This window comes from Pseudomonas sp. PDM20 (genome assembly GCF_014852575.3).
Taxonomy (GTDB): domain Bacteria; phylum Pseudomonadota; class Gammaproteobacteria; order Pseudomonadales; family Pseudomonadaceae; genus Pseudomonas.
In genome coordinates this window covers 4,178,599-4,403,012 of record NZ_CM181224.1, presented here as the reverse complement: position 1 = coordinate 4,403,012, position 224,414 = coordinate 4,178,599, and the positions used below count along the sequence as shown (strand labels likewise).

208 protein-coding genes, 5 tRNA genes, 1 other RNA gene and 1 pseudogene (2 of these 215 only partly in view) are annotated in these 224,414 nt (G+C 65.4%); 130 read left to right on the top strand and 85 right to left on the bottom strand.

Annotated elements, in window-relative coordinates; translation table 11 throughout:
- A protein-coding gene (locus IB261_RS20050) for a hypothetical protein (RefSeq protein WP_081519441.1) crosses the window boundary here: on the top strand, positions 1-330 show its 3' portion. The gene continues 105 nt to the left of window position 1, outside the view; only the last 330 of its 435 coding nucleotides appear in the window; its start codon lies off the left edge, out of view; its stop codon occupies positions 328-330.
- A gap of 5 nt (positions 331-335) precedes the next feature.
- On the opposite strand, the gene IB261_RS20045 is transcribed toward IB261_RS20050, so the two are convergent.
- Positions 336-1,142: a hypothetical protein gene (locus IB261_RS20045; protein ID WP_081519442.1), complete on the bottom strand. Its 807-nt coding sequence runs from the start codon at positions 1,140-1,142 to the stop codon at positions 336-338.
- Positions 1,143-1,616: 474 nt separating this feature from the next.
- Here IB261_RS20045 and fadB point away from each other — a divergent pair, with 474 nt between their 5' ends.
- The 6 genes from fadB to IB261_RS20015 all read left to right on the top strand — a co-directional run bounded on the left by fadB (position 1,617) and on the right by IB261_RS20015 (position 8,992).
- Positions 1,617-3,764, top strand: coding sequence for a fatty acid oxidation complex subunit alpha FadB (gene fadB / locus IB261_RS20040; protein ID WP_081519443.1), 2,148 nt, complete (start codon positions 1,617-1,619; stop codon positions 3,762-3,764).
- A 30-nt stretch (positions 3,765-3,794) separates the two neighbouring features.
- Positions 3,795-4,970: an acetyl-CoA C-acyltransferase FadA gene (gene fadA, locus IB261_RS20035; RefSeq protein ID WP_081519444.1), complete on the top strand. Its 1,176-nt coding sequence runs from the start codon at positions 3,795-3,797 to the stop codon at positions 4,968-4,970.
- Between the two features lie 123 nt (positions 4,971-5,093).
- A complete protein-coding gene (locus IB261_RS20030) occupies positions 5,094-5,357 on the top strand; it encodes a DUF1653 domain-containing protein (RefSeq protein ID WP_192381301.1) in 264 nt (87 codons plus the stop codon).
- 92 nt (positions 5,358-5,449) lie between these two features.
- Positions 5,450-8,056: a type I DNA topoisomerase gene (gene topA, locus IB261_RS20025; protein ID WP_192381302.1), complete on the top strand. Its 2,607-nt coding sequence runs from the start codon at positions 5,450-5,452 to the stop codon at positions 8,054-8,056.
- 67 nt (positions 8,057-8,123) lie between these two features.
- Positions 8,124-8,645, top strand: coding sequence for a DUF6586 family protein (locus IB261_RS20020; protein WP_151187746.1), 522 nt, complete (start codon positions 8,124-8,126; stop codon positions 8,643-8,645).
- Between the two features lie 107 nt (positions 8,646-8,752).
- Entirely contained in the window at positions 8,753-8,992 is a 240-nt protein-coding gene (locus tag IB261_RS20015; RefSeq protein ID WP_045211682.1) for a hypothetical protein, read from the top strand.
- A gap of 44 nt (positions 8,993-9,036) precedes the next feature.
- Here the strand turns inward: IB261_RS20015 and sulA are convergent, their stop codons facing one another.
- Positions 9,037-9,510, bottom strand: a complete 474-nt coding sequence (gene sulA, locus IB261_RS20010) for an SOS-induced cell division inhibitor SulA (protein WP_081519447.1) — start codon at positions 9,508-9,510, stop codon at positions 9,037-9,039.
- 13 nt (positions 9,511-9,523) lie between these two features.
- Positions 9,524-10,138, bottom strand: coding sequence for a transcriptional repressor LexA (gene lexA / locus IB261_RS20005; protein ID WP_026079098.1), 615 nt, complete (start codon positions 10,136-10,138; stop codon positions 9,524-9,526).
- Positions 10,139-10,400: 262 nt separating this feature from the next.
- Between lexA and IB261_RS20000 the strand changes: the two genes are divergently transcribed.
- From IB261_RS20000 to IB261_RS19985, 4 genes are read left to right on the top strand one after another with little or no spacing between them, the layout of a single operon-like run.
- Positions 10,401-11,117 (top strand): TetR/AcrR family transcriptional regulator, encoded by a 717-nt coding sequence (locus IB261_RS20000; protein WP_017519280.1) that lies wholly within the window; start codon positions 10,401-10,403, stop codon positions 11,115-11,117.
- A 56-nt stretch (positions 11,118-11,173) separates the two neighbouring features.
- Positions 11,174-11,698 (top strand): L,D-transpeptidase, encoded by a 525-nt coding sequence (locus IB261_RS19995; protein ID WP_081519448.1) that lies wholly within the window; start codon positions 11,174-11,176, stop codon positions 11,696-11,698.
- Positions 11,699-11,709: 11 nt separating this feature from the next.
- Positions 11,710-12,708: a beta-N-acetylhexosaminidase gene (gene nagZ / locus IB261_RS19990; RefSeq protein WP_081519449.1), complete on the top strand. Its 999-nt coding sequence runs from the start codon at positions 11,710-11,712 to the stop codon at positions 12,706-12,708.
- 9 nt (positions 12,709-12,717) lie between these two features.
- Complete coding sequence (locus IB261_RS19985; RefSeq protein ID WP_192381303.1) at positions 12,718-13,455, top strand: S-methyl-5'-thioinosine phosphorylase; 738 nt, start codon at positions 12,718-12,720, stop codon at positions 13,453-13,455.
- Between the two features lie 120 nt (positions 13,456-13,575).
- Here IB261_RS19985 and IB261_RS19980 read toward each other — a convergent pair whose 3' ends face one another.
- Together IB261_RS19980 and mfd are read right to left on the bottom strand one after the other, a co-directional pair.
- On the bottom strand, positions 13,576-14,238 hold the full coding sequence (locus IB261_RS19980; RefSeq protein WP_081519451.1) for a CsiV family protein: 663 nt from the start codon (positions 14,236-14,238) through the stop codon (positions 13,576-13,578).
- 11 nt (positions 14,239-14,249) lie between these two features.
- Positions 14,250-17,714: a transcription-repair coupling factor gene (gene mfd / locus IB261_RS19975; protein WP_151187743.1), complete on the bottom strand. Its 3,465-nt coding sequence runs from the start codon at positions 17,712-17,714 to the stop codon at positions 14,250-14,252.
- 140 nt (positions 17,715-17,854) lie between these two features.
- Here mfd and IB261_RS19970 point away from each other — a divergent pair, with 140 nt between their 5' ends.
- From IB261_RS19970 to sthA, 4 genes and pseudogenes are all read left to right on the top strand, one after another.
- Positions 17,855-19,321 carry a glyceraldehyde-3-phosphate dehydrogenase gene (locus tag IB261_RS19970; RefSeq protein WP_081519453.1) on the top strand — a complete coding sequence of 489 codons (1,467 nt, stop codon included), beginning with the start codon at positions 17,855-17,857 and terminating at the stop codon, positions 19,319-19,321.
- Between the two features lie 108 nt (positions 19,322-19,429).
- Positions 19,430-20,797: pseudogene (locus IB261_RS19965) on the top strand (amino acid permease); the annotation flags it as partial.
- Between the two features lie 189 nt (positions 20,798-20,986).
- Positions 20,987-21,985, top strand: coding sequence for an FAD:protein FMN transferase (locus IB261_RS19960; RefSeq protein WP_192381451.1), 999 nt, complete (start codon positions 20,987-20,989; stop codon positions 21,983-21,985).
- Positions 21,986-22,195: 210 nt separating this feature from the next.
- Positions 22,196-23,590 carry a Si-specific NAD(P)(+) transhydrogenase gene (sthA, locus tag IB261_RS19955; RefSeq protein ID WP_045211662.1) on the top strand — a complete coding sequence of 465 codons (1,395 nt, stop codon included), beginning with the start codon at positions 22,196-22,198 and terminating at the stop codon, positions 23,588-23,590.
- Between the two features lie 42 nt (positions 23,591-23,632).
- Here sthA and IB261_RS19950 read toward each other — a convergent pair whose 3' ends face one another.
- From IB261_RS19950 to IB261_RS19940, 3 genes are read right to left on the bottom strand one after another with little or no spacing between them, the layout of a single operon-like run.
- Positions 23,633-24,355 (bottom strand): glycerophosphodiester phosphodiesterase, encoded by a 723-nt coding sequence (locus IB261_RS19950; RefSeq protein ID WP_192381304.1) that lies wholly within the window; start codon positions 24,353-24,355, stop codon positions 23,633-23,635.
- Complete coding sequence (locus IB261_RS19945) at positions 24,352-24,666, bottom strand: phosphodiesterase (RefSeq protein ID WP_151187742.1); 315 nt, start codon at positions 24,664-24,666, stop codon at positions 24,352-24,354. The genes IB261_RS19950 and IB261_RS19945 overlap by 4 nt, the downstream gene beginning before the upstream one ends.
- 14 nt (positions 24,667-24,680) lie before the next feature.
- Positions 24,681-25,256, bottom strand: a complete 576-nt coding sequence (locus IB261_RS19940) for a PilZ domain-containing protein (protein ID WP_192381305.1) — start codon at positions 25,254-25,256, stop codon at positions 24,681-24,683.
- Between the two features lie 124 nt (positions 25,257-25,380).
- On the opposite strand from IB261_RS19940, the gene IB261_RS19935 reads away from it, so the two are divergent.
- From IB261_RS19935 to IB261_RS19925, 3 genes are read left to right on the top strand one after another with little or no spacing between them, the layout of a single operon-like run.
- Entirely contained in the window at positions 25,381-26,634 is a 1,254-nt protein-coding gene (locus IB261_RS19935; RefSeq protein ID WP_151187741.1) for a lipoprotein-releasing ABC transporter permease subunit, read from the top strand.
- Positions 26,627-27,325, top strand: coding sequence for a lipoprotein-releasing ABC transporter ATP-binding protein LolD (lolD, locus tag IB261_RS19930; RefSeq protein WP_017519266.1), 699 nt, complete (start codon positions 26,627-26,629; stop codon positions 27,323-27,325). Before IB261_RS19935 ends, lolD begins: the two co-directional genes overlap by 8 nt.
- A gap of 11 nt (positions 27,326-27,336) precedes the next feature.
- Positions 27,337-28,584, top strand: coding sequence for a lipoprotein-releasing ABC transporter permease subunit (locus tag IB261_RS19925; protein WP_192381306.1), 1,248 nt, complete (start codon positions 27,337-27,339; stop codon positions 28,582-28,584).
- Between the two features lie 103 nt (positions 28,585-28,687).
- Here IB261_RS19925 and IB261_RS19920 read toward each other — a convergent pair whose 3' ends face one another.
- Positions 28,688-29,218, bottom strand: a complete 531-nt coding sequence (locus IB261_RS19920; RefSeq protein ID WP_192224280.1) for a DUF2062 domain-containing protein — start codon at positions 29,216-29,218, stop codon at positions 28,688-28,690.
- Between the two features lie 152 nt (positions 29,219-29,370).
- Between IB261_RS19920 and IB261_RS19915 the strand changes: the two genes are divergently transcribed.
- The 8 genes from IB261_RS19915 (at position 29,371) to murB (ending at position 36,233) form a co-directional block, all read left to right on the top strand.
- Positions 29,371-31,581: a DNA internalization-related competence protein ComEC/Rec2 gene (locus IB261_RS19915; protein ID WP_192381452.1), complete on the top strand. Its 2,211-nt coding sequence runs from the start codon at positions 29,371-29,373 to the stop codon at positions 31,579-31,581.
- A gap of 71 nt (positions 31,582-31,652) precedes the next feature.
- A complete protein-coding gene (gene pocA, locus IB261_RS19910; protein WP_017519262.1) occupies positions 31,653-32,288 on the top strand; it encodes a flagellar polar localization protein PocA in 636 nt (211 codons plus the stop codon).
- A complete protein-coding gene (gene pocB / locus IB261_RS19905) occupies positions 32,285-32,734 on the top strand; it encodes a flagellar polar localization protein PocB (RefSeq protein ID WP_045211644.1) in 450 nt (149 codons plus the stop codon). Before pocA ends, pocB begins: the two co-directional genes overlap by 4 nt.
- The gene (gene lpxK, locus IB261_RS19900) at positions 32,734-33,732 is read left to right on the top strand and encodes a tetraacyldisaccharide 4'-kinase (RefSeq protein WP_192381307.1); all 999 of its coding nucleotides are present in this window, start codon (positions 32,734-32,736) and stop codon (positions 33,730-33,732) included. Before pocB ends, lpxK begins: the two co-directional genes overlap by 1 nt.
- A gap of 66 nt (positions 33,733-33,798) precedes the next feature.
- A complete protein-coding gene (locus tag IB261_RS19895) occupies positions 33,799-33,984 on the top strand; it encodes a Trm112 family protein (RefSeq protein ID WP_081519465.1) in 186 nt (61 codons plus the stop codon).
- A 4-nt stretch (positions 33,985-33,988) separates the two neighbouring features.
- Positions 33,989-34,753: a 3-deoxy-manno-octulosonate cytidylyltransferase gene (kdsB, locus tag IB261_RS19890; protein ID WP_138214925.1), complete on the top strand. Its 765-nt coding sequence runs from the start codon at positions 33,989-33,991 to the stop codon at positions 34,751-34,753.
- Positions 34,753-35,217, top strand: coding sequence for a low molecular weight protein-tyrosine-phosphatase (locus tag IB261_RS19885; RefSeq protein ID WP_192381308.1), 465 nt, complete (start codon positions 34,753-34,755; stop codon positions 35,215-35,217). Before kdsB ends, IB261_RS19885 begins: the two co-directional genes overlap by 1 nt.
- Entirely contained in the window at positions 35,214-36,233 is a 1,020-nt protein-coding gene (murB, locus tag IB261_RS19880; protein ID WP_192381309.1) for a UDP-N-acetylmuramate dehydrogenase, read from the top strand. Before IB261_RS19885 ends, murB begins: the two co-directional genes overlap by 4 nt.
- Before the next feature lie 155 nt (positions 36,234-36,388).
- Here the strand turns inward: murB and rne are convergent, their stop codons facing one another.
- Positions 36,389-39,535 (bottom strand): ribonuclease E, encoded by a 3,147-nt coding sequence (gene rne / locus IB261_RS19875; RefSeq protein WP_192381310.1) that lies wholly within the window; start codon positions 39,533-39,535, stop codon positions 36,389-36,391.
- 590 nt (positions 39,536-40,125) lie between these two features.
- On the opposite strand from rne, the gene rluC reads away from it, so the two are divergent.
- From rluC to sppA, 3 genes are read left to right on the top strand one after another with little or no spacing between them, the layout of a single operon-like run.
- Positions 40,126-41,082: a 23S rRNA pseudouridine(955/2504/2580) synthase RluC gene (gene rluC, locus IB261_RS19870; RefSeq protein WP_081519470.1), complete on the top strand. Its 957-nt coding sequence runs from the start codon at positions 40,126-40,128 to the stop codon at positions 41,080-41,082.
- Positions 41,075-41,761 carry an HAD-IA family hydrolase gene (locus tag IB261_RS19865; RefSeq protein WP_081519471.1) on the top strand — a complete coding sequence of 229 codons (687 nt, stop codon included), beginning with the start codon at positions 41,075-41,077 and terminating at the stop codon, positions 41,759-41,761. The genes rluC and IB261_RS19865 overlap by 8 nt, the downstream gene beginning before the upstream one ends.
- On the top strand, positions 41,761-42,756 hold the full coding sequence (gene sppA / locus IB261_RS19860; protein WP_081519472.1) for a signal peptide peptidase SppA: 996 nt from the start codon (positions 41,761-41,763) through the stop codon (positions 42,754-42,756). The genes IB261_RS19865 and sppA overlap by 1 nt, the downstream gene beginning before the upstream one ends.
- 70 nt (positions 42,757-42,826) lie before the next feature.
- On the opposite strand, the gene IB261_RS19855 is transcribed toward sppA, so the two are convergent.
- Positions 42,827-43,405 (bottom strand): Maf family protein, encoded by a 579-nt coding sequence (locus IB261_RS19855; RefSeq protein WP_192381311.1) that lies wholly within the window; start codon positions 43,403-43,405, stop codon positions 42,827-42,829.
- Positions 43,406-43,517: 112 nt separating this feature from the next.
- Between IB261_RS19855 and IB261_RS19850 the strand changes: the two genes are divergently transcribed.
- The 13 genes from IB261_RS19850 (at position 43,518) to IB261_RS19790 (ending at position 53,645) form a co-directional block, all read left to right on the top strand.
- A complete protein-coding gene (locus IB261_RS19850) occupies positions 43,518-44,048 on the top strand; it encodes a YceD family protein (protein WP_045211618.1) in 531 nt (176 codons plus the stop codon).
- 13 nt (positions 44,049-44,061) lie between these two features.
- The gene (gene rpmF / locus IB261_RS19845) at positions 44,062-44,244 is read left to right on the top strand and encodes a 50S ribosomal protein L32 (protein WP_009621425.1); all 183 of its coding nucleotides are present in this window, start codon (positions 44,062-44,064) and stop codon (positions 44,242-44,244) included.
- Positions 44,245-44,247: 3 nt separating this feature from the next.
- Complete coding sequence (plsX, locus tag IB261_RS19840) at positions 44,248-45,255, top strand: phosphate acyltransferase PlsX (protein WP_081519475.1); 1,008 nt, start codon at positions 44,248-44,250, stop codon at positions 45,253-45,255.
- Positions 45,256-45,359: 104 nt separating this feature from the next.
- Complete coding sequence (gene fabD, locus IB261_RS19835) at positions 45,360-46,298, top strand: ACP S-malonyltransferase (protein WP_192381312.1); 939 nt, start codon at positions 45,360-45,362, stop codon at positions 46,296-46,298.
- Between the two features lie 14 nt (positions 46,299-46,312).
- Positions 46,313-47,056, top strand: a complete 744-nt coding sequence (fabG, locus tag IB261_RS19830; RefSeq protein ID WP_037014455.1) for a 3-oxoacyl-ACP reductase FabG — start codon at positions 46,313-46,315, stop codon at positions 47,054-47,056.
- Positions 47,057-47,248: 192 nt separating this feature from the next.
- Positions 47,249-47,485 carry an acyl carrier protein gene (gene acpP, locus IB261_RS19825; protein ID WP_015477931.1) on the top strand — a complete coding sequence of 79 codons (237 nt, stop codon included), beginning with the start codon at positions 47,249-47,251 and terminating at the stop codon, positions 47,483-47,485.
- A gap of 118 nt (positions 47,486-47,603) precedes the next feature.
- Positions 47,604-48,848 (top strand): beta-ketoacyl-ACP synthase II, encoded by a 1,245-nt coding sequence (gene fabF, locus IB261_RS19820; RefSeq protein WP_081519477.1) that lies wholly within the window; start codon positions 47,604-47,606, stop codon positions 48,846-48,848.
- Positions 48,848-49,663, top strand: coding sequence for an aminodeoxychorismate lyase (gene pabC / locus IB261_RS19815; protein WP_192381313.1), 816 nt, complete (start codon positions 48,848-48,850; stop codon positions 49,661-49,663). The genes fabF and pabC overlap by 1 nt, the downstream gene beginning before the upstream one ends.
- Positions 49,664-49,669: 6 nt before the next feature.
- Positions 49,670-50,764 (top strand): endolytic transglycosylase MltG, encoded by a 1,095-nt coding sequence (gene mltG, locus IB261_RS19810; RefSeq protein WP_192381453.1) that lies wholly within the window; start codon positions 49,670-49,672, stop codon positions 50,762-50,764.
- Between the two features lie 25 nt (positions 50,765-50,789).
- Positions 50,790-51,422 carry a dTMP kinase gene (gene tmk / locus IB261_RS19805; RefSeq protein ID WP_151187732.1) on the top strand — a complete coding sequence of 211 codons (633 nt, stop codon included), beginning with the start codon at positions 50,790-50,792 and terminating at the stop codon, positions 51,420-51,422.
- Positions 51,415-52,401 (top strand): DNA polymerase III subunit delta', encoded by a 987-nt coding sequence (locus tag IB261_RS19800; protein ID WP_151187731.1) that lies wholly within the window; start codon positions 51,415-51,417, stop codon positions 52,399-52,401. Before tmk ends, IB261_RS19800 begins: the two co-directional genes overlap by 8 nt.
- 36 nt (positions 52,402-52,437) lie before the next feature.
- Complete coding sequence (locus tag IB261_RS19795) at positions 52,438-52,794, top strand: PilZ domain-containing protein (protein ID WP_009621447.1); 357 nt, start codon at positions 52,438-52,440, stop codon at positions 52,792-52,794.
- Positions 52,795-52,868: 74 nt separating this feature from the next.
- A complete protein-coding gene (locus IB261_RS19790) occupies positions 52,869-53,645 on the top strand; it encodes a TatD family hydrolase (protein ID WP_151187730.1) in 777 nt (258 codons plus the stop codon).
- A gap of 280 nt (positions 53,646-53,925) precedes the next feature.
- Here the strand turns inward: IB261_RS19790 and IB261_RS19785 are convergent, their stop codons facing one another.
- Positions 53,926-55,059, bottom strand: a complete 1,134-nt coding sequence (locus IB261_RS19785; RefSeq protein ID WP_192381314.1) for an aminotransferase class V-fold PLP-dependent enzyme — start codon at positions 55,057-55,059, stop codon at positions 53,926-53,928.
- An 84-nt stretch (positions 55,060-55,143) separates the two neighbouring features.
- On the opposite strand from IB261_RS19785, the gene IB261_RS19780 reads away from it, so the two are divergent.
- The 5 genes from IB261_RS19780 (at position 55,144) to IB261_RS19760 (ending at position 59,015) form a co-directional block, all read left to right on the top strand.
- Positions 55,144-55,782, top strand: coding sequence for a TetR/AcrR family transcriptional regulator (locus IB261_RS19780; RefSeq protein ID WP_045211585.1), 639 nt, complete (start codon positions 55,144-55,146; stop codon positions 55,780-55,782).
- 94 nt (positions 55,783-55,876) lie between these two features.
- Positions 55,877-56,845, top strand: coding sequence for a GTP 3',8-cyclase MoaA (locus IB261_RS19775; RefSeq protein WP_192381315.1), 969 nt, complete (start codon positions 55,877-55,879; stop codon positions 56,843-56,845).
- A gap of 25 nt (positions 56,846-56,870) precedes the next feature.
- Positions 56,871-57,764: a radical SAM protein gene (locus IB261_RS19770; protein ID WP_192381316.1), complete on the top strand. Its 894-nt coding sequence runs from the start codon at positions 56,871-56,873 to the stop codon at positions 57,762-57,764.
- Positions 57,765-57,828: 64 nt separating this feature from the next.
- Complete coding sequence (locus IB261_RS19765) at positions 57,829-58,440, top strand: DUF4823 domain-containing protein (RefSeq protein ID WP_081519486.1); 612 nt, start codon at positions 57,829-57,831, stop codon at positions 58,438-58,440.
- Positions 58,437-59,015, top strand: coding sequence for a DUF1285 domain-containing protein (locus IB261_RS19760; protein WP_192381317.1), 579 nt, complete (start codon positions 58,437-58,439; stop codon positions 59,013-59,015). The genes IB261_RS19765 and IB261_RS19760 overlap by 4 nt, the downstream gene beginning before the upstream one ends.
- Before the next feature lie 107 nt (positions 59,016-59,122).
- Here the strand turns inward: IB261_RS19760 and IB261_RS19755 are convergent, their stop codons facing one another.
- Entirely contained in the window at positions 59,123-60,778 is a 1,656-nt protein-coding gene (locus IB261_RS19755; RefSeq protein WP_081519488.1) for an electron transfer flavoprotein-ubiquinone oxidoreductase, read from the bottom strand.
- 343 nt (positions 60,779-61,121) lie between these two features.
- Between IB261_RS19755 and IB261_RS19750 the strand changes: the two genes are divergently transcribed.
- The 3 genes from IB261_RS19750 to fabV all read left to right on the top strand — a co-directional run bounded on the left by IB261_RS19750 (position 61,122) and on the right by fabV (position 64,212).
- Positions 61,122-61,871 (top strand): electron transfer flavoprotein subunit beta/FixA family protein, encoded by a 750-nt coding sequence (locus IB261_RS19750; protein ID WP_026078867.1) that lies wholly within the window; start codon positions 61,122-61,124, stop codon positions 61,869-61,871.
- Positions 61,871-62,800 carry an electron transfer flavoprotein subunit alpha/FixB family protein gene (locus tag IB261_RS19745; protein WP_045211570.1) on the top strand — a complete coding sequence of 310 codons (930 nt, stop codon included), beginning with the start codon at positions 61,871-61,873 and terminating at the stop codon, positions 62,798-62,800. The genes IB261_RS19750 and IB261_RS19745 overlap by 1 nt, the downstream gene beginning before the upstream one ends.
- A 215-nt stretch (positions 62,801-63,015) precedes the next feature.
- Entirely contained in the window at positions 63,016-64,212 is a 1,197-nt protein-coding gene (gene fabV, locus IB261_RS19740; protein WP_192295069.1) for an enoyl-ACP reductase FabV, read from the top strand.
- A gap of 55 nt (positions 64,213-64,267) precedes the next feature.
- On the opposite strand, the gene IB261_RS19735 is transcribed toward fabV, so the two are convergent.
- On the bottom strand, positions 64,268-65,215 hold the full coding sequence (locus tag IB261_RS19735; RefSeq protein WP_192381318.1) for an alpha/beta fold hydrolase: 948 nt from the start codon (positions 65,213-65,215) through the stop codon (positions 64,268-64,270).
- A 97-nt stretch (positions 65,216-65,312) separates the two neighbouring features.
- On the opposite strand from IB261_RS19735, the gene IB261_RS19730 reads away from it, so the two are divergent.
- The 8 genes from IB261_RS19730 (at position 65,313) to IB261_RS19695 (ending at position 71,981) form a co-directional block, all read left to right on the top strand.
- Entirely contained in the window at positions 65,313-66,140 is an 828-nt protein-coding gene (locus tag IB261_RS19730) for a substrate-binding periplasmic protein (protein ID WP_151187724.1), read from the top strand.
- 28 nt (positions 66,141-66,168) lie between these two features.
- On the top strand, positions 66,169-66,513 hold the full coding sequence (locus tag IB261_RS19725) for a DUF4398 domain-containing protein (protein ID WP_192224522.1): 345 nt from the start codon (positions 66,169-66,171) through the stop codon (positions 66,511-66,513).
- Positions 66,510-67,337, top strand: a complete 828-nt coding sequence (locus IB261_RS19720) for an OmpA family protein (protein ID WP_081518685.1) — start codon at positions 66,510-66,512, stop codon at positions 67,335-67,337. The genes IB261_RS19725 and IB261_RS19720 overlap by 4 nt, the downstream gene beginning before the upstream one ends.
- A gap of 152 nt (positions 67,338-67,489) precedes the next feature.
- Entirely contained in the window at positions 67,490-68,125 is a 636-nt protein-coding gene (locus tag IB261_RS19715) for a response regulator (protein ID WP_081518684.1), read from the top strand.
- A gap of 106 nt (positions 68,126-68,231) precedes the next feature.
- A complete protein-coding gene (locus tag IB261_RS19710; RefSeq protein ID WP_045212506.1) occupies positions 68,232-69,671 on the top strand; it encodes an aminotransferase-like domain-containing protein in 1,440 nt (479 codons plus the stop codon).
- A gap of 289 nt (positions 69,672-69,960) precedes the next feature.
- Positions 69,961-70,554: an RNA polymerase sigma factor gene (locus IB261_RS19705; RefSeq protein WP_151187723.1), complete on the top strand. Its 594-nt coding sequence runs from the start codon at positions 69,961-69,963 to the stop codon at positions 70,552-70,554.
- Positions 70,551-71,270, top strand: a complete 720-nt coding sequence (locus tag IB261_RS19700; RefSeq protein WP_192381319.1) for a hypothetical protein — start codon at positions 70,551-70,553, stop codon at positions 71,268-71,270. The genes IB261_RS19705 and IB261_RS19700 overlap by 4 nt, the downstream gene beginning before the upstream one ends.
- A 126-nt stretch (positions 71,271-71,396) precedes the next feature.
- Positions 71,397-71,981 (top strand): hypothetical protein, encoded by a 585-nt coding sequence (locus tag IB261_RS19695; RefSeq protein WP_192381320.1) that lies wholly within the window; start codon positions 71,397-71,399, stop codon positions 71,979-71,981.
- Positions 71,982-72,041: 60 nt separating this feature from the next.
- On the opposite strand, the gene IB261_RS19690 is transcribed toward IB261_RS19695, so the two are convergent.
- From IB261_RS19690 to IB261_RS19655, 8 genes are all read right to left on the bottom strand, one after another.
- Positions 72,042-73,859, bottom strand: a complete 1,818-nt coding sequence (locus IB261_RS19690) for a long-chain-acyl-CoA synthetase (protein WP_192224299.1) — start codon at positions 73,857-73,859, stop codon at positions 72,042-72,044.
- Between the two features lie 343 nt (positions 73,860-74,202).
- On the bottom strand, positions 74,203-75,024 hold the full coding sequence (locus tag IB261_RS19685) for an SDR family oxidoreductase (protein ID WP_081518679.1): 822 nt from the start codon (positions 75,022-75,024) through the stop codon (positions 74,203-74,205).
- A 118-nt stretch (positions 75,025-75,142) separates the two neighbouring features.
- Entirely contained in the window at positions 75,143-77,131 is a 1,989-nt protein-coding gene (atuF, locus tag IB261_RS19680; protein ID WP_192381321.1) for a geranyl-CoA carboxylase subunit apha, read from the bottom strand.
- Between the two features lie 16 nt (positions 77,132-77,147).
- Positions 77,148-77,942 (bottom strand): isohexenylglutaconyl-CoA hydratase, encoded by a 795-nt coding sequence (gene atuE / locus IB261_RS19675; protein ID WP_151187716.1) that lies wholly within the window; start codon positions 77,940-77,942, stop codon positions 77,148-77,150.
- 4 nt (positions 77,943-77,946) lie between these two features.
- The gene (gene atuD, locus IB261_RS19670) at positions 77,947-79,107 is read right to left on the bottom strand and encodes a citronellyl-CoA dehydrogenase (RefSeq protein WP_081518676.1); all 1,161 of its coding nucleotides are present in this window, start codon (positions 79,105-79,107) and stop codon (positions 77,947-77,949) included.
- 104 nt (positions 79,108-79,211) lie between these two features.
- Positions 79,212-80,828, bottom strand: coding sequence for a geranyl-CoA carboxylase subunit beta (atuC, locus tag IB261_RS19665; protein ID WP_192381322.1), 1,617 nt, complete (start codon positions 80,826-80,828; stop codon positions 79,212-79,214).
- A 3-nt stretch (positions 80,829-80,831) separates the two neighbouring features.
- A complete protein-coding gene (locus IB261_RS19660) occupies positions 80,832-81,707 on the bottom strand; it encodes an SDR family oxidoreductase (protein ID WP_081518674.1) in 876 nt (291 codons plus the stop codon).
- Between the two features lie 185 nt (positions 81,708-81,892).
- On the bottom strand, positions 81,893-83,683 hold the full coding sequence (locus tag IB261_RS19655) for an acyclic terpene utilization AtuA family protein (protein ID WP_192381323.1): 1,791 nt from the start codon (positions 83,681-83,683) through the stop codon (positions 81,893-81,895).
- Positions 83,684-83,902: 219 nt separating this feature from the next.
- Here IB261_RS19655 and IB261_RS19650 point away from each other — a divergent pair, with 219 nt between their 5' ends.
- Entirely contained in the window at positions 83,903-84,523 is a 621-nt protein-coding gene (locus IB261_RS19650; protein WP_192211008.1) for a TetR/AcrR family transcriptional regulator, read from the top strand.
- A gap of 84 nt (positions 84,524-84,607) precedes the next feature.
- Here the strand turns inward: IB261_RS19650 and IB261_RS19645 are convergent, their stop codons facing one another.
- The 5 genes from IB261_RS19645 to eat all read right to left on the bottom strand — a co-directional run bounded on the left by IB261_RS19645 (position 84,608) and on the right by eat (position 89,275).
- Positions 84,608-85,372, bottom strand: a complete 765-nt coding sequence (locus IB261_RS19645) for a CPBP family intramembrane glutamic endopeptidase (RefSeq protein WP_192381324.1) — start codon at positions 85,370-85,372, stop codon at positions 84,608-84,610.
- Positions 85,373-85,472: 100 nt separating this feature from the next.
- Complete coding sequence (locus IB261_RS19640) at positions 85,473-85,643, bottom strand: DUF2897 family protein (RefSeq protein ID WP_081518671.1); 171 nt, start codon at positions 85,641-85,643, stop codon at positions 85,473-85,475.
- A 47-nt stretch (positions 85,644-85,690) separates the two neighbouring features.
- Positions 85,691-86,467, bottom strand: coding sequence for an ethanolamine ammonia-lyase subunit EutC (gene eutC / locus IB261_RS19635; protein ID WP_192381325.1), 777 nt, complete (start codon positions 86,465-86,467; stop codon positions 85,691-85,693).
- Positions 86,468-86,479: 12 nt separating this feature from the next.
- Positions 86,480-87,853, bottom strand: a complete 1,374-nt coding sequence (locus IB261_RS19630; RefSeq protein WP_192381326.1) for an ethanolamine ammonia-lyase subunit EutB — start codon at positions 87,851-87,853, stop codon at positions 86,480-86,482.
- A gap of 57 nt (positions 87,854-87,910) precedes the next feature.
- A complete protein-coding gene (gene eat, locus IB261_RS19625; RefSeq protein ID WP_192381327.1) occupies positions 87,911-89,275 on the bottom strand; it encodes an ethanolamine permease in 1,365 nt (454 codons plus the stop codon).
- 301 nt (positions 89,276-89,576) lie between these two features.
- Between eat and IB261_RS19620 the strand changes: the two genes are divergently transcribed.
- The 3 genes from IB261_RS19620 (at position 89,577) to pyrF (ending at position 92,603) form a co-directional block, all read left to right on the top strand.
- The gene (locus IB261_RS19620; RefSeq protein WP_151187711.1) at positions 89,577-90,878 is read left to right on the top strand and encodes a sensor histidine kinase; all 1,302 of its coding nucleotides are present in this window, start codon (positions 89,577-89,579) and stop codon (positions 90,876-90,878) included.
- Between the two features lie 2 nt (positions 90,879-90,880).
- Positions 90,881-91,804, top strand: a complete 924-nt coding sequence (locus IB261_RS19615; protein WP_151187710.1) for a response regulator — start codon at positions 90,881-90,883, stop codon at positions 91,802-91,804.
- Between the two features lie 100 nt (positions 91,805-91,904).
- Positions 91,905-92,603, top strand: a complete 699-nt coding sequence (gene pyrF, locus IB261_RS19610; RefSeq protein WP_024764511.1) for an orotidine-5'-phosphate decarboxylase — start codon at positions 91,905-91,907, stop codon at positions 92,601-92,603.
- 61 nt (positions 92,604-92,664) lie between these two features.
- Here the strand turns inward: pyrF and IB261_RS19605 are convergent, their stop codons facing one another.
- A complete protein-coding gene (locus IB261_RS19605; RefSeq protein ID WP_081518665.1) occupies positions 92,665-93,114 on the bottom strand; it encodes a multidrug/biocide efflux PACE transporter in 450 nt (149 codons plus the stop codon).
- 132 nt (positions 93,115-93,246) lie between these two features.
- Here IB261_RS19605 and IB261_RS19600 point away from each other — a divergent pair, with 132 nt between their 5' ends.
- The 6 genes from IB261_RS19600 to IB261_RS19575 all read left to right on the top strand — a co-directional run bounded on the left by IB261_RS19600 (position 93,247) and on the right by IB261_RS19575 (position 99,865).
- Complete coding sequence (locus tag IB261_RS19600; protein WP_081518720.1) at positions 93,247-94,107, top strand: LysR family transcriptional regulator; 861 nt, start codon at positions 93,247-93,249, stop codon at positions 94,105-94,107.
- A gap of 112 nt (positions 94,108-94,219) precedes the next feature.
- Positions 94,220-95,137: an AAA family ATPase gene (locus IB261_RS19595; RefSeq protein ID WP_081518664.1), complete on the top strand. Its 918-nt coding sequence runs from the start codon at positions 94,220-94,222 to the stop codon at positions 95,135-95,137.
- A 10-nt stretch (positions 95,138-95,147) separates the two neighbouring features.
- Entirely contained in the window at positions 95,148-96,101 is a 954-nt protein-coding gene (locus IB261_RS19590) for a DUF58 domain-containing protein (RefSeq protein WP_081518663.1), read from the top strand.
- A complete protein-coding gene (locus IB261_RS19585) occupies positions 96,098-98,113 on the top strand; it encodes a transglutaminase TgpA family protein (RefSeq protein ID WP_192381328.1) in 2,016 nt (671 codons plus the stop codon). Before IB261_RS19590 ends, IB261_RS19585 begins: the two co-directional genes overlap by 4 nt.
- A gap of 68 nt (positions 98,114-98,181) precedes the next feature.
- Complete coding sequence (locus IB261_RS19580) at positions 98,182-98,952, top strand: CHAD domain-containing protein (protein ID WP_081518661.1); 771 nt, start codon at positions 98,182-98,184, stop codon at positions 98,950-98,952.
- Positions 98,953-99,064: 112 nt separating this feature from the next.
- Positions 99,065-99,865, top strand: a complete 801-nt coding sequence (locus IB261_RS19575) for an acyl-CoA thioesterase (RefSeq protein ID WP_081518660.1) — start codon at positions 99,065-99,067, stop codon at positions 99,863-99,865.
- A gap of 11 nt (positions 99,866-99,876) precedes the next feature.
- Here the strand turns inward: IB261_RS19575 and IB261_RS19570 are convergent, their stop codons facing one another.
- From IB261_RS19570 to IB261_RS19550, 5 genes are all read right to left on the bottom strand, one after another.
- A complete protein-coding gene (locus IB261_RS19570; protein WP_412548081.1) occupies positions 99,877-101,454 on the bottom strand; it encodes a GGDEF domain-containing protein in 1,578 nt (525 codons plus the stop codon).
- On the bottom strand, positions 101,454-101,900 hold the full coding sequence (locus tag IB261_RS19565; protein WP_081518719.1) for a putative pterin-binding protein: 447 nt from the start codon (positions 101,898-101,900) through the stop codon (positions 101,454-101,456). Before IB261_RS19565 ends, IB261_RS19570 begins: the two co-directional genes overlap by 1 nt.
- 145 nt (positions 101,901-102,045) lie before the next feature.
- On the bottom strand, positions 102,046-102,405 hold the full coding sequence (locus tag IB261_RS19560) for an Mpo1-like protein (RefSeq protein WP_081518658.1): 360 nt from the start codon (positions 102,403-102,405) through the stop codon (positions 102,046-102,048).
- A 115-nt stretch (positions 102,406-102,520) separates the two neighbouring features.
- A complete protein-coding gene (locus IB261_RS19555) occupies positions 102,521-103,999 on the bottom strand; it encodes a methyl-accepting chemotaxis protein (RefSeq protein ID WP_192381329.1) in 1,479 nt (492 codons plus the stop codon).
- A gap of 137 nt (positions 104,000-104,136) precedes the next feature.
- Entirely contained in the window at positions 104,137-104,937 is an 801-nt protein-coding gene (locus IB261_RS19550; RefSeq protein ID WP_192381330.1) for a TatD family hydrolase, read from the bottom strand.
- Between the two features lie 224 nt (positions 104,938-105,161).
- On the opposite strand from IB261_RS19550, the gene IB261_RS19545 reads away from it, so the two are divergent.
- Together IB261_RS19545 and IB261_RS19540 are read left to right on the top strand one after the other, a co-directional pair.
- On the top strand, positions 105,162-106,586 hold the full coding sequence (locus IB261_RS19545) for an MltF family protein (RefSeq protein ID WP_081518655.1): 1,425 nt from the start codon (positions 105,162-105,164) through the stop codon (positions 106,584-106,586).
- 142 nt (positions 106,587-106,728) lie between these two features.
- Positions 106,729-107,163: a DoxX family protein gene (locus IB261_RS19540; protein ID WP_017517576.1), complete on the top strand. Its 435-nt coding sequence runs from the start codon at positions 106,729-106,731 to the stop codon at positions 107,161-107,163.
- Between the two features lie 80 nt (positions 107,164-107,243).
- Here the strand turns inward: IB261_RS19540 and IB261_RS19535 are convergent, their stop codons facing one another.
- Complete coding sequence (locus tag IB261_RS19535; protein ID WP_081518654.1) at positions 107,244-108,272, bottom strand: YeiH family protein; 1,029 nt, start codon at positions 108,270-108,272, stop codon at positions 107,244-107,246.
- Positions 108,273-108,365: 93 nt separating this feature from the next.
- Between IB261_RS19535 and IB261_RS19530 the strand changes: the two genes are divergently transcribed.
- Entirely contained in the window at positions 108,366-109,265 is a 900-nt protein-coding gene (locus tag IB261_RS19530; protein ID WP_192381331.1) for a LysR family transcriptional regulator, read from the top strand.
- Here IB261_RS19530 and thpR read toward each other — a convergent pair.
- Positions 109,251-109,769 carry an RNA 2',3'-cyclic phosphodiesterase gene (gene thpR / locus IB261_RS19525; RefSeq protein ID WP_192381332.1) on the bottom strand — a complete coding sequence of 173 codons (519 nt, stop codon included), beginning with the start codon at positions 109,767-109,769 and terminating at the stop codon, positions 109,251-109,253. The genes IB261_RS19530 and thpR overlap by 15 nt on opposite strands.
- A gap of 182 nt (positions 109,770-109,951) precedes the next feature.
- Here thpR and IB261_RS19520 point away from each other — a divergent pair, with 182 nt between their 5' ends.
- A complete protein-coding gene (locus IB261_RS19520) occupies positions 109,952-110,272 on the top strand; it encodes a hypothetical protein (protein WP_081518651.1) in 321 nt (106 codons plus the stop codon).
- An 88-nt stretch (positions 110,273-110,360) separates the two neighbouring features.
- Here IB261_RS19520 and greB read toward each other — a convergent pair whose 3' ends face one another.
- The 3 genes from greB to IB261_RS19505 are packed head-to-tail and all read right to left on the bottom strand — an operon-like array spanning position 110,361 to position 114,098.
- Complete coding sequence (greB, locus tag IB261_RS19515; RefSeq protein ID WP_081518650.1) at positions 110,361-110,858, bottom strand: transcription elongation factor GreB; 498 nt, start codon at positions 110,856-110,858, stop codon at positions 110,361-110,363.
- Positions 110,859-110,899: 41 nt separating this feature from the next.
- On the bottom strand, positions 110,900-113,401 hold the full coding sequence (locus tag IB261_RS19510; RefSeq protein ID WP_192381333.1) for an ABC transporter permease: 2,502 nt from the start codon (positions 113,399-113,401) through the stop codon (positions 110,900-110,902).
- 13 nt (positions 113,402-113,414) lie between these two features.
- Positions 113,415-114,098 carry an ABC transporter ATP-binding protein gene (locus IB261_RS19505; protein WP_151187702.1) on the bottom strand — a complete coding sequence of 228 codons (684 nt, stop codon included), beginning with the start codon at positions 114,096-114,098 and terminating at the stop codon, positions 113,415-113,417.
- 10 nt (positions 114,099-114,108) lie between these two features.
- On the opposite strand from IB261_RS19505, the gene IB261_RS19500 reads away from it, so the two are divergent.
- The 3 genes from IB261_RS19500 (at position 114,109) to IB261_RS19490 (ending at position 116,137) form a co-directional block, all read left to right on the top strand.
- Entirely contained in the window at positions 114,109-114,714 is a 606-nt protein-coding gene (locus IB261_RS19500; RefSeq protein ID WP_081518647.1) for an arylesterase, read from the top strand.
- A gap of 87 nt (positions 114,715-114,801) precedes the next feature.
- Positions 114,802-115,080, top strand: coding sequence for a hypothetical protein (locus IB261_RS19495; RefSeq protein WP_081518646.1), 279 nt, complete (start codon positions 114,802-114,804; stop codon positions 115,078-115,080).
- Positions 115,081-115,153: 73 nt separating this feature from the next.
- On the top strand, positions 115,154-116,137 hold the full coding sequence (locus IB261_RS19490; protein WP_045211466.1) for a L,D-transpeptidase family protein: 984 nt from the start codon (positions 115,154-115,156) through the stop codon (positions 116,135-116,137).
- Between the two features lie 146 nt (positions 116,138-116,283).
- On the opposite strand, the gene oprI is transcribed toward IB261_RS19490, so the two are convergent.
- Together oprI and IB261_RS19480 are read right to left on the bottom strand one after the other, a co-directional pair.
- Positions 116,284-116,535, bottom strand: a complete 252-nt coding sequence (oprI, locus tag IB261_RS19485; protein WP_017517003.1) for an outer membrane lipoprotei OprI — start codon at positions 116,533-116,535, stop codon at positions 116,284-116,286.
- 413 nt (positions 116,536-116,948) lie between these two features.
- Positions 116,949-117,038, bottom strand: a tRNA-Ser gene (locus IB261_RS19480).
- A 173-nt stretch (positions 117,039-117,211) separates the two neighbouring features.
- Here IB261_RS19480 and earP point away from each other — a divergent pair.
- Positions 117,212-118,339, top strand: coding sequence for an elongation factor P maturation arginine rhamnosyltransferase EarP (gene earP / locus IB261_RS19475; protein ID WP_192381334.1), 1,128 nt, complete (start codon positions 117,212-117,214; stop codon positions 118,337-118,339).
- A gap of 42 nt (positions 118,340-118,381) precedes the next feature.
- Positions 118,382-118,948, top strand: coding sequence for an elongation factor P (efp, locus tag IB261_RS19470; protein ID WP_045211459.1), 567 nt, complete (start codon positions 118,382-118,384; stop codon positions 118,946-118,948).
- A gap of 65 nt (positions 118,949-119,013) precedes the next feature.
- Here efp and IB261_RS19465 read toward each other — a convergent pair whose 3' ends face one another.
- From IB261_RS19465 to IB261_RS19455, 3 genes are all read right to left on the bottom strand, one after another.
- A complete protein-coding gene (locus tag IB261_RS19465; RefSeq protein WP_192381335.1) occupies positions 119,014-119,442 on the bottom strand; it encodes an organic hydroperoxide resistance protein in 429 nt (142 codons plus the stop codon).
- A 172-nt stretch (positions 119,443-119,614) separates the two neighbouring features.
- Complete coding sequence (locus IB261_RS19460; RefSeq protein WP_138521870.1) at positions 119,615-120,064, bottom strand: MarR family winged helix-turn-helix transcriptional regulator; 450 nt, start codon at positions 120,062-120,064, stop codon at positions 119,615-119,617.
- Positions 120,065-120,127: 63 nt separating this feature from the next.
- The gene (locus tag IB261_RS19455) at positions 120,128-121,084 is read right to left on the bottom strand and encodes a LysR family transcriptional regulator (RefSeq protein WP_192381336.1); all 957 of its coding nucleotides are present in this window, start codon (positions 121,082-121,084) and stop codon (positions 120,128-120,130) included.
- 105 nt (positions 121,085-121,189) lie between these two features.
- Between IB261_RS19455 and IB261_RS19450 the strand changes: the two genes are divergently transcribed.
- On the top strand, positions 121,190-121,936 hold the full coding sequence (locus tag IB261_RS19450; RefSeq protein ID WP_151187700.1) for a sulfite exporter TauE/SafE family protein: 747 nt from the start codon (positions 121,190-121,192) through the stop codon (positions 121,934-121,936).
- A 6-nt stretch (positions 121,937-121,942) separates the two neighbouring features.
- Here the strand turns inward: IB261_RS19450 and IB261_RS19445 are convergent, their stop codons facing one another.
- Positions 121,943-122,794 carry a LysR family transcriptional regulator gene (locus IB261_RS19445; protein ID WP_081518641.1) on the bottom strand — a complete coding sequence of 284 codons (852 nt, stop codon included), beginning with the start codon at positions 122,792-122,794 and terminating at the stop codon, positions 121,943-121,945.
- Between the two features lie 94 nt (positions 122,795-122,888).
- Between IB261_RS19445 and IB261_RS19440 the strand changes: the two genes are divergently transcribed.
- The 3 genes from IB261_RS19440 to IB261_RS19430 all read left to right on the top strand — a co-directional run bounded on the left by IB261_RS19440 (position 122,889) and on the right by IB261_RS19430 (position 124,961).
- A complete protein-coding gene (locus IB261_RS19440; protein WP_401089064.1) occupies positions 122,889-123,122 on the top strand; it encodes a DUF1127 domain-containing protein in 234 nt (77 codons plus the stop codon).
- An 87-nt stretch (positions 123,123-123,209) separates the two neighbouring features.
- Positions 123,210-123,680 carry a DUF3291 domain-containing protein gene (locus tag IB261_RS19435; protein ID WP_192381337.1) on the top strand — a complete coding sequence of 157 codons (471 nt, stop codon included), beginning with the start codon at positions 123,210-123,212 and terminating at the stop codon, positions 123,678-123,680.
- 60 nt (positions 123,681-123,740) lie between these two features.
- The gene (locus IB261_RS19430; RefSeq protein WP_192381338.1) at positions 123,741-124,961 is read left to right on the top strand and encodes a winged helix-turn-helix domain-containing protein; all 1,221 of its coding nucleotides are present in this window, start codon (positions 123,741-123,743) and stop codon (positions 124,959-124,961) included.
- Between the two features lie 34 nt (positions 124,962-124,995).
- Here the strand turns inward: IB261_RS19430 and loiP are convergent, their stop codons facing one another.
- On the bottom strand, positions 124,996-125,757 hold the full coding sequence (loiP, locus tag IB261_RS19425; protein WP_192381339.1) for a metalloprotease LoiP: 762 nt from the start codon (positions 125,755-125,757) through the stop codon (positions 124,996-124,998).
- Positions 125,758-125,886: 129 nt separating this feature from the next.
- Positions 125,887-127,233, bottom strand: coding sequence for a class II 3-deoxy-7-phosphoheptulonate synthase (locus IB261_RS19420; protein ID WP_081518638.1), 1,347 nt, complete (start codon positions 127,231-127,233; stop codon positions 125,887-125,889).
- A 417-nt stretch (positions 127,234-127,650) separates the two neighbouring features.
- On the opposite strand from IB261_RS19420, the gene IB261_RS19415 reads away from it, so the two are divergent.
- Positions 127,651-128,412 (top strand): spermidine synthase, encoded by a 762-nt coding sequence (locus IB261_RS19415; RefSeq protein WP_192224322.1) that lies wholly within the window; start codon positions 127,651-127,653, stop codon positions 128,410-128,412.
- 13 nt (positions 128,413-128,425) lie between these two features.
- On the opposite strand, the gene IB261_RS19410 is transcribed toward IB261_RS19415, so the two are convergent.
- From IB261_RS19410 to IB261_RS19400, 3 genes are all read right to left on the bottom strand, one after another.
- Positions 128,426-130,093 carry a ShlB/FhaC/HecB family hemolysin secretion/activation protein gene (locus tag IB261_RS19410; RefSeq protein ID WP_192381340.1) on the bottom strand — a complete coding sequence of 556 codons (1,668 nt, stop codon included), beginning with the start codon at positions 130,091-130,093 and terminating at the stop codon, positions 128,426-128,428.
- Positions 130,094-130,177: 84 nt separating this feature from the next.
- Entirely contained in the window at positions 130,178-131,734 is a 1,557-nt protein-coding gene (locus tag IB261_RS19405; protein WP_192381341.1) for a collagen-like triple helix repeat-containing protein, read from the bottom strand.
- 259 nt (positions 131,735-131,993) lie between these two features.
- Positions 131,994-132,785: a crotonase/enoyl-CoA hydratase family protein gene (locus IB261_RS19400; protein WP_081518634.1), complete on the bottom strand. Its 792-nt coding sequence runs from the start codon at positions 132,783-132,785 to the stop codon at positions 131,994-131,996.
- Between the two features lie 337 nt (positions 132,786-133,122).
- On the opposite strand from IB261_RS19400, the gene IB261_RS19395 reads away from it, so the two are divergent.
- Positions 133,123-134,820 (top strand): DEAD/DEAH box helicase, encoded by a 1,698-nt coding sequence (locus tag IB261_RS19395; protein ID WP_081518633.1) that lies wholly within the window; start codon positions 133,123-133,125, stop codon positions 134,818-134,820.
- Between the two features lie 91 nt (positions 134,821-134,911).
- Here the strand turns inward: IB261_RS19395 and IB261_RS19390 are convergent, their stop codons facing one another.
- Positions 134,912-135,682 carry a DODA-type extradiol aromatic ring-opening family dioxygenase gene (locus IB261_RS19390; protein WP_192381342.1) on the bottom strand — a complete coding sequence of 257 codons (771 nt, stop codon included), beginning with the start codon at positions 135,680-135,682 and terminating at the stop codon, positions 134,912-134,914.
- A gap of 253 nt (positions 135,683-135,935) precedes the next feature.
- Between IB261_RS19390 and IB261_RS19385 the strand changes: the two genes are divergently transcribed.
- Together IB261_RS19385 and IB261_RS19380 are read left to right on the top strand one after the other, a co-directional pair.
- Positions 135,936-136,130 (top strand): hypothetical protein, encoded by a 195-nt coding sequence (locus IB261_RS19385; protein WP_081518631.1) that lies wholly within the window; start codon positions 135,936-135,938, stop codon positions 136,128-136,130.
- A gap of 11 nt (positions 136,131-136,141) precedes the next feature.
- Positions 136,142-136,798: a thiopurine S-methyltransferase gene (locus tag IB261_RS19380; RefSeq protein WP_081518630.1), complete on the top strand. Its 657-nt coding sequence runs from the start codon at positions 136,142-136,144 to the stop codon at positions 136,796-136,798.
- Positions 136,799-136,852: 54 nt separating this feature from the next.
- Here IB261_RS19380 and htpX read toward each other — a convergent pair whose 3' ends face one another.
- From htpX to IB261_RS19365, 3 genes are all read right to left on the bottom strand, one after another.
- Complete coding sequence (gene htpX, locus IB261_RS19375) at positions 136,853-137,728, bottom strand: protease HtpX (protein ID WP_081518629.1); 876 nt, start codon at positions 137,726-137,728, stop codon at positions 136,853-136,855.
- A gap of 172 nt (positions 137,729-137,900) precedes the next feature.
- Positions 137,901-138,341 (bottom strand): hypothetical protein, encoded by a 441-nt coding sequence (locus IB261_RS19370; RefSeq protein ID WP_081518628.1) that lies wholly within the window; start codon positions 138,339-138,341, stop codon positions 137,901-137,903.
- Positions 138,342-138,369: 28 nt separating this feature from the next.
- On the bottom strand, positions 138,370-139,581 hold the full coding sequence (locus tag IB261_RS19365; RefSeq protein WP_081518627.1) for a pyridoxal phosphate-dependent aminotransferase: 1,212 nt from the start codon (positions 139,579-139,581) through the stop codon (positions 138,370-138,372).
- A 291-nt stretch (positions 139,582-139,872) separates the two neighbouring features.
- Here IB261_RS19365 and msrB point away from each other — a divergent pair, with 291 nt between their 5' ends.
- The 3 genes from msrB (at position 139,873) to IB261_RS19350 (ending at position 141,382) form a co-directional block, all read left to right on the top strand.
- Positions 139,873-140,268 (top strand): peptide-methionine (R)-S-oxide reductase MsrB, encoded by a 396-nt coding sequence (gene msrB / locus IB261_RS19360; protein WP_081518626.1) that lies wholly within the window; start codon positions 139,873-139,875, stop codon positions 140,266-140,268.
- 161 nt (positions 140,269-140,429) lie between these two features.
- Positions 140,430-140,912: a glutathione peroxidase gene (locus IB261_RS19355; RefSeq protein WP_081518625.1), complete on the top strand. Its 483-nt coding sequence runs from the start codon at positions 140,430-140,432 to the stop codon at positions 140,910-140,912.
- A complete protein-coding gene (locus IB261_RS19350; RefSeq protein ID WP_151187692.1) occupies positions 140,912-141,382 on the top strand; it encodes a MarR family winged helix-turn-helix transcriptional regulator in 471 nt (156 codons plus the stop codon). Before IB261_RS19355 ends, IB261_RS19350 begins: the two co-directional genes overlap by 1 nt.
- A gap of 1 nt (position 141,383) precedes the next feature.
- Here the strand turns inward: IB261_RS19350 and IB261_RS19345 are convergent, their stop codons facing one another.
- Positions 141,384-143,765, bottom strand: a complete 2,382-nt coding sequence (locus IB261_RS19345; RefSeq protein ID WP_412548135.1) for an ATP-binding protein — start codon at positions 143,763-143,765, stop codon at positions 141,384-141,386.
- Positions 143,766-143,859: 94 nt separating this feature from the next.
- Here IB261_RS19345 and IB261_RS19340 point away from each other — a divergent pair, with 94 nt between their 5' ends.
- Both IB261_RS19340 and msrC read left to right on the top strand, forming a co-directional pair.
- The gene (locus IB261_RS19340) at positions 143,860-144,756 is read left to right on the top strand and encodes an ATP-binding protein (protein WP_081518622.1); all 897 of its coding nucleotides are present in this window, start codon (positions 143,860-143,862) and stop codon (positions 144,754-144,756) included.
- Positions 144,753-145,235 carry a free L-methionine (R)-S-oxide reductase MsrC gene (gene msrC, locus IB261_RS19335; protein WP_081518621.1) on the top strand — a complete coding sequence of 161 codons (483 nt, stop codon included), beginning with the start codon at positions 144,753-144,755 and terminating at the stop codon, positions 145,233-145,235. Before IB261_RS19340 ends, msrC begins: the two co-directional genes overlap by 4 nt.
- A gap of 59 nt (positions 145,236-145,294) precedes the next feature.
- Here the strand turns inward: msrC and IB261_RS19330 are convergent, their stop codons facing one another.
- The gene (locus tag IB261_RS19330; RefSeq protein ID WP_192381343.1) at positions 145,295-145,957 is read right to left on the bottom strand and encodes a glutathione S-transferase family protein; all 663 of its coding nucleotides are present in this window, start codon (positions 145,955-145,957) and stop codon (positions 145,295-145,297) included.
- Positions 145,958-146,005: 48 nt separating this feature from the next.
- Positions 146,006-146,776 carry a hypothetical protein gene (locus IB261_RS19325; RefSeq protein ID WP_081518619.1) on the bottom strand — a complete coding sequence of 257 codons (771 nt, stop codon included), beginning with the start codon at positions 146,774-146,776 and terminating at the stop codon, positions 146,006-146,008.
- 215 nt (positions 146,777-146,991) lie between these two features.
- Between IB261_RS19325 and IB261_RS19320 the strand changes: the two genes are divergently transcribed.
- From IB261_RS19320 to IB261_RS19275, 10 genes are all read left to right on the top strand, one after another.
- A tRNA-Glu gene (locus IB261_RS19320) sits at positions 146,992-147,067 on the top strand.
- Positions 147,068-147,069: 2 nt separating this feature from the next.
- Positions 147,070-147,145 (top strand) — tRNA-Gly (locus IB261_RS19315).
- 84 nt (positions 147,146-147,229) lie between these two features.
- A tRNA-Gly gene (locus tag IB261_RS19310) sits at positions 147,230-147,305 on the top strand.
- 74 nt (positions 147,306-147,379) lie between these two features.
- Positions 147,380-147,455: transfer RNA gene (locus IB261_RS19305), tRNA-Gly, on the top strand.
- Between the two features lie 354 nt (positions 147,456-147,809).
- Positions 147,810-148,499: an HAD-IB family phosphatase gene (locus tag IB261_RS19300; RefSeq protein WP_192381344.1), complete on the top strand. Its 690-nt coding sequence runs from the start codon at positions 147,810-147,812 to the stop codon at positions 148,497-148,499.
- Between the two features lie 34 nt (positions 148,500-148,533).
- Positions 148,534-149,574 carry a TerC/Alx family metal homeostasis membrane protein gene (locus tag IB261_RS19295; RefSeq protein WP_192381345.1) on the top strand — a complete coding sequence of 347 codons (1,041 nt, stop codon included), beginning with the start codon at positions 148,534-148,536 and terminating at the stop codon, positions 149,572-149,574.
- A gap of 300 nt (positions 149,575-149,874) precedes the next feature.
- Positions 149,875-151,650, top strand: coding sequence for a type I secretion system permease/ATPase (locus IB261_RS19290; protein WP_192381346.1), 1,776 nt, complete (start codon positions 149,875-149,877; stop codon positions 151,648-151,650).
- Positions 151,631-152,944: an HlyD family type I secretion periplasmic adaptor subunit gene (locus IB261_RS19285; protein WP_192224332.1), complete on the top strand. Its 1,314-nt coding sequence runs from the start codon at positions 151,631-151,633 to the stop codon at positions 152,942-152,944. The genes IB261_RS19290 and IB261_RS19285 overlap by 20 nt, the downstream gene beginning before the upstream one ends.
- 2 nt (positions 152,945-152,946) lie before the next feature.
- Positions 152,947-154,326 carry a TolC family protein gene (locus IB261_RS19280; protein WP_192224333.1) on the top strand — a complete coding sequence of 460 codons (1,380 nt, stop codon included), beginning with the start codon at positions 152,947-152,949 and terminating at the stop codon, positions 154,324-154,326.
- 637 nt (positions 154,327-154,963) lie between these two features.
- Positions 154,964-155,722 (top strand): response regulator transcription factor, encoded by a 759-nt coding sequence (locus IB261_RS19275; RefSeq protein WP_081518613.1) that lies wholly within the window; start codon positions 154,964-154,966, stop codon positions 155,720-155,722.
- A 102-nt stretch (positions 155,723-155,824) separates the two neighbouring features.
- On the opposite strand, the gene IB261_RS19270 is transcribed toward IB261_RS19275, so the two are convergent.
- From IB261_RS19270 to IB261_RS19255, 4 genes are all read right to left on the bottom strand, one after another.
- A complete protein-coding gene (locus IB261_RS19270) occupies positions 155,825-162,202 on the bottom strand; it encodes a DUF5801 repeats-in-toxin domain-containing protein (protein ID WP_225605922.1) in 6,378 nt (2,125 codons plus the stop codon).
- A gap of 296 nt (positions 162,203-162,498) precedes the next feature.
- Positions 162,499-162,909, bottom strand: coding sequence for a PA2817 family protein (locus IB261_RS19265; RefSeq protein WP_045208986.1), 411 nt, complete (start codon positions 162,907-162,909; stop codon positions 162,499-162,501).
- A gap of 72 nt (positions 162,910-162,981) precedes the next feature.
- Positions 162,982-163,395: a PA2816 family glutamine-rich protein gene (locus IB261_RS19260; RefSeq protein WP_081518612.1), complete on the bottom strand. Its 414-nt coding sequence runs from the start codon at positions 163,393-163,395 to the stop codon at positions 162,982-162,984.
- Positions 163,396-163,511: 116 nt separating this feature from the next.
- The gene (locus IB261_RS19255) at positions 163,512-165,947 is read right to left on the bottom strand and encodes an acyl-CoA dehydrogenase (RefSeq protein WP_192381347.1); all 2,436 of its coding nucleotides are present in this window, start codon (positions 165,945-165,947) and stop codon (positions 163,512-163,514) included.
- A 246-nt stretch (positions 165,948-166,193) separates the two neighbouring features.
- Here IB261_RS19255 and IB261_RS19250 point away from each other — a divergent pair, with 246 nt between their 5' ends.
- The 4 genes from IB261_RS19250 (at position 166,194) to IB261_RS19235 (ending at position 169,444) form a co-directional block, all read left to right on the top strand.
- Complete coding sequence (locus IB261_RS19250; protein WP_192224335.1) at positions 166,194-166,853, top strand: transglutaminase-like domain-containing protein; 660 nt, start codon at positions 166,194-166,196, stop codon at positions 166,851-166,853.
- Between the two features lie 158 nt (positions 166,854-167,011).
- Positions 167,012-167,629, top strand: coding sequence for a glutathione S-transferase (locus IB261_RS19245; RefSeq protein WP_192224336.1), 618 nt, complete (start codon positions 167,012-167,014; stop codon positions 167,627-167,629).
- A 106-nt stretch (positions 167,630-167,735) separates the two neighbouring features.
- On the top strand, positions 167,736-168,668 hold the full coding sequence (locus tag IB261_RS19240) for an ABC transporter ATP-binding protein (RefSeq protein ID WP_045208997.1): 933 nt from the start codon (positions 167,736-167,738) through the stop codon (positions 168,666-168,668).
- The gene (locus IB261_RS19235) at positions 168,665-169,444 is read left to right on the top strand and encodes an ABC transporter permease (protein ID WP_081518608.1); all 780 of its coding nucleotides are present in this window, start codon (positions 168,665-168,667) and stop codon (positions 169,442-169,444) included. The genes IB261_RS19240 and IB261_RS19235 overlap by 4 nt, the downstream gene beginning before the upstream one ends.
- Before the next feature lie 135 nt (positions 169,445-169,579).
- Here IB261_RS19235 and IB261_RS19230 read toward each other — a convergent pair whose 3' ends face one another.
- Together IB261_RS19230 and IB261_RS19225 are read right to left on the bottom strand one after the other, a co-directional pair.
- Positions 169,580-170,896, bottom strand: coding sequence for a heavy metal sensor histidine kinase (locus tag IB261_RS19230; protein ID WP_192381348.1), 1,317 nt, complete (start codon positions 170,894-170,896; stop codon positions 169,580-169,582).
- On the bottom strand, positions 170,893-171,573 hold the full coding sequence (locus tag IB261_RS19225; protein ID WP_192381349.1) for a heavy metal response regulator transcription factor: 681 nt from the start codon (positions 171,571-171,573) through the stop codon (positions 170,893-170,895). Before IB261_RS19225 ends, IB261_RS19230 begins: the two co-directional genes overlap by 4 nt.
- A 126-nt stretch (positions 171,574-171,699) precedes the next feature.
- Between IB261_RS19225 and IB261_RS19220 the strand changes: the two genes are divergently transcribed.
- The 5 genes from IB261_RS19220 to queF all read left to right on the top strand — a co-directional run bounded on the left by IB261_RS19220 (position 171,700) and on the right by queF (position 175,935).
- Complete coding sequence (locus IB261_RS19220) at positions 171,700-171,831, top strand: co-regulatory protein PtrA N-terminal domain-containing protein (protein ID WP_263866059.1); 132 nt, start codon at positions 171,700-171,702, stop codon at positions 171,829-171,831.
- A gap of 171 nt (positions 171,832-172,002) precedes the next feature.
- The gene (copI, locus tag IB261_RS19215) at positions 172,003-172,554 is read left to right on the top strand and encodes a copper-resistant cuproprotein CopI (protein WP_192381350.1); all 552 of its coding nucleotides are present in this window, start codon (positions 172,003-172,005) and stop codon (positions 172,552-172,554) included.
- A gap of 14 nt (positions 172,555-172,568) precedes the next feature.
- Positions 172,569-174,242, top strand: a complete 1,674-nt coding sequence (locus IB261_RS19210) for a copper resistance system multicopper oxidase (protein ID WP_192381351.1) — start codon at positions 172,569-172,571, stop codon at positions 174,240-174,242.
- 9 nt (positions 174,243-174,251) lie between these two features.
- On the top strand, positions 174,252-174,959 hold the full coding sequence (locus tag IB261_RS19205; RefSeq protein WP_192381352.1) for a copper resistance protein B: 708 nt from the start codon (positions 174,252-174,254) through the stop codon (positions 174,957-174,959).
- Between the two features lie 145 nt (positions 174,960-175,104).
- Positions 175,105-175,935 carry an NADPH-dependent 7-cyano-7-deazaguanine reductase QueF gene (gene queF / locus IB261_RS19200; protein WP_081518602.1) on the top strand — a complete coding sequence of 277 codons (831 nt, stop codon included), beginning with the start codon at positions 175,105-175,107 and terminating at the stop codon, positions 175,933-175,935.
- A gap of 83 nt (positions 175,936-176,018) precedes the next feature.
- Here queF and IB261_RS19195 read toward each other — a convergent pair whose 3' ends face one another.
- The 3 genes from IB261_RS19195 to pcrP all read right to left on the bottom strand — a co-directional run bounded on the left by IB261_RS19195 (position 176,019) and on the right by pcrP (position 177,682).
- Positions 176,019-176,282 carry a DUF4404 family protein gene (locus IB261_RS19195; protein WP_081518601.1) on the bottom strand — a complete coding sequence of 88 codons (264 nt, stop codon included), beginning with the start codon at positions 176,280-176,282 and terminating at the stop codon, positions 176,019-176,021.
- A 78-nt stretch (positions 176,283-176,360) separates the two neighbouring features.
- On the bottom strand, positions 176,361-176,942 hold the full coding sequence (locus IB261_RS19190; protein ID WP_081518600.1) for a phosphonate degradation HD-domain oxygenase: 582 nt from the start codon (positions 176,940-176,942) through the stop codon (positions 176,361-176,363).
- On the bottom strand, positions 176,939-177,682 hold the full coding sequence (pcrP, locus tag IB261_RS19185; protein WP_192381353.1) for an HAD superfamily inactivated hydrolase PcrP: 744 nt from the start codon (positions 177,680-177,682) through the stop codon (positions 176,939-176,941). The genes IB261_RS19190 and pcrP overlap by 4 nt, the downstream gene beginning before the upstream one ends.
- 112 nt (positions 177,683-177,794) lie before the next feature.
- Here pcrP and IB261_RS19180 point away from each other — a divergent pair, with 112 nt between their 5' ends.
- The 4 genes from IB261_RS19180 (at position 177,795) to rssC (ending at position 181,230) form a co-directional block, all read left to right on the top strand.
- The gene (locus IB261_RS19180) at positions 177,795-178,511 is read left to right on the top strand and encodes a UTRA domain-containing protein (protein ID WP_192224340.1); all 717 of its coding nucleotides are present in this window, start codon (positions 177,795-177,797) and stop codon (positions 178,509-178,511) included.
- A 169-nt stretch (positions 178,512-178,680) separates the two neighbouring features.
- Positions 178,681-179,385: an MlaA family lipoprotein gene (locus tag IB261_RS19175; protein ID WP_081518597.1), complete on the top strand. Its 705-nt coding sequence runs from the start codon at positions 178,681-178,683 to the stop codon at positions 179,383-179,385.
- A gap of 181 nt (positions 179,386-179,566) precedes the next feature.
- Positions 179,567-180,751 carry a two-component system response regulator RssB gene (gene rssB / locus IB261_RS19170; RefSeq protein WP_081518596.1) on the top strand — a complete coding sequence of 395 codons (1,185 nt, stop codon included), beginning with the start codon at positions 179,567-179,569 and terminating at the stop codon, positions 180,749-180,751.
- Positions 180,748-181,230 carry an anti-sigma factor antagonist RssC gene (rssC, locus tag IB261_RS19165; RefSeq protein ID WP_017517513.1) on the top strand — a complete coding sequence of 161 codons (483 nt, stop codon included), beginning with the start codon at positions 180,748-180,750 and terminating at the stop codon, positions 181,228-181,230. Before rssB ends, rssC begins: the two co-directional genes overlap by 4 nt.
- Positions 181,231-181,304: 74 nt before the next feature.
- On the opposite strand, the gene tal is transcribed toward rssC, so the two are convergent.
- Positions 181,305-182,225, bottom strand: a complete 921-nt coding sequence (gene tal, locus IB261_RS19160; protein ID WP_081518595.1) for a transaldolase — start codon at positions 182,223-182,225, stop codon at positions 181,305-181,307.
- A 62-nt stretch (positions 182,226-182,287) separates the two neighbouring features.
- Entirely contained in the window at positions 182,288-183,292 is a 1,005-nt protein-coding gene (gene dusA / locus IB261_RS19155) for a tRNA dihydrouridine(20/20a) synthase DusA (protein WP_192381354.1), read from the bottom strand.
- A 191-nt stretch (positions 183,293-183,483) separates the two neighbouring features.
- Between dusA and IB261_RS19150 the strand changes: the two genes are divergently transcribed.
- On the top strand, positions 183,484-183,825 hold the full coding sequence (locus tag IB261_RS19150) for a hypothetical protein (protein ID WP_081518593.1): 342 nt from the start codon (positions 183,484-183,486) through the stop codon (positions 183,823-183,825).
- Between the two features lie 64 nt (positions 183,826-183,889).
- On the top strand, positions 183,890-185,533 hold the full coding sequence (locus IB261_RS19145; RefSeq protein WP_494515518.1) for a methyl-accepting chemotaxis protein: 1,644 nt from the start codon (positions 183,890-183,892) through the stop codon (positions 185,531-185,533).
- Positions 185,534-185,623: 90 nt separating this feature from the next.
- On the opposite strand, the gene IB261_RS19140 is transcribed toward IB261_RS19145, so the two are convergent.
- The 5 genes from IB261_RS19140 to puuE form a co-directional block, all read right to left on the bottom strand.
- Positions 185,624-186,970: a nucleobase:cation symporter-2 family protein gene (locus IB261_RS19140; protein WP_081518591.1), complete on the bottom strand. Its 1,347-nt coding sequence runs from the start codon at positions 186,968-186,970 to the stop codon at positions 185,624-185,626.
- 398 nt (positions 186,971-187,368) lie between these two features.
- Positions 187,369-188,703, bottom strand: coding sequence for a urate hydroxylase PuuD (locus tag IB261_RS19135; protein WP_081518590.1), 1,335 nt, complete (start codon positions 188,701-188,703; stop codon positions 187,369-187,371).
- Positions 188,704-188,756: 53 nt separating this feature from the next.
- Positions 188,757-189,263 (bottom strand): ureidoglycolate lyase, encoded by a 507-nt coding sequence (locus IB261_RS19130; protein ID WP_017517520.1) that lies wholly within the window; start codon positions 189,261-189,263, stop codon positions 188,757-188,759.
- A 67-nt stretch (positions 189,264-189,330) separates the two neighbouring features.
- Positions 189,331-189,846 (bottom strand): 2-oxo-4-hydroxy-4-carboxy-5-ureidoimidazoline decarboxylase, encoded by a 516-nt coding sequence (gene uraD, locus IB261_RS19125; RefSeq protein WP_081518589.1) that lies wholly within the window; start codon positions 189,844-189,846, stop codon positions 189,331-189,333.
- The gene (gene puuE / locus IB261_RS19120; protein ID WP_081518588.1) at positions 189,843-190,778 is read right to left on the bottom strand and encodes an allantoinase PuuE; all 936 of its coding nucleotides are present in this window, start codon (positions 190,776-190,778) and stop codon (positions 189,843-189,845) included. Before puuE ends, uraD begins: the two co-directional genes overlap by 4 nt.
- A gap of 409 nt (positions 190,779-191,187) precedes the next feature.
- Here puuE and uraH point away from each other — a divergent pair, with 409 nt between their 5' ends.
- The gene (gene uraH, locus IB261_RS19115) at positions 191,188-191,541 is read left to right on the top strand and encodes a hydroxyisourate hydrolase (protein WP_081518587.1); all 354 of its coding nucleotides are present in this window, start codon (positions 191,188-191,190) and stop codon (positions 191,539-191,541) included.
- A gap of 167 nt (positions 191,542-191,708) precedes the next feature.
- A complete protein-coding gene (locus IB261_RS19110; protein WP_192381356.1) occupies positions 191,709-193,505 on the top strand; it encodes an ATP-binding protein in 1,797 nt (598 codons plus the stop codon).
- Between the two features lie 103 nt (positions 193,506-193,608).
- On the opposite strand, the gene IB261_RS19105 is transcribed toward IB261_RS19110, so the two are convergent.
- Positions 193,609-194,955, bottom strand: coding sequence for an NCS2 family permease (locus tag IB261_RS19105; protein ID WP_151187671.1), 1,347 nt, complete (start codon positions 194,953-194,955; stop codon positions 193,609-193,611).
- A gap of 395 nt (positions 194,956-195,350) precedes the next feature.
- Between IB261_RS19105 and IB261_RS19100 the strand changes: the two genes are divergently transcribed.
- Positions 195,351-196,127 (top strand): GntR family transcriptional regulator, encoded by a 777-nt coding sequence (locus IB261_RS19100; protein WP_017517526.1) that lies wholly within the window; start codon positions 195,351-195,353, stop codon positions 196,125-196,127.
- Positions 196,128-196,228: 101 nt separating this feature from the next.
- Here the strand turns inward: IB261_RS19100 and IB261_RS19095 are convergent, their stop codons facing one another.
- The 4 genes from IB261_RS19095 to IB261_RS19080 all read right to left on the bottom strand — a co-directional run bounded on the left by IB261_RS19095 (position 196,229) and on the right by IB261_RS19080 (position 201,429).
- Positions 196,229-197,677, bottom strand: coding sequence for an efflux transporter outer membrane subunit (locus IB261_RS19095; protein ID WP_318653039.1), 1,449 nt, complete (start codon positions 197,675-197,677; stop codon positions 196,229-196,231).
- Positions 197,678-197,682: 5 nt separating this feature from the next.
- Positions 197,683-198,750: an HlyD family secretion protein gene (locus IB261_RS19090; protein ID WP_081518584.1), complete on the bottom strand. Its 1,068-nt coding sequence runs from the start codon at positions 198,748-198,750 to the stop codon at positions 197,683-197,685.
- Positions 198,751-198,761: 11 nt separating this feature from the next.
- Positions 198,762-200,342, bottom strand: a complete 1,581-nt coding sequence (locus IB261_RS19085) for an MFS transporter (RefSeq protein ID WP_192381358.1) — start codon at positions 200,340-200,342, stop codon at positions 198,762-198,764.
- A gap of 163 nt (positions 200,343-200,505) precedes the next feature.
- Positions 200,506-201,429 carry a LysR family transcriptional regulator gene (locus IB261_RS19080; protein ID WP_192381359.1) on the bottom strand — a complete coding sequence of 308 codons (924 nt, stop codon included), beginning with the start codon at positions 201,427-201,429 and terminating at the stop codon, positions 200,506-200,508.
- 164 nt (positions 201,430-201,593) lie between these two features.
- Between IB261_RS19080 and IB261_RS19075 the strand changes: the two genes are divergently transcribed.
- Positions 201,594-202,016, top strand: coding sequence for a universal stress protein (locus tag IB261_RS19075; protein ID WP_192224347.1), 423 nt, complete (start codon positions 201,594-201,596; stop codon positions 202,014-202,016).
- A gap of 209 nt (positions 202,017-202,225) precedes the next feature.
- Here IB261_RS19075 and guaD read toward each other — a convergent pair whose 3' ends face one another.
- The 5 genes from guaD to IB261_RS19050 form a co-directional block, all read right to left on the bottom strand.
- Entirely contained in the window at positions 202,226-203,530 is a 1,305-nt protein-coding gene (guaD, locus tag IB261_RS19070) for a guanine deaminase (RefSeq protein WP_192381360.1), read from the bottom strand.
- A gap of 83 nt (positions 203,531-203,613) precedes the next feature.
- Positions 203,614-204,465: a xanthine dehydrogenase accessory protein XdhC gene (gene xdhC / locus IB261_RS19065; RefSeq protein WP_192381361.1), complete on the bottom strand. Its 852-nt coding sequence runs from the start codon at positions 204,463-204,465 to the stop codon at positions 203,614-203,616.
- 224 nt (positions 204,466-204,689) lie between these two features.
- Entirely contained in the window at positions 204,690-207,080 is a 2,391-nt protein-coding gene (gene xdhB, locus IB261_RS19060; protein ID WP_192381362.1) for a xanthine dehydrogenase molybdopterin binding subunit, read from the bottom strand.
- Entirely contained in the window at positions 207,073-208,536 is a 1,464-nt protein-coding gene (gene xdhA, locus IB261_RS19055; RefSeq protein ID WP_081518577.1) for a xanthine dehydrogenase small subunit, read from the bottom strand. Before xdhA ends, xdhB begins: the two co-directional genes overlap by 8 nt.
- Before the next feature lie 416 nt (positions 208,537-208,952).
- A complete protein-coding gene (locus IB261_RS19050) occupies positions 208,953-210,089 on the bottom strand; it encodes an alkane 1-monooxygenase (RefSeq protein WP_151187663.1) in 1,137 nt (378 codons plus the stop codon).
- 183 nt (positions 210,090-210,272) lie between these two features.
- On the opposite strand from IB261_RS19050, the gene IB261_RS19045 reads away from it, so the two are divergent.
- From IB261_RS19045 to IB261_RS19020, 6 genes are all read left to right on the top strand, one after another.
- The gene (locus IB261_RS19045; protein ID WP_081518575.1) at positions 210,273-210,932 is read left to right on the top strand and encodes a GntR family transcriptional regulator; all 660 of its coding nucleotides are present in this window, start codon (positions 210,273-210,275) and stop codon (positions 210,930-210,932) included.
- 24 nt (positions 210,933-210,956) lie between these two features.
- Positions 210,957-214,445, top strand: coding sequence for a chromosome segregation protein SMC (gene smc, locus IB261_RS19040; RefSeq protein ID WP_192381363.1), 3,489 nt, complete (start codon positions 210,957-210,959; stop codon positions 214,443-214,445).
- Positions 214,446-214,744: 299 nt separating this feature from the next.
- Positions 214,745-215,635, top strand: coding sequence for a cell division protein ZipA (zipA, locus tag IB261_RS19035; RefSeq protein ID WP_081518573.1), 891 nt, complete (start codon positions 214,745-214,747; stop codon positions 215,633-215,635).
- A gap of 87 nt (positions 215,636-215,722) precedes the next feature.
- Positions 215,723-218,116, top strand: a complete 2,394-nt coding sequence (gene ligA, locus IB261_RS19030; protein ID WP_192381364.1) for an NAD-dependent DNA ligase LigA — start codon at positions 215,723-215,725, stop codon at positions 218,114-218,116.
- A gap of 39 nt (positions 218,117-218,155) precedes the next feature.
- A complete protein-coding gene (locus tag IB261_RS19025) occupies positions 218,156-218,434 on the top strand; it encodes an HU family DNA-binding protein (protein WP_024763913.1) in 279 nt (92 codons plus the stop codon).
- Positions 218,435-218,504: 70 nt separating this feature from the next.
- Entirely contained in the window at positions 218,505-218,882 is a 378-nt protein-coding gene (locus IB261_RS19020) for a hypothetical protein (RefSeq protein WP_081518571.1), read from the top strand.
- Positions 218,883-218,888: 6 nt separating this feature from the next.
- Here IB261_RS19020 and IB261_RS19015 read toward each other — a convergent pair whose 3' ends face one another.
- Positions 218,889-219,257, bottom strand: coding sequence for a fimbrial protein (locus IB261_RS19015; RefSeq protein WP_192381365.1), 369 nt, complete (start codon positions 219,255-219,257; stop codon positions 218,889-218,891).
- Positions 219,258-219,500: 243 nt separating this feature from the next.
- Between IB261_RS19015 and ffs the strand changes: the two genes are divergently transcribed.
- An RNA gene (gene ffs / locus IB261_RS19010) (signal recognition particle sRNA small type) lies at positions 219,501-219,597 on the top strand.
- Positions 219,598-219,654: 57 nt separating this feature from the next.
- On the opposite strand, the gene IB261_RS19005 is transcribed toward ffs, so the two are convergent.
- Positions 219,655-220,377 carry a substrate-binding periplasmic protein gene (locus IB261_RS19005; protein ID WP_192381366.1) on the bottom strand — a complete coding sequence of 241 codons (723 nt, stop codon included), beginning with the start codon at positions 220,375-220,377 and terminating at the stop codon, positions 219,655-219,657.
- A gap of 152 nt (positions 220,378-220,529) precedes the next feature.
- Between IB261_RS19005 and dnaX the strand changes: the two genes are divergently transcribed.
- The 3 genes from dnaX to recR all read left to right on the top strand — a co-directional run bounded on the left by dnaX (position 220,530) and on the right by recR (position 223,802).
- Complete coding sequence (gene dnaX / locus IB261_RS19000) at positions 220,530-222,701, top strand: DNA polymerase III subunit gamma/tau (protein WP_192381367.1); 2,172 nt, start codon at positions 220,530-220,532, stop codon at positions 222,699-222,701.
- Positions 222,702-222,738: 37 nt separating this feature from the next.
- Positions 222,739-223,065 (top strand): YbaB/EbfC family nucleoid-associated protein, encoded by a 327-nt coding sequence (locus IB261_RS18995; RefSeq protein WP_045209089.1) that lies wholly within the window; start codon positions 222,739-222,741, stop codon positions 223,063-223,065.
- 137 nt (positions 223,066-223,202) lie between these two features.
- Positions 223,203-223,802 carry a recombination mediator RecR gene (gene recR, locus IB261_RS18990; RefSeq protein ID WP_192381368.1) on the top strand — a complete coding sequence of 200 codons (600 nt, stop codon included), beginning with the start codon at positions 223,203-223,205 and terminating at the stop codon, positions 223,800-223,802.
- A gap of 65 nt (positions 223,803-223,867) precedes the next feature.
- Here recR and IB261_RS18985 read toward each other — a convergent pair whose 3' ends face one another.
- On the bottom strand, positions 223,868-224,311 hold the full coding sequence (locus IB261_RS18985) for a rhodanese-like domain-containing protein (protein WP_192381369.1): 444 nt from the start codon (positions 224,309-224,311) through the stop codon (positions 223,868-223,870).
- A gap of 93 nt (positions 224,312-224,404) precedes the next feature.
- Between IB261_RS18985 and ftrA the strand changes: the two genes are divergently transcribed.
- Positions 224,405-224,414: the 5' portion of a transcriptional regulator FtrA gene (gene ftrA / locus IB261_RS18980; RefSeq protein ID WP_192381370.1), read on the top strand. It continues 959 nt past the right edge of the window; 10 of the gene's 969 nt are visible here — the first part of the coding sequence; it begins with the start codon at positions 224,405-224,407; its stop codon lies off the right edge, out of view.

The window sequence follows — 224,414 nt, the reverse complement described above, 5'->3', positions numbered from 1 at the left end:
GCGCGACGCCTGGGCCTGGCCATGCAGATGGCGCAGCAGGAATGGCCCCACTGGCTGGAGCGGCAGCCGCCGCGCCAGTGCGCGCAGTACCACCGCGCCCGCGGGAAGAACCGCGATGTCTGGTGCTACTGGCAGAGCGAGCCGGGCGTCTGGCTGGATCGCTGGCGCGAGGCGAGCGCCCCTGCCGAGCTGGCCCAGGCGCTGGCCAGCCTGCCGAAGGACGTCTACAAGGTCGAGGCGACACCCCAGTTCCTCGCGCTGTACTGGGGGGAGCGGGGCGACAGCAGCGACCTCGAGCGGGTCGCCAGCTTCCTTAAACAGCATGCCTGAGGCGATCAGCTCTGCTGCGCGGCATAGAGACCGGAGACTTTCTCCAGGTCTTCGATGATGCGGTCGGAGTACTTGTTGATCAGGAAGGGCACGCTGTTCTGGTTGTAGTTCTGCAGCGATTTCTCGATGTAGCGCCACTTGATCGCCACGCCGCGTAGCTCCTGGCCGATCTCCGGCGTGGTCTGCGGCGCCTGCTGCAGCTTCACCAGGTTGATCGCGAAGCGGTTGGCCAGGTCGTCCAGCGGGCGCTCCTCGCCGCCGCCGAAGAAGCTGGCGCCCACCGAGGCGTTGCGCGAGGCGTAGTCCACCGCGATGTCCTGCATCAGCAGGCTCTGCTCGCGGGTCTGCTGGGTCAGCGGCGGGACCTTGCTGCCGCTTTCCTCCTGGATTTTCGCGTAGAGCTGCTCTGCGGTGTCCAGCAGCTTGCGGTTCTGTGCCGCGAGGTCAGCCACCGGTTGCAGGTCGGTGTAGCCGCTCTTGTCCAGCGCGCCGGTGAGGACGTGCAACTGAGCCGCGTAGGCCTTCCATTCGTCCTGCAGTTCGGTCTTGAGCTTCTTCGATTCGGTGCCGGGCATTTCCCCGAGCTTGCCCAGGGCGTCGGTGGCGCTCTGCGACGAGGTCTCGACCATCCTGGCGTACTTCTGGTCGCCCTCCATCGCATTGAACATGAAGAAGTCGCCGAGGCTGCGTTGGGCGGCGAGGCGCGTCTGGTGGACATTGAGCAGGTCGCTGGCGGCGTCGGCGGCAGCGATGAGGGGCAGGGCGGTGAGCGCGAGCGCAGACAGCAGACGCACTAGCGGACGGCTGGGCATCGTTCCAACTCCTTGGAGCCATGGGCTTCTTGTTGTTTTGTATTCCACAGGTTCCAGGCGTCTGCCGGCGTTGGCAGAAGGCAGATCGCCATTGCGCCCGACTCTAGCGCGGGCCATGGGGTTTGAACAGTGGCTGTCGGGACGTTGGTGCCAGGTAACAATTGTCACGATAGGCGTGGTGAATAGCTCATCAGGGTTGCGCTGAATGCTCCGGCCCAGACGCCCCGGCCGCTTTGCGACTGTTACGTCTCGCCGATTGACAAGCATTGGCTTTTGCTAGAAGGTGGGCGCACCCAAATCAAACGGGCGTATGAATCGATCGTTTGCCACGTGCGAAGGATCCAACATAACGCCCCGGCTATCGCGTCGGCGGGTGTGCCGCAAGCTTTGGGACTAACCTCGGCACTGCCGAGCGGTCCCGATACACGGTGTCCGACGTGTGATTTCAAGCTTCCCTAGCGTGGAGATCAGTTGATGATTTACCAAGGTAAAGCCATCACGGTTAAGGCTCTTGAGAGCGGCATCGTCGAACTGAATTTCGACCTCAAGGGCGAGTCCGTCAACAAGTTCAACCGACTCACCCTGAATGAACTGCGTCAAGCAGTCGATACCATCAAGGCCGATGCGTCCGTCAAAGGCGTGATCGTGACCAGCGGCAAGGGCGTGTTCATCGTCGGCGCCGACATCACCGAGTTCGTCGACAACTTCAAGCTGCCTGACGAAGAGCTGCTGGCCGGCAACCTCGAAGCCAACAAGATCTTCAGCGACTTCGAAGACCTGAACGTTCCGACCGTAGCCGCGATCAACGGCATCGCCCTGGGCGGCGGTCTGGAAATGTGCCTGGCTGCCGACTTCCGTGTCATGAGCGCCACCGCCAAGGTCGGCCTGCCGGAAGTGAAGCTGGGCATCTACCCGGGCTTCGGCGGCACCGTTCGCCTGCCGCGCATCATCGGTTGCGACAACGCAGTCGAGTGGATCGCCTCGGGCAAGGAAAACCGTGCTGAAGACGCGCTGAAAGTCGGCGCCGTCGACGCCGTTGTGGCTCCGGAGCAGCTGCAAGCCGCCGCCCTGGACCTGGTCAAGCGCGCCATCGCCGGCGAGCTGGACCACAAGGCCCGCCGTCAGCCGAAGCTGGAAAAGCTCAAGCTGAACGCCATCGAGCAGATGATGGCCTTCGAAACAGCCAAGGGCTTCGTCGCAGGCCAGGCCGGCCCGAACTACCCGGCTCCGGTCGAAGCGATCAAGTCGATCCAGAAAGCCGCCAACTTCGGTCGTGACAAGGCGCTGGAAATCGAAGCCCAGGGCTTCGTGAAGCTGGCCAAGACCTCGGTTGCGCAGAGCCTGATCGGCCTGTTCCTCAACGACCAGGACCTGAAGAAGAAGGCCAAGCAGTACGACGAGATCGCCAAGGACGTGAAACTGGCCGCCGTACTGGGCGCCGGCATCATGGGTGGCGGCATCGCCTACCAGTCCGCTTCCAAGGGCACTCCGATCCTGATGAAGGATATCCGCGAAGAGGGTATCCAGATGGGGCTGAACGAGGCCTCGAAGCTGCTGGGCAAGCGCGTCGAAAAAGGCCGCATGACCCCGGCCAAGATGGCCGAGGCCCTGAACGCCATTCGCCCGACCATGTCCTACGGCGACTTCGGCAACGTCGACATCGTCGTCGAAGCCGTGGTCGAGAATCCGAAGGTCAAGCAGATCGTTCTGGCCGAAGTTGAAGGCGTAGTGAAGGAAGATGCGGTCCTCGCGTCGAATACCTCCACCATCTCCATCAACCTGCTGGCCAAGGCGCTCAAGCGTCCGGAAAACTTCGTCGGCATGCACTTCTTCAACCCGGTGCACATGATGCCCCTGGTCGAAGTTATCCGCGGCGAGAAGTCCAGTGACGTCGCTGTCGCCACCACCGTGGCCTACGCCAAGAAGATGGGCAAGAACCCCATCGTGGTGAATGACTGCCCCGGCTTCCTGGTCAACCGCGTGCTGTTCCCGTACTTCGGCGGCTTCTCCAAGCTGCTGGGCTTCGGTGTGGACTTCGTGCGCATCGACAAGATCATGGAGAAGTTCGGCTGGCCCATGGGCCCGGCCTATCTGTCCGACGTGGTCGGCATCGACACCGGCCACCACGGCCGTGACGTGATGGCTGAAGGCTTCCCGGACCGCATGGCCGTGGAAGGCAAGACTGCCGTCGACGTAATGTACGATGCCAACCGCCTGGGTCAGAAGAACGGCAAGGGCTTCTACGCCTACGAGACCGACAAGCGCGGCAAGCCGAAGAAAGTCACCGATCCGCAGGCCTATGAACTGCTGAAGTCCATCGTCACCGAGCAGCGCGAGCTGACCGACGAGGACATCATCAACTTCATGATGATCCCGCTGTGCCTGGAAACCGTGCGCTGCCTGGAAGATGGCATCGTCGAAACCGCTGCCGAGGCCGACATGGGCCTGATCTACGGCATCGGCTTCCCTCCCTTCCGTGGCGGTGCCCTGCGTTACATCGACTCCATCGGTGTGGCCGAATTCGTCGCACTGGCCGACCAGTACGCCGACCTGGGTGCGCTGTACCACCCGACCGCGAAGCTGCGTGAAATGGCCAAGAACGGCCAGAAGTTCTTCGGTTGAGTGCGCAACGAATAGAGCGAGAGTGAATTTATGAGCCTGAATCCGAGAGACGCCGTCATTGTCGACTTCGGCCGCACCCCGATGGGCCGTTCGAAGGGTGGCATGCACCGCAACACCCGCGCGGAGAACATGTCCGCGCACCTGATCAGCAAGCTCCTGGAGCGCAACCCGAAGATCGACCCGGCGGAAGTCGAGGACGTGATCTGGGGCTGCGTGAACCAGACCCTGGAGCAGGGCTGGAACATCGCACGCATGGCGTCGCTGATGACCCAGATCCCGCACACCAGCGCCGGCCAGACCGTCAGCCGCCTGTGCGGCTCGTCCATGAGCGCCCTGCACACTGCCGTGCAGGCGATCCAGACCGGTAACGGTGACGTCTTCGTCATCGGCGGCGTGGAGCACATGGGCCACGTCGGCATGATGCACGGCGTCGATCCGAACCCGCACATGTCCCTGTACGCCGCCAAGGCGTCGGGCATGATGGGCCTGACCGCCGAAATGCTGGGCAAGATGCACGGCATCACCCGCGAGGCGCAGGACAAGTTCGGCGTGCGTTCGCACCAGCTGGCCTGGAAAGCGACTCAGGAAGGCAAGTTCAAAGACGAAATCATCCCGATGGAAGGTTACGACGAGAACGGCTTCCTGAAGGTCTTCGACTTCGACGAAACCATCCGTCCGGAAACCACCCTGGAAAGCCTGGCGGCCCTGAAGCCGGCCTTCAACCCGAAGGGCGGCACCGTGACGGCGGGTACTTCCTCGCAGATCACTGACGGCGCTTCCTGCATGATCGTCATGAGCGCCCAGCGCGCCCAGGACCTCGGCGTGCAGCCGATGGCCGTGGTTCGCGCCATGGCTGTGGCGGGCGTTGATCCGGCGATCATGGGCTACGGCCCGGTTCCGTCGACCAACAAGGCGCTCAAGCGTGCCGGCCTGACCATCAACGACATCGACTTCTTCGAGCTCAACGAAGCCTTCGCCGCACAGGCCCTGCCGGTGCTGAAGGACCTCAAGATCCTCGACAAGATGGAAGAGAAGGTCAACCTGCACGGCGGCGCCATCGCCCTGGGTCACCCGTTCGGCTGCTCCGGTGCGCGTATCTCCGGCACCCTGCTGAACGTGATGAAGCAGAACAGTGGCACCCTGGGCGTGTCCACCATGTGCGTGGGCCTCGGTCAGGGCATCACCACCGTCTTCGAACGCGTCTAAGCTTTCGTCGATGGGAGAGCCGGGGCCTTGTGCCCCGGCTTTCGTTTTTGTCGGGCGGGGATTGCCCGACGGCCGCGCAATGAGCACAATCGCCGCCTTTTGGCCGGCCGAGGGAGAACCGACATGCACTTGCAGCCCGGACTGTATCGACATTACAAGGGACAGCAGTACCGCGTTCTCGGCGTCGCCCAGCATTCCGAGACCGAGGAAGAGCTGGTGATCTACCAGGCGCTGTACGGCGAATTCGGCCTCTGGGTACGCCCGCTGAGCATGTTCACCGAGGCGGTGGAAGTGAATGGCGAGAACGTTCCGCGCTTCGCTCTGGTGAGCGCCGAAAACGATCCGCTGGGTCTTCAGACCGGCCCGTCCGGCGAAACCCAAGCTTGACCTTGGCGCGACCGCCACTATATATAGCGGTGCCGCTCCTAGCTCCTCCCTCCTTATAAATTCATCTTTTCGACGCAGGAATATTCCGATCCATGGGTAAATCGCTGGTCATCGTGGAATCACCGGCCAAGGCCAAGACCATCAACAAGTACCTGGGCAACCAGTACGTGGTGAAGTCGAGCATCGGCCACATCCGCGACCTGCCCACCAGCGGCTCGTCCGCGTCGAAGGAGCCTGCGGCAAAAACGCGCAAGACCGCTGCCGAGGCGCCGGCCCTGTCGCCGAAGGAGAAGGCCAAGCGCCAGCTCGTCACCCGCATGGGCGTCGATCCGGAGCACGGCTGGAAGGCCAAGTACGAGATCCTGCCCGGCAAGGAAAAGGTGATCGAGGAGCTGCGCCGCCTGGCCAAGGATGCCGACACCATCTATCTCGCAACCGACTTGGACCGCGAAGGGGAGGCCATTGCCTGGCACCTGCGCGAGGCCATCGGCGGCGACGACTCGCGCTACAAGCGCGTGGTCTTCAACGAAATCACCAAGAAGGCCATCCAGGAAGCCTTCTCCCAGCCCGGCGAGCTGGATATCAACCGTGTGAATGCCCAGCAGGCACGCCGCTTCCTCGATCGCGTGGTGGGCTACATGGTCTCGCCGCTGCTGTGGGCCAAGATCGCCCGTGGCCTGTCCGCCGGCCGCGTGCAGTCGGTGGCGGTGAAGCTGGTGGTCGAGCGTGAGCGCGAGATCCGTGCCTTCGTTCCCGAAGAGTACTGGGAAGTGCACGCCGACCTCGGCACGCCGAAGAACGACAAGGTCCGCTTCGAAGTGGTGCGCGAGAAGGGCGAAGCCTTCAAGCCGCTGAACGAAGCCCAGGCCACCACTGCCCTGGAGAAGCTCAAGGCCTCCAGCTACAGCATCGCCAAGCGCGAAGACAAGCCGACATCCAGCAAGCCCTCGGCGCCGTTCATCACCTCCACCCTGCAGCAGGCCGCGAGCAACCGCCTGGGCTTCGGGGTGAAGAAGACCATGATGATGGCCCAGCGTCTCTACGAAGCCGGCTACATCACCTATATGCGTACCGACTCGACCAACCTGTCGGCCGACGCCATCGACATGGTGCGCGGCTTCATCGACAGCGAGTTCGGCAAGAAATACCTGCCGGCCAAGCCGAACTTCTACTCCAGCAAGGAAGGCGCCCAGGAAGCTCACGAAGCGATTCGTCCTTCCGACGTCAACCTGCGTCCGACCCAGCTGTCGGGCATGGAACGCGACGCCGAGCGCCTCTACGACCTGATCTGGCGCCAGTTCGTGGCCTGCCAGATGCCGCCGGCCGAGTACCTGTCCACCACCGTCAGCGCGGCTGCCGGTGACTTCGAGCTGCGCGCCAAGGGCCGCATTCTCAAGTTCGACGGCTACACCAAGGTGCTGCCGCAGCAGAGCAAGCCGGGCGAGGATGACGTCCTGCCGGAAATGAACCAGGGCGACGCGATGAAGCTGCTCAAGCTCGATCCGAGCCAGCACTTCACCAAGCCGCCGGCGCGCTTCTCCGAAGCCAGCCTGGTCAAGGAACTGGAAAAACGCGGCATCGGCCGGCCGTCCACCTACGCGGCGATCATCTCCACCATCCAGGAGCGCGGCTACGTCACCACCCACAATCGCCGCTTCTACGCGGAAAAGATGGGCGACATCGTCACCGACCGCCTCAACGAGAGCTTCTCCAACCTGATGGACTACGGCTTCACCGCCGGCATGGAAGAGAACCTCGATGACGTGGCCCAGGGCGAGCGCGACTGGAAAAACGTGCTGGACGAGTTCTACGGCGACTTCCGCAAGAAGCTCGACCTGGCCGAAGCCTCCAACGACGGCATGCGCGCCAACCAGCCGACCCTGACCGACATCCCCTGCCGCGAGTGCGGCCGGCCGATGATGATCCGTACCGCCTCCACCGGCGTGTTCCTCGGCTGCTCGGGCTACAGCCTGCCGCCGAAAGAGCGCTGCAAGGCGACCGTCAACCTGATTCCGGGCGACGAAATCGCCGCGGATGACGAGGGCGAATCCGAGTCCCGCGTACTGCGTGGCAAGCACCGCTGCCCGATCTGCAGCACCGCGATGGACGCCTACCTGGTCGACGAGAAGCGCAAGCTGCACATCTGCGGCAACAACCCGGATTGCGCCGGCTACGAGATCGAGGAAGGCCAGTACCGCATCAAGGGCTACGAAGGCCCGAGCCTGGAATGCGACAAGTGCGGCAGCGAGATGCAACTCAAGACCGGCCGCTTCGGCAAGTTCTTCGGCTGCACCAACCCGACCTGCAAGAACACCCGCAAGTTGCTGAAGAGCGGCGAGCCCGCGCCGCCGAAGATGGATGCCATCCGCATGCCGGAACTCAAGTGCGAGAAGGTGGACGACATTTACGTACTGCGTGACGGCGCTTCCGGCCTATTCCTGGCCGCCAGCCAGTTCCCGAAAAACCGCGAGACCCGTGCTCCGCTGGTTGCCGAGCTGGTGCCGCACAAGGAAGAGCTGGATCCGAAGTACCACTTCCTGCTCGCAGCTCCCGCGAAAGACCCGGATGGCCGCCCGGCGGTAATCCGTTTCAGCCGCAAGACCAAGGAGCAGTACGTACAGTCCGAGGTTGATGGCAAGCCCACCGGCTGGCGCGCGTTCTTCGACGGTGGCAAGTGGAAGGTCGAAGACAAGCGCTGATGGAAGGCGCGCCCCGCTGAGGCGGGGCGTGCTTATACTGCCGAAGTCGACTGCAGAGGGCCCGGTCATGGCGAACGAACTCTATACCCGTACCAACCAGAAGCTGTTCTTCGCCGGCCTTGCCCTGGAAGCCTGGCGCAGCGCCGAAGCGGCGCGTGCGATGAATGCCCAGGCGCGCATCCAGGCTGAACGCGAAGCGGCGCTGTTCCATCTCTACGGAGCGGTGCTGGGCGTAGCCCATGAGATCGCTGGCTACTACCGCCTGCCCCAGGCCGGCGCGCCGCGCGTCGATATGCTGCTGAATGCCGAGGTACTGGCTGCCGCGCCAAGCCCGGAGCTGGCGGAGATGGTCGAGCTGGCGCAATCGCCGGAAGCCTGGCTGGGTCGCCTGCTGGCCGCCTATGCCGCGTTGTTCCAGCCGCCGAGCGAGCCGAGGAAAGCCAAGGTCGATCCGACCCAGCCTCTGATCCAGGCGGTGAATGTCGACGACGAGGCGCCGGCCGAGTTGGGCAATGACGAGCTGGAAACCTGGCGCAAATCCCTGAAGGACCTGGTGCTGCGCTTCCGCGCATCGCTTACCGAGCTCTGATCCCTGCATCACAACCCGCCGGCCTTCCGGTCGGTCCGCGCAAGCTTTGGCTAGGGTGTGGCGGGCGTGGCTGTTACACTACGCGTTCTGCTGTGGAGAACGTCGCTATGCCAACCTCATTTCTGGAAATTGTCGAGCTGCCTGACGGGCGTATCGTGCTGCGTCGTGCGGACGAGGAGGAGGCGCTGGTGACCCTGGAGTTCTCCGCCGATGCCAAGGGCTTCCTGCAGGGCCAGCACATCGAGATCGCCAAGGCGATGTTCAATGTGGGTGTACAGATGGCCGGCCGTCTCGCCGAAGGCGGTGACATGAGCATGGACGACGAAGGTCCGCGCGTCCTGCATTGAGTTCTTCCGCTTCGCCGCGTTCGCGGCGGAGCTTCCCGATCAGATCAACCCAGACGAATATTCAGGCTCTGCGCCTGGCCGGCAACGGCGGCGCGGGACAGTTGCGCGCGCGCTTTCGCGCTGAGATTGAGCCAGCTCACCACGGTGTGGCTGTTGCCCAGGCGCAGCGCTTCGCAGGCCAGGGCCTGGGCGGCGGCCTGATCGCGGGCCGGAAGCAGCAGGATGCCCTGGCGGTTCAGGCCGGCCTTGCGCAGCCAGTCCGGAGTCAGGCTGGACGGCGGAGCGATCAGGGTCAGCCAGCGCGAATCGCTTTCCTCGCTCAGCTCGCGGAGCATCGGCGCCAGCAACATCAGGCACTGGCCGGGGAGGCCGCGCAGGGCGATCTCGCTGAAGGCGCTTTCGTCGGCGACGGGCTCTTCTTCCATCAGCTCCGGAAGCAGGGGAGCAGTACCGCTTGCCCAGAGTGCTTCCTGGAACAGCGGGAGTTGCGGCAGGTTCTGCGGCTGCGGGTACTGCATGGGTGTCTCCTGTTCAGCGACGGATCACGCCGACGCTCAAGCCTTCGATGACCAGTTCCTGTTCCTTGAGATCGACCTCGATGGGGGCGAACTCCGGGTTCTCGGCGAGCAGCCAGACCTTGCTGCCTTCGCGCTTGAATCGCTTCACCGTGACCTCTTCACCCAGGCGGGCGACGACGATCTGGCCGTTGCGCGCCTCGCGGGTGACATGCACGGCGAGCAGGTCGCCATCCATGATGCCAACGTCCTTCATGCTCTGGCCGCGCACGCGCAGCAGGTAGTCGGCCGGCGGGTTGAAGAAGGTGGGGTTGATCCGGCAGGTGTCATCGACATTCTGCTCGGCGAGGATCGGTGCGCCGGCGGCGACGCGGCCGATGATCGGCAATTCGTCGTCATTGGCGGCGGCCTTGGGTTCGAAGCCGGGGATGCGGATGCCACGGGAGGCGCCCGGGGTCATCTCGATGGCGCCTTTGCGGGCGAGGGCCTTCAGGTGCTCCTCGGCGGCGTTGGGCGACTTGAAGCCGAGCTCCTGGGCGATTTCCGCGCGGGTGGGCGGGTAGCCGTTGGCTTCCAGGCAGCGTTTGATGAAGGCGAGGATCTCGGCTTGGCGCGGCGTGAGCTTCAGCATGTCCATACTCTGGCTTTTTATACAGTGCCTGGAATTATATACAGTGATGGCGGGCTGGCAATGCTTTTATTGGGTGCGGCTGTCGGTGGAACGTTCGTGCATGTAACCTTTGGGCGTTGGCAGGCGTCTTGCTGTAGATCCTCATCGATTCAGGCGTCTCGTCGCATTGCCATGATATTGGTAACAATCCATCGCACTTTGCTTGACAATACAAGACGCTGAAACGTATGTTTCAAACAAGTGTTTGTCAGGCGGAGTAGCCATGGCCCAGTCGGAAACCGTCGAACGCATCCTGGATGCTGCGGAACAGCTGTTCGCGGAGAAAGGCTTCGCCGAAACCTCCCTGCGTCTGATCACCAGCAAGGCGGGGGTGAATCTCGCGGCGGTGAACTATCACTTCGGCTCGAAGAAGGCGCTGATCCAGGCGGTCTTCTCGCGCTTCCTCGGCCCGTTCTGCGCCAGCCTCGAGAAGGAGCTGGATCGCCGTCAGGCCAAGCCCGATGCGCCGCGCGCCACCCTGGAGGAGCTGCTCGAACTGCTCGTGGTCCAGGCCATGGCGGTGAAGCCGCGCAGCGGCAACGACCTGTCGATCTTCATGCGCCTGCTGGGCCTGGCGTTCAGCCAGAGCCAGGGCCACCTGCGCAAGTACCTCGAAGAGGTCTACGGCAAGGTATTCCGCCGCTACATGCTGCTGGTGCATGAGTCCGCGCCGCGCCTGCCGCCGCTGGAACTGTTCTGGCGCGTGCACTTCATGCTGGGTACCGCGGTGTTCAGCATGTCCGGCATCAAGGCGCTGCGCGCCATGGCCGAGAACGATTTTGGCGTGAACACTTCCATCGAGCAGGTGATGCGCCTGATGGTGCCGTTCCTTGCTGCCGGCATGCGTGCCGACAGCGGCGTCAGTGATCCCTCGCTGGCGGGTGCGCAGCTCAAGCCGCGCACCAAGTCGAGTGCCGCCCAGGCGCCCGCCAAGGTCTGATCCGGGCCCGGCTTCACGCTGGGCTGCGTCGGCCCGATCGGCTACAGTAGCCGGCCATGGCTGATCTCGATCTTCTCCATATCTCCCTTGCTGACCAGATGCTCTACGGCTTCGCCGCAGGGCGCCTTGTCGTGCGCGTTCCGGTATCCAGCGCCGCCAACGGCGCGGGGGAGCGCAACGGCTCCGGCTGCACGCCACGCGGCTTGCACCAGGTCCGTGCACGCATCGGCGATGGCTTGCCCAAAGGCGCGGTACTGAAGGGGCGACGCTGGACTGGCGAGACCTGGACGGCCGTGCTTCACGAGGCATTTCCCGGCCGCGACTGGATCCTCTCGCGCATCCTCTGGCTCAGCGGCTGCGAGCCGGGGCGCAATCGGATGGGCGAGGTCGATACCTTCCGCCGCTACATCTATCTGCACGGCACGCCGGACTGCGAGCCCATGGGCACGCCGCTGTCCCACGGCTGTATCCGCCTGCGCAATGATGACCTGCTGGAACTCTTCCCGCAGGTGCCGCTCCATTGCCGGGTCCGAATCGAAGAACCCGCCTGTCCCGAGTGGCAGGTGGCGCAACTGAATTGAAAGGAATGCACATGCAAGGCTCCCTGATGCTCGACATCGGCGGCACCTGGCTTACCGCCGAGGACCGCCAGATCCTGCGCCACCCGGAAGTCGGTGGCCTGATCATCTTTGCCCGCAACATCGAATCGCCGCGCCAGGTGCGTGAGCTGATGGCTGCCATCCGCGCCGTACGCCCCGACCTGCTGCTGGCAGTGGACCAGGAGGGCGGTCGCGTGCAGCGCCTGCGCCAGGGCTTCCTGCGCCTGCCGGCGATGCGCGCCATCGCCGATAACGCCAATGCCGAACGACTGGCCGAGCAGTGCGGCTGGCTGATGGCGACCGAGGTGCTGGCGGTAGGGCTGGACCTGAGCTTCGCCCCGGTACTGGACCTGGATCACCAGCGTAGCGCCGTGGTCGGCAGCCGGGCCTTCGAAGGCGATCCGCAGCTCGCCGTTGCGCTGGCTGGCGCCTTTATCCGTGGCATGCGCGCCGCCGGCATGGCTTCCACCGGCAAGCACTTCCCTGGCCACGGCTGGGCGGAAGTGGATTCCCATGTGGGGATTCCCGAGGACGAGCGCACACTTGAACAGATCCGCGCCGTGGACCTGGTGCCGTTCCAGCGCCTGTCCGGCGAGCTGGATGCGCTGATGCCGGCCCACGTGATCTACCCGCAGGTCGACCCTAACCCCGCCGGCTTCTCCCGCCGCTGGCTGCAGGACATCCTGCGTGGCGAGCTGGGCTTCGACGGGGTGATCTTCAGTGATGACCTGTCCATGGCCGGCGCCCATGTGGTCGGCGATGCTGCCAATCGCATCGAGGCTGCGCTGAGCGCTGGCTGCGACATGGGCCTGGTGTGCAATGACCGCGCCTCCGCCGAACTGGCCCTGAGCGCCCTGCAGCGCCTCAAGGTCAGCGCGCCGCAACGTCTGCAACGCATGCGCGCCAAGGCCTGGCCGGGTGTCGAATACAAGCAGCAACCGCGCTGGCAACAAGCCGTCGGCGAACTGCGCGCCGCACAACTGATTGATTAAGGATTTGCCATGACTGTCTACGCCATCATCGGCGGCACCGGCCTGACCCAGCTGGAAGGGTTGACCCTGAAGGACGCCATCGAGCTGGATACGCCCTACGGCGCGCCTTCGGCGGCCATCCAGCGCGGCGAGTTCGCCGGTCGCGAGGTGCTCTTCCTCGCCCGCCATGGCCACCCGCATCGCTTCCCGCCGCACCAGGTGAACTACCGCGCCAACCTCTGGGCGCTGAAGCAGGCTGGCGCCGAAGCCATCCTTGCGGTGAACGCTGTGGGAGGCATCCACGCCGCCATGGGCAGCGGCCATCTCTGCGTGCCGCATCAGATCGTCGACTACACCTGGGGCCGCGAGCACACCTATTTCGCCGGTGATATCGAGCACGTTACCCACATCGACTTCAGCCTCCCCTATGACGAGCCGCTGCGGCTCAAGCTGATCGCCGCCCTGCAGGCGCTAGGTTATGCCTACAGCAGCCATGGCGTGTATGCCGCTACCCAGGGCCCGCGCCTGGAGACCGTGGCGGAAGTCGCCAAGCTGGAGCGTGACGGTTGCGACATCATCGGCATGACCGGCATGCCCGAGGCTGCGCTGGCCCGCGAACTGGACCTGCCCTACGCCTGCCTGTCGCTGGTGGTGAACCCGGCGGCCGGCAAGTCCAGCGGCATCATCACCATGGCCGAGATCGAGCAGGCGCTGCACGAAGGCATCGGCAAGGTGCGCGAGGTGCTGGGGCGTGTGCTCATAAGCTGACGCTCTCTGCAAGAGCGGGCCATGCCCGCGAATCGCTTGGCTCCGTGCCTTGCAGGTTCGCGAGCAAGCCCGCTTCTTTGAAGAGCAAGAAAAAAGCCCGGCGAATGCCGGGCTTTTTGTTCATTGCGCGGGCTGTGCCGGCGGTGGGGCTTCGAAGCCGCCGTCTGCCGGTGCGGCCGGAGCCTGTTGCTGTTGCGGCGCATCCGGGCCGGTCGGCGCTTCGTCTTCCATGCCGGGCGGCGGGGCGGAGGCGGGCTTGGCGTTGAGCGGGGTCACCTTGATCAGCATGCCCAGGCTCGGGTGGTCGAGGTAGGTCAGCACGCTGTTCTTCAGGCTGGCTTCCTGAACCATGTGCTGGCTGGCGGCGAGCAGGCCGTCCTGGCCGAACTGATTGATCCAGAAGTCGGTCTGGGTGTTCACGAAGCGCTGCTGGCTGAGGGTGACGGTGCCTTCCACCGGGAAGTGGCCGTCACGCTGGGCGCCTTCGCTCAGGGAAATCTTCACCGGGTTGGCATCGATTTCCTGGCGCCAGGCCTTGTGCATCAGCACCTGGAAGCCTTCGTTCTGCTTGAGCTTGGCCACCTGGGCGTCCATTGCGGTGGGGCGCGAGCTGTCCGGGCCCGGCGGTTGCGCGCCCTTGGCCCAGTCGTCGGGTGCGGGGCGGCTGGCGAACACGGCGTCGCCAGATTGCTGGAAGAGGATCAGCTCCACCTGGTAGGGCTCGGCGAAGGCGGCTGGCGACAGAAGAGCCAGCGACAGCAGCAAGGGTTGGAACAGGCGCATGCACAGGGTCCTTAATGAGTCTGTGGCGTGAGGCGCTCGAGCAGCGCTTCCAGCGTGTTGAACCGTTCTTCCGGGCGCTCCATGGGCACCTGGAACTTGAAGAGGGTGGCCCCTTCGAATTTGTACCGATTGGGCTGGCTCTGGATCATCTTGATCAGCACCAGCGGGTCGACGCAGGTATCGGCGGCGAATTCTACCCGTCCGCCCTGTGGGCCGGCATCTACCTTCACGATCCCGAGCTTTTCTGCCTGCAGTTTCAGCAAAGTCAGACGGATCAGGTTCTTCGCCGGGTCAGGCAGCAGGCCGAAGCGGTCGATCATCTCCACCTGCAGCTCGCGCAGGCCGTCCTCGTCGGCGGCGTTGGCGATGCGCTTGTAGAGGATCAGGCGGGCGTGAACGTCCGGCAAGTAATCCTCGGGGATCAGCGCCGGTACGCGCAGGTTGATGTCCGGACCGCCGCCCAGTGGTTGTTCGAGATTCGGCTGCTCGCCCTTGCGGATGGCCTTCACCGCGCGTTCGAGCATTTCCATGTAGAGGGTGAAACCCACCGCCTGGATCTGTCCGCTCTGGCCGTCGCCGAGCAACTCGCCGGCGCCACGGATTTCCAGGTCGTGGGTCGCCAGCACGAAACCTGCGCCCAGGTCCTGGGCGTTGGCGATGGCTTCCAGGCGCTTCTCGGCGTCCGGCGTCATCTGCTTGCGCGGCGGGGTGAGCAGGTAGGCGTAGGCCTGGTGGTGGCTGCGGCCGACGCGCCCGCGCAACTGGTGCAGCTGGGCCAGGCCGAACTTGTCGGCGCGCTCGATGAGGATGGTGTTGGCGCTCGGCACATCGATGCCGGTCTCGATGATGGTCGAGGCCACCAGCACGTTGAAGCGCTTGTGGTAGAAGTCGCTCATCACCCGTTCCAGGTCGCGCTCGTTCATCTGCCCGTGGCCGATACCGATGCGCGCCTCGGGAACCAGCTCCGCCAGGTCGCGGGCGCACTTCTCGATGGTCTTCACTTCGTTGTGCAGGAAGTACACCTGACCCCCGCGCAGCAGTTCGCGCAGCAGGGCTTCCTTGATCACCGACTTCTGCTCCTCCATGACGAAGGTACGCACGGACAGGCGGCGCGCCGGCGGCGTGGCGATGATCGACAGGTCACGCATGCCGGCCACCGCCATGTTGAGCGTGCGCGGGATCGGCGTGGCGGTGAGGGTAAGGATGTCCACCTCGCTGCGCAGGGCCTTGAGCTGCTCCTTCTGGCGTACGCCGAAACGGTGCTCCTCGTCGATGATGACCAGGCCGAGGTTCTTGAACTTCACATCGTCCTGCAGCAGCTTGTGGGTGCCGATTACGATGTCGACCTTGCCTTCGGCCAGCTGCGCCACGGCGCCTTCGACTTCCTTGGCGGACTTGAAGCGGCTCATGACCTCCACGCTCACCGGCCAGTCGGCGAAGCGGTCGCGGAAGCTGTTGTAGTGCTGCTGGGCGAGGAGGGTGGTCGGCACCAGCACGGCGACCTGCTTGCCGCTGTGCACCGCGACGAAGGCGGCGCGCATGGCCACCTCGGTCTTGCCGAAGCCCACGTCGCCGCAGACCAGGCGGTCCATCGGCTTGTCGGCGAGCATGTCGGCCACCACGGCTTCGATGGCGGTCTGCTGGTCCGGGGTTTCCTCGAAGGGGAAGCCGGCGGAGAAGGTGGCGTAGTCGACCTGCGGGTCCTTGAACGCATAGCCCTTGCGCGCGGCGCGGCGGGCGTAGATGTCCAGCAGTTCGGCGGCGACGTCACGGACTTGCTCGGCGGCCTTGCGCTTGGCCTTCTGCCAGGTTTCCGAGCCCAGCTTGTGCAGCGGCGCCAGGGCGTCGTCGCTGCCGGTGTAGCGGGCTATCAGGTGCAGGTTGGCCACCGGCACGTAGAGCTTGGCTTCGTCGGCGTACTGCAGGGCGAGGAATTCGGCGTTCTGGCCGTCGATCTCCAGGGTGATGAGGCCCATGTAGCGGCCGACACCGTGGTCGATGTGTACCACCGGCGCGCCTTCGCGCAGCTCGGTGAGGTTCTTGATGACGTTCTCGCCGCCGTCGCGGGTTTTCTCGCGGCGCCGGCGCTGCATGACGCGCTGGCCGAACAGCGGGCTTTCGGCCACCAGGGCAATGCCCGGCTGGCCCTTGTCGGGGTCCAGCAGCAGGCCTTCGTCCATCGGTGCGATGGTGATCGCCAGGCGGTCCTTGTGCGCCAGGAAGCCCGGCCAGCCCTCGACTTCGAGCGGGCGCAGCTTCAGTCGCGCCAGCAGTTCCAGCAGCACCTCGCGGCGGCCGGCGGACTCGGCGGTAAAGAGGATGCGGCCGTCGAACTGCTCGATGAACTGGCGCAGGCGCGCCAGTGGCTCGCTGGCCTTGGCCTCGATGGCCAGTTCCGGCAGCGCTTGCGCGGGGAAGCGCTCGCGGCCGACGCCGCTCTCGATCGGCTCGGGGCTGACCACCACGCGCGGCCAGTTCTTCAGGCGGGCGAAGCAGTCTTCCACCGGCAGGAAGACTTCGGCCGGCGGCAGCAGCGGGCGTTCCGGGTCGTAGCGGCGGTCTTCGTAGCGGTTGCGCACGTCGGTCCAGAACTGTTCCGCGGCGCTCTCGATGCCCGGCAGGGAGAACACCTGGGTGTCCTGCGGCAGGTAGTCGAACAGCGTCGAAGTCTCGCCATCTTCGAAGAACAGCGGGATGTAGTACTCGATGCCGGCGGGTGTCAGGCCGCTGGCGAGGTCCTGATAGATCGGGCAGCGGCGGTAGTCGACGTCGAAACGCTCGCGGAAGCGGCCACGGAAGCCGGTCACCGCTTCCTTGCGCAGCGGGAACTCGCGCGCCGGCAGCAGGCGGATGCTCTCCACCTTGTCGATGGAGCGCTGGGTTTCCGGGTCGAAGGTGCGCAGCGTCTCGATTTCGTCATCGAACAGGTCGATGCGGTAGGGCAGTTCGCTGCCCATCGGGAACAGGTCGATCAGCGCGCCGCGCACGGCGAACTCGCCGTGTTCGTAGACAGTGTCCACGCAGCGGTAGCCGGCAGCCTCGAAGCGGCTGCGCATCTGCTCGACGTCGAGTTTCTGGCCGACATCCAGCACCAGGCTGCTGCCGAGCAGGAACTTGGCCGGCGCCAGGCGGTGCAGGGCGGTGGTGATCGGCACCACGAGCACGCCGCGGCGCAGTTCGGGCAACTGATAGAGCGTGGCGACGCGCTGGGAAATGATGTCCTGGTGCGGCGAGAACACGTCGTAGGGCAGGGTTTCCCAGTCCGGCAGCTGCAGCACTGGCAAATCCGGCGCGAAGAAGCGCAGCTCCTGCTCCAGGCGCTCGGCGCTCTGGCTGTCGGCGGTCAGCAACAGGGTGAAACGTTTCGCCGGCCCGGCCGCTTCAGCGATGGCCAGGCTCAGGGCGGCCCCGGGGAGGTTGCCCCAGGATTGTTTGCCGGCTGCGGTCGGCAATGTAGGGATACGCAATACGGACACGGGCAGTCTTGGCTCCGGTCGAGGAATTTGACCGGTCGGATTGTAACTATCCCGATTGACGGATGTCAGTCATACGACCGCTGCGGATTGCCGGCGATTGTTCGCGCCGTCATAATGTAGCCCCTTTTTTCTTCTCCTACATGTGGAAGGTATTGCCCGTGACCCAGAAGCCCGACCAGTGTCTCGGTGAGTGGATCGATCGTGAAGCCCTCGCGGAAGCCATGATTCCGCTGATCGGTCAGCTGTACCGTAACAACAACGTGGTGACCTCGATCTACGGCCGTGGCCTGATCAACCGTTCGGTGATCGCGATCCTCAAAGCGCACCGTTTCGCCCGTCACCGCCTGGCCGAAGAAGGCGGGCTGTCGGTTCACGACACTTTCCCGATCCTCAAGGCGATGAGCGAGCTCAAGCTGGGCGCAGCTTCGGTAGACCTGGGCAAGATGGTTGCCAAGTTCAAGACCGAAGGTAACGGCCGCAGCATCGAGCAGTTCACCAAGGACGAGCTGGCCGACGTGGTCGGCAAGCAGAACGGCGGCGCCCGCGAAGGCACCGACGTGGTCCTGTACGGCTTCGGTCGTATCGGCCGCCTGCTGGCCCGAATCCTCATCGAGAAGACCGGTGGTGGCGACGGCCTGCGCCTGCGCGCCATCGTCGTCCGCAAGGGCGCCGAGAACGATCTGGTCAAGCGCGCCAGCCTGCTGCGTCGTGACTCCGTGCATGGTCCGTTCGACGGCACCATCACCATCGATGAAGAAAACAACACCATCACCGCCAACGGCAACCTGATCCAGGTGATCTACTCCAACGACCCGGCGTCGATCGACTACACCCAGTACGGCATCAAGAAAGCCCTGCTGGTCGACAACACCGGCAAGTGGCGCGATGCCGAAGGCCTGGGCCAGCACCTGAAGTGCCCGGGTATCGACCGCGTGATCCTGACCGCTCCGGGCAAGGGTGCGCTGAAGAACGTCGTTCACGGCATCAACCATGGCGACATCACCGCTGACGACAAGATCGTTTCCGCCGCTTCCTGCACCACCAACGCCATCGTGCCGGTGCTCAAGGCTGTGAACGACCAGTACGGCATCGTCAACGGCCACGTCGAAACCGTTCACTCGTTCACCAACGACCAGAACCTGATCGACAACTTCCACAAGGGCAGCCGTCGTGGCCGCGCCGCGCCGCTGAACATGGTGATCACCGAGACTGGCGCCGCTACCGCTGCCGCCAAGGCTCTGCCGGTCCTGAAGGGCAAGCTGACCGGCAACGCCATCCGCGTTCCGACGCCGAACGTCTCCATGGCCATCCTCAACCTGAACCTGGAAAAGGCCACCAACCGCGAAGAGATCAACGAGTACCTGCGCCAGATGGCCATGCACTCGGACCTGCAGAAGCAGATCGACTTCGTGTCGTCTCAGGAAGTGGTTTCCACCGACTTCGTCGGTTCCCGCCATGCGGGCGTCGTCGATGCCGAGGCGACCATCGCCAACGACAACCGCGTCGTCCTGTACGTGTGGTACGACAACGAGTTCGGCTACAGCTGCCAGGTCGTCCGCGTGATGGAAGACATGGCTGGCGTGAACCCGCCGGCTTTCCCGCGCTGATTCAGGCGGTCTAGATAAACGGGAGCTCTCGGGCTCCCGTTTTTCGTTAGTGGCACCCCCATAACCATCAATAAAATCTGCCAATTCCCGAACCTGGAAAGACTTCAAATGGATGGACAACATCTGCATGAAGGCGAGCTGAAGCGCGGTCTGAAGAACCGCCACATCCAGCTGATCGCCCTCGGCGGCGCCATCGGTACCGGCCTGTTCCTGGGCTCTGCCGGCGTGCTGCAATCCGCCGGCCCGTCGATGATCCTCGGCTACGCCATCGGCGGCTTCATCGCCTTCCTGATCATGCGCCAACTCGGCGAGATGATCGTCGAGGAGCCCGTTGCCGGCTCCTTCAGCCACTTCGCGCACAAGTACTGGGGCGGTTTCGCCGGCTTCATGTCCGGCTGGAACTACTGGGTGCTGTATATCCTGGTGGGCATGTCGGAGCTGACCGCGGTCGGCAAGTACATCCAGTTCTGGTGGCCGGACTTCCCGACCTGGGCGACGGCTGCGGTGTTCTTCGTCCTGATCAACGCCATCAACCTGTTCAACGTGAAGGCCTTCGGCGAGACCGAGTTCTGGTTCGCGATCATCAAGGTCGTCGCCATCATCGGCATGATCCTGCTCGGCGTCTGGCTGCTGGCCAGCGGCAACGGTGGTCCGCAGGCCTCGGTGAGCAACCTGTGGGCCCACGGCGGCTTCTTCCCCAATGGCTGGAAGGGCCTGGTGATGGTCCTGGCGATTATCATGTTCTCCTTCGGTGGACTGGAGCTGGTCGGTATCACCGCCGCCGAAGCCTCCGAGCCGAAGAAGGTCATCCCCAAGGCGATCAACCAGGTCATCTACCGGATCCTGATCTTCTACATCGGCGCCCTGGCCGTGCTGCTCTCGCTGTACCCCTGGGATGCCCTGCTGCAGAGCATCAACAGCGCCGGCGATCCCTACAGCGGCAGCCCGTTCGTCAAGGTCTTCTCGCTGCTGGGCAGCGAGTACGCGGCGCACATCCTGAACTTCGTGGTGCTTACCGCCGCGTTGTCGGTCTACAACAGCTGCGTGTACTGCAACAGCCGCATGCTCTTCGGCCTGGCCGAGCAGGGCGATGCCCCGCGTGCCTTCGCCAAGGTCGATGATCGCGGCGTACCGCTGCTGGCCATCGGCGTCTCGGCGTTCATCACCCTGGCCTGTGTCGTGGTCAACTACGTGATCCCGCACCAGGCGCTGGAGTTGCTGATGTCGCTGGTGGTCGCCGCGCTGGTGATCAACTGGGCGATGATCAGCCTGGCCCACATGAAGTTCCGCAAGGCCATGGTGGCCAAGGGTGTGCAGCCGTTCTTCCGAGCGCTGTGGTACCCCTACGGCAACTGGCTGTGCCTGGCCTTCGTGGTGTTCATCCTCGGCATCATGCTGCAGATCCCGGGCATCGACGTGTCGGTGTACGCGATCCCGGTGTGGATCGTGCTGATGGGTGTGTGCTACCTGTTCAAGCGCAAGTCCCCGGCCAAGGCCAACGCCTGAACCGGTTGAGAAACGGGAGCTTCGGCTCCCGTTTTCTTTTGGTAATGCACCTTTGCCAGAGCGGAAACAGTGGCTCGGGGTGCTTGCGGTAGAATGCCCGGCGCTGGGCGGGTGATGGACGGCAGGAGGTGCCGAGTGTTGCGTGGAGGCTGGCTGTTGATGGGGCTGGTGCTGGCTGTTCTGGTTGCTGCCCTGGCGGGATGCGGGGAGTCGGTCGAACGCTTTGGTGGCCCGACCATGGGCAGCAGCTACACGGTGCAATACGTGACCACGGGCAAGGCGCCTGACACTGCAAAGCTCAAGGCTGAAGTCGACGCGATCCTGGCGAGCCTGGACGAGCAGTTCTCCACCTACCGCGACGACTCGATGATTTCGCGCTTCAACGCTCGCCCAGCCGGTAGCTGCATGGCTATGCCGGCGGACATGCTGGCGCTCTGGCGCTACGGCGAACAGCTTTCCCAGCAGAGTGGCGGCGCCTTCGACCTCACCGTCGAGCCGCTGATGAACCTCTGGGGCTTCGGCCCGCAGTCGCGCGGTGAGAAGGTTCCGGATGCCGTTGCCCTGCAGCGTGAGCGCGCCCGGGTCGGCCACCAGCATCTGCGACTGAACGGCGATCAGCTGTGCAAGGACGTCGATGCGCAGCTGGATTTCGACAGTATCGTCGCCGGCTACGCGGTGGATCAGGTCAGCGCGCGCCTGGCCGAGCTGGGCCTGACCGATTACCTGGTGGAGATCACCGGCGAGCTCAAGGCCGTGGGCCACAAGTCCGATGGTGCGCCGTGGCGCATCGCCCTTGAAGTGCCCAGCGGCGAGCGCGAGCGGCAGGTGGAGCGCTCGGTGGCGCTGGATGGCATCGGCCTGTCCACCTCCGGCGACTACCGCAACTATTTCGAGGAGGGTGGGCAGCGTTACTCGCACACCTTCGACCCGCGCACCGGTACGCCGGTCCGCCACGCGCTGGCGGCGGTCACCGTGGCGGAAGCCCAGGCCCTGCGCGCCGACGGCCTGTCGACCCTGCTGATGGTGCTGGGACCGGAGGAGGGCTATACCTTTGCCGAGCGCAATGGGCTGGCAGCCTTCTTCATCGTGCGCCAGGGCGAGGGCTTCGTGACCCGCGCGACGACGCGCTTCGAAGCGCTGTTTCCGTCGTCTGAATGAAAGCTTCGGCGGGCATGATGGCGGCCCGCAGGCTGGCAACGGCATGTAGTGGCGGCAAAATTCGCCTACCTGCCGACCAACCGCTAATGTGCAGCCTTTTGCCGCAGGGCTAAGCTGCGCCAATGATTTCGATCCGCCTCGGCGCATGTGGTGCCGAGGTTTTGCCGGGAGCGCCAAGCGAGCGCCCCGGCCTGTTCTGAAGGAGTACGCATGGCTGTCTACAACTACGACGTGGTGATTCTCGGCACGGGCCCGGCAGGCGAGGGGGCGGCGATGAACGCCTCCAAGTACGGGCGCAAGCTGGCGGTGGTGGACAGCCGTCGCGTGGTCGGCGGCAACTGCACGCACCTGGGCACCATCCCGTCCAAGGCGCTGCGTCACTCGGTGAAGCAGATCATCGAGTTCAACACCAACCCGATGTTCCGCCAGATCGGCGAGCCGCGCTGGTTCTCCTTCCCGGACGTGCTGAAGAGCGCCGAGCGGGTGATCTCCAAGCAGGTCTCCTCGCGCACCGGCTACTACGCCCGCAACCGCATCGACATGTTCAACGGCACCGCCAGTTTCGTCGATGAACGCACCGTCGAAGTCGTCACCCCCAGCGGCGCCGTGGAGCGCCTGGTGGCCGACCAGTTCGTCATCGCCACCGGCTCGCGCCCGTATCGTCCGTCGGACATCAACTTCAACCACCCGCGCGTCTACGACAGCGACACCATCCTGTCCCTGAGCCACACCCCGCGTCGCCTGATCATCTACGGAGCCGGGGTGATCGGCTGCGAGTACGCTTCGATCTTCAGCGGCCTGGGTGTGCTGGTGGACCTGATCGACACCCGCGACCAGTTGCTGAGCTTCCTCGACGACGAAATCTCCGATGCGCTGAGCTACCACCTGCGCAACAACAACGTGCTGATCCGTCACAACGAGGAATACGAGCGCGTGGAAGGCTTGGACAACGGGGTGATCCTGCACCTGAAGTCGGGCAAGAAGATCAAGGCCGACGCCCTGCTGTGGTGCAATGGCCGTACCGGCAACACCGACCGCCTGGGCCTCGAGAACATCGGCATCAAGGTCAACAGCCGCGGCCAGATCGAGACCGACGAGAACTACCGCACCTCGGTATCGAACATCTATGCCGCCGGTGACGTGATCGGCTGGCCGAGCCTGGCCAGCGCCGCCTACGACCAGGGGCGTTCGGCTGCCGGCAACATCGTCGAGCACGATGGCTGGCGCTTCGTGAACGACGTGCCGACCGGCATCTACACCATTCCGGAGATCAGCTCGATCGGCAAGAACGAGCAGGAACTGACCGTGGCGAAGATTCCCTATGAGGTGGGCAAGGCCTTCTTCAAGGGCATGGCCCGCGCGCAGATTTCCAACGAGCCGGTGGGCATGCTGAAGATCCTGTTCCACCGCGACACCCTGGAAATCCTCGGTGTGCACTGCTTCGGCGACCAGGCTTCGGAGATCGTCCACATCGGCCAGGCGATCATGAACCAGCCGGGCGAACTGAACACCCTGAAGTACTTCGTCAACACCACGTTCAACTATCCGACCATGGCCGAAGCCTACCGCGTAGCGGCGTTCGACGGCCTGAACCGGATTTTTTGAAGTACCCCGACCGGCGGCCTGAGCCGGTCGGGGGGAACCTGCTCAGCGATTCCCGATCGTGGCAGTGGCCAAACCGGGAAAGTCTGTGATCAGGCTATCCACGCCAAAATCAGCGAGCCGGCGCATCAGCGCCGGCTCGTTGACCGTCCACACCGACACATGCAGCCCCTGCTTCTGCGCTTTCAGCAAGCGCTCCGGGGTGCACAGCATCCAGTTCAGCGCCAGCAGATCACAGCCGTAGTGCGCGGCGACCTTAAGCGGATCGAGCCAGGCGTACTCGGCCACCAGCCCGCGTGACAGCTCCGGCGCCAGTTCCTCCAGCGCGCGCAGCACCGTGCGCGAACTCGAGGTCACGGTGATCCGGTCGCGCAGGCCGAAACGGCCTACCAGCTGGTGGATCGCCTGCACCGTACGGCCAGCACGATCCTTCGATGCGCTTTTCACCTCCAGCTGCCAGTGCTCGAACTCGCAGCGCTCGAACAGCTCCGCCAGGCGCGGGATGGGGCAGGGGCGCACCCAGCCCGGACCGCCGTCGCGGGCGTCCATGCTCACCAGATCCTCCGCCAGTTGCTCGGAGACCTTGCCGCGTCGGCCGGTGGTGCGTTTGAGCGTCGGGTCGTGGATCACCATCAGCTCGCCGTCGCGGGACAGGTGCAGGTCCAGTTCGCAGCGCTTCACGCCATGTTCCAGGCAGCGCTGGAAGCTGTTCAGGGTGTTTTCCGGTGCTTCGCCTTTGGCGCCGCGATGGCCATAGATCAGAGTCACTGGGGCTCCTTGGGAGTCGGTGAAAGGTCCTTGAGATAGGGCGAACGGTGCTGGCGGACGGCATCGACCACCACCCCGCTCTCGAAATAGACACTGAATTCGCGGTAGTCCCAGCGCGAGATGGGCGGCTTGCCCACCGCCGGGTGCTCTTCGTCCGGCAGGCCGAAGCGTTCCAGCACGGCCTTCTGGCTTTCACCGCGGGCCGGCAGCACGATGTGCGGATCGCCCTGGCTGCCCACGGGTATCTCGATGGTATCCGCCAGCAGTGGCAGCGGGGTGACAAGGCTCAACAGGAGCAGCAGATGGCGCATGGATATCCCTGGGTTCATTCTTCGCGGGCCTTGGCCTGCCGGCGTTCCAACGCCTGGCGCTGGAGGATGTGGCGGGCCAGCAACTGGCGCTGGGCGTCGCCGAGCATCTCGAATTCGGTGCCGATCTCGTAGTCGCCCTCGGGCTGCTGCTGGCAATGGGTGACCTTGGCGCGCAGCAGCAGGCCCAGGCCGTGGGGGAGCAGGACGATCTTCAGCGCCAGGTCCTGGTCGACCGGCAGTGGCTGGGTATCGCGGAAATTGATGCCGCCTTCGGACAGCGAGACCTTGCGCGCCGGGCCGATCTCGCTGAGCAGGCTCTGGGTCAGGGCCTGGGCGATCAGGTCGATGCGCTTGTTCATCACCTTCAGGTAGCTGGCCAGCGGGCGGTCGCGCTCGTTGATATGGCGCAGCAGGTGCTGCGACTCGAAGTCGGTCAGGTGCAGGTCGCTGAGCAGGTTGAACAGCGCGGAATCATCCTGAAGCACTTCTTGCGACTGGATTTCGTCCTCGCGCAGCGGGCGAAATTCCAATGCGAGCGTGTCTTCAATACGATAGTATTCGCGGCGGTCATCCGCGTCTGGAGTGGACATGGCGAACCCACGGCAGCAGTGATGGTCTGAGTGTAAAGCCGCCTGCCTGGCCTCGCCACACGGAAGTCGCACGCCAGATGGAACTGACGCCCGACGCACTCTTCACCTTCTCATTCGGCCCCACATGTTCAGACCCCTTTCCGTCTACATCGGAACGCGCTACACACGCGCCAAACGCCGCAGCCACTTCGTTTCCTTCATCTCGCTCACTTCCATGATCGGCCTTGCGCTGGGCGTGGTGGTGATGATCGTGGTGCTCTCGGTGATGAACGGCTTCGACCACGAGATGCGCACCCGCGTGCTGGGCATGGTGCCCCACGCCACGGTGGAGTCCTACCAGCCGATCTCCGACTGGCAGGGCATCGCCGGGCAGATCAAGACCCAGCACCCCAACGTGCTGGAAGTCGCGCCCTTCATCCAGATGCAGGGCCTGCTCAGCGCAGGCGGCACGGTGCAGAAGGTGCTGATCAATGCCGTGGACCCGAACGAGGAGAGCAAGGTCTCGATCATCGACCAGTTCTTCCAGCAGGGTTCGCTCAGCAGCCTCAAGCCTGGCGAGTTCGGCATCATCATCGGCGACAAGGCGGCGAAGAACCTCGGCGTGAAGCTGGGCGACAAGGTCACCTTCATCGCCCCGGAGGTCTCGGTCACCCCGGCCGGCATGTTCCCGCGCATGAAGCGCTTCACCGTGGTCGGTACCTTCCATGTCGGCGCCGGCGAGCTGGACGGCTACGTCGCCATGGTCCACATCGACGACGCCGCGCGCATGCGCCGCCTCAAGCAAGGCCAGGTCGAAGGCCTGCGCCTGAAGCTCGACGACCTGTTCCAGGCGCCGCGCACCGCCTGGGAAATCGCCCGCACCCTGAAGGGCAACGACTACTTCGCCCGCGACTGGACTCGCAGCCACGGCAACCTGTACCAGGCGATCCGCATGGAGAAATCCATGATCGGCCTGTTGCTGCTGCTGATCGTCGCGGTCGCCGCGTTCAACATCATTTCCACCCTGGTCATGGTCGTCACCGACAAGAAGGCCGACATCGCCATCCTGCGCACCCTGGGCGCCACGCCGGGGCAGATCATGGCGACCTTCATGGTCCAGGGCACGGTGATCGGCGTGATCGGCACCTTCATCGGCGGCGTGCTGGGCATCCTTGCAGCGCTCAACGTCAGCTCCGCCATCGCCCTGCTGGAGCGCCTGCTGGGCCACAAGTTCCTCAACGCGGACGTCTACTTCATCGATTACCTGCCTTCGCAACTGATGAGCGAGGACGTGATCCTGGTGTGCAGCGCCGCGCTGATCCTGAGTTTCTTCGCCACCCTGTATCCGGCCTGGCGTGCGGCACGCACCCAGCCCGCGGAGGCCCTGCGTTATGAGTAAGCCGACCCCCAACGACCAGGCCGTCCTGAGCTGCCGCGACCTCGGCAAGCGCTACGAGGAAGGTCCGCAGTCGGTCGAAGTGCTCTCCGGCGTGCAACTGGAGCTGCTGCCCGGCGAGCGCGTGGCCATCGTCGGCAGCTCCGGCTCGGGCAAGAGCACCCTGCTGAACATGCTCGGCGGCCTCGACACGCCCAGCACCGGCAGCGTCTGGCTGGCCGGCGAACAGCTGTCGGCGCTGAACGAGAAACAACGCGGCCTGCTGCGCAACCGTGCGCTGGGCTTCGTCTACCAGTTCCACCACCTGCTGCCCGAGTTCACCGCCCTGGAGAACGTCTGCATGCCGCTGCTGATCGGCAAGACGCCGATCCCGGAAGCGCGCCAGCGTGCCACTGCGCTGCTGGAGCGGGTGGGCCTGGGCCATCGCCTGAGCCACAAGCCGTCCGAGCTGTCCGGCGGTGAGCGCCAGCGCGTGGCCATCGCCCGTGCCCTGGTCAACACGCCGAAGCTGGTACTCCTCGATGAGCCCACCGGCAACCTCGACCAGCACACCGCCCACGGTATCCAGGAGCTGATGCTGGAACTGTCGCAGTCCCTGCGCACTGCCTTCCTGGTGGTGACCCACGACACTCACCTCGCCCAGCAGATGGATCGTGTGCTGCGCCTGGAGGAGGGCCGGCTGGTCGCCGCCTGAGGGATAACGGAATGTTCAGACCCCTGTCCGTCTTCATCGGCACCCGCTACACCCGTGCCAAGCGACGCAACCACTACATCTCGTTCATCTCCCTGACCTCGATGATCGGCCTCGCCCTGGGCGTGCTGGCCATGATCGTGGTGCTTTCGGTGATGAACGGCTTCCAGAAGGAAATGCGCTCGCGCATCCTCGGCATGGTCCCGCATGCCGTGCTGCAGCAGGCCAGCGGCCCGCTGGACAACTGGCAGCACGTCGCCGAAGTGGCCAAGCAGAACCCGAAGATCGTCGGCGCGGTGCCCTACACCGAAGTCGACGGCATGCTCTCCTACAAGGGCATGATGCAACCCATCGAGGTCGATGGCGTAGATCCGGCGCTGGAAACCCAGGTGTCGATCATCGGCCAGCACATGGTCCGCGGCAGCCTCGAAGACCTCAAGGCCACCGAGTTCGGCGTGGTCATCGGCGAGATCACCGCGCGGCGCTTCCACGTCAACGTCGGTGACAGCCTGCTGCTGATCGTCCCCGAGCCGAGCACCGCGCCTGGCGGCATCACCCCGCGCATGCAGCGCCTGAACGTGGTCGGCATCTTCAAGGTCGGCGCCGAGCTGGACAGCACCCTGGCGCTGATCCATGTGGACGACGCCGCCAGTCTGATGCGCTGGCAGCCCGGCCAGGTGCAGAGCGTGCGCATTGCCCTGAAGGACCTGTTCCAGGCACCGGAAGTCGGCGCGGCCATCGCCAAGCAGCTGGGCGATGGCTATCGCTCGGTGGACTGGACTCACACCCAGGGCAGCCTGTTCAGCGCGATGAAGATGGAAAAGACCATGATCGGCCTGCTGCTGTTGCTGATCGTCGCGGTCGCCGCCTTCAACATCATCGCCACCCTGATCATGGTGGTGGCCGACAAGCGCGCGGACATCGCTATCCTGCGAACCCTGGGCGCTACACCGAAGCAGATCATGGCGATCTTCATGGTGCAGGGCACGGTGATCGGCCTGATCGGCACCGTCATCGGCTGCGTGCTGGGCGTGCTGGCGGCGTACAACGTCACCGCCATCGTCTCGACCCTGGAGCGCGTCGCCGGCACCCACGTGTTCAACTCGGACATCTATTTCATCAACTACCTGCCGTCCGACCCGCAGATCAGCGACATCGTGCTGATCTGCGTCGCGGCGCTGTCGATGAGCTTCCTCGCCACGCTCTACCCGGCCTGGCGCGCGGCCTCGACCCAGCCGGCGGAGTCGCTGCGGTACGAGTGATCACCGGCCCATGAAAAAGCCGCCCTTCGGGGCGGCTTTTTTGTACCTGTAGGAGCAAGCTCGTTTCTACGAAAAAACGTAATTGCCGAGGCGGCGATTGCGTCTACAGGCCGTTCTGCAGGTTGCGCAGCGCCCGACGCCGCCGCCAGCTGCGGCCAATCCACCAGCGCCAGTAGCTCTCGGTGAGCAGGTAGCCGAGGATGCCCACCAGGATGCCGCAGATCACTGAACCCAGCAGGAACGGCTGCCAGAGCATCGCCAGCTCGCCGCTGATCCATTCCCAGGTCAGGTGGTCGGGCAGGGCGCGCGCGGGAATGCCCATGATCCAGGCGCCCATCTTGTAGGTGCAGTAGAACACCGGCGGCATGGTGATCGGGTTGGTCAGCCAGACCAGCCCCACCGAGATCGGCAGGTTGGCCCTCACCCATACCGCCAGCGAGGCGGCCAGCAGCATCTGCAGTGGGATCGGGATGAACGCGGCGAACAGCCCCATGCCCATGGCTCGGGACACGGAGCGGCGATTCAGGTGCCAGAGGTTGGGCGACTGGATCAGCGGTCCGAGAAAGCGCAGGCCCTTGTGGTTCCTGATGCTCTCCGGATCGGGCATGTAGCGCTTGAAGATTCGGCGCGGCATGGAGGAAATCTCTGGCAGACGGACGACGGCTCATTATGCCTAGCTAGGTGACAGTCATTCGTTGCCAACTATGTCCGTGTGTAACCGCCGCAGACCAATCGGATCGGCGGTTGCGCCGGGGTCAGGGAGTCGCTCCGTTGCCTCGTACAGGGATGTTCGCGCTGGCCCTGGGGTTGCTGGCGCTGCGCTGGATGCCGGCGCTGCCATCCGGCTGGGTTCTGCTGCTTCTCGCGCTGGTCGCGCTGCCGTTGTTGTTCACTCGCGGCTATTTAGTCGGCCTGTTCCTGCTCGGTTTCGCCTGGGCCTGCCAGTCGGCGCAGTGGGCGCTGGATGATCGTCTGGCGCCGGAGCTGGATGGCCGTACGCTGTGGCTGGAGGGCAGGGTAGAGGGCCTGCCGGATCGCTCCGGGCCATCGGTGCGCTTCCAGCTCGCCGAGGTCTCCAGCCCTCGCGCGAAGGTCCCGGCCACACTGCGCCTGTCCTGGTTCGGCGGTCCCCCGGTGGAGGGCGGCGAGCGCTGGCGGCTGGCGGTGAAGCTCAAGCGTCCCCACGGCATGACCAATGGCGCGGGGTTCGATTATGAAGCCTGGCTCACCGCCCAGCGCATCGGCGCTACCGGCAGCGTGAAGGACGGGCAGTGCCTGGAGGCTTCCAGCGGCCCGCGCGCTTGGCGCGAAGCCTGGCGGCAACGACTGCTGGCGGTGGATGCCCATGGGCGCTCCGGGGCGCTCGCCGCGCTGGTGCTGGGCGATGCGTCCGGGCTGACCACGGCGGACTGGCAAGTCCTGCAGGACACCGGAACCCTGCACCTGATGGTGATCTCCGGCTCGCACATCTCGCTGCTGGCCGGCCTGCTCTATGCACTGGTCGCCGGGCTGGCGCGCTTCGGTTGCTGGCCGGCGCGAGTCCCGTGGCTGCCCTCTGCCTGCCTGCTGGCCGCAAGCGGTGCCTGGGCTTACAGCCTGATGGCGGGATTCGAGGTGCCATTGCAGCGCGCCTGCGTGATGGTCTCCATTGTCCTGTTGTGGCGCCTGCGCTACCGCCATCGTGGGCTATGGACGCCCTTGCTCGGTGCCTTGCTCGCGGTGCTGCTGGTCGAGCCGCTGGTGGTGCTGTTGCCGGGCTTCTGGCTGTCCTATGCAGCGGTGGCGTTGCTGATCTTCGGCTTCTCGGGGCGTCTGGGGAGATGGACCACCTGGCGTACCTGGCTGCGTGCGCAATGGCTGATGGCGGTCGGTCTGCTGCCGGCGTCCATCGCCCTGGGATTGCCGCTGAGTGTTTCCGGCGTGGTTGCCAACCTGATCGCCGTGCCCTGGGTCGAATTGGTCGTCGTGCCGTTGGCGTTGCTGGGGAGCCTGGCGCTTGGCGTTCCCTGGCTGGGCGAGACGCTGCTTTGGGTGTCGGGCGGCCTGCTGGAACTGCTGTTCCGGCTGTTGGGCTGGATGGCCGAGCTGGCGCCCGCCTGGCAGCCGGTAGCTGCGCCGATCTGGGCGCTGGTGCTGGCGATGCTGGGCGCACTCCTGCTGCTTGCGCCCGCTGGTGTCCCATTGCGTGCGCTGGGGTTGGCGATGTTCCTGCCGGTGTTCTGGCCGACAGTCCCGTTGCCCGCACCGGGCATGGCCGAGATCCGCGTGCTGGATGTGGGGCAGGGGCTGTCGGTGCTGATCCGTACGCGTAGCCAGGTCTGGCTCTATGACACCGGGGCGCGCAATGGCGATTTCGATATCGGCGAGCGCGTCGTGGTGCCGACGCTGCGCAGCCTGGGTATCGGGCGCCTGGACGTGCTGATGCTCAGTCACGCGGACAACGATCACGCCGGCGGCGCCATGGCGGTGAAGCGTTCGCTGCGGCCGGACCAGGTCATCAGTGGCGAGCCCGAGCGCTTGCCGGAGCAGTTGCAGGGCCGGCCTTGTGGCATCGAGGGTTGGATAATCGATGGCGTTCGCCTCTCCAGCTGGGCCTGGGCAGGCGCCAGCGAGAGCAACGACCGCTCCTGCGCGCTGGAAGTCGAGGCCAACGGCGAGCGCATCCTGCTCACCGGCGACCTGCCGCAACCGGCCGAGCTCGCCTGGCTGGCGGCGCATCCGGGTGAGCGCGTCGACTGGCTGCTGGCCGGCCACCACGGCAGCCGCAGCTCTTCCGGGCTTGCCTTCCTGCGAGCGATCCGGCCCTCCACCGCGATCATCTCCCGTGGCGCCAACAACCCCTATGGCCATCCGCACCCGTCGGTCGTCGAGCGCTTCCGCACGCTGGGCATCCGGATTCAGGATACGGCGGAGCAGGGCGCGCTGACCCTGACGCTCGGTGCCCATGGCGAGGTCCGGGGAGTGCGGGAAGGCGCACATTTCTGGCAGGAAAATTGAGCCTCGGGCGGTCGGTTCGCCACGGCCCCTGTGCTAGAGTGGCGCCACTTTTTTTCAGGGGATTCACCACTGTGTGGGAACTGGTCAAAGCTGGCGGCTGGATGATGCTGCCGATCTTGCTGAGCTCCGTCGCTGCCATGGCGATCGTCGCCGAACGTCTCTGGACCCTGCGCTTGAGTCGTGTGGCCCCGCCGCAGCTGCTCGGCCAGGTGTGGAAGCAGATCAAGGACAAGAAGATGAACAGCCAGGCCCTGAAGGACCTGCGCGCGTCTTCCCCGCTGGGTGAAATCCTTGCCGCTGGCCTGGCCAACTCCAAGCACGGTCGCGAGATCATGAAGGAGTGCATCGAGGAGGCCGCGTCCCGCGTCATCCACGAGCTGGAGCGCTACCTCAACGCCCTGGGCACCATCGCCGCCATGGCGCCGCTGCTCGGCCTGCTGGGTACCGTGTTCGGCATGATCCAGATCTTCAGCGCCTTCATGGGCGACGGCATGGCCAATGCGCCGATGCTCGCCGGGGGTATCTCCAAGGCCCTGATCACCACCGCGGCCGGCCTGATCGTGGCGATCCCGGCAGTGTTCTTCCACCGTTACCTGCTGCGCCGCGTCGATGAACTGGTCATCGCAATGGAGCAGGAAGCCATCAAGCTGGTGGAAGTGACCCAGGGCGATCGCGAAGTCGATTTCGTCGAGGAAGGCAAAGCGTGAAATTCCGCCGCAGAGCGGGCGGAGCGGCTCGCGAGGACGTCTTCATCAACCTGGCGTCGCTGATCGACGTGATCTTCGTGCTGCTGCTGTTCTTCGTGGTCGCCACCTCGTTCACCAAGCCGTCGCAGCTCAAGGTCGAACTGCCCGAAGCGGTCAGCGGTACGCCGCCCGAAGCCACCGAGATCAAGCAGCTGGAAATCTCCATCAGCCTCGAAGGTCACTACGCGCTCAACGGCCAGAGCCTGGCGCGCGATGACCTGGAAAACCTGATGAACGCCATGCAGCGTGAGTCCGCCGGTGACAACAGCCTGCCAGTGGTGATCACCGCCGACGGCAAGGTGGACTACCAGTCCGTGGTCACCGCGATGGATGCCGCCGGCAAGCTGGGCTTCACCCACCTGCGCATCACCACCATCGAGTCCCGGGCGGACAAGAAGACCCCCTGATGGCGCTCTCCGACCGCCTGCTCGACGCCTGGTACAAGGGCCACCCGGCCCTTGCCCTGCTCAGGCCGCTCGAGCTGCTCTACCGGCGCGTCGCCCAGGGCCGCCGGCAGGATTTCCTTTCCGGCGCCAAGCCGGCCTACCGCGCTCCCGTACCGATCATCGTGGTCGGCAATGTCACGGTGGGCGGCACCGGCAAGACGCCGATGATCCTCTGGCTGATCGAGCACTGCCGCGCCCGCGGGCTGAAGGTCGGTGTGGTCAGTCGTGGCTATGGCGCCAAGCCGCCACGGACGCCCTGGCGCGTGCGCGCCGAGCAGTCGGCGGCAGAGGCGGGCGACGAGCCGCTGATGATCGTGCGTCGCAGTGGCGTGCCGCTGATGATCGACCCGGACCGCTCCAGCGCCGTGCGTGCGCTGCTGGCCGAAGAGCCGCTGGACCTGATCCTCTGCGACGACGGGCTGCAGCATTACCGCCTGGCCCGCGACCTGGAGCTGGTGCTGATCGACGCCGCCCGTGGCCTGGGCAACGGCCGCTGCCTGCCTGCCGGGCCGCTGCGCGAACCGGCCGAGCGACTGGCCGAAGTCGATGCCGTGCTGCACAACGGCGCACCGTCCGACCCGCCTGGCGCCTTCTCCTTCGTCCTGCGACCTTCTGCCCTGGTCAACCTGGCCAGTGGTGAGCGGCGTGGCATCGAGCATTTTCCCGACGGGCAATCGCTGCATGCACTGGCCGGAATCGGCAACCCGCAGCGTTTCTTCGCAACGCTCGAGGCGCTAAACTGGCGGCCGATTCCGCATCCCTTCCCCGACCATGCGGCTTATACCGCCGAGCAGCTGCGCTTTACGCCGGAACTGCCGCTGGTCATGACCGAGAAGGACGCGGTGAAATGCCGGTCCTTCGCCGCGCCCGACTGGTGGTACCTCGCCGTCGAAGCGCAGCCCTCGCCGGCCTTCGTCGCCTGGTTCGACGTTCAGCTCGAGCGCCTGCTCGCCCGCTGATCCGCCGTCGTAATCCGGCGTCGCCCGCATTCAAATTGTTCGCTGTTCAAGCTCAAGGAACGCACCATGGACCCGAAACTCCTCGATATCCTCGCCTGTCCGCTGTGCAAGGGCCCGCTCAAGCTCACCGACGACAAGTCCGAGCTGATCTGCAAGACCGACGGCCTGGCCTACCCGGTGCGCGACGGCATTCCGGTGATGCTCGAAGGCGAGGCGCGCACCCTGAACGTCGACGAGCGTCTGGACAAGTAACGCCATGACCCAGGCCTATACCGTCGTCATTCCCGCCCGCTTCGCCTCCACCCGCCTGCCCGGCAAACCGCTGCAGGACATCGCCGGCAAGCCGATGATCCAGCACGTCTGGGCGCAGGCCGGCAAAAGCTCCGCCACCCAGGTGGTGGTCGCCACTGACGATCAACGTATCTTCGACGCCTGCCAGGGTTTCGGTGCCCAAGTGGTGCTGACCCGTGCCGACCACAACTCCGGCACCGACCGCCTGGCGGAAGTCGCCGACGCGCTGGGCCTGGCCGACGACGCCATCGTGGTCAACGTGCAGGGCGACGAGCCTCTGGTGCCGCCGTCGATCATCGACCAGGTGGCCGCCAACCTCGCGGCTCACCCGGAAGCGGGCATTGCCACCCTGTGCGAAGAAATCCATGACCCGGCCGCGCTGTTCAACCCGAACATCGTCAAGGTGGTCAGCGACAAGAACGGCCTGGCCCTGACCTTCAGCCGCGCCACGCTGCCCTGGGCGCGCGACGCCTTCGCGGTGGACCGCGAAAGCCTGCCGGCCAACGTGCCGTACCGCCGCCACATCGGCATCTACGCCTACCGCGCGCGCTTCCTGCGCGACTTCGTGGCCTGGGGCCCGTGCTGGCTGGAAGATACCGAGTGCCTGGAGCAGCTGCGCGCGCTCTGGCATGGCGTGCGTATCCACGTGGCTGACGCCCTGGAGGCGCCGCAGGCCGGCGTCGATACCCCGGAAGACCTGGAGCGCGTCCGGCGCATCCTGGGGGCCTGATGAAGGTCCTGTTCGTCTGCCTGGGCAACATCTGCCGCTCGCCGACCGCCGAAGACGTGTTCCGCCAGAAGGTCCGCGGAGCAGGCCTCGAGGATCGCATCGAGATCGATTCGGCTGGCACCGGTGACTGGCACGTCGGCAAGGCGCCGGATGCGCGTACCCGCGCCGCTGCGCTGCGCCGTGGCTATGACCTGTCGGGCTTGCGGGCGCGACAGGTCAACGTCGCCGACTTCTCCCGCTATGACCTGGTCCTGGCGATGGACAACGCCAACTTGCGCGACCTCAAGCATCTTCGCGGCAGCAGCGGCAAGGCGGAGCTGGACCTGTTCCTGCGCCGCTACGAGCTGGAAGTCGATGAAGTCCCCGACCCGTATTACGGCGGCGAAGACGGTTTCGAGCAGGTGCTGGACCTGGTGGAAAGGGCCTGCGACGGCCTGCTGACGGAAGTGAAGGGGCGCCTGTGACGCTGCAACTGCAAGAACGCGTTTCCCTCAAGCCCTACAACACCTTCGGTGTCGAAGTCGCGGCGCGCTGGTTCGCCCAGGCCCATGATGATGCCGAGGTGCACGCCGGTATCGCCGCCGCTGCCGAGAAGGGCCTGGCGCTGATGGTGATCGGTGGCGGCAGCAACCTGTTGCTGACCCGTGACGTCGAGGCGCTGGTGCTGCGCATGGCTTCCCGTGGTGTGCGTGTCGTCAGTGACGACGGCGAGCGTGTGGTGGTCGAGGCGGAAGCTGGCGAGGTATGGGATGACTTCGTGCGCTGGACCCTCTCTCAGGGCTTTGGCGGGTTGGAAAACCTCAGCCTGATCCCTGGCACTGTCGGCGCTGCGCCGATGCAGAACATCGGCGCGTATGGGGTCGAAATCAAGGACGTGTTCGCCGGCTTGACCGCGCTGGATCGCGAGGGGGGCGAGCTGCGCGAGTTCGGCCTGGAAGACTGCGCCTTTGCCTACCGCGAAAGTCGCTTCAAGCGTGAGCCGGGCCGCTGGCTGATCCTGCGGGTGCGCTTCGCCCTGAGCCGCGTCGCGAAACTGCATCTGGACTACGGTCCGGTGCGCCAGCGTCTGGCGGAGGAGGGCGTGACTGCGCCGACGCCGGCCGATGTCTCGCGAGTGATCTGCGCAATCCGCCGCGAGAAGCTTCCGGACCCGGCGGTGCTGGGCAATGCCGGCAGTTTCTTCAAGAATCCGGTGGTTTCGGTGGACCAGACCGACGTGCTGCGCCAGCGCTACAGCGACCTGGTGGCCTATCCGCAGGGTGATGGGCAGATGAAGCTGGCCGCCGGCTGGCTGATCGACAAGGCCGGCTGGAAAGGCTTCCGCGACGGTTCGGTGGGTGTGCACGCCCAGCAGGCGCTGGTGTTGGTGAACTACGGCGGCGCCACAGGGGCGCAGCTGCATGTACTGGCTCAGCGTATCCGTGACGATGTCCAGCAGCGCTTCGGTGTGGAGCTGGAGATGGAGCCGAATCTCTACTGAATTCGCTTCGGATGCGAAAAGGGGATGCCAAGGCATCCCCTTTTTTGTGTCTGCTTCCTCGGAGCGGGGCTTTTGTAGGATCGTTCCGAAGCCACGAATTGCAGGCAATAAAAAAGGGGATGCAGCTGCATCCCCTTTTTCGGATCAGGAAGCTATCAGCTGTGGTGTTTTTCCACCACGGTGCCTTGTTCTTCCTCGGTCTTCTCGGCTTTGTCGCCTTCAGCCTGTTCGGCAGCCGGTTGCTCGGTGGCTTCAGCGGCTTGGTTCACGACTTCGGCTTCCACGACAGCGGCTTCTTCAACCACGGCTTCGACGACCGGCGCCTGCTCTGCCTGCGGAGCGGCGGCTGCGGCAGCAGCGGCTTCGCGGGCGGCACGTTCCTGGCGACGACGCTCGCGCGGGTCGTTGGAGGCGCGGCCGGTGGCGTTGGCCGGAACGGCTGGAGCTTCTTCGGCAGCAGTTGCAGTGGTAGCCGGAGCTTCCTCGGCAACCACCGGAGCTTCCACCTGAGGCTCTTCGACCAGCTGGGCGACGGCTTCGATCACGGTTTCAGCAGCCGGAGCCGACGCTTCTTCCGCAACCACCGGCTCGGCGACAGCCACTTCAACGGTCTCGCTGGCAGCTTCTACCGGCTCGGCAGCCTGTTCGGCGGGCTTGGCCAGGAACTCGATGGTCTGTTCCAGGGCGCTTTCGGTGCGTACGGCTTCAACCACGCCGGACTCCAGTGGCTGGGCCTCGGCCTGAGCCTGGGCAGCGGGCTGCTCCTGCTCGGCGGCGGCTTCAGCAACGGCTACAGCGGTAGCGGCGGCAGCGACCATGGCAGCAGGCGACGGGGTGTCCGAAGCAGCCTGTTCAGCAGTGCCTTCGGCATTTACTTCGCCTTCGGCGCCTTCAACGCCATCCACGCCGGCTTCGCGCTGGCGCTCGCGGCGGTTGCTACGGCGACGCTGGCCACGGGAGCGGCGACGCGGACGCTCGTCGTCCGAACCTTCGTCGTCCTGTTGATCCAGCAGCTCCTCGTTCGGCAGCTCTTCGGCTTCCAGGGCGGCGGCATCGCGAGCCGGACGGTCTTCGCGCGGCTGACGCTCTTCACGGGGCTGACGCTCGGCGCGTTCGCCACGCTCACCGCGGGGCTGACGCTCTTCGCGTGGCTGGCGTTCTTCACGCGGTTGGCGTTCGGCGCGCTCACCACGCTCTTCGCGGGGCTGACGCTCCTCACGCGGCTGGCGCTCGGCGCGTTCTTCACGCGGCTGACGCTCTTCACGCGGTTGACGTTCGGCGCGCTCTTCACGCGGCTGGCGTTCCTCGCGCGGTTGACGCTCGGCGCGCTCTTCGCGCGGCTGGCGCTCCTCGCGGGGCTGACGCTCGGCGCGTTCTTCGCGCGGCTGACGCTCTTCGCGAGCCGGGCGCTCAGTGCGCTCACCGCGCTCGTCGCGGCGACCACGCTCTTTACGCTCGTCATCACGACGACCGCCATCGCGACCGTCGCGGCGACGGTTCTGCTGACGGCCATTGCGACGCTCGCCCTGACCTTCGCTGCGCTCGGTTGCGGGCTTCTCGGCGGCAACCGGGGTCGGCTCCGGCTTGCTGCCGGCGAACAGGCCTACCAGCGACTTCACCAGGCCCTGGAACAGGCTCGGCTCAGGCATGGGCTTGGTGGCTTCGACAGCGACCGGTGCTTCGGTGGCAGCCTGCTGCGGGGCAGGGCTCTGCGGGGAAACGGTCTTCACGGCGGCTTCCTGGCGAACCAGGGTGCGGGTGGCGCTGACCGGCTGGACTTCCTCGTGCTCTTCCGGGGCCATCTCGTAGCTGGCGTGGCCGGACAGGAGTTCGGGGTTGTCGTCACGCAGGCGCTGAACTTCGAAGTGCGGAGTTTCCAGGTGGTCGTCCGGCAGGATGAAGATGCGCGCGCGGGTGCGCAGTTCGATCTTGGTGATGGCGTTGCGCTTCTCGTTGAGCAGGAAGGCGGCAACCTGGAACGGCACGCGCGCACGAACTTCGGCGGTGCGGTCCTTCAGGGCTTCTTCCTCGATCAGGCGCAGGATGGCCAGCGACAGGGATTCGACGTCGCGGATGATGCCTTGGCCGTTGCAGCGCGGGCAGACGATGCCGCTGGTCTCGCCCAGGGACGGACGCAGGCGCTGGCGGGACATTTCCAGCAGGCCGAAGCGCGAGATGCGGCCAACCTGCACGCGGGCGCGGTCGGCTTCCAGGGCTTCGCGGACGCGTTCTTCCACGGCGCGCTGGTTCTTCGCCGGGGTCATGTCGATGAAGTCGATGACGATCAGGCCGCCGATATCACGCAGGCGCAGCTGGCGGGCGATTTCCTCGGCCGCTTCCAGGTTGGTCTGCAGGGCGGTTTCTTCGATGTCGCCGCCTTTGGTGGCGCGCGCCGAGTTGATGTCGATGGACACCAGGGCTTCGGTCGGATCGATGACGATGGAGCCGCCCGACGGCAGCTTCACTTCGCGCTGGAAGGCGGTTTCGATCTGGCTCTCGATCTGGAAGCGGTTGAACAGCGGAACGCTGTCTTGGTACAGCTTCACCTTGCTCGCGTACTGCGGCATGACCTGCTGGATGAAGTTCAGGGCTTCTTCCTGGGCGTCGATGCTGTCGATCAGCACTTCGCCGATGTCCTGGCGCAGGTAGTCGCGGATGGCGCGGATGATGACGTTGCTTTCCTGATAGATCAGGAACGGGCCGCTGCGCTCGCCGGAGGCTTCCTTGATGGCGCCCCACAGTTGCAGCAGGTAGTCCAGGTCCCATTGCAGCTCTTCGGAGCTGCGGCCCAGGCCCGCGGTGCGGACGATCAGGCCCATGTCGCCGGGAACGGTCAGGCCGTTCAGGGCTTCGCGCAGTTCGTTGCGCTCTTCACCCTCGATGCGGCGGGAGATGCCACCGGCGCGCGGGTTGTTGGGCATGAGCACCAGGTAGCGGCCGGCGAGGCTGATGAAGGTGGTCAGGGCGGCGCCCTTGTTGCCACGTTCTTCTTTCTCGACCTGGACGATGACTTCCTGGCCTTCGCTCAGGACGTCCTTGATGTTGATGCGGCCTTCAGGATTCTTCTTGAAGTACTCGCGAGAGATTTCCTTGAGGGGGAGGAAGCCGTGGCGTTCGGCGCCGAAGTCGACGAATGCGGCCTCGAGGCTCGGCTCGATGCGGGTGATACGGCCTTTGTAGATGTTGGCCTTCTTCTGTTCGCGCGCGCCGGACTCGATGTCCAGGTCGAACAGGCGTTGGCCGTCTACCAGCGCTACACGCAACTCTTCGGGTTGAGTTGCGTTGATCAGCATTCTTTTCATGTAGTACCAATGGTTTCCGGGGCCACCGGAAACGGCGATCGGCACACACGACTCTCACGGTCGGTGCTAAGGCACGTACTCAGGAACGGCGGACCATTCCAGTGTCCAGCGGCAGCAGGATAAATCTGCTGTGCCGCGACTACGTTTCCTGCTTGTCGAGTAAGAACAAGCACTCATCAGGAGGAGGAATTAGCTGTCAGATGCGGACGATAAGTGCGTCTACGTTCAAGGCATGCGTTCAAGGCATGAACGCAACGCAATCCGACAGTTGTGCATCTCCGCCCTGCACATTTCCCTAAGAGCCGGGTGCCACTCGCTGAATCCGGGAGCGGGGTTGGCTTTTATCACGGCTACCTTGGTGGCCGTGGTCATGTCTCAAGGCCTGGGTTTCGAGGCGCTGTCGGCGCGAGAATCGCTCGGGCCGTTGCAACGCTTCCGGGGACTGCCTCGTGTCCGTTCAATGTGTTTGCAGGCGGTTGGGGATGGCGATTACGCGATCATCCGCAGGCCTGGCCACTTTTGGCGGCCTCCCGAATATAGCAGCAATGATTAAGTGCTTCAATTGAATGAAAAATTGTTATTATATCCGGATGACGAATCCCGCCCCTCCGACTTCCGGCGTTCAGCTGCTTGAAGTCGCGCCGGAGTATGCCGGCCAACGAATCGACAATTTCCTCCGTACCCAGCTCAAGGGCGTGCCCAAGACCCTGATCTACCGCATCCTTCGCAAGGGTGAGGTGCGGGTCAACAAGGGCCGGATCAAGCCCGAGTACAAGCTGCAGGCCGGCGACGTGATACGTGTTCCGCCGCTGCGCCTGGCCGAGCGCGACGAGCCGGTGCCGCTGGCCCAGGGCCTGCTGGAGCGTCTGGAAGCCGCCATCGTCTACGAAGACAAGGCGCTGATCGTGGTGAACAAGCCCACCGGTATTGCCGTGCATGGCGGCAGCGGTCTGAACTACGGGGTCATCGAGGCCTTCCGCCAGTTGCGTCCGGAGTGCAAGGACCTGGAGCTGGTGCACCGCCTGGATCGCGATACTTCCGGTCTGCTGATGATCGCCAAGAAGCGCAGCATGCTGCGCCATCTGCACGACGCCCTGCGTGGCGAGCGCATCGTGGACAAGCGCTACCACGCCTTGGTGCGCGGTAACTGGCCGGCGGCGAAGAAGCAGATCGCCGTGCCGCTGCTGAAGAACAACCTGCGCTCGGGTGAGCGTGTGGTCGAGGTGAATCCCGAAGGCAAGGAAGCGCTGACCGAGTTCAAGGTGCTGCGCCGCTTCGGTGACTTCGCCACTCTGGTCGAGGCGCGTCCGATCACCGGGCGTACCCACCAGATCCGTGTGCATGCCAAGCACGCCGGCCACTCCATTGCCGGTGATCCCAAGTACGGCGACGAAGATTTCTCCCGTGAAATCCGCGAGCTGGGCGGCAAGCGCCTGTTCCTGCACTCGGCCTATCTGCGCGTACCGCTGCCTGATGGTGGTGTGCTGGAGCTGGAAGCGCCGGTGGACGAAGTCTGGCTGCGCACCGTGGAGCGCCTGGATGCGTGAGTATTCCCTGCTGATCTTCGATTGGGATGGCACGCTGGTGGATTCCATTGGTCGTATCGTCGAGGCGATGCGGGTGGCGGCAGTTGGTTCCGGCCTTCCGGAACGCAGCGATGAGGCTATCAAGGGCATCATCGGCCTGGGCCTGCCGGAAGCTATCCAGACGCTGTACCCGGAGGTAGAGGATGGCGAGCCGCTGGATCGCTTCCGGCTTGATTACGGTAACCACTACCTGAGCCTGGAAGTGCAGCCTTCGCCGCTGTTCCCGGGCGTGGCTGAGGCGATGGCGGAATTTCGCAGCGCCGGTTACCAGTTGGCGGTCGCTACCGGCAAGAATCGCCGCGGGCTGGATCGCGTGCTGGCGGGGCAGGGCTGGACGGATTTCTTCGATATCACCCGCGCCGCCGATGAATCGGCGAGCAAGCCGGACCCGCGCATGCTGCACGAGATTCTCGAGCATTGCCGGGCCGACGCGCGTGATGCGCTGATGGTGGGTGATTCGCCTTTCGATCTGGAAATGGCGCGCCGCGCCGGCATGGATTCGGTGGCGGTGGGCTATGGTGCTCAGTCGCTGGAGATCCTTCGGGAGTATGCTCCGGCGCTGGAAGTGAATCATTTCAATGAATTGCGCGCCTGGCTCGCCGGGCGCTCGGTCAAACCGCTGCTCGAGGTAGGCAACTGATGTCGGATGAATGGAAGGCGGACGATAGCAAGGCTGCGCAAGCCACGGCAGGTGATGACAAGAGCTGGAAGTTGCTGGAGAAGGCTGTGCTGGCCGGTGTCCAGGAGCAGCGCCGGTCGCGTCGCTGGGGTATCTTCTTCAAGTTGCTGACTTTCGTTTATCTGTTCGGTGCGTTGGCGCTGTTCAGCCCTTTCAGTGGCTTGTCCAAGTCTGCCTCACGCAGTGCCAGCCATACGGCGCTGATCGAGGTGAAAGGCATGATTGCCGACAACGAGCCTGCCAGTGCCGACAATATCGTTGGCGCGCTGCGTTCCGCGTTCGAGGATGCCGGCACCAAGGGTATCGTTCTGCGTATCAATAGTCCGGGCGGCAGTCCGGTGCAGTCCGGCTATATCTACGATGAAATCAAGCGCCTGCGCGGTGAGCATCCGGATATCAAGGTCTACGCGGTCATCAGCGATCTGGGGGCTTCCGGTGCCTATTACATCGCCAGTGCGGCCGATGAGATCTACGCCGACAAGGCCAGTCTGGTCGGTTCCATCGGTGTGACGGCGGCGACTTTCGGCTTCGTCGGCACCATGGAGAAGCTGGGCGTGGATCGTCGTATCTATACCTCGGGTGAGCACAAGGCCTTCCTTGATCCGTTCCAGCCGCAGAAGGCGGATGAAACCGCTTTCTGGCAGCAGGTGCTGGATACCACTCACAAGCAGTTCATCGATGTGGTGAAGAAGGGGCGCGGCGATCGCCTGAAGGACAAGGATCATCCCGAGCTGTTTTCCGGCCTGATCTGGTCTGGCGAGCAGGCGCTGCAACTGGGCCTGATCGATGGTCTGGGCAGTTCCAGCTACGTGGCGCGGGAGATCATCAAGGAGAAGGAGATCGTCGACTACACCGTCCAGGAAACGGCCTTCGACCGCTTCACCAAGAAGCTGGGCGCGAGCGTCGCCGAGCGCATGGCGATGTGGATGGGCTGGCAGGGTCCGGTCCTGCGCTGAGTGCGCTTCCTTATATAAGGAAGGAAAAGGCTCGGCGATTGCCGGGCCTTTTCGTTTCAGGCTTTCCAGGTCAGGGGATTTTTACCTGTTCGGCAAGCAGCATATCCACCAGGCGAATAAGCGGCAGGCCGATCAGGCTGGTGGCGTCTTCGCCTTCGGTGGCGCGGAACAGGCTGACGCCCAGGCCTTCGGCCTTGAAGCTGCCGGCGCAATCGAAGGGTTGTTCGGCCTCCAGGTAGCGGCGAATGCGTGCTTCGTCGAGGTCGCGGAAGTGCACGGTGAAGGGAATGCAGTCGATTCGGGCTTCACCGCTCTGGCTGTTGAGCAGGCAGAGTCCGGTGAGGAAGCTGACGCTCTTGCCGCTGGCGTCCTTCAGTTGCTCCGTCGCGCGCGCGATGTCGTGCGGTTTACCGAGAATCCGGCTGCCGTTAACTGCGGCCTGGTCTGAGCCGATGATCAGGTGGGCGGGGTAGCGCTGGGCCAGGGCGCGAGCCTTGCATTCCGCCAGTCGACGCACCAGTTGTTCGGCGCTCTCGCCGGGCAGTGGGGTTTCATCGATGTCGGGGCTGGCGCATTCGAACGGCAGGCGCAGGCGCTGCAGCAATTCGCGGCGGTAGGGCGAGCTGGAAGCGAGGATCAGGGGTAACATGGGGAATTCCTTCGGAGCGTCACTGCGATTCTAGCGAAAAGGGCTGTCCATACAGCGGTTTATGGCTAATTTCCTTTGACAGCTTCGGGTGCATCCCTATAATGGCGCGCTTATGTTGAATGGACCGATACCACCTCACGTTGATCCGCGCAAATTGGTAGAGCGCGCCGCCACTCTCGAGGGTGTGCTGCCGATCGCCAAGATGGCACGTCTCAGCGAGCAACTGACCAGCAGTGATGGCGATGTTCACGCGAAGTTTTCCTTCTTCCGTGATCAGCAGAAGCTGGCGGTCATGCACGTCGAGCTCAATGGCGAGGTGAGCATGGTATGCCAGCGCTGTCTCGAGCCGGCCAAATTCCATGTGGGTGGTGAGTACGATTACGTCATCATCCCGGAAGGCAAGTCGATCGATGATCTGCCCAGTGGCTACGATGCGTTGGAAGTGGGGGATGACCCCATCGACCTGACCTCGCTGGCTGAGGACGAGTTGCTGCTCGCCTTGCCCATCGTGCCGGTCCATGACCCTGAGGATTGCCAGCAGCCGGTGGGATACGCTACAGCGCCCGAACCGAGCGAGAACGTCGAAGAACGGCCCAATCCGTTCAGCGTACTGGCGCAGTTGAAGCGTGACCCAAACGTTTAGGAGTTAATCAATCATGGCTGTTCAGCAGAACAAAAAATCCCGTTCCGCTCGTGACATGCGTCGTTCGCACGATGCCCTGGACGCGAACGCTCTGTCCGTGGAAAAGAGCACCGGTGAAGTTCACCTGCGCCACCACGTCTCCCCGGACGGTTTCTATCGCGGCCGCAAGGTCGTAGACAAAGGCTCTGACGAGTAATCTTTGTCCGCACCAATCATCGCGATTGATGCAATGGGTGGGGACTACGGTCCCCACTGCATTGTTCCGGCCTGCATTTCCTTTCTGGCCGAATATGCTTCCCTCCAGCTGGTCCTCGTCGGCCAAGCTCCTCTGATAGAAGAACACCTGCGCGGCCTTTCTCCGGTCGAGCGCCAGCGTCTTCATATCCATCACGCCAGCGAAATCGTCACGATGGACGAGCGTCCGTCCCAGGCGTTGCGTGGCAAGCCCGATTCCTCCATGCGTGTTGCCCTCGAACTGGTTCGTGATGGCAAGGCTCATGCCTGCGTCAGTGCCGGTAATACCGGTGCGTTGATGGCGCTATCCCGTTACCTGCTCAAGACGTTGCCCGGCATCGACCGCCCGGCGATGGTGACAGCCGTGCCGACGCAGACCGGCCACTGCCATCTGCTCGACCTGGGCGCCAATGTCGATTGCAGTGCCGAGCACCTTTATCAGTTCGCCGTCATGGGGGCTGTGGCTGCGGAAGCGCTGGGCAAGAGCAATCCGCGTGTAGCGTTGTTGAATGTCGGCACCGAAGACATCAAGGGTAACCAGCAGGTGAAACTGGCGGCCAGTCTGCTGCAGCAGGCGCAGGGTTTGAACTACATCGGCTATATCGAAGGCGACGGCCTGTATCGCGGGCTGGCAGATGTAGTGGTGTGCGACGGTTTCGTCGGCAATATCCTGCTCAAATCCAGCGAGGGTTTGGCGGCTATGGTCGCGGCGCGCCTGGAAGAATTGTTCAGCTCCAGCCTGCCGGCCAAGGCGGTCGGCCTGATGGCGATGCCTTTCCTGCGCCGGCTGCGTGGCGACCTCACGCCGTCACAGCACAATGGCGCGAGTTTCCTCGGTTTGCAGGGCATCGTGGTGAAGAGTCACGGCAGTGCGAAGGAGGAGGGCATCCAGAGCGCATTGCGGCGCGCGCTGCTGGAAGTTCGCGAGAATCTGCCCCAGCGGCTGCATGGCCGTCTGGAACATCTGCTCTAATGTGTGACCGCGGTCGTCAGACCGTCATCCAACTGTCAGTTCAATGCGCCAGGCTCTCGCCGGCGTTATCCATTTGACGACACAGACAAAAGGGACCTGTTGCAATGTCCGCATCCCTCGCCTTCGTATTCCCCGGTCAAGGCTCGCAGTCGCTCGGCATGCTTGCCGAGCTGGGCGCTCAACACGCCATCGTGCGCGATACCTTCGCCGAAGCCTCCTCCGCGCTGGGTTATGACCTCTGGGCTCTCGTGCAGGACGGCCCGGAAGAGCGCCTGAACCAGACCGACAAGACCCAGCCTGCCATCCTCACTGTCTCCATCGCCCTGTGGCGCCTGTGGCAGTCCGAAGGTGGCGTGCAGCCGGCTTACGTCGCCGGCCACAGCCTGGGTGAGTACTCCGCGCTGGTCGCTGCTGGCAGCCTGGCCTTCGCCGATGCGGTGAAGCTGGTCGAGCGCCGTGGCCAGCTGATGCAGGAAGCTGTTCCTGCCGGCACTGGTGGCATGGCCGCCATTCTCGGTCTCGAAGACGCTGACGTGCTCGCCGCCTGCGCTGAAGCGGCTCAGGGCGAAGTGGTCAGTGCCGTGAACTTCAACGCGCCCGGCCAGGTGGTGATCGCTGGTGCGGCCAAGGCCGTAGAGCGCGCCATTGAGGCGTGCAAGGCTCGTGGCGCCAAGCGTGCTGTCGCGCTGCCGGTCAGCGTGCCGTCGCACTGCGAGCTGATGCGCCCGGCTGCCGAGCGTTTTGCCGAGGCTGTCGAAGCCGTCCAGTGGCAGATGCCACAAATCGCCCTGGTGCAGAACGTTACCGCCCAGGTCCCGGTCGATCTTGTCGCGCTCAAGCGCGACCTGCTGGCACAGCTCTACAGCCCGGTCCGCTGGGTCGAAAGCGTGCAGCTGCTGGCCGAGAAAGGCGTCACCGACCTGGTCGAGTGCGGCCCTGGCAAGGTGCTGGCTGGTTTGAACAAGCGTTGCGCCAAGGGCGTGACGACCCACAACCTGGATTCCGCGGACGCCTTCGGCGCAGCCCGCGCGGCTCTGGCTTGAACAGGAGATAAGGCATGAGTCTGCAAGGTAAGGTTGCCCTGGTTACTGGCGCGAGCCGTGGTATTGGCCAGGCCATCGCACTGGAACTGGGTCGTATGGGCGCTACCGTGGTGGGCACTGCCACCAGCGAGTCCGGCGCGCAGAAAATTTCCGAGTACCTCAAGGAAAACGGCATCCAGGGTTCGGGCATGGTCCTGGACGTCTCCAACGACGAGTCCGTGACCGCCGTTGTCGAAGCCATCCAGAAAGAATCCGGCGCGCCGGCTATCGTCGTCAATAACGCAGGCATCACCCGCGATAACCTGCTGATGCGCATGAAAGACGATGAGTGGTTCGATGTGGTCAACACCAACCTCAACAGCCTGTACCGTCTGTCGAAAGCCGTCCTGCGCGGCATGACCAAGGCACGCTGGGGTCGCATCATCAATATCGGCTCCGTCGTCGGTGCCATGGGCAACGCCGGGCAGACCAACTACGCCGCCGCCAAGGCCGGCCTGGAAGGCTTCACCCGCGCCCTGGCGCGCGAAGTCGGTTCCCGTGCTATCACTGTCAACGCGGTTGCTCCGGGCTTCATCGACACCGACATGACTCGCGAACTGCCGGAGGCCCAGCGTGAAGCGCTGCTCGGCCAGATTCCGCTGGGTCGACTGGGGCAAGCCGAAGAGATCGCCAAAGTGGTAGCATTCCTCGCTTCCGAGGGCGCAGCTTATGTTACGGGTGCCACGGTACCGGTGAATGGCGGAATGTACATGAGCTGATGTGACGAGTTGCTTCGTGGCGATGTCATATGCGCTGTCTAAAATCATCCAAGCGTCGTAACGCTGGAATAGACAGAGCATCTGGGTTGCCGCGAAGGGGCGTCAGCGTTCAGCTTGAAATGCAGAAAACCCTTTCTATACACTTACCCGCAGCCCAGCTGTACGGATTGTCCATAGGAGTGAAAACAAGGTATGAGCACCATCGAAGAACGCGTCAAGAAGATCGTTGCTGAGCAACTCGGCGTTAAGGAAGAAGAAGTCACCAACAGCGCTTCCTTCGTCGAAGACCTGGGCGCCGACTCCCTTGACACCGTTGAGCTGGTGATGGCTCTGGAAGAGGAATTCGAGACCGAAATCCCCGACGAGCAAGCCGAAAAGATCACCACCGTTCAGGAAGCCATCGACTACATCGTTGCCCACCAGGCATAAGACGTAGTCGTCGGTTCCCCGACGAAAGAAGCCGCACGGCCTGCAAAGGCGTGCGGCTTTTCTTTAACGCCGGCATCAGCCGGCGTTATTGCCGTGAAACACATGAGAGGAAGTCACAGTGTCGCGTAGACGCGTAGTCATCACTGGCATGGGTATGTTGTCGCCCCTGGGTGTGGATGTGCCGAGCAGTTGGGAAGGCATTCTCGCCGGGCGCAGCGGTATCGCCCCGATCGAACACATGGACCTGTCCGCCTTTGCCACCCGTTTCGGCGGCTCGGTGAAAGGGTTCGACGTCGAGCAATACATGTCCGCCAAGGAAGCTCGCAAACTCGACCTGTTCATCCAGTACGGTCTGGCCGCCAGCTATCAGGCGGTGCGTGATTCCGGCCTGGAAGTCACCGACGCCAACCGGGAGCGCATCGGCGTTGCCATCGGTTCTGGCATCGGCGGTCTGACCAACATCGAAAACACCTGTCGTTCTCTGTTCGAGCAGGGCCCGCGGCGCATCTCGCCGTTCTTCGTGCCCGGCTCGGTCATCAACATGGTTTCCGGGTTCCTGTCGATCAACCTCGGTCTGCAGGGCCCCAATTACGCCATTACCACCGCCTGCACCACCGGCACCCACAATATCGGCATGGCCGCGCGCAACATCGCCTACGGTGACGCTGACGTGATGGTGGCCGGCGGGTCCGAGATGGCGGCCTGTGGTCTTGGTCTGGGTGGCTTCGGCGCCGCTCGCGCGCTGTCCACCCGCAACGACGAGCCGACCAGGGCCAGCCGTCCGTGGGACCAGGACCGTGACGGCTTCGTGCTCTCCGACGGCGCCGGCGCACTGGTGCTGGAAGAGCTGGAGCACGCCAAGGCTCGTGGTGCGCGCATTTACGCTGAAGTCGTTGGCTTCGGCATGAGCGGCGACGCCTTCCACATGACCGCTCCGCCGGAAGACGGCGCCGGCGCTGCCCGGTGCATGAAAGCCGCGCTGCGTGATGCCGGGCTGAACCCCGAGCAGGTCGACTACATCAACGCCCATGGCACCTCGACGCCGGCCGGCGACATCGCGGAAATTGCCGCGGTGAAGTCGATCTTCGGCGACCACGCCTACCAGTTGTCGATGAGCTCCACCAAGTCCATGACCGGTCACCTGCTGGGTGCTGCCGGCGCGGTCGAGGCGATCTTCTGCGTGCTCGCGCTGCGTGATCAGGTGGCTCCGCCAACTATCAACCTGGACAACCCCAGCGAAGGCTGCGACCTCGACCTGGTCGCCCATCAGGCCAAGGAGCGTCCGATCGACGTCGCCCTGTCCAACTCCTTCGGCTTCGGTGGCACCAACGGCTCCCTGGTATTCCGCCGGTTCCACGGCTGATGCTGAGCTGGATCGACGGCCAGAGCGCCGAGGCCCTGTCCGTGCGTGATCGCGGGCTGGCCTACGGTGACGGGCTGTTCGAGACCATTCGCGTGTCCGCAGGCCGTCCGCGCCTGCTGGTACGCCATCGGGCGAGGCTGGAGGAAGGCGTTCGACGCCTGTCCCTTCCAGTCTCTCTCGATCTCGTCGAAGACGAACTCCTGCGTTTTTCCGCCTTGCTCGGCGATGGCGTTGCCAAGCTGATGCTGACCCGTGGCGAAGGCGCGCGCGGCTATGCGCCGCAGGCCGATGCCCAGGTGCGCCGTTTGCTGCTGGCCTCGCCCGCGCCGACCTACCCGGCGAAGAACCGTGAGCAGGGCGTCACGCTCTTCCCCTGCGCCACTCGACTGGCTGAGCAACCACTGCTCGCCGGCCTCAAGCACCTCAATCGCCTGGAGCAGGTCCTGGCTCGCGCCGAGTGGAGCGACCCGGCCTTCGCAGAAGGATTGATGTGCGATGTTTCCGGGCGGATCGTCGAGGGCGTGTTCAGCAACCTGTTCCTGGTGAAGCAGGGCGCACTGATCACCGCCGAGCTCTGCCGCTGCGGCGTCGCTGGTGTGATGCGTGCCGAAATCATCGAGCGCGCCAGCGATCTGGGGTTGCCGGTCATCGTCCGTGATGTAGAGCACGGCGAACTGGCGCAGGCCGATGAGGTCTTTCTCTGCAACAGTCTCTACGGTATCTGGCCGGTGCGCGGCATGGCCGAGCACGCTTGGCCGGTCGGGCCGCTGACCCGTAAACTGCAGGGCCAACTCCGCGAACTTCTGGATTCCTGATACGTGATGCGCAAATTGCTGGTGCTGCTGGAAGGCGGCCTGCTGCTGGCCGGGCTCGTGCTGGGCCTGGCGGCCTGGGAGCAGCACCGTGCGCTGCAGCAGCCGCTCCAGCTCACCGAAGAGCGTCTGCTTGATGCTCCCAGCGGCGCCACCCCTGGCCGCCTGCTGACCCGCCTGGAGGACGAAGACGTCCTGCACGGCGGCTTCTGGCTGCGTCTGTACTGGCGCTTCAACCTGGCCGGTGAGGCGCTGCACAGCGGCGAATACCGCCTGACGCCCGGCATGACCGCCGCCCAGTTGCTCGATCTGTGGCGCGAAGGCGATGTGGTGCAGTACGGCCTGACCCTGGTCGAGGGCTGGAACTTCCGCCAGGTGCGCGAGCTACTTGCCCGTCAGCCCAAGCTGGAACAGACCCTGAATGGCCTCAGCGATGCCGAGGTCATGGCGAAGCTGGGCAAGTCCGGTGTCTTCCCGGAAGGCCGCTTCTTCCCCGATACCTACCGCTTCGTCCGCGGCACCAAGGACGTCGACATCCTCAAGCACGCCTACCAGCGCATGGACAGCATCCTGGCGGAGGAGTGGGACAAGCGCGCGCAGGAGCTGCCCTACAAGGATTCCTACCAGGCGCTGATCATGGCTTCGCTGGTGGAGAAGGAAACCGGCGTGCCTCAGGAGCGCGGCCAGATTGCCGGCGTCTTCGTGCGCCGCCTGCAGAAGAACATGCTGCTGCAGACCGACCCGACTGTCATCTATGGCATGGGCGAGCGCTACGCCGGCAGGATCACCCGCGCCGACCTGCGCACGCCGACGCCTTACAACACCTACGTGGTCGCCGGTCTGCCGCCGACGCCCATCGCGCTGCCCGGCCGCGAGGCCATTCATGCCGCACTCAACCCGGTAGCGGGGCAGAGCCTGTACTTCGTCGCCCGCGGCGACGGCAGCCATACCTTCTCCGACAACCTGGACGACCACAACAAGGCCGTCCAGGAGTTCCAGATCAAGCGTCGCGCCGACTACCGTTCCAGTCCGGCGCCCGTCCCGCTGCCGGCGCAGACGCCGGATGCAGACGCTCCCGCTGCAGATTCTCCTGCAGCGCAGTAGCCCGATAACACAAGGAGTGAGCCGAGTGACCGGCCTGTTCATCACCCTGGAAGGCCCCGAAGGCGCGGGCAAGAGCACCAACCGCGAGTACCTGGCCGAGCGCCTGCGCGAGCGCGGCATCGAGGTCCAGCTGACCCGCGAGCCCGGCGGCACGCCGCTGGCCGAGCGCATCCGCGAGCTGCTGCTGGACCCCAGCGATGAACAGATGGCGGTGGATACCGAGCTGTTGCTGGTCTTCGCTGCCCGTGCGCAGCACATAGCCCAGGTGATCCGCCCGGCACTCGAGCGCGGCGCCGTGGTGCTCTGCGATCGCTTCACCGACGCCACCTATGCCTACCAGGGCGGCGGTCGCGGCCTGCCAGTAGAACGCATCGCGCAACTGGAAAGCTTCGTCCAGGGCGGCCTGCGCCCGGACCTGACTCTGGTCTTCGACCTGCCGGTGGAAATCGGCCTGTCCCGCGCCGCCGCCCGGGGGCGCCTGGATCGCTTCGAGCAGGAAGGCCGCGCCTTCTTCGAGGCGGTGCGCAACACCTATCTGGGGCGCGCCCACGCCGAACCGGGGCGCTATCACATCCTCGATGCCGCGCAGTCGCTGGCCGAGGTACAGCGCGACCTGGACAAGCTGCTGCCGGCCTTGCTGGAGCGCCTCAATGGCTGACATCTACCCCTGGCAGCAGGGCCTCTGGCAGCAGCTCAGCAGCCGTCCGCAACATGCCCATGCCTATCTGCTGCATGGCCCGGCCGGCATCGGCAAGCGTGTGCTGGCGGAAAACTTCGTGCATTTCCTGCTCTGCCAGCGCCCTGAAGGCGGCAAGGCCTGTGGTCAATGCAAGGCCTGCCAGTTGCTGGCGGCCGGCACCCATCCGGATTATTTCCTGCTGGAGCCGGAAGAGGCGGAGAAGCCGATCCGCGTCGACCAGGTCCGCGAACTGGTGAACTTCGTGGTGCAGACCGCGCAGCTCGGCGGTCGCAAAGTGGTACTGCTGGAGCCGGCCGAGGCGATGAACCTCAACGCCGCCAACGCGCTGCTCAAGAGCCTGGAAGAGCCCTCGGGCAATACCGTGCTGCTGCTGATCAGTCACCAGCCCAGCCGTCTGCTGCCGACCATCAAGAGCCGCTGCGTGCAGCAGGCCTGCCCGCAGCCGACGGCCGTGCAGGCGCGTGCCTGGCTGGCCAGTGCGTTGCCGGACGAGTCGCCGGAGGCGCTGGACGAGCTCCTGGTGCTGGCCGGTGGCTCGCCGCTGACCGCTCAGCGCCTGCAGGGCCAGGGTGTGCGCGAGCAGCGCGCTCAGGTGGTGGAGGGCGTGAAGAAGCTGCTCAAGCAGCAGGTTGCGCCCAGTCAACTGGCGGAAAGCCTGAATGGCGTACCCTTGCCGCTGCTGTTCGACTGGTTCTGCGACTGGGCGCTGCTGATGCTGCGCTACCAGTTGGCCCGCGACGAAGAGGGTCTCGGGCTCGCGGACATGCGCAAGGTCGTGCAGTATCTCGCCGAGAAATCGACACAGCCCAAGGTGCTGGCGATGCAGGACTGGCTGCTGCTGCAACGGCAGAAAGTCCTCAATAAAGCCAACCTCAACCGTGCCTTGCTTCTCGAAGCCTTGCTCGTACAGTGGGCAAGTCTGCCCGGGCCGGGCTAGAATCCGGCCATCGGAAAAATCTGCCAGGACAGCTGAATGAGCTTGCCACCAAATCTGGGTCCGCGTAACGGAATCCTGTCCCTGACCATCAAGGACAAATCCGTGCTGTATGCCGCCTACATGCCGTTCATCCGCAATGGTGGGCTGTTCATTCCGACCAACAAGACCTACAAGCTGGGCGATGAGGTCTTCATGCTGCTCAACCTGATGGATGAGCCGGAGAAGATCCCGGTCGCCGGCAAGGTGGTCTGGATCACTCCGAAGGGCGCCCAGGGCAACCGCGCCGCCGGTATTGGCGTGCAGTTCAACGATGGCGACAATACTGCGCGCAACAAGATCGAGACCTACCTCGCCGGTGCGCTGAAGTCGGACCGCCCGACCCATACCATGTAGAATTTGCAAGCTTTACAGGCTGCAACCACGAAGCGCCCGCATGGGCGCTTCGTCATTTCTCGGAGAGTGTTTTCATGCTGGTCGATTCCCACTGCCACCTCGATCGCCTCGATCTCGCCGCCCACGATGGGTCGCTGGATGCCGCGCTGGACGCCGCCCGCGCGCGTGGCGTCAGCCAGTTCCTGTGCATCGGCGTGAGCGCGGACAATGCCCGGGCAGTGAAGGACCTGGCCGATCGCTATGCCGACGTGCACTGCTCGGTAGGCGTCCACCCGCTGGACCTGGAGCCCGGCGCCGCGCCGGCGCTGGACTGGCTGCTGGGCGAGCTGAACCACCCGCGCGTGGTGGCCATCGGCGAGACCGGCCTGGATTATCACTACGAGCCCGAAGCCGCCGAGCTGCAGCAGGAAGCCTTCCGCCTGCACCTGGAGGCCGCCAAGGTCACCGGCAAGCCGGTCATCGTGCATACCCGCGAAGCCCGCGCCGACACCCTGGCGCTGCTGCGCGAGGCAGCGCTGCCGCAGGCCGGCGTGCTGCACTGCTTCACCGAAGACTGGGAGATGGCCAAGGCGGCGCTGGATATCGGCTTCTACATCTCGCTGTCGGGCATCGTCACCTTCCGCAATGCCGAGCAGCTGCGCGAAGTGGCCCGCCAGGTGCCGGTGGATCGCCTGCTGGTGGAAACCGATTCGCCCTATCTCGCGCCGGTGCCTCACCGCGGCAAGCCGAACCTGCCCGAGTATGTGCGCGAGGTCGCCGAGTACCTGGCCGTACTGCGTGGGGTGAGCTTCGAGACCCTGGCCGAGCAGACCACCGCCAACTTCCGCCGGTTGTTCCCGCTCGCTACCTGATCGTCTTGACGTCGAATTGTCCTGGCGCGGATACATTTCCTGCGCGCAAAAAAAACCCGGGTTCTGGGGGATGAATCCGGGTCAAGACCATTAGGAGTGTAACAATAAGGTACGCGATCCTCGGTACCTTCACCGGCGGGGCACTTGGGGGGAGATGCCGCGCACCGGTATCTACAAGTATTGGCCAAGATGCGGCGACTGCCACAGGGTGCCCGGTGTTTTTTAAACGGATTTGGAATACATCACACCGGGCTGAGCAGTTTTCTCGGTCGCGCCTGCGTCATTGTGCCGCCAGAGCCCCGATCAGCCCCAGGGTTTCCTCGATGATCGCCTCGCTGGTGTAGAAGTGTGGCGAGAAGCGGATACCGGCGCCACGCTGGATGCACACCACCTGTTCGGCGCGCAGGCGCTCCAGCAGGCGGGTGTTGTCCCAGCCAGCGAGGCTGAAGGTCAGGATGCCGGCGCGACGAACCGGGTGCAGCGGGCTGTGCAGCGAGGCGCCGTCGATGCGGCCCAGGCCGTCGTGCAGTTGCTGGACGCGCGCCTGCACCAACTCACCCACCGTTGGCATGCCGACTTCCTCTAGCAGGCTCAGGCTGGCCTCCAGCGCCACCGCGCCGAGCATGTTCGGGCTGCCGCACTCGAAGCGCCGCGCGCTGCGGGCCGGCTGCCAGTCGGCGAGGTCGTAGTTGCCGGCGTTTTCCAGCATGTGCCAGCCGTATTCCTGCAGCGCCAGTTGCTCGCGCTCGGCGGCGCGGCAATAGAACACACCCAGGCCTTCCGGGCCGAGCATCCACTTGTGGCCGTCGGCCATGGCGAAGGCGCAGTCATAGGCCTGGACGTCGAAGGGCAGGGCACCAAGCTGCTGGATGGCATCGATGCAATACAGTACGCCGCGCTGGCGGCAGCCGGCGCCGAGGCGCTCCAGGTCCATGCGCAGGCCACTGGCGTATTGCACCGCGCTGATCGAGAGCAGGCGTGTGCGTGGGGTGCAGGCGGCGAGCAAGTCGCCTTCCGGGTCATCGCCGTCCAGGCTTACCTGGATGACTTCCACGCCGCGCGGCTTCAGCGCTTCCCAGACGATACGGTTGGAGGGGAATTCCTGGTCGCTGATCACCACCTGGTCGCCGGCACGCCAGTCCAGGCCGAAGGCGACGAACGACAGCGCCTCGGAGGTGTTCTTCACCAGTGCGATGTCGCCGGTGGTCTGGGCGTTCACCAGGCGCATCAGGCGCTCGCGCAGGCGCTTCTCGATGGTCAGCCACTGCGGGTAGTCGCGGGCGCCCTGCAGGATGTTCTCCCGGGCGAAGGCGGCAACGGCGTCTGCGGCCCGTTTGGGCCAGGGGGCGACCGCCGCGTGGTTCAGGTAGCGCAGGCCGGTTTGATGGGGAAACTCGGAAGAAAAGCTAATCATGTCGGATGATCCGTGCAATTTGGCGCTGAATAGGCATAATACGCGGCTTCGAATTTTGACTATTTTTGACCGAACAGTCTTTTTATGCAGAAAGAGCCACGCAAGGTTCGCGAATTCCGTCGTCGCGAACAGGAAATCCTCGACACCGCCCTCAAGCTGTTCCTTGAGCAGGGCGAAGACAGTGTCACGGTCGAAATGATCGCCGATGCCGTGGGTATCGGCAAAGGCACCATCTACAAGCACTTCAAGTCCAAGGCGGAGATCTACCTGCGCCTGATGCTGGACTACGAGCGCGATCTGGCCGACCTGTTCCACTCCGAAGACGTCGCCCGCGACAAGGAGCGCCTGTCGCGCGCCTACTTCGAGTTCCGCATGCGTGACCCGCAGCGCTACCGCCTGTTCGACCGCCTCGAAGAAAAGGTGGTGAAGACCAGCCAGGTCCCGGAGATGGTCGAGGAGCTGCACAAGATCCGCGAATCCAACTTCGAGCGCCTGAGCCAGCTGATCAAGGAACGCATCGCGGCGGGCAAGCTGGAAGACGTGCCGGCCTACTTCCACTACTGCGCGGCCTGGGCGCTGGTGCATGGCGCCGTGGCGCTGTACCACTCGCCGTTCTGGCGCGAAGTGCTGGAGGACCAGGAGGGCTTCTTCCAGTTCCTCATGGACATCGGCGTGCGCATGGGCAACAAGCGCAAGCGCGACGGCGATACGCCGGCCGCCTGAGTCGCCATTCAGATGGCCCATCGTCGCAGTTGCGACAGGGCTTGTGGTGAGGGTGGGGATATACTTGCATGAGTGATTCCCACCGGAGCCGAGCATGATCGTCGACCGCCAGGGCAGGCGCTTCCGCAACTTGCGGGTCAGCTTGACCGCCGCATGCAACTACGCCTGCACCTACTGTGTGCCGGACGGCAAGCGTCTGGTCGCCGCGCAGGATGAACTCTCCGCCGAATCGCTGGTGCGGGGCGTCGCTTACCTGATCGAGGCCGCCGGCATCGAGCGGCTGCGGGTCACCGGCGGCGAACCGCTGGTCAGCCCGAAACTGGATGCCTTCCTGCACGGCGTCAGCCGCCTCGGCCTGCGGGATATCGCCCTCACCACCAACGGCCAGCTGCTGTCGAAGAAGCTGCCGCTGTTGCTCGATTGCGGCATCCGCCGCCTCAATGTGTCCCTCGATACCCTGGATGCCGACGCCTTCCGGCGCATCGCCCGTGGCGGTGATCTTGCCACCGTGCTCAAGGGGCTCGACGAGGCTCGCGCTGCGGGCCTGAAGATCAAGCTCAACATGGTGCCCCTGCGCGGGCAGAACCTCGACCAGGTGGTGCCGCTGCTGGACTACTGCCTGGAGCATGGCTTCGAGCTGCGCTTCATCGAGCTGATGCGCATGGGTCACCTGGCTCGCGATCCGAACGGCTTCAACCAGCAGTTCATCGGCATGGCCGAGCTGCTCGAGCTGATTGGCGAGCGTCACCCCTACATCCAGGCAGATGCGCCGGTGGATGCCACTGCGCTGCGCTATGAGGTGCCGGGGCAGGGCTTCTTCGGCGTGATCGCCAACGAGAGCGTGCCGTTCTGCCGGACCTGTTCGCGCCTGCGCCTGTCCTCCACCGGCTGGCTGCATGGCTGCCTGTCGTCGAGCAATCGTCATTACGTCGGCGACCTGCTGGACAAGCCGCGCCACCAGGCGCTGCCGGCCCTGCAGCGGCTGCTGGTGCGCGCCCTGGCGGACAAGCAGGAAGTCGCCTTCTCCGGCGGCGTCACCATCATGAAGATCATCGGCGGCTGAGACCGCCCCCAGACCTGATTAGCCCATGCCCAACGAATTCCCCATTTCCTATATCGAGCCGGTCTTCCGGCCGCCGAGCGAGGCGAACTCGCTCATTCTTCCGGTCACCAACGGTTGTTCGTGGAACCAGTGTGGTTTCTGCGAGATGTACACCCAGCCGCAGAAGAAATTCCGCGCCCGTGACGAGGCCGAAGTGCTGGAGGAGATTCGCCGCTGTGGCGAGCGCCTGATCGTGCAGCGGGTGTTCCTCGCCGATGGCGATGCGCTGGTGCTGCCGACGCGGCGCCTGCTCAACATCCTCCGCGCGATCCGTGAGCACATGCCCGAGGTGGACCGCGTCTCCAGCTACTGCCTGCCGCGCAACCTGCGCAAGAAGTCGGTGGAGGAGCTGAAGGAACTGGCCGACGCCGGCCTGCGCATGGCCTATGTGGGCGCCGAGTCCGGCGACGACGAAGTGCTGGCGTGGGTGAACAAGGGCGAGACCTATGCCTCCACGCTCGATGCCCTGCGGAAGCTGGGCGAGGCGGGGATCACCCGCTCGGTGATGATCCTCAACGGCCTGGGCGGCAGCACGCTGAGTGCCCAGCACGCCGACAACTCGGCGCGCCTGATGAACGAAGCGCAACCGGAGTTCCTCTCAACTTTGGTTGTCAGCTTTCCCACTGGCGAAGAGCGCTACCGCGCCGGCTTCCCGGACTTCCAGCCATTGTCGCAGGCCGAGCTGTTCGTCGAGATCGAGCGCCTGCTGAGCGCGCTGGAGCTGCGCGACACGGTGTTCCGCAGCGACCACGCGTCCAACTACCTGGTGCTCAAGGGCACGCTGGGGGCGGACAAGGCAAGATTGCTTGCCCAGGTTCGGGAGGCCATCGAGCAGCCCCAGCGTGCGCGTCTGCGCCAGGAATGGCAGCGCGGCCTGTGATGGCGCGGAAGCTGCATTGCCTTTCCGAATGCCGGTTTTTCGTCGCCGGCTCCGGAGACCTTGCATGCGCCAACTGATACTGATCCTTGCCTTCGCCGCCCTGGGCGGCTGCATGAGCCCCAACGACCTGGCCGACGGCACCGATTACTACCTGCGCGACGCGGGCTTCCTCGATCACAGCCAGACCCGCCGCACCTCGAACTGGCGCCTGCAGCAGGACTCCTTCATCTATATCGCCCAGGGCCCGTTCGTGCCGCCCGGCCATCCCTACGCGCGGCCCAACGTGGTGGCGGAGGAGGCGTTCCAGGGCTTCGTCCAGTACTTCCCGCTGGTACGCCGGGCCAAGAGCCCGCTGGGGCTCGAGGGCGCCATGCAGGAGGCGCGCGCGGCAGGCGCCAATTATCTGCTGTATACGCGCTTCGCCCGTGGGGAGGACAATGCCGGAACCTACGAGCAGTACGAAGACACCGATAACGCCGTGGGCCGCGACCGCAGCGTGATCCAGGTGATGCTGATCGAGACCGACAACCGCTACCTGGTAGACAGTGCGACTATCCGCAGCCGCGGCGGTTTTCTGACATTCTATGACGCCAGCCCCGAGGACCTGATCGGGCGACCGCTGGAAGACTATGCCCGCAGCCTGCTGGGGGTGAAGACGCGAGAGGAGTACCAATGACTGATCCACAGACTCAATCGGACCGGGCCGGCAACCTGCTGGCGCAGATTCCCGCCAGCAAGGACAAGGGGCTGCCGCCGGTGCATCTGTGGAACCCCGATTGCTGCGGCGATATCGACATGCGCATCGCCCGCGACGGCACCTGGTACTACCTGGGCACGCCGATCGGCCGCAAGCCGATGGTGCGGCTGTTCTCCACCATCATCCGCCGCGATGGCGACGACTATTTCCTGGTTACTCCGGTGGAGAAGTGCGGGATCACCGTCGATGACGCGCCTTTCGTCGCGGTCACCCTGGCGGTCGAAGGGGAGGGGGAGCAGCAGGTGCTGCGCTTCACCACCAACGTCGAGGACGAAGTGGTGGCCGACGCCGAGCACCCGATCCGGGTCGAGCTGGACCCGCAGACTCAGGAACCGTCGCCCTATGTGCTGGTGCGGGTGAACCTGGAAGCGCTGATCCACCGCAACGTGTTCTACCAGCTGGTGGAACTGGCGGTTCCCCGCGAGATCGACGGTGTTGACTGGCTAGGTGTCTGGAGTTCGGGGGAATTCTTCCCTATTGCGCCGCAGCCGTGACCTGGCGGTCTGAACGCGGCCGGTAGTTCGATTTCGGCTTCGCTACAACTTTTTCGAACTTGCAAAAAAGGCTCCCGAGGGAGCCTTTTTCGTTACCGCCAACTCAATTACATGTTGGGGTAGTTCGGACCGCCGGTGCCCTCGGGGGCCACCCAGGTGATGTTCTGGGCCGGGTCCTTGATGTCGCAGGTCTTGCAGTGCACGCAGTTCTGGGCGTTGATCTGGAAGCGCTTGCTGCCGTCGTCGTTGCTCACCACTTCGTACACGCCAGCCGGGCAGTAACGCTGCGCGGGCTCGTCGTAGAGCGGCAGGTTCTTCGCGATCGGGGTGTTCGGGTCGGTCAGCTTCAGGTGGATCGGCTGGTCTTCCTCGTGGTTGGTGTTGGACAGGAACACCGAGGACAGCTTGTCGAAGCTGAGTTTGCCGTCCGGCTTCGGATAGTCGATCTTCGGCGCTTCGCTGGCCTTCTTCAGGGTCGCGTAGTCCGGCGTCGTATCGTGCAGGGTGAACGGAAGCTTGCCGCCAAAGATGTTCTGGTCGATGAAGTTGAACGCACCACCACCGATGGCGCCGAACTTGTGCATCGCCGCGCCGAAGTTACGGCTGCGGAACAGTTCGTCGTACAGCCAGCTGCCCTTGAAGGCATCGACGTAGTTGTTCAGCACGTCGCCGCCTTCGCGGCCGGCGAACAGGGCTTCGGCCACGGAATCGGCGGCCAGCATGCCGGACTTCATGGCGGTGTGGCTGCCCTTGATCTTGGCGAAGTTCAGGGTGCCGAGGTCGCAACCGATCAGCGCGCCGCCGGGGAAGACCATCTTCGGCAGCGAGTTCAGGCCGCCCTTGCAGATGGCGCGAGCGCCGTAGGCCACGCGCTTGCCGCCTTCCAGGTACTGCTTGATCACCGGATGGTGCTTGTAGCGCTGGAATTCGTCGAACGGCGACAGGTGCGGGTTAGTGTAGGACAGGTCGATGATCAGGCCGACCACCACCTGGTTGTTTTCCAGGTGATAAAGGAAGGAGCCGCCCGGGTTGTCGTCGTTCAGCGGCCAGCCGGCGGTGTGCACCACCAGGCCCTGCTCGTGCTTGGACGGGTCGATGTCCCAGATTTCCTTGATGCCGATGCCGTAGTGCTGGGCGTCGGCTTCGCTGTCGAGCTTGTACTTCTTGATCAGCTGTTTACCGATGTGGCCCCGGCAGCCTTCGGCGAACAGGGTGTACTTGGCGCGCAGTTCCATGCCCGGGGTGTAGTAACCCTCTTTCGGATTGCCTTCGCGGTCGACGCCCAGGTCACCGGTGACAATGCCGCGCACCACGCCATTCTCGTCGATCAGCGCTTCCTGGGCGGCGAAGCCCGGGTAGATCTCGACGCCCAGGCCTTCGGCCTGCTGGGCCAGCCAGCGGCACAGGTTGCCCAGGGAGATGATGTAGTTGCCTTCGTTGTGCATGGTCTTGGGCACGAAGAAGTTCGGCACCTTGGCCGCTGCTTCCGGGCTCTTGAGCACATAGATGTCGTCGCGCTTGACGGGGGTGTTGAGCGGCGCTTCGAGCTCCTTCCAGTTGGGGAACAGCTCGTTCAGCGCGCGGGGCTCGAACACGGCGCCCGAGAGGATGTGGGCGCCCACTTCGGAACCCTTCTCGACCACACAGACGCTGATTTCCTGACCCGCGTCGGCGGCCTTCTGTTTCAGTCGGCATGCGGCGGACAGACCGGCAGGGCCGGCGCCGACGATGACGACGTCGAATTCCATAAATTCGCGTTCCACTATCGATCTCTCCTGAATCAAGGCTCTGGGTATTTTGTAGGTATTGGGATGGGCGTGCCCCCACCCAGTAAGAGCGGGGCGCATTATAGCTAGACCTGTTGCTATATCTAAACCCTTTATCGAACGCAATACAAACGTTTGTTTGAATCGCGTGTAACCCTGATAGAATCGGGGTCCGCGGCTTATGAAGGGGTATTTTCGTGTATTGACCCGCCCGGTCGATGCAGTCAAGATACCTGCGGTTTTGCGGTCGCGTTGCGCTGGATGTAGTCGCAGATGGCGTGCACTACCGGCCAGGCCTGTCTGGCGACATTCCTATTCACCGGAGAAAAACGAGGAATCCATGAAGGTTCTTGTAGCTGTCAAACGAGTGGTTGACTATAACGTCAAGGTCCGCGTCAAGGCGGACAACTCCGGCGTCGATCTCGCCAACGTCAAGATGTCCATGAACCCCTTCTGCGAAATCGCCGTGGAAGAGGCCGTACGCCTGAAAGAGAAAGGCGTCGTCACCGAGATCGTTGCGGTCTCCGTCGGCCCGACCGCTGCCCAGGAGCAACTGCGTACCGCGCTGGCTCTGGGTGCTGATCGCGCCATCCTCGTTGAAACCAACGAAGAACTGAGCTCCCTGGCCATCGCCAAGTCGCTGAAAGCCCTCGTCGACAAAGAGCAGCCGCAGCTGGTCATCCTCGGCAAGCAGGCCATCGACAGCGACAACAACCAGACCGGCCAGATGCTGGCTGCGCTGACCGGCTACGCCCAGGGCACCTTCGCCTCCAAGGTCGAAGTTGCTGGCGACAAGGTCAACGTCACCCGTGAAATCGACGGCGGCCTGCAGACCGTTGCCCTGAACCTGCCGGCAATCGTCACCACCGACCTGCGCCTGAACGAGCCGCGCTACGCGTCGCTGCCGAACATCATGAAGGCGAAGAAGAAGCCGCTGGACGTGGTGACCCCGGACGCCCTGGGCGTTTCCACCGCTTCCACCGTGAAGACCGTGAAAGTCGAAGCTCCGGCTGCCCGTAGCGCTGGCATCAAGGTCAAGTCCGTTGCCGAACTGGTCGAGAAACTGAAGAACGAGGCGAAAGTAATCTGATGGCTATCCTGGTAATCGCTGAGCACAACAACGGCGCACTGGGCGCTGCCACTCTGAACACTGTCGCTGCCGCGCAGAAGATCGGTGGTGACATCGCTGTCCTGGTCGCTGGCCAGAACGTCGGTGGCGTGGCTGAAGCCGCTGCCAAGATCGCCGGTGTTTCCAAGGTGCTGGTCGCCGACAACGCTGCCTACGCTCACCAGCTGCCGGAGAACGTCGCTCCGCTGATCGCTGAGCTCGGCAAGGGTTACAGCCACGTGCTGGCCGCCGCCACCACCAACGGCAAGAACTTCCTGCCGCGCGTCGCCGCTCTGCTGGACGTCGACCAGATCTCCGAGATCATCGAAGTGGTCAGCGCCGACACCTTCAAGCGTCCGATCTATGCCGGTAACGCCATCGCTACCGTGCAATCCTCGGCCGCCGTCAAGGTCATCACCGTGCGTGGCACCGGCTTCGACGCCGTTGCTGCCGAAGGTGGCTCCGCCGCTGTTGAAGCCGTTTCCGGCCCGGCCGATGCCGGCAAGTCCGCCTTCGTGGGCGAAGAACTGGCCAAGTCCGACCGTCCGGAACTGACCGCTGCCAAGATCGTCGTTTCCGGCGGCCGTGGCATGGGCAATGGCGACAACTTCAGCATCCTCTACTCCCTGGCTGACAAGCTGGGCGCTGCCGTCGGCGCTTCCCGCGCTGCCGTTGACGCCGGCTTCGTGCCGAACGACATGCAGGTCGGCCAGACCGGCAAGATCGTCGCTCCGCAGCTGTACGTGGCCGTCGGTATCTCCGGCGCCATCCAGCACCTGGCGGGTATGAAGGACTCGAAAGTGATCGTTGCGATCAACAAGGACGAAGAGGCGCCGATCTTCCAGGTTGCCGACTACGGCCTGGTCGCCGACCTGTTCGAAGCCGTACCGGAGCTGGAAAAGGCCATCTGAGCCCGATCCGCTTGTTGAAGGAACCCGCCCTCCGTGGCGGGTTCTTTCATTTCAGGTCCCTGATTTTTCTCGGGAAATGAGCGTTCTGCTGCGCCGATGACCCATTGGTCACGAATCTTTGCCGAGAAGTCCACCGGCGAAGGTGTCTCATCTACAATGCGCGACGTCTCCAGTTCCTGAATGTGTTCAATCGACACCTGGCTACCGAGGTTTTCATGATCATCAAACCGCGCGTGCGTGGCTTCATCTGCGTCACTACCCACCCGACCGGCTGTGAAGCCAACGTCAAGGAACAGATCGAGTACGTCGAGGCGCACGGCCCCATCGCCAACGGTCCGAAGAAGGTCCTGGTCATCGGTTCCTCCACCGGCTACGGCCTGGCCGCGCGCATCAGCGCCGCCTTTGGCGCCGGCGCCGACACCCTGGGCGTGTTCTTCGAGCGTCCCGGCAGCGAGACCAAGGCGGGCACTGCCGGCTGGTACAACTCCGCTGCCTTCGAGAAGTTCGCCAAGGCCAAGGGCCTGTATGCGCGCAGCATCAACGGCGACGCCTTCTCCGATGAAGTGAAGAAAGTCACCATCGACACCATCAAGCAGGACCTGGGCAAGGTCGACCTGGTCGTCTATAGCCTGGCCGCTCCGCGCCGTACCCACCCGAAGACCGGCGAGGTATTCAACTCCGTGCTCAAGCCGGTGGGCAAGGCCGTCAACTTCCGTGGTCTGGACACCGACAAGGAAGTGATCAAGGAAAGCGTGATGGAGCCGGCGACGCCTGAGGAAATCGCCAACACCGTGGCGGTAATGGGGGGTGAGGACTGGCAGATGTGGATCGACGCCCTGCAGGAGGCCGGTGTGCTGGCCGACGGCGCCAAGACCACCGCTTTCACCTACCTGGGCGAAGAGATCACCCACGACCTGTATTGGAACGGCTCCATCGGCGCCGCCAAGAAGGACCTGGACCAGAAGGTCCTGGGCATTCGCGAGAAGCTGGCCGTCACCGGTGGCGACGCCCGTGTTTCGGTGCTGAAGGCCGTGGTCACCCAGGCCAGTTCGGCCATCCCGATGATGCCGCTGTACCTGTCGCTGCTGTTCAAGGTGATGAAGGAGAAGGGCACCCACGAAGGTTGCATCGAGCAGGTCGACGGCCTGTTCCGTGAGAGCCTGTACGGTGCTGAACCGCACCTGGACGCCGATGGTCGCCTGCGCGCCGACTACAAGGAACTGCAGCCGGATGTGCAGGACACCGTGAAGGACCTGTGGAACAAGGTGACCAACGAGAACCTGTACCAGCTGACCGACTTCACCGGCTACAAGTCCGAGTTCCTGCGACTCTTCGGCTTCGAGATCGCTGGCGTGGACTACGAGCAGGACGTCAATCCGGACGTGCAGATTCCGAATCTGATCCAGCTCTGAGTTTGCCCCAGTAGAAACGGCGCCTTCGGGCGCCGTTTCTGTTTTCCAGCCTGCTTCAGTTCGATGCGGTCACGGGCGTGTGATTGCGCTGGAGGAAGTCCAGGTAGAGGCGGGCGGTTTCCTCCGGGCGCTCGATCATCGGCACGTGGCCGCAATCGCGCAGGATGGCCACGCTGGGTTTCTTCAGCAGCGGCTTCATCACATCGATGCTGGAAACGTCCAGTACGCGGTCGCGGTCGCCCCACAGCAGCAGGGTCGGCGCAGTAATCTTCGGCAACTCGGGTTCCAGCGGGATATAGCGCTCACGTAGCTGCTGGAAGACCATGCCGTTGAACGCGCTGCGCTCCAGCGAGCGTTCCGCCAGATAGTCCTGCAGCCGCGACGGCAGCGGCGGCTTCTGCACGAAGACGAAGTCGAGCAGGGCTGGGAAGTCGTCTACCGAGCGCAGCACCAGCGGGTTTTCGCCGTTCTTGAGGCGCTCGAACAGCTCGCTCGGGTGCGGTGCGATGACGCCGGAATTGTCGAACAGGCCGACCGACAGCACTTCCTGCGGATGCCGCGCGGCCAGCAGTGCGGCGATATGCCCGCCCATGGAGTTGCCGACCACGTGGAAGCGGCCGATGCCCTGTTCGCGCATGAAATCCGCCAGGCGCTCGGCCTGGGTGCCGACGTCGTAGCTGATGTTCGCAGGTTTGCTGCTGTCGCCGAAGCCTGGCAGGTCGACCGCGATGACGTGATAGTCCTTGGTGAGGAAGCGAGCGAAACGCGGCCAGTTGCTCTTGTCGGCGCCGAAGCCGTGGATCAGCAGGATGGTCTGGGCCTTATCCGGGCCGCCCTCGTAGTAGGTGATGTCGAGGTCGTCGACCTGCAGGCTGTTGGTGGACAGCCGGGCGCGGGCGCTTTCGACGTACTGCGCGGTCGCCAGCAGGGTAGAGGGGAAGGCGTACAGCACGCCAGCGGTGACGGCTATCGCCAGGAGAAGGGCCAGAAGGGCTTTCTTCATGAGAAGTCCTTATTACCAAATCGGGTCGGTGTGCTTTACGCTAGCATTTTGCGGCTCTAAGCATGGCCGTTCTTTCTTCTGGCGAGCGAGACTACCGATGCCTGATTGCTCCACGCTGATCCGTGCGGCGCTGTTGCTGGTGACTTTCTCCATTCCCCTGGCCGGTTCCGCGGCTGGCAAGTGCGAACGCCTGGTGGCCACCGGCAATCCGGAATACCCGCCTTATCTGTGGCGCGACCCGGCGCAGCCGGAGCGCCTGATCGGCGCCAACGCCGACCTGCTGGAGCAGATCGGCAAGGCGGTCGGGGTGAATATCCGGGTGATCTACACCGGTTCCTGGGCGCGTGCTCAGGAAGAGGCGCGGCTGGGTCGGGTCGACCTGATTGCCGGTGCCTTCCTCACGCCGCCGCGCCTGGAGACCATGGACTACATCCATCCGGCCTTCCTCACCACCGACAACGTGGTGTGGATGCGCAAGGACGCCACCACGCCCTATACCGGTCGTGACGACCTGCGCGGCCTGAAGGGCGGCACCCTGGTGAACAACAGCTTCGGCCCGGACTTCGACAGCTTCGCCAAGCAGGAGCTGACCCTGGAAGAGGTGCCCAGCCTGACCCAGGCCTTCCAGAAGCTGCTGCTCAAGCGCTCGGATTATGTGATCTACGAGCACTACCCCGGCCTGGCAGTCGCCGATACCCTCGGCATGGCCGACGACCTGCAGCCGCTGGAACCGCCGATCTCCAGCGAAGGTCTGTACCTGACCGTAGCGCACAACTCGGCCTGCAATGACCCGTGGCTGCGCGGACAACTGGCAAAAAAAATGACAGAATTGACGGCCGCCGGAGTCCCGCAGCGCCTGCTGCAGGACAACCTGGCCCGCTGGAAGGCCCAGCAGCTTCAGCCTGCCAGCACTCCCACCGAGTAGGACAATAGATTTCGTGATCAATCGACGGATGATGGTCGCCGGCCTGGCTTTGTTTGCATTGGCCGGCTGTGCGACGAACGACCCGGCACCCAACGAACAGATGCGCCTCACCGAGCAGGCGCTGGAACAGGCCAAGGCCGTGGGTGCGACCGATGACGTGGCCGAGCTCAAGCTCGCCGAGGACAAGTACCAGGCCGCCAGGGGCGCCCTGGCAGTCGGCTCGAACAAGAAGGCCCGGCAGCTCGCCGAGCAGGCCGAGCTCGACGCCCGCCTGGCCGAGGCCAAGGAGCTGACGCGCAAGAGCGCCGAGCAACTGGCCGAGCAGAGCAAGAGCATCAACCGCCTGCGCAAACAGTTGGGAGAAGTGCAATGACTTCCGCACAACTGTTGCGCCGTAGCTCCTCGTGGCTGGGGGCTCTTTCCGCCGTCGCGCTGCTGGCCGGCTGCGCCAACAGCCAGCTCAGCGAGAAGTCCCTGGAGCAGGCCCGCCTGCAGTTCCAGGCCGTGAAGGAAGACTCCTCGGTGTTGCGTAGTGCGCCCAAGGATGTGATCCGCGCCGGCGAGTCGCTGGCCCGTGCCGAGCGTCTGTCCAACTACTGGGGCAGCAGTGACGACGTACTGCAGTACTCCTACCTCAGCCAGCGCTACAGCGAGATCGCTCGCGAGCATAGCAACCTGGCGCTGAACCAGGAGCGCCTGGGCAAGCAGCAGATGGAGCGCGAGCGCCTGCAGCTGGCGATGCGCGAAGCACGCCTGCTCAACGTGCAGGAACAGAGCAAGTGGCTGGAGCAGCAGATGGTCAGCCTCGCCACCAACGAAACCGAGCGAGGCCTGGTGCTGACCCTCGGCGACGTGCTGTTCGACAGCGGCGAAGCGGACCTCAAGCCCGCCGCCAATCGCACCGTGCTCAAGCTGGTGCAGTTCCTCCAGCTCAACCCGCGCCGGGTGATCCGCATCGAGGGCTACACCGACGGCGAAGGCGACCGCGAGCAGAATCTGCAGCTGTCCAAGGATCGCGCGCAGGCCGTGGCTGACGCGCTGACCGACCTGGGTGTGGACGAGAAACGCGTGCAGGTGCAGGGCTATGGCGAGGCCTATCCGATCTCGGACAACGCCTCGTCGCTGGGGCGCGCGCAGAATCGCCGGGTGGAGATCGTCTTCTCCGATGAGAAGGGCCAGCTCGGCGCCGAACGCTGATCCCTTCGCAATATCCCGTCACAGGAAAACCCCGGAAGCCTCGGCTCCGGGGTTTTTTGTCAGGGGGATCTCGAAATCTTTCGAGTGGCAGCTTGGCGAAAATAGCCAAGTGCGACTAATCCCCTCAGGGGAGCTGTAGACGAGAGAACGAGATGTCATCGGAAAAGAAGCTTTTCAATGTAATCGTGGCGGACCCGCAACCGATGATCGGTTGGGGTCTGGAACGCTATCTGCTGGAGCGCGAACTGGCGCAGGTGAAAGCCTTCGTCAGCGACACCGACAGCCTGCTGGATGTGCTCACTGCCCATCCCGAGGTCGACCTGGCCATTGTCGAGCTGGCGCTGCCCGGCGCCCGCGGGCGTGACGGCGTGCACCTGATCGAATGGCTGCAGCGCCACCATCCGGAAGTGCCTGTACTGGTCTACTCGGTCATGGGCGCGCCACTGTTGGCGACCGCAGCGGTCAAGTGCGGCGCCGTGGGCTATGTCTGCAAGCGCAACCCGCTGAGCCTGCTGGACGACGCCATCGCCCGCATCCGCAAGGGCGAGACCTACATCGATCCGATGCTGCGACCGCCGCGCCATACCGGCAAGCCGCTGAGCCCGACCGAGATCGATATCATCCGCCGCCTGGCCCATGGCGCCACGGTTGGGGAAATCGCCGAGCGGACCAACCGCAGTGTCTCCACCATCAGCACCCACAAGCGCAACGCCATGCAGAAGCTCGGCCTGACCACCGACGCGCAACTGGTGGTGGCGGGGCTGCTGGACTGGCTCGGGGAGATCTGAGCGGGCAGGGCGGCGTAACTGTATCGGACGGAATGCCTCCGACTGTTCTGGAACAGTTTGCACTTTTTGGCTACTGTTTCGGTTCAATGACCGAGGGATGGCCGTCATGTCCAATCTGCTGCTGTACCAGCGCATCGCCCAGCAACTGGCGGAAGACATCCGTCGTGGTGTCTACCAGCCGGGCGAGCGCGTGCCGTCCGTGCGCAAGCTGAGCACCCAGCTCAACGTCAGCCATGCCACGGTGCTCCAGGCCTATGCCACCCTCGAAGACCAGGGGCTGATCCGCGCGCGCCCGCAGTCCGGTTTCTACGTACACCGCACGCCGGCGCTGACAGCTTCGACCCCGGACATCGCCCGAGTCGAGCGGCCCGGCCTGGTCACGCGCAGCAGCATCATCAACCAGGTGCTCGCCGAAGCGCGCCGCGAAGGCGTGTTTCCGCTGGGGGCTGCCGTGCCGCACGTGGATTACCTCCCGGTTCGCGCGCTGCACCAGCAACTGGCCAAGGTCACGCGATTCTCCAGTCCGCGCGCCTTCAGCTACATGTTCAGCCCCGGCTACGAGCCGCTGCGTCGCCAGGTGGCGATCCGCATGCGTGATGCCGGCGTGGTGGTCGACCCGACCCAGGTGACCATCACCCATGGCTGCGTGGACGCCATCCACATGGCCTTGCGCGTGATGACCCGTCCGGGCGACCTGATCGCCACCGAGTCGCCGAGTTACTACGGCTTGCTGCAGTTGGCCGACATCCTCGGCCTCAAGGTTATCGAGATCCCCAGCGACCCGCTGACCGGCATCAGCCTGGAGGCCCTGCAACTGGCCGCCAACCAGTGGCCCATCAAGGCGCTGGTGCTGACCGCGCGCCTGAGCAACCCGCTGGGCGGCACCATTCCTGAGGACCGCCAGAAAGCGCTGCTCAAGCTCACCGCCGAGCACAACATCGGGGTGATCGAGGACGATATCTACGGCGAACTGATGTTCGACCAGGGCCAGACCAAGGCGCTCAAGGCCCACGACCGTGACGGCCGTGTGGTGTATTGCTCGAGTTTCTCCAAGACCATTTCCCCCGGCGTGCGCATCGGCTGGATCATCACCGAGCGCTACCAGGAGGAAATCCGCCGCCTGCAGACCTTCACCACGCATTCGGCGTGCACCGTCACCCAGATGGGCGTGGCGGCGTACCTGGAGAATGGCGGCTACGACCGGCACCTGCGCTACATCCGCCAGGAGTACCGCAAGAACATGACCGCCTACCAGCTGGCAGTGCAGCAGTACTTCCCCGAAGGCACGCAGATGACCCGGCCCAAGGGCGGCTTCATCCTCTGGGTCAGCCTGCCGGCCAAGGTGAACACCAAGGAGCTGCACGTACGCGCGCTGGAGCAGGGCATCAGCATCGCGCCGGGGCTGATCTTCAGTAATACCGAGCAGTTCAACAACTGCCTGCGCCTGACCTGTGGCATCCCCTGGGACCGCGAGGCGGAGCGGGCGATCATGACCCTTGGCATGCTGGCCTGCCAGCTCTGCCAGGAGGAGCTGATCGCCGCGTAAGTGTCCGGCTTGCGCAGTGGCGGGTTCTGTCCGCGACAGGTCCGCAGCGGGCCGGATACCGTCGCGGTCGGAGCCCTCTCCTGGGTCAATGCTTGTCGACGGTTAACCCGACTACCGGCGCCGTCTCGTCCAAGGAAGATGATCCTTCGACGAGGCCGCCACCGTGCCGCTTGCCACGCCAATCCTTCTGCCTGATAGCCACGGCGCTATCCCGGCGCCCGCGCCATCGGCACTACTCGGCCGCTGGCGAGAAGCCAGTCGAAACCTGCCCCGTTACGGATCGAGAGAGTTGAAGATATCCCCCAAGGACGAAAGCGACGCGGCATTGCTGCGACGCTACCGACAAGGCGATGCCGAGGCCTTCGCTGAGCTCTATGCTCGCCATCGCCTCGGCCTGTTCCGTTTCCTCTGTGGCCTGTGTGGCGACCACGCCCAGGCCGAGGAAGTGTTCCAGGAAACCTGGATGAGCCTGATTCGCAGCGACAGCCAGCCGATGGGGGCGGCCAGCTTCAAGACCTGGCTGTACCAGATCGGCCGCAACCGCCTGATCGACCACTGGCGCAAACTGGGCCGACACCAGAGCCGTCAGGAGAGCTTCGACGAGCAGTTGCATGGCGAGGCCCTGGTTGGCGAAAGCGTCGACCCAGAGCGCGAGCTGAGCCTGAGTCGCGACCAGCAGCGCCTGCAGGGCGCGCTGGAGTCACTGCCGGAAGAGCAGCGCGAAGTGTTCCTGCTGCGCACCCACGGCGACCTGGAGCTGAACGAAATTGCCGAACTGACGAAGACTCCGGCCGAAACGGTGAAGAGCCGGCTTCGCTATGCCATGCAAAAACTGCGTCGGTTGTTGTCCGACCCGTCGGTGACCGAGGAGGTGAATCCATGAATCGCGATCCGCACGAGCAGGACATGCTCGAGCACTACCGCCGGCACAGCGATGAGCAGCCGTCGGCGCAGCTGGACGCGCGCATCCTGGCCGCCGCCCGTGCTGCCGTGCAGGAGAAGAAGCCCGGCCTCGCCCAGCGCCTGCACCACTGGCTGCTGGGTTCTGGCAGCCGGCAGCGTTGGGGTGTCGCCGTGGCGGGCCTGGCGACGCTGGGCGTCGGCCTGAGCCTGACCCTGCGCACCTACGAAGAGGCGCCGGATCGCTTCGATGCACCAGTGGCTCCGGCGATGATGCGCGCGCCGGCTCCGGCTCCGGCCATGGCGCCGCCAGCGGCTCCGGCTGCCGCGCCCTATGCGGCGGAGCCAAGCATGGCCACACCGCAGAGGGATAGCGCGGCTGCCGGCGTCTCTATGGAAGAGCTCGCCAAGTCTGCGCCGATGAGCAAGAAAATGGCCATGGAGAGTGCGAAGGCCAAGGCTCAGGCAGAGACTCGCGAGCTTTCTGATGCCCAGGAGCAGCCAGACAGACAGGCACAGGGAAAGGTGCAGGCGTTGGCGGCGGAGGCCGACGAGCCGCGCACCAGCCTGTTGCATCTGCGCGACTTGCAGAACAAGGGGCAGAAGGAGGACGCTGAACGGGTGCGCGAGAGCTTGCGGCAGCGCTTCCCGGACCTGGATATCGATCAGGCCCTGAGGGATTTGCCTGACAACCCTTGATCAATGACAGGCCGGGTTCAGTGCGCGCCTGTCAGACTGATCGCCGTAATGGTTTGTCATGGCAAGGCTCTTGCTCTGCCTCGCATCTCGCGCCAGCATTGCGCGGTTTTTCTGACGGTTCGCTCCATGACGAAGTCCCGAATTCTCATTGTCGCCAGTTTGTCCCTGCTGCTCGCCGCCTGTGGTGATGAGCACAAGGACAAGGCTGCCGCTCCGGCTCCAGCGCCCGCTGCAGTGCCGGCTCCAGCGCCCGCTGCAGTGCCGGCGCCAGCGGCCAGCGCGCCCGCGCCTGAGCCGGCCGCCGAGCAACCGCGCGAATCGGAAGCCAAGCCCGCTGCGGCCAAGGCCGTGGCCTCGCCCAAGGCGCCGGCGGTCGAAGCGGCCATCAAGCCCGAGGCCAAGGCGCCGTCGAAGACCCCGGCACAGGTGAAGAAGGCGGTCGATCCCGTGGTCAAGCAGCCGCTGCCGCCGGTGAAGCTCGACCTGCGTCTGCCCAAGGACATGCTCCACCAGCTCGACCCTGAAAAGCCGCTGGCCGAGCTGGAAGACAAGCCGCTGCTGCCGCAGATGTTCGGTGAAAAGACCGGGCAAAGCCCGTTCCAGGTGGGTGGCCGGTTGATCTCGCGCGAGCCGAATGAGCGCGAAACCAACGACGACAGCTGGCACTCGGATATCCGCGGCGCCGAATTGCAGTTTCAGTTCCGCAACTGATTTCTCAGTGCAGGTGAGGGCCGCGCACAACCGCGAAAGTTGTGCGCGCCATGGGGTAGTTCAGAAGCGGTGCACACCGCCGCGAATTGCCTCGAACAGTTCCCCGTCCAGCGCCCGGTAGTCCGCCTCGCCGGGCAGTCGCACGAACAGCGCCTCGGTCACGGCTGAGGGATCGTAGGCGTTGCGCTTGAGGTCGGTCTTCTTGTACTTGAAGGTCCCGGTGGTCTCCACCTGGACCAGCAGGCGCAGGAACAGCGGCACCGCGTAGGCCGGCAGCTCGCGGTCCAGGTGCGCCGCCAGCAGCGCGGCGTCCAGGCTGGCGCCGTCGGCCAGGCGCAGCGCGGCCATGCCGCAGCGGCCGTTGGTGCCCGGAATCTCCACGCCATAGACCACCGCATCCTCCACGCCGGGGAAGGCGCCCAGGGCGTTTTCCACTTCGGTGGTGGAGACGTTCTCGCCTTTCCAGCGGAAGGTGTCGCCCAGGCGGTCGACGAACTGCGTGTGCTTGAAGCCGATGTCGCGCATCAGGTCGCCGGTGTTGAACCAGGTATCGCCTTCCTTGAACACGTTGCGGTAGATCACCGCTTCGCTCTTGGCCGGGTCGGTGTAGCCGTCGAACGGCCACTTGTCGCTGATCTCGCTGATCAGCAGCCCCGCCTCACCCTTGTCGACCTTTTCCATGAAGCCCCTGGTGCCGCGCACTGGCTGGTCGTTTTCCAGGTCATAGCGCACGATCGCGTAGGTTGCCGGCGAGAAGCCCACGGTATTGTCGAAGTTGAATACGTTGGTGAAGCCGATGTTGCCCTCGCTTGAGGCATAGAACTCCGTTATGCGCTCGATGCCGAAGCGTTCCTTGAACTCGTTCCAGATCGACGGGCGCAGGCCGTTGCCGATCATGCAGGTCAGGGTGTTGCCGCGCTCTTCTTCGCATTGCGGCTGGTTGAGCAGGTACCGGCAGAGCTCGCCGATGTAGCCGAAGCAGGTCGCCTGGTAGGCCTGCACGTCCTTCCAGAACGCGCTGGCGGAGAACTTGCGGCGCAGGGCGATGGCCGCGCCACCGGCGAGCACGGCGCTCCAGCAGACGGTCACGGCGTTGTTGTGGTAGCAGGGCAGGGTCAGGTAGAGCACGTCGCTGTTGGTCAGCCCGAGCCCTGAGTGGCCGAAGCCGCCGTAGGCCTTGATCCACTTGCCGTGGCTCATGATCGAGGCTTTCGGCAGGCCGGTGGTGCCGGAGGTGTAGATGTAGAAGCAGGCGTCTTTCAGACGTACCCGCGCTGTCTCGGCGAGGTTGTTCGAATCCTGTTCCTGCGCCAGGCGCATCAGGCTCTGCCAGCCGGCCGGGGCCTGTGCCGAGTCTTCACCGTCGGCGATCCAGTAGCAGCGCCCGCCGCTGTTCTCCAGGGCCGGGCGGACGTCCTCGAAAGCCTCGCGCAGTTCCTCGCCGACCACGAAGTGGCTGGGCTTGACCAGGTTCAGGCTATGGCTGAGCACCTGGCCGCGCTGGGTGGTGTTGACCAGCGCGCCGATGGCGCCGAGCTTGGCCAGGGCGGCAAGCACCACCATGAGTTCGGCGCGGTTCTCCAGCATCACCGCAACCACGCTGGCGTGGCCTACGCCTTCGGCCTGGAAGGCCCGCGCCAGGCGGTTGGCCCAGCCGTTGAAGAGCGCGTAGGACAGGCGCCGCCGTTCGTCGATCAACGCCGGGCTGTCCGGGTAGAGGCGCGCGGCGCGCTCCAGCGCCCAGCCCAGGGAGAGATTCTTCTCGCGGTTGCGGATGCCGGTGTAGTACAGCCCGCGCAGCATGCGTGGCACGCGACCGAGGGTGGCCGGCAGGTGGGCGAGGAAGCGGGTCGGGGTGATGATATCGGCGTGGCTCATTGACGCGTGCCCTTATTGTCATTGTTGTCCGTGGCGTGCAGACAGGTCTGCGCGACTCTAGGTCGCTCCCTGACGCTCGGCTATGGCCCTGATGCGCCTGGCGCAAGTCAGATCGGCAAACCGGCCGATGAGCATTCATCGCAGTCTAGGAGCGGATGGCCGGGCGGCCAGGGCGGGATTGTGTCGATTGGTAAATGCCGCGGGGCGGGGCATTGGCGGCCTTTCGGCGCATAACGCGTGCCGCGTTATGCGCCCTACGGGGAGCTGGTGCCTGGAAGGGACCTAGGGCGAATAACCGCTCGCGGTTATCCGCCGTTGGCCGTGGTGCGATGGGTGGCAGCGGTCAGTCGAGGAACAGGTCGGGTACCAGACTGCCGCCGTTCGGGTCGAAGCGGTACTGCTCGAAGTCGTTCTGGCCCTGTTCGCGGAGGATGTCCTCGTCGATCAGCAGGCGGCCGCTGATGGCGCGTTCGCTGCTGGAGAGGATGGCATAGGCGGCGTCGGCCATGATTGCCGGCGTGCGGGCGCGCTTGAAGGCGTCGCGGCTGCCCAGTTCGAACTCGATGGCGGCAGTGGCGATCATGGTCTTCGGCCACAGGGCGTTGACGCTGATGCCGTACTTCTTGAACTCCTCGTGCATCCCCAGGGTGAGCATGCTCATGCCGTATTTGGTGACGGTGTAGGGGCCGTGCTGCGCGAACCACTTGCCGGCCAGGTTGATCGGCGGCGACAGGCTGAGGATGTGGCCCTTGCTCTGCTTCAGGTAGGGCAGCGCGGCCTGGCTGCAGACCATCACGGCGCGGGTGTTGATCTGGTACATGAGATCGAAGCGCTTGGGCTCCAGGCGCTCCACGCCGACCAGCTTGATGGCGCCGGCGTTATTGACCACCGCGTCGATCCCGCCGAAGTGCTCGGCGGCCTTGGCCATGGCGTCGCGCACGGCGTTCTCGTCGCGCACGTCCAGTTGCAGGGCCAGCGCCTTGCCGCCGGCAGCCTCGACTTCCTCGGCGACGCTGAAGATGGTGCCTTCGAGTTTCGGGTGGGGCTCGGCGCTCTTGGCGGCGATGACGATGTTGGCGCCGTCGCGGGCGGCGCGCAGCGCGATCTCGCGGCCGATGCCACGGCTGGCGCCGGTGATGAAGAGAGTCTTGCCTTTGAGGGACATGGTTGGGGCTCCGTGTTCTTGTGGTCTTGTTCTGACGGAATGGTTTCGGTGTCATTTCTGTAGGAGCGGGCCATGTCCGCGATCGCGCGCATGGCGTGCTCCTACAGGGAGTGCGGGATCAGGCTTCCTCGGCCTCGACCTCCACCAGCAGCTGCCGGGATTTCACCTGCTCGCCCTTGCTCACCTGCACGCGGCGGATCACGCCGTCGACGCCGGCCTTGAGCGGGTGCTCCATCTTCATCGCTTCCAGCACCAGCAGCAGCTGGCCCTTGCTGACCCGCGCGCCCTCGGCCACCAGCACGTCGACGATGGCGCCATCCATCGGCGCCTTTACCGTGCCGGAGCCCGCGCCTGCTGCAGCACCGGCCGGTTCATGGGTGACGTCCTGCAGTTCCAGGTTGCCGTCCGCGCCATACAGCCACAGGCGCGCGCCTTCGCGATGGAAGGGCAGTCTGCGGCGGATGCCGTCGGCTTCGAGGACGGCGTCGCCGTTCTCTTCTCCGAGCAGGCGCAGGTTGATCTCGCTGTCACCGATGTGCGCCAGCAGCGTCGGCTGGGGGCCGTGCTCGCGGACTTGCAGTTCGACGACGAATTTCTCCTCGCCATGCTTGAGCGAGAAGCGCCACGGTGCGCTGCCGGCGCTGCGCCAGCCGGAAAGGCCGGGCTGGTGCGCGCGGTCGCTGGCCGAGGCCTGGTAGAGCAGGGCGGCGGCACAGGCCAGTTCCAGCGCCTGCGGCTGGCGCGGGGCCAGGCTCGGGTCGCCGGCGAACTGCTCACCGATGAACGCGGTGGTGGCCTTGCCGGCGGCGAATTCCGGGTGCTTGAGCAGGTTGGCGAGGAAGCGCTGGTTGCCGGTCACGCCCAGCAGCACGCAGTCCTCGACGGCTCGTATCAGCTTGCGCCGCGCCTCGTCGCGGGTGGCGCCATAGGCGATGACCTTGGCCAGCATCGGGTCGTAGAACGGCGTCACCGGCTGGCCCTCGCGCAGGCCGTGGTCGATGCGGATGCCGTCCAGCTGCGGCGGTGTCCAGCGCAACACCTGGCCGGTCTGCGGGAGGAAGCCGCCACCTGCGTCCTCGGCGTACAGGCGCACTTCGATGGCGTGGCCCTTGAGCTGGATCTGTTCCTGAGTGAGCGGCAGCGGGTGGCCTTCGGCGACGCGGATCTGCCAGGCCACCAGGTCCTGGCCGGTCACCAGCTCGGTGACCGGGTGCTCCACCTGCAGGCGGGTGTTCATTTCCAGGAAGTAGAAGGCGCCGCTGGCGTCCAGCAGGAACTCCACGGTGCCGGCGCCCACATAGTTCACCGAAGCGGCGGCCTTTACCGCGGCCTCGCCCATGGCCGCGCGCAGTTCCTCGCTGAGTACGGGGCAGGGCGCTTCCTCGATGACTTTCTGGTGGCGGCGCTGCACCGAGCAGTCGCGCTCGCCCAGATAAACGATATGGCCGTGGCTGTCGCCGAACACCTGGATTTCCACGTGGCGTGGCTGCACCACGGCTTTTTCCAGGATCAGCTCGCCGCTGCCGAAGGCGTTCTGCGCTTCCGAGCGTGCGGTGCGCAACTGTTCGGCGAGGTCTTCGCTGCGGGTCACCAGGCGCATGCCGCGCCCGCCACCGCCGGCGCTGGCCTTGATCATCAGCGGGTAGCCGATGCGCTGTGCTTCGCGGGTGAGGGTGGCGTCATCCTGCTCGGCGCCTTCGTATCCGGGGATGCAGGGCACGCCGGCTTCGAGCATGGAGATCTTCGACAGGCGCTTGCTGCCCATCAGGTGGATGGCTTCCACGCCGGGGCCGATGAAGACGATGCCGGCGGCCTCGCAGGCGCGGGCGAAGTCGGCGTTCTCCGAGAGGAAGCCGTAGCCGGGGTGGACGGCGCCTGCTCCCGTGCGTTTCGCCGCATCGAGGATGGCCTCGGGTTTCAGGTAGGACTGGCCCACCGGTGCCGGGCCGATGCACACCGCCTCGTCGGCCAGTTGTACATGGCGGGCATTGGCGTCGGCCTCGCTGTACACGGCCACGGTGCGGTAGCCCAGGTCGTGGGCGGTGCGGATCACCCGGCAGGCGATCTCGCCACGGTTGGCGATGAGGATCTTGTCGAAACTGGGCATGACGGTTTCCTCGGGGCTACTGCGCCCAGTTCGGTTTGCGTTTCTGCACGAAGGCCAGGGTGCCTTCGGCGCCTTCCGCGCCGGTCACTGCGGCGGCGAACTGACGGGCAGCGTCGTCCAGCAGCGGGCCGAGGGCTTCGCTCTCGGTGGCCAGCAGCAGCGCTTTGGTGGCGGCGTTGGCACCGGGGGCGCAGCGGCGGATCTGCTCGAGTGTCTGGGCAAGCTGTTCGCCGAGGTTTTCGGCGCTGTCCGCGCAGGCATGCACCAGGCCCAGGCGCAGCGCCTCGCGGCCGTCGAAACGGGCGGCGGTGAGCGCCAGGCGGCGCGCCTGGGTCAGGCCGATGCGCTTCACCACGAAGGGCGCGATCTGCGCTGGCAGGATGCCGAGGCTGGTTTCCGGCAGGCCGAACTGCGCGTCCATCGCCGCCAGGGCGATGTCCGAAACGCAGGCAAGGCCGAAGCCGCCGCCGAGCACCGCGCCTTCCAGCACGGCGACCAGCACCTGGGGTTGCGCCTGTGCTTCTTCCAGCAGGCCACCGAAAGCACGGTTCAGCGCGGCGTAGGCGTCCGGGCCGGCGGCGCGGGCGCCGGCCATGTCCTTGATGTCGCCACCGGCGCAGAAGTGCCCGCCGGCGCCGCGCAGGACGATGGCGCGCACGCCGCGGTCGTCGCGCACGGCGGCTAGCACCGCGCGCAGTTCGCCGACCATCGCCAGGCTCATGGCGTTGCGGCTGTCCGGGCGGTTCAGGGTGACGTGCAGCACGCCGCCGTCACGCTCCAGCAGCAGGGTTTCGCAGTTCGGCAGGGTCATGGCATCAGCCCTTCTTCTTGCCCGGCAGGGTGCCCATCATCTTGCAGATGATGCCCAGCATGATTTCGTCGGCGCCGCCGCCGATGGAAACCAGGCGGGTGTCGCGGTAGGCGCGCGAGACCGGGTTTTCCCACATGAAGCCCTGGCCACCCCAGTACTGCAGGCAGGCGTCGGTGACTTCACGGGCCAGGCGGCCGACCTTGAGCTTGGCCATGGAGGCCAGGCGGGTCACGTCCTTGCCGCGGATGTACTGCTCGGTGGCCTGGTAGGTGAGGGCGCGCAGGCACTCGATCTCGGTCATCAGCTCGGCCATGCGGAAGTGGATGACCTGGTTGTCGATCAGCGACTGGCCAAAGGTCTTGCGCTCCTTGCAGTACTCGATCGTGGCGTTGACGCAGTATTCCAGCCCCTTGATCCCGCTGGCGGCGCCGAACAGGCGTTCTTCCTGGAACTGCAGCATCTGCATCATGAAGCCCGCGCCCTCGGCGCCGATGCGGTTGCGCTGCGGGACGCGCACGTCGTCGAAGAATACCTGGGCGGTCTCCGAGCTGCGCATGCCGAGCTTGTCCAGGTGCGGGCTGACGCTGATGCCCTTGGACTTCATCGGCACCATGATCAGCGACTTGTTGACGTGGGGCTTGTCGTCGGAGGTGTTGGCCAGCAGGCAGATGAAGTCGGCCGACGGCGAGTTGGTGATCCACATCTTGCTGCCGTTGATGACGTAGTCGTCGCCATCCTTACGCGCGGTGGTCTTCAGGCCTGCCACATCGGAACCGGCGCCGACTTCCGAGACGCCGATGCAGCCGACCATTTCGCCGGCGATCGCCGGGCGCAGGAACTCCTCGCGCAGCTCGTCGGAGCCGAACCGCGCCAGGGCCGGGGTGCACATGTCGGTCTGCACGCCCAGGGCCATCGGCACGCCGCCGCAATGGATGGTGCCGAACTCCTCGGCGGCGACCACCGAGTAGCTGTAGTCCAGGCCCATGCCGCCGAATTTCTCCGGCTTGGAGATACCCAGCAGGCCCAGGTCGCCGGCCTTCTTGAAGACTTCATGGATCGGGAAGCGTCCGGCCTTTTCCCACTCGTCGACGTACGGGTTGATCTCGCGCTCGACGAAGTTGCGGACGGTGCGGCGGAGTTCTTCGTGTTCCTGGGTGAAGATCATTTCTTGTTCTCCGTGGGATCTTTCAAGTCAGGTAGGGCGAATAAAGCGGAACGCTTTATCCGCCGGCTTGGCGGATGACGCCGGCGGCGTCATGCGCCCTACGGTCAAAATCGTGCGACGCCGAAACGGTTGTTCTTCAGCGGCCGTACTGCCGCCTCCGCGCAGATGTCCAGCAGGTAGCCGAGCAGCGCGCGGGTGTCGCGCGGGTCGATCAGCCCGTCGTCCCACAGGCTCGCCGTGCCGTAGAGCGCGGTGGACTGGGCGTCGAGCTTCTGCGCGGTCATCTGTTCGAGCATGTCGAGCATCTTCGGGTCGGGCTCCTTGCCCTCCTTGGCGTGTTTTTCCTCGGTGACGATGCGCAGCACCTTGCCGGCCTGGGCGCCGCCCATCACGGCGGTGCGGCTGTTGGGCCAGGCGAAGATGAAGCGCGGGTCCAGCCCGCGGCCGCACATGGCGTAGTTGCCTGCCCCGTACGAGCCGCCGACGACCAGTGTGAGCTTGGGCACCGTGGCGTTGGCCACCGCCTGGATCATCTTCGAGCCGTGCTTGATCACGCCCAGGCGCTCGGACTCGGTGCCGACCATGAAGCCGGTGGTGTTGTGCAGGAACAGGATCGGCGTGTTGCTCTGCTCGCACAGCTGGATGAACTGCGCCGCCTTGGCCGCGCCCTGCGGGGTGATCGGGCCGTTGTTGCCGATCAGTCCGCAGGCGTGGCCTTCGATGTGCAGGTGGCCGCAGACGGTCTGGCTGTCGAACTCGTTCTTGAAGTCGAGGAAGCGCGAGCCGTCGGCGATGCGCGCAATGATCTCGCGCACGTCATAGGGCTTCTTGGCGTCCGCCGGGACCACGCCGAGCAGTTCCTCGGCGGGGTGCAGCGGGGCATCCCATTCCTGCTGCGGGCGCGCCGGCAGCTGCGCATTCCACGGCAGCGCAGCGAGGATTTCGCGGGCCAGGCGCACGCCGTCGGCGTCGTTCTCTGCCAGGTACTCGGCGGTGCCGGCGACTTGGGCGTGCAGTTCGGCGCCGCCGAGGTCTTCGTCGGTGGCGATTTCACCGGTGGCGGCCTTGAGCAGCGGCGGGCCGGCGAGGAACATCTTGGCCTTGCCGCGCACCACCACCACGTAGTCCGACAGCCCCGGCTGGTAGGCGCCGCCGGCAGTGGAGGAACCGTGCACCACGGTGACCTGCGGAATACCCGCAGCCGACATGCGTGCCTGGTTGGCGAAGCCGCGCGCGCCCTCGACGAAGATGTCCGCCGCGTAGTTCAGGTTGGCGCCGCCGCTCTCGGTCAGCGCCACCACCGGCAGCTTGTTCTCGAAGGCGATCTGCTGCAGGCGCAGGGTCTTCTTCAGCCCGGTGGGGGAGATGGTGCCGCCCTTGATCGCGCTGTTGCTGGCGGTCACCAGGCAGCGCACCCCGGCGATGTAGCCGATGCCGGAGATGATGCCGCCGCCGGCCTGGGTGCCGTCCTTGTCGTCATGCAGCTTGTAGCCGGCCAGCGAGGAGATTTCGAGGAACGGCGCGCCGGGGTCCAGCAGCAGGTTCAGGCGTTCGCGCGGCAGCAACTGGCCGCGCTTGTCAAACTTGGGCTTGGCCTCGGCGGCCTTGTCCAGCACCTTCTGCTCGACCTCGCGGAAGCTCGCCACGGCGGCCAGCATGGCCTCGCGGTTGCGGGCGAATTCTTCGCCCTGGGGATCGACTTCGGATTGGATGACGGGCATCGCTTACTCCTGATCCTTGAGGACGTCCGGCAGGTAGGCACGGTGGAAGCCGTTGTAGGAACGGCTCTGCCCCGGCTTGCCCTTCACCAGAGGGAAGGCGCGGCTGCCCTGGCTGGCGGCGCCGTCGATACGGATGGTGTTGCCGCTGATGAAGGCGGCGCCGGGGGAGAGCAGGAAGACGATGGCGGCGGAGACTTCCGACTCGGTGCCGATGCGCTTGAGCGGTACGTGCTCGCGCAGGGTCGGGATCACGGCCTTGAACGCGCCTTCGTAGGTGTCCATGCCGCTGGAAGCGACCCAGCCGGGCGCCACGGCGTTGACCCGCACCCCGGCGTGACCCCACTCGATGGCGGCGGTCTTGGTGAAGTTCTCCATGCCGGCGCGGGCGGCGCCGGAATGGCCCATGCCGGGCATGCCGCCCCACATGTCGGCGAGCATGTTGACGATGCTGCCGCCAGTCTTGCTCAGGCTCTGGTTGAACACTTCGCGGGCCATCAGGAAGCCGCCCACCAGGTTGGTGCGCACCACCGCCTCGAAGCCCTTCAGGTTGATCGAGGCCAGCGGTGCGGGGTACTGGCCGCCGGCGTTGTTGACCAGGTGGTGGATCGGCCCGCGCTCGGCGATGACCTGCGCCACCAGCGCCTTCACCGCTTCTTCGTCGCGGATGTCGCAGCTGTGCCAGCTGGCGCTGCCGCCGTCCTCGATGATTTCGCCAGCGGTTTTCTCCAGCTTTTCCGCCTTGCGCCCGACCAGCACCACGTGGGCGCCGAGGGCCGCCAGCTCGTGGGCGGTGCAGCGGCCGATGCCGCTGCCGCCGCCGGTGACGATGATGGTCTGGCCGTCGAACAGGCCGGCTTTGAAGATCGAGTCGTAGCTCATTGTTGTTTTCGTCCTGCTCAATCGTTCGTCGTGCGTTTCTCGGAAGTCCTGCGCTCGTGTTTGCCCTCACCCCAGCCCTCTCCCTGAGGGAGAGGGAGCCGATTGTGCCGGCTGATGACACTGCGTCATCCTGCGCCGGACAGTCCCCTCTCCCTTTGGGAGAGGGTTAGGGTGAGGGTTTGCTCTTACATCACTTCATCGGCGATGTGTTGCGGCACCGCCACCGGGAATTCCAGCAACTGCTGGGCGAAGGCCTTGCCCTGCGGGTCGATGCGCAGGCTGGCAACGCCGCCGCCGCCCAGGGCGTTTTCCAGCAGGAAGTTCAGGCTGTGGCTGCCCGGCAGGTGCCAGCGGCTGACGCGACCCAGCTGCGGGTCGAGCACGTGCTGCATCCATTCGGCCACGGCGCCTTCGCTCAGCGCCTCGGCGATCCACGGCAGGTATTCGGCCTTGCGGGCCATGACGCCGATGTTGCTGTGGTTGCCCTTGTCGCCGGAGCGCGCCACGGCCAGCTTCACCAGCGGCACGCTGGCCTGGGCCGGGCCCTTGGCGGCCGGTACCGGAATGTCGTCGGCCAGCGCGGTCGGGTCGAAGGTGTCGAGGGCGGGCAGGGCGGCACCGTGGCGCTCATCGTCGATGTCCACGGCCAGCTCGCAGCTGTCCTTGTCGATCAGGAAGGAGAACAGGCGGATCACCGGGTACACGGTCGGGCGGCCGCCGACGATGCCGGTCAGGCCCGGCGCCATGCCGGTGGCGGCCTGGGCGATCTCGCGGGAGAACAGCACCAGGGCTTCCTTGCGGCTGTGGCGCACGGCGAGCTTCACCACGATCTCGCGGTTGTCGCTGCGGCGCCCGTGCGGGCCGTAGGTGGCCTCGCTGCCGAGCAACTCCACGCTGACCTCACGGTACGGACCCCAGCCGCGTTCCATGAGGATTTCCTCGGTCTTGGCGATGATCGCCTGGCTGACCCGTTCGGCCTTCTTCACCGCGTCGATGCCAGCGATCAGGCAACTGGCGGTGCAGCGGAAACCGTCCGGATAGGTGGCGCTGACCTTGTATTGCCCGGTCGGCGGCAGGCCGCGTGCGCCGCTGACGGCCACGCGGTTGTCGCCCACCTGGGCGAGTTCGACCTGGGTGAAATCGCAGACCACATCAGGCAGCAGGTAGGCGCGCGGGTCGCCGATCTCGTAGAGCATCTGCTCGCCCACCGACAGCGGCGTCACCAGCCCGCCGGTGCCCTGCGGCTTGGTCACCACGAAGTCGCCGCTGGCCTGCACTTCGACGAGCGGGAAGCCGATGTGCTCGTAGTCCGGCACGCTTTCCCAGTCGGTGAAGTTGCCACCGGTGCACTGCGCGCCGCACTCGATGATGTGCCCGGCCAGCGCGGCCTGGGCCAGTTTGTCGTAGTCGCTCCAGGCCCAGCCGAATTCGTGCACCAGGGCGGCGCTGACCACCGCGCTGTCCACCACGCGGCCGGTGATGACGATATCGGCGCCGGCCTTCAGCGCTTCGACGATGCCGGGGGCGCCGAGGTAGGCGTTGACCGAGACGCACATCGGCGGCATCGGCGCGCCCGAGAACATCTCGCGGATGCCGGCCTTGGCCAGCTCGCCCAGGCGCGGCTGCAGGTTGTCGCCGTGCACCACGGCGATCTTCAGCGCCACGCCAGCCTTCTCGCAGGCGGTGGCGAGGGCGCTGGCGCAGGCCGAGGGATTTACCCCGCCAGCGTTGCTGATCACGCGCACCTGCTTCGCCGCGATGTCACCCAGCAGGGGTGTCATCACTTCGACGAAGTCGGTGGCGTAGCCTGCCTCGGGATTCTTCAGGCGGGCGCCGGCCATGATCGACATGGTGATTTCGGCGAGGTAGTCGAATACCAGGTAATCCATTTCCGCGCCGCGCACCAATTGTGCAGCGGCAGTGGAGGTGTCGCCCCAGAAGGCGGAGGCGCAGCCGATACGTACGGTTCTAGTCATTGTTCTGCCCGTGACGCTGAGTGATGGATCGACATTACCAAGCAAGCGCTTGGTTGAAAAGCCCCGAAAGTACGACAACCCCAACCAATGGATGGCCAAGCGCTTGCTTGGTTGGGCTTCGGGGGCTTACATTTCGTCAGACAACACAAGCACTTGCAGGGCGTTTCGATGAATCGCCCTGAGCAGATCGGCCGATGGGCCTCATGGGGAGAGAACAGCGTGGATGACCGCAAAGCCCGCGAAGTCATGCTGGAGCTGGTCAAGACCGGGCAGATCACCGACCCGGAGAGCGCCCGCGGCAAGCTGTTGCACACCGCCGCGCACCTGTTCCGCAGCAAGGGCTACGAACGCACCACGGTGCGCGACCTGGCCGGCGCCGTGGGCATCCAGTCCGGCAGCATCTTCCATCACTTCAAGAGCAAGGACGAAATCCTCCGCTCGGTGATGGAGGAAACCATCCTCTACAACACCGCCCTGATGCGTGCCGCCCTGGCCGACGCCACGACCCTGCGCGAACGCCTGCTGGCGCTGATCCGCTGCGAGCTGCAGTCGATCACCGGCGGCACCGGCGAGGCGATGGCGGTGCTGGTCTATGAATGGCGCTCGCTATCGGAAGAGGGCCAGGCCTACATCCTCAGCCTGCGCGACATCTACGAGCAGATGTGGCTGGAGGTGCTGGAAGAGGCCCGCGCGGCCGGCTTCAGCCAGGGCGACCCGTTCATCCTGCGGCGCTTCCTGACCGGGGCGCTGTCCTGGTCCATCACCTGGTTCCGCCCCGAAGGCAGCCTGACCCTCGACGAGCTGGCCGAGCAGGCGTTGTTATTGGTGATTCGGGATTAGCTACAAGCGGCAGGCTACAGGCTGCAGGCAAGAGCGCATTGACGCCGCCTGTGGCCTAAAGCCTGAAGCCTGCCGCTGCCCCTCTCAGATAATCCGCAACGGATAGCTGAACAGCAGCAGATGCAGGCAGTTCACCGCCGCATGCAGCAGCACCGGCACCGCCAGGCGGCCGCTGAAGTGGAAGGCCAGGCCGTAGCCCAGGCCGGCGACGCCGGCGACCACCGCGAACAGCGGGTTGATCGGCCAGTGCACCATGCCGAACAGCACGCTGGCGACTGCCACCCCGGCGAAGGCGCCGAAGCGGCGCACCAGCTCAGTCTGCAGCAGGCCGCGGAAGAAGGCTTCCTCGGTCAGCGAGATCACGCAGACGTTGACCAGCATCCATAGCCAGAAGCCGGGCGGCCATTTCGGATTCCACACCACCAGGCCACCGGCGACGGCCACCAGCGGCACGGCGAACAGCGTGGTGACGATGACGATGGCGGCGAAGTCCGGCGAGCGCTTCTCCGTCGGCACCGGGTCGCGGCGCAGCCACCAGGCGAGCAGGGTGGCGCCCACCAGCGCCTTGTCCCAGGACAGGTGCAGGGCGTAGACGGGAGCGTCCGGGCTGAGCTGGCGCACCGGCCAGAGGGTCCAGGAGGTAGTGCCCGGCAGCAGGTGCGCGGCCAGGGCGATACTGAGCACGAGGCACACCAGCCACCAGAGCAGGCGCGGCAGGCGATGCTCGCCGTAGAGGGTCCAGGCGACGTAAACGGCGCCGATCAGCAACCCCACCGGCTGGACGAAACTCAGCGCGAATCCGCAGAGCAACAACACGATTGGCAGCAGCGGCAGGAGTTTCCTGAGCATTCTTTCCTCCAACAAGGAGGCGCAGTCTAGGCAATTTCGACTGCCGCTGGCCATGGCTATGGCCAGTTTTTGACTGAAGCGTCAGTCAGTTAGGCGATTTTCATCGCTTGTCGTCGGCTTCCTTGGCATCCATCTCGGCGTTGCGCTCGTGGATGCGCTTGAGCTGTTCCTCGGTGAGCGGGAGCTTCTTCGCGGTGTCGCGCAGCATCATCAGCGCGCCGACGATGGAGCCCAGGGCTAGGGCGATGATCAACCAGGCATACCAGGGCATGGTCCCGTCTCCGACAGTGGCAGTAGAGCGTCACGATACGCTGTGATTCAGACCTTGTCAGGCGCGGGCCGGTTCCGATCGATTGCTTCGGGCAGGTCGCTGTCGTCCTTGAGCCGCACGCCACTCACCCGCAGGCGCAGCGCCTGTTGCAGCAGGTGGGCGATCTTGTGCGCCGCCAGCTCATAGGGCAGACCCTGTGGGCGCACGTTGGAGATGCAGTTGCGCTCGCTGTCCATGCGCCCCACGCGTGGCTGCCAGGTGAGGTACAGGCCGAGGCTGTCCGGCGAGCTGAGACCGGGGCGTTCGCCGATCAGCACCAGCGCGAGCCTCGCTCCCAGCGCCTCGCCGATGCCGTCGCCGATGGCCACGCGACCCTGTTCGGCGAGCACCACCGGCGTGTGCTGCCAATCGGTGGCGAAGCGCTCGCGCAGCGCGCTCAGCAGCGGCAGCGCGTGGTGCCGGACGGCGAAGGAGGAGAGGCCGTCGGCGATCACGATGACCAGCTCCGCCGCGAGCTTCTCGCCCTTGAGCTGCCACTGGCTGTCCGGGTGCAGCGCGCGGCCCAGGTCCGGGCGCAGCAGGTAGGTCTGGCGGTCCGGCGCCTCGCTGCGCGCGCGCAGGACGCGGAAGCCCTCGTGGGCCAGAGCCTGCTGCAGCGCCTCGAAGTCCAGCGGGTGGTGTACCGCGTCACGGGCCTGGGCGTGGGCCAGGCCGAACTTCAGCACCTCGCGGGTCGGCAGGCTGGAGCCGACGCGGCCCAGCGCGATGCGCGCGCAAGTGTGCGCACGCAGCTCGTCCCACGGGTCGTTCTGGATCAGGTCCATGTTTCCAGCTCCTCAGAAGGCCCGCAGCAGAGCGTGGCCGCGGCTGATCGGGCGCAACTGGCCCGAGGCTTCGGTGATCGCCATCTTCGCCAGCCAGGCGTCGAATTCCGGTGCGCGCTTCAGGCCCAGGGTGCTGCGCAGGTAGAGGGCGTCGTGGAAGGAGGTGCTCTGGTAGTTGAGCATGATGTCGTCGGCGCCGGGGATGCCCATGATGAAGGTGATGCCCGCCGCGCCCAGCAGGGTCAGCAGGTTGTCCATGTCATCCTGGTCGGCTTCGGCGTGGTTGGTGTAGCAGGCGTCGCAACCCATGGGCACGCCCAGCAGCTTGGCGCAGAAGTGGTCTTCCAGCCCGGCGCGGATGATCTGCTTGCCGTCGTAGAGATACTCCGGGCCGATGAAGCCGACCACGGTGTTGGTCAGCAACGGGCGGAACTCGCGGGCCACGGCGTAGGCGCGGGCTTCACAGGTCTGCTGGTCGACGCCGTGGTGGCCGCCAGCGGAGAGGGCGCTGCCCTGGCCTGTCTCGAAGTACATGACGTTGTCGCCCAGCGTGCCGCGCCCCAGCGATAGCGCGGCCGCGTGTGCCTCGCGCAGCAGGGCGAGGTCGATGCCGAAGCTCTCGTTGGTCTTCTGCGTGCCAGCGATGGACTGGAACACCAGGTCGATCGGCGCGCCTGCCTCGATGGCCTGGATCTGCGAGGTGACGTGGGTGAGCACGCAGCTTTGCAGGGGAATCTCGAAGCGCTGGCGCAGTTCATCCATCATCCGCCACAGCTGCATCAGCGTGGCTGGCGAATCGCTTGCCGGGTTGATGCCCACCACTGCATCGCCAGCGCCGTAGAGCAGGCCATCGAGCAGGCTCGCGGCAATGCCGCGCAGGTCGTCCGTGGGGTGGTTGGGCTGCAGGCGTACCGAGAGGTGGCCGGGCAGGCCGATGGTGTTGCGAAAGCGCGTGACCACGCGGCACGTCTTAGCCACCAGGATCAGGTCCTGGTTACGCATCAGCTTGCTCACCGCGGCGGCCATCTCCGGGGTGATACCTCTGGCGGCGGCAGTCAGCGTGGCGCTGTCGGTGCTGTCCAGCAGCAGCCAGTCGCGGAAGTCGCCGACGCTGAGATGGCGGATCGGTGCAAAAGCGGCGGGGTCGTGGCTATCGATGATCAGCCGGGTGACTTCATCGGCTTCGTAGGGGATCAGCGCCTCGTCGAGGAAGCGCTGGAGCGGCACATCGGCGAGGGCGATCTTCGCCGCCATGCGTTCTTCGTAGCTGTCGGCGGCCAGGCCCGCGAGGGCATCGCCGGAGCGCGCCGGGCTGGCCTTGGCGAGCAGGGTCTTCAAGTCGGCAAAGCGGTAGGTCAGGCTACCGACGGTGGTCTGGTACGGCATGCGAACGTCCCGGTGGCTGCGCGCCGGCCGCGAAAGCCGGCGCACAGTGGGTGGCTGTCAGGCTCCCGTCAGCATAGCGTCCGCCGGGGCGCTGGCGCGATGGGCGGCGGTGAGCTGGAAGTAGACGAAGCCGGCAGCCATGAAGGCCAGGAATATCCCGGCGATCTGCAGGTTGAACCAGATCATCGCCACCAGGCACAGCACGGCCAACGCCAGGGCGATGCCCGGCACCACGGGGAAGCCCGGCGCCCGGAAGCTGCGTTCGAGGTCCGGTTCGCTGCGGCGCAGCTTGAACAGGCTGAGCATGCTCATGATGTACACGACGATGGCGCCGAATACGCTCATGGTGATCATCGCTGCGGTCAGGCTCATGCCCTGCAGGGCGATCAGGCCATCGCTATAGATCGCCGCGATGCCCACCAGGCCGCCGGCGATGATCGCCCGGTGCGGCGTCTGGAAGCGCGACAGCCTGGCCAGGCCGCGCGGCAGGTAGCCGGCGCGGGCCAGCGCGAAGAACTGCCGCGAGTAGCCCAGGATGATGCCGTGGAAGCTGGCGACCAGGCCGAACAGGCCGATCCACACCAGCATGTGCAGCCAGCCGGAGTTCTCGCCGACCACCATCTTCATGGCTTGCGGCAGCGGGTCGTTGATCCCCGAGAGGGCCTTCCAGTCGCCTGCGCCGCCGGCGAACAGCATCACCCCGAGGGCCAGCACCACCAGGGTCAGGATGCCGCTGACGTAGGCCTTGGGAATGGTGCGTTTCGGGTCCTTGGCTTCCTCGGCGGCCATCGCCGCGCCCTCGATGGCGAGGAAGAACCAGATGGCGAAGGGGATCGCCGCGAAGATCCCGCCGATGGCCGCGCCGCCGAAGCTGTCGGAGCCGGCCCAGCCATTGAGCACGAAGTTGCTGAAGCTGAAGCCCGGCGCCACCACGCCCATGAACACCAGCAACTCGGCCACTGCGAGGATCGTGACGATCAGCTCGAAGGTGGCGGCGATGCTGACACCGAGGATGTTCAGGGTCATGAAGATCAGGTACGCGCCGACCGCCGCGTGCTTCGGATCGAGGGACGGGAACTGCACGTTGAGGTAGGCGCCGATGGCCATGGCGATGGCCGGCGGGGCGAAGACGAACTCGATCAGCGTGGCCAGTCCGGCCACCAGGCCGCCTTTCTCGCCGAAGGCGCGGCGGCTGTAGGCGAAGGGGCCGCCGGCATGGGGAATGGCGGTGGTAAGCTCGGTGAAGCTGAAGATGAAGCAGGTGTACATGGTCGCCACCAGCAGGGTGGTGACCAGGAAGCCGAGGGTGCCGGCCACGCCCCAGCCATAGCTCCAGCCGAAATATTCACCGGAAATCACCAGGCCCACGGCGATGCCCCACAGGTGCAGGGTGCCCAGGGTGGGTTTGAGTTGCGTGCTCATGCGAGGTCTCCAGGACAGAGGATGAAAGACACGACCCCTGTCGGCGTGCAGTGGCCGTGCCATTCCACGGAGCCCGGTCGCAAACTGCCTGATCGCGTCGTTTCGTGAACATTCGCCACCTGTTCGCCTGCTTCGAAGCGGTGCGAGGGTGTTTCGCGCGTCCCGTTCGGGTGCGCCGCAGCGGCGCTTGTTGCAGTGCGATGACCGCGCCGTGAAGCTTCCCGAGCGCGCGACGGCTGTCACAGGATGGCAATCTGCCGCTGGTCTACTGGCGCCCATCCCAGCGACCGGAGATTCGCCGATGACCACCCGCGCCCTGCACGAGCTGTTGCGCCAGGTAGCGCCCTTGGCCCCGGAACTGAGCATCAGCGACGTGGCTGAGCGCTTCCTCGACGCCGAGCACCGTTCCTTCCTTTCGCTGCCGGTGGTGGATGCCGCCGGAATGCCGCTGGGGCTGGTCAGCCGTAACGGCTTGCAGGACATCTTCATGCAGCGCTTCGGCCGCGACCTCTGGGGGCGCCGTCCGGCCAGCGACGTGATGAACGCGCAGCCGCTGAAGGTGCGCGCCGACCTGAGCCTCGAAGAGGCCTCGCAGCAGGTCACCGCGCAACTGAGCTACCCGATCACCGAGGACTTCGTGCTGATCGACGAGCAGGGCCGCTACCTCGGCCTCGGCACGGTGCTTGACCTGCTCAAGGCCATGGAGCAGCGCGTCGCCCAGCGCAATCGTGTGCTCAACAAGACCCTGCAGGACCTGCGCGAATCCCAGGCGCAACTGGTGCAGTCGGAGAAGATGGCCTCCCTCGGGCAGATGGTCGCCGGCGTCGCCCATGAGCTGAACACCCCGCTGGGCTACGTGAAGAACAACGTCGCGCTGCTGCGCGAGCTGCTGATCCCGCTGCTCGGCCTGACCGAGGCGCAAACCCTGCTCAACGAGTGCCTGGACGATACGACCTGCGCTCCCGAGCAACTGGCCCGCGCCCGTGCCGCCTTCGAACAGGCCCGTGACGACGCGGCGCTGGAACAGTTGGTGGGTGATCTCGACCAGCTGTTCGGCGACACCGATTTCGGCCTTGCGCAGATCGGCGAGCTGGTCGGCGGCCTGAAGGATTTCGCTCGCCTGGACCGCGCCCGCAGCGAGGAAGTCGACCTCAACGACTGCGTGCGCAGCGCGCTGCTGATCGCGCGCAACAGCATCAAGGAAAAGGCCGAGGTCGCCACCCAGCTGGGCGCGCTGCCCAAGGTCGCCTGCGCCGCCAGCCAGATCAACCAGGTGTTGCTCAACCTGCTGACCAACGCCGCCCAGGCCATGGAGAAGTTCGGCCTGATCCAGGTGAAGTCCTGGGCGGACGAAACCCATGTGCACCTCTCGGTGCAGGACAACGGCAAGGGCATGAACGAGGAGGTGCGCGCGCGCATCTTCGATCCCTTCTTCACCACCAAGCCGGTGGGGCAGGGCACGGGCCTGGGCCTGTCGATCAGCTACAAGATCGTCCAGGACCATGGCGGCCGCATCCGCGTGGCGTCCGAACCCGGACGCGGCACGCGATTCCTCATCAGCCTGCCGATCCAGCAGGCCAGCGAACTGAAACGGAGCGCCTGAACATGAGCCAGCAGCCTGTCCGCATCCTCTTCGTCGACGACGAGGAGCGCATCCTGCGCAGCCTCGCGATGCAGTTCCGCCGGCACTACGACGTGCAGGTGGAGACTGACCCGCACAAAGCCCTGCAGCGCCTGCGCGAGGAGCGCATCGACATCCTCGTCAGCGACCAGCGGATGCCGCAGATGACCGGCGCCGAACTGCTGGCCCAGGCCCAGGAAATCGCCCCGGATACCCTGCGCATCCTGCTGACCGGTTACTCCGACCTCGACGCGGCGGTGGATGCACTCAACAGCGGCGGCATCTTCCGCTACCTGACCAAGCCCTGGGACCCGCAGGAAATGGCCTTCACCCTGCGCCAGGCGGCCGAGATCGCCCTGCGCCAGGCGCCGGCCGAACCCATCGACACCAAGGCCATCAGCCGTGTGGTCGCGCCGCTCAACGTGCTGCTGCTGGACGAGGACCCCGAAACCCTGGCCTGCGTCGGTGAGTTCTGCAGCGCCGGCACCCACCGGCTGCACCGCGCGCGCAACCTGGCCGAGGCCATCGTGCGGCTGAACAGCGAGCCGATCGATATCCTCGTCAGCGACCTGAAGCTCGCTGGCGAAGACACCGCGCCGCTGCTCAAGTCCCTGGCCCAGGCCCACCCGCGCCTGCTGAGCATTGTCGTCACGCCGTTCCGCGACACCCAGGACCTGCTGGCGCTGATCAACCAGGCGCAGATCTTCCGCTACCTGCCCAAGCCTATCCGCCGCGGGCTGTTCGAGAAGGGCCTGAAGGCCGCCGCCGAGCAGGCGTTGCTGTGGCGCGCGCAGCCCGAGCAAAAGGTCGCGCGCATCGCCGAGGTGCCGCGCGAGGAGCGCGAGCGGGAGAAGGTCGGCAGCCTGCTGGGCATGCTCGGCCGCCTGCGCGAGCGGCTGAGTGCCTGATCGCCGTCGGCGACGCAGCATTCCTGCCGGGCGGGCTACGGAAGTCGGCGCGTTTCTGCGACAATGCGCGCCGATTTTTTCGATACCCGCGAGAGAGCCCATGTCCGCCTGCCAGACCCCGATCATCGTCGCCCTGGATTTCCCCACCCGCGAAGCCGCGCTGGCGCTGGCCGACCAGTTGGACCCAAAGCTGTGCCGGGTGAAGGTGGGCAAGGAGCTGTTCACCAGCTGCGCCGCCGGTATCGTCGAGACCCTGAACAGCCGCGGTTTCGAAGTCTTCCTTGACCTGAAATTCCACGATATCCCCAACACCACCGCGATGGCCGTGCGCGCCGCCGCCGAGATGGGCGTATGGATGGTCAACGTGCACTGCTCCGGCGGCCTGCGCATGATGAGCGCCTGCCGCGAGACCCTGGACGCCTTCAATGGCCCGTCGCCGCTGCTGATCGGTGTGACCGTGCTGACCAGCATGGAGCGCGAGGACCTGGCCGGCATCGGCCTGGACGTCGAGCCCCAGGAGCAGGTGCTGCGCCTGGCTGCGTTGGCGCAGAAGGCCGGCATGGACGGCCTGGTGTGCTCCGCTCAGGAAGCACCCGCGCTGAAGGCCGCGCACCCGGCGCTGCAACTGGTCACCCCCGGCATCCGCCCGGCCGGCAGCGCCCAGGACGACCAGCGTCGCATCCTCACCCCGCGCCAGGCGCTGGACAACGGCTCCGACTACCTGGTGATCGGCCGCCCCATCAGCCAGGCCGCCGACCCGGCCAAGGCCCTGGCCGAGATCGCTGCCAGCCTGGCCTGAAGCTTTCTTCGGACATGAAAAAGCCCGCAGTGATGCGGGCTTTTCTGTTTCGGCTTTTCGTTCAGCCGTGGGCCTGGGCGGTTGACTGCGCCCGTCCGACCCAGCGCTCGCGCAGTACGTCGTACACCCAGTTGAACACCAGCGCGTAGGGCAGGAAGAACAGCACCAGGCCGATGTCGAGGATGAACGCCTGCAGCAGGCTCACCGACAGCCACCAGGCGGCCAGCGGCACCAGCAGGATGATCAGGCCCAGTTCGAACAGCGAGGCATGCAGAATGCGCACCGACAGGGTACGGCTGAAGCCCATGCGGTTCTGCGCGCGGTCGAAGGCGGCGTTGAACAGCATGTTCCACACGGTGGCGATGGCCGAGAACATCAGGGTCATGGCGCCCATGTGGCCCAGCGGTTTGTCCATCAGCCAGGCCAGGGTCGGCGCGCAGATGACGACCGCCAGCAATTCGAAAAGGCCGGCGTGGAACATCCGCTCTTTCAGGGTTTTAGTGGGAGTCATGGGGTATCTCCAGGCATCAAGCTCTCAATTCACGAGAAGGCCGACTCCGTCGGTCCGGCGCCATTATCATCGGTCGACCGGCTGGATCTAAGTTGGATACCATCGGCTTAACCGATGGAAGAGGCTGCCACCATGCAATATTCCCCCGAATCCCTGCAGGCCTTCGCCGAGGCCGCCTGCCTGGGCTCGTTCAGCGCCGCCGCGCGCAAGCTGGGCAAGAGCCAGTCCACCGTCAGCGAGGCCATCGCCCGCCTGGAGATCGACCTCGGCCTGACCCTGTTCGACCGCAGCAGTCGCCAGCCGCAGCTGACCGAGGCCGGCCACGCGCTGCTCGGGCGGGTGGAGGAAGTGCTGATGGCCAACGACCGCCTCGGCCAGCTCGCCCATCAGCTCGTCGGAGGGCTGGAGTCGCGGGTGACCCTGGCGATGTCGGACACCTACCAGTCGGCCGAATTCGAAGCCCGGCTGGCGGAGATCGATGCGCGTTATCCGGACCTGGAGTTCGAATGGCTGATCGCCGAGGACAGCGACGTGCTCGACCTGGTCGTCCAGGGCCGCGCCAGCCTTGGTTTGCTGGCGGCACAGAAGGATTACCCACCGGACGTCAGCTCGGCGACGCTGAGCGAACAGGCCGAGTTCGGCCTCTTCGTCAGCCGCGACCATCCGCTGGCCGGCCGCGCCCAGGTAGAGCGCGAGGACCTGCTGGCGTACCGGGCGCTGCGCCTGAACACCTACCTGGATGACGCTGCACCGATGCTCGGCGGCCGCTGCTGGAGCGCGCCAAACTACCTGCTGTTGCTGGACATGGCTGTATTGGGCTTTGGCTGGATCGAATTGCCCAGCTGGATGGTAGGACGCTTCGCCAGCGGGCGTATGAAGGAGTTGAAGGTCGCCGGCTGGCCGCGCCGGGTGGCGGTGGACGTGATCTGGTCGCGGCAGCGTCGGCTGGGCCCTGCCGCGAGTTGGCTGGCGGAGCGCCTGCTGGGGCGCTAGGCGCTCTGGATCACAGCTCTGCATCACAGATTGCGGACTAAATGTGTCGAAACCTTTGATGCTCCGTTCCGGACCAGTAGGATCGGAGTTTTCCGGGGAAGAGAGGGTCAGGATGCACGCCAAGCTGGAGAATTGTCTGAAGGCAGTCGATCAGGTACTGCTCGGCAAGGAAGTGCAAGTGAGGTTGGCACTGACCTGCCTGCTGGCCCGCGGTCACCTGCTCATCGAAGACCTGCCCGGCATGGGCAAGACCACCCTGAGCCATGCGCTGGCGCGGGTGCTGGGGCTGAGCTTCCAGCGCATCCAGTTCACCTCCGACCTGTTGCCCGGCGACGTGCTGGGCACCTCGGTGTTCGACAAGGACACCGGGCAGTTCGTCTTCCACGCCGGGCCGATCTTCTCCGAGCTGGTGCTGGCCGACGAGATCAACCGCGCCACGCCCAAGAGCCAGAGCGCGCTGCTCGAGGCCATGGAGGAGGGCCAGGTGACCATCGAGGGCGCGACCCGTCCGCTGCCCGAACCCTTCTTCGTCATCGCCACGCAGAACCCGGTGACCCAGGGCGGTACCTTCGCGCTGCCCGAGTCCCAGCTTGACCGTTTCCTCATGCGCCTGTCCCTGGGCTACCCCGGCCGCGCCGCCGAGAAGGCGCTGCTGCTGGGCGAGGCGCGCCGCGACCTGCTGCCGCGCCTGGAGCCGATGCTCGACCCGCAGGAACTGCAGGCGCTGCAGGGTGAAGTGCTGGAGGTGCGTGCCAGCGATGCCCTGGTGGATTACGTGCTGCGCCTGGTGGAAGCCACGCGTACCCAGCCCGCCTTCGCCCTCGGCCTGTCGCCGCGCGGCAGCCTCGCGTTGCTGGCGGCCGCTCGTGCCTGGGCACTGCTGGCCGGGCGCGACTACGTGATTCCCGAGGATGTGCAGGCCGTGCTGCCTTCGGTGGCCGGGCACCGCCTGCGTGACCAGGCCGACCCGGCCGGCCATGGCGGCGGCGCGCTGGTGCAGTGGTTGCTGCGCGAAGTTCCGGCTCTCTGAGGGACATGCCATGCTCGTCAGGGTCAGGCCGCTGTGGCAGAGCTGGATAGCCCGGCGCATACCGCCATCGCCATCGCTGCAGCTCAACCAGCGGCGTATCTTCATTATCCCGACCCGGCAGGGGATGGCGTTCGGCGTCGCGCTGCTGCTGATGCTGCTCACCGCCATCAACTACCAGAACAGCCTGGCCTACGGCCTGACCTTCCTGCTGCTGTCGCTGTTCATCGTCGCCATCCTGCACACCTATCGGAACCTGGGCGGCCTGCGCCTGACGGCGCTCGGCGCGCAGCCGGTATTCGTCGGCGAACAGGCAGCTTTTCGCGTGCGCCTGGAAGGCGAAGGGCGCGCCCGACAGGCCATCGGCCTGGGCTGGGAAACCGAGCGCATGCAGTTTGCCGATGTCACGGCAGAGCATGCCGAAGAAGTGCTGCTGACGATGACGGCGCAGCGACGCGGCTGGCTGCGCCCCGGTCGCCTGCGCGTGGAAAGCCGTTTCCCGCTGGGGCTGCTGGTGGCCTGGAGCTGGGTGGACCTGGACCAGTCGGTGCTGGTCTACCCGCATCCGCAGCCCGGCGATCTGCCGCTCGAAGGCGGGCCAGCAGAGAATGACGAAGAGGGTGTGCGTCCCAGCGGCCGCGGAGTCGACGATTACCAGGGGCTGCGGCCCTACCAGCCGGGCGACTCGCGCCGGCGTCTGCACTGGAAGGCCTATTCGCGCGGCCAGGGCCTGCTGGTGAAGGACTTCTCGGCGCTGGCGGGGCGCAACGTCTGGCTGGAGTTCAACAGCCTGGGCGGCGACACCGAGGGACGCCTTTCACGCCTGTGTTTCTGGGTTCTGCAGCTGTCGCTGCGCCAGCAACCCTTCGGTCTGCGCTTGCCGGATGCGCAACTGGCGGTCGGCCTGGACGATACCCATCGCGATGCCTGCCTTCGCGCCCTGGCGCTGCACGGGACGAAGCGATGAGCAGCGCTGCCGCCGCTTCCACCCAACCGATTCCACGGGTCGCGCTCACCTGGCTGCTGGTAGCCCAGGCGGTGGTGATCATCCCGCACCTGGAGCACCTGCCACTGTGGATCGTCGCGCTTTGGCTGGGCTGTGCGGCCTGGCGCATCCAGGTGTTCCGCATGCGCACCAACTACCCCAGCGGCGTCGCCAAGCTGGCGCTGGTGGCGGCGGCCGGGGTAGGAGTGTGGTTCTCCCGTGGCTCGGTGATCGGGCTGGATGCTGGCGTGGTGCTGCTGATCGCCGCCTTCGTGGTCAAGCTGGTGGAGCTCAAGACCCGCCGCGACGCCTGGGTGCTGATCCTGCTGGGATTCTTCGCCGTGACCACCAGCTACCTGTTCCAGGACGACATCATCGCTGCCGCATTCAGCCTGCTGCCGGTGCTGGCCCTGTTGGCGGCGGCCATCGGCCTGCAGCAGAGCAGCTTCGCCGCGCGCCCGATGCCGACCCTGCGCCTGGCCGGCGGCCTGCTGTTGCAGGCGCTGCCGCTGATGCTGCTGATGTTCCTGCTGTTCCCGCGGATGGGGCCGCTGTGGTCGCTGCCGATGCCGGGCGACAAGGCCATGACCGGGCTGAGCGACAGCATGGCGCCAGGGGACATGGTCGAGTTGAGCCAGTCACCCGCGTTGGCTTTCCGGGTGAGTTTTGACGGTCAGCCGCCGACGCGTTCGCAGCTGTACTGGCGGGCGCTGACCCTGGAGCGCTTCGACGGTGTGCGCTGGAGTACCGCGTTCCAGCGTGGCGATCGTCCGCCGCAATGGCAGCAGCGGGGCCAGCCGTTGCAGTACCAGGTGATCATGGAGCCCAACGGCCGGCCCTGGCTGTTCGCCCTCGACGTGGCGCAGACCAGCCTGGGCGATGCGCGAATGATGAGCGACTTCCACCTGGAGCGACGCCTGCCGGTGCGCCAGGGGCTGATGTACCGTGCCACCTCCTGGCCGGACGCACAGTTGGAGCCGGATGACGCCGCCCGCGCGCAACGGATCAACCTTGCCTTGCCACAGAGCGGCAACCCACGGGCCCGCGCCTGGGCGCAGCAACTGCGCGAACGCTACCCGCAGCCGGCAGCGCTGGTGCAGGCGATGCTCCAGCATCTGCGCGAGCAGCCGTTCCGCTACACACTCCGGCCGCCGGATGCCGGCCCGGAACGCATCGACGGCTTTCTCTTCGACACCCGCGCCGGCTTCTGCGAGCACTACGCCGGCGCCATGACCTTCGTCCTGCGCGCTGCCGGTATTCCGGCCCGCGTGGTCACCGGCTACCAGGGCGGCGAGGCGAGTACCTCGGGCAACTACCTGGCGATCCGCCAGTTCGACGCCCATGCCTGGGTCGAGTACTGGCAGGCGGGGCGGGGCTGGACGCGGGTCGACCCGACGGGCGCCGTGGCGCCCGAACGCATCGAGCAGGGACTGGAGGCGGCGCTGAGCCAGGAAGGCAGCTTCCTGGAGTCCGATCCGTTTTCGCCCCTGCGCTACCGCCATTTCGCGCTGCTCAACCAGCTGCGCATGGCGTGGGACGACGCCAACTACGGCTGGCAGCGCTGGGTGCTGGGCTACCAGGCCGAGCAGCAGGGCGACATGCTGAAAAACTGGTTCGGCGGGCTCGACCGGCAATGGGGCGGCGCCCTGCTGGTTGGCGGCGGCGCTCTGTTGCTGGGCTTGCTGGCACTGGTGTTGTTCAAGCCCTGGCGACGCAGCGCCGATGTTCAGTTGCGCAGCTTCCAGCGCTTCGAGCGGATGCTCGCGCCGCTGGGCGTACGCCGGGAGCCGGGGGAGGGCGGCAGGGACTTCTGCCGGCGTGCCATTAAAGTGTTGCCGGCCCATGCACAGGCGATCCGCAGCTACCTGGATGCCTTCGAAAAGCAGCGTTACGGCGGCGCGGCTGCGTCGCCAGCCGAGCTGCGCGGGCACCTGGCACGCCTGCGCCGCGAGCTGCCCTGGCGCCTGCGGCTGTCGCGCGGAAAAGGAACGTGACATTGCGCCCCTTGTTGCTGCGTCGACAGGGGCTAACCTGATATTTCATTCTCTGAGTGGAGCCTGCCGTGACCTCCTTCTGCGATTACCTGGTAAGCCATCTGATCGAGCAGGAGGTTGCGCTGTTCTCCGCGTCTTCCCGCCTGAAGGCCGCGTCCGACCCGGAAGCGCTGCATGACCTGCGCATCGCCGTGCGCCGGTTGCGCAGCCTGCTGCACCCGGTGCGCGGCATGCCCGGTATCGACGAACTGGAACAGGCGCTGGGCGACATGGGCCGGCTCAGCGGCCCGCTGCGCGACCTCGAAGTGCTGCTGCCGGTGCTGGAGGCCGAAGGCTACGAACGTGCCGCCGCGCTGCGCCGGCCGGCGTTGATCTCCGGCTACGCCACGCTGCTTGCCAGCCCGCAGTGGGAGCGCCTGATGATGCGCCTGGACGGCTGGCCGCAGCTGTGGCGCACGTCCGAGCGCCACGGTGTGCTCAAGGGCCTGCACCGCAAGGTGGAAAAGCGCCTGGCCCGGGAGTGGCAGAAGCTGCGTGACGCCCTGAAGGACCCGGCCCACGACCGTCATCGCCTGCGCCTGCTGATCAAGCGGGTGCGCTATTCGCTGGAGGCCTATCCCGAGGAGTCCGCCGTGCCGCAACGCCTGCTGGCGCCGTTGAAGGACGCGCAATCGGCCTTGGGCGACTGGCATGACTATGAACAGTGGCTGATCCGCAGCGAGCGCGAGCTGGACCTGATGCCGCTGCAACCGCACTGGAATGCCCGCCACGACCTCGCCGAGCGCCTCGCCGACGAGAGCCTGGAGGCCCTGGAAAAGGCTCTGCATAGAGGCCATTGATGACCGGGCATTTCCTGCAAGTGACAAGGCTTTGGATGGTTTGCCGGGGCTGCCGCTGCCCCTAAGATCGCAGCCAGTTGCCATTCTCCAGAAGCCTCAGGGAAGTCCGATCATGTCCTTCAGCGAAATGCTCCGGGCGGTGCGTACTGCGCCGTTGTCCATTGTCATTCCCGCCGCCTGGGCCCAGGGCCGCGCCAGTTTTGGCGGCCTGGTGGCGGCGCTGGCCTACGAGGCCATGGCGTCGGTGGCCGAGGCGGGGCGGCCGGTGCGCTCGCTGGCGATCACCTTCGTCGGCCCCATCGAGGTGGAAGTGCCGGTGAGCTTCGAGGCCGAAGTCCTGCGCGAGGGCAAGTCGGTCAGTCAGGTGTTCTGCCGCGCCGTGCAGAACGGCCAGGTGGTCCTGCTGGCCCAGGGCAGCTTCGGCGTGGCGCGCGAATCCAGCGTGCAGATGGAGGGCCTGCCGCCGCCGGCGTTCAAGGCTATCGAGGACTGCCAGGAGCTGCCCTACATCCGCAAGATCATGCCGGCCTTCACCCAGAATATCGCCATGCGCTGGGCCGTCGGACACATGCCGTTCTCGGCCAGTCGCGAGCGCGAGATGGGTGGCTGGATGCGTTTCCGTGGTGATGACGTGGGCGACGAACCGATGGAGATCAGCCACCTGCTGGCGCTGATCGATGCCTGGCCGCCGGCCAACCTGCCGCACCTGAAATCGCCGGCGCCCTCCAGTTCGCTGACCTGGACCGTGGAGTTCGTCCAGCCGCTGCCGTCGATGCCGGCCAATGGCTGGTGCCAGTACCTGGCAACCATCGAACATGCCCGCGATGGCTACGGCCACATCGCCGCGCAGACCTGGTCGGCGGACGGCCAGCTCCTGGCAATCGGCCGGCAGACGGTGACCATCTTCGGCTAGAAGCCTTTTAGCTAGAGACCGGCCGCGGTCTCCGTACGATTGCGCCCGCCGGCCTTGGCTCGGTACAGGGCGCGGTCGGCGCGGGCCAGCAAGTCTTCCAGGCGCAGTTCACCTTCGCGTCGCTCGGCCACGCCGATGCTCAGGGTCAGGCGCACGCGGTTTCCGTCCGCGCTGGTGAAGGACAGCGCCTGCACGCTGTTGCGTACCCGTTCGGCGACTTGCAGCGCCTGCTGCAGGTCGGTTTCCGGGAGGATCGCGGCGAACTCCTCGCCACCCAGGCGGCCGAGCAGGTCGACTTCGCGCAACCCTTGCGTCAGCTCCTTGGCTACGGCCTGCAGCACCGCATCACCGAAGGCGTGGCCGTGGCTGTCGTTGATCGGCTTGAAGAAGTCGATGTCCAGCATCAGCGCCGCGCACTGGCGGTCATAGCGCTGCGCGCTCTTGAGCAGGGCGACGCCGCGTTTGACGAAGGCGTGGCGGTTCTGCAGGCCGGTCAGCGGGTCGGTGGTGGCCAGCAGGCGCAGCTCCTGTTCCATGGCCTTGCGCTGGTTGATGTCGAAGCTCCACACCAGCGAGGCGGGGCGGCCCTCTACTTCCATCCTGCGCGCCCAGACGATCGCCCAGTAGGCGGGGTTGCCCGCCAGCCGGGTTTCCCAGCTGTCCAACTGGCCATTGTCGGCCAGCGACTGGCGGAAGCGTGCTTCCTCGTCCGGGTCATCGAACAGGCGGTGCAGGGTGAAGGGCTCGTGCGGACGGATGCCGGTGCGCTGCAACAGGCGCGGGCTGACGTAATGGGCACGGGAGTCTTCGTCACTGAGCAGCGCCACGTCGCTGGGGCTGGTGTCGAGGATGTAGCGCAGCAGTGCCTTGCGTTCGCTCAGCTCCTGGGTGCGTTGTTCGACGCGTTGCTCGAGCGACTGGTTGAGGTCGTGCAGGCGCTGGGTGAGCTGCAGCTTGCGCCGCGAGTTGGCGATCACTCGCAGAGCCAGCAGCACGCTGCACAGGCCGAGGCCGAAGAGCACCCAGGCCAGCAGGTTGAAGGCGCGCTGCAGATCAAGGCGTTCGGCGTCCATGTAGTTGGTCAGGGCGATGTTGGTGACCACCACCAGTTCATGGGTGGGTTCGAGCAGCGGGGGCAGTTCGCGCAGCATCTCGCCGGCCAGCACCTTCGCCGCCGCCGGCTGGCCCCAGGGGGCACGCTGGAGCCAGGCGTCGCTCAGCTGCTGGATCGTCTCCAGCGTCGCCTGCACTTCCGGACGCGGCTCCACCAGGTAGCGGTAGACAGGCGTGGTGCGCAGGGGCGGCAGGAGGCTGGCTAGCACCTCGATGCGGGTCGCCAGGGCATCGCTGTCGCTCTTGCCAGCGAGCACCTGGCGGGCAGTGTTCAGCGAGCGTTCCAGCTCGGCGCGCAACTGGTAGGCCTGCCACAGCTCGCTGTGGGCGTCGGGATGGGCCAGCTGGCGGACATGCTGGTGCACCATCAGCAGCGCCGCACCGGCGCCGGCGGTCAGCGCGGCGATCAGGCCGCTGAGAATGATGACGGTCAGGCGGCGATAGCGCCGCCTGGGAGGCTGCGGGGGCACGGCGATCACTCCAGGGTAATGCGGCTTACCTGCCAGACGGTGCGGTTGAAGTAGACCTGGGTCCGCAACTCCGGGTGATCGAGCATCGGGTAGATGACGAACAGCGGGCCGCGCTCGGCGATGCCGATGGCCTGGCCATCGCGGCGGTAGGCGAGGATGGGGTCGAAGGCGTCGAGGTCGCTTAGCGGAATCAGCGCGGAATAGTCGTTCAGCGCCTCGACCCGCAGGCGCTGGGAATCGGTGCGGTCGAAACCGGCGAGCAGGGTGCTCAGGCGCACGCCCTGCCAGCCATAGACGTGGGATTCATCAGGGAGCATGGAGCGCCGCTCGGTCTGCGGCAGCGCTTCGAGGTCGCGCAGGCTGTAATGGCGCAGGAGCTGCGGCTGGTCCTTCACTGCGATGGTCAGCACGGTGCGCTCGGCCGCCGGATCCGGGGCTGAGTGCGCGGGCATGACAATAAACAGGCAGAGCAGAATGCCAATAAAATGACGAAAAGCCGACATCTCAACAGCTCGTGACGAAATCTCGACGATTATATCGGCGAACCTGCCAGGGACTTGAATGGCCGAAATGCCGCGCCCTGCCGTGATGGCCGGCTCAGCTGTTGCGATTGCGCCAGGCGCGCCACCATTTGCCGCTCAGGACGAAGCGCGGGAAGGTGACGAATTGCTCGACCAGCAGCCGACCGACGGCGTCCTTGCGGTCGCTGAAGGGCTCGGGCGCCTGCTCCTCGAGCTTGTGACCGCGGCCCTGGATGGCCAGGGAGGCGACCATGCCGATCACCCCCAGCAGGATCGCCGACAGGCTCAGGCCGAACAGCCCGCTGAGCAGCGTCAGGGCGCCGAGGATGAACAGCGGCACGGCGATGATGTGCAGCGCCAGGTTGGTCGGGTTGCGGTGGTTGGCGGCGTAGCCCTGCCACTGCCAGGCGAGGAGGTTGGGGTGACGTTTGCCCATGGTGCTGCTCCCGAGACTGAAAAGCCCGCCTGAGCGCAGGTGGGCGGAATGTCAGCAGTCTAGGTGCTGCCCGGGAGCCCGCGCCAATGGGCGCAGGCTATGTGGGCGATAGGGATTACAGGCGCAGCTGGCGGATGGCACGGCTGAGCTCGCCGGCGAGGTCCGCCAGCTGGTGGCTGGTGCCGGCCGAATCGACGGTCTGCTGCACGGTGTGTTCGGTGACGTCGCGGATGCCCACGACCGAACGGGTCATTTCCTCGGCCACCTGGCTCTGTTGCTCGGCGGCCACGGCGATCTGCGTGTTGCTCTCGCGCATCAGCGCCACGGCCGAGGCGATGGCCGCCAGCGCTTCGCCGGCCTCACGAGCTTCCTCGACGCAGCCGTCGGCCTTGATCGAGCTTTCCTGCATGAACTCCACGGCGTCGCGGGTACCGGACTGCAGCGCGTTGATCATCTGGGTGATCTCGTCGGTGGAGTCCTGCACACGCTTGGCAAGGTTGCGCACTTCATCGGCGACCACGGCGAAGCCGCGGCCCATCTCGCCGGCGCGGGCGGCCTCGATGGCGGCGTTGAGGGCGAGCAGGTTGGTCTGCTCGGCGATGCCGTGGATGACGCTGACCACGCTGCTGATCTTGTGGCTGTCCTGGGCCAGTTGCTGGATCATCTCGGCGGTCTGCTGCACGCCCTGGGACAAACCGGCAATGGACTGGCCGACGCGGCCGACAACCTGCTGGCCGTTGCCGGCGAGGCGGTCGGCTTCCTGCGACTGGTCGCGGGTGTCGGCGGCGTGCTGGGCGATATGGTGGACGGTGGTGGACATCTCGTTGATGGCGGTGGCGGCCTGGTCGGTCTCGCTCTGCTGGCCGAGCATGCCCTGGCGCACCTGGCCCATGCTGCTGGCGAGGCTGCGCGCGCCTTCGTCGAGGCGTCCGGCGGCCTGGGCGACGGTGCCGACCACGCGCTGGTAGCCGGCCTGCATGGCGTTGAAGGCGGTTGCCATCTGGCCGACTTCGTCGCGGCTTTCCAGCGGCACGCGGGCGGCCAGGTCGCCGCTCTTCTCCACATGGAGCATCACGTCGCGCAGGGTCAGCAGGTGGGTGAGGATGAAGCGGATCAGCAACTGCGAGGCGGCCAGCAGGGCCAGCATCAGCACCAGCACGGCGCCGGCGAAGGGCAGGGCGCGGTCCTCGAAGACGCTCCAGAAATCGGCGCCGGGGGCGAGCACGGCGACGCGCTGGCCGTTGCCGATGTCCTGCACGTAGGCGCCTGCCAGGGCGCCATTGCGGGTCTGCACACCCTGCAGGTCGACCCAGCCGCTGGCGCGGGCGAGGGCGGAACCGTCGACACCGCTGATCTGCGGCGCGCTGCCGCTGGCGAAGCTGACGAGGTTCGGCGAGGTTGGCAGTGCCGAGCCTGCCGGCCAGTTCTTCAGTAACTGGGCCTGGGCTTCGGCACCCTGGCGTGCCTGCTGGTTGCGCCCGTCGAGTTCCTGGTGCATGGCGAACACGACCAGCAGCAAGGTGGTGACGAAGGCGACCGCGTTGACGGCCCAGAATTTGTACTTGAGGGAAATATCGCGGATCCAGGCGGCCATAAATCTCTTCTTGTCGGTCAAATAATGGCAAGGCGCCATTATTGTCGTGAAAAGGGGGAAGGTTGGCCATTGATACCGATCAAGCCACCTTCTGCCCCCGACTTATCGGCCGACGAGCCGCGATCTTGAGAGTTGGTTCAAATTTCCGGCAGGTTGAAAAACGCTCGCGCGCAGGCCGTGGTGTGGGCCGCGACTGCTTCGGTGCTTTCGCCGCGATGTTTGGCGATGCAGGCCAGAACCTCCGGCAGATAAGCTGGCTGGTTGCGGCCATTCCTGGGCTTCGGCCGCAGGGTGCGCGGCAATAGATAAGGTGCGTCGCTCTCCAGCATCAGCCGGCCTTCGGGAATCTCCCGCACCAGTTCCTGCAGATGGGTGCCCCGGCGCTCGTCGCAGATCCAGCCGGTGATGCCGATGTGCAGGTCGAGGTCGAGGTACGAATAAAGCGTGCGGCGCTCGCCGGTGAAGCAATGCACCACGGCGGCCGGCAGCTTGTCGCGGAAGTCCTTGAGGATCGCCAGCAGGCGCTCGCCCGCATCGCGCTCGTGGATGAACACCGGCAACTGCAACTCCACGGCAAGGCCCAGCTGTTCTTCGAAAGCCTTCTCCTGCTGCGGGCGCGGCGAAAAGTCGCGGTTGAAGTCCAGGCCGCATTCGCCGACCGCCTTCACCCGGTCTTCGGCCAGCAGGCCGCGAAGAACCTTGGCGCTGCCGCTGTTCCAGTGGCTGGCTTCGTGCGGATGGACGCCGGCAGTGCAGTAAAGACGCTGTTCTTCGTCCAGTTGCCGGCACAGCTCCAGGGCCTGTTCGCTGTCGTCCAGGCTGGTCCCGGTCAGCACCATCTGCACGACGCCGGCCTCGATGGCGCGAGCGAGGACCGCTTCACGTTCCGGGACGAAGCTGGGGTGGGTGAGGTTGACGCCGATGTCGATCAGTTGCATTTTTGTTCCCTTTGTTCGGAAGCGGAGCATAGCAAAAGCCGCTTTTTTGACGAAAATTCTTCAAAAACAACAGGTTGAGGAATATTCCGAAGATCTATCGGAAGTTTCGGGTTGGTGTTTATCCCCTCCTGTGAGAGTCTTGCGCGCCCTTGGCGGCCGGGAACTACCGGTCGAAACCGCACTCTAATCGGCCCACCGCCGAGTGCGAGCCCCCGGAGAGCTGGATGACCCGACTGTTGCTGCTACTGCTGTGCCTCGTGGCCCTGACGCCACTGCCGGCGGCCGCGCGCCTGACGGCCCAGCCGGAAAACTGGGAGCAGGAAAGCAGCGACGCCCGCGACCTGGCCACCATCCGTTCCGGCGGCACCCTGCGGGTTCTGGTCAACCAGAGCCGCAACAGCTCCGGCGAAATCAAGGGCGAACCCATCGGCGTCGAGTACCGCCGCCTGCGCGCCTTCGAGCAGTACCTCAACGACAGCGCCCCGGGGCGCAAGCCGCTCACCATCAAATTCATTCCCAAGGCCAAGGATCAATTGCTCGGCGCGCTGCAACGCGGCGAAGGCGATCTGGTCGCGCCCGGGGAAGTCCTGCTGGCCCGCGACGGCCAGAACGTCAGCCCCAGCCTGCCGTGGAAGGCCGACGTGCCGTTGGTGCTGGTGACCAAGCAGGGCAACCGCAAGTTCGTGCGCCTGGAGCAGCTCGCCGGGCGCACCATCACCCTGCCGGCCGGCAGCGCCGCTGGCGAGGCCGTGCGCAAGGTCAACGAGCGTCTGGCGCAGAAGCGCATGGCGCCCCTGGTGCTGGAGTGGACCGATTCTTCCCTGGCCGTGGAAGACGTGCTGGAGATGGTCCAGGCCGGCATCTTCAACTACACCGTGGTCGAGCAACCCATCGCCGAACGCTGGAGCAAGGTCTTCACCAAGCTGCGCGTCGACCGTCATCTGGTGCTGGACAACAGCGAGCCGATGGCCTGGTACGTGCGCCGCGACGCGCCAATGCTGCGTGCCAGCGTCAACCGCTTCCTCAAGGACTACCGCGCGCCGGCGGACCAGGACGTGGCCTTCCAGCGCCTTTATCGCCGCGCCTACCAGGTGCGCAATCCGCTGGTCGTGCCTGACCGCAAGCGCCTGGAAGCCGTGCGCCCGACCCTGCAGCGCTACGCCGAGCAGAACAAGGTCGACTGGCTGGCGCTGGCCGCCGTGGCCTTCAAGGAATCCAATCTCAATGCCAGCGCGCGCGGCGCTGGCGGCGCTACCGGGCTGATGCAGATCACCCCGGCGGCGGCCCGCGCCGTGGGCGTGGATACCGTGCACCAGAAGGACAGCAATGTGCAGGCCGCCAGCCGTTACATGGCGATGCTGCGCAAGCGCTTCTTCTCCAGCCCGCGCATCAATGAGCGTGACCGCATGGCCTTCGTTCTTGCTGCCTACAACGCCGGTCCCGAGCGGGTGCAAAGCCTGCGCGCGGAGGCCAAGCGCCAGGGCCTGAACCCCAACCAGTGGTTCTTCCAGGTCGAGCGCGTGGCGGCCGAGCAACTGGGCATGGGCGTGGTGAACTACGTCAGCAGCGTCAACAAGTACTATCTTGCATATCAGCGCGAACGTGATGGCCTCGAGCCACGTGAAAGCGTGGCGGCAATCAAGAAGTAATCGATTTTTTCGATAGTTATTAGCGCGATTTTGCGCTTTTGATATCGGAAAAACTGGATATAGTGGTCGCCAAGCAACCACGGTTGTCACCCACTTCCTACGCAACCCTTCGCTCCCACTCGAGCTTCCATAAGGACGCACCATGAACTCGCTGATCAAATCCATCCTGACCACCAACGCTGGCGCCGGCATCGCTGTACTGCGTATCACCACCGGCCTGACCTTCATGGCACACGGCTCGCAGAAACTCTTCGGCGCCTTCGGTGGCCCGGGTCTGCAAGGCATGGCGGGCTGGCTGGAATCCCTCGGCGTGACCCCCGGCTACCTGATGGCCGCTCTGGCCGGCAGCGCCGAATTCTTCGGCGGCCTGGCCCTGGTCCTCGGCCTGCTGGTGCGCCTGGCGAGCATCCCGCTGATCGTCGCCATGCTGGTGGCCGTGTTCAGCGTGCACCTGGCCAACGGCTTCTTCATCACCGCCAACGGCTTCGAATACGCCTTTACCCTGATCATGATCAGCGTTGCGCTGCTGATCAGCGGTGCCGGCCCGTTCTCCCTGGACCGCAAGCTGTCCAGCTGATCGCCAAGGCATCAGCAGAAGGCGGTAACGAAAAAGGGCGGACACCTCAGGTGTCCGCCCTTTTTGTTTGCCGGCCGGAATCAGTGGAAGAGATATTGCACGCCGCCATTGATCAGGCCGCCGCCTACCAGCAGGAAGACGAACAGTCCGGCGCCCAGTAGCAGCGGCTTCGGGCCTTCCTTGCGCAGGTCGCCCAGGCGGGTGGCCAGGCCCAGGGCGGCCATCGCCATGCCGAGCATCACATCATCCAGCTGCTGCAGCGGCGCCAGCCAGCTTTCCGGGACCCAGCCCAGCGAGCGCAGGCCGGTCACCAGCAGGAAGAACACGGCGAAGCCCGGAATGTGCAGCTTGCGACGCGCACCCGGCTCGGCGGCTTCGGCGCAACCCACACGGCCGAGGATCAGCAGGGCCGGGGCCAGCAGCAGGACGCGCAGCATCTTGCTGATCAGCGCAGCGTCGGCAGCGGCGGGGTCCATGGCGCGGCCGGCGGCAACCACCTGGGCGACTTCGTGGATGGTCGAGCCGGTGAACACGCCGAAGGCCTGCTCACTGCCGAACAGGTTGGGCAGCGCAGCGTAGATCAATGGGTGCAGCAGCATCGCCAGGGTGCCGAACAGGACAACGGTAGCCACCGCGACGGCCGTGTGTTCGGCGCGCGCCTTGAGCACCGGGCTGCTCGCCATCACCGCTGCGGCGCCGCAGATGGCGCTGCCGGCGCCGATCAGCAGGGCGCTTTCACGCGGCAGCTTGAGCCAGCGCTCGCCGATCCACCAGGCGACGGTCAGGGTGCTGGCGACCATCAGCACGTCGATGATCAGCGCGGCTGGGCCGAGGGCAGCGATGTCCTGGAAGGTCAGGCGCAGGCCGTAGAGCACCACGCCCAGGCGCAGCAGTTGCTGGCGCGACAGGTCGATGCCGGGGCGGATGCTGCCGAAGCGGGCGAGGCCGAGGTTGCCGGCCAGCAGGCCGATGAGGATCGCCAGGGTCAGGCTGCCGAGTCCCAGGTGCTGCAGCGCGGGGATTTCCATGAGCTGGCGGGAGCCGAAGGCGATGCCCAGGCAGAGCAGGGCGCCAGGGACGTAGTAGGGCAGGCGGCGAAGGGCGTTCATTACAGGCTCCTTGTGTAAGGTGAAGCCATGGTGCCGCCGCGTTGCTTAGTGTAAAAACGGATTGTTCTTATTAGGTTGACCGGTTTTATCGATATGGGCCCGCGCATTACTCTTCGCCAACTGGCGACCTTCACCGCCATCGCCGAGCTGGGCAATGTGACCCAGGCGGCAGCGCGCATCGCGCTGTCGCAGTCCGCCGCCAGCCAGGCGTTGCAGGAACTGGAGCGCGCGCTCGGTACGCGCCTGTTCGACCGCAGCGGCAAGCGCCTGGCGCTGAACGACAACGGCCGCGCCTTTTACCCCAAGGCCAGTGCTTTGCTGGCGCAGAGCGCGGAGCTGGAGAGCCTGTTCGAATCGGCTCCGGTACAGCTGAGCCTCGGTGCCAGCCGCAGCATTGGCGGCTACCTGCTGCCGCAGGTAATGGCCGGTTTTCTCGGCGAGCTGCCCGAAAGCCGTCTGGAGTTGCAGGTCGCCAACAGCGGCGGGGTGATCGAGGCGCTGGCCGAGTTCAGGTTGGACGTGGCCTTCATCGAGGCGCCGATCCAGCATCCGCAGATCCAGCTCACGCCCTGGATGGCCGATGAACTCTTGCTGGTAGTGGCGCCGGAACATCCCCTGGCGCTGGCCGAGCGCATCAGCCTGAAGGATCTGGCGGCGGCGCGCTGGGTGCTGCGCGAAGCCGGTTCCGGTACCCGCGTGACATTCGAGCAGCAGGTATTGCCACGCCTGGGCAGCGTCAACGCGCCTCTGGAGGTGAGTAACGCCGAGGCGATCAAGCATCTGGTGGGCAGCGGTTTCGGCATCGGCTGTCTGTCGCAACGCGTCGTGCAGGCGGAGCTTGCGCGCGGCGAACTGGTGCGTCTGGATAACCCGCTGGCGCCGCTGCGGCGGACCTTCTTCCGTGCGCTGCATATCGACAAGTACCCCACGGCGGGCCTGCGTCGTTTCCTCGATTACGCCCAGGACTGGGCGGCGCGCTCAGACGCTGTCTAGCGGCCACTCGCCGATGGCGCGGTAGCGCACCCCGGTGGGGCTGTTCTCCGAGCTGAACAGCGTCACCGCCTGGGCTGGCAGCAGGAAGGCGGCTTGGGCCGTCGGCGTATGGTGGGCATGGCGAGCGAGCGTGATATGCGGATGGAACGGGCGATGCTCGACTTCGAATCCACCGGCATGCAGCTCTTCGCGCAGGGCGTGCACCAGTTCGTGCAGGGCGGCCGGCGCGTTGCTGGGCGCCAGGTGCAGGATGCCGTTGTTCCAGCGCGCAATGTGGTCCAGTTCAAGGTTGAAGCCCTGGCGTGGCAGGCGTTCGCCGATGGCGCGCAATTCGGCCTTGCGCCCGCGCGGCACGGAGCCGAGAAAGGCCAGTGTCAGGTGCAGGTTGGCCTGGGCTACAGGCTGGCCGTCGTGGTGCAGGCTGTCGCGCCAGGTGCAGATGCGCGCCGCCAGTTCAGCCGGGCAGGGCAGGGCGAAGAACAGCCGCATGGGGGGTGTGGTCATCGACTGAAGTCTCCTTGACAGCTTTGCCGGGGCTTCTCTAGGATGCCGCACAGCGCCGATTTAAGTAGCAACTTGCGGGGCGCGGATGCAAGCGACAGCTGACATCGAAATACCGCTAAAGCGCTGGTTCGGTGTGCCTCTCGCCGCGTCCAGCAGGACCCCTGAGGCGGAGACGTGACACCATGACCTGTCCCAACCCGCATGTGCGCCTGGCCCCGATCACCACTGGCCTGGTGCGGCGCAATCCGAAGATTCTCCTGGGCGGCAATCACCAGCCCACCCTCGTCCGTTACCTCGATGGCTGGCCCAAGCGCTGGAACGGCTCGCGCACCTTCCTGATCCAGTTCGCCGAAACCTTTGCTGATCTCGCGCGCTTTCCGTCCGACAGTTTCGACTTCGCCGTCGTCCAGTCGCCGGTGGCCGAGCAGTTGGAGTCAGCCGTTCACGAACTCACCCGTGTCGCCCGGCAAGGGCTGATTACCCGGCGTCCGCCGTCGTTCTGAACGCCTGAGCCCCTGCAGGAGCGCCCCTGCATTTCTAGTAAGCGGCCCGCTCCTGCAGGGAGTTTGATCCGCGATCCTTGGCGCAGCCTCAGGGATAGTCGATTTCCACCACGAACCACATCTTCTCGCCGGACGGGCTGCGCACCATCACCTCGGCGTCCAGCTCCTTGCCCACCAGGGCGCGGGCCAGTGGCGAGTCGATGCTGATGTGGTTGTTGCGCAGGTCCAGCTCATCCGGGCCGACGATACGGTAGCGGGCCTGTTCGCCGTCCTCGTCTTCCAGGGTGACCCAGGCGCCGAAGTAGACCTTGTTCGGATCCGCCGGGCGCTCGCTGACCACCTTGCAGTTTTCCAGGCGCTTGCGCAGGAAGCGCACGCGGCTGTCGATCTCGCGCAGCATCTTCTTGCCGTAGGTGTACTCGGCGTTCTCCGAGCGGTCGCCTTGCGCGGCGGCCTCGCTGACCGACTGGGTCACCTGTGGCCGACGCACGTTCCACAGTTCATGCAGTTCTGCGCGCAGGCGCGCTTCGCCTTCGGGAGTGATCAGCGGGGTACCGGCAGGGCGGGGCGGACGATAGCGGCTCATGGCATCCAGTGCGGCGAGAGTGATCGGGGCAGTCTACCCGATCAGCTCTCGCGCAGCAGGCGCAATGGGCTCACGTTGAGCGCGCGTCGAGTGCCGAGCAGGCCGGCGCCGCCCACCAGCAGCGCACCCAGCACCGGCAGCCCCAGCAGCCAGGGATGCGGGCTCCACGGCAGGTCGAACACCAGCCGGTAGAGCAGGTAGCTGATCAGCTCGCAGCCCAGCGCCGCCAGCAGGCCGCTAACCGCGCCGAGCAGGGCGAACTCGCTGCGCCGCGTGCGCATCAGCAGGCCGCGCTCGGCGCCCAGCGCGCGCAGCAGTGCGCCCTGGCGCAGGCGCTCGTCGAGGGTCGCCTGCAGGCCGGCGAACAACACCACGAAGCCGGCGGCGAGGACGAACACCAGCACGTACTCCACCGCCAGCGTCACCTGGTCGAGGATGCTGCGCAGCTGCGCCAGCAGCGCGTCCACTGGCAGCAGGGTGACGGTGGGGTAGGCGCGGGCGAGTTCGATCAGTTGGCGCTCCTGGCTCACCGGCAGGTAGAAGCTGGTCAGGTAGGTCACCGGCAGGTCGGTCAGGGTGCCGGGCTCGAAGACCATGAAGAAATTGGGCTGGAAGTTGTCCCATTTCACCGAGCGCAGGCTTCGGATCTGCGCTTCGCGAGTCTGCCCGGCGACGGTGAAGCTCAGGTGATCGCCGACTTTCAGGCCGAGGTTGCCGGCGAGCTTCTCTTCCACCGAGACGCCCGGCAGTTCGCTGTTCTCGTCGGCCTGCCACCAATCACCGGCGACTATCTGATTGCCCGAAGGCAGGCGCTCCGACCAGGTCAGGCCGAGGTCCCGGTGCAGGGCGCGCTCGCTGCGCACGTCTTCCTTCAATGTCTGGACGGGCTTGCCGTTCACCGCCACCAGCCGGCCCGGCACCATCGGATAGAGGTCTTCGGCGTTGGGCGACAGTGCCTTCACCCGTTGCTCGAAACCGTCTTTCTCGGCCGGCAGGATGTTCAGCGCGAAGTGGTTCGGCGCATTGGGCGGCAACTGGGAATGCCAGGTGTCCAGCAATTCACCGCGCAGCAGGGCGATCAGCGCCATGGCCAGCAGGATCAGGCCGAAGGCGAGGCTCTGTCCGGCGGCGGCCAGCGGGTAGCGCAGCAGCTGGCCCAGGCCCAGGCGCCACGGCAGGCTGGCACCCTGGAGGGCGCGGCGCAGGCCACGCAGGGCCAGCAGCAGGATGAAGCCAAGGATCACCGCGGCGATGGCGCCGCCGCCGAGCAGGGCGAGGGTGAGTTTCAGGTCCAGGCTCAGGCGCCACATGATCAGGCCGAGGGCGAGCAGCGCACAGCCATAGGCGGCCCAGGTGCGCATCGGCACCGGCAGCAGGTCGCTGCGCAGCACGCGCAGCGGCGGTACGCGGCCCAGCGCGGCGAGCGGTGGCAAGGCAAAGCCGGCCAACGCGACCAGCCCGGTCGCCATGCCGGCGAGCGCGGGGACTATGCCGGCTTCGGGAATTTCCGGCGGCAGCAGGTTGCCCAGCAGGTGCATCAGGCCCAGCTGCGCGAGCCAGCCGAGGAAGGCGCCGCAGACGCTGGCAACCAGTCCCAGCGCGAACAGTTGGCTGCCATACAGCAGAAGGGCTTCGCGGCGCGACAGACCCAAGCAGCGCAGCAGTGCGCTGGCGTCGAAGCGGCGGGTGGCGAAGCGGTTGGCCGACAGCGCCACGGCCACGCCGGCGAGCAGCACGGCGGCAAGGCTTGCGAGGTTCAGGTAGCGTTCGGCGCGGCCCAGGGCGTCGCCGATCTGACGGTTGCCGTGGTGCGCGTCCTGCAGTTCCTGGTTGGCGGCCAGGTTGCCTTGGGTAGCTTGCCGGTAAGTTTGCAGCGCATCGTGCGCGCCGCCCCAGAGGTCGCGATAGCGCACCCGGCTGCCGGGCTGCACCACGCCGGTGGCGTCCAGGTCGTGCAGGCTCATCATTACGCGCGGGGTGAGGCTATAGAAGTCGCCAGCGCGATCCGGTTCGTAGGTCAGCACGCGAGCGATGCGCAGGGACTTGCGGCCGATGTCGACGCTGTCGCCGATCTTCAGGTCGAGGCTGGCGAGCAGGCGCGATTCGACCCAGATGTCACCCGGCGCCGGGCGGCCGCCTTCGACTTCCGGCTGCAAGGGGGCTGGCGCGCTCTTCAGTTCGCCACGCAGGGGATAACTGTCGCCGACGGCCTTCACGCTGCTCAGTTGAATGCCGTTGTCGGTGGCCACCACGCTGGAGAATTCCACGCTCTGCGCGTGCTGCAGGCCGAGCTTGAGGCCGCGGTCGATCTGTTCCGGCTGCGCCGGCTGGGTGCCGGTGAGTACCAGGTCCGCGCCGAGGAATTCGGCGGCGCGCACCAGCATGGCGCCGTTCAGACGCGCGCTGAAATAACCGATGGCGGAGCTCGCCGCCACCGCCACCAGCAGGGCGAAGAACAGCACGCGCAGTTCGCCGCTGCGCCCCTCGCGCCACAGCTGGCGGAGGGACAGGCGGAACAGGTTGGGCAGCGACAGTGGCTTCATCGGCTCTCGTCCGTCAGGGTTCGACGTGGTCGATCAGGTGGCCGCTTTCCAGGCGGATATGGCGCTGGCAGCGGTGGGCGAGGCGTTCGTCGTGGGTCACCAGGACAAGGGTGGTGCCGCGCTCGCGGTTCAGTTCGAAGAGCAGGTCGCTGATGCGCTCGCCGGTGTGGGTGTCGAGGTTGCCGGTCGGTTCGTCGGCGAACAGCACGTCCGGTTCGGCGGCGAAGGCACGGGCGATGGCGACCCGCTGTTGTTCGCCACCGGAGAGCTGGCGCGGGTAGTGGGTCAGGCGCTGGCCGAGGCCGACGCGTTCCAGCAATTCGCGGGCGCGCTGCTCGGCGTCCTTCCGGCCGTCCAGTTCCAGCGGCAGCATGACGTTCTCCAGCGCATTGAGGCTGTCGAGCAACTGGAAGGACTGGAAGACGAAGCCGACGTGGGCGGCGCGTACTCGCGCGCGCTGGTCTTCATCGAGGCTGCCCAGGGTGTGGCCGAGCAGGACGATCTCGCCGCCGCTGGGCAGGTCCAGGCCGGCGAGCAGGCCGAGGAGGGTGGATTTGCCCGAGCCGGAGCTGCCGACGATGGCGAGACTGTCACCGCGGGCGAGGTCGAGGGAGAGGTCGTGGAGGATGGTCAGCTTGCCTTCCGCGCTGGAAACAACCTTGCTAAGGTTCCGCGCGGTGAGAATGCTTTCGCTCATGGAGAATCCGATGCGTGCATGGCTAATGGGCGGCTGCCTGGCGTTGCTTCTGATCACGCAGCAGGCCGCGGCGCAGACGCTGTTGGTCGTCGGCGATAGTATCAGCGCCGGTTTGGGGCTGGATACCAGCCTGGGGTGGGTCAACCTGCTGGACAAGCGTCTTCAGGAGCAGGGTTTTGACTACAAGGTGGTAAACGCGTCGATCTCCGGCGACACCACTGCAGGAGGCCTCGCGCGGCTGCCGGCGCTGCTTTCGGAGCAGAAGCCGAAGCTGGTGGTGATCGAGCTGGGCGGCAACGACGGCCTGCGCGGAATGGCGCCGGCGCAATTGCAACAGAATCTTAGCGGCATGGTTGAGCAGTCGCAGAAGTCGGGCGCCAAGGTGATCCTGCTCGGCATGCGCCTGCCGCCCAATTACGGGCAGCGCTACACCGACGCGTTCGCCAAGGTCTTCGACAGCGTGGCCAGCGAACAGAAGATTCCACTGGTGCCGTTCTTCCTTGAAGGGGTAGGGGGCGTGCAGGACATGATGCAGGCTGACGGCATCCATCCGGCGGTGGCGGCTCAGCCTAAACTGCTCGACAACGTGTGGCCGACGCTCAAGCCCCTGCTGTAATGAATGGCAGCACGGATAAACCACGGAATCGAGGCTTCCCCGCGCCCGGCCTTTCGGCTATGTTTGCGCACCCTTCTGGAACCCCCTATGTCGCGCCCCGCCTGGACCCTCTTCGCCTACCAGCTGATCGAACCCGATGAACAGCTGGACCTGTTCGCCTGCCGCGAGGTCCGGGTGCATCTGGTCGCGCGCCAGCTGGAGCTGGGAACCCCGGCTGACCGCACGTTGTGTGGCAGCCTGCTGCCGGCACAGCCGATGTGGCGCGGTGCCGAGAAACCGCTGCTGCGCGATCGGCGCATCTGCGCGGCCTGCCTGAAACAACTCGAAGAGGAAAAGCGCGGCGCGCGCAGTTCCTGGCTCATCTGATATCTCCCGTTGACGGGGCTTGCGGTGGTAAACTGATCACCCTTTGCTCATTGCCCACGTCAAGGATCCTCGGATGTTGTCGCGCGTCATTGCCGCCTGCTCGCTGTCCCTCGCCGCGCTGCTCTCGGCCGGCCCCGTTTCCGCCATTGAATTGCCGCTGCCGGCGCCGGGCGACGATATCGTCGGCCAGGTCCAGGTCATCAAGGCCAAGTACGAAGACACCTTCGCCGACCTGGGCGAGAAGTACGGCCTCGGCTACTCCGAGATGATCGCTGCCAACCCGGGCGTCGATGCCTGGCTGCCGGGCGTGGGCACCGAGGTCATCATTCCGACCCGTTTCGTCCTGCCGGCAGGTCCGCGCGAAGGCGTGGTGATCAACCTCGCCGAATACCGCCTGTACTACTTCCCCAAGGACAAGAACGTTGTCTACACCTACGCCCTGGGGATCGGTCGTGAGGGCTGGGGTTCGCCGGTGGGCAGCACCAGCGTGATCGCCAAGACCAAGGATCCGGCCTGGTACCCACCGGCCTCGATCCGCGCCGAGCACGCCGCCGACGGCGATCCGCTGCCGACCGTAGTGCCGCCGGGTCCGGACAACCCGCTGGGTCCGTACAAGATGAGCCTGGGTTTCCATGGCTACCTGATCCATGGTTCGAACAAGAAGTTCGGCATCGGCACCCGTACCAGCCACGGTTGCTTCCGCATGTACAACTGGGACGTGACCCAGCTCTTCTCGATGATTCCGGTGGGCACCAAGGTGCGCATCATCAACGAGCCGTACAAGTTCGGTCGCAGCGAAGGCAAGATCTACCTCGAAGCCCACGCGCCCATCGATGACAACGGCGACCCGTCCGTGGTCGACAAGCACACTGCGGTGATCAACGCCCTGCTCAAGCGCGAAGACATCGCCAGCCAGATGCAGATGGACTGGAACGTGGTGCGTGAAGTGGTTGCCGCCGAAGACGGCCTGCCGGTAGCCATTGCCCAGCCGCAGCAAGTGCAGCAGGGTGGTTCGGTTGCCGCTACTGTTGACCAGGACGCCGTGCCGCTGCAGTAACTCGCAGTGCGCACTAAGAAGCCCGCCGACCGTTACCGGTCGAGCGGGCTTTTTGTTGCCTGCCTGTTTGTCGAGGGGACAAAACAGGCAGGCATAAAAAAACCGACCCCGAGGGGTCGGTTTTTTCGAACAGATCCGAAGATCTATTACTTGCGGCTGGCTTTGTCCAGCATACGCAGGGCGCGCTCGTTAGCCTCGTCAGCGGTCTGCTGGGCTTTCTGAGCGGCGGCCAGAGCTTCGTCAGCCTTGCGATAGGCTTCATCGGCACGGGCTTGAGCGCGAGCAGCGGCGTCTTCAGTAGCGGTCAGACGTGCTTCGGTTTCTTTCGAGTGGCTGCTGCAACCGGTGGCCAGAACAGCAGCCAGAGCCAGAGCAGAGAATTTCAGAACGTTGTTCATCGTGTTCCCCTTAAGGTGGACATTTCCATTAAAAGCAATCTCCCATGACTGGGAAATTAGCCGGACTACATAGTACCCATTACTTGTAGTAAGTAAACTGACCAAGCGCAAGTACGGCACTTTTTTTTCATGTTACGGGTGCTGTTAGCAGTTGTGCGAGGCCGATTTGGGCAAAAACTGTCCAATCTGGCAAAGGAGTGTTGCCAACAGGTGTCAGGCGGGGTCTGAGGCGGGTTTCCGGCCTGTGGAACCAAGCTGTCAGATGACTGTCGACAATGGTCGAACAACTGTTTAATCGCCGTTGTGCATTTGTCCAACTGACAACTTGCAACTAGGCCGCAACAGGTGAAGAAAGTGTGAAGGGGAAAACGAAAAAGCCCGGCTAATTGCTTAGCCGGGCTTTTTCTTGAATCTGGCGGTGAGGGAGGGATTCGAACCCTCGATACGATTTCTCGTATACACACTTTCCAGGCGTGCTCCTTCAACCGCTCGGACACCTCACCAGATTTCTCGACAGCGCTGTGTCTGTCGAGGCGCGCACTTTACTCAAAGGTTTCCTCCTTGGCAAATCTTTTTTGAAAATTTTTTCCAAGGGATTCATCGGCTTAAGGAGCATGGCCGGGATCGCGGGTACACTGGAGCCTTCTGAGACACGCTCTGGTACGTAGGAATGCGCATGGCCAGCTGGGACATCTTCTGCAGCGTAGTCGACAACTATGGCGATATTGGTGTCACCTGGCGGCTGGCCCGCCAGCTGGCCGGGGAGCATCGGCAACAGGTGCGGCTATGGGTCGATGACCTGGCGGCCTTCGCGCGCATCTGCCCGGCGGCCAACGGCTCGGTCGCGGTGCAGCAGCAATCGGGCGTGGAAGTGCGGCTGTGGCCCAAGCCCTGGCAGGACACTCCTGCGGCGGACGTGGTGATCGAAGCCTTCGCCTGCGAAATGCCGGCTGCCTATATAGAGGCGATGCGCGAGCGGCAGACGCGTTCGCTGTGGCTGAACCTGGAATACCTCAGCGCCGAATCCTGGGTGGAGTCCTGCCACGGTTTACCATCGATGCAGGCCAGCGGGCTGCAGAAGTACTTCTATTTCCCCGGCTTCACTGCCGCTACCGGCGGGCTGCTGCGCGAGGGCGATCTGATTGCCCGGCGCGATGCCTTCCAGGGCGATCCGGCGGCCAGCCTTGGTTTTCTGGAAAGCCTTGGGGTGCGCCCGCAGGCCCATGAACGGCGTATTTCCCTGTTCGCTTATGAGAATGCCGCGCTGGGCGGCTGGCTGGATGCATTGGCTGGAAGCAGCACTGCCACCTTGCTGCTGGTGCCAGAGGGCAGGGTGCTTGCCGATGTCGAGCGCTGGGCGGGGCAGGCCCTGGGAGTCGGGGAGCAGTACCAGAAGCAGGCCCTGCGTGTGCAGGTGCTGCCTTTCGTGCGCCAGGAAGACTACGACCCGCTCTTGTGGAGTTGCGATTTCAACGCGGTACGCGGCGAGGATTCGTTCGTGCGGGCGCAATGGGCGGGAAGGCCCTTCGTCTGGCACATCTACCAGCAGGATGAGGACATCCACCTGGAGAAGCTGGAAGCTTTCCTGGCGCTGTTCTGCGAAGGAATGGACGACTCGCTGCGGGCGGAGTTGCAGTCGTTCTGGATGGCCTGGAATGGCCTGGGTGACGTCGGCGATGCCTGGCAAAAGCTGGAAATCCGGCTGCCGGAGTGGGCTGCGTGGATTGGCAATTGGCAGCGGCGCCTGAGCGAACAAACCGATCTTGCCGCGGGGCTGGTGCGTTTTTATACAAATTGGCTATGATATGGCCCCTGATTTTTGTCTCCAATCCAATCGGATAATCGTATGAAAACCGCACAAGAGTTCCGCGCTGGCCAGGTTGCCAACATCAATGGCGCCCCCTGGGTCATCCAGAAGGCCGAGTTCAACAAGTCCGGCCGTAACTCCGCGGTCGTCAAGATGAAGCTGAAGAACCTGCTGACCGGTGCTGGCACCGAGACCGTGTTCAAGGCCGACGACAAGCTGGAGCCGATCATCCTCGATCGCAAGGAAGTAACCTACTCCTACTTCGCGGACCCGCTGTATGTCTTCATGGACACCGAGTTCAACCAGTACGAGATCGAGAAAGGCGACCTGGAAGGCGTGCTGACCTTCATCGAAGACGGCATGACCGACGTCTGCGAAGCCGTCTTCTACAACGAGAAAGTCATCTCCGTTGAACTGCCGACCACCATCGTCCGCGAAATCGTCTACACCGAGCCGGCTGTCCGTGGCGACACCTCCGGTAAAGTGATGAAGACCGCTCGCCTGAAGAACGGTGCTGAAGTCCAGGTTTCCGCCTTCTGCGAAATCGGCGACTCGATCGAAATCGATACCCGCACTGGCGAGTACAAGTCCCGCGTCAAGGCCTGAGCCTGATCCGAGACAGAAAAAAGCCCGGCTGATGCCGGGCTTTTTCGTTTCTGCCGTTCGTGGAATCACACGCTGACGTTCAGGCGCACGTCGATGTTGCCGCGGGTGGCGTTGGAGTAGGGGCAGACCTGGTGGGCCTTGGCGACCAGCTCTTCGGCTTCGGCCTGGCCCAGGCCCGGCAGGTTGATGTTCAGTTCCACTTCCAGGCCGAAACCGCCGGGGATCTGGCCGATGCCGACCTTGCCGGTGATCGAGGCGTCTGCCGGGATCTGCTTCTTGCTCTGGCTGGCGACGAACTTGATGGCGCCGATGAAGCAGGCCGAGTAGCCAGCGGCGAACAGCTGTTCCGGGTTGGTGGCTTCGCCGCCCGCGCCGCCCAGTTCACGCGGAGTGGACAGTTTCACGTCGAGGATGCCGTCCGAGGAGATGGCGCGGCCATCACGGCCTCCGGTGGCGGTAGCGGTGGCGGTGTAGAGGGCTTTGATGGTTTGCATGATGGTCTCCGATTGGCTGTCAGGTAGGTCGGGTTGAGAGTGTCTTGCTGCTTGATATCTTGTGCGCTAAGCAGTTCGTGAGATGAAAGTTAGTTCGATTTAATTTAGTGCGCAAGATAATTGTTGGAAGATTTCTGACTAAAGAACCTGCAACTTTGGCATAAGCCCCGGACTACGGGGCTTGCAAGTGACCGCGCAGGTCCACGAGCTCCTCCTGGAGGCGCTTCAGACTGTCCAACGTTAGACCGCTGCTGGCCAGGATGCAGGCCGGAATGCTCTCCGCCTGTCGGCGCAGCTCGCGGCCCTTGTCGGTCAGGCGCAGCTGTACCACACGTTCGTCCGCCTGACTGCGGGTGCGGGTGATCAGGCCCTCGGCCTCGAGGCGCTTGAGCAGGGGCGTGAGGGAGCCAGGGTCGGTGAGCATGCGCGAGCTGATCTCGCCCACGGTGATGCCGTCTTCTTCCCACAGCACCAGCATGGCGATGTACTGCGGGTAGGTGAGGCCCAGCTCCTGCAGCAGAGGCTTGTAGACCTTGGTCATCTGCAGGGAGGTGGAGTAGAGGGCGAAGCACAGCTGGTTATCCAGCTTGAGGGCTTCGCAGGTCGGGTCTTGCTGGGTCATGGCGTGCTCCTGGCCGGGGCGCTCGAAGCGAAGAGGTGATTGCGCATTAATTTAGCGCGATGGTTAATTCTTGAACAGCGCTTCTGCAAGTGCCGCATCCCAGGGCGGCGGGAAACCGAAACGCTCCAGCAGGAAGCCCAGCAGGCGCTCACTGCGTGGGTGGGTGCCGCGCTCCAGGCGCAACGCGTGGATAACGCCGGGCTCTGGTTCGGGAAGGCCGTTCTCGCAGAACAGCGGCAGCAATTGGCCGCTGATCAGGTACTCGCTGCACAGCCAGGTGGGCAGGTGAGCGAGGCCGATGCCTTGCAGTGCACCTTCCACCAGCGTCTCGGCATTGTTCGCGGTCATGCGCAGCCGGCGCGGCCGCAGGTGTTGCAACTTGCCGTCGATGAGGAAGCGCCAGGCCAGCGGCGGCGCCAGGCCTTCCCAGTCGAGGCCGATGTGCTCCGGCAACTCCAGTGGCGAGGCAGGTGTGCCGTGCTGCTGCAGGTAGGCGGGGCTCACGCAGACGATCCGCCGCATGGGCGCGAGACGGGTAGCGACCAGGCGACTGTCGGGCAGGGTGCCGATGCGCAGCACCAGGTCGACCTGGCCGAGGTTTTCCCCGCGGGTGTCGGTGAAGCTGTCGATCAGCCGCAGCTGCACGTCCAGGCCGGGGTTGGCGGTAAGGAAGTCCGCCAGCGCCGGTGCCAGGTGACGGCGACCGAAGGGCACCGGGGCGTCGATCCGGATCAGGCCTTCCGGCGCGGTGCTCAGGGACACCGCTTCCGCTCGCGCCTGGCGCAACTCGATGACTATCCGTCGCGCCCGCTCGGCGAACGCCAGGCCTGCCGGTGTGGCGCGCACGTTGTGCGTGCTGCGCACCAGCAGGGTCGATCCCAATCCCTGCTCCAGCGCGTCCATGCGTCGTGCCACGGCGGAAGGGGTGAGCTGGCGTAGGCGGGCGGCGGCGGAGAAGCTGCCGTTGTCGAGCACGTCCAGGTAGAGGTCGAGCTGGTCTTCGAGGCTGGAAGGATTCATGGCGTGTGGCGGCTTTGCAGGATGGGCAAAGCCATTGTGCTGCGCTTTGCGTTTCCCATCCAGCCGGGGTTTTCTAGCATGGACGCCTTGTTGTGGAGGTGCGTCATGTGGGACCTGGTCTTGGACTTTCTGCTCGGCGTCGTGCTGGGCAGCCTGGGTGGGCTGTTCGGTATTGGCGGCGGGCTGCTGGCGATTCCGGCACTGGGCGTGCTGTTCGGGCTGGATCAGCAATTGGCGCAGGGCACCGCGCTGGTGATGGTGGTGCCGAATGTGCTGCTGGCGATCTGGCGTTACCACCAGCGCAACCGTATAGATTTCGCCCAGGCCGGCGTCCTGGCGCTGACCGGGCTGGTCTGCGCGTTCTTCGCTTCCAGCATCGCGGTGAACCTGGATGCCCGCAGCATGCGCACCGCCTTCGTGGTCTTCCTGGTGCTGTTGGCCCTGTATCTGCTGGTGCGCCTGTTCCAGCGCGTGCCCCAGGGCAGCAGCACGCCGCGCTACGGCCTGCCGTGGATGGGCGTGCTGGGACTGGGTGCCGGTTCACTTGGTGGGCTGTTCGGGGTGGGCGGCGGTGTGCTGGCGACACCGGTTCTGACGTCCGTCTTCGGCCTGACCCAGGTGATCGCCCAGGGGCTTGCGCTGGCTCTGGCGGCGCCCAGCACGGGCGTGGCGCTGGCGACCTATGCTGCGCATGGCCACGTGGACTGGCGCATGGGCAGCGCGCTGGCGCTGGGTGGGCTGGTCAGCATTTCCTGGGGCGTGCGCCTGGCCCATGCGCTGCCCGAGCGTCAGCTGCGTCTGGCCTTCAGCGCTTTCCTGATCGTCTGCGCAGTGCTGCTGGCAGTTCGTTGAGCCGTGTTACGAACGGAAGCCTTCGACGATGTACTCGGCCAGCTTGTCGGTCACCGGGGTCATCTTCTGCCCGCGTAGCAGCACGATGCTGGCGTTGGGGAGCATTGGCAGGCCCTCGTCCTCGCCGATGATGCGCAGATTGCCAGTGAGCAAGCTCTGCAGTTGCGCTGTGACCGCCAGCCCCGCACTGGCCACGGCGAACAGCGCCGACAGGCTCGGGCTGCTGTAGGCGATGCGGTAGTCCACTTCCATCGCCTCCAGCGCATTGCAGGCCCAGGCGCGGCAGAAGCAGGCGGTGTTGAACATCGCCAGCGGCAGTGGGCGCTGCTCCTGCGGGCAGAAGCTCTCGGCCGCCATCCAGACGAAGGACTCCTGGCGCAGCAACTGGCCGATCTCGGTACCCGGCTCGCGGGTGACGATGGAAAGGTCCAGGTCGTTACGCATCAGCAACTGCGCGGACGAGTCACAGTGCACTTCCACCTGCACCAGCGGATAGGCCTCGGCGAAGCGCGAAAGGATGCTGGGCAGGAAGCGCATCACATAGTCATCCGGCGTGCCGATCTTCACCGAGCCGACCATGTGTGGCTGGCGGAAGGTGTTGAACACCTCACCCTGCAACCGCAGGATGCGCCGCGCGTAGCCCAGCAGGATCTGCCCCTCGGGCGTCAGGCGCACCTGGCGGCCGTCGCGCTCGAACAGGCTGCGCTCCAGCACGTCCTCCTCCAGGCGTTTCATCTGCATGCTCACTGCCGACTGGGTGCGGTTGACCATCTCGGCCGCGCGGGTGAACCCGCCGTGGTCGGCGATGGCGACGAAGGTGCGCAGCAGTTCGCTGTCGATGCTGGGGAAGCTGCTCATTCATCAATCTCCGAGATGGGTTGCATAAGAATGATTCGTTGGATTGATCTTAGCGTGAGCCTGAAACTGCATCCAACCCCACAGGGAGGGAAGCATGATGAAAGGTCAACTCGGTTTCGTAGCAGCGTCCTACCATGTCCACAAAGTCTCCCCCGTTCCGCTTTGGAAACGCGCCATGCAACGTGTCCTGCACTGGCACGAACTGGCCCGCCAGCGTCGTGAGCTGGCGACCATGAGCGATGAGGCGCTCAAGGATATCGGCCTGAGCCGTGCCGACATCCAGCAGGAAGTCGAGCGCCCGTTCTGGATGGATTATGTCCGTCGTTGAAATTGCCGGGCGGCGCGGACCCTCGTCGTGCCGCCCGCTCCCAAAAGCCTGATCAGCCTCATGACCCGCTGGATGACAAGCAAGCCCATGTCCACCCGTTACCGCCTTGCCCAGGTCAACATCGCCAGGGCCCGCGCACCGCTGGATCACCCCCTGATGAAGGGCTTCGTCGACCAGCTCGATCACATCAATGCCCTCGCCGAGCGCAGCCCCGGTTTCGTCTGGCGCCTGCAGACGGAGGAGGGCGATGCCACCTCGATTCGCGTCTTCGACGACCCGCTGATCATCGTCAACCTGTCGCTGTGGGAGTCGGTCGAGGCGCTCAAGGATTACGTCTATGCCGGCGAGCATCTGCAGGTGCTGCGCAGCAAGCGCGACTGGATGGAGCGCCTGCCTTCGCCGAGCCTCGCGCTGTGGTGGCTGCCCGAAGGCGAGCTGCCGGATGTGGCGATGGCCCGCGACCGCCTGGAGCGTCTGCGGCTGGAGGGCCCCTCGGCGGAGGTCTTCACCTTCGCACGTCCCTTCCCGGTACCCACGTCGCTCGGGGAACCCGCCTGATGCAGCCAGGCGCTGCGATTGGCGTTAGGCTCTAGGGCTCGCCCAGCTCCGGAGTCCACGATGCCGACCGTCGAATCCCTGTCCCTCAAGCAGGCCCGCCGCCTGGCCCTGGCCGCCCAGGGCTTCACCCTGCGCAAGCCCGGCGGCGAGGTGCAGCGCCGACATGTGCGCAGCCTGCTGGAACGACTGGGCGTGCTGCAGATCGACTCGGTGAACGCGTTGGTGCGCTCGCACTACCTGCCGCTGTTTTCACGGCTGGGCAACTATTCGCCGACGCTGCTGGAAGAGGCCGCCTGGAGCGGCGGGCGGCATCGTCGGCTGTTCGAATACTGGGGGCATGAAGCTTCATTGCTGCCGCTGGAGCTCTATCCGCTGATGCGCTGGCGCATGCGCCGCGCGGCCGAGGGACGTGGCATCTACCAGCAACTGGCGCGCTTTGGGCGCGAGCAGCAACCGGTGATCCAGCGGGTGCTCGGCGCTGTGCGCGAGCAAGGGGCGCTGGGTGCCGGCAGCCTGACCACCCGCGAAGAACGCGCCGGCCCCTGGTGGGACTGGAGTGACGAGAAACATGCGCTGGAGTGGCTGTTCGCCGCGGGCGAGGTGACGGTCGCCGGGCGTCGCGGTTTCGAGCGGCTGTACGACTTGCCGGAGCGCGTCCTGCCCGCCGATCTGCTGCAGCGGCCCGACGTGGACGAAGATGAGGCGCAGCGCCAGTTGCTGCTGCATTCGGCACAGGCGTTGGGTGTGGCTACCGAGAGAGACCTGCGCGATTACTTCCGCCTCGACCCTGCCGACAGCAAGGCGCGGCTGGCCGAGTTGCTGGAGGCCGGCGAGCTTTTGCCTGTGCAGGTCCAGGGTTGGCAGGCGCCGGCCTACTGCCTGGCGGACCCGGTGATCCCGCGCAAGGTGCGCGCCAGTGCCTTGCTCTCGCCGTTCGATTCGCTGGTCTGGGAACGCGCCCGTACCGAGCGGCTGTTCGACTTCCGCTACCGCCTGGAGATCTACACGCCGCAGCACAAGCGGGTTTACGGCTACTACGTGTTGCCGTTCCTGTTCGACGAGCGCCTGGCCGCGCGGGTCGATCTGCGCTCCGATCGCCCTGCCGGCAGGCTGGTGGTGCATGCCGTCCACGAAGAGGAAAAGGGGCTGGGGGAAGAGGGGCACGCCGCGCTGGCGCAGCAACTGGGCGAGATGGCGAACTGGCTCGGGCTGGAGCGGGTGGCGGTGAACTGTCGGCGTTCGTCCGGCGAGCGCCTGCAAGGGCTGCTGGCGAGGTCCTGAAAACAAACGGGCCTCCGCAGAGGCCCGTCCGGGATCACTTGCCGCTGGCGATGCGCTGGCGGATGTGGTCCGCGCGCTGCTGCGAGCCGGGGTGCGAGTCGAACATGCTGCTCTCCTGGCCGCCGCTCAGCTTGGCCAGCTTGTCGAAGGCGGTGGCCAGGCCTTCCAGCTGGATGCCGCGCTTCTTCAGCAGGTCGAAGGAGTAGTCGTCGGCGGCCGACTCCTGGGACTGGGAGAACTGTGCGTTGACCAGCGCTTCGCCGATCTCGCCCAGCTGCGACTGCGACAGTGCGGCCACGGTGGCATTGCCCGAGGCGGCCGCGGCGTTGCGTGCGGCTGCGGCTGCGTAGGCGGTCTGGGTGGCCTTCTTGATATGGCCCAGGGCGACGTGGCCGATCTCGTGGCCGAGCACGCCTTCCACTTCGTTGTCGTTCATCAGGTCCATCAGGCCGGAGTAAACGCGCACGCAGCCGTTGGCCATGGCGAAGGCGTTGACGTCGTCGGTGAGGTAGACCTTGTAGTTGACCGCGGTGCCGTCGAGCGGGTTGCCCAGGGCGGCGGCGATCTTGTCCAGACGCTTGGTGTAGGAGCTGGAGGCCGGCGCGATCTGCGCTTCAGCGTCCTGCTTGGCGCAGGCTTCGTCGGCGACCTGCTTGATCTCGGCGTCGCTCAGGGTGGCGGCCTTCATGGCCATCATGCCGGACTGCACGAGGCTGTCGGTGTTCATGTTCTGGCAGCCGGTGAGGGCGGCGCTGGCGCCGATCAGCAGGGCGAGCAGGGAGCGGTGCAGTTGCATCGGAATCTTCCTTGGTTGACGGTTTCCATGGCGCGGCGGTTGCCGTGCGGGGCGCCACTTTAGGTAGCGACCCCGTTGTCGTCAAATGAAGGAAGTGGCTTTCGGAAAATGCCGGGGCCAGCGTCGGATTCAGCGTCGGACTTGCTTCAGGGTTTCCGCAATGAGGAAGGCCAGCTCCAGCGACTGGTCCGCGTTCAGGCGCGGATCACAGTGGGTGTGGTAGCGGTCGCTCAGGCCATCCTCGGTGATCGGCCGTGCGCCGCCGATGCACTCGGTGACGTTCTGCCCGGTCATCTCGATGTGGATGCCGCCGGCATAGCTGCCCTCGGCCTGGTGCACTTCGAAGAACTGCCGGACCTCGGTGAGGATGCGCGCGAAGTCGCGGGTCTTGTAGCCGCTGGAGGCCTTGATGGTGTTGCCGTGCATGGGGTCGGAACTCCACAGCACCTGCTTGCCCTCGCGCTGCACGGTCTGGATCAGCCGCGGCAGGCCGTCGCCGACCTTGTCCGCGCCCATGCGCACGATGAGGTTGAGGCGGCCGGGGTCGTTGTCCGGGTTGAGGATGTCGATCAGGCGGATCAGTTCCTCGCTGTCCATGCTCGGGCCGACCTTCACGCCGATGGGGTTGCCGACGCCGCGCAGCATCTCAACATGGGCGCCGTCGAGCTGGCGGGTGCGGTCGCCGATCCACAGCATGTGCGCCGAGCAGTCGTACCAGCCGCCGGTGAGGCTGTCGCGGCGGATGAAGGCTTCTTCGTAGTTCAGCAGCAGCGCTTCGTGGGCGGTGAAGAAACTGGTCTCGCGCAGTTGCGGCGCGGTATCGAGGCCGCAAGCGCGCATGAAGGCGAGGGTCTCGTCGATGCGGTCGGCCAGCTGCTGGTAGCGCTCGGACAGCGCCGAGTTGGCGATGAAGTCCAGGTTCCACTGGTGCACCTGGTGCAGGTCGGCGAAGCCGCCGCCGGCGAAGGCGCGCAACAGGTTCAGCGAGGCAGTGGACTGGTGGTAGGCCTGCAGCAGGCGCTCCGGATCCGGTACGCGGCTCTTCTCGTCGAAGCCGATGCCGTTGACGATGTCGCCGCGGTAGGCGGGCAGGGTCACGCCGCCGATGGTTTCATCGCCGGAGGAGCGCGGCTTGGCGAACTGCCCGGCCATGCGCCCGACCTTCACCACCGGGCAGCCGGCAGCGAAGGTCATCACCACGGCCATCTGCAGCAGCACCTTGAAGGTGTCGCGGATCTTCGCCGCGGAGAACTCGGCGAAGCTTTCGGCACAGTCACCGCCTTGCAGCAGGAAGGCGCGGCCGGCGGTGACCTCGGCGAACTGCCGGCGCAGCTCGCGCGCCTCGCCGGCGAACACCAGTGGCGGGAAGCTGGCCAGGGTGCGCTCGACTTCGCTCACGCGGTTGGCGTCGGGGTAGGCGGGCTGTTGCTGGATCGGCTTGCTTCTCCAGCTATCGGGGCTCCAGGGCAGGCTCATCGGCGGGGTCTTCGCGGCTGTGGACGGTATCCGCCCATGGTATCAGCTCGGCTTTTGCCCCGCGCGTGGTCGCTGGCGTATGAAGAGGGGGGACATCCTTGTCCAGGGGAACACGGGTCTTCGGGACTCGCTGGCGCGATCAGCCGTCTGCGCGGTGCGCGCGAGCGTGCCGTGTCTGGAGTCCGGGCGGGGAAGGGTGGTGTGCGAAGGGAGCGTTGATGGTGTTGCGCTGGCGCATGACCGGTTGTGCCTCTTGGGCTGTTATTCTTGCGGCCTTGCTGACGTGTCGGTCGTGGTTGGCCGTCTTGATTCGAAGGATTATTGCGTGCGCGAGCCCCTGTATTTCAATGGCAATCCGTGCCGTTCGCCGTTCCCGGCGGATCGCATTGTCACGACCGTTTCTGCCCGGAGCCGGTCATGAGCGAGGAGCTGCTGAGCGAAGAATTGCTGATCGTCGAGGAGCGCGATGACTTCGGCGTGATCCGTGTCGTGGAGAGCGGCGCCTTCCGCTACCTGGAGTTCGGCGACGAGGTCGAGCAGAGCTGCGTGCTGATGGGCGACCCGAGCTGGCTGGAGTACGACTACTCGCGCGCCATGCTGGTCGGCGCGCTGTGCCATCCGCGCCCGCGCCGCGCACTGTTCCTCGGCTTCGGCGCGGGCAGCCTGACCCAGGCCTGTCTGAAGTACCTGCCGCTGGAAGAGGTGGAAGCCATCGAGCTGCGCCCGTCCATCCCGCGCCTGGCTCGCGAGCACCTCGGACTGGTGGACGACCAGCGCTTGAACCTGCGCATCGGCGACGCCGTGCAGGAGCTGGCCGAGTGCGAGCCGGCGGACCTGATCTTCCTCGATCTCTACACCGATACCGGGCCGGCGCCGGCGCACATTGGCTGGGACTTTCTCGGTGCCTGCCGCGAGCGCCTGAAGCCGGGCGGCTGGCTGGTGATCAACCAGTGGAGCACCGACGATGGCCGGCCGCTGGGCGCCGCGCTGCTGCGCGGACGCTTCAACCGGCATTACTGGGAGTGCCCGGTGCCCGAGGGCAATGTGATCGTCTTCGTTCCTGCCGAACTGGACCAGGAGCTGAACCTGCGCGGCCTGAAGAAGCGCGTCGGCCAGCTCGAACCCAAACTGGGCTATTCGCTGCGCACCTACATCGAGTCACTGCGCCCGGCGCAGTGACTCTCCGCATCCCTCAGGGGATCTGGTAGCTGAAGGCGAAGTTCAGCCGTGGGCTGCGCTCGTTGTTGTCCAGTGCGCGGTCGCCGAACGGCTTGGCGACTTCCATCGACACCAGGTAGTGCTTGCGGTTGGAGAAACGCACGCCCAGTGCTGCCGAGCCGAGCTTGCCTTCGTTCAGGCCGTCCTGGTTGTAGCGGGTGCGTGCGGTGTCGACGACGAAGTAGGGCTGGATCTGGTTGAGCACCACGCTCTGCCGCAGGAAGGAATAGTTCACCTCGTAGGAGGCGCCCCAGCCCTTGTCGCCGCTGGCCTGGTCGTCCGGATAGCCGCGGCCGAAGTTGCCGCCGCCATAGGTGACCTGCTCGGAGTCGGGCAGCACGTCGTCGCTCCACTGGAAGGCAGCACTCACCACGCCCTGCCAGTGGGAGCCGAACTGGTCCTGCTGCGCGCCAAAGCCGAGCAGGCGGGTGAAGTTCTTCTTGATCGGCTCCGGCGCTTCCGCGCCCATGCCGTTCAGCCCCTGGTAAACCGCCACGCTGCCGGCGCGTACACGCTTCTCGGCGAACTGCTGGACGACGGTTTCGATACCCACCACGCGCAGCTTGCTCTTCTGTTCGATGCGGAAGGGGATGGCCGGGTAGACCAGGTCGTAGGTGCTGGTGTCGTTGACTGTGTAGCCACGCAGGTTGAGGTCCCAGGTCAGGTCGCGGCGCAGCATCAGCGGGATGCCCAGGCCGGCGCTGACCCGCTCGTTCTGCCGCTTGCGTTCGAACTCCAGGCCGCTGGCCAGGCGCAGGTTCTCGCCGGGGCGCGAGTTGTACTTGCTGTAGCCGGCCAGCAGCTGCACGCCGTTGTCGCCCAGCAGCTGACTGTAGTTCCAGGCGCGGTAGTACTCGTGGTCGTCGCCCGGCGGGTAGAGATAGCTGAACTGCAACTGCTCGCCCCAGCCAAGCATCGACATCACTTCGGCGTTGAACAGCCCGCGTTGCTCGCCGCGCCGCGAGTCGAGGTTCATCCCGGTATCGAAGCGCTTTTGCTTGCCAGCCAGTTCCAGTACCGCGCCACCGTCGCTGGTGGTGGGTGGGTTGAGCGCCATGGCCATCTGCATGCCGGGCACCCGGCTCATCAGCACGCTGAAGCGCTCGAAGCTCTCGCGGGTCAGGGGTTTTTCCGCCTTGAGCTTCTCGATCCAGCGGTCCACGCGCTGCTGGTGGACGCCCAGGTCGCCCGCGGCGCGGACCTGGCTGATATGGCCCTCGACCAGCACGATGCGCGCGACGCCGCTGCGGAAGTCCTGGTTGGGCACGTAGGCGAAGGAGATGAAGTAGCCATCGTCCTGATAGCGCTGGGTGATGGCCTTGGCCGCCGCCACCAGTTCGCTGACCTGGATGGTGCGCTGGGTCAGGGGCTCCAGCAGGGGTTTCCAGGTGGTGACGGGATAGTGCTTGCCGCCGGCCAGCTCGATGCGCTTGATGCGGATGCGCTGCTGGAGGATCTGCGCGGGCTGGGTGGCCGAAGGTTCCGGCGCGGTGACCTTGGGGGCTTTGGGGCGGATGTCGCCACCAGGGAGGTTGGGGCGGGGCAGGGTCTGTTCGATATCGGAGCCGGGAAGCTGGATCGGGCGCTCGGCCCAGGCGAAAGGTGCAGCCAACAACAGGGGCAGGACAGCAAGTTTGCGCATCTGGCTCCTCCATGAGACCGACTTCGATAAAGGACCAGGAGCCGTGGGCGGCTCCTGGTAACCACAGTATGGGTGTAATTCGGATTATTGCTTGGGCGTACCGATCGCCAATCCACCACCCAGTCCGCCGGTCACACCACCCAGCGCGCCACCCACGGCGCCCAGCGTATTGCCCAGCAGGCCTCCCTGACCGCTGGTACCGCCAGTCGTACCGGCGCCTGCGCCGACTGCCACGCCCGAACCCTGGGTGTTGCTGCCGATGCCCACGCCTGCCCCGGCGACCAGGCCGCCACCGCCGGTGAGACTGCTGGTCACGCCGCCGACGGTGCCGGCCACGCCGTTGACCAGGCCGCCTACCGGGTTGCTGCCGCCGGTGGCGCCGCCCAGAGAACCGGTGAGGCCGCCTACTGCGCCGGTCACACCGCTGACCAGGCCGCCTACCGGGTTGCTGCCGCCGGTGGCACCGCCCAGAGAACCGGTGATACCGCCCACTGCACCGGTCACGCCGCTGACCACGCCGCCCACCGGATTACTGCCGCCGGTGGCGCCAGCCAGTGCGCCGGTGACGTTGCCGAGCAGACCACCGCCCGGATTGCTGCCATTGACCAAGCCGCCGGCCGCGCTGACTGCCTGACCCGCATCGCTGACGATTCCGCCGACCGGTGCCAGCGCCGGATTCGCACTGGCTACCTGGTTGCCTGTCTGGGTCACAACACCGCCGACGGTGGTCAACAGGTTGTTCACCGGCGTTCCCAGTCCGGTGGCGGCGCCGACGCCGCGAGTGGTTCCTTCGACCTTGCCGACCAGTCCGGCGGTGGTGCCGCTGAGCTGGGTGGTCAGTTGGCTCAGCGGGCCGGTGGTGACTGCGCCGCTGAGAGAGTCGCCGAGCATGGTGATCTTCCCGCCGACGCCGTCCACCAGGCCGCCGACCTGGCCGGTCAGGCCATTGAGCGGGGTGTTGGCCAGCACCGGGGCATCACCGATGGCCGCCACGGTGTCGCCCAGGCTGCTGACTGCGCCACCGGTGTGGCTGACCAGGCCGGTGGCGCCGGCGACGGTGGTGCCAAGGGCGTTGGGGTTGTTGCCCAGTTGGCCGAGACCGTTGGTGACGCCGGTGCCGACGCTGTCCACACCGGCGCCGACTTCCTGGACCAGGGTGCCGGCATTCTGCGTGACGCCATTGCCCAGCACCGGCAGGTCGACTGTCTTCACCACGGCGCCGACGGTGCTCACGGTGTCGCCGACATTGGAAACCGCTTCGCCGGTATTGGTCAGGATATTGCCGGTGGTACTGGCTGGCGGAGTGGTGGTGCCGCCGCCTGTGCCGTCGCCGCCGCCCGTTCCTCCGGTACCGCCAGTGCCTCCGGTTCCGCCTGTTCCGCCGGTGCCACCGGTTCCGTCGGTGCCGCCCGTCCCGCCGGTACCGCCAGTTCCATCGGTCCCGCCGGTGCCGCCGGTTCCATCAGTCCCACCGGTACCGCCAGTACCGCCGCTGCCATCGCCGCCGGAGCCGGAGCCATCGTCGGTGCTGCTGCTATCGGAAGCGCGGTGGTGACTGCTGCCGCCGTGGCTGCTGCAGCCTTGCAGCGAGAGGGCAACGACGAGAAGGGAAAGTGCGAAAACACGAATCGGACCTGACATAGCGAATTCCTCCATGAGAACGTCAGTCAGCTGGCTGCCCGGTTCGGTATCCCGGCGAGTCGCTGCGCTGCTCTGGAGTCAGTTCTAGAGGTTTGTTTTCAGGCGCGAAATTGGAACTTGTATATAGCCGTTTTGTGTTTGGCAGGTCTTTGAATTTAAAGGAAAAACTAAAGGATTATGGCGACTTGCCAGGCGTTTTTAATACCTTGGATATAGCGCTTTTCGCACGATGGTTCCGTTTGGCGTTTTCCCTGTGCGTTCATTTGCCCTGGAAGCGGCCTTCGCGGCGCTCGAGCATGGCGTTCAAACCTTCCTGCGCATCCTCGGTTGACAGCAGTTCGCTGGCCATCGCCGGCAACAGTCGCGCCGCCGCTTCCTCACCTTCATCGAGGCTGCGGCGCGCGGAAGCCAGGGTGGCGCGAATGCCCAGCGGCGCCTGGGCGGCAACCCGCTGGGCGAGCCAGAGCGCACGCGGCATCAGTTCTTCCGGCGCGGTGACTTCCTGCACCAGGCCGATGCGATACGCCTCGTGGGCATCGAAGGGATCACCGGTGAGCAGCCAGCGCATCGCATTGCCCCAGCCGGCCACCTGGTGCATGCGCAGGGTGGCGCCGCCGAAGGGGAAGATGCCGCGCTGCACTTCGAGCTGGGCGAAGCGCGCATTGCTGGCGCACAGGTTGATGTCGGCGGCGAGCATCAGTTCGATGCCCAGGGTGAAGCAGTAGCCCTGCGCGGCCACCAGCAGCGGCTTGGTCAGGCGCCGGCCGCCGAAGGTGCCCCATGGATCGGCGGAGCCTTCGGGCATGGTCCAGCCGGTGCGGAAGGTCTCGCCGATGTTGGCCAGGTCCAGGCCGGCGGTGAAGTGATCACCGTGGGCAAACACCAGGGCGCAGCGCAGCTCGTCGTCGCGCTCGTATTCGCCGAAGGCCAGCACCAACTGGGTGAGCATCTCCAGGTCGAAGGCGTTACGCTTGTCGACCCGGTTCAGGCCGAGGAGCAGGACGTGGTCATGACGTTCGACGGTGATGCGCGGTTCGCTGCTGGCGGTCATTGGCGGGCTCCGGTCGGGTGGCTTGCACGGTATAGCCGGCAGGGACGGGGTTGTCCACGGAATGACCGTTCGCCGGGCATGTTCCGAAAAGAAACACATTGGTCAGGTTTTTCCGGTATGATACGCGCCGGCCAAACGCTGGCCTCGTTTCGGATCCCGCATTCTCCCGCAGTTTCACACTCGGGCTATGTGTCCGCAGTGCGGACTTCCTTGACGCATTCTTCCAATCTTCATTTCGCAAATCCCCGCTTCCAGCTGCCTGGGTGACTTCACTGTCGTACAGGGCATGCGCAGCTCGGCTATTGGGTCTTTGCGGATGTACTTAGAGGCAAAACCCATGACCCAGGAAACCGCCGGCTTCGCCGCGCTCGGTCTTCACCCCAATGTTCTCGCTGCCATTGCCGCTGTCGGTTATGAAGAGCCGTCGCCGATCCAGGCCCAGTCGATCCCGGTGATCCTCGAAGGCCACGACATGATCGGCCAGGCCCAGACCGGTACCGGCAAGACCGCTGCCTTTGCGCTGCCGATGCTGTCGCAGATCGAGCCGAGCCGTCGCGTTCCGCAGGTGCTGGTACTGGTTCCGACCCGCGAGCTGGCCCTGCAGGTTGCTACCGCTTTCGAAACCTATTCCAAGCAGATGCCGGGCGTCGGCGTGATTGCCGTCTACGGCGGCGCGCCCATGGGCCCGCAGCTGAAGGCCCTGCGCCAGGGCGCCCAGGTCGTGGTCGCCACTCCGGGCCGTCTGTGCGACCACCTGCGTCGCGACGAAAACCTGCTGTCCACCGTCAAGAGCCTGGTGCTCGACGAAGCGGACGAGATGCTCAAGCTCGGCTTCATGGACGACCTCGAAGTGATCTTCGAAGCCATGCCGTCCAGCCGCCAGAGCGTGCTGTTCTCCGCGACCCTGCCGGCCTCGATCCGCAGCATCGCCGAACGCCACCTGAAAGAACCCAAGCACGTCCGCATCGCTGCCAAGACTCAGACTGTCGCCCGCATCGAGCAGGCGCACCTGATGGTTCACGCCGACCAGAAGCCGGCCTCGATCCTGCGTCTGCTGGAAGTCGAGCAGTTCGACGCGCTGATCGGTTTCGTCCGCACCAAGCAGGCCACCCTGGACATCGCCGAGCTGCTCGAGCGCCAGGGTTACCGTGCCGCCGCGCTGAACGGCGACATGCCGCAGGCCCAGCGTGAGCGCGTGATCGAGTCCCTGAAGGATGGCTCGCTGGACATCGTCATCGCCACCGACGTCGCCGCCCGCGGCCTCGACGTGGCGCGCATCACCCACGTACTGAACGTGGACATGCCCTACGATCCGGAATCCTACGTACACCGTATCGGCCGTACCGGCCGCGCCGGTCGTGAAGGCCGCGCCCTGCTGCTGGTGACTCCGCGTGAGCGCCGCATGCTGCAGGTGATCGAGCGCGTGACCGGGCAGAAGGTTGGCGAAGTTCGCCTGCCGGACGCCGAAACCGTCCTCGAAGCCCGTCTGAACCGCCTGGCCACCGGCCTGCAACCGTTGCTGGCCAACGCCGTTGCCAGCCGTGGCGCCGTGCGTGACGAGCTGTGCCGTCGCCTGGGTACCGACATGGACACCCTGGCCGCCGTACTGCTGGCCAAGCTGACCGAAGGCAAGGCGCTGGACCTGGAATCGGTCCGCCGCGAACAGCCTCTGACCCCGGCCGCCCCGCGTGAGCGCAGCGACCGTTACGAGCGCAGCGAGCGTGGCGATCGCCCCGAGCGCGGCGACCGTCCGGAGCGCAGTGGCGCACCCCGCACCATGGCTCCGCCGTCGGAAGGCAAGGCCCGTTGCCGTACTGCCCTGGGCGCCCGTGACGGCGTGCAGGCGAAGAACCTGCTGGGCGCCATCCTCAACGAGGGCGGCCTGTCCCGCGAGGCCATCGGCCGCATCCAGATCCGCGAGACCTTCAGCCTGATCGAGCTGCCGGAAGAGAACCTCGACCGTCTGCTGACCAAGCTCAAGGACACCCGCGTCGCTGGCAAGGCCCTGCGTCTGCGTCGTTATCGCGAAGACTGATTCGTCAGTCCCCGCGCATGAAAAAGCCCCGCCATTGGCGGGGCTTTTTCGTTTCCGGTCCTGGATGGCTTTCCCGGCAGGGGTGGCTGCTTCAGCCGAAGCGATAGATATCCATTCCCAGCGCGCCGAGGGTGAAGCCGGCGTGCTCCACCGTCATCGCCGAGCCGCCGGCGCCACGGGCGAAGTACAGCGGCAACAGGTGCTCGTCGCGCGGGTGGTTGCGCGCTGCGTGCGGCGCCTGCTGGCGGTAGTCGAACAGGGCGGCTTCGTCATCGGCTTCCAGGTGCTGCACCATCCAGTCGCGGAAGACCTTGGCCCAGGGCGTGATGACTTCCGGTCCGGCGTGCCAGTACAGTTCTCCCAGATTGTGGGTGATGCTGCCCGAACCGATCAGCAGGATGCCTTCCTCGCGCAGCGCACGCAGGGCTGCGCCGATGCGGTGCTGCATGGTTGCGCCGAGACGGCTGGGCAGGGAAAGCTGGACGACGGGGATATCGGCGGCCGGGTACATCAGGCTCAGCGGCACCCAGGTGCCGTGGTCCAGCGGGCGCTCGGCATCGAGGGTGGCCGGCAGGCCGTCCTCGGCCAGCAACTCGACGACGCGCTGGGCCAACTCCGGCGAGCCGGCGGCCGGGTACTGCACGGCATAGAGCTCGGGCGGGAAGCCGTAGAAGTCGTGCCAGGTGTCCGGCCTGGCGGATGCGGTCACGCGCAGGTCGGGGGTTTCCCAGTGGGCGGAGACCACCAGGATGGCTTTCGGGCGTGGCAGCTCGCGGGCCAGGCGCTTCAGGGGCGCATCGCTGGCGCCGGGGTCCAGGGCCAGCATGGGGGAGCCGTGGGAGATGAACAGGGCAGGGAGCATGGCGAACCTCGCTACTTGAATGGCTCTATGTTCACGCGGGTAAAGATCGAAATCCAGTATAGGTTTTTGACAGTAATGATCGGTATGTCCGATTGTTCTGCTCGTGCTCATTCCCTTGAAATGCATCGCTGTGGAAGTGCCAACTCGGTTGCAGAGTCAGGGGGGGAATCGCCACAGAGCGCTTTGGCAGGATGTCAGTCGGACGATGCGTTAGAGTTTGCGGAAATTTCCGAAGCGAATGGCGAATTCGGCTATGCAGCAAGTTGAGCAAGTCCTGGAGCTCGAGATCGGCGACTGCCTCCGCCTGGAGGACGGCACTGAGATATGTGTGCAGCGGGTCCGTGGTGGCCAGGTGCGGCTGAAGATCCTCGAAGCCGGGGAGAGACAGCGCGAGCGGCGCGGCGCCTGGTGGCGCTGGCTGCTGCCGCGCTCGATGCGCAGTGTTTGAACAGGTGACCTATGCAGCATGAATTCTGGCAGTCGCGCTGGGCGCGCAATGAAATCGGCTTCCACCAGCAATCGGTGAACCCCGGTCTGCAACGGCACTGGCCGAACCTGGAGTTGCCCGAGGAGTCGCAGGTACTGGTGCCGCTGTGTGGCAAGAGCCTGGACATGCTCTGGCTGGCGCAATGGGGTTACCGCGTGCTGGGTGTCGAGTTGGCTGAGCGGGCTGCCGTCGACTTCTTCGCCGAGTTGGGCGTCACGCCGCAGATCACCGGGGAAGGCGCGCTACGCCGTTACAGCTACGAGCGCCTGGAGATTCTCCAGGGTGACTTCTTCGACGTCACGGCCGAGCAGGTGGCCGGCTGCAGCGCCCTTTACGACCGCGCGGCGTTGATCGCTCTGCCGCCGGATCTGCGTGCCGATTATGCGGCGCACCTGCAGCGCATCCTGCCGCAACAGGCGCGCGGGCTGGTGGTCAGCCTGGAGTACCCCCAGACCGAGATGGACGGCCCGCCGTTCGCCGTGCTGGCAGATGAAGTGCGCGGGCTCTTCGTTGAGGGCTGGGAAGTGGAGGAGGTGGAACGCCTGGACGTGCTGGCGGAAAACCCGAAGTTCCTCAAGCGCGGCGTCAGCCACCTGGACGAAGTGGTGTTCGCGCTGCGTCGTGGCTGAATCGACGACATGAAAAAGGCGACCCTAGGGTCGCCTTTTTTATCGCTCCGAAACTCAGCGGCCAGCGGCGCGCAGGGCTTCGATGCGGTCTTCCAGCGGCGGGTGGCTCATGAACAGGCCGGCGAGGCCGTGCTTGAGGTTGCCGTTGATGCCGAAGGCCTGCAGCGTGTCGGGCATCTGCACCGGCACACCCTGTTCGGCGCGCAGGCGTTGCAGGGCGGCGATCATCGCGCCGGTGCTGGCCAGGCGGGCGCCGGCCTCGTCCGCGCGGTATTCGCGTTTGCGCGAGAACCACATGACGATGATGCTGGCGAGGATGCCCAGGACCAGCTCGGCGAAGATGGTCGCGACGAAGTAGCCGATGCCCGGGCCGTCTTCGTTCTTCAGGATCGCCTTGTCGACGAAGTTGCCGAAGATGCGTGCGAAGAACATCACGAAGGTGTTCACCACACCCTGGATCAACGCCAGGGTGACCATGTCGCCGTTGGCCACGTGGCCGATCTCGTGGGCCAGCACGGCTTTCACTTCTTCGGGGGAGAAGCGCTCGAGCAGGCCCTGGCTGACCGCGACCAGTGCGTCGTTACGGTTCCAGCCGGTGGCGAAGGCGTTGGCCTCGTAGGCGGGGAAGATGCCGACTTCCGGCATCTTGATGCCGGCCTCGCGGGACAGTTCTTCCACGGTCTGCAGCAGCCACTGTTCGTGGCGGGTGCGCGGCTGGCTGATGATCTCGGTGCCGGTGCTCATCTTCGCCATCCACTTGGAGATGAACAGCGAAACCAGGGAGCCGGCGAAGCCGAAGACGGCGCAGAAAATCAGAAGGCTACCGTAATTCTGGCCGGTGAAACGGTCCACGCCGAGCAGTTTCAGGGTGATGCTGGCGATCACCAGAACAGCCAGGTTGGTGGCCAGGAACAACAGGATGCGCATCATGGCGTAAAGCTTCTCCTCACGGTGACATTGGCGAAAACCGCAGTGGGGCGCGGCTTTCCGGATCGCCGGGCACAGGCAGGCACGGGATCGCTGAATAGTATGCGGGGTATATACGGTTGGCCCCCAGGCGATTCAACTCGGGGACTATTTCAACTTGTGTCGCCTGCCCGTATTACGGGCGCCCCGGGTCGCTCTCGAAGAGTAGTCGGGTCAGCCGCGCGATGCGTTCTCCGTGCCGGGCGGCCAGTGCTTCGCGCAACTGGTTGGCTAGCGTGGCCTGGTCGCGGCGCACGCTGGGCGGCAGTTCCTCGCCGTCGCGCACGGCGTGGGGGACGATGCGGGTCAGGCGCATGAAGGCCTTTTCGCTGAGCACTGCCTGGTCTAGAGCCTCGTAACGAATGGTGGCTTCGAAGCGCAGATAGCCTTCATCGGCCAGCCACAGCAGCGCACCCAGGCAACTCTGGTGGCGGGTGCTGGGCAGGCCGAACTCGTCGGGCTCTTCCCGGCCGATCAGGTCCTCGACATAGAGGGCGATCTTGCGCGGGAAGGCCTGGTAGAGGGTCAGCAGGCCGGAAGCGGCATCCTTGTAGAAGTCGTCGATCTGCAGGTCCATTTATGCGCTGGGCTTCACTGGCGATGAGTTATTGGCGATAGGTTTTCAGGAAGTTGCCGATGCGTCCGATGGCCTGTTCCAGGTCATCGACACGCGGCAGGGTAACCACCCTGAAGTGATCCGGCCAGGGCCAGTTGAAAGCGGTGCCTTGAACGATGAGCAACTTCTCGGAAAGCAGCAGGTCGAGGACGAATTTCTCGTCGTTGTGGATCGGGCAGACCTTCGGGTCGATGCGCGGGAAGGCATAGAGCGCGCCCATGGGCTTCACGCAGCTGACGCCGGGAATGTCGTTGAGCAGTTCCCAGGCGCGGTTGCGCTGTTCCAGCAGGCGCCCACCCGGCAGCACCAGGTCGTTGATGCTCTGGTAGCCGCCCAGGGCGGTCTGGATGGCGTGCTGGCTCGGCACGTTGGCGCACAGGCGCATGTTGGCCAGGATATCCAGGCCTTCGATGTAGCTCTGCGCCTTGTGTTTCGGGCCGGAAATGGCGATCCAGCCGGAGCGGAAGCCGGCCACGCGGTAGGACTTGGACAGGCCGTTGAAGGTCAGGCAGAGCACGTCCGGTGCCAGGGAGGCGGTGGAGATGTGCTGGGCCTCGTCGTAGAGGATCTTGTCGTAGATCTCGTCGGAGAAGATCACCAGGTTGTGCTGGCGCGCCAGTTCGACGATGTCCAGCAGCACTTCCCTGGAGTAGACCGCGCCGGTGGGGTTGTTCGGGTTGATCAGCACCAGGGCCTTGGTGTTGCTGGTGATCTTCGCCTTCATGTCGGCGACGTCGGGGAACCAGCCGGCCTGCTCGTCGCACAGGTAGTGCACCGGCTTGCCGCCGGAGAGGGCGACGGAGGCGGTCCACAGCGGGTAGTCGGGCGCCGGGATCAGCACCTCGTCACCGTTGTTGAGCAGCGCCTGCAGGGCCATGACGATCAGCTCGGACACACCGTTGCCCAGGTAGATGTCCTCGATGCCGACGCCTTCCACCTGCTTCTGCTGGTAGTACTGCATCACCGCCTTGCGCGCGCTGAACAGGCCCTTGGAGTCGCTGTAGCCCTGGGCGGTGGGCAGGTTGCGGATGACGTCCTGGAGGATTTCGTCCGGCGCCTCGAAACCGAACGGCGCCGGGTTGCCGATGTTCAGCTTGAGGATGCGGTGGCCTTCCTCTTCCAGGCGTTTGGCGTGCTTGAGCACGGGCCCGCGAATGTCGTAGCAGACGTTGGCGAGCTTGTTCGATTTGGTGACCTGCATGATCTGGGATTCCGAAATAGTCCGCGGCCGGCGACTTGGCAGGCTGTAACGCGGGTGACAGACTGGCGTCAAATGATCGGTTCGGAAGTGCTTTTCCCTGGTATCGACCCTGAAAATCGATAGGAAAACAGTGGAATTCTCGAAAAATTAGAGTTTTTAAGGCTTTTATATCGCGAGAATGTCTCTGTGCGGCAGATTCTGAACCTGACGTTAACCACGCGCATCATACGTGCGGCCCGATTCCCGGAAAAGGAGGCATCGGGCATTTTTTCCATTAATGGAGGCAGATCGATGGAAAAGCTGGAAAAGCCCCTGGATTCCTGGCGTGACGAACTCACCGACGAGCAGTTCCATGTCTGCCGCCTGGGCGGCACCGAACGCGCCTTCACCGGTGAGTACCACGACACCAAGACGCCCGGTATCTACCACTGCGTGTGCTGCGGCACCGCGCTGTTCGACTCCGACGCCAAATATGATTCGGGCAGCGGCTGGCCGAGCTACTTCCAGCCGGTGAACGGCGAGGTGGTCAAGGAACTGGAAGACTTCAGCCACGGCATGCACCGCATCGAAGTGCGCTGCGGCAAGTGCGATGCGCACCTGGGCCATGTCTTCCCTGATGGACCGCGGCCGACCGGGCTGCGCTACTGCATCAACTCGGCATCCTTGAAGCTGGTGCCCAAGGAATGACCCCAAGGCCCGCCACCGAGCGGGCCTTTTCTTTTGGGCGTTCGCCTGTAGGAAGCATGATTCCTCGCTATTTCATTGGGTGATTCGTGATCAATTGAATTGCGCGCAATTTAATTGAACACTATTCTTGGGGTTCCCACTTTCCCCCGGAGCCAGGCCCGATGAGCGATGCATTGCTGAACATTCCCGTGACCACCATCAAGGGCGAACAGAAGACCCTCGCCGACTTCGGCGGCAAGGCCCTGCTGGTGGTGAACACCGCCAGCCAGTGCGGCTTCACCCCGCAGTACAAGGGGCTGGAAAAGCTCTGGAAGCAGTACAAGGACAAGGGCCTGGTAGTGCTCGGCTTCCCCTGCAACCAGTTCGGCAAGCAGGAGCCGGGCAACGAAGGGGAGATCACCCAGTTCTGCGAGCTGAACTTCGGCGTGAGCTTCCCGCTGTTCAAGAAGATCGACGTCAACGGCGCCGAGGCCCACCCGCTCTATGTACAACTGAAGAAGCGCGCTCCCGGCCTGCTGGGTAGCCAGGGCATCAAGTGGAACTTCACCAAGTTCCTGATCGGCCAGGACGGCCAGTTGGTCAAGCGTTTCGCCCCGACCACCAAGCCCGAGCAACTGTCCGCCGAGATCGAAGCGCTGCTGTGATGAAAGACGCTGTATCCCTGCCGGCCGAACTGCAGCTGGACAACCAGCTGTGCTTCCGACTGTACGCCGTGTCCCGCGCGGTGATCCGTGGCTACCGGCCGATGCTCGAGGCGCTCGGCCTGACCTATCCGCAGTACCTGGCCATGCTGGTGCTCTGGGAGTGGCAGGCCGAACCCCCGCAGCAGCCGTCGGTAAAGGCGCTCGGCGAGCGCCTGACGCTCGACTCCGGCACCCTCACGCCGCTGCTGAAGCGCCTCGAGCAGTTGGGCCTGGTGCTGCGCCGCCGTGCGCAGCATGACGAGCGCGAAGTGCACCTGGGGCTGACGGCAGAAGGGGTGGCATTACGCGAGAAGGTGCTGCCGCTGCGAGAGGAGTTGCTCTGCCGCAGCGGCATCGACCTGAGCGTCACCGACGGCCTGCGCGAGCAGCTGGACAGCCTGCTGCTGCAGTTGTCGAAGCTGGACGCCTGACTCAGCCGCGCGGCTGTGGCCCGGCCCAGCGTTCGAGAATGGCCGCCAGCTCGTCGCGGTGGAAGGGCTTGGCCAGGTAGTCGTCCATGCCGGCAGCGCGGCAGCGTTCGCGCTCCTCCGGCAGGGCGTTGGCGGTCAGGGCAACTACCGGCAAGTCCGGCCAGCGGCCACTCTCGCGGATTTCGCGGGTGGCCTGGTAGCCGTCCATCACCGGCATGTTGCAATCCATCAGCACCAGGTCGAACTCGGCACCCTCGAGCTGCTTCAGCGCCTCCTCGCCGTTGATCGCGATGCCCACCTGGCAGCCCAGCTTCTGCAGCAGGCCGCGTGCGACCAACTGGTTGACGGGGTTGTCTTCCACCAGCAGCACGCGGGCGGAGAACTGCTCCTGTGAGGTGGCGCCAGTCGCCTTCGATGAGGGTGGCGGCTGGTGCTCGAAGGCCTGTTTCAGCGCCTGATAGAGCACCGCGCGTGACATTGGTCGCGCCAACTGCCGCAGCGGGGCGAGGCGCTGTGCCAGTTCGGGTTCGAGGAAGTTGCCGTAGGCCGTGACCAACAGCACCGGCTTGGTGACGTTCTGGCGCAGCACGACCAGGCAGTCCGGACAGTCCGAGAGCAGTGCGTCCAGCTCCACGCCGGCGAGGCTTTCGTCAATGTCCAGGCGCTGGTAGTCCACGCCCCATTCCGCCAGCCAGTTCTGCAGCAGCGCGGCGAGCCCGCTGCTGGCGGCACATTGCACGATGAGCTTGCCGCTAAGCTTCGCCAGCGGTTGCGCCGGCTCCAAAGTCTGCAGGGGCAGGGTGACGATGAATTCGCTGCCCAGGCCCGGCTCGGAAGTGACGCTAAGCTCGCCCTTCATTGCCTCGCAGAGCTTGCGTGTCAGCGCCAGGCCCAGCCCGGTGCCGCCGTACTGGCGGGCGATGCCGGCGTCAGCCTGGGTGAAGGGCTGGAAGATCTTCTGCAAGGCCTCGGGCGCCACGCCGATGCCGGTGTCGCGCACGCTGATGCGGACGCCTTGCTGCAGGGATTCGGCTCCCAGCGGCTCGACGCGCACGTCGACGCGGCCGAAGCGGGTGAACTTGAGGGCGTTGGACAGCAGGTTGCTGACCACCTGGCGCACCCGCGTCGGGTCGCCGGAGTGCTGTGCCGGCAGTTGCGGGCTGATCAGGCAGGTGAGCTCCACGGCAGGGCCGGCGTTCTGCGACAGCAGGCTGGCGGTGTCTTCCACCAGGGTGCCGAGATCGAAGGGAATCTGCTCCAGCTGCAGTTGGCCGGCCTCGAACTTGGAGAGGTCGAGCACGTCGTTGAGCAGCTCCACCAGCACCTTGCCCGAGTCGTGGGCAATGGACAGCTGCTGGTGCTGTTCGGCGGTCAGCGGCCCGTCCAGCGCCAGGCCGAGCATGCCCAGCAGGCCGTTGAGAGGGGTGCGGATCTCGTGGCTCATGTTGGCCAGGAAGTTGCCGCGCGCCTGGGCCATGGCCAGGGCGGTCTGCCGCGCCTGTTCCAGTTCCTGGTTGGACAGCGTCAGGCGTGCGTTGGCCGCCTTCAGTTCAGCGGTACGCGCGGCGACGATGCTTTCCAGTTCTTCCAGGTACTGGGTCAGGCGGTCTTCGGCTTCGCGGCGCTGTTCCATCTCCACCGAGATGCGATTGAGCTGGCGGTTGGTGACTTCCACCAGCACGCCGATCTCGTCGCGCTCGTGCCCGCGCGGGCAAGGCAGACGCAGGCGCGAGGGTGAGCGCGGGTCGTGGCGGGAGAGGGCGTCGATCAGGCTCACCAGCGGCTTGGTCAGCAGCGCATAGAAGAGCACCAGCAGGATCAGCGAGAGCATCAGGCTGCGCACGAAGCCGGAGAGGAAGGTCATCCCGGCGCGGCGCAGGAAGTCGTTGCCGAAGACGAAGGTGTCGATCTCCAGGCGCAGCACGCCGAGGGATTCTGCCGGGGCGTGCTCGACGAACAGCGGTTCCTCGTAGGAGCGCTGCTCGCCGAAGAGGAAGTCGCTGAGGCCGCGCAGGTGGCTTTGGGCCGGCGGCCGGTCGGCGCTGGCCAGGGGCACGTTGGCGTTGTCGATGATCTCGGCGCGGATCACCGCGGGCGAACGCAGCAGGCCCACGACCAGTTCCTGGGCCAGCTCGGCGTCGATGTTATAGGCAATGCGCGCGGCGGGGTTGTGGCTGACGTCCAGCAGGGCGCGCACTTCGCGGTTGATGGAGGCGTCCTGGCTGGCATAATCGACGCCTACCTGGATAAGGCTGAGCAAGGTGCCCAGGATGAACGCCACCAGCACCGTCAGGCTGGCCTGCTTGAACGAGAGGCGATGTGTGAGCGCAATATCCATGGTTGCGGAGCGTCGCCTCGCAGAAGCTTTCCTGCGGCGTAGCATAGCCCATCGGAACCGTCTGTCGGGATAGCCCGAAAGCGAAGAAATTCCCGAGCATGCGCCCGGAGATTTTCCCCTGTAGAGCCTGGAGACTCACGTGGATTCCCGTCTGAACGATTTTCTCGCCCGCGCCGAAACGCTGATGGCGCGCCTGGAACCGTTGCTGCCCGCGGTCCGCGAAACAGTGGATTGGCAGCACAGCCTGGCGGCGCGCTGGCACCGTGACGGCCGCAGCGGCTACCTGCAGCCGCTGAAGGTCAGCCTCGACCTGCGCCTGGCCGACCTTCTGGGTGTCGACCGGCAGCGCGAGCAACTGGCGCGCAACACGCGGCAATTCGTGGCCGGCCAGCCGGCCAACCACGCGTTGCTGTGGGGCGCACGCGGCACCGGCAAATCCTCGCTGGTGCGCGCGTTGCTGGCGGAACTGGCCGGCGAGGGGCTGCGCCTGATCGAGATCGAGCGCGACCACCTGGCCGACCTGCCGCGCGTGGTCGAGCTGATCCAGGGGCTGCCGCAGCGCTTCGTGCTGTTCTGCGACGACCTGTCGTTCGATGCGGGCGAGGGCGATTTCCGTGTCCTCAAGAGCGTACTCGACGGCTCGCTGGAGCAGGCCCCGGACAACGTGCTGCTCTACGCCACTTCGAACCGGCGCCATCTGGTATCGGAAAAACAGAGCGACAACGAGAACTGGAAGATGGTCGACGGCGAGTTGCACCCCAACGAAGCCGTCGAAGACAAGATCGCCCTGTCCGACCGCTTCGGCCTGTGGTTGTCCTTCTATCCCTTCACCCAGGAGCACTTCCTCAGTGTGGTGCGCCACTGGATCGAGGTGCTCGCGCAGAAGTCCGGGCTCGCCGCCTGGGCCTGGGACGAGGAACTGGAGAAGGAAGCCATCCGCTGGGCGCTCGGACGCGGCAACCGTAATGGCCGCTGTGCCTATCAATTCGCCCGCTACTGGGTGGGCCGACAATTGCTGGAAGGAGACACCCCATGATCGATCTGCAACAGGCCGGCGCCGGCCTTGGCGGCTACGCGCTGCTGGCCGCCCAGGCGGAGTCGCTGTTCGCCGATGAGCGCGACTTCATTGCCAACGCCTCGCAGTTTTCCGCGTTCCTGTTCAATGAGTTGCCGGACCTGAACTGGGCCGGCTTCTACCTGAACCGCAACGAAGAGCTGGTGCTTGGCCCGTTCCAGGGCAAGGTCGCCTGCGTGCGCATTCCGTTCAGCAAGGGTGTGTGCGGCGCTGCGGCACGTACCCGTGAAACCCAGCGTGTGGAAGACGTGCATGCCTTCCCCGGCCACATCGCCTGCGACAGCGCCTCCAACAGCGAGCTCGTGGTGCCGCTGGTGAAGGACGGTCGCCTTATCGGCGTGCTGGACCTGGACAGCCCGTCGGTCGGCCGTTTCAGTGCAGAAGATCAGGCCGGTATCGAGCGCCTGGTGGAGATTTTCCTGCGCCTTTCTGACTGCTGATGGTTCGCCGATAACAAAAAGCCCCGCCTAGGCGGGGCTTTTTCATGGCCGGCGCCGCTTCAGCGCTTGGCCATGATCTTGGCGATGATCTGCAGCTCGCCCTGGACGATCTCGGCCAGGGCAGGGCGGGCCAGGGTGCGCTCGAAGTGCGCGGCCAGCTTTGGCCAGTGCTGGGCGTCCAGCTCTTCCTCGCCGTGACGCAGGTTCACCAGCTGGCAGGCGATAGCGATGTCGGCGAGGCTGAAGCGGTCATCGACGAACCACTGCTGTTCGCCCAGGCACTTCTCCAGGTAATCGAAGTGCTCCGGGAGCTTCTCCTGCATGGCGCCTTTCACCGCCACTTCATCGCAGACCTTGCCCATCAGCGGCTTGAGCAGACGGTTGCGGAACACGGTGAAGGTGGTCAGCGGGGCCAGCTCGTAGTCGGCGTATTTTTCCAGCCAGTTGATCCGCGCGCGGGATTCGGCGCTTGTGCCGCACAGCGGGGTGCGCTGCGGGTCGCGGTCTTCCAGGTAGTGGCAGATGACGCTGGAGTCGGCGAGGGTGAAGTCACCGTCGCGGATCGCCGGCACGCGGCGCAGCGGGTTCAGTTCGCGGTACCAGTCCGGCTGGTTGAACGGGTTGACGTTCTCCAACTGGTAGTCGAAGCCTTTTTCGGCGGCGAACAGGCGGACTTTGCGGACGAAGGGGGACAGCGGGGCGCCGAAGACGACGAGGCTCATGCAAGGCTCCTGGGGCGAAGGTTGCCGGGGTTCTGATTCGACGATGGATCAGTCGTAAAGGTTCTTCTTCTTCCAGATATCGTCTTCGTCCAGCGCCTTGAGGCCGTCGCCCAGCTCGCTCGGTTCATCCGGGGCGGGCTGGGAGGTTTCCAGCACCAGGGCGTTGGCGTGGGCCAGCTGGGCTTCCATCTGCTTGAGCTGCGCCTGGTAGCGGCCGATCTCCGGCTGCTTCTGCAGGTACTGCGCGCCGCGCTCGAAGGCCAGGCGTGCCTGGCGCGGTTGGCCCTGCTGCAGCGCCTGCTGGCCGAGGTTACCGAAGAACTCTATATGGAGGAGGGTGAGCAGGTGGCGGATTTCCTTCACCCACTTCTGTGCCTCGGCGCGCGGCAGCATGTTGTCCTGGGCGCAACGGGTGAGCTGGGCATGCAGTGCTTCGAAGAGGAAGCGCACGTCCTTGGCCTTGGCCTCGGTGAGGATCGGCTGCGGCGCGTTCTTCACCGGGATGGCTTCGCCCTTGGCGACCAGGCCGCGCAGCTCGTCCATGCGCTGTTTCAGCGCGGCGTTCTGTTTATCCACGGCCAGCAGGCGTTCGCTGAGGTTCAGCTCGAAGCCGCTGAGCAGCAGCTTCAATGCCGGCGACATGAACTGGCCGGGCAGGGACTCGGAAACATCGGCGCAGCGCCGGCAGCGGTCGGACAGATCAGCCTTCAGGCGCGCCTGCTCCAGCTTGCGGTTTTCCACCAGGTGATTGATGTAGCCGATGGCGACCAGCAGGGCGATACCGACGAGAACCAGGACCGTAATGACGATTGGCGACACCGTGGAGTGCTCCGGATGTTTTTCCGCGAGTGTAATGTCTTAGTGATACTGCTGATAGCGGCAGCTCAGTTTTTACTCAGAAGTCTTTGATTTAAAAAATATTTCTCTGGAGGGTTGACGACCTAACAAAGCGTCCCTAGAATGCGCGCCACTTCGACGCGAAACGCAGAACTGCCAGAACGGCGAAGTCGGAAAGATGTTAAGTTCCGGGCCGCGTCCCCTTCGTCTAGTGGCCTAGGACACCGCCCTTTCACGGCGGTAACAGGGGTTCGAGTCCCCTAGGGGACGCCATTGCGGGAATAGCTCAGTTGGTAGAGCACGACCTTGCCAAGGTCGGGGTCGCGAGTTCGAGTCTCGTTTCCCGCTCCAGATTCTCGATCATCGCCACGGCGGTGACCGAAAGATGAAATGGCGTTACCCTTCGGCGAAAGCTGAAGGTTGCAACAAGTTGCTGCGGGAATAGCTCAGTTGGTAGAGCACGACCTTGCCAAGGTCGGGGTCGCGAGTTCGAGTCTCGTTTCCCGCTCCAAAATCGAAACGCCGTCCATCAGGACGGCGTTTTCGTTAACCTCCGGCGAAAGCTGAAGGTTACAGCAGGTTGATGCGGGAATAGCTCAGTTGGTAGAGCACGACCTTGCCAAGGTCGGGGTCGCGAGTTCGAGTCTCGTTTCCCGCTCCAGAATCGAAACGCCGCCCATCAGGGCGGCGTTTTCGTTTGTGCGCTGAAAAAGCGTCCCGCCGCCATGATCGGGACGCTCCAGCTCGCACTCCCCGGCGTCCGTCCGGCACGCTCCCTTCGCGATACTCGCTGTTGAGCCTCGAACCGGCTGCGCCTTATCCGCGCGAAACCCATCGCGCGCCTGCATTAAAGAAGATTCCGACGCACCCCTGAGGGAAATCCCGTTTGTCGGCCCGGAGGGGCGCCCGAGAATGCCTGCGCTCGATCGCCCCGCGATGGAGCGGGCCCCGTTCGTGCCGCCTGGCGGCGATATGAGCGGGAATTCCTGGTCGCCCTGGTGAGGTTGCTGAGCGAATGGTGGAGTTGCTGAATCGCCTGGAATCAGGCCGCCGCGAGTGTCCGCCGAGCGCGGGCAGTGTCCTGTCGGTTTTCGATTTCGACGGCACGCTGACCCGCCATGACAGCTTTCTGCCGTTCCTCTGGTTCGCTTTCGGCACGCTCGGATGCCTGCGGCGCCTGCCCGCCCTGTTGCTGCCAAGCCTGGCATTCCTTGTTCGGCGAGTCAGTCGCGATGAACTCAAGGCCCGCCTGATTGCGGTGTTCCTGCGGGGCATCGAGGCGAAATGGCTGTCGGATCGCGCGCAAGCGTACTGCCGCTTCATCTGGGGCTATCTGCTGCGTCCGGAAGGGTTGCGCGGTGTGGCCACCGAGCTTGAGTCAGGGGCGCAAGTGACCCTTTGCTCGGCGTCACCGGCACTGGTGCTGGGGCCCTTCGCCGAGCGCCTGGGCGTCCGGCTGATCGGCACTGAGCTGGAAGTCGTCGATGGCCGCCTCACCGGCCGCATCGTTGGCGGCAACTGCCGGGCCGAGAACAAGGTGCTGCGCCTGCAGGCAAAGTACGGCCCCCTCACGGATTACCGGCTACGCGCCTGGGGCGATACCCAGGGTGACCACGCCCTGCTGCGAGCCGCCCAGGACCCGCATTGGCGGGCCTTCCATCCCCGCTGGCGGCGCACATCCGGCCCGACGCGCTCGGCCGCCTGATCCGATCGACATTCCTTTTTCGAGAGCTGCAATCGTGGAACAGACACATATAGGTTTTCCCCCACTGACAATGGCGGTTTTCATCGGGCTGGCCCTGGTTGCCCTCCTGCTGGACATGGCGACCCACCGCGACAACAAGCCCATCTCCCTGGCTGGAGCCGTGGGCTGGTCGATCTTCTGGGTCGCGATTTCCCTGGGCTTCGCCGGCTTCCTCTATATCCAGCACGGGGCCCAGGTGGCCAGCCTGTTCCTCACCGGTTACGCGCTGGAGAAGGTGCTGAGCGTCGACAACCTGTTCGTGTTCATCGCCATCTTCGCCTGGTTCAAGATGCCGGACGGTCTGCGCCACCGGGTGCTGTACTGGGGCATCATCGGCGCCATCGTGTTCCGCGCCATCTTCGTGGCCATCGGCACCGGTCTGCTGGCCTTCGGCCCCTGGGTGGAAGTCCTGTTCGCCGTCATCGTCGCCTGGACCGGCGTGATGATGCTCAAGGGCGGCAACGATGAGGACGAGGAGGAGGACTATTCCCAGCACCTGGCCTACCGCTTCGCCAGCAAGTTGTTCCCGGTCTGGCCGAAGCTGCTGGGTGGCCGCTTCTTCGTGGGGCGCAAGCAGCTCGAAAGCGAAGTGCTAAAGCCGGAGAACAAGGGCATCAGCTTGGCCGCCAAGGGCGCGCTGTTCGCCACGCCGATGTTCCTCTGCCTGGTGGTAGTCGAGGTGTCGGACGTGCTGTTCGCCTTCGACTCGGTACCGGCGGTGATCGCCGTCAGCCGCGAGCCGCTGATCGTCTACTCGGCCATGCTGTTCGCCATCCTCGGCCTGCGCACGCTGTACTTCGTGCTGGAAGCGCTCAAGCGCTACCTGGTGCACCTGGAGAAGGCCGTGGTGGTTCTGCTGTTCTTCATCGCCGCCAAGCTGGGCCTGAATGCCACTGACCATCTGTTCCACCACGGCATCAGCATCGATGCCAATACCAGCCTGATCGTGGTGCTGGTGGTCCTGGCGCTGGGCATACTTGCCAGCCTGCTGTTCCCGGGCAAGGAGGACGCTCAGGCCGAGGCTTCCGAGCGCTGATCCGGACAAACTACCGCTACGCAGAAAGCCCGCCTCACCGCGGGCCTTTTTTTGTTTGCTCAAGCCGGTGATCGGATTTTTCAGGGTTTCGGCGGAACCAGTCTCATTTGGTGCCAGGGGCCGCCGTAGAGCGGTTCGAATGAGCTGCCACGGATCGCTCGAACGCGCTGGGTGCGCAGATTTTTCACGAGTTTTTCACGGACTTCGCTCCGTGCCGCAGGTGGCATGGCCATTGGCCGCACAGCGGCAATTGGCCTGATCTAAGCTCCACTCAGGTTGGCCTCTCGAGCAGAGGTTTCCATGCGAAGTACTCCTGAAGAAAGCCTTCGAAGCGCGCTGCAGGCCTGCCGCGAGAGTTTCCTGTTCGTGGGATTCTTCAGCCTGTTCATCAACGCGCTGATGCTCGTCCCGACCTTCTACATGCTGCAGGTCTACGGACGGGTGATCACCAGTGGCAGCCTGACCACGCTGACCATGCTGACGCTGATCATGACCTTGCTGGTGATCACCCTCGGCTCCCTGGAATGGGTCCGTTCGCGCATTCTGGTGCGGGTCAGCACCAGGCTCGATGTGCTGCTCAGCCGCCAGGTCTACAAGGCCAGCTTCAAGCGTGCGCTGCATAGCGGCGGGATGGACACCTCAGCGCAGCCACTCAACGACCTGACCGGCCTGCGCCAGTTCCTTGCCGGCAGTGGTCTGTTCGCCTTCTTCGATGCCCCCTGGCTGCCCATCTACATCGCCGTGATGTTTCTCTTCCACCCCTGGCTGGGCTGGGTGGCGGTGGGCAGCGCGGTGTTGCTGCTGGTGCTCGCCATCATCAATGAGAAGCTCACCGCGCCAGCCCTGGCGCAGGCCAACAAGGAGCACATCGCGGCGACGCTGCACACCACCAAGAACCTGCGCAACGCCGAAGTCATCGAGTCCATGGGCATGCTGGAAACCCTGATGGACCGCTGGGGCGCGCGGCAGCGCGGCGTGCTGTTGCTGCAGTCCCTGGCCAGCGACAAGGGCGCGATCATCAGCACCATTTCCCGCACCTTCCGCCTGCTGGTGCAGTCGCTGGTGCTGGGGCTGGGCGCCTACCTGGCCGTGGATCACCAGGTGGGACCGGGCATGGTGTTCGCCGGTGCCGTTCTGCTCGGCCGGGCGCTGGCGCCGCTGGACCTGATCATCGGCAGCTGGAAGGGCTTCATCTCGGCCCGCTCGCAGTACAACCGGCTCAACGACATCCTCGAAAAACTGCAGGCGCAACCCGAGCGCATGCCGCTGCCGGCACCGCAAGGACATATCCAGGTGGAGAATCTGGTCGTCGCGGCGCCCGGCTCGATGACGCCGATCATCAAGAACATCAGCTTCAGCGTGCCCGCCGGTTGCGTGGTGGGCATCATCGGCCCGAGTGCGGCGGGGAAGTCGACCCTGGTGCGGGCGCTGATGGGCGTCTGGCCGCCGCTGCATGGCGTCGTCCGCCTGGACGGCGCGGACATCAGTACCTGGAACAAGCACGACCTCGGCCCGCACATCGGCTACCTGCCCCAGGACATCGAGCTGTTCGAGGGTACCGTGGGCGAGAACATCGCCCGCTTCACCGAGCTGGATTCGGAGAAGGTCATCCAGGCGGCGAAGATCGCCGGCGTCCACGAGATGATCCTGCTGCTGCCCGATGGCTACGACACCGTCATCGGCAGCGAAGGGCTGATGCTCTCGGGCGGACAGCGCCAGCGCATCGGTCTGGCCCGCGCGCTGTATGGCAGCCCGCGGCTGATCGTGCTCGACGAACCCAACTCCAATCTCGACGACGTCGGTGATCGCGCCCTGGCGGCCGCCATCCACCAGCTCAAACTGAGCGGCGCGACCGTGTTCGTCATCACCCATCGCACCAACCTCGTTTCCCAGCTGGACCGGTTGATGCTGATGAACGACGGCACCGTCACGCTCTACGGCCCCCGCGATCAGGTGCTGGCTGAACTCACCGCCAGGCAGCAGCCACAGGTGCAGCAACGGCCCATACCGGCGGGCGCGAGCATCGCTCCGGTGGATACCCACAAGGATGACGCCGATGCCCAGTCACCCCATTGAGAGCTTTGCCGACCTGCCTGTGTCGGACCTCAAGGTCCGCCGCGTGGGGCTGGCCATCGTCGCGGTGACATTCGGGCTGTTCGGCACCTGGGCAGCATTCGCACCGCTGGACGGCGCGGTCTACGCGCCGGGGGTGGTGACCGTGCAGGCTTACCGCAAGACGGTGCAGCACCCTGAAGGCGGCATCGTCAAGGAGGTGCTGGTGCACGACGGTGACATCGTCAAACGCGATGCCCCGCTGATCGTGCTCGACGACGCGCAGCTGCGTTTCGAGTTCGACATGACGCGCAGCCAGCTGATCGCCGCCGAGGCCATGGAGGCGCGGCTGAAGGCCGAACGCGATGCGCAGACCGCGATCGATTTCGACGGAGTTGGCGATCTGGCCAGCCCCCGCGGTGTAGAGGCGCGGCAGAGCGAGACGCAGGTATTCAACGCCCGCCAGGGCTCGCGGCAGGGCCAGATTTCCGTGCTGCGCGAGCGCATCGGCCAGCTGAACCAGCAGATCGACGGGCTGCAATCGATGATCGGCGCCAAGGCCCAGCTGGCGAATTCCTACAGCGGCGAGATCGGCGAGCTGTCCGACCTGCTCAAGCAGGGTTACGTCGACAAGCAGCGCCTGCTCGAGCAGCAGCGCAAGCTGGAGATGATCCGTGCGGAAGTCGCCGATCACCGCTCCACCATCAACCGCACGCGCCTGCAGATCAACGAAACGCAGCTGCAGATCCTGCAGATCGACAAGGACTTCAGCGCCGAGGTCGCCAAGCAACTGGCCGAGGTGCAGACGCGCATCTACGACTTGCAGGAGAAGAGCTCGTCCCTGCAGGACCGCCTGGGCCGCATCGTCATTCGCGCGCCTGACGCGGGCATGGTGATCGGCATGACGGTGCACACCGTGGGCGGCGTGGTGCGACCGGCTACGCCGCTGCTGGACATCGTGCCCTCGGTGTCCGAGCTGGTGATCGAGGCCCAGGTGCCGCCGGTGGACATCGACCGCGTGGCCATCGGCAAGCGCGCGGACATTCGCTTCAGCGCCTTCAACAGCGCGACCACTCCGGTCATCGAGGGCGAGGTGATCAACGTCTCGGCGGATCGTCTGGTCAGTGAGAAGACCAACGCCGCCTACTACCTGACGCGGGTGCGGGTCACCGAGAAAGGTGCCCGTGCGCTGGGCGAACGCAAGTTGCTGCCGGGCATGCCGGCGGACGTGCTGATCATCACCGGGCAACGCACCCTGTTGCAGTACCTGATGCAGCCGGCGCGCAACGCCCTTTCCCAATCGATGATCGAGGAATGACCATGGCTGCATCTTCCTTTGTGCTGGCGGGGGCGTTGATGCTGGCGGCGGGAGCCGCTCTGGCGCAGACCTCTACGGTGGCGCCCGCTGGAGTCAGTGTCGCCGATGACGCCACCGACCTGCTGCACCTGTACCACGAGGCGCGGCTGGAGGACCCGCAGATACTGGCTTCCTACGCCCATGCGCAGGCGGGCAAGGAGTACCAGCGCGAGGCCATGGGCGTGCTGCTGCCGCAGCTGTCGGTCAACGCCGGGACCAACCAGATCCACCAGCGCAATGACCTGATCGACGAGAGCTACGACAGCGAGAACTACAGCCTGGTGCTGCGCCAGTACCTCTACAACAAGGCGGCCTGGGAGAACTACCAGAAGTTCAAGAGCATGGCCCTGCAGTCCGAATCCGAGGCGCTGGATGCCCAGGCCGAGGCCACGGTGGAACTGGCGCGGCGCTACTTCACTGCACTGGCCGCCGAGGACGAGCTGGAGCTGGTGATTGCCGAGCGCCGCACCACCCAGGAAAGCCTCGACCGGGTCAATGCGCTGTACGCCAAGCAACTGGCCCTGGTGACCGACCAGCTCGACCTGCAGGCGCGGGTGGACCTGCTCGCGGCGCAGGAACTGGAGGCGCGCAACCAGGCGATCATCAGTCGCGAAGCACTCACCGAGATCGTCGGCCGGCCGGTGAAGGAGCGGCTCAGCCGGGTCCGTGATGACGTGCGCCTGCAGGCCTCGGAGCAGAGTCTGGAGAACTGGGTGCGCGACGGCATTGCCCTCAACCCGGCGCTCAAGGCACGGGAGAGTGGCGTCGCGGCAGCGGAGGCGGCACTGCGTAGCGGCAAGGGCGGGCACTACCCGACCCTGAGCCTGAACCTCAGCGCGCAGCAGACCAACGAGGGCTACAACAACTCCCTGGCGCCGCGCACTGACAGCTATGTCGCCGGCGTCGGCCTGCAGGTGCCGATCTACAGCGGCGGCTCCACGTCGGCGCGGGTGCGCGGGCTGTACCAGGACCAGCTGGTGGCCGAGGAGCAACTGGAGGAAATCCGCCGGCGGGTGGTCAAGGAGATCACCAGCGCCTACCTCACGGCCAATTCCAACGGCGAGAAGATCCAGGCCAATCGCCTGGCCCTGGTCTCGGCGCACAAGTCGCGGGAGTCGGCGGAGAAGGCGCTCGGCTACGGCATGGTCAATGCGGTGGATGTACTGGCCGCGGTGCGCAACGAATTCCGCGCCCGGCGCGACCTGCTCAAGACCCAGTACGAGTTCCTCAGCAATGTCTTCACCCTCAACCGCTGGGCGGGCAAGCCGCCGATCGAGAGTGTGCAGAGTGTGAATAGCTGGCTCAGTGCCGGCGGCGGCAGCCAGGATTTCCCGCGTCCCTGATCTCCTCTTGGAGGGCGCGCGAGCGCCCTCGCAACTCCGGCGTCTGCCCGTGCGCGGCCAGCAGAATCCCCGCTGCCGGTCGTCGTCTTTGCGTGTGTATGGCTCCCGCAAAGTGCCGGATTGACGAGATTTTGACGAGATTGTGCTTATCGTGATTTCTCCCAAGCCACTCGTCGTTTAATTGACGAGTCGGGCCGTGATCGGCAGCTGCGTAGCGAGTGTCGCGGGCGTTTCCAAGCTTTTGATTTTCCGGGTGTGGAGCGTGTCGCCAGGGACGAGCGGCACGACCGTTCGCCGCGAAATCGAACCGCTGGTCGACGGGTGGCAAGACGGGTAGCGAAGCGGCCTGACCTAGACTCAGGTGACCGGACGAGGGAGCACAGCATCATGTGCAACTGGTTGGTAGATATTCGTATTCATGCCGCCGCGAAGGCATTTCCCGGCTCGGGAAAGCCGCCTTTGGCCGGGTGCGCGGAGGTAATGCCCGCGCCAAAGAAGTCCCTGTCCGCCAGCTCCGGGGCTGGCACCGCGAGAACCTTTCGCCGCTTGCGTCTTGCTTCCAATCGCTGTGGCCCGGTGAGAGCAACACCGATGGGCTGGAGCGCGCGAATCCTTTTGCAGAGGGGGTCAGCCAGCCATGTCTGACCACAGAAAGCCGATACGGGTGATGCTGATCGATTGCCGCCCGCTCGTTCTGATCGGTCTTCACGACCTGATCAATGCCAGGAAGCCACGCATGGAGGTCAGCGGCCAGGCCACGACCTACACCTATGCCCTGGACCTGGCCGACCAGCAACGTCCCGACGTGATCTTCTTCAGCTTCTTTCCCGATGCCCTGAACCCGCTGGAGGTGGTCGGCGAACTGACCCGCAGCGCGCAGATGAAAGTGCTGGTGCTCAAGGGGCTGTACGAGGCAGTCCCGGTCGCCCAGGCGATAGAGGCGGGGGCGCGGGGCATCGTGCTGGCGGAAGACCCGACCGAGTCGATCATCCAGGCCATCGTCAATGTCCACCATCGCGATATCGGCCTGGACCGCGCCTGGGCGGGTGGGCTTTCCGGCTACGCCGCCAGTGGGCATGTACCGCTCAAGTGCAACCACGAGCAGGCCAAGCAGGCGCGGCTGACGCTGCGCGAGCGCGAGCTGATCAGCGCCATCGTCGAGGACCCGTCAGCCAAGTACATGAGCATCGCCGAGCGCCTGGGCATCAGCGAACACACGGTGCATAACCACCTGAGCAACATCTACCAGAAGCTCAATCTGATCAACCGCATGGACCTGCTGATGTACGCGCTAAAACACGGACTGGCGGGCAGCGAGGAGCCGCCGGAGTCCGCCTGGGTGGAGCTGGACCGGACGCAGCCGCCGGGCAATGGCTCTTCGCTCAGAGGCACTTGAAGCGACACCTGCCGGCACGAATGCCTGCTCTGTTCTCCCCGTCCTGAAAAAACGATGCGGGGGTGGTTTCCACTCCACCCCCGCACCTTTCCCGCGTGCGAACTACGTGGCGCTGCCGTGCACGATATCGGTGTTGAGGATATCGACCCCGACCAGGGTGATGGTCGTCAGCTGCCCGCCGGTCTCGTGGATCGTCACGATACTGTTGGCGCCACTGTTGTCGATGCTCTGCACGGTCGACGTGGCGTCGCCATTGAGGACCAGCTTGTCACGCTGGCCCGTGGTGTCGAAGCCGGTGACCTGGTACTTGTTCTCGGTGCGCGCCAGGTCGATGTTGAACGCCTCTTTCGCTCCGGTCACGCCCGCCAGCACGTAGTCGAAGGCCCCGCCGGCAGCCTTGTTGGCGAACAGGTTGGCGGAGAAGGCGCTGGTCGCCGCATCGCCGTCCTTGTCGGTCACCGTGGCGTTGAACGACAGCTTGACGTCACTGGCCAGGTTCTCGACCTGCTTGATGAACTGGATGGTCGGGACCTTGATCATGCCCTCGGCCATGGTCAGCTGGATGGCGTCGATCAGCTTGCCGGCGACGGTCTGCACGGTGAAGGATTTCTGCCCGCCGGACTCGTTCTGCAGGTTCGCCGCCAGCACCTTGATCGGTGCGCCGGAGGTCGTGCCGTCGTCGTAGTAGGCGACGTAGTACAGCGACTCCGACGTCGGGTCGTAGCCGCCCACCGAGTTGTCGATGAAGACCTTCACCGAGGTCAGCAGCGTCTGCGGGTTGGCGACGAAGCTGTCGTCACCGGCGGTAATGCCGGCACCACTGCCCTGCAGGACGTTGTTCTTCACGCCGATGCCGGAGGTACTGACGTTGAGGGCCTTCTGGTCGTCGATGTAGGACGGCAGCGGATTGGTCTGCAACTGCGCCTCGGTGGGGTCGGTCAAGCCCAGGCCGATACCGGTGAGGATGCTGTTCGAGCCGGTCTGTGGTGCCAGCGCCTTGGCCGCGAAGAACACCACGGCGTCGGTGCCGATGGTCAGGGTCTGCACCGGGTCCGGGCCGCCGGCGCCGAGCTGGCCATTGGCGGTGCTCAGTACCAGTGTCGAACTGAAGCCCTGTACCAGGTCCAGGGTGTAGGTACCGTCGGCCAGGGCCGTCAGCGTGTAGTCGACGCTGGTGTTGGCGGTGCTGGCGTTGTTGTCGAAGTCACCGGTGAGGGTGCCGGCGAAGTGGAAGGCGCCATTGGCATCCGGCGACGGTGACGTTTCGCTGAGTGTGCCGGTCCCGGTGGTAGTGGTGCCGTTGGGTCGAACCAGGGTGAACTGCCCGTTCGCCAGGACGATATCCAGGCCTGCCGCGCTGCTGCCGTCGGCACCGAAGGCATGGTCCCAGTAGCCGGTCTGGGCAATGGTGCTGCCGGTGCCGACGATGTTGCCGAAAGCCAGGGCTGGCCCGTCGTCGCGGAAGATCAGGTTCTGCCCGATGTTCAGGGTGGCCTGGGCGCTGTCGCCGTCCTTGTCGGTGATGGTCGCGGTGAGTTTCACCAGGCTGTCCGAGGTGAGCGTCCTGGTGTCATCCGGATCGCTGGCATTGGCGTGGACCACGGCGCGCATCTGGTCGAGGGTGACGTCGCCGTTGGTGGCTGCGCTGACGGTGAAGACCAGCACATTGCTGACGGCGGTGCGGCCTTCCACCACGCCGTTGTTGACCGACAGGTTGACTGCCTGCCCGGTGGCGGTGTCGACCAGTCCGGACGCTCCGGCGACCACGCTCAGGGCGTAAGTGAGGGTGCCGGCTCCGTCGGCGCCGAAGCCCGAACTGAAGTTGGCGGCAAAGTTCGCCGTGGCGTTGGTGGCCAGCACGGTTTCGTCCACCGTCAGGGTCGGCTCGCTGCCATTGGTGCTGATGGTCGGCCCGTCGTCCTTGAAGATCAGGTTCTGGCCGATGTTGATCGTGGTCTGGGCGCTGTCGCCGTCGCCGTCAGTCTTGGTCGCGGTCAGGGTCACCAGGTTGTCCGAGGTGAGAGTCCGCGAGTCATCCGGGTCGCTGGTGTTGGCGTGGACGATGGCGCGTTGCTGGTCGAGGGTGACATCACCGTTGGCATTGACGCTGACGGTGAACACCAGGTCATTGCTGATGGCGCAGCGGCCTTCCACCACGGTGCCATTGAGCGAGAGCACCACCGACTGCCCGGTAGCGGTATCGGTGAGCCCGGAAGCTCCCGAGACGCAACCCAGGGTGTAGGTCAGGGTGCCGGCCCCGTCGGCGCCGAACGACGAGAGGAAGTTGGCGGAGAAGGCCTGCAGGGCGTTGGTGGTCAGGTCCGAGTCATCCACTGTCAGTACCGGTTCGGTGCCGGTGGGGCTGATGCTCGGGCCGGCATCCTTGAACACCAGGTTCTGGCCGATGTTGAGGGTGGCCTGGACGCTGTCGCCATCCTTGTCGGTCTTGGTTGCGGTGAGCTTCACCAGGTCGTCCGAGGTGAGGGTTCTGGAGTCGTCCGGATTGCTGGTGTCGGCGTGGACGATGGCGCGCTGCTGGTCGAGGGTGACGTCACCATTGGCGGCAACGCTCACCTTGAACACCAGCAGGTTGGTGGTGACCGTGCGGCCCTCCACCACGGCGCCGTTCATGGACAGGTTCACTGCCTCACCGGTGGCCGTGTCGGTCAGCCCGGAGCCTCCAGCGATCACGCTCAGCGCATAGGCCAGGGTGCCGGCTCCATCGGCGCCGAAGCCCGAGCTGAAGTTGCCGGCGAAGCTCTGGGTCGCGTCGACGGTCAGGTCGGACTCGTCCACCGTCAGGGTCGGCTCGGTGCCGGTGGTGCTGATGTTCGGACCGTCGTCCTTGAACACCAGGTTCTGCCCGATGTTCAGCGTGGCCTGGACACTGTCACCGTCGCCGTCGGTCTTGGTCGCGGTGAGTTTCACCAGGTCGTCGGAGGTCAGGGTCCTGGAGTCATCCGGGTCGCTGCTGTTGGCGTGGACGATGGCCCGTTGCTGGTCGAGGGTGACGTCGCCATTGGCGGCCACGCTGACGGTGAACACCAGCTGGTTGGTGGTAGCGGTGCGGCCTTCGACCACGGCGCCGTTCATCGACAGATTCACCGCTTCGCCGGTAGCCGTGTCGGTCAGCCCCGAAGCACCGGCGATCACGCTCAGTGCATAGGTCAGGGTACCGGCCCCGTCGGCTCCGAAGCCCGAGGTGAAGTTGGCGGCGAAGTTCTGCGTGGAGTTGGTCGCCAGCACCGATTCGTCCACCGTCATCACCGGCTCGACGCCGGTGGTGCTGATGTTCGGTCCGTCGTCCTTGAACACCAGGTTCTGCCCGATGTTCAGCGTGGCCTGGGTGCTGTCGCCGTCGCCGTCGGTCTTGGTCGCGGTCAGTTTCACCAGGTTGTCGGAGGTCAGGGTCCTGGAATCATCCGGATCGCTGGTGTTGGCGTGGACGATGGCGCGCTGCTGGTCGAGGGTAACGTCTCCATTGGCGGCGACGCTGACGGTAAACACCAGGTCGTTGCTGATGGCCGTGCGGCCTTCCACCACGGCGCCATTCATGGCCAGGTTCACGGCTTGTCCGGTGGCCGTATCGGTCAGCCCGGAGGCACCGGCAATCACGCTCAGCGCATAAGTCAGCGTGCCCGCGCCGTCGGCGCCGAAGCCCGAGGTGAAGTTGCCGGCGAAGTTAGCCGTGGCGTTGGTGGCCAGCACGGTTTCGTCCACCGTCATCACTGGCTCGACGCCGGTGGTGCTGATGTTCGGTCCGTCGTCCTTGAACACCAGGTTCTGCCCGATGTTCAGCGTGGCCTGGGCGCTGTCGCCGTCGCCGTCGGTCTTGGTCGCGGTAAGTTTCACCAGGTCGTCCGAGGTGAGGCTTCTGGAGTCGTCCGGGTTGCTGGTGTCGGCGTGGACGATGGCGCGCTGCTGGTCGAGGGTAACATCACCATTGGCGGCGACGCTGACGGTGAACACCAACTGGTTGGTGGTGGCGGTGCGTCCTTCGACCACGGCGCCATTCATCGACAGGTTCACCGCTTCGCCGGTAGCCGTGTCGGTCAGCCCCGACGCCCCTGCGATCACGCTCAGCGCGTAGGTGAGGGTGCCGGCCCCGTCGGCACCGAAGGCCGAGGTGAAGTTGGCGGCGAAGTTCTGCGTGGAGTCGGTCGCCAGCACCGACTCGTCCACCGTCATCACCGGCTCGACGCCAGTGGTGCTGACGTTCGGGCCGTCGTCCTTGAACACCAGGTTCTGGCCGATGTTCAGCGTGGCCTGGGCGCTATCGCCGTCACCGTCGGTCTTGGTCGCGGTCAGTTTCACCAGGTCGTCGGAGGTCAGGGTCTTCGAGTCATCCGGATTGCTGGTGTTGGCGTGCACGATGGCGCGCTGCTGGTCCAGCGTCACGGTGCCGTTGGCGGCCACGCTGACGGTGAACACCAGGTCGTTGCTGATGGCCGTGCGGCCTTCCACCACGGCGCCGTTCATGGCCAGGTTCACGGCTTGTCCGGTGGCTGTGTCGACCAGCCCGGAGGCGCCGGCGATCACGCTCAGCGCATAAGTCAGCGTGCCCGCGCCGTCGGCGCCGAAGGCCGAGGTGAAGTTCGCGGCGAAGCTCTGCGAGGCATCGGTGGTGAGGACGGACTCGTCCACCGTCAGCGTGGGTTCGGTGCCGGTGGTGCTGATGCTCGGGCCGTCGTCCTCGAAGATCATCTTCGAGCCGATTTCCGCCGTGGCGGTGGACACCTGCAGCAGCTTGAAGCCGCCGATGTCGAAGGCGGCGTGGTCATTTCCCTTGGCGCCGACCGCAGAGCCGTTCTCGACCAGCACGCGGTTGTGATCGGCTGTGGTGGTGTACTCGATCTTGTAGCCGGCCAGCACACCGGTGATGGTCGCCACGCCACCGGTGATGGTGATGGTGATGCCCGGATCGTTCACCGAGCCGTTGGAGTTCTCCAGCACCGCACCGGTGGTGCTGTTGAGAACGCGGACGTTGGTGATGGCGACCGTCGCGTCGCCGGCATAGCCGTCGATGAAGGCGTTACCCGCTTCGACCGCGGTGCTGAAGGCGCTGAGTTTGACGATGGCGCTCTTGCCGCTCTGCAGCTGCACGACGTCGAAGCTGGCGGTCTTGGCATTGAACATCTGGGTGAAGTCGATGTTGGCTTCAACGTCCGCTTCGTTCTGGTCCAGGTTGGGGATGGTCACGTTCTGCCGGGCGCCGGTGACGAAGGTGAACCTTATGCCTTCCTGCTCGGTGATCATCTGGTTGTTGGTGCCGAAGGTGGTCGGGCCGCCGGCCTGGCTGGTGTTGATGGTGTCGCCGGTGGTGATGTTGGCGCCGGTGGTGATGTTGGCGCCGGTGGACTGGTTGGCCGGGTCCCTGCCGGTGGCGATGATGGTCGGGTCGGTGATGCGGATCACCCCGTTGTCATTGACCGTCGTGGGCGTTGCCGTGGTGAACATCAGGAACAGGTTCTGCCCGGACGGCGCGTCGGCCAGGCTGAAGGTCAGGTCCTGGCTGGTACCGATGAAGACCTTGTTCAGCAGGTCGAGAGCGTCGTCGGGATTGCTGGTGACCGGGTGTTTGAGTGGCTGGTACTCCACGGTCCAGATCTTGCCGCCGCTGACCGGCGAGCCGGTTTCCTCGATGTAGGCGGCGAACACGATGGCGCCCGCGGGACCGCCGGCACGCCCGACCAGCACGTTGTTGTTGGTGGCGTCGGTGTAGAGAAGGATGTCCTGCCCGGCGAGGGTATCCAGGCCGCTGTCCAGGCCGTTGAGCGGCGCGCCGTTGCTGCCGGTGAAGAGAATGTCGGTGATGGCTCCGCCGGGGGCGGCGCTGATGGTGAAGGCGTTGCTGCCGGTGTTGCCGGCCGCGCCGGTATAGCCGCTCAGGGCGGCGCCCGAGGCGGTGCCGGCGCCCAGGGCCGTCAGGCGGGCGGTGAACGCGGCAGGCAGGGACGCGAGGAGGATATCGTTGTCATTGGCGTCGCCCGCCGGGCTCGGGGTGGCCGTGGCGTTCTGCAGGCCGGCGGTTTCGTCCAGCGAGACGGTCACGCCGGTTGCCGACACGACAGGGCCGGCATCGGTAAAGGTGGCGGTCGCCGTGGCGCCGTCACTGGAAGCGGAGAGCAGGAATCTTGCCCCTGCCGAGTCGTCCGGGTCGACATACCAGGAAGTGGTGATGCTGCCGTTGACCTGGCCGTCCAGGTCGCCGGCGCCGCCGTCGGTCACATACCAGGGATCGTGGCCGGCACCGGCACTGGTGTTGAGCACGTCATCCGGGGTACCCCACGCGCCGTCGGCGCCGGGGCTGGTGGCGTGGTCCACCTCGATCTTCACGGTGCTGCCGGCGGTGAAGCCGCTGGCGGTGATGATGGCGGTGCTGCCGGGGGCATAGTCGTTCTGGTCGGTGGTAACGGAAGGGCTGTTGGTGTCATCTGCGGTGGGGCGCGTTGGCGACGCAATCTTCTTATGGAGGGTCATGATGTTCTCCCGGGCATTTCCATGCGTGGCGGCCAGACCTCGACTGCTGGCCTTTTACTGCTACATGCCACGACTATGGGGACGCCCCGGGGAATGCGCATCGGCCGATACTCCCAGGCGGGCTGGGAGTTTCGGACTAGGCGGGCAGGGCAGCGCAGGTGCTGCGCGGGTTGCAGGGCAGCGCTTGCCGACGAGAGGTAGAAGCGTCGAATTGATGCGGGAGACAGCGGCGAACAGCTGGTGATCGCCCATGAAAAAGCCCGCATCATGCGGGCTTCTCTGGTTCTGCTAGGTGCTTAGTGCTTGGGCGTGTCTTCCGGCAGCGCGAGCAACTGCTTCTCGCGGTTCCAGTCGAAGGGTTCGCCGTTTTCTTCGGCTTCGAAGCGACGCTCGTCGAGCTGCTGGTACATCTGCAGTTCCTCGTCGGGCATGTAGTGCAGGCAGTCGCCACCGAAGAACCACAGCAGGTCACGCGGGATCAGGTGGGCGATCTGCGGGTAGCGGTGGAAGATCTGGCTGATCAGGTCCTGGCCCAGGTACTGGGCGCCTTCCGGATCGCGCGGCAGTTCCACCAGCAGCTCGTCGAAGCGCTCGAGGAACAGGCCGTGGTTGTCCTCGGGAACCTGCTCGGCTTCGCCCAGGGCGCCAAGGATCATGCGCAGGTGGTTGAGCAGGGCGATGTGGTGGTCGAGATAGGCGCTGGCCATGGGATTCCTCTGGAGCTGTGTGCAAACGGCCGGGGAGTATATCGGGTTTCGCCGCCGCTGCCGCCGGAGCGATCAGCGGAGCGGGCGCATCTGGATCTGCCGACGCTGGTTGTCGATCTGCTGGCGCTGCTGGTCGAGCATGCGCTGTTGCTGGCGCAGCTGGTCCTGCTGCAATTCGTTCTTCTGCCGCTGGATCATCTGGTCGCTCTGCCGGCGCTGTTCGTTCCAGCGCTGCTGGTTGTCCTGCTGGCGCTGCAAATCCTGCTGCTGGCGCTGCAGGCGCTGGTCCTCGTAGTTCAGGCGCTGGCTGTCGAGCTGGTTCTGCCGCAGTTGCTGCTGGCGGCGCAGGCTGTCCTGCTGTTGCTGGATCGGGTCGATGACCGGGCTGGGCGCGGGCGCCGGACGCGGGCGGCTGGGGTAGAGCCAAGGGTCAGCGTAAGCGCTGCCGGCCAGCAGTATGAGCAGCAGGAAGATGGATCGACGCATGTGCGGTTCTCCATGGGTTGATGCCTTCAGTGTGCACCCGATAGCACGGGCCGGCATTGCTGTGCGTCGGAGAAAAAAGAGGCGCCCGAAGGCGCCCCGTGCGTGAAAGTCGCAACTCAGTCGGCCTTGCCGGCCAGTTCTTCTTTAGAGAAGTCATCCACGTCGATCACGGCGCGACGGGCGCGTTCGGCGGCGTGCAGGGTCTCCGCTTCCGCAGCTTCCAGCACTCCGGCGTCGCAGGCCGCATCGATGGGCGACTGGCCCGGCTTGGGACTGACGCCGTGTTCCTTGAGCGCCTTGTGCAGCTTCTTCTGCAGGGGCGCGGCGGCGGCGAGCTGGTCGTAGGCGAAGGTGAGCTTGGCTACCGGATCATCTTCGCCAGTGGGCAGGTGCGCGCCGGCGAGGATCGCCTGTAGCGCCGGGTCGCTCAGCGGGCGGCCGAGGATGTGGGCGATCTCCGCATCCAGCGTGTCGCTCGGGCCACGGTGGCGACGGCCCAGCGGCAGCACCAGCACGCGCAGCAGGCAGGCGAAGGCGCGGTTGGGGAAGTTGTCGATCAGGTCGGCCAGCGCGGCTTCGGCCTTCTCCAGGTTTTCCTCCATGGCCCAGTGCAGCAGCGGGTGCAGGTAGTCCGGGTTGTCCAGGTCGTGGTAGCGCTTGAGCGCGGCAGAGCCCAGGTAGAGGTGGCTCAGCGCATCGCCCAGCCGCGCGGACAGGCGTTCGCGGCGCTTCAGCTCGCCGCCGAGCAGCATCATGCTGAAGTCCGCGAGCAGGGCGAAGGAGGCGGCCAGACGGTTCAGCGCACGGTAGTACGGGCGGCTGATACGGTCGCCCGGTACCTGGTCGAAGCTGCCGAAGCCCAGGCCCAGCAGCAGGCTGCTGGCGGCGTTGCTGACGGCGAAGCCGATGTGGTTGAGCAGCAGCTCGTCGAACTCGCGCTCGGCCTGGTCCTGGTCCTCGCGGCGGGCCAGTTCCATTTCCTTGAGCACGTACGGATGGCAGCGGATGGCGCCCTGGCCGAAGATCATCAGGTTGCGCGAGAGGATGTTGGCGCCCTCGACGGTGATGAAGATCGGCGCGGCTTGCCAGGAGCGGCCCAGGTAGTTGTTGGGGCCCATGATGATGCCCTTGCCGCCGTGGATGTCCATGGCGTGCGCGATGCACTCGCGGCCGCGTTCGGTGAGGTGGTACTTGAGGATGGCCGAGAGCACCGAGGGTTTCTCGCCCAGGTCCACCGCGTTGGCGGTGAGGATGCGTGCGCTGTCCATCATCCAGGCGTTGCCGCCGATGCGGGCGAGGGCTTCCTGGATGCCTTCGAAGGCCGACAGTGGCACGTTGAACTGCTCGCGCACCTGGGCATAGCGGCCGCTGACGTAGCTGCCGGCCTTGGCGGCGCTGGTGCCCACCGCCGGCAGGGAGATCGAGCGGCCCACCGACAGGCAGTTCATCAGCATCATCCAGCCTTTGCCGATCATTTCCTGGCCGCCGATGATGTACTCCAGCGGCACGAACACGTCCTTGCCGGAGTTGGGGCCGTTCATGAAGGCGGCGCCCAGCGGTACATGGCGGCGGCCGATCTGCACGCCGTCGGTGTCGGTGGGAATCAGCGCCAGGGTGATGCCCAGGTCTTCTTCCTCGCCCAGCAGGTGGTCCGGGTCATGGCACTTGAAGGCCAGGCCGAGGAGGGTGGCCACCGGGCCGAGGGTGATGTAGCGCTTCTCCCAGGTCAGGCGCAGGCCGATGACTTCCTCGCCTTCCCACTGGCCCTTGCAGACCACGCCGACGTCGGTCATGCCGCCGGCATCGGAGCCGGCCTGCGGGCTGGTCAGGGCGAAGCAGGGAATCTCGTCGCCAGTCGCCAGGCGCGGCAGGTAGCGCTGGCGCTGGGCGTCGGTGCCATAGTGCAGCAGCAGTTCGGCCGGGCCGAGGGAGTTGGGCACCATCACGGTGGAGGCGAGGTCGCCGCTGCGGGTGGCGAGCTTCATCACCACCTGGGAATGGGCGAAGGCGGAGAAACCCTTGCCGCCGTATTCCTTGGGAATGATCAGGCCGAAGAAGCCCTGGCTCTTGATGTAGGCCCAGGCTTCGGGCGGCAGGTCCATGGCCTTGCCGACCTCGTAGTCGTCGATCATCGCGCAGAGCTGCTCGGTGGGGCCGTCGACGAAGGCCTGTTCCTCTTCGGTCAATTGCGCCCTGGGATAGCCCAGCAGGGTGTGCCAGTCCGGGCGGCCGCTGAACAGCTGGCCATCCCACCAGACGGTGCCGGCCTCGATGGCCTCGCGTTCGGTCTCGGACATCGGCGGCAGGGTCTTCTTGAACCAGGCGAACAGCCGCGAGGTGAACAGGCTGCGGCGCAGGTCGGTGGCCAGGATGGTCACCGCGACCACGGCCCAGAGCAGCCACAACAGCACCATCCAGCCATGGGCGTGGCTGAACAGGCTCATCAGTGCGAGGTACACGGCGACGATGCCGAGTGCCTTCAGGGGCGCAGCGCGGCGGTGCGCGAGCCAGGCGACGCCGAGGATCAGGACGAGTAACCAGACGAGCAGCATGCGGATTCCTCCATGACAGCCAACCCGGCGACCGCAGGCCGTAGTGGGCTTGGTGACGAGAGTGCGCGAGCACAGCGGCAGGTATTCCCGGTGGGAGCCCCTCCACCATGCACCGGAAGCTTAGCTGGGCGAATCGGACCGATGGCCGCATGGCCGGACAGCTTGGCCGGATCGCCTTGTCGGTCAGGAGCCTGCGCTGGTTAGACTGGGGCCGACATCAAGGATGAAATGCCCGGAGACAGCGCCATGCAGCAATACCTCAAGCCCAGCCGCTTCGTTGATAGTGACCACCCCGGGGTAATCGAGTTCGCTCTAAATCACCGGGGCGACGGCGGTACTCCGCTGGAGCAGGCGGTGGCCCTGTATTACGCGGTGCGCGACCAGATTCGCTACAACCCCTACGTGTTCAGCCGCGACCCGCAGACGCTCAAGGCCAGCCATGCGCTTGGGGCCGGGCAGTCCTACTGCGTGCCCAAGGCTACGTTGCTGGCGGCCTGTGCCCGGCATTGCGGCATCCCCGCCCGCATCGGCCTGGCTGACGTGAAGAACCACCTGGCCACGCCGCGCCTGCTGGAACTGCTGCGCAGCGAAGTGTTCGCCATGCACGGCTACACCGAGCTGTTCCTCGAGGGCCGCTGGGTCAAGGCCACGCCGGCCTTCGACATCGGCCTGTGCGAAGCCTTCGGCGTGCTGCCGCTGGAGTTCGACGGGCGCAACGACAGCGTCTTCCACCCGTTCAACCGCGAAGGTGAACGGCACATGGAGTACCTGCGCGATCACGGCCAGTTCCCCGATGTGCCCGAGGAGTTCTTCTTCGGCTACCTCAGGCAGTGCTACCCGCACCTGTTCACCGGTGAGGATGCGCCGCTGGCCGGCGACATGCGCAGCGAGGCGGCAAGGCAGTAAAGCAATCGCCATGAACGTAATCGCCATGAACGTAATCGATAGTAACCATCAGTACGTGTGTCTTTTTTCCTCGCGCCTTAGCCGGTAGGGTGCCGTCATCCGAAATCGCGTCCGTCGGGCGCGCGACCATCGAATGACGACAACAAGAGAGGCGCAGCATGCTCAAGATCTGGGGCCGGAAGAATTCCTCCAACGTGCGCAAGGCGCTCTGGTGCGCGGAAGAGGCCGGGCTGGCCTATGAACGGATCGACGCTGGCGGCGCTTTCGGCCTGGTCAACGACGAGCCCTACCGCTCGCTGAACCCCAACGGCGTGGTACCGACTCTGGACGACGATGGCTTCGTGCTCTGGGAGTCCAACACCATCGTCCGCTACCTTGCGGCGCGCTACGCCCCGGACCTGTACCCGCAGGACCTGCAGCAACGCGCCAGCGCCGAAAAGTGGATGGACTGGACCACCTCATCCTTCGCCGCGCCGTTCCGCACCGTGTTCTGGGGTACCCTGCGCACCCCGCCGGAGCAGCGCGACGCCGTTGCCATCCAGGCCGCTATCGAAACCTGCGTGGGCCTGCTGGCGGTCCCCGAGGCGACGCTGGCGAAACAGCCGTACCTCACCGGCGAACAATTCGGCATGGGTGACATTCCGCTGGGCAGCTTCATCTATGCTTGGTTCGAAATGCCCATCGAGCGCCCGGCACAGCCGCATCTCGAAGCCTGGTACGCGCGCCTGAAGGCCCGCCCGGCCTACCGTGCGGCAGTGATGACCGACCTGACCTGAATGCCTGCGCGTGCCCCGGAGGTTGCAATCCTCGCGGCGTACCCTTATCAAGCAGGCCTTTTTCCAAAGACATGCGTCTTTCCACCGACTTGCAACGGGAAAACCCATGAGTTCCGCGCTGTCCATCCGTCAACTGACGAAGACCTACGGCAACGGCTTCCAGGCCCTCAAGGGCATCGATCTGGACGTCGCCGAGGGCGATTTCTTTGCCTTGCTGGGCCCCAACGGCGCCGGCAAATCGACCACCATCGGCATCCTCTCCACCCTGGTGAACAAGACCAGCGGCACGGTCAACGTGTTCGGCCATGACCTGGACAAGGACCCGTACGGCCTCAAGCGCTGCCTGGGCGTGGTGCCCCAGGAATTCAACTTCAACCAGTTCGAGAAGGTGTTCGACATCGTCGTCACCCAGGCCGGCTACTACGGCATCCCGATGAGCGTGGCCAAGGGCCGCGCTGAGAAGTACCTGACCCAACTGGGCCTGTGGGACAAGCGTAATTCCGCTTCCCGCGAGCTCTCCGGCGGCATGAAGCGCCGCCTGATGATCGCCCGCGCGCTGGTGCATGAGCCGCGCCTGCTGATCCTCGACGAACCCACCGCGGGCGTGGATATCGAGCTGCGCCGCTCGATGTGGAACTTCCTCACCGAACTCAACCAGGAAGGCATCAGCATCATCCTCACCACGCACTACCTGGAGGAGGCCGAGCAGCTGTGCCGCAACATCGCGATCATCGACCACGGCACCATCGTGGAGAACACCAGCATGCGCAAGCTGCTGAACAAGCTGCATGTGGAGACCTTCTACCTCGACCTGCAAGGCACCCTGAGCGAGGCGCCGAAGCTGGACGGCTACCCGGTGCGGCTGGTGGATGACCACACGCTGGAGGTGCAGGTGGACAAGTCGCTGGGCATCAACGGGCTGTTCGTCCAGCTCAATGCCCAGGGCCTGCAGGTGCTGAGCCTGCGCAACAAGAGCAACCGCCTGGAGGAACTGTTCGTGTCGCTGGTGGAGAAGAATCTGTCGAAGGTGGCGGTATGAGTCACGAACTGCGCGCCAACTGGGTCGCCCTCAACACCATCGTCTACCGCGAAGTCCGCCGCTTCCTGCGCATCTGGCCGCAGACCCTGCTGCCGCCGGCGATCACCATGGTTCTGTACTTCGTCATCTTCGGCAACCTGATCGGCCGGCAGATCGGCGACATGGGTGGCTTCACCTACATGCAGTACATCGTGCCGGGGCTGATCATGATGTCGGTGATCACCAACTCCTACGGCAACGTGGTGTCGAGCTTCTTCGGCAGCAAGTTCCAGCGCAACATCGAGGAGCTGCTGGTCTCGCCGGTGTCGCCGCACACCATCCTCCTGGGCTTCGTCTGCGGCGGCGTGCTGCGCGGGCTGGCGGTGGGCGTGATCGTCACGATCCTGTCGCTGTTCTTCACCGACCTGCAGATCCACCACCTGGGCATCACCGTGCTGGTCGTGGTGCTGACCGCCGGAATCTTCTCCATGGGCGGCTTCGTCAACGCCGTGTTCGCGCGCAACTTCGACGACATCTCCATCGTCCCGACCTTCGTGCTGACACCGCTGACCTACCTGGGCGGGGTGTTCTACTCGATCACGCTGCTGCCGCCGTTCTGGCAGACCGTGTCGCTGGCCAACCCGATCCTGCACATGGTCAACGCCTTCCGCTACGGCATCCTCGGCGTGTCCGACATCCGCATCGGCACGGCGGTGGTCTTCATGCTGGTGGCGACCGTGCTGCTCTACATCTTCTGCGTGCGCCTGCTGGTGAGTGGGCGCGGCATGCGGCAGTGAGCAGCGTGTTGCGCTGATGAAAAAGGCCCCGGTTGGGGCCTTTTTCTTTTCTGTTTTTCGTAGGGCGGACCTGCCAACGCCGGAGTTATGTTCGCGAGCAAGAACTGGGCGTCCCCCTCGCTCCTACGAAAAGCGTTATTGCGGGAATTCGATGACGAAGCGTGTCCACCCCTGCGCCGACTCGCAGCGAATCTCCCCGCCATGGGCGCGGACGATGGAGCGGCAGATCGCCAGCCCCAACCCCGCATGTTCGCCCTGGCCTTCGCGGCGGGCCGGGTCGGCGCGGTAGAAACGGTCGAACAGGCGTGGCAGGCGCTCGGCAGGAATCTCCCGTCCCGGGTTCTCCACGCTCAGGCGGCCCGGCTCCAGGCGCACGCGAATCTGCCCGCCGCCCGGGGTGAAGCGCAGGGCGTTGTCCAGCAGGTTGGCCAGCACCCGGCGCAGCAGCGCACGGTCGCCCTGTACCGACAGCTCGCCGTCGCGCTCCAGGCGGATGGACTTCTCCTCGGCCAGCGGCCCGTAGAACTCCAGCAGTTCGTCTACCTCACCGGCCAGCGCCAGTGGCTGGCTGCTGGGGGCAAGCAGGCCGTGGTCGGCCTTGGCCAGGAACAGCATGTCGTTGACCATCGCGGTGAGCCGTTCCAGCTCCTCCAGGTTGCCATGCAGCGCCTCGCGATAGTCCTCCAGGCTGCGCGTGCGCGACAGCACCACCTGGGTCTGGGTCAGTAGCCCGGTCAGCGGCGTGCGCAGCTCGTGGGCGATGTCGGCGGAGAACGCCGACAGGCGTTGGAAGGCCTCTTCCAGACGCGCCAGCATGGCGTTCAGCTCGCCCGCCAGGCCGCGCAGTTCCTGCGGCATCTGCCCGGCGTCCAGGCGGGTGGTCAGCGAGTGCGCGCTGACCTGCGCCGCCACCTCGCTCATGCGTCGCAACGGGCGCAGGCTGGCACGGGCGGCCCAGGCGCCGAGCAGGGCGGTCGCCAGAGCGGAGAGGCCCATGGTCATCCAGATCAGCCGTTGCATGCGCTGCAGGAAGTGCTGGTGGTGGGTGATGTCGAGGATCAGCGTCAGCTGCGCGCCGTCGCGCTGCTCGGCGTCCAGCGGGGCCTGCAGTTCGCGGAAGGACTGCTCCTCGCCGGTGGCCATGTTCATCGCCGGGCGTTGCTCGAACCAGATGGCGCCGTCCGCGCCCTGCAGGCGCAGGCCGAGGTCGGGATGGCGACGCAGCTCGCGGCGCAGTTCGGCGGTGTGCGGTGCCAGCTGCTGCGGGCCGCCAACATCGCCCAGCACGTCGCGGAAGATCGCCAGCTTGCCGGCCATCAGCTGGTGGTCCAGTTCGATGAAGTGCGCCTCGCTGGCACGGCTGAAGATGATCCCGGCCAGCAGCGACACGGCGGCGGTGCAGGCGGCGAACAGCAGGCTCAGGCGCAGGCCGAGGGACAGGCGCGCGCTCATGCTTCGCGTTCTTCCAGCACGTAGCCCATGCCGCGCACGGTGTGGATCAGGCGCTGCGGGAATTCGTCGTCGACCTTGGCGCGCAGGCGGCGGATGGCGACTTCGATGACGTTGGTGTCGCTGTCGAAATTCATGTCCCACACCAGGGAGGCGATCAGCGACTTGGGCAGCACCTCGCCGCTGCGGCGCAGCAGCAACTCCAGCAGGGCAAACTCCTTGGCGGTCAGGTCGATGCGCTTGCCGGCGCGCTGCACGCGGCGGCGCAGCAGGTCCAGTTCGAGGTCCGCCAGTTGCAGGGTGGTTTCCTGGATCTGCTGGCCGCCACGGCGCAGCAGCGTGCGCACGCGGGCGAGCAGCTCGACGAAGGCGAAGGGTTTCACCAGGTAGTCGTCGGCGCCCAGTTCCAGGCCGCGCACGCGGTCTTCCACGGCATCGCGGGCGGTGAGGAACAGCACCGGCACGGCGCTGCCGGTCTGGCGCAGCGCCTGGAGAATCTGCCAACCGTCGCGGCCGGGCAGCATCACATCGAGGATCAGCAGGTCATGCTCGCCAGCCAGGGCCAGTTGCAGGCCTTCGTCGCCGTCGGCGGTCAGGTCGACGGCGAAGCCGGCCTCGCTCAGGCCCTGCTGCAGGTACTGGCCGATGCGCGGTTCGTCTTCGACGATGAGAAGTTTCATCCGGGTATCCCTTGTGGCGCTCGGGGCGCAGCTGTCATCAGGGTAATGGGGCGGTCAGCGAACTGACAGTGTCGGCGTTGCAGACTGGCACTGTGTTCATTTTCCAGCGCCATCGAGGAGCCCGCCATGCACCTGATCATCTCCACGCTGTTTGCCGTGCTGTTCTTCCCCGCCACGCCAGCCTGGGCTGACGGGGGCGGGGATATCACCTTCCAGCGTATGCAGGAGCAGGCCGCGACAGTGCGCCAGGCCTGCTGAATCCGATTCATCGTGCTGCCCCTTGCCCGCCCTCTGGCGGGCTTTTTTTCGCCCTCTTTATACCTCGCGCCAGGCAGGCGAGCGCCAAGCTGACAGAGTTGTAATCTTCCCGACAGCTAGTCCTCAGCCGCAGACAGCGAGCATGGCCACAGACCCTGAAGGAGAGTCGCCATGTCCCTGCGTCATCTGCTCCAAGCTTCCATCCTCGGCCTCGCCGCCGCCATCAGCCTGCCGGTCCTGGCCGATGCCGGGCACACCTACGACTTCGGCCAGCCGGCCAAGGCCACCCAGGCCACCCGCACCGTGCAGATCAAGCTGGGCGAGATGTTCTTCGAGCCCGAAAGCATCGACGTGAAGCCGGGCGAGACTGTGCGCTTCGTCATCCACAACACCGGCAGCCTGCTGCACGAATTCAACCTGGGCAGCGCCGCCATGCACGCCGGCCACCAGAAGGAAATGCAGCAGATGATGGATTCCGGGATGCTCACCCCCACCGGCATGCAGCACGACATGAGCCGGATGGACCACAGCAAGATGGGCCATGGCGATAAGCCGATGGGCCAGATGATGAAGCACGACGACCCCAACAGCGTGCTGGTGGAGCCGGGCAAGACCGCCGAGCTGACCTGGACCTTCAGCAAGGCCACCAGCCTGGAGTTTGCCTGCAACATTCCGGGGCACTACCAGGCCGGCATGGTCGGCAAACTGACCGTCAGGCCCTGAGCGGGAGCGCCGTGATGATCCGCGCACGGGAATGGGCTCTGGGGGCGCTGCTGCTGGCACCGTTGGCGGTGCAGGCGGGCGTGTATGACCTGACGATTGGCAAGGGCGAGCTGAAACTGTCCGACGGTACCCGCGAGGCGCTCACGGTGAATGGCCGCACGCCTGCGCCGGAGCTGCGCTTCAAGGAGGGCGAGGACGTCGAGCTGCGCGTCACCAACACCCTCGACCGCGACACCTCGCTGCACTGGCACGGGCTGATCCTGCCCTACACCCAGGATGGCGTGCCGGGCATCAGCTTCCCCGGCATCAAGCCTGGCGAGACCTTCACCTACCGCTTCACGGTGAAGCAGTCCGGCACCTACTGGTACCACGCCCACAGCGACTTCCAGGAGATCGAGGGACTCTACGGCCCGCTGGTGATCGAGCCGAAGGCGCGCGAGCCGTACCGCTACGACCGCGAGTACACCCTGCTGCTGGCCGACTGGCACGACACTCGCCCGGAAACCGTGTTCGCCAACCTGAAGAAACAGAGCGACTACTACAACCGCAACCAGCGCACCCTCGGCGACTTCATCGCCGACTCCAGCGCCAAGGGCTTCATGGCGACCCTGCGCGACCGCCTGGACTGGGGCGGCATGCGCATGACGCCGACGGACATCGCCGACATCGCCGGCTTCCGCTTCCTGGTCAATGGCCAGGACAGCGAGCAGAACTGGACCGGCCTGTTCAAGCCCGGCGAACGGGTGCGGCTGCGCATCATCAACGGCTCGGGCATGAGCTACTTCGACCTGCGCATTCCCGGCCTGAAGATGACCGTGGTGCAGGCCGACGGCAACGACGTGCAGCCGGTGACGGTGGACGAACTGCGCATCGCCGTGGCCGAGACCTACGATGTGATAGTCCAGCCGCAGGAGGATCGCGCCTACACCTTCTTCGCCGAGGCCATGGACCGCAGCGGCTACGCCCGCGCCACCCTGACCCCGCGCGCCGGGTTGCAGGCCGAGGTGCCGGCGCTGCGCGAGCGGCCACTGCTGACCATGGCCGACATGGGCATGAGCCACGAGGGCATGGACCATGGCGGGATGGCGATGGCTGGCCCTGAGGCCGCGGATATGTCCGGCATGGATCATTCCAGCATGGCCGGCATGGACCACTCGCAGATGACGGGCATGGATCACTCGGCGATGGCCGCACCGAAGTCCGACTACGCACCGGGCAGCGGGCTGACGCCGCAGCCGGCCGAGCCGGGCAATCGCCTGCTGGTCTACGCGGACTTGAAAGCCATGCGCCCCTACGCCGACTACCGCGCGCCGGACCGCACCATCGAGTTCCGCCTGACCGGCAACATGGAGCGCTACTTCTGGTCCATCGACGGCAAGAAGTACTCCGAGGCCGAGCCGATCCGCCTGACCTACGGCGAGCGGGTGCGCATCCGCTTCGTCAACGACACCATGATGACCCACCCCATGCACCTGCACGGCATGTGGATGCAGCTGGACAAGGGCAACGGTCGCTTCAACCCGCTCAAGCACGTGGTCAGCGTGGCGCCGGGCAGCACCCTGGACGTCGACGTGCCCGCCGATGCGCTGGGCGAATGGGCCTTCCACTGCCACCTGATCTACCACATGGCCGCCGGCATGATGCGCAAGGTCATAGTCGAGCCGGCTCCCGCCAGCGCCAGCCTCTGAGGAACCGCCATGAAACGCATAGCAACGGTGGCCTGCGCGGCGACCCTGGGCCTGGCCTTGCCCGCTGAAAGTGCCGAGATGGACGACATGCCCATGGGCTCGCTGCTGATCCAGCGCCTGGAAAGCCGCTTCCACGGCAACGACCAGGCGCTGGGCTGGGAAGCCCAGGGCTGGTACGGCACCGACTACCAGAAGCTGCGCCTGAAACTGGAAGGCGAGCGCGACGCCGGCGGCCCGACCACCGACAACGAAGTGCAGCTGCTCTACCAGCGCATGGTCGCGGACTTCTGGGACTGGCAGGTGGGCGTGCGCCACGACGACCAGCCGGGACCGTCGCGCAGTTATGCGGTACTGGGTATCCAGGGCCTGGCGCCGCAGTGGTTCGAGGTGGACGCCAACCTGTTCGTCAGCGAGCGCGGCGATCCATCCCTGCGCCTGGAAACCGAGTACGAACTGCTGCTGACCCAGCGGCTGATCCTCGAACCCTCGCTGGAATACAACCTGGCGCTGGCCGATGACCGCGACATCGGCGTGGGCGCCGGTGGCAGCGAACTGGAGGCTGGCCTGCGCCTGCGCTACGAAGTGCGCCGGGAGTTCGCGCCGTACTTCGGCTACGTCTGGAGCAAGACCTACGGCCGCAGCGGCGACCTCGCCCGCGCGGAGGGCGAGGACGACGAGGAGGGGTACTGGGTCGCCGGTGTGCGCATGTGGTTCTGATTGGCTCTACGCCATCCTACAAAGGCATACGCCTTACACGCCTAAGTGCCCGGTTTGTCCGCCGCCTACTGAAAGGGCCGGCGGATTTGTATACACTCGCCGCCTCGCGCCACCACCCGCATCGCCGATCCAGCAGGTCATCCCCATGCAGCATCCCGCCGAACACTCGCCCCTGGGCAAATCCAGCGAATACGTCTCCACCTACGCGCCGGAGCTGCTGTTCCCGATCTCCCGCACCACCAAGTGGGCGGAGCTGGGCCTGACCGCTCAGACCCTGCCGTACCAGGGCGTGGACCTGTGGAATTGCTACGAGTTGTCCTGGCTCACCGCATCGGGCAAGCCGGTGGTGGCCATCGGCGAATTCGCGATTCCGGCGCAGTCGCCGAACATCATCGAGTCCAAGTCCTTCAAGCTTTACCTCAACTCGCTGAACCAGACCGCCTTCGACAACGCCGAGGCCGTGCGGGCGGTGATGGAGCGCGACCTGTCCGCTGCTGCTGGCGCACCGGTGGGCGTGCGTGTGCGTGGGTTGGACGAAGTGGCGGGCGAGGGCGTGGCCGTCATCGAGGGCACCTGTGTCGACGACCTGGACATCGCGGTGGCGAGCTATGACCACCCGCGCCCGGAGCTGCTGCGCTGCGATGACACCCGCCGTGTCGACGAAGTGCTCTACAGCCACCTGCTCAAATCCAACTGCCCGGTCACCGGTCAGCCGGACTGGGGCACGTTGGTCGTGGAATACAGCGGTCCGGTGCTGGATGCCGCGAGCCTGCTGGCCTATGTCGTGTCCTTCCGCCAGCACCAGGACTTCCACGAGCAGTGCGTCGAGCGCATCTACCTCGACCTGCAGCGCCTGCTGCAACCGACCCGCCTGACCGTCTATGCGCGCTACGTGCGTCGTGGCGGGCTGGACATCAACCCCTATCGCAGCAGCGAAGCGGTGCAGCCGGACAATCGCCGGCTGGTGCGCCAGTAACGCTCGGCGCGCCTGTAAAACGCGGATACGAAAAACCCGGCCTTGGCCGGGTTTTTCACGTCGGGAGCGTCTGTCAGGGGCAATCAGATCCCCATGTTCGCCAGGCTCTGCACGATGGAGCGCAGCGTGCCGGCCAGCGTCGGATGGCTCGCCTCGAAGCGCTCCACGGCCAGGTTGACGTTGTCCATCAGGGTCTCGTCGGCCAGCGCCTCTTCGTTGGCCAGCTGCATCTCGATGTCCTTGATCAGGGCTTGCAGTGATTCGCGCTCTTCCGCGTTCAGCGGCGGCTGACGTTCCAGCTGGTCGCGCAGGGCCTGGAGTTCTTCCTGGAGGCGTTGTGTCGGCATGGTGGTGTCCTTCTGCGGTACGTACCCAAAGATGGACCTCGCCCGGCGGGGAAAAGGTCCATCGCCATGCCTTTGAGCTTAACTCGCCGCGCGCACCCTTGCCTGATGCCGATCAATTCGCAGGAGTCGTTCGAGCAATGGGAAGAAGTGCTCCAGCTCCGGTGTGCGCATGGCCGGGTCCTTGCCCAGGTCATCCAGCCGGCGCAGGGTCAGCGCGTCCTGGGAGAAAGGCGCGTTGAGGAAGGCGCTGGAGCCGCGTTCATCGAACGGTCCACCCTGCAGCGCCAGGCTCTGCCGCGAAGCCCAGGACAGGCCGGCGTGGTAGGCCGGGTCGACCGCGCAGAGGTAGCGCTTGGCGGCCACGTGCAGGCGGATCGGCTGCCAGACGGATTCGGGCAGCAGCTCGCGCAGCAGTTGGGCGCCGAACTCCTCGTGGCGCTGGTCCTGTTCGTCGATCAACTGCGGGTCTTCATAGAGGTGGCCGATGTCGTGGAGCAGGGCGGCGATCACCAGGCTGTCGGAGCAACCGGCGCGCTCGGCCAGGGTGGCGCACTGGAGTGCGTGCTCGGCCTGGCTGACAGCTTCGCCATAAGGCTCGGCGCCGTGGCTGGCGAAGCGCTCGGCCAATTCGTCGAGGAAACGGTGGCGTTCGTGCTTCATGGCTTTTCTCCTTTCAGGCGGCGGCCGGCGATGTCCTGCAGGCAGGAGTCCAGCTCGCCCAGGTGATCGATGACCGAATGCACACCGAGGCGGTACAGGCCTAGCGTTGCCTGCGCGCGCAGGCGGTCGCGGTCGAGGTTGCCGAGGGCGTCCCAGTCCCCCGGTGCGTGGCCGCAAAGAGGCCCGCTGGCGGCCAGGCCTATGGTCCACAGGCCGGCGTTGAGGCCCGCCTGGAGCAGGCGCGGCTGGCCGCTGACCAGCACGCAGCCGTCCAGGTGCGGGCTGTCCAGCTGCATCAGCGCCTGCCAGCAGGAGTCCGGTGCGGGCCATTGGCGCCCGGCGATGTCCAGGCCGGTGGCGAGGCGATCGTCCAGGGCAGCGGCCAGGTGCAGCGTGGTGGCGTTGGGCAGCTCATCGAGCCAGGCGCAGGGCACGCCGCGCTGGTGCAACGTCTGCAGGGCGTCCAGGGCGCCGGGAGTGGTCTCGGCGTGGGCCTGGGCGGCGTCGTCCAGGGCGGCCTGGAAGCGGTTGCGCTCCTGCGGCTCGGCGCAGCGGCCCAGGGCAAGGTCCAGCGCATCCTGCGGGGGCAGGGCGAGGGCACTGGTCAGGCGCTCCGGCGGACAATCGGGGCAGGTGCGTTGCAGGGCAACCGGCAGCGTCCTTGCGCCGAAGTCCACCAGGTCGCCCGACAGTCCGAACAGCAGGGAGGTGAAGCGCGGAAGGTCGGCGGTCGCAGGCATGGTGGGCTTTTCTGATAATTGGTCTAGGCCAGACTAGCGGGCCAATGTGACGGTCCGATGAAGTCCGCCGCCATGTCGCTATAATCGCCGCGCCTTTTTGCGGAAGACGCCCATGCCGGTCGAACCCACGCCTCATTACCTGCGCATCCGTGACCAGCTGGCGCAGGACATCGCCAATGCCACCCTGAGCCAGCGCCTGCCTGCCGAGCGCGAGTTGGCCGAGCGCTTCGGCTGCACCCGCGTGACCCTGCGCGAGGCGCTGCAGCAACTGGAGACCGAGGGCGTGCTGTACCGCGAGAACCGCCGCGGCTGGTTCGTCTCGCCGCCGCGCATCCGCTACAACCCGACTCGCACCACGGGCTTCATGGATTACGTCGAGGCCCAGGGCCGCGTACCGCGCACCGAGGTCCTGGCCGCCGAGCGCCGCGCCGCCGGGCCGGCCCTGGCGCGCCGCATGGGGCTGGACGAAGAGGCCGAGGTATTCCACATACTGCGCCGCCGCTGGGTTGACGAGCGGCCGGTGATGCTCGAGGAAATCACCCTGGACGCCAGCTGGTGCCCCGGCCTGCTCGATCACGGGCTGGATACCTCGCTCACCCGCGTGCTGCGCGAGGAGCTGGGGTTGAGCCTGTCGCGCTCCGAGCTGGCCATGCACTCCACGGCGCTGGTGGAGGCGCGGGCGACGCCGCTGCAATTGACGCCGGGCTCGCCGGGGCTCTACGTGGAGCGCGCCAGCTATGTCGAGGGCGGCCGGCTGGTGGAGTGGGACCAGGAGTTCTGGCGTTCCGATGCGCTGGAAATTGTCATCGACGCACGGTATCCCGACTGAAGTGGCACTATGCTTTCAACTGCAAGCAAGCGAAACGGCAGCCCACGCCCCTGAATCGAAATCCTGCGAGTTCGGTCCGGGTCTGCAAAACCGTTGCGCCTCTATATAATCTGCCCGCATAGCGGGGCCGCCATGGCTGGCCCGATTCACATTCACTGGAGAATTCCCGATGCGCCCACTAGGCGTCCAATGGACGAAACGCTGCTTCAGCCTGCTCGCCGCCGCCGGCCTGGCCACCATTCCCTTCCTGGCGCAGGCCGCCAGCGAAGACGACCCGTGGGAAAGCATCAACCGTCCGATCTTCACCTTCAACGACACCCTGGACACCTACGCCCTCAAGCCGCTGGCCCAGGGTTACCAGTACGTCACCCCGAACGTCGTGCAGGATGGCGTGCACAACTTCTTCGGCAACATCGGTGATGTGAAGAACCTGGTCAACGACCTGCTGCAGTTGAAGTTCCGCGATGCCGGCGTCGACACCAGCCGCCTGCTGTTCAACACCACCTTCGGCCTGGCCGGCTTCATCGACGTGGCCACCCACATGGGCCTGCGCCGCAACGACGAAGACTTCGGCCAGACCCTCGGCCATTACGGCGTGGGCAGCGGCCCCTACGTGATGCTGCCGCTGCTCGGCCCGAGCACGCTGCGCGATGCGCCTTCGCTGATCCCGGACTCCTACACCGGACCTTATCCGTACATCGACAACGTGCCGGTTCGTAACAGCATGCGTGCCGTGGACGTGGTCGATACCCGTGCCGACCTGCTCAAGTCCGAGAAGCTGATCAGCGGCGACAAGTACACCTTCATCCGCAACGCCTACCTGCAGAACCGCGAGTTCAAGGTCAAGGACGGCGAGGTCGAAGACGACTTCTGATCGGCCTTGCACGCAGGTCCCTCCTGTCCTCCAGCCCGCGCCATTCGTGGTGCGGGCGGCGCCTGCTTGAACCCTTGAGCGGATGGGAGTAGTGTCTGCGCCTTGTCGCGACCGACCCGCGCCGCTGTTCCCTAGAATGAGCGCCAAACCACAACCCCGGCGCCGTTTGCCTGGATGACCCATGCACAAAGCCAGTGCCTCGCTGCTGATTATCGATGACGACGACGTCGTCCGCGAAAGCCTCGCCGCCTACCTGGAAGACAGCGGATTCAAGGTCACACAGGCCACCAACGGCCTGGAAGGCCTGAAAGTCTTCGAACACGAACTCCCCGATCTGGTGATCTGCGATCTGCGCATGCCGCAGATGGACGGCCTCGAGCTGATCCGTCGCGTCAGCGAGATGGCGGTGGAAACCCCGGTGATCGTGCTGTCCGGTGCCGGCGTCATGAGCGACGCCGTCGAGGCCCTGCGCCTGGGCGCCGCCGACTACCTGATCAAGCCGCTGGAAGACCTCGCCGTCCTGGAGCACTCGGTTCGCCGTGCCCTGGATCGCGCCTACCTTCGCTCGGAAAACCGCCGCTACCGCGAAAAGCTGGAAACAGCCAACCGTGAGCTGCAGGCCAGCCTGAACCTGCTCCAGGAAGACCAGAACGCCGGTCGCCAGGTGCAGATGAACATGCTGCCGGAGACGCCGTGGGAATCCGAGGGCCTGGCCTTCTCCCACCAGATCATCCCGTCGCTGTATCTGTCGGGCGATTTCGTCGACTACTTCCGCGTGGACGCCCGTCGCATCGGCTTCTACCTGGCCGACGTTTCCGGCCATGGTGCTTCGTCGGCCTTCGTCACCGTGCTGCTGAAGTTCATGACCACGCGGCTGCTGTACGAGTCCAAGCGCAACGACATGTTGCCGGAGTTCAAGCCGTCGGACGTTCTCGGCCATATCAACCGCGGGTTGATCAACTGCAACCTGGGCAAGCACGTGACCATGCTGGGTGGCGTGATCGACCTGGATACCGACCGTCTGACCTACAGCATCGGCGGTCACCTGCCGCTGCCTGTGCTTTATGTCGACGGCGAAGCCCGCTACCTGGAAGGCCGTGGCCTGCCGGTGGGGCTGTTCGACGAAGCGACTTACGAGGATCATGTCCTCGATCTACCCAAGTCCTTCAGCCTTTCCCTGTTCTCGGACGGCATTCTCGACGTCCTTCCGGGAGCTACGCTGAAGGAAAAGGAGACGGCCCTGCCCGAGCAGGTCGTCGCCGCCGGCGGAACCCTCGATGGCCTGCGTCAAGTCTTCGGACTGGCCAAGTTGTCCGAGATGCCGGATGATATTGCCTTGCTGGTGTTGAGCAGGAACCTTGCATGAGTACCGGTAAAATCCAGTTCGCCGAGCAGGATGGCTCATTTGTCCTGAAGTTTGTGGGCGAAGTCCGACTGACCCTGTGTTCGGCGCTGGATGCCACCATTGAAAAAATTTTCGCCGCGTTGAATTTCTCGGCGATCATCATCGATCTCACGGAAACCCAGAGCATCGACAGCACCACGCTGGGCCTCCTGGCGAAGCTGTCCATTCTCTCGCGGCAGAAGGTCGGTCTGTTGCCCACGCTGGTCACCACCAACGCGGACATTACCCGGCTGCTGCAATCGATGGGCTTCGATCAGGTGTTCAACATCGTCGATCGCCCGATCCCGTGCTCGGATTGCCTGACCGATCTGCCTCCCCAGGACCAGTCCGAGGAGGTGGTGCGCGGCAAGGTGCTCGAAGCCCACCGTATCCTGATGGGCCTGAACGAGACCAACCGCGAGGCCTTCCATGATCTGGTGAGCGCACTCGAGCGCCACTGATTCGATGAGCTCCAATGCAAACCGGCGCCTTGGGGCGCCGGTTTGCTTTTGCTCGTCTACAGCATTTGCCGCGATCAGCGGCCGGCGAGCAGCGCCTCGAGCTTCTCCTGGTCGCGGGCGAACAGGCGGATGCCTTCGGCGAGCTTCTCGGTGCCCATGGCGTCTTCGTTCATCTGCCAGCGGAAGGCACTCTCGTCCAGCACCTGGCGGGCTTCGCCGCCGCCCGGCTGCAGAGCGCGCGGCAGTTCGCCTTCGGCGTCGGCCAACTGTTGCAGCAGGTCCGGGCTGATGGTCAGGCGGTCGCAGCCGGCGAGCTGCTCGATCTGTCCGAGGTTGCGGAAGCTGGCGCCCATCACCACGGTCTCGTAACCGTTGGCCTTGTAGTAGCGATAGATGCGCGAGACCGACTGCACGCCTGGATCTTCCGCGCCCACGTAGTCGCGGTTGTTGGCCTTCTTGTACCAGTCATAGATGCGCCCGACGAAGGGCGAGATCAGGAATACGCCGGCGTCGGCGCAGGCCGCAGCCTGGGCGAAGGAGAACAGCAGGGTCAGGTTGGTCTGGATGCCTTCGCGCTCCAGCTGCTCGGCGGCGCGGATGCCTTCCCAGGTGGAGGCGATCTTGATCAGCACGCGGTCGCGGCCGATGCCCTGCTGGTCGTACAGCTCGATCAGGCGATGGGCGCGCTGCAGCGTGGCTTCGGTATCGAAGGACAGGCGGGCGTCCACTTCGGTGGAGATGCGCCCCGGAATCACGCCCAGGATGTCCTTGCCCACGGCGACGGCGAAGCGGTCGCAGGCCAGGCCAGCGTCACCCTGCGCGCCTTCGGTGGCGCGAGCCAGGTGCTCGGTGTAGCGGGGCAGGGCGGCGGCCTTCAGCAGTAGCGACGGGTTAGTGGTGGCATCCACCGGCTTCAGGCGGGCAATGGCGTCGAAATCGCCGGTATCGGCGACAACCGTGGTGTACTGTTTGAGTTGTTCCAGCTTGGAGGTCATGGCGCGTCTTCCGTAGAGAGTGCATCGACCTTACCCGAGGCCGATGCGCCACTCAACGGGACTCAGTGACCGGCGAGAAGTTCTCCTGCCTGATCGAGCAGTCCGAGGGAATCCTTGGTCTTGTGAACGTCCACCGAGAGCAGCTGGCGGAAGCGTCGCGCCCCTGGGAACCCCTGGGCCAGGCCGAGCACGTGGCGGGTTACGTGGTGCATGGCGCCACCCTCGGCGATGTGCCGCTCGATGTACGGACGCATCCGCGCCAAGGCCTCGGCGCGGGTGATGGCCGGTTCCTGGGACCCGTACAGCGCGGCGTCCACCTGGGCCAGCAGGTAGGGGTTGTGGTACGCCTCGCGGCCGAGCATCACGCCGTCGAACACCTGCAGGTGCTCGCGGCATTCCTCCAGGGTCTTGATGCCGCCGTTGAGGACGATCTCCAACGCTGCGAAGTCGCGCTTGAGCTGCGCGGCGATGTCGTAGCGCAGCGGCGGGATTTCGCGGTTTTCCTTGGGCGACAGGCCTTCGAGGATGGCGATGCGCGCATGCACGGTGAAGCTGCGGCAGCCGGCGTCGCGCACCTGGCCGACGAAGTCGCAGAGCTCTTCATAGCTGTCGCGCCCGTTGATGCCGATGCGGTGCTTGACCGTCACCGGGATCGACACCGCGTCACGCATGGCCTTCACGCAATCCGCTACCAGGGCCGGATGGCCCATCAGGCAGGCCCCGATCATGTTGTTCTGCACGCGGTCGCTGGGGCAGCCGACGTTCAGGTTCACCTCGTCGTAGCCCGCTTCCTCGGCCAGTTTCGCCGCGGCCGCCAGGTCCGCCGGGTTGCTGCCGCCCAGTTGCAGCGCCAGCGGGTGCTCGCATTCGTCGTGGCGCAGGAAGCGCGCGGCATCACCGTGCAGCACGGCGCCGGTGGTGACCATCTCCGTGTAGAGCAGCGCGTGGCTGGAAAGCTGGCGCAGGAAGTACCGGCAGTGTCGGTCAGTCCAATCCATCATGGGTGCAACGCTGAACCGGCGGGAAGGCTCGGGGCGGGAGGTGGCGGTCGGTGCGGCAATGGTCATGGTTACGTCGAATCTGGCTTCGCAAGGGGCGCGAAATCGCTCGCGCCGACGGAAAGGGCAAAGATTTTACCGGGGTTGCCGGCGCTGCGCACGGAAACCGGCAGGCGGTCTGCCGTCGGCTTGACCTGGCCGGGCGGACCGCATCGATGCAACTGCTACCCTCTGGGTTCCTGACAGAAGGATCTCACTCGATGAAACCCCTATTGTTGACGCTGCCGCTGATCCTGCTGGCCGCCTGTTCCTCGCCGGGCAAGCTGAAGGAGGAGGCGCCGGCATTGCGGCTCGAGAGCGGCAAGTCGCCCTCGGTCTACATGACCTGCCTGCTGCCAAAATGGCAGGCTATACGCCCTTCGGCGGCGGTGAAGGAAATCCGTTTCGGCTATCGGCTGCTGGCGCCGGCCGCCTCGGGTGATACCGCCGAAGTGCTGCTGGAGACGACGGCGGCGGACAAGGGCAGTGATGTCGTGCTCTATCGACGCAGTGCGCCGAGCCCGGACGATGCGATCACCCTGGCAGCGCGCAGCTGCCTGTAGCGACTCAAGCAGCGCCTCGTCTACCACTAAGGAACGATAGCCGCCGGGTGCAGCAGGCGGCCTAATGGCTCTGACAAGAATAATCGGGTTCCCCGGCAGCGTGCCCGCGCTGCGCAGCGGCAGGGCCCGCCAGAAGAGAGCTGTTGCCATGGATATCGCGCGTCCGCGTATCGTCCTCATCCTTACCCTGCAGACTTGCGGCCTGGTGCTGCTGTTCATCGCCCAGGCGCTGGGCGGCTGGCCGTTGTCTGTGTGCCTGCTGCTTGCCGCGATACTGCTCTGGGGGCCGTGGTTCGTCCCCGAGCGGGCGGCACCTGCTGGCGCGCTGGCGGTGCTGCCGGACGTCGCCGAGTTGACCCGCGAGCTGTCCCAGGGCACCAGTCGCAATGCTTTGTCCGCCGCCGGCGTGTCCTTCTCGGTGCAGCGGCTGGTGGAAAAGCTGGAATCCCAGGTGGTGGCCGCCGAGCAGATCGTCGGTAGCGCCGAAGTGATGATCCACACCGAGCGGGCTACCTCGAATCTCGCGCGCCAGGCGAAGGAGGCCGCCACGCTCGCTCGTGCTGGCAGTGATAGCGGGCGCAGCGAACTGCAGGCGGCCATCGATTGCATGCGCCAACTGAGCCAGCGCGCCAGTGCCAGCCGTGCGCTGATCGAGACCCTGAATGCGCGCAGCGAGGATATCCAGCGCGTCACCCAGGTGATCCAGTCCATCGCCAGCCAGACCAACCTGCTGGCCCTCAACGCGGCCATCGAGGCGGCGCGGGCAGGGGAGCACGGCCGTGGCTTCGCCGTGGTGGCCGAGGAAGTTCGCGGGCTCGCCGGGCGCACCGCCGAGGCTACCGACGAGGTGGGGCAGATGATCGAGGATATCCAGCGCCAGACCGGCGAGGTGGTGGAGCAGATTCGCCAGCTCACCGATGACCTGGGCCTGGGCGTCAGTCAGGTGGAGAGCACCGGCCGCCAGTTGCAGGATATCGCCGGGCTGGCCGCCACCGTGGAAACCCAGATCACCGAGATCGCCGAGGGTGCGGAGATCAACCGCAACCAGCTGGACAGCCTGTTCGCCGCCGTCGAGCAGGTGCGCGGCGACCTGCGCGCCAGCGACGAGCAGACCCACCGTCTGGCCGATGCCGCGATGCAGCTGGAAAGCCAGGCAGAGACCATCAGCGAGCGTCTCGCCGAGGTGGCACTGGACGACTATCACCAGCGCGCCTACGACCTCGCCCGTGCCGGCGCCCAGGCCATCGGCGCGAAGTTCGAGACGGATATGGAGAACGGCCGGATCGGCTTGGACGACCTGTTCGACCGTGACTACCAGCCGATGCCCGGCACCCGTCCGCAGAAGTTCCGCACGCGCTTCGACCGCTACACCGACGAGGTGCTGCCGCGCATCCAGGAAGACCTGCTGCAACGCCACGAAGGGCTGGTGTTCGCCATCGCCTGTACCGCCGAGGGTTATGTACCTACGCACAACCAGGCGTTCAGCCATCCGCCGAGCGGCGACCTGCAGGTGGACATGCTCAAGAGCCGCAGCAAGCGCCTGTTCAACGACCGTACCGGCGTGCGCTGCGGCAGCCACAACCAACCGATGCTGCTACAGACCTACTGCCGCGATACCGGCGAGTTGATGCATGACCTGTCTGTGCCGATTTACGTGCGCGGGCGCCAATGGGGTGGGTTGCGTCTGGGTTACCGGCCGGAGGCCTGAGACCCAAAGCCGAATCGCAGGCGAAAAAAAGCCGCGAAGGAGTTGGACGCGGCTTGGTGCGGGCGTCCGGGAGACGCCCGCGAAAGGGACTCAGTGATGCCCGCAGAGGGCGTCGCGGCCTTGTTCGCCGAGGATGTTGAAGAGGATGTTCAGCACCACGGCCCAGATCGCGGTCATCGCGATGCCGCTGTGGGTGATCGGCTCCATCCACTGGGGCAGGGCGGCGAAGAAGTCCGGGCGCACCACCGGCACCATTCCCATGCCAATGCTCACCGCCACCAGCAGCTGGTTGCGGCGGTCGACGATGTCCGCTTCGTGGAGGATGCGAATGCCGCTGGCGGCGACCATGCCGAACATGGCGATACCGGCACCACCCAGCACCGCCGGCGGGATCGAGGCGACCAGGAAGGCGGCCTTGGGCAGCAGCGACAGGGCGATCAGGAACAGCGCGGCGGCGGCGGTGACATAGCGGCTGCGCACGCCGGTCATCTGCACCAGGCCGATGTTCTGGGCGAACGAGGAATGGGTGAAGGTGTTCATGAAGCCGGCGATGAACGATGCGCCGGCGTCGCACAGCAGGCCGCGGCGCAGGCGGTTGGGGCAGATTTCGGTCTCGGTGATCTTGCCCAGCGCGAGGAACATGCCGGTGGACTCGACGAAGATAATCACCACCACCAGGCACATGGACAGCACCGGGGCGAGGTGGAACTCCGGCGTGCCGAAATGCAGCGGAGTGACCACGTCGAACCACGGGCGCTGCTCGATGCCGTCCAGGCTGACCATGCCCATGCTGGCGCCGATGATGTAGCCCAGCAGCATGCCGATCAGCACAGAGACGTTGACCCAGAAGCCCTTCATGAAGCGGTTGATCAGCAGGATCACCGCCAGCACGAAGGACGACAGGGCGAGGTATTCGATGGCGCCGAAATTGGCGGCTGCCTTGCCGCCACCGGCCCAGTTGATCGCCACCGGGAACAGGCACATGCCGATGGAGGTGATCACGGTGCCGGTCACCAGGGGCGGGAAGAAGCGCACGATGCGGCTCATGAACGGCGCGATGACCATGCCGAAGAACCCCGCGGCGATGGTGGCGCCGAAGATGCCGGTCATGCCCACGCCGGGCATCCCGGCCATGGCCACCATGCTGCCGACGGCGGCGAAGCTGGCGCCCATCATCACCGGCATGCGGATGCCCACCGGGCCGATGCCGAGCGATTGCACGAGCGTGGCGATGCCGGCGACCAGCAGGTCGGCGTTGATCAGGAAGGCGATTTCTTCGCGGGAGAGACCGGCGGCCTGGCCGACGATCAGCGGGACGGCGACGGCGCCGCCATACATCAGGAGAACGTGCTGGAAGCCGACCAGCAGCAGTTGCAGCAAGGGCAAACGCTGGTCGACGGGCGAGCCGGTATGGGAGCGCTCAGTTACCACGGACATGCAACACCTCGGTTTTTATTGTTGTCAGTCGCTGGTTGCCGGACGGGCACGACAACCGGGAAGTACTGGCCGATCTCACCCCCGGGGCCGAGCGGGTGAAGCGGTGCGGGACTTTATAAACGCGATGTGTATTACGTTCAATCGATTTTTGTATACAACTCGTCGGTCACGTTTTGTCTCCATGGTGCTGCATGGCTCTAGGCCGCATGTTTCCTGGCTTCGGTAATTCTGTAGCCATTGGTCGAGTGGACTACATTTTTTGTTTCAGCATTCGGCCCAACCTGTAGGAGCGCCATGCGGGCGATCGCAGGCATGGCCCGCTCCTGCAGGGAAATACCGATCTGCGGGCATAAAAAAACCGCACCCGAAGGTGCGGTTTCTCTGGCCGTGCCGCAGGCTCAATTAACCTGGGCGCCCCTGGAGATCCAGTCTCCGACGAGCTTGCGCTCTTCCGGGGTCATCTGGGTGATGTTACCCAGCGGCATCACCTGCGAGGCCACGGCCTGCGCCTGGATGCGCGGGGCGAGCTGCTGGATCTGCTGCGGGGTGTCGAACATCACGCCAGCCGGCGCGGTGCTGAACAGGTTGCTGGTCGGCTTGGCCGAGTGGCACACGGCGCAGCGTTCCTGGATGACGTGGTGAACCTTGTCGAAGCCTTCGGTCGAGCCGGCAGTGGACGCCTGGGCTGGAGCAGCCTGGGCCTGCTGGGCAGCGGCAGCCTTGGCGGCTTCCTCGTCCTTGGCGCGCTCGGCCGGGGTCTTGCCGCCGATGGCGGTTTCCGGCAGCGGCTGGTACTCCACTTTCGCCGGCTGGGCGCTGGCAGTGTTATCGCTGCTGGGGAGGTTCGGGCCGGTGACGAAGGCCAGGGCGATCATGCCGACGGCGCCGGCGGGCAGGGCCCAGGCCATGCCGTTGCCATTGTGGCGGGTGTTGAAGTAGTGACGCACGATCACCGCCAGCGCCGCGATGCAGGTCAGGATCAGCCAGTTGTAGTGGCTGCCGTAAGTGCTCGGGAAGTGGTTGCTGATCATGATGAACAGCACCGGCAGGGTGAAGTAGTTGTTGTGGCGCGAACGCAGCAGGCCTTTGGCCGGCAGTACCGGGTCGGGCTCGCGGCCTTCCTCGATGGCCTTAACCAGCGCGCGCTGGGCCGGCATGATCACGCGGAACACGTTGCCCACCATGATGGTGCCGATGATGGCGCCCACGTGCAGGTACGCACCGCGACCGCTGAACACCTGGCTGAGCAGGTAGGCGGCGAGGACCAGCAGGCCGAACAGGATGGCGCCGAGCAGGGCGGGTTTCTTGCCCAGCGGGGAGTCGCACAGGGTGCTGTAGACGAACCAGCCGGCGATCAGCGAGCCGATGCCGATGGCCACGGCGGCGGCCGGAGCGAGGTCGCTGCCCGGAGCGATCAGGTACAGGGTCGGGTTCAGGTAGAACACGATGGTCAGCAGGCAGACACCCGACATCCAGGTGGAGTAGGCCTCCCATTTGAACCAGTGCAGGTTGTCCGGCATTTTCGGCGGGGCGAGCTTGTACTTCTCCAGGTGGTAGATGCCGCCACCATGGATCGCCCATAGGTCACCGGAAAGCCCCTCGCGCGGGTTGGCGCGGTTGAGGTTGTTTTCCAGCCAGACGAAGTAGAACGAGGCGCCGATCCACGCGATACCCACGATCATGTGGATCCAGCGGACCAGCAGGTTCAGCCATTCGATGAGATGTGCTTCCACAGTTTTTTACCTCTTGCCCGGGCATCGCCGTCGCGCTGCGCGGGCCTCTCTTATTAGTTCGCTTGGGGGTCGAGGAGGAGCTGTTCGTCCTCGGTGAAGAAATGCTCGTCGCAGTTGTTGCCAGAACCGCTGCGATCGACCACCAGGAAGTCATCCCGCTTTTCGATCGTCAGCACCGGGTGGTGCCAGACGCCGCGGTGGTAATTGACGCCCTGCTTGCCGTTGGACAGGAAAGCGCGGACGAGACCCGATACAGGTACATCGCCAACTGGCGCGACCACGATCAGAAATGGGTTGCCGAGCAGCGGAATGAACGCCTGGCTGCCCTGCGGGTGACGTTCCAGCATGCGGATGCGCAAGGGCATCTCCAGGGATTCGGCGCTGAAGATGCTGATGATCGCCTTGTCATCGGGCTGCGCCGTTTCGACGGTGGCGAGCTTGTGATAACGGCGGGTGGAACCGTTGTTGATCATGAAGAAGTCACTGCCTTCGGTTTCGATGACATCACCGAACGGTGCGAAGGCTTCCTTGGTCAACGGCTCGATCTTCAGGGTACGCATGGCTGGTCTTCTTTTTCGTTGTTCGCATTGGCCCCGTCGCTGGGACAGGGAGTGAAGGTCCGCTCGCTCAGAGCTGCTGCAGGCGGAACATCGCGATCTTGTTGATCTCCGCCAGGGCGGTCTGGAACTCCTGCTCCGGCGTGTTGTGGATGCGCTCTTCGAACGCGGCCAGGATCTGGTGGCGGTTGCTGCCCTTCACCGCCTTGATGAAGGGGAAGCCGAACTTGGCCTTGTAGGCGTCGTTGAGTTCGGTGAAGCGGGCGAACTCCTCGGCGGTGCAGTCCTGGATGCCGGCGCCGGCCTGTTCGGCGGTGCTCGAGGCGGTCAGTTCGCCACGTACGGCGGCCTTGCCGGCGAGGTCCGGGTGCGCGTTGATAAGCGCCAGTTGGGCATCGTGGCTGGCGGACAGGAGGATGTCGGCCATGCGCTGCTGCAGCAGTTCGATGTCGTTCAGGCTTTCGTCGACGCCCAGGTCATAGGCTTTCTCGGCGACCCACGGGGAGTGCTCGTAGATGTCGGCGAAGGTGGCGACGAAGGCGGCGCGGTCGAGGCTGGCCGGGGTCAGGGTCTGGAAGCGGCTCATGCCTGGTTCTCCTGCGCTTTGTACGGGTGGTTCTCGTGCCAGTGCTTGGCGATGTCGACGCGACGGGTGATCCACACCTTCTCGTGACCCTTAACGTACTGGATGAAACGCTCCAGCGAGGCCATACGCGCCGGACGGCCCAGCAGGCGGCAGTGCATGCCGATGGAGAGCATCTTCGGCGCGCCCTCGGCACCCTCGGCGTAGAGCACGTCGAAGGCGTCCTTGAGGTACTCGAAGAAGTCGTCGCCCTTGTTGAAGCCCTGCACCTGGGTGAAGCGCATGTCGTTGGTGTCCAGGGTGTAGGGGATCACCAGGTGCGGTTTCTCGGCGGTGCTCGCCGGGTCCCAGTAGGGCAGGTCGTCGTCGTAGGTGTCGGAGTCGTAGAGGAAGTTGCCGTCTTCGCGGACGATGCGCCGGGTGTTCGGGCCCAGGCGGCCGGTGTACCAGCCCTGCGGCCGCTGGCCGGTCAGCTCGGTGAGGATGCGCACGGCCTCGAACATGTGCTCGCGCTCCTGCTCCGGGTCCATGTACTGGTAGTCGATCCAGCGGTAGCCGTGGCTGCAGATCTCGTGGCCGTCGGCGACCATCTGGCGGATCGCCTCGGGGTGGCGCTGGGCGGCCATGGCCACGGCGAACACGGTCAGCGGCAGGTCATACTTGCGGAACAGCTTGAGCAGGCGCCACACGCCAGCACGGCTGCCGTATTCGTACAGCGATTCCATGCACATGTTGCGCTCGCCCTTGAGCGGCTGGGCAGCAACCATTTCGGAGAGGAAGGCTTCGGATTCGGCGTCGCCATGGAGGATGTTGCGTTCGCCGCCTTCTTCATAGTTGAGGACGAAGGACAGGGCGATGCGCGCATCGTTCGGCCAGTGCGGATGGGGGATGTTGTTGCCGTAACCGATCAGGTCGCGTGGGTAGTCAGCGCTCACTGCAGTGTTCCTTCTTGTGGTTGGCGGTCGGCGCCGGGTCGGTGGACTGTGCGCTGCCGTTGATGGGTGCATTGTATACAAAATGTGGAGCGGTCTGTAAATACAATCTGTGCAACGGTCGTTTCATTCCTTTCGCCAGCGTTCGACAGGGCGTAGATGCCGGGTGTGCTCTGTTCTGGCGCGCCCTGAGGCGGGTTTACCAGCTGTCTGGCACCAGGGTGTCGGTTGGCGCTGCAGGGGCTTTTTGCAGGATTGAATCAGTTTTTTGTATACAATCAATTGTGCCGCTGGGTATATTCGCTTCACCAAACGCACCCGCGGGCCGCTTCGATGGCGACCCGCTCATTCGCATCAACAAGACAGAGGAGGAAGGTGTCGGCCGGCTCCGCCGCAGGACACCGTTAAGCCCATGGGACGCCTGACCACTCACGTACTGGATTCCGCCCACGGCTGCCCCGGCCATGGCATCAAGATCGAGCTGTTCCGCGTCGAAGGCCAGCAGCTGGAACTGATCGCCACCCGCGTGACCAACGACGATGGCCGCTGCGACGAGCCGCTGCTGCAGGGCGACGACTTCCGCGCCGGCGTTTACCAGCTGCTGTTCAACGCTGGCGACTATTACCGCGCCCGTGGCGTCGAGCTGCCCCAGCCGGCATTCCTCGACCAGGTCGTGCTGCGCTTTGGCATCGCCTCGGAAAGCGACCACTACCATGTGCCGCTGCTGATTTCCCCCTACAGCTATTCCACCTATCGCGGCAGCTAGTCCCCGCCCGTAGGTCTTCCCCCGGACTCTTCGTGGAGTCTTCCTCAGCCCGCCCACACTGCGGGCTTTTTTTTGCCTGTCGTACGCACTATTGCTGAGAACGTACGGGCGGGATGGGCACATTTGGACTAGAAGAAAGGAGGGAAAAATCCGTTTCGAGGAGTGGTATGAGCAGGATTCTGATCGTCGATGAACAACCGGTGACCCGTCACGCGCTGCGGCTGATGATGGAAGCGGATCGGCACGAGGTCGTCGGCGAGGCGGACAACGGGCCCGATGCACTGCACCAGGTGCGGGTATGCAAGCCGGACCTGATGATCCTCGAACTGTCGATTCCACGCCTGGGTGGGCTGGAGGTCCTGCAGCGCCTGGTGGCACAGGAATCCCCCGTCAAGGTGCTGGTGCTCACTTCACAGGACTCCGAGTACTTCGCCGGGCGCTGCCTGACTGCCGGCGCCGCCGGTTTCGTCAGCAAGCAGGAGAACCCCCAGGCAGTGCGCGAAGCGGTGCGGGCCATCGCCCAGGGGCACAGTTATTTCCCCAGCCACGCGCTGGGCAGTGTCAGCGCGGCAGAAGAGGCCGGGCATGGCGAACTGATCAAGGGGCTGTCGGTCCGCGAACTCAGCGTCCTGCAGCTACTGGCGCGAGGCTTGAGCAACATCGCCATCGCCGACCAGCTGGCCATCAGCGACAAGACCGTGAGCACCTACAAGGTGCGGCTGATGCAGAAGCTGCACGCCAAGTCTCTGGTCGAGCTGATCGATATCGGTCGCCGACATGGATTGGTGGAGGGCGGTGCCAGGGAAGAGCCCGGTAGCGCAATGCCCGAGCTGGACGAGGCACAGCATCGCGAGCTGGGCCTGTTGCGCAAGTTCATGGAATCCATTCCGTATCCGATCAGCCTGCGCGGGCTGGACGGTCGCATCCAGTACTGCAGTGATGCTTCGCTGGAAGCCTTGGGTAGAACACGCGAAGAGGTTATCGGCAGCACCTGGTCGGAGTTGGGCGTATTCGCCAGCACTGACGAGGCGCGGCTGCTGCAGGAGCGCTTCCTCGCAGCGGTCGGCAAGGGTGAGAGCCTGGACTGGGATGTCGAATTCCAGGGCGCTCAGAATCGCCAGGTGATTCACGTCTGGGCAAGGCCCTACCGGGACGAGCAGGACGCCCTGCTGGGTGTGTTGAGCGGTGTCGTCGATATCACCCACCAGGACAATGTGATTCGCGGACTGCGCAATGCCAACGCTCGGATTGGCACCATCAGTCGGGGCAAGGGGTTGTTCCTCGCGAGCATGGGCAGCGAGTTGCAGGGGCCGCTGCAGAATATCCTGGCGATGATCGGCATGGCGCTGAACCAGGATGATCCTGCGCGGCGTGTCGAGCCGTTACAGGTGGCGCGCAGCATGGCGGAGAACATGCTGCACATGCTGGACGACCTGAATCTGCTCAGCCGCGCAGACCTGGGGCGGCTCCAGCTGGCGCCGGAAGAGGTGGACCTGAAAGCGCTCGCGCAGCGTCAGTTGGATATGCTGGCTGAGCCGGCGATGGCGAAAGGACTGTCGCTGGACGCGGATTTCAGTCTGGCCTTGCAGCCCCGGGTCTGGTGCGATCCGATGCGCCTGCGGCAGGTGCTGAACAACCTGCTCAGCAATGCGCTGAAATTCACCGATCATGGGGCCATCATTTTGCGGCTGCGCGCGCGCGGTAGCGGGGAGGGCATGGTGGAGGTCCAGCTGGATGTCATTGACACCGGCGTGGGCATTCCGCTGGAAGAACAGGAAACCCTGTTCGAGCCCTTTACCACGCCGTTGAAGGGCGAGCGGGTGCGCCGTGGTGGCACTGGCCTGGGGCTGGCCCTGTCGCGCAGCCTGGTCGAGCTGATGGGAGGTGAACTGACCATGAGCAGCCGCCCTGGAGTCGGCACCGAGTTCAGCATCAGGCTGCTGTTGCCTGCTGTGGAAGGCTGAGCCAATACCGCCTCGCTCCGATCGGGATGGCCACGGCCCCGCACGGCGAAACAAAAAGGCCCCGGCAATCGCCGGGGCCTTTTTTATCGTGCGTAGCAGAGACTCAGAGGAAGATGAACTTGGCCACGAAGATTGCGCACAGCGCATACAGGCTGATGGTCACGTCCTTGTGGCGGCCGGTGAAGACCTTCATCGCCACGTAGGTCACGAAGCCCAGCGCGATGCCGTCGGCGACCGAGAAGGTCAGCGGCATCATGATCACGGTGACGATGGCCGGGATGGTCTCGGTGTGCTCGTTCCAGTCGATGTGGGCCATGCCGCCCATCATCAGCATGGCGACGTAGATCAGCGCGCCGGCGGTGGCGTAGGCGGGGATCATGCCGGCCAGCGGGGCGAAGAACATCGCGGCGACGAACAATACACCCACCACCACAGCGGTCAGGCCGGTGCGGCCACCGGCGGCGACGCCCGCAGCGCTTTCCACGTAGCTGGTCACCGGCGGCACGCCGAGCACCGCGCCGAAGGCGCTGGAGGTGCTGTCGGCTTTCATGGCTTTCGACAGGTTCTCGATGCGACCGTCTTCACGCACCAGATGCGCACGCTGGGCAACGCCCATCAGGGTGCCGGCGGTGTCGAACATGTGCACGAAGAGGAAGGCCAGGATCACGCTGATCATGGTGACGTTGAACGCGCCGGAAATGTCCATCGCCATGAAGGTCGGCGCCAGGCTCGGAGGCATGGAGAACACGCCGCCGAACTGGACGATGCCCAGCGCGATGCCGGCCACGGTGACGGTGAGGATGCTGATCAGGATGCCGCCGAACACACGGCGGTATTCCAGCACGGCGATCATCAGGAAGCAGATCGCGGCGAGCAGCGGGCCGGGGCTGGTCAGGTCACCCAGGTGAACCAGGGTGGCGGGGCTGGCGACCACGATGCCGGCGGTCTTCAGGCCGATCAGCCCGAGGAACAGGCCGACGCCGGCGCCCATGGCGAAGCGCAGGCTGACCGGGATGCTGTTGAGCAGCCATTCGCGGATGCGCGAGAAGGTCAGGATCATGAAGGCGATGCCGGAGATGAACACCGCGCCCAGCGCGATCTCCCAGCTGTAGTTCATGGTCTTGACCACGGTGTAGGTGAAGAAGGCGTTGAGGCCCATGCCCGGCGCCAGGCCCACCGGCCAGTTGGCGTACAGGCCCATCAGGAAGCAACCGAGCGCCGCGGCAAGGCAAGTCGCGACGAAGGCGGCGCCGTGGTCGATGCCGGCGTCGGCCATGATGTTGGGGTTGACGAAGATGATGTACGCCATGGTGATGAAGGTCGTGAGACCTGCGGCGAGTTCGGTCTTCACGGTGGTGCCGTGCTGGCTGAGCTTGAACAGGCGTTCGAGCAGGCCGGTAGCAGGCGGGCTGGTTGCAAAGGCTTGTTGTTCTTGTTTGGTGCTTTCCACAGCGGTACTCCTCAACGCTCTTGTTGTTGGTCCCTTGCCGTCGGCTGGTTCACCTGCGTCCCTTGCGCTAACGGAAAGAGTTGTGAGGGTGTGAATGTTGACCTTTGGGTCAGGAAGTCACGCCGCGATTATGCAGTTGTGTACAAAAAGTTCAAATAATGTTTAGTGTCTTGCTGAAAGATTTTTACAAGCAAAGCGTCGGAATGGTCGCACGCTGACCTTCGCCAGGCTCCTGTGCCGCGCGGCCTTGGGGTTGATGGGGAGTCGCTCGTGACGGCTGCACGATAGTGGCCACTTTGTGTACACTGTGCCCCATGCCTGGCCCGCGGCCAGCTCCACTCATGCCCCCACGGATTTCGCGCCGGTTCAACCCGGCTGAGCAGGGTTCGACTCCGATGACCGACCAGTTGCAACAGATCAGGAAGCAGCCGCGCAATGGCAAGGCGCGCAGCGGCACTCAGGACGAGATCGTCTATGCGCACATCTTCGACGCCATCCTCGAACAGCGCCTGGCGCCCGGCACCAAGCTGAGCGAAGAGGCCCTCGGTGAAATCTTCGGCGTCAGCCGCACCATCATCCGTCGCGCCCTGTCGCGCCTGGCCCACGAACAGGTCGTGCTGCTGCGTCCGAACCGTGGCGCCGTGGTGGCCAGCCCGAGCATCGACGAAGCCCGGCAGATCCTCTTCGCCCGCCGCACCGTCGAGCGCGCGATCACCGAACTGGCCGTGGACAACGCCAGCAGCGATACCCTCGCCGAGCTGCGCGACATGGTGAAACAGGAGCAATCCAGCTTTGCCCGCGGCGACCGCGGCGCCGGCATCCGCCTCTCCGGCGAATTCCACCTGAAGCTCGCCGAGATGGCGAAGAATGCCCCGCTGGTGGTCTTCCAGCGCAGCCTGGTGTCGCAGACCTCGCTGATCATCGCCCAGTACGAAAGCGGCGGCCGCTCGCACTGCTCGTTCGACGAGCACAACGAGATCCTCGACGCCATCGAGAAGGGCGACAAGGAAAAGGCCGTGACCCTGATGATGCACCACATGGCGCACATCGACGACAAGCTGAACCTGGACGTGGACGGCGCCTCCGGCGACCTGCACGCGGTGTTCTCGCACCTGCTGGCCGGCAAGAAGAAGCCGCGCCGCAGCAAGGCCGACGCCGACTCGGCGGCCTGATCACCGAGCCAGAAAAAAGCCCCGCAGATGCGGGGCTTTTTCGTTTCCTGGGGGCTCCCCGCAGGAACGCCCGATGGGCGCAATCGCGGGCATGCCCGCTCCTACAGATTCCGCGCGCTTTCCTCCGACTGCTGCCAGCCACCGCCGAGGGACTTGTAGAGCAGCACCAGGGTGGTCGCCACCGCTTCGCGGCTGCGCACCTGTTGTTCCTCGGTGGCCAGCAGTTCGCGCTGGGCGTTGAGCACGTTGAGGAAGTCCACCGCGCCGGCCTTGTATTGCTCACGGGCATTGGTCAGTGCGGTGCGGCCATGCTCGGCGGCCGTATCCAGGCTCGCCAGGCGACGCTGGTCGGCGGCGTAGTCGGTCAGTGCGTCGTCCACTTCCCGCCAGGCGTTGAGCACGGTGCGGCGGTAGGCGATGGCCGATTCCTGCTGCTGCGCCTCGCGCAGGGCGAGCATGCCCTTCAGGCGACCGCCCTCGAAGACCGGCAGCGACAGGCTCGGGCCGATGCCGAAGGTGCGGCTGTTCCAGTCGCCGAAATTCGACAGTTGCAGCGCCTGGAAGCCGAAGCTGCCGTTGAGGCTGATGCGCGGGTAGAAGTCCGCCTTGGCCACGCCGATGCTGGCGGTGGCGGCATGCAGCGCGGCTTCGGCGCGGCGGATGTCCGGGCGTCGTTGGGCCAGTTCCGACGGCAGGCCGACCGGCACTCCACGCGGCGGTTGCGGCACCGGTTTGGCCTGGGCGAGTTCCGCCTGTAGCGCACCGGGCGCTTCGCCGAGCAGGTAGCCCAGGGCGTTGATCAGTCGCGCCTGGCGCTTCTGGCTATCGGGCAGGCGCGCTTCGATGCTGGAGACCTGGGTCAACGCTTCTGCCACGTCGAGTTCGGTGGCGACGCCATCGGCGCGGCGCAGGCGGGTCAGCTCCAGGCTGCGCTGGGCAATCTCCAGGTTGCCGCGGATGATCGCTTCCAGGTCCTGTTCGGCGCGCAGTTGCAGGTAGTTGCGTGCGGTCTCGGCAAGCACCGAGACCAGCACGTCGCGACGGCTTTCCTCGGTGGCCTGGACGTTGGCGTCGGCGGCTTCCAGCTCGCGGCGCACACGGCCCCAGAAGTCCAGCTCCCAGGACAGGTCGAAGCCACCGTCGAGTTGGTTGAAGTTGTCCTTGCCGGCTTTGCCGGACGGGTCGCTCAGGCCGGCCTCGCTGTTGCGCTTGCGCTGGTAGCCCAGGTCCGCGCCGACGTTGGGCACGGCATCGCCGCCCAGTGCCTGGCGGATCGCCCGGCTCTGCTGCAGGCGCGCGTCGGCTTCGCGCAGGTCGAGGTTGGCATCCGCCACGCGGTGTTGCAGGTCGTTGAGCTGCGGGTCGCCCAGCAGCGTCCACCACTGCGCTTCCAGCGGCGCATCGAGAGTCTGGCTCGGTGCGTCGCCGCGCCGGGCGGACCAGTCCACCGCGTCGGCATCGTCCGGGCGCTGGAAGTCCGGGCCGACGCTGCAGGCGCCGAGCGCGAGCAGGGCGATGCTCCCTAGCACCAAGAGCGGGGACGTGCGCACGGCGGTCATTGTACGGCTACCTTCTGCTCGGCCTTGGTGTGCTTGCCGGTGTCGATGCGCGCGATCACCGACATGCCCACGCGCAGCCGGTCGCGCAGTGGCTGGTCGGCGTCGAGGACGATCTTCACCGGGATGCGCTGGACGATCTTGGTGAAGTTGCCGGTGGCGTTGTCCGGGGCGATGGGCGCAAAGCTCAGGCCGGTGGCCGGGGCGATGCTGTCGACGTGGCCGCGCAGCTTCTCGCCGGGGAAGGTGTCGATGCTGATCTCGACACGCTGTCCGGGCTGCACTTCGGTCAGCTGGGTTTCCTGGAAGTTGCCGACCACGTAGGCGTTCTGCAGCGGCACCACCGCAAGCAGCGCATTGCCCGGCGTGGTGTAGGCGCCGACGCGCACGGCGCGGCGGCCGACCATGCCGTCGAAGGGCGCGCGGATCTCGGTGTACGACAGGTTGAGTTGCGCCTGCTGCAGTTGCGCCTGGCCACGCTTCAGTGCGCCGAGGGCCTCGGCCTGCTGGGCGAGCAGCACGTCGAGCTGCTTGCGGGCGGCGAGGGCGGCAGCCTTGTCCTTGTCCAGCACGGCCTTCGCCGAGTCGACGCGCGAGCGTGCCTGCTGGGCGTTCTGCAGCGTGCCGGCGCCCTGGGTCGCGAGGTGCTGGTAGCGGTTCAGCTCCTGCGCGGCAAAGGTCAGTGCGGCCTGATCGGCCTGCACCTGGGCGGCGCTCTGGGCGATCACCGCCTGCTGGCGTTCGAGGTCGGCGGCGACGTGGTGATGACGCGCCTCGGCGGCCAGCACGTCGGCCTCGGCGGCTTCCAGCGCGGCGCGGTAGTCGCGTGCATCGATGCGTGCCAGGACCTGCCCGGCCTTCACCGACTGGTTGTCTTCCACCAGCACTTGCTCGATGAAGCCGGCGACTTTCGGCGCGACCAGGGTGAAGTCGGCATGGATGTAAGCGTCGTCGGTGCTCTGCTCGCGGCTGGGGCCCAGCAGGCGCAGCAGCAGGTAGACGACGAGGGCGAGAAGCAGCACGGCAACCAGGGCCAGACTGCCGCGACGGGAGCTCAGTTGCGACATGGGCAGACCTTTCATTGATTAGGAATGACAGGGCGCGGCGGGTAGACCCGCAGCGGCATCAGGGGAATCAGGACGAGCAGGGCGGCGGCCAGCCAGGACATCGCCAGCAGCGTGTCGGAGGCGGCGAGCACGCCGGCCTGGCCGCGCACCTGGCCGGCCAGGCGGCCGATGTTCTCGGCGCCGCCCAGTTGTTCCAGGCGCAGGCCGAGGGCTTGCGAGGCATTGCCCAGATGGTCGACCAGGCGGTTGGAGTGGTAGTGCTCGCGCCAGGTCATCAGGATCGACACCACGGCGCTGCCAAGCACCGCCGAGAAGCCGCGCACGCTGTTGAACCAGGCCGAGGCGAAGGGCCCTTCGATGGGCGCGACGACGCTGGTGGCGGACATCAGCAGCGGCACGATGGCCATCGGCTGGCCGATGATCTGCAGCGCCAGCAGCCAGTAGAAATTCTCCCGCGTCCACTCGCTGGTCAGCTGGCTCATGCCGAAGGCCGACAGCCCACACAGGCTGATGCCGATCGCCAGCACCCAGCGGCAGTCGACTCGTGGGATGTTGCACAGCGCGGCCACCAGCGGCAGCGAGATCAGCTGCGGCAACGCCACCAGCAGTGCCATGGGTGCCGATTGCAGCGGGCGATAACCGTGGGCCGAGGCGAGGTAGGACGCCGGTACGCCAGCGCACGCACCGAGCACCACCAGCACGCCGGCCAGGGTGATCAGCGAGTGGGTGAAGTTGCGCCGCTTGAGGATGTCCAGGCGGTAGAAGGGCAGCGGGTGCGTCCACTCGTTGATGAAGAAGGCCACCAGCAGCCCGGCGCCGCCGATCACCAGCAGGCTGATCAGGTCGGATTCGAACCAGTCCAGGCGCTCGCCCTGCAGCAGGCCCATCACCAGCATCAGGATGCCCGGCAGGCCGAGGGCCAGGCCGAGGTAATCGAACTGACGCAGGCGCTCCAGACGCAACGGATCCTGCGGGATGCCCCAGGCGACCGCGACCAGCGCCACTGCGCAGAGCGGGATGACCTGCCAGAACACCCACTGCCAGCCGACGAACTCGGTCCACAGCGCCGCCAGCGGCATGCCGAGGTTCGGCGCAAAGGTCGCGGTCAGCGCGTAGGCGCCCAGGCCGTAGAGCTTGATCCCAGGCGGCAGGAAGCGCAGTGCCACGGTCATCAGCATCGGCGGCATGCAACCGCCGGCGAAGCCCTGCAGCAGGCGCAGCAGGTAGAGCGTCTCGACATTCGGCGCGAAGGGGCAGAGCAACGCGAGCAGGGCGAAGCAGGCGATGGCGCCTAGGGTGAAGCGTCGCAGCGACACGGTGACCGAGAACCAGGGCGCGAAGGCCATGGCGGCGACCTGCGCCGCCGAGTACAGGGCGATCAGCCACGTGCCTTCGTCGTGGCCGATGGACAGCGCGCCACGCACGTCGGTCATGGCCAGGTCGGTGACTTTTTCGTTGAGGCCGGCGCTTAGGGAGGCGATCAGTACGCCGATCATGCCGACCACGATGCGCAGGCCGAATGGCTGGGCAACCGGTGCGGCAGGCTTCGCTGGTTGTGGGCTGGCGGCGGAAATCGGGGCGAGCGCGGTCATGGCCGGCCTCCATGGGGATGGCCGATGCCGCCGCCCTTGGGCGGTGATGTGCAAGGCATAGGAATCAACTCGGGTATTTGCGACCGAGTCTAGGGAAGGGTGATAGCTGTGGAAATTGAAATGATTGCAGCTAATTAGTGCGTTCAGTGCACTTTATGCGCATTCAGCTCAGCAGACCGGAGCTCTCGCGCAATTCGATGCAGACGCGCTTCACTGTTTGCCGCAGCCAACTGTGCGCCGGGTCATTGTCGAAGCGCGGGTGCCAGGCCTGGATGATCACCACCGATTTGAGCGGCAGCGGAATGTCGAACTGGCGCAGGGCGAAGCCCAGGCGGTCCAGGCGCCATAGCGAGTGCTCCGGAATGGGCAGCACCAGGTCGGACTCCAGCAGCGCGAAGATCGAAGAGTGAAAGGTCGGCGCGGTGAGGCGGATTTCCCGCTGCAGGCCCAGGTTGGCGAGTTCCTCGTCGATCGGCCCACGGGATTTGCCGCGCCGCGACACACTGATCTGAGGAAACGAGGCGAAGCGCTCGGCGGTGATCTCGTCGTCGAAGATCGGATGGTCGCGCCGCGCCAGGCCGACGAAATTGGTGGTGAACAGGGTCTGCGTGCGGATTTCCGGTTCCAGCGTGGAAGCGCTGCCGATGTACAGGTCGATGCGGTTCTGCCGCAGGGCTTCGTCGTCGAAGTCGGCCTCCGGGGCGATGCGCAGGCTGCAGCGCGGCGCTTCTTCCTTCATCACCGCCAGCATGCGCGAGGCGAAACCGCCCACCAGCACGTTGTTGGAGCGCAGCACGAAGCAGCGTTCGAGCTGGTCCATGCGCAGGTTTTCCTTGGCGTTGAACAGGCGCATGGCGTGTTCCACCAGGTCGCTGACTTCCTCGCGCAGTTGCAGCGCACGGGGCGTCGGCACCAGGTTGCGCCCGGCGCGAACCATGATCGGGTCGCCCACCGCCTCGCGGATGCGCGACAGGGTGCGGCTCATTGCTGGCGGGCTGAGGTGCATGCGCCGCGCGGCGCCGACCACGCTGCCTTCTTCCAGCAGGATATTGAGGGCGACCAGCAGGTTGAGATCGGGCAAGGCCATGGCGACTCCGGAGGGTTGGCGCGGTGCCATTCATGTTCCATTGCGACGGGCCCGATGGGCAAGCGTGCGTTTCATGCAATGGTCCATTACGTTTTGCGTGCCTTTACGCTCCGCGCCGTGGCCCGAAGAATGGCGGCGGATTTCGTTTCACGAAGGAGAAAGGCATGTTCAAACGGATTCTGCTGGCTATCGACGGCGCGGCGCAGTCGCCACGCATCATCGCGACCGCCGGCGAGCTGGCGCGCTGCAACGGGGCCCAGGTGCATGTGGTCTGCGCCGTGGATCGCGCCTTTGCCATGCCGCGAGAGGACGCCCTGGAGTACCCGCCGGCCGAGCAGGAACAGCACGAGGCACAGACGCTGGTGGACGAGGCGGTGGCGCAGTTGCAGTCCGGCGATGCTTCGGGCGCTGTGGTGGCAGGTGATCCGGCGCGGGCGATCCTGCGCGAGGCGGAACGGTTGGCGTGCGACCTGATCGTGATCGGCCACCGGCACCTGGGGCGTATCGAACGGCTGCTGGACCCCTCGGTGGGGCAGCGGGTGATCGAGCGGGCGCCATGTCCGGTGCTGGTCGAGGTGCGGGAGTAGGAGCGCCTGTTGGCTCCGTACCGGATTCCGATATTGCCGGCTAACGCCGAGGCTCTTTGTAGGAGCGGGCCATGCCCGCGATCGCGCGCATGGCGCGCTCCTACCAGGGTGGATTTACGCGGGGTTGCCGCGCAAGGGTGCCGGAAAGAAAAGCGGCCCCGGCGCCGGGTTGGTCCTGAGCGAGGACCCGGCGCCGGAGCCGTAAGGGGTCAGCCGCGGCGATGCACGTTGCGGCCGTGCGCGAAGGTTTCCTTCACGGTACGGTCGTCGCCGAGGATGACCAGTGCGAAGAGTTTCTCCTCCAGGGTTTTCGCCTGCTGCAGGCGGTAGTCCAGCAGCGGGGTGGCCTTGTAGTCGAGGACCACGAAGTCGGCCTCGTTGCCCTGCGCAAAGCTGCCGACCTTGTCCTCCAGCTCCAGCGCGCGGGCGCCGCCAAGGGTGGCCAGGTACAGCGACTTGAACGGGTCGAGCTTGATGCCCTGCAGCTGCATCACCTTGTAGGCCTCGTTCAGCGACTGCAGCTGGGAGAAGCTGGTGCCGGCACCGACGTCGGTGCCCAGGCCGACCTTGACCTTGTGCTTCTCAAGCTTGGCCAGGTCGAACAGGCCGCTACCCAGGAACAGGTTGGAGGTCGGGCAGAAGGCCACAGCCGAGCCGGTTTCGGACAGGCGCTGGCACTCGCCGTCGCACAGGTGCACGCCGTGGGCGAACACCGAGCGCGGGCCCAGCAGGCCGTGGTGGTCATAGACATCCAGGTAGCCCTTGCGCTCCGGGAACAGTTCCTTGACCCACTCGATTTCCTTGAGGTTTTCCGACAGGTGCGTGTGCATATAGACGCCCGGGTGCTCCTTGAGCAGGCGGCCAGCGGCGTCCAGTTGTTCCGGGGTACTGGTAGGAGCGAAGCGCGGGGTCACTGCGTAGAGCAGGCGGCCCTTGCCGTGCCAGCGCTCGATCAGCGCCTTGCTGTCGGTGTAGCTGCTTTCGGCGGTGTCGGTCAGGTAATCCGGCGCGTTGCGGTCCATCATCACCTTGCCGGCGATCAGGCGCAGGTCGAGCTTCTGCGCAGCGCCGAACAGCGCGTCCACCGACTGCGGGTGCACGGTGCCGAACACCAGCGCGGTGGTGGTGCCGGCGCGCAGCAGTTCCTTGAGGAAGATGCCGGCGACATCGGCGGCGTGGGCCGGGTCGGCGAACTGCTTTTCTGTGGGGAAGGTGTAGGTGTTCAGCCAGTCCAGCAGTTGCTCGCCGTAGGAGGCGATCATGCCGGTCTGCGGGTAGTGGATGTGGGTGTCGATGAAGCCGGGGGTGATCAGCGCGTCGCGGTATTCCACCACTTCGACGCCAGCCAGTTGCGGCAGCAGGTCGGCAGCGTGGCCGAGGCGGGCGACCTTGCCGTCTTCCACCAGCAGGATGCCGTCCTCGAAGTACTGGTAGGACTTCTCCACGCCGACTTCGGCCGGGTCGGCGACGCTGTGCAGGATGCTGGCGCGGTAGGCTTTGGCTTGAGTGCTCATCGATCTCTCTTCAGTCGTGTTTCGGGGCCGGGGCGCGCGCAGGCGCCGGGGCGGGATGGGCATGCGCCCATGCTACGGAAATTTCAGGCGCCGCTTTCGGCGGTGCGGGCGCGGCGGCTCGTGGGTAACAGTTTGGCCACGGTGTTCTCGCCCTTGCCGGTCTCCTGACCGAAGGTGGCGTTGTAGGTGGCGATCACCTCGCCGGCGATGGACACGGCGATCTCCACCGGGAGCTTGCCCTTCACCTCGCTGATGCCCATGGGGCAACGCATGCGCTGCACGGTGTCGGCGGCGAAACCGCGGTCGCGCAGGCGGTGCTCGAACTTGGCGCGCTTGGTGTCGGAGCCGATCAGGCCGAAGTAGGTGAAGTCGTTGCGCTCGAGGATCTTCGCGGTCAGCTCCAGGTCCAGCGCGTGGTTGTGGGTCATGACGATGAAGTAGCTGCCAGCGGGCATCTCGTCGATCTCGTCGATCACTTCCTCGTTGATCACGCGGGTCACGCCCTCGGGGATGTAGCCGGGGAACTCGGCCTCCCGCGAGTCGATCCAGCGCACCTTGCACGGCAGGCTGGCGAGCAGCGGTACCAGCGCGCGGCCGACGTGGCCGGCGCCGAACACGGCGATGTGCGCCTGGGGCTGGCCCATGGGTTCGAACAGCAGTACGGTGGCGCCGCCGCAGCACTGGCCGAGGCTGGCGCCGAGGCTGAAGCGCTCAAGCTTTGGCTCGCGCTCGCGGGCCAGCAGCATGTCACGGGCGATCTGCATGGCCTTGAATTCGAGGTGGCCGCCGCCGATGGTGTCGTAGGCTTTGCCTGCGCTGACGACCATCTTCGAGCCGGCGTTGCGCGGGGTCGAGCCGCGCTCTTCGATGATGGTCACCAGCACGCTGGCTTCGGCGCGCTGTTGCAGGTCGGCGAGGGCACTGATCCAGTTCATCAAACGAACCTCAAGGGTGGAGTCGTAGGGCGCATAACGCCTCGGGCGTTATCCGCCGAAATGGCGACGGCGGATAACGCGTTCCGCGTTATGCGCCCTACGGTATGTCAGTTCGTGGGGCGCGGTTGGCGTTCCACGATTCTTTAAAAGGGTGGGGCGCCGCTGGCAGGGCGGAGGACGGAAGTGGGGACGTCTCTCCCTGCCAGCGGTGCCCCATGGTCACGTCACGCCGGCTCGACCTGAGCCGGTGCCTTCTCGACCTGGACCAGCTTCAGCTTGCGCATCTGCTCCACGCCCCAGAGCACGCGCTCAGGGGTGGCCGGGGCGTCGATCTGCGGCTGGGCGCGGTAGTCGGCGAGGCTGGCCACGGCATCCTTGATCGCGCAGAACACCGAGATACCCAGCATGAACGGCGGCTCGCCGACGGCCTTGGAGTGGAACACCGTCTGCTCCGGGTTCTTGCGGTTCTCCACCAGCTTCACCCGCAGGTCGATGGGCATGTCGGCGATGGCCGGGATCTTGTAGCTCGCCGGGCCGTTGGTCATCAGCTTGCCCTTGGCGTTCCACACCAGCTCTTCCATGGTCAGCCAGCCCATGCCCTGGACGAAGCCACCTTCCACCTGGCCGATGTCGATGGCCGGGTTCAGCGAGGCGCCGACATCGTGGAGGATGTCACTGCGCAGCATCTTGTACTCGCCGGTGAGGGTGTCGACGATCACTTCCGAGCAGGACACGCCGTAGGCGAAGTAGTAGAACGGCCGGCCGCGCGCCTGGCTGCGGTCGTAGAAGATCTTCGGCGTGCGGTAGAAACCGGTGGAGGAGAGTGAGACCTGGCCGAAGTAGGCCTGTTGCACGAGCTCCTCGAAGGGCAGGATCTGGTCGCGTACGCGCACCTGGTTGTTGCGGAACTCGACGTCTTCCTCGGTCACCTTCCAGTGCTTGGCGGCGAACTCCACCAGGCGCTGCCTGAGGGTCTCGGCGGCGTTCTGCGCGGCCTTGCCGTTCAGGTCGGCACCGGAAGAAGCGGCGGTCGGTGACGTGTTGGGCACCTTGTCGGTGTTGGTGGCGGTGATCTGCACGCGGTCGATGTCGACCTGGAAGACCTCGGCCACCACCTGGGCGACCTTGGTGTTCAGGCCCTGGCCCATCTCGGTGCCGCCGTGGTTCAGGTGGATGCTGCCGTCGGTGTAGATGTGGATCAGCGCGCCAGCCTGGTTGAGGAAGGTGGCGGTGAAGCTGATGCCGAATTTCACCGGGGTCAGCGACAGACCTTTCTTCAGCACCGGGCTATTGGCGTTGAATTCGCGGATTTCGGCGCGGCGCTTGGCGTACTCGGAGCTGGCTTCCAGTTCCTCGGTCATTTCCTGCAGCAGGTTGTGTTCCACCTGCTGGTAGTAGTGGGTGACGTTGCGCTCGTCCTTGCCATAGTAGTTGCGCTTGCGCACTTCCAGCGGGTCCTTGCCGAGGTGGCGCGCGACCGCGTCCATGATCTCCTCGATGGCGACCATGCCCTGCGGGCCGCCGAAGCCGCGGTAGGCGGTGTTCGACGCGGTGTTGGTCTTGCAGCGGTGACCGTTCACCGTGGCGTTGCCGAGGAAGTAGGCGTTGTCGGAGTGGAACATCGCGCGGTCGACGATGGACCCGGAGAGGTCCGGCGAGTAGCCGCAGTTGCCGGCCAGCTCGATGTTGATGCCGTGCAGCAGGCCGTCGTCCTCGAAGCCCACGTCGTATTCGACGTAGAAGGGGTGGCGCTTGCCGGTCATCTGCATGTCTTCGACGCGCGGCAGGCGCATCTTCGCCGGGCGACCGGTGAGGCGCGCGATCACCGCGCACAGGCACGCCGGTGCGGCAGCCTGGGTTTCCTTGCCGCCGAAGCCGCCGCCCATGCGGCGCATGTCGATGACCACCTTGTTGAAGGAGATACCCAGCACTTCGGCGACCAGCTTCTGCACTTCGGTGGGGTTTTGCGTCGAGGTGTAGACGATCACGCCGCCGTCTTCGGTGGGCATCACCGAGGAAATCTGCGTCTCCAGGTAGAAGTGTTCCTGGCCGCCGATGTGCAGGGTGCCCTGGATGCGGTTCGGCGCGGTGGCGAGCTGGCCTTCCGAGTCGCCGATCTTGTGCTGGTGGCTGTCGAGCACGAAGTGCTTCTTGCGCAGCGCTTCGACCACGTCGAGCACCGGCTCCAGGTCTTCGTACTCGATGATCGCGGCCATGGCGGCCTTGCGTGCGGTTTCCAGGCTGTCGGCGGCGACGGCAATGACCATCTGGCCGACGTACTCGACCTTGCCATCCGCCAGCAGCGGGTCACCGGCGACGACCGGGCCGATGTCCAGCTGGCCGGGGACGTCATCCTTGGTGATGGCGATGGCGACGCCGGGGAACTGGTAGCAGGGGCTGACGTCCAGCTTGGTGATACGCGCATGGGCGCGGTCGCTCATGCGGGCATAGACGTGCAGCTGGTTGGGGAATTCCAGGCGGTCGTCGATGTAGATCGCCTCGCCGCTGACGTGCTTGGGCGCGCTCTCGTGCTTGACGCTGCGGCCCACGCCGGTGGTGAGATCGGCGCGAAACAGCGCAGTGAGTTCTTCCTGGCTCTTCTGGGGCTTATGCATAGTGGGTCACCCGGGTCACGGCCTGAGGGGCTTCCAGTTCCAGGAAGCACTTGCGCAGCAGGTTCTGCGCGGTGAGCAGGCGGTATTCCTTGCTCGCACGGAAGTCGGTGAGCGGGGCGAAGTCCTCGCTCAGTGCCTGCGCGGCACGCTCGAAGGTGGCGCTGTTGAAGGTCTGGCCGAGCAGTGCGGCTTCGCAGGCGGCGGCGCGTTTCGGGATGGCGGCCATGCCGCCGAAGCCGGTGCGCACGGCGGTGATCCGGCAGTTCTCCACGGTCAGGTTGAAGGCAGCGCAAACGGCGGAGATGTCGTCGTCCAGGCGCTTGGAGACCTTGTAGGCGCGGAACGCCTGGCTGGCCTGCGGGCGCGGGATGATCACCTGCTCGATGAACTCGCCTTCCTGGCGCGCGGTGACCTTGTAGTCGATGAAGTATTCGTCGATCGGCAGTTCGCGACGTTCGTTGCCCTTGCGCAGTACCAGGCGCGCGCCCAGTGCGATCAGCAGCGGCGGCGAGTCGCCGATGGGCGAGGCGTTGCCGATGTTGCCGCCCAGGGTGCCCTGGTTGCGGATCTGCAGCGAGGCGAAGCGGTGCAGCAGCTCGCCGAAGTCCGGGTAGTCGCGGGCCAGGGTTTCGTAGCAGTCGGTCAGCGGAGTCGCGGCGCCGATCTCGATGCGGTCGTCGAAGACTTCGACGCGCTTCATTTCCTCGACGTGGCCGACGTAGATCATCACCGGCAGTTCGCGGTGGAACTGCGTGACTTCAAGGGCCAGGTCGGTGCCACCGGCCAGCAGGCGAGCCTGCGGGTTGGCGGTGTAGATGTCGGCCAGGTCGGCGATGGTCAGCGGCAGCAGGCAGCGCTTGTCGCCGCTGTTGAGCTCGGCGGTTTCGCGCGGGGCGATGGCTTTCAGCTGGGCGATGATCTCGGGCTGGGCAACATCGAACTGGTCCGGCTGCTTCTGGCAGCAGGATTGCTCGGCGGCGTCGAGGATCGGGCGGTAGCCGGTGCAGCGGCAAAGGTTGCCGGCCAGCGCTTCATGGGCCTCGGCCTTGCGCTCTTCGGCGGTCTCGCCTGCGGTGTTCTTCTGCAGGGCGAACAGCGACATGACGAAGCCGGGGGTGCAGAAGCCGCACTGCGAACCGTGGCAATCGACCATGGCCTGCTGCACGCCGTGCAGTTCGCCGCGGTGCTTCAAGTCATCGACGCTGATCAGCTGCTTGCCGTGCAGCGACGAGACGAAGGTCAGGCAGGAGTTGAGGGTGCGGTAGCGGATGCGCTCGGCGCCTTCTTCGCCGACCAGTTCACCGACGACCACCGTGCAGGCGCCGCAGTCACCGGAGGCGCAGCCTTCCTTGGTGCCTGTCTTGCTCAGGTTCTGGCGCAGGTAATTGAGCACGGTGAGATTGGGATCGAGGCGGTCTTCGACGCGCAGCTCGCGATTGAGCAGGAACCTGATCAAGGCTTGCCTCCAGGCTGGTTCTTGTTTTTGGTAGGGCACTGGAGGCGAATCTATGGAAAGCTGACTTTTGAGTCAATAAATTTTCTGTCCGGATGGTCAGAAAGTTTTTCCGCAGCTGATGAGCGGCGTGGTTGGGTTTTGTGCAGGAGCTGGCCGTAGGATGGGTGGAGCCTAGGCGATACCCATGCTGTGACCGCGCGAGGCGTGATGGGTATCGCCGCGCTCCACGCCATCCTACGAAGAGCACAAGGGTAGGGCGGATAACGCGCCAGCGTTATCCGCCGTGTGGCCTCCGGCGGATAACCCGTTCCGGGTTATGCGCCCTACGTCCAGCAACTGCGCTCCTGCGAAAAGTCAGAAAGAAAAAAGGCGGCAAGCCGGGGTAGGGCTTGCCGCCAAGGCGTGGAACTCGTCGATCAGGCCTGCTGGGTGGCGCTCAGCTGGTATTCCTCGCCGGCGTAGTAGGCGCGCACGCGGCGGTCCATCACTGCGCGCCAGAGCGGCGGGAACAGCGCGAGGACGATCATCCCGGCGTAACCGTTGGGCAGTTGCGGGCTTTCATCGAAGTGGCGCAGCACCTGGTAGCGACGCTTGGCGTTGGCGTGGTGGTCGGAGTGGCGCTGCAGGTGGAAGAGGAACAGGTTGGTCAGCAGGAAGTTGCTGTTCCAGGAATGCTCGTGGGTGGTCCGCTCGTAGCGCCCGGTTTCCAGGCGACGGCGGTGCAGGCCGTAATGCTCGACGTAGTTGACGATCTCCAGCAGGGTGAAGGCCATCACCGACTGGCCGATGAAGTACACCGCGCCGATCCAGCCAAAGGCGACGCTGAAGCCGACCAGGAACAGAGCGCTGATCACGTACCACCAGATCAGCTCGTTGCGCCAGTGCAGCGCCGGCAGGCCCTTGCGCTTGAGGCGTTCGGTCTCAAGCCGCCAGGCGTTGAGGAAGTTGTGCTTGTAGGCGTGGGGCAGGAAGGCATACAGGCTCTGGCCGTAGCGCGAGGACGAGGCGTCTTCCGGCGTGGAGACATGCACATGGTGGCCGCGCACGTGTTCCACCTTGAAGCCCGCATAGCACACTGCTGCCAGCAGCAGGCCGCCGGCGTTCTGCTCCAGCTCCGGGTCCTTGTGGATCAGTTCGTGGGAAACGGTGATGCCGATGGCGCCCATCACGGTGCCGACGGAAAGTATCCAGCCGAGCTGGCCGACCCAGTTCCAGGCGTCATAAGTGGCCAGTACCCAGCCGCCGTAGACCAGCATGCCCAGCAGCAGCGGCACGGTCAGCAAACTGAGGAAGCGGTAGTAGCCCTCGCGCTCCATGGGCGGGACATCCTCCACCTCGTCGGGATTGGCCGGATCGCGGCCGACCACGAAGTCCAGCAGCGGGATCACCCCGAACACCACGGTGATGACCAGCCACGCCCAGGCATTGGGATAGTCGCTGCCGTAGGACCACCAATAGCTGACGGGAATGCCGAAGACGGGAACCAGCCAGATCCAGTAGCCGGCTTTCTTAAGACGCAACATCCAGGCAGGGGAAAGGAACAAAGCGAACATGGACGACTCCCGATACGTCTCTTGTGTAGGATTGTCAGACAATCCTGCGCCTGTTCCTTCCGGCGGATGCACCAACCTTTGTTCTGTCGTCCCTCCTGGGCGGGGGATGGCGCGGTAACACCCTGTGTTACACTTCGCGTCCGCAGCACCCCCTCGAAAGCGCCCCGATTCTTAAGGACAACCATGACGTTCAAGGCCCCGGACAGCCTGGCTGAGCAGATCGCGCATCACCTTGCCGAACGCATCATCCGGGGCGAACTCAAGGAACGCGAACGCATCCAGGAACAGAAGGTCACCCAGACCCTCAACGTCAGCCGCGGCTCGGTTCGCGAAGCGCTGCTGATCCTCGAGCGCCGCCACCTGGTCGTCATCCTGCCGCGCCGGGGGGCGCAGGTGTCCGAGCTGTCCGCGGCCCACGTGGAAAGCCTCTATTCGCTGGTGATGGAGCTCTACATCATGCTCGCCAGCAGCGTGGCGCGGACCTGGCGCGAAGAAGCCGACCTGGCGCCCTTCATGGCGATCCAGCAGCGCCTGCTGGACGAACTCGAACGCGGCGACATCAACGCCTTCGTCGAATCCAGCTTCGACATCATGCGCGCTGCCTTCCCGTTCGCTGCCAATCCCTACCTGCAGGAAACCGTGGAAAATCTCCTGCCGGCCATCAGTCGCACCTATCATCTGGCCCTGGAACGCCGCAAAGGCGAGATGAGTCAGTTCATCGGCAGCTTCGAAAACCTGCTGCGCGCGGTCGTGGGCCGCGACGAGGCGGGCATCCGCGAGGTCCTGCTCGACTACGGTCGGCACAACAGCCAACTGGTCCTGGCCGCACTGGCTGAACGATAAGAAGAGAACGGGGGAAGAGGGCGCATGCGGCTCAAGTGCATCAAGCTGGCGGGCTTCAAGTCCTTCGTCGACCCGACGACGGTCAATTTCCCGAGCAACATGGCGGCCGTGGTCGGCCCCAACGGTTGCGGCAAGTCCAACATCATCGACGCCGTTCGCTGGGTGATGGGCGAGAGTTCGGCGAAGAACCTCCGCGGCGAGTCGATGACCGACGTCATCTTCAATGGCTCCAACACGCGCAAGCCGGTGACGCAGGCGTCCATCGAACTGGTGTTCGACAACTCCGACCAGACCCTGCTGGGCGAATACGCCAGCTACGCCGAGATTTCCATCCGCCGCCGCGTGACCCGCGACGGCCAGAACACCTACTTCCTCAACGGCACCAAGTGCCGCCGCCGTGACATCACCGACATCTTCCTCGGCACCGGCCTGGGGCCGCGCAGCTACTCGATCATCGAACAGGGCATGATCTCCAAGCTGATCGAGGCCAAGCCCGAGGATCTGCGCAACTTCATCGAGGAAGCCGCCGGCATCTCCAAGTACAAGGAGCGCCGCCGCGAGACCGAGAATCGCATCCGCCGTACCCAGGAAAACCTCGCGCGCCTCACCGACCTTCGCGAAGAGCTGGAGCGCCAGCTGGAACGCCTGCACCGCCAGGCCCAGTCGGCGGAGAAGTACCAGGAATTCAAGGCCGAGGAGCGCACCCTCAAGGCCCAGCTCGGCGCCCTGCGCTGGCGCGACCTGAACGAGCAGGTCGGGCAGAAGGAAAAGGTCATCGGCGACCAGGAAGTGGCTTTCGAGGCGCTGGTGGCCGAACAGCGCAGCGCCGATGCCAGTATCGAGCGCCTGCGTGACGGCCACCACGAACTGTCGGAAACCTTCAACCAGGTGCAGGGCCGCTTCTATTCCGTGGGCGGCGACATCGCCCGCGTCGAACAGAGCATCCAGCACGGCCAGCAGCGCCTGCGTCAGCTGCAGGACGACCTGCGAGAGGCGGAAAAGACCCGCCAGGAGACCGAATCCCACCTGGGCCACGACCGCACCCTGCTCGCCACCCTGGGCGAGGAGCTGGAGCGCCTGGCCCCGGAACAGGAAATCAGCGCCGCCGCCGCCGAAGAAGCCACCGTCGGCCTGGAAGACGCCGAGCAGCGAATGCACGACTGGCAGCAGCGCTGGGACGCCTTCAACCAGCAAAGCGCCGAACCGCGCCGCGAAGCGGAGGTGCAGCAGTCGCGCATCCAGCACCTGGAACAGAGCCTGGAACGCCAGGGCGAGCGTCAGCGCCGCCTGAACGATGAGCGCACGCAACTGGCCGCCGATCCTGAAGATGCCGCGATCCTCGAGCTGGGCGAACAGGTCGCCGCCATCGAGTTGCTGCTGGAAGAGTCGCAGATCGAGGAACAGGAACTGGCCGAGCGCCTGGAGCGCGTGCGCCAGTCCCTGCAGGAAAGCACCGCCGCGCAGCATCAGGCGCAGGGCGAGCTGCAACGCCTGAATGGCCGCATTGCCTCGCTGGAGGCGCTGCAGCAGGCCGCGCTCGATCCGGGCGACGGCACCGCGCAATGGTTGCGCCAGCAAGGGCTGGAGCAGCGTCCGCGCCTTGCCGAGGGCCTGCGCGTGCAGGCGGGTTGGGAGCTGGCGGTGGAAACCGTGCTCGGCGCCGACCTGCACGGCGTGCTGCTGGATGACGTGAAGGGGCTGCCCTTCGACGCGCTGGAGAAGGGCGAGCTGCGCCTGCTCGATCTGACCGCTGGCGCCGTTTCCCGACCCGGCAGCCTGCTGGACAAGGTCGAGACGAATGTCGACCTGAGCTACTGGCTGGGCCGCGTGCGCCCGGTCGAAACCCTGGAGCAGGCGCTGGCCCAGCGCGCGTCGCTGGGCGACGGCGAAAGCCTGATCAGCCGCGACGGCTACTGGATTGGCCGCAACTTCCTGCGCGTGCGCCGTGGCGAATCCGCCGATGGTGGTGTACTGGCGCGTGGCCAGGAGCTGGAGCGCCTGTACGCCGAGCGCGAGACGCTGGAGCAGCGCCTCGCCGAGATCGATGAACAACTGGTGCGCCTGCGCGACGAGCAGCGCCAGGCCGAGGAGGGCCGCGACCAGGTGCGTCGCCGCCTGCAGGACGAAGGCCGCCGCCAGGGCGAGCTGAAGGCGCAGCTGTCCGCGCAGCAGGCCAAGGTCGAGCAGCTGACCCTGCGCCGTCGCCGTCTGGACGAAGAGCTGGCCGAGCTGGCCGAACAGCACGCCATCGAGCAGGAGCAGTTGGGTGAAGCCCGCTTGAGCCTGCAGGAAGCGCTGGATGCCATGGCCGTGGACACCGAGCGTCGCGAATCATTGCTCGCCGAGCGCGACGGCATGCGCGAGAAGCTCGACCGCATCCGCCAGGAGTCTCGCCAGCACAAGGATCACGCCCATCAGCTGGCTGTGCGCGTCGGCTCCCTGCGCGCCCAGCACGAGTCCACCCGCCAGGCGCTGGAGCGCCTGGACAGCCAGGCCGTGCGCCTGGTCGAGCGTTGCGAGCAGCTCAACCTCAACCTGGAGGAGGGCGCCGCGCCGCTGGAAGAACTGCGCATGCGTCTCGAGGAACTGCTCGACCGGCGCATGGCGGTGGAAGACGAACTCAAGCACGCGCGCCTGGCGCTGGAAGATGCAGACCGCCAGCTGCGCGATGCCGAGAAGCGCCGCACCCAGGCCGAGCAGCAGTCGCAGCTGCTGCGCGGCCAGCTGGAGCAGCAGCGCATGGAGTGGCAGGCCCTGAACGTGCGGCGCAAGTCGCTGCAGGAACAACTCCACGAGGATGGTTACGACCTGCACGGCGTGCTGGGAACCTTGCCCCATGACGCTGCCGAGAAGGTCTGGGAAACCCGCCTGGAGGAACTGGCCGCGCGCATTGGTCGCCTGGGCCCGATCAACCTCGCGGCGATCGAGGAATACCAGCAGCAATCCGAGCGCAAGCGCTACCTGGACGACCAGAACGACGACCTGGTGGAGGCGCTGGATACCCTGGAAAACGTCATCCGCAAGATCGACAAGGAAACCCGCAACCGCTTCAAGGAAACCTTCGACCAGATCAATGCTGGCCTTCAGGCATTGTTCCCCAAGGTTTTCGGCGGCGGTCATGCCTATCTGGAACTTACCGGCGAGGATCTACTCGATACCGGGGTGGCGATCATGGCGAGGCCGCCGGGCAAGAAGAACAGCACCATCCATCTTCTGTCCGGTGGCGAAAAGGCCCTGACCGCTCTGGCGCTGGTGTTTGCGATCTTCCAGCTGAACCCGGCACCGTTCTGCATGCTCGACGAAGTCGACGCGCCGCTGGACGATGCCAACGTCGGCCGTTATGCGCGGCTGGTGAAGGAGATGTCGGAGAAAGTGCAGTTCATCTATATCACCCACAACAAGATCGCCATGGAGATGGCCGATCAATTGATGGGCGTGACCATGCACGAACCGGGTTGTTCGCGTCTGGTGGCGGTGGATGTGGAAGAGGCAGTTGCACTCGCCGAAGCGTGATCGTCCGGGCGAACTTGAGCTATGCTGGCAAGATGCTTTGTTTCCAGCCTAACGCATTGATTTGATTGGGGTAGGGTTCACTTCGGGCGCGCAGCTGGCGACCGCTATGAAAAGTTGCAAAGAGTGCGGCGGAGTGTCGCCTCAGACAGTGTAAAGTTATGTGAGAGCGTGTTAGCTTAACCCCCACTTTTGTATCGCGTGGAAAACATCAGTCAGAACATGAAGTTGGCTCCACGTTTTCAAGGGATAGGATGTCCTTTTTTTCATCATCATTTTTTGTTCAGGGGCTACGGGATTAGATGGATATCGGTCTGCGCGAATGGCTGATCGTCATTGGGCTTATCGTCATCGCCGGCATTCTGTTCGACGGTTGGCGTCGCATGCGGGGTGGCAAGGGCAAGTTGCGTTTCAAGCTGGATCGCCAGTTTGCCAACCAGCCCGATGACGGGGACGAAACCAACCCGGAACTGCTCGGGCCTTCCCGTGTAGTCGAGCACCGCGAGCCGGAGCTGGACGAGGAGGACCTGCCCAAGCTCAGCGCCAAGGAGTCGCGCGGCAAGCGTCGCGGGGAACCGCGCCAGGGTGACCTGAACCTGGACGACCCGGCGCCGAATCTGCTCGGCCCGCTGGACGAAGAGGATTTCCCCAATCCGCTGGACGAAGTGCCGGCAGAGAAGGACAAGCCGAAAAAGGACCGCAAGAAGGACAAGGAGCGTGCAGCTCCCGCGCCTGCTGCTCCGTCGGCGCCGCAGGCGCCGGTCGACGAAGTGCTGATCATCAACGTGATCAGCCGCGACGAGAACGGCTTCAAGGGCCCGGCGCTGCTGCAGAACATCCTCGAAAGCGGCCTGCGTTACGGCGAGATGGACATCTTCCATCGTCACGAGAGCATGGCCGGCAACGGTGAAGTGCTGTTCTCCATGGCCAATGCGGTCAAGCCTGGCACCTTCGATCTGGATAACATCGACCAGTTCAGCACCCGCGCGGTGAGCTTCTTCCTTGGCCTGCCGGGCCCGCGTCATCCCAAGCAGGCGTTCGATGTGATGATCGCCGCTGCCCGCAAGCTGGCCCAGGAACTCAATGGCGAGCTGAAGGACGAGCAGCGCAGCGTGATGACCGCGCAGACCATCGAGCATTACCGTCAGCGCATCATCGACTTCGAGCGACGCGCCCTGACCCAGAAGCGCTAAGCTTTCCGCACGCTGCACAAAAAGCCCCAAGCGACCCTTGGGGCTTCGCATTTCTAGCCGCAACCTCTTGCCGCCCGAGATTCCCGCATGACCGACTCCCAATCCGCTGCCGAACGCATTGCCCAGCTGCGCAGCGAACTCGACGACCACAACTACCGCTACTACGTGCTCGACGAGCCGAGCGTGCCGGACGCCGAGTACGACCGCCTGTTCCGCGAACTGAAGGCGCTGGAAGCCGAGCATCCCGAACTGATCACCCCCGAATCGCCGACCCAGCGCGTCGGCGGTGCGGCCGCCTCGGCCTTCGGTGAGGTGCGCCATGAAGTCCCGATGCTCAGCCTGGGCAACGCCTTCGAGGAGCAGGACCTCAACGACTTCGATCGCCGTGTGCGTGAAGGCCTGGCGGACCAGTTGCCATCTTCCGACCTGTTCGGCGGCGGCGCCGAAGTGGAGTACAGCTGCGAGCCCAAGCTCGACGGCCTGGCGGTCAGCCTGCTGTACGAGAACGGCGTGCTGACCCGCGGCGCCACCCGTGGCGACGGCACCACCGGCGAGGACATCAGCGTCAACGTGCGCACCATCCGCAATGTGCCGCTGCGCCTGAAGGGCGAGGGCTGGCCGGCGGTGCTGGAAGTGCGTGGCGAGGTCTTCATGTCCAAGGCAGGTTTCGACGCGCTCAACGAGCGGCAGATGGAAGCCGGCGGCAAGACATTCGCCAACCCGCGCAACGCCGCGGCCGGCAGCCTGCGCCAGCTGGATTCGAAGATCACCGCCAGCCGCCCGCTGGAGTTCTGCTGCTACGGTTTCGGTCGCGTCGAGGGCGGCGCGCTGCCCGGTACCCAGGTCGATATCCTCGAAGCCCTCAAGGGCTGGGGCATTCCGATCAGCCGCGAGCTGAAACTGGCCAGGGGCGTCGAAGGCTGCCGCGCCTACTACGAGGACATCGGTGCCCGCCGCGACAGCCTTGCCTACGAGATCGACGGCGTGGTGTTCAAGGTCAACCGCATCGACTTCCAGCGCGAACTGGGCTTCCGTGCCCGCGAGCCGCGCTGGGCCATCGCCCATAAATTCCCGGCCCGCGAAGAACTGACTGAACTGCTCGACGTGGAATTCCAGGTCGGCCGTACCGGTGCGGTAACGCCCGTGGCGCGTCTGAAGCCGGTGCAGGTGGCTGGCGTGACCGTATCCAATGCCACGCTGCACAACATGGACGAGGTTGCCCGCCTGGGCCTGATGATCGGCGATACCGTGATCATTCGCCGTGCCGGCGATGTGATTCCGCAGGTCATGCAGGTCGTCACCGAGCGCCGTCCAGCGGATGCTCGCCCGGTGGCGATCCCCACCCAGTGCCCGGTATGCGGCTCCCAGGTCGAACGCACCCAGCTGGTCAAGCGCAGCAAGGGCAAGGAGTCGGTCAGCGAAGGCGCCATCTACCGCTGCGTCGGCCGGCTGTTCTGCCAGGCGCAGCTCAAGCAGGCGATCATCCATTTCGTCTCGCGCCGCGCCATGGACATTGACGGTCTCGGCGACAAGATCGTCGAGCAACTGGTGGACAAGGGCCTGGTGAAGTCCCCGGCCGACCTCTACACCCTGACCTTCGAGCAGGTCATCGTGCTGGAAGGCTTCGCCGAAGTCTCCACGCGCAACCTGCTCGCGGCCATCGCCGACAGTCGCAGACCCGCGCTGGCGCGCTTCGTCTTCGCCCTGGGCATCCCGGACGTCGGCGAGGAAACCGCCAAGCTGCTGGCGCGCTCCCTGGGCTCCCTGGCGCGCATCCAGAAGGCGCTGCCGGAAGTGCTCACCTACCTGCCGGACGTCGGCGGCGAAGTGGCCTACGAGATCCACAACTTCTTCGATGACGAGCACAACCGCGGCGTGATCGCTGAGCTGCAGAATCCAGAGCATGGCGTCCAGTTGCAGGAAGAAGGCGAGGTTTCCGCCGAGTTCGCCGCCGTCGCCACCCTGGCGGGCTTCATCGACAAGCTGAACATCCCCTTCATCGCCGCTACCGGCGCCGAGAAGCTGGCCGACCGCACGGGCAGTCTCGACGCGCTCATCACCCTCAGCCAGGACTGGCTCGACCTCAGCACCCTCAAGGGCGTGAACGAGAAGGCCAAGCAGTCGGTGCGCGAGTACTTCGCCGATGCCGCCCGCGTCGAGCGCGCGAAGGCGGTCGAAGCGCAGCTGGCGGAGTTCGGCATGCACTGGCGCAGCGAGCGCAAGGTGGTCGAAGGCCTGCCCCTGGCCGGCCAGACCTGGGTGCTGACCGGCACCCTGGAGGCCATGAGCCGCGACGTCGCCAAGGAAAAGCTCGAAAGCCTGGGCGCCAAGGTGGCCGGTTCCGTCTCGGCCAAGACCCACTGCGTCGTTGCAGGACCGGGAGCGGGTTCAAAGTTGGCCAAGGCCCAGGAACTTGGCGTCGCCGTAATGGACGAAGAGCAGCTGATCAAGCTGCTGGCCGACCATGGCCTCGGCGCCTGACACGCATCCATCAAGATCAATGCATCAAGGAGTCATTCCATGCCCATGACCAAGGACCAACTGGTTCGCGATATCGCCGAGTCCCTCGACCTGACCCAGGCCGCCGTGCGCGGCGTGTTCGAGCAACTGGCGCAGATCGCCCAGGACGCCCTGGAGAACGACGGTGAACTGACCCTGCCGGGGATCGGCAAGCTCAAGGTCAGCGAACGCGCTGCCCGCACCGGCCGCAACCCGCAGACCGGCAAGACCATCGAGATCGCCGCGAAGAAGGCGGTACGCCTGGTGCCTGCCAAGGCCCTGGTCGACAGCCTGAACTGATCGGCGGGCCCGCTCCGATCCCTGCGTTGCAACGCAGGGCGGGGTGGGCCAGCGATTGACGGAGAGCGAGATGGACAAGGCAAGAAAGCAGCGCCTGCTCGGCGTCGGGGCGCTGGTGGTGCTGTTCGGGGCCTACGTGGCCTGGACCGAGCGCCCGCAGATCGTCCTTCATTACGAGGGCGTGGGCGGGCCGGCGGTGAGCTACAGCTTCAAGGAAAATGGCGAGGAAACCCTCGCGGGCGAGATCAAGCCGGGCGAAGCACGCGCCTTCCCGCTGCGCCTGCTGCGTTCGGGTGAATACCGCGTCGCCTTCCAGTTCCACCAGGGGGCGGAGCGCTACTCCACTTTCAGCACCCGTCCGGGCTACAGCAAGATGGACCTGTTCATCGGGCCGAACCTGGAGGTCTCCACCCAGCCTCGGCCCGAAGGGCTGCTCCAGGGGCAGTAACGCCCCTTACAGGTACTCGGCCACCAGCACCACATTGCGCTGGCCTGCGGCTATGCCACCCTTGGCGATCTCGCGGATCACGCTGTCGGTGTCGCCGGTGGCCGCGATGCCATTCCCCAGTGCATTGCCGCGCGCATCGGTCAGCCGGTAGCTCACGCTGGGCATCGCGCCGCGCGGCTGGTTCAGCATCATCGTCATGGCCCGGTTGCACTCGCTCAATTGCACGCGGGCGCTGCGGGCGGTTACGTCGGTCAGCCCGACCTGGCAGGTCGGTTCGACCACCGCACCGCTGAAGTGGATGACCCCGTCGTAGGCCATCAGCGGGGTCGAGAAGAGCAGGGCAACGAGAGTGGTGGATCGCAGTGCAACGGACATGCTGGCATTCCTCGCTCGGTCACGGCCCGCCTGTAAGCGACGGGTTCTTCCTTAAGCGTCGGCGCCGTTGGAATTTTCTGAATTGGCTGTAGGGTAATTCCCCTAATGAAAAGGCAAATTCGTGATGAAGGTCAGGAATTGCATGTGGAACGTCGCTAAGTGCTTGAAGTGCTTGTAAGTTGCGCTCAAGCCGCTACAATGGCGCGGCTCGCTGATCTGGCGAGCTTCTCGTGATGGTGGCCCTGTCGGTCCCCCCGCAACGATTACTCGCTTACCTGGTCAGGTCCGGAAGGAAGCAGCCAAGGCGGGGACATTGTGTGCCGGGGTGTGGCTGGCGGGGCCGCCTCCATTTCGGGGTCGGTAAAATCCGCCCCATCCTGTCGATGCACGCGTCGCCTCAGCGATAGTGACCCAGGATTTCCTCGATCTTCCCCGACGCCTTGATCTTCGCCAGCACCGAGAGGACCTCGTCGGCGCGGACTTCGGGCGTGTCCAGCACCATGCACGACAGCGGCGTCTCCTCGATCACGCTGGCGATTCTCAGACGCTCCGCCTCGGGCAATTCACGGTTGAACCAGTTCAGCGCGAACTCGCTGCTGATTGCGTACTGATAGCGACCGATACGCAGCTTCTTCAACACCAGTTCCTGGTTGCGCGCGTCGTCGCGGGTCAGCCAGTGGCTGTCCAGCAGCGGCTGCAGGCGCGGGTAGTGATAGCCCAGCACGGTGCCGACAGATTGGCTGGGCAGGGTTTCCAGCTTGTCGGCGGGGGCATCGCGGACTACCAGCAGGTCGCGTTGCACCATCAGCGGTGCGGTCCAGCGGTAGTCCTTGAATTCATGCTCGGTCCAGGTGCGCGACACGTAGCAGCGCACGTCGACGGAGCGGCTCAGTAGGGCCTGCTCGATGCGTGCGCGGGGCACGATGTGGAAGGCTGCCGGGCGGCCCAGTTCGCGTGCCGTCTCGTTGAACAGTTCGAACATGATGCCGCCGGTCAGTTCGCCATTCTCGATCTGCGCCAGCGGCATCGCCCAGCTATCGACCACCGAAAAGCGCAGGGGACGGTCGTCGGCCTGGGCGAAGGTGGCGGTCAGCAGCAGGGCGGTGGCGAGGAAGCGCATCAAGGCTCCGTTGATGGCAGAACGACAACACAATGCCGTGTAGCCCGGCCCTTGCCAAGATGCGATAGCGACCGGTGCGGACATCGGGTGCAATTTACGGTCCGCTTCGCTAGGATTAGCGCACTTCTGCTCACCTGTCGCGATGGATTTCAATGAGTTATCAGGTTCTTGCCCGCAAATGGCGTCCGCGCTCGTTCCGCGAAATGGTCGGCCAGACCCATGTGCTCAAGGCCCTGATCAACGCGCTGGACAACCAGCGCCTGCACCACGCCTACCTGTTCACCGGTACCCGTGGCGTGGGCAAGACCACCATTGCGCGCATCCTGGCCAAGTGCCTGAACTGCGAGACCGGCGTCAGCTCGACCCCCTGCGGGCAGTGCTCGGTGTGCCGCGAGATCGATGAAGGCCGCTTCGTCGACCTCATCGAAGTGGACGCCGCCAGCCGCACCAAGGTCGAGGACACCCGCGAGCTGCTCGACAACGTGCAGTACTCGCCGAGCCGCGGGCGCTACAAGGTCTACCTGATCGACGAAGTGCACATGCTCTCCAGCCACAGCTTCAACGCCCTGTTGAAGACCCTGGAGGAGCCGCCGCCCCACGTGAAGTTCCTGCTGGCGACTACGGACCCGCAGAAACTGCCAGTGACCATTCTGTCGCGCTGCCTGCAGTTCTCGCTGAAGAACATGCCGCCGGAGCGCGTGGTGGAGCACCTCACCCACGTCCTGGGCGCCGAGAACGTGCCGTTCGAGGACGATGCGTTGTGGCTGCTCGGTCGCGCGGCCGATGGCTCCATGCGTGACGCCATGAGCCTCACCGACCAGGCCATCGCTTTCGGCGAAGGCAAGGTGCTGGCCGCCGACGTGCGCGCCATGCTTGGCACCCTGGATCACGGGCAGGTCTATGGCGTGCTCCACGCACTGCTGGAAGGCGACGCCCGTGCGCTGCTGGAAGCCGTTCGCCACCTGGCCGAGCAAGGCCCGGACTGGGGCGGCGTGCTGGCCGAAATGCTCAACGTGCTGCACCGCGTGGCCATCGCCCAGGCGCTGCCGGAGGCCGTGGACAACGGCCAGGGCGACCGTGACCGGGTGCTGGCACTGGCCCAGGCACTGCCGGCCGAGGACGTGCAGTTCTACTACCAGATGGGCCTGATCGGCCGCCGCGACCTGCCGCTGGCGCCCGATCCCCGTGGCGGCTTCGAGATGGTGCTGCTGCGCATGCTGGCGTTCCGCCCGGCCGATGCCGACGGCGCGCCCAGGTCGCCACTAAAGGACCTGGGGATCAGCAAGGCCACGGCTGATTCCAACCCGAACCCAGTGGCCGGCGCCGCCGTTGCAGCGCCGGTTGCATCCATTGCTCCGCCGCCTGCTGCGCCAGCGCCGGTTGTTCCTGTAGCGCCGGTCGCCGAGGTTGCGCCGGCTGTTGCCGAGCCGCAGCCTCAGGTGGCTCCGGCTCCGGCTCCGGCTCCGGCTCCGGCTCCGGTGGTCGAGGCAGCGCCTGTCGCTGCTCCCGCGCCGGTTGTCGAAGCGACTCCCGCGCCGGTCGAAGTGCCGCCGCAAGTGGTCGTCGCTGCAGAGCCTGTTGCTCCGACTGTCGAGCCGCAGCCGTCCGCGGCCGAAGCGCCAGTCGACTTGCCGTGGGATGAACCCTCGGCATCGGCTGCAACTGCTCCCGCGTCTCCAGAGCCTGTTGCACCTGCACCTGCACCCGTAGCGGCAGCGCCGGCTCCTGTGCCTGCGGCTGCCCCCGTCCCGGTGGAAGCTCCCGCGCCGGTCGCGGCAGAAGCCCCGGCCGAGGACGATGATCGCGACGAAGAGCCGCCGCCCGCTGAGGAATACTACGAAGTCGACATGGAATCCTACGGCTACCTCGAGAGCGAGGCACCGCAGGAGCAGGCCGAGCCGGAACCCGAGCCCGCCGCCATGCCCGCCACCGGCCTTGCCGCCGAATGGCTGGACCTGTTCCCGCGTCTGGGCCTGGCCGGCCTCACCGCCAGCATCGGCGCCAACTGCACCCTGGTGGCGGTGGACGGCGACAACTGGCACCTGCACCTGGACCCGGGCCAGAGCGCGCTGTTCAACGCGACCCAGCAGCGTCGCCTGAACGATGCTCTGAACCAGTTCCACGGGCGTACCCTGACCCTGCAGGTCACCCAGCAGAAGCCCGAGCAGGAAACCCCGGCCCAGGCCGCCGCGCGCAAGCGCGCCGAGCGTCAGCGCCAGGCCGAGGCTTCGATTGCCGCCGACCCATATGTGCTACAGATGAAGCAACAGTTCGCCGCGGTGGTCCGCGACGGTACTATCGAACCCCTGGAGGCCAAGGCTTGAGCCTGGGCCGACGACTGAACGAATCGAGGAACTCGACATGATGAAAGGTGGCATGGCCGGCCTGATGAAGCAGGCCCAGCAGATGCAGGAAAAGATGCAGAAGATGCAGGAAGAGCTGGCCAACGCCGAAGTGACCGGTCAATCCGGCGCCGGCCTGGTGAGCGTGGTGATGACCGGTCGCCACGACGTCAAGCGCGTCTCCCTGGATGACAGCCTGATGCAGGAAGACAAGGAAATCCTCGAAGACCTGATCGCCGCCGCGGTGAACGACGCCGTGCGCAAGATCGAGCAGAACAACCAGGACAAGATGTCCGGCATGACCGCCGGCATGCAGCTCCCGCCTGGCTTCAAGATGCCTTTCTAATCCAGGCATCCCGCTGACCTGTAGGAGCGAGCTTGCTCGCGAACGCTCTACCGGCCCTTCACGGCCTGGCAGGGTTCGCGAGCAAGCTCGCTCCTACAGTCGTTCTACCCCTCCGAAAAATATCCTGAGACCGCCCCATGAGCTTCACGCCGCTGATCCGCCAACTGATCGACGCCCTGCGCACCCTGCCCGGAGTGGGGCAGAAGAGTGCCCAGCGCATGGCGCTGCAGCTGCTGGAGCGTGACCGCAGTGGCGGCCTGCGCCTGGCCCAGGCACTGACCCAGGCGATGGAGGGTGTCGGTCACTGCAAGCAGTGCCGCACCCTGTCCGAGGACGAGTTCTGCCCGCAGTGCACCGACCCGCGCCGCGACGATAGCCTGCTGTGCGTGGTCGAAGGTCCGCTGGACGTGTTCGCCGTCGAGCAGACCGGTTACCGTGGCCGCTACTTCGTGCTCAAGGGGCATCTGTCGCCGCTGGACGGCCTCGGCCCGGAAGCCATCGGCATTCCCGAGCTGGAAGCGCGAATCAAGACCGGCAATTTCAGTGAGATCATTCTCGCCACCAACCCCACGGTGGAAGGCGAGGCAACCGCCCACTACATCGCCCAGCTGCTGGGCGGCGGCGACCTGGTGCTGTCGCGCATCGCCCACGGCGTACCGTTGGGTGGCGAGCTGGAGCTGGTCGACGGCGGCACCCTGGCCCACGCCCTGGCTGGGCGCCGGCCGATCAGTAGCTGAGCCATCCAAGCACTTCCTGTACGACGAACAAGGCCGGAGCAATTCCGGCCTTGTTGCATTCGGGCTCAGCAGGCGCAGCTGATGCTTTCACCGCCTGCAAGCAACGAGTCACCTGCCACGCCGACCAGAGCCAGGCCTTCGTCCAGCCAGCCGGTCACCCCGCCGATCATCTCCTTCACCGGCAAACCCAGCGCGGCGAGCTTCGCGGCGGCGCGGTGCACGCCGTTGCAGTGCGGTCCGGCGCAGTAGACGACGAACAGGGTGCCCGGGGCGAACTGCGCCATGCGCCGGGCATCGATCTCGCGAGTCGGCAGGTTCAGTGCTCCGGGGACATGCCCACGGGCAAAAGCGGCGGCGTTGCGCACATCGAGCAGGACGAAATCCTGCTCGCCGTTCTGCAGGGCGTGGTTGACGTCGGAACAGTCGGTTTCGAAGGCCAGGCGGTGGCTGAAGTGGGCGAGGGCATCGGCGGGCAGGGCGGCGGGGAACTGGCTGACGAGGCTGGGCATGGCAAGGCTCCTGTGGAAAGTGGGAGCACTGTATGGGGCCCTGCGAATCGGCTACAGTGGCGGGCAGGACAGTGATCGGAAGTTTTCCGCCAAATGCAGCGCA

Excerpts from the sequence above, each read along its gene's own strand:
- IB261_RS20045 (WP_081519442.1), bottom strand. The coding sequence starts at position 1,142 with ATGCCCAGCCGTCCGCTAGTGCGTCTGCTGTCTGCGCTCGCGCTCACC.
- fadB (WP_081519443.1), top strand. The coding sequence starts at position 1,617 with ATGATTTACCAAGGTAAAGCCATCACGGTTAAGGCTCTTGAGAGCGGC.
- fadA (WP_081519444.1), top strand. The coding sequence starts at position 3,795 with ATGAGCCTGAATCCGAGAGACGCCGTCATTGTCGACTTCGGCCGCACC.
- IB261_RS20030 (WP_192381301.1), top strand. The coding sequence starts at position 5,094 with ATGCACTTGCAGCCCGGACTGTATCGACATTACAAGGGACAGCAGTAC.
- topA (WP_192381302.1), top strand. The coding sequence starts at position 5,450 with ATGGGTAAATCGCTGGTCATCGTGGAATCACCGGCCAAGGCCAAGACC.
- IB261_RS20020 (WP_151187746.1), top strand. The coding sequence starts at position 8,124 with ATGGCGAACGAACTCTATACCCGTACCAACCAGAAGCTGTTCTTCGCC.
- IB261_RS20015 (WP_045211682.1), top strand. The coding sequence starts at position 8,753 with ATGCCAACCTCATTTCTGGAAATTGTCGAGCTGCCTGACGGGCGTATC.
- sulA (WP_081519447.1), bottom strand. The coding sequence starts at position 9,510 with ATGCAGTACCCGCAGCCGCAGAACCTGCCGCAACTCCCGCTGTTCCAG.
- lexA (WP_026079098.1), bottom strand. The coding sequence starts at position 10,138 with ATGCTGAAGCTCACGCCGCGCCAAGCCGAGATCCTCGCCTTCATCAAA.
- IB261_RS20000 (WP_017519280.1), top strand. The coding sequence starts at position 10,401 with ATGGCCCAGTCGGAAACCGTCGAACGCATCCTGGATGCTGCGGAACAG.
- IB261_RS19995 (WP_081519448.1), top strand. The coding sequence starts at position 11,174 with ATGGCTGATCTCGATCTTCTCCATATCTCCCTTGCTGACCAGATGCTC.
- nagZ (WP_081519449.1), top strand. The coding sequence starts at position 11,710 with ATGCAAGGCTCCCTGATGCTCGACATCGGCGGCACCTGGCTTACCGCC.
- IB261_RS19985 (WP_192381303.1), top strand. The coding sequence starts at position 12,718 with ATGACTGTCTACGCCATCATCGGCGGCACCGGCCTGACCCAGCTGGAA.
- IB261_RS19980 (WP_081519451.1), bottom strand. The coding sequence starts at position 14,238 with ATGCGCCTGTTCCAACCCTTGCTGCTGTCGCTGGCTCTTCTGTCGCCA.
- IB261_RS19970 (WP_081519453.1), top strand. The coding sequence starts at position 17,855 with ATGTGGAAGGTATTGCCCGTGACCCAGAAGCCCGACCAGTGTCTCGGT.
- IB261_RS19960 (WP_192381451.1), top strand. The coding sequence starts at position 20,987 with ATGGGGCTGGTGCTGGCTGTTCTGGTTGCTGCCCTGGCGGGATGCGGG.
- sthA (WP_045211662.1), top strand. The coding sequence starts at position 22,196 with ATGGCTGTCTACAACTACGACGTGGTGATTCTCGGCACGGGCCCGGCA.
- IB261_RS19945 (WP_151187742.1), bottom strand. The coding sequence starts at position 24,666 with ATGCGCCATCTGCTGCTCCTGTTGAGCCTTGTCACCCCGCTGCCACTG.
- IB261_RS19940 (WP_192381305.1), bottom strand. The coding sequence starts at position 25,256 with ATGTCCACTCCAGACGCGGATGACCGCCGCGAATACTATCGTATTGAA.
- IB261_RS19935 (WP_151187741.1), top strand. The coding sequence starts at position 25,381 with ATGTTCAGACCCCTTTCCGTCTACATCGGAACGCGCTACACACGCGCC.
- lolD (WP_017519266.1), top strand. The coding sequence starts at position 26,627 with ATGAGTAAGCCGACCCCCAACGACCAGGCCGTCCTGAGCTGCCGCGAC.
- IB261_RS19925 (WP_192381306.1), top strand. The coding sequence starts at position 27,337 with ATGTTCAGACCCCTGTCCGTCTTCATCGGCACCCGCTACACCCGTGCC.
- IB261_RS19920 (WP_192224280.1), bottom strand. The coding sequence starts at position 29,218 with ATGCCGCGCCGAATCTTCAAGCGCTACATGCCCGATCCGGAGAGCATC.
- IB261_RS19915 (WP_192381452.1), top strand. The coding sequence starts at position 29,371 with ATGTTCGCGCTGGCCCTGGGGTTGCTGGCGCTGCGCTGGATGCCGGCG.
- lpxK (WP_192381307.1), top strand. The coding sequence starts at position 32,734 with ATGGCGCTCTCCGACCGCCTGCTCGACGCCTGGTACAAGGGCCACCCG.
- IB261_RS19895 (WP_081519465.1), top strand. The coding sequence starts at position 33,799 with ATGGACCCGAAACTCCTCGATATCCTCGCCTGTCCGCTGTGCAAGGGC.
- kdsB (WP_138214925.1), top strand. The coding sequence starts at position 33,989 with ATGACCCAGGCCTATACCGTCGTCATTCCCGCCCGCTTCGCCTCCACC.
- IB261_RS19885 (WP_192381308.1), top strand. The coding sequence starts at position 34,753 with ATGAAGGTCCTGTTCGTCTGCCTGGGCAACATCTGCCGCTCGCCGACC.
- rne (WP_192381310.1), bottom strand. The coding sequence starts at position 39,535 with ATGAAAAGAATGCTGATCAACGCAACTCAACCCGAAGAGTTGCGTGTA.
- rluC (WP_081519470.1), top strand. The coding sequence starts at position 40,126 with ATGACGAATCCCGCCCCTCCGACTTCCGGCGTTCAGCTGCTTGAAGTC.
- IB261_RS19865 (WP_081519471.1), top strand. The coding sequence starts at position 41,075 with ATGCGTGAGTATTCCCTGCTGATCTTCGATTGGGATGGCACGCTGGTG.
- sppA (WP_081519472.1), top strand. The coding sequence starts at position 41,761 with ATGTCGGATGAATGGAAGGCGGACGATAGCAAGGCTGCGCAAGCCACG.
- IB261_RS19855 (WP_192381311.1), bottom strand. The coding sequence starts at position 43,405 with ATGTTACCCCTGATCCTCGCTTCCAGCTCGCCCTACCGCCGCGAATTG.
- IB261_RS19850 (WP_045211618.1), top strand. The coding sequence starts at position 43,518 with ATGTTGAATGGACCGATACCACCTCACGTTGATCCGCGCAAATTGGTA.
- rpmF (WP_009621425.1), top strand. The coding sequence starts at position 44,062 with ATGGCTGTTCAGCAGAACAAAAAATCCCGTTCCGCTCGTGACATGCGT.
- fabD (WP_192381312.1), top strand. The coding sequence starts at position 45,360 with ATGTCCGCATCCCTCGCCTTCGTATTCCCCGGTCAAGGCTCGCAGTCG.
- fabG (WP_037014455.1), top strand. The coding sequence starts at position 46,313 with ATGAGTCTGCAAGGTAAGGTTGCCCTGGTTACTGGCGCGAGCCGTGGT.
- acpP (WP_015477931.1), top strand. The coding sequence starts at position 47,249 with ATGAGCACCATCGAAGAACGCGTCAAGAAGATCGTTGCTGAGCAACTC.
- pabC (WP_192381313.1), top strand. The coding sequence starts at position 48,848 with ATGCTGAGCTGGATCGACGGCCAGAGCGCCGAGGCCCTGTCCGTGCGT.
- mltG (WP_192381453.1), top strand. The coding sequence starts at position 49,670 with ATGCGCAAATTGCTGGTGCTGCTGGAAGGCGGCCTGCTGCTGGCCGGG.
- IB261_RS19800 (WP_151187731.1), top strand. The coding sequence starts at position 51,415 with ATGGCTGACATCTACCCCTGGCAGCAGGGCCTCTGGCAGCAGCTCAGC.
- IB261_RS19795 (WP_009621447.1), top strand. The coding sequence starts at position 52,438 with ATGAGCTTGCCACCAAATCTGGGTCCGCGTAACGGAATCCTGTCCCTG.
- IB261_RS19790 (WP_151187730.1), top strand. The coding sequence starts at position 52,869 with ATGCTGGTCGATTCCCACTGCCACCTCGATCGCCTCGATCTCGCCGCC.
- IB261_RS19785 (WP_192381314.1), bottom strand. The coding sequence starts at position 55,059 with ATGATTAGCTTTTCTTCCGAGTTTCCCCATCAAACCGGCCTGCGCTAC.
- IB261_RS19780 (WP_045211585.1), top strand. The coding sequence starts at position 55,144 with ATGCAGAAAGAGCCACGCAAGGTTCGCGAATTCCGTCGTCGCGAACAG.
- IB261_RS19775 (WP_192381315.1), top strand. The coding sequence starts at position 55,877 with ATGATCGTCGACCGCCAGGGCAGGCGCTTCCGCAACTTGCGGGTCAGC.
- IB261_RS19770 (WP_192381316.1), top strand. The coding sequence starts at position 56,871 with ATGCCCAACGAATTCCCCATTTCCTATATCGAGCCGGTCTTCCGGCCG.
- IB261_RS19765 (WP_081519486.1), top strand. The coding sequence starts at position 57,829 with ATGCGCCAACTGATACTGATCCTTGCCTTCGCCGCCCTGGGCGGCTGC.
- IB261_RS19760 (WP_192381317.1), top strand. The coding sequence starts at position 58,437 with ATGACTGATCCACAGACTCAATCGGACCGGGCCGGCAACCTGCTGGCG.
- IB261_RS19750 (WP_026078867.1), top strand. The coding sequence starts at position 61,122 with ATGAAGGTTCTTGTAGCTGTCAAACGAGTGGTTGACTATAACGTCAAG.
- IB261_RS19745 (WP_045211570.1), top strand. The coding sequence starts at position 61,871 with ATGGCTATCCTGGTAATCGCTGAGCACAACAACGGCGCACTGGGCGCT.
- fabV (WP_192295069.1), top strand. The coding sequence starts at position 63,016 with ATGATCATCAAACCGCGCGTGCGTGGCTTCATCTGCGTCACTACCCAC.
- IB261_RS19735 (WP_192381318.1), bottom strand. The coding sequence starts at position 65,215 with ATGAAGAAAGCCCTTCTGGCCCTTCTCCTGGCGATAGCCGTCACCGCT.
- IB261_RS19730 (WP_151187724.1), top strand. The coding sequence starts at position 65,313 with ATGCCTGATTGCTCCACGCTGATCCGTGCGGCGCTGTTGCTGGTGACT.
- IB261_RS19725 (WP_192224522.1), top strand. The coding sequence starts at position 66,169 with ATGATGGTCGCCGGCCTGGCTTTGTTTGCATTGGCCGGCTGTGCGACG.
- IB261_RS19720 (WP_081518685.1), top strand. The coding sequence starts at position 66,510 with ATGACTTCCGCACAACTGTTGCGCCGTAGCTCCTCGTGGCTGGGGGCT.
- IB261_RS19715 (WP_081518684.1), top strand. The coding sequence starts at position 67,490 with ATGTCATCGGAAAAGAAGCTTTTCAATGTAATCGTGGCGGACCCGCAA.
- IB261_RS19710 (WP_045212506.1), top strand. The coding sequence starts at position 68,232 with ATGTCCAATCTGCTGCTGTACCAGCGCATCGCCCAGCAACTGGCGGAA.
- IB261_RS19700 (WP_192381319.1), top strand. The coding sequence starts at position 70,551 with ATGAATCGCGATCCGCACGAGCAGGACATGCTCGAGCACTACCGCCGG.
- IB261_RS19695 (WP_192381320.1), top strand. The coding sequence starts at position 71,397 with ATGACGAAGTCCCGAATTCTCATTGTCGCCAGTTTGTCCCTGCTGCTC.
- IB261_RS19690 (WP_192224299.1), bottom strand. The coding sequence starts at position 73,859 with ATGAGCCACGCCGATATCATCACCCCGACCCGCTTCCTCGCCCACCTG.
- IB261_RS19685 (WP_081518679.1), bottom strand. The coding sequence starts at position 75,024 with ATGTCCCTCAAAGGCAAGACTCTCTTCATCACCGGCGCCAGCCGTGGC.
- atuF (WP_192381321.1), bottom strand. The coding sequence starts at position 77,131 with ATGCCCAGTTTCGACAAGATCCTCATCGCCAACCGTGGCGAGATCGCC.
- atuE (WP_151187716.1), bottom strand. The coding sequence starts at position 77,942 with ATGACCCTGCCGAACTGCGAAACCCTGCTGCTGGAGCGTGACGGCGGC.
- atuD (WP_081518676.1), bottom strand. The coding sequence starts at position 79,107 with ATGATCTTCACCCAGGAACACGAAGAACTCCGCCGCACCGTCCGCAAC.
- atuC (WP_192381322.1), bottom strand. The coding sequence starts at position 80,828 with ATGCCCGTCATCCAATCCGAAGTCGATCCCCAGGGCGAAGAATTCGCC.
- IB261_RS19660 (WP_081518674.1), bottom strand. The coding sequence starts at position 81,707 with ATGAGCTACGACTCGATCTTCAAAGCCGGCCTGTTCGACGGCCAGACC.
- IB261_RS19655 (WP_192381323.1), bottom strand. The coding sequence starts at position 83,683 with ATGACTAGAACCGTACGTATCGGCTGCGCCTCCGCCTTCTGGGGCGAC.
- IB261_RS19645 (WP_192381324.1), bottom strand. The coding sequence starts at position 85,372 with ATGCTCAGGAAACTCCTGCCGCTGCTGCCAATCGTGTTGTTGCTCTGC.
- IB261_RS19640 (WP_081518671.1), bottom strand. The coding sequence starts at position 85,643 with ATGCCCTGGTATGCCTGGTTGATCATCGCCCTAGCCCTGGGCTCCATC.
- eutC (WP_192381325.1), bottom strand. The coding sequence starts at position 86,467 with ATGGACCTGATCCAGAACGACCCGTGGGACGAGCTGCGTGCGCACACT.
- IB261_RS19630 (WP_192381326.1), bottom strand. The coding sequence starts at position 87,853 with ATGCCGTACCAGACCACCGTCGGTAGCCTGACCTACCGCTTTGCCGAC.
- eat (WP_192381327.1), bottom strand. The coding sequence starts at position 89,275 with ATGAGCACGCAACTCAAACCCACCCTGGGCACCCTGCACCTGTGGGGC.
- IB261_RS19620 (WP_151187711.1), top strand. The coding sequence starts at position 89,577 with ATGACCACCCGCGCCCTGCACGAGCTGTTGCGCCAGGTAGCGCCCTTG.
- IB261_RS19615 (WP_151187710.1), top strand. The coding sequence starts at position 90,881 with ATGAGCCAGCAGCCTGTCCGCATCCTCTTCGTCGACGACGAGGAGCGC.
- pyrF (WP_024764511.1), top strand. The coding sequence starts at position 91,905 with ATGTCCGCCTGCCAGACCCCGATCATCGTCGCCCTGGATTTCCCCACC.
- IB261_RS19605 (WP_081518665.1), bottom strand. The coding sequence starts at position 93,114 with ATGACTCCCACTAAAACCCTGAAAGAGCGGATGTTCCACGCCGGCCTT.
- IB261_RS19600 (WP_081518720.1), top strand. The coding sequence starts at position 93,247 with ATGCAATATTCCCCCGAATCCCTGCAGGCCTTCGCCGAGGCCGCCTGC.
- IB261_RS19595 (WP_081518664.1), top strand. The coding sequence starts at position 94,220 with ATGCACGCCAAGCTGGAGAATTGTCTGAAGGCAGTCGATCAGGTACTG.
- IB261_RS19590 (WP_081518663.1), top strand. The coding sequence starts at position 95,148 with ATGCTCGTCAGGGTCAGGCCGCTGTGGCAGAGCTGGATAGCCCGGCGC.
- IB261_RS19585 (WP_192381328.1), top strand. The coding sequence starts at position 96,098 with ATGAGCAGCGCTGCCGCCGCTTCCACCCAACCGATTCCACGGGTCGCG.
- IB261_RS19575 (WP_081518660.1), top strand. The coding sequence starts at position 99,065 with ATGTCCTTCAGCGAAATGCTCCGGGCGGTGCGTACTGCGCCGTTGTCC.
- IB261_RS19565 (WP_081518719.1), bottom strand. The coding sequence starts at position 101,900 with ATGCCCGCGCACTCAGCCCCGGATCCGGCGGCCGAGCGCACCGTGCTG.
- IB261_RS19560 (WP_081518658.1), bottom strand. The coding sequence starts at position 102,405 with ATGGGCAAACGTCACCCCAACCTCCTCGCCTGGCAGTGGCAGGGCTAC.
- IB261_RS19555 (WP_192381329.1), bottom strand. The coding sequence starts at position 103,999 with ATGGCCGCCTGGATCCGCGATATTTCCCTCAAGTACAAATTCTGGGCC.
- IB261_RS19550 (WP_192381330.1), bottom strand. The coding sequence starts at position 104,937 with ATGCAACTGATCGACATCGGCGTCAACCTCACCCACCCCAGCTTCGTC.
- IB261_RS19545 (WP_081518655.1), top strand. The coding sequence starts at position 105,162 with ATGACCCGACTGTTGCTGCTACTGCTGTGCCTCGTGGCCCTGACGCCA.
- IB261_RS19540 (WP_017517576.1), top strand. The coding sequence starts at position 106,729 with ATGAACTCGCTGATCAAATCCATCCTGACCACCAACGCTGGCGCCGGC.
- IB261_RS19535 (WP_081518654.1), bottom strand. The coding sequence starts at position 108,272 with ATGAACGCCCTTCGCCGCCTGCCCTACTACGTCCCTGGCGCCCTGCTC.
- IB261_RS19530 (WP_192381331.1), top strand. The coding sequence starts at position 108,366 with ATGGGCCCGCGCATTACTCTTCGCCAACTGGCGACCTTCACCGCCATC.
- thpR (WP_192381332.1), bottom strand. The coding sequence starts at position 109,769 with ATGACCACACCCCCCATGCGGCTGTTCTTCGCCCTGCCCTGCCCGGCT.
- IB261_RS19520 (WP_081518651.1), top strand. The coding sequence starts at position 109,952 with ATGACCTGTCCCAACCCGCATGTGCGCCTGGCCCCGATCACCACTGGC.
- greB (WP_081518650.1), bottom strand. The coding sequence starts at position 110,858 with ATGAGCCGCTATCGTCCGCCCCGCCCTGCCGGTACCCCGCTGATCACT.
- IB261_RS19510 (WP_192381333.1), bottom strand. The coding sequence starts at position 113,401 with ATGAAGCCACTGTCGCTGCCCAACCTGTTCCGCCTGTCCCTCCGCCAG.
- IB261_RS19505 (WP_151187702.1), bottom strand. The coding sequence starts at position 114,098 with ATGAGCGAAAGCATTCTCACCGCGCGGAACCTTAGCAAGGTTGTTTCC.
- IB261_RS19500 (WP_081518647.1), top strand. The coding sequence starts at position 114,109 with ATGCGTGCATGGCTAATGGGCGGCTGCCTGGCGTTGCTTCTGATCACG.
- IB261_RS19495 (WP_081518646.1), top strand. The coding sequence starts at position 114,802 with ATGTCGCGCCCCGCCTGGACCCTCTTCGCCTACCAGCTGATCGAACCC.
- IB261_RS19490 (WP_045211466.1), top strand. The coding sequence starts at position 115,154 with ATGTTGTCGCGCGTCATTGCCGCCTGCTCGCTGTCCCTCGCCGCGCTG.
- oprI (WP_017517003.1), bottom strand. The coding sequence starts at position 116,535 with ATGAACAACGTTCTGAAATTCTCTGCTCTGGCTCTGGCTGCTGTTCTG.
- earP (WP_192381334.1), top strand. The coding sequence starts at position 117,212 with ATGGCCAGCTGGGACATCTTCTGCAGCGTAGTCGACAACTATGGCGAT.
- efp (WP_045211459.1), top strand. The coding sequence starts at position 118,382 with ATGAAAACCGCACAAGAGTTCCGCGCTGGCCAGGTTGCCAACATCAAT.
- IB261_RS19465 (WP_192381335.1), bottom strand. The coding sequence starts at position 119,442 with ATGCAAACCATCAAAGCCCTCTACACCGCCACCGCTACCGCCACCGGA.
- IB261_RS19460 (WP_138521870.1), bottom strand. The coding sequence starts at position 120,064 with ATGACCCAGCAAGACCCGACCTGCGAAGCCCTCAAGCTGGATAACCAG.
- IB261_RS19455 (WP_192381336.1), bottom strand. The coding sequence starts at position 121,084 with ATGAATCCTTCCAGCCTCGAAGACCAGCTCGACCTCTACCTGGACGTG.
- IB261_RS19450 (WP_151187700.1), top strand. The coding sequence starts at position 121,190 with ATGTGGGACCTGGTCTTGGACTTTCTGCTCGGCGTCGTGCTGGGCAGC.
- IB261_RS19445 (WP_081518641.1), bottom strand. The coding sequence starts at position 122,794 with ATGAGCAGCTTCCCCAGCATCGACAGCGAACTGCTGCGCACCTTCGTC.
- IB261_RS19440 (WP_401089064.1), top strand. The coding sequence starts at position 122,889 with ATGATGAAAGGTCAACTCGGTTTCGTAGCAGCGTCCTACCATGTCCAC.
- IB261_RS19435 (WP_192381337.1), top strand. The coding sequence starts at position 123,210 with ATGTCCACCCGTTACCGCCTTGCCCAGGTCAACATCGCCAGGGCCCGC.
- IB261_RS19430 (WP_192381338.1), top strand. The coding sequence starts at position 123,741 with ATGCCGACCGTCGAATCCCTGTCCCTCAAGCAGGCCCGCCGCCTGGCC.
- loiP (WP_192381339.1), bottom strand. The coding sequence starts at position 125,757 with ATGCAACTGCACCGCTCCCTGCTCGCCCTGCTGATCGGCGCCAGCGCC.
- IB261_RS19420 (WP_081518638.1), bottom strand. The coding sequence starts at position 127,233 with ATGAGCCTGCCCTGGAGCCCCGATAGCTGGAGAAGCAAGCCGATCCAG.
- IB261_RS19415 (WP_192224322.1), top strand. The coding sequence starts at position 127,651 with ATGAGCGAGGAGCTGCTGAGCGAAGAATTGCTGATCGTCGAGGAGCGC.
- IB261_RS19410 (WP_192381340.1), bottom strand. The coding sequence starts at position 130,093 with ATGCGCAAACTTGCTGTCCTGCCCCTGTTGTTGGCTGCACCTTTCGCC.
- IB261_RS19405 (WP_192381341.1), bottom strand. The coding sequence starts at position 131,734 with ATGTCAGGTCCGATTCGTGTTTTCGCACTTTCCCTTCTCGTCGTTGCC.
- IB261_RS19400 (WP_081518634.1), bottom strand. The coding sequence starts at position 132,785 with ATGACCGCCAGCAGCGAACCGCGCATCACCGTCGAACGTCATGACCAC.
- IB261_RS19395 (WP_081518633.1), top strand. The coding sequence starts at position 133,123 with ATGACCCAGGAAACCGCCGGCTTCGCCGCGCTCGGTCTTCACCCCAAT.
- IB261_RS19390 (WP_192381342.1), bottom strand. The coding sequence starts at position 135,682 with ATGCTCCCTGCCCTGTTCATCTCCCACGGCTCCCCCATGCTGGCCCTG.
- IB261_RS19385 (WP_081518631.1), top strand. The coding sequence starts at position 135,936 with ATGCAGCAAGTTGAGCAAGTCCTGGAGCTCGAGATCGGCGACTGCCTC.
- IB261_RS19380 (WP_081518630.1), top strand. The coding sequence starts at position 136,142 with ATGCAGCATGAATTCTGGCAGTCGCGCTGGGCGCGCAATGAAATCGGC.
- htpX (WP_081518629.1), bottom strand. The coding sequence starts at position 137,728 with ATGATGCGCATCCTGTTGTTCCTGGCCACCAACCTGGCTGTTCTGGTG.
- IB261_RS19370 (WP_081518628.1), bottom strand. The coding sequence starts at position 138,341 with ATGGACCTGCAGATCGACGACTTCTACAAGGATGCCGCTTCCGGCCTG.
- IB261_RS19365 (WP_081518627.1), bottom strand. The coding sequence starts at position 139,581 with ATGCAGGTCACCAAATCGAACAAGCTCGCCAACGTCTGCTACGACATT.
- msrB (WP_081518626.1), top strand. The coding sequence starts at position 139,873 with ATGGAAAAGCTGGAAAAGCCCCTGGATTCCTGGCGTGACGAACTCACC.
- IB261_RS19355 (WP_081518625.1), top strand. The coding sequence starts at position 140,430 with ATGAGCGATGCATTGCTGAACATTCCCGTGACCACCATCAAGGGCGAA.
- IB261_RS19350 (WP_151187692.1), top strand. The coding sequence starts at position 140,912 with ATGAAAGACGCTGTATCCCTGCCGGCCGAACTGCAGCTGGACAACCAG.
- IB261_RS19345 (WP_412548135.1), bottom strand. The coding sequence starts at position 143,765 with ATGCTACGCCGCAGGAAAGCTTCTGCGAGGCGACGCTCCGCAACCATG.
- msrC (WP_081518621.1), top strand. The coding sequence starts at position 144,753 with ATGATCGATCTGCAACAGGCCGGCGCCGGCCTTGGCGGCTACGCGCTG.
- IB261_RS19330 (WP_192381343.1), bottom strand. The coding sequence starts at position 145,957 with ATGAGCCTCGTCGTCTTCGGCGCCCCGCTGTCCCCCTTCGTCCGCAAA.
- IB261_RS19300 (WP_192381344.1), top strand. The coding sequence starts at position 147,810 with ATGGTGGAGTTGCTGAATCGCCTGGAATCAGGCCGCCGCGAGTGTCCG.
- IB261_RS19290 (WP_192381346.1), top strand. The coding sequence starts at position 149,875 with ATGCGAAGTACTCCTGAAGAAAGCCTTCGAAGCGCGCTGCAGGCCTGC.
- IB261_RS19285 (WP_192224332.1), top strand. The coding sequence starts at position 151,631 with ATGCCCAGTCACCCCATTGAGAGCTTTGCCGACCTGCCTGTGTCGGAC.
- IB261_RS19280 (WP_192224333.1), top strand. The coding sequence starts at position 152,947 with ATGGCTGCATCTTCCTTTGTGCTGGCGGGGGCGTTGATGCTGGCGGCG.
- IB261_RS19275 (WP_081518613.1), top strand. The coding sequence starts at position 154,964 with ATGTCTGACCACAGAAAGCCGATACGGGTGATGCTGATCGATTGCCGC.
- IB261_RS19270 (WP_225605922.1), bottom strand. The coding sequence starts at position 162,202 with ATGACCCTCCATAAGAAGATTGCGTCGCCAACGCGCCCCACCGCAGAT.
- IB261_RS19265 (WP_045208986.1), bottom strand. The coding sequence starts at position 162,909 with ATGGCCAGCGCCTATCTCGACCACCACATCGCCCTGCTCAACCACCTG.
- IB261_RS19260 (WP_081518612.1), bottom strand. The coding sequence starts at position 163,395 with ATGCGTCGATCCATCTTCCTGCTGCTCATACTGCTGGCCGGCAGCGCT.
- IB261_RS19255 (WP_192381347.1), bottom strand. The coding sequence starts at position 165,947 with ATGCTGCTCGTCTGGTTACTCGTCCTGATCCTCGGCGTCGCCTGGCTC.
- IB261_RS19250 (WP_192224335.1), top strand. The coding sequence starts at position 166,194 with ATGCAGCAATACCTCAAGCCCAGCCGCTTCGTTGATAGTGACCACCCC.
- IB261_RS19245 (WP_192224336.1), top strand. The coding sequence starts at position 167,012 with ATGCTCAAGATCTGGGGCCGGAAGAATTCCTCCAACGTGCGCAAGGCG.
- IB261_RS19240 (WP_045208997.1), top strand. The coding sequence starts at position 167,736 with ATGAGTTCCGCGCTGTCCATCCGTCAACTGACGAAGACCTACGGCAAC.
- IB261_RS19235 (WP_081518608.1), top strand. The coding sequence starts at position 168,665 with ATGAGTCACGAACTGCGCGCCAACTGGGTCGCCCTCAACACCATCGTC.
- IB261_RS19230 (WP_192381348.1), bottom strand. The coding sequence starts at position 170,896 with ATGAGCGCGCGCCTGTCCCTCGGCCTGCGCCTGAGCCTGCTGTTCGCC.
- IB261_RS19225 (WP_192381349.1), bottom strand. The coding sequence starts at position 171,573 with ATGAAACTTCTCATCGTCGAAGACGAACCGCGCATCGGCCAGTACCTG.
- IB261_RS19220 (WP_263866059.1), top strand. The coding sequence starts at position 171,700 with ATGCACCTGATCATCTCCACGCTGTTTGCCGTGCTGTTCTTCCCCGCC.
- copI (WP_192381350.1), top strand. The coding sequence starts at position 172,003 with ATGTCCCTGCGTCATCTGCTCCAAGCTTCCATCCTCGGCCTCGCCGCC.
- IB261_RS19210 (WP_192381351.1), top strand. The coding sequence starts at position 172,569 with ATGATCCGCGCACGGGAATGGGCTCTGGGGGCGCTGCTGCTGGCACCG.
- IB261_RS19205 (WP_192381352.1), top strand. The coding sequence starts at position 174,252 with ATGAAACGCATAGCAACGGTGGCCTGCGCGGCGACCCTGGGCCTGGCC.
- queF (WP_081518602.1), top strand. The coding sequence starts at position 175,105 with ATGCAGCATCCCGCCGAACACTCGCCCCTGGGCAAATCCAGCGAATAC.
- IB261_RS19195 (WP_081518601.1), bottom strand. The coding sequence starts at position 176,282 with ATGCCGACACAACGCCTCCAGGAAGAACTCCAGGCCCTGCGCGACCAG.
- IB261_RS19190 (WP_081518600.1), bottom strand. The coding sequence starts at position 176,942 with ATGAAGCACGAACGCCACCGTTTCCTCGACGAATTGGCCGAGCGCTTC.
- pcrP (WP_192381353.1), bottom strand. The coding sequence starts at position 177,682 with ATGCCTGCGACCGCCGACCTTCCGCGCTTCACCTCCCTGCTGTTCGGA.
- IB261_RS19180 (WP_192224340.1), top strand. The coding sequence starts at position 177,795 with ATGCCGGTCGAACCCACGCCTCATTACCTGCGCATCCGTGACCAGCTG.
- IB261_RS19175 (WP_081518597.1), top strand. The coding sequence starts at position 178,681 with ATGCGCCCACTAGGCGTCCAATGGACGAAACGCTGCTTCAGCCTGCTC.
- rssB (WP_081518596.1), top strand. The coding sequence starts at position 179,567 with ATGCACAAAGCCAGTGCCTCGCTGCTGATTATCGATGACGACGACGTC.
- rssC (WP_017517513.1), top strand. The coding sequence starts at position 180,748 with ATGAGTACCGGTAAAATCCAGTTCGCCGAGCAGGATGGCTCATTTGTC.
- tal (WP_081518595.1), bottom strand. The coding sequence starts at position 182,225 with ATGACCTCCAAGCTGGAACAACTCAAACAGTACACCACGGTTGTCGCC.
- dusA (WP_192381354.1), bottom strand. The coding sequence starts at position 183,292 with ATGACCATTGCCGCACCGACCGCCACCTCCCGCCCCGAGCCTTCCCGC.
- IB261_RS19150 (WP_081518593.1), top strand. The coding sequence starts at position 183,484 with ATGAAACCCCTATTGTTGACGCTGCCGCTGATCCTGCTGGCCGCCTGT.
- IB261_RS19145 (WP_494515518.1), top strand. The coding sequence starts at position 183,890 with ATGGCTCTGACAAGAATAATCGGGTTCCCCGGCAGCGTGCCCGCGCTG.
- IB261_RS19140 (WP_081518591.1), bottom strand. The coding sequence starts at position 186,970 with ATGTCCGTGGTAACTGAGCGCTCCCATACCGGCTCGCCCGTCGACCAG.
- IB261_RS19130 (WP_017517520.1), bottom strand. The coding sequence starts at position 189,263 with ATGCGTACCCTGAAGATCGAGCCGTTGACCAAGGAAGCCTTCGCACCG.
- uraD (WP_081518589.1), bottom strand. The coding sequence starts at position 189,846 with ATGAGCCGCTTCCAGACCCTGACCCCGGCCAGCCTCGACCGCGCCGCC.
- uraH (WP_081518587.1), top strand. The coding sequence starts at position 191,188 with ATGGGACGCCTGACCACTCACGTACTGGATTCCGCCCACGGCTGCCCC.
- IB261_RS19110 (WP_192381356.1), top strand. The coding sequence starts at position 191,709 with ATGAGCAGGATTCTGATCGTCGATGAACAACCGGTGACCCGTCACGCG.
- IB261_RS19100 (WP_017517526.1), top strand. The coding sequence starts at position 195,351 with ATGACCGACCAGTTGCAACAGATCAGGAAGCAGCCGCGCAATGGCAAG.
- IB261_RS19090 (WP_081518584.1), bottom strand. The coding sequence starts at position 198,750 with ATGTCGCAACTGAGCTCCCGTCGCGGCAGTCTGGCCCTGGTTGCCGTG.
- IB261_RS19085 (WP_192381358.1), bottom strand. The coding sequence starts at position 200,342 with ATGACCGCGCTCGCCCCGATTTCCGCCGCCAGCCCACAACCAGCGAAG.
- IB261_RS19080 (WP_192381359.1), bottom strand. The coding sequence starts at position 201,429 with ATGGCCTTGCCCGATCTCAACCTGCTGGTCGCCCTCAATATCCTGCTG.
- IB261_RS19075 (WP_192224347.1), top strand. The coding sequence starts at position 201,594 with ATGTTCAAACGGATTCTGCTGGCTATCGACGGCGCGGCGCAGTCGCCA.
- guaD (WP_192381360.1), bottom strand. The coding sequence starts at position 203,530 with ATGAGCACTCAAGCCAAAGCCTACCGCGCCAGCATCCTGCACAGCGTC.
- xdhC (WP_192381361.1), bottom strand. The coding sequence starts at position 204,465 with ATGAACTGGATCAGTGCCCTCGCCGACCTGCAACAGCGCGCCGAAGCC.
- xdhB (WP_192381362.1), bottom strand. The coding sequence starts at position 207,080 with ATGCATAAGCCCCAGAAGAGCCAGGAAGAACTCACTGCGCTGTTTCGC.
- IB261_RS19050 (WP_151187663.1), bottom strand. The coding sequence starts at position 210,089 with ATGTTCGCTTTGTTCCTTTCCCCTGCCTGGATGTTGCGTCTTAAGAAA.
- IB261_RS19045 (WP_081518575.1), top strand. The coding sequence starts at position 210,273 with ATGACGTTCAAGGCCCCGGACAGCCTGGCTGAGCAGATCGCGCATCAC.
- smc (WP_192381363.1), top strand. The coding sequence starts at position 210,957 with ATGCGGCTCAAGTGCATCAAGCTGGCGGGCTTCAAGTCCTTCGTCGAC.
- zipA (WP_081518573.1), top strand. The coding sequence starts at position 214,745 with ATGGATATCGGTCTGCGCGAATGGCTGATCGTCATTGGGCTTATCGTC.
- ligA (WP_192381364.1), top strand. The coding sequence starts at position 215,723 with ATGACCGACTCCCAATCCGCTGCCGAACGCATTGCCCAGCTGCGCAGC.
- IB261_RS19025 (WP_024763913.1), top strand. The coding sequence starts at position 218,156 with ATGCCCATGACCAAGGACCAACTGGTTCGCGATATCGCCGAGTCCCTC.
- IB261_RS19020 (WP_081518571.1), top strand. The coding sequence starts at position 218,505 with ATGGACAAGGCAAGAAAGCAGCGCCTGCTCGGCGTCGGGGCGCTGGTG.
- IB261_RS19015 (WP_192381365.1), bottom strand. The coding sequence starts at position 219,257 with ATGTCCGTTGCACTGCGATCCACCACTCTCGTTGCCCTGCTCTTCTCG.
- IB261_RS19005 (WP_192381366.1), bottom strand. The coding sequence starts at position 220,377 with ATGCGCTTCCTCGCCACCGCCCTGCTGCTGACCGCCACCTTCGCCCAG.
- dnaX (WP_192381367.1), top strand. The coding sequence starts at position 220,530 with ATGAGTTATCAGGTTCTTGCCCGCAAATGGCGTCCGCGCTCGTTCCGC.
- IB261_RS18995 (WP_045209089.1), top strand. The coding sequence starts at position 222,739 with ATGATGAAAGGTGGCATGGCCGGCCTGATGAAGCAGGCCCAGCAGATG.
- recR (WP_192381368.1), top strand. The coding sequence starts at position 223,203 with ATGAGCTTCACGCCGCTGATCCGCCAACTGATCGACGCCCTGCGCACC.
- IB261_RS18985 (WP_192381369.1), bottom strand. The coding sequence starts at position 224,311 with ATGCCCAGCCTCGTCAGCCAGTTCCCCGCCGCCCTGCCCGCCGATGCC.